This is a genomic window from Robertmurraya sp. FSL R5-0851 (assembly GCF_038002965.1).
Taxonomy (GTDB): domain Bacteria; phylum Bacillota; class Bacilli; order Bacillales; family Cytobacillaceae; genus Robertmurraya_A; species Robertmurraya_A beringensis.
The window spans coordinates 3,396,415-3,627,100 of record NZ_JBBOOE010000001.1 but is presented as its reverse complement, the minus strand read 5'-3'; the positions used below and the strand labels follow the sequence as shown (position 1 = coordinate 3,627,100).

216 protein-coding genes, 1 tRNA gene, 2 riboswitches and 6 other annotated features (2 of these 225 running past the window's edge) are annotated in these 230,686 nt (G+C 38.4%); of the genes, 172 read left to right on the top strand and 45 right to left on the bottom strand.

The genetic code is table 11. From position 1 onward, the window contains the following. The 4 genes in view from MKX65_RS18615 to MKX65_RS18600 are tightly spaced (at most 45 nt apart) and all read left to right on the top strand, a layout consistent with a single transcriptional unit that may run on beyond the window. On the top strand, positions 1 to 997 hold the 3' portion of the coding sequence (locus MKX65_RS18615; protein ID WP_160549756.1) for a glucose-1-phosphate adenylyltransferase. Its footprint begins 146 nt before the window's first position; 997 of the gene's 1,143 nt are visible here — the last part of the coding sequence; its start codon lies off the left edge, out of view; its stop codon occupies positions 995 to 997. A 45-nt stretch (positions 998 to 1,042) separates the two neighbouring features. Further along, positions 1,043 to 2,062, top strand: a complete 1,020-nt coding sequence (locus tag MKX65_RS18610; protein WP_160549755.1) for a sugar phosphate nucleotidyltransferase — start codon at positions 1,043 to 1,045, stop codon at positions 2,060 to 2,062. Continuing rightward, complete coding sequence (glgA, locus tag MKX65_RS18605; protein WP_340904992.1) at positions 2,059 to 3,510, top strand: glycogen synthase GlgA; 1,452 nt, start codon at positions 2,059 to 2,061, stop codon at positions 3,508 to 3,510. The genes MKX65_RS18610 and glgA overlap by 4 nt, the downstream gene beginning before the upstream one ends. Further along, a complete protein-coding gene (locus tag MKX65_RS18600; protein WP_160549754.1) occupies positions 3,500 to 5,908 on the top strand; it encodes a glycogen/starch/alpha-glucan phosphorylase in 2,409 nt (802 codons plus the stop codon). The genes glgA and MKX65_RS18600 overlap by 11 nt, the downstream gene beginning before the upstream one ends. 42 nt (positions 5,909 to 5,950) lie before the next feature. Here MKX65_RS18600 and MKX65_RS18595 read toward each other — a convergent pair whose 3' ends face one another. Further along, on the bottom strand, positions 5,951 to 6,889 hold the full coding sequence (locus MKX65_RS18595) for a 1,4-dihydroxy-2-naphthoate polyprenyltransferase (protein WP_340904991.1): 939 nt from the start codon (positions 6,887 to 6,889) through the stop codon (positions 5,951 to 5,953). 319 nt (positions 6,890 to 7,208) lie between these two features. Between MKX65_RS18595 and MKX65_RS18590 the strand changes: the two genes are divergently transcribed. The 6 genes from MKX65_RS18590 (at position 7,209) to menC (ending at position 14,697) form a co-directional block, all read left to right on the top strand. After that, positions 7,209 to 8,612: an isochorismate synthase gene (locus tag MKX65_RS18590; protein WP_160546880.1), complete on the top strand. Its 1,404-nt coding sequence runs from the start codon at positions 7,209 to 7,211 to the stop codon at positions 8,610 to 8,612. Beyond that, the gene (menD, locus tag MKX65_RS18585) at positions 8,612 to 10,363 is read left to right on the top strand and encodes a 2-succinyl-5-enolpyruvyl-6-hydroxy-3-cyclohexene-1-carboxylic-acid synthase (RefSeq protein ID WP_340904989.1); all 1,752 of its coding nucleotides are present in this window, start codon (positions 8,612 to 8,614) and stop codon (positions 10,361 to 10,363) included. Before MKX65_RS18590 ends, menD begins: the two co-directional genes overlap by 1 nt. After that, positions 10,363 to 11,181, top strand: a complete 819-nt coding sequence (gene menH, locus MKX65_RS18580) for a 2-succinyl-6-hydroxy-2,4-cyclohexadiene-1-carboxylate synthase (RefSeq protein ID WP_340904988.1) — start codon at positions 10,363 to 10,365, stop codon at positions 11,179 to 11,181. Before menD ends, menH begins: the two co-directional genes overlap by 1 nt. Before the next feature lie 18 nt (positions 11,182 to 11,199). Continuing rightward, on the top strand, positions 11,200 to 12,018 hold the full coding sequence (gene menB, locus MKX65_RS18575; RefSeq protein ID WP_160546883.1) for a 1,4-dihydroxy-2-naphthoyl-CoA synthase: 819 nt from the start codon (positions 11,200 to 11,202) through the stop codon (positions 12,016 to 12,018). Between the two features lie 110 nt (positions 12,019 to 12,128). After that, positions 12,129 to 13,601: an o-succinylbenzoate--CoA ligase gene (locus MKX65_RS18570; RefSeq protein ID WP_340904987.1), complete on the top strand. Its 1,473-nt coding sequence runs from the start codon at positions 12,129 to 12,131 to the stop codon at positions 13,599 to 13,601. Beyond that, on the top strand, positions 13,591 to 14,697 hold the full coding sequence (gene menC, locus MKX65_RS18565; protein WP_340904986.1) for an o-succinylbenzoate synthase: 1,107 nt from the start codon (positions 13,591 to 13,593) through the stop codon (positions 14,695 to 14,697). The genes MKX65_RS18570 and menC overlap by 11 nt, the downstream gene beginning before the upstream one ends. Before the next feature lie 58 nt (positions 14,698 to 14,755). On the opposite strand, the gene MKX65_RS18560 is transcribed toward menC, so the two are convergent. The 3 genes from MKX65_RS18560 to MKX65_RS18550 form a co-directional block, all read right to left on the bottom strand. Beyond that, positions 14,756 to 15,808, bottom strand: coding sequence for a cytochrome d ubiquinol oxidase subunit II (locus MKX65_RS18560; RefSeq protein WP_160546886.1), 1,053 nt, complete (start codon positions 15,806 to 15,808; stop codon positions 14,756 to 14,758). A 34-nt stretch (positions 15,809 to 15,842) separates the two neighbouring features. Further along, positions 15,843 to 17,204 carry a cytochrome ubiquinol oxidase subunit I gene (locus MKX65_RS18555; RefSeq protein ID WP_160546887.1) on the bottom strand — a complete coding sequence of 454 codons (1,362 nt, stop codon included), beginning with the start codon at positions 17,202 to 17,204 and terminating at the stop codon, positions 15,843 to 15,845. Positions 17,205 to 17,362: 158 nt separating this feature from the next. Continuing rightward, the gene (locus MKX65_RS18550) at positions 17,363 to 18,358 is read right to left on the bottom strand and encodes a metal ABC transporter solute-binding protein, Zn/Mn family (protein ID WP_340904983.1); all 996 of its coding nucleotides are present in this window, start codon (positions 18,356 to 18,358) and stop codon (positions 17,363 to 17,365) included. Positions 18,359 to 18,573: 215 nt separating this feature from the next. Between MKX65_RS18550 and MKX65_RS18545 the strand changes: the two genes are divergently transcribed. Beyond that, positions 18,574 to 19,140 carry a beta-class carbonic anhydrase gene (locus MKX65_RS18545; protein WP_340904982.1) on the top strand — a complete coding sequence of 189 codons (567 nt, stop codon included), beginning with the start codon at positions 18,574 to 18,576 and terminating at the stop codon, positions 19,138 to 19,140. Here the strand turns inward: MKX65_RS18545 and yidD are convergent. After that, positions 19,137 to 19,370 carry a membrane protein insertion efficiency factor YidD gene (gene yidD / locus MKX65_RS18540; protein ID WP_160546890.1) on the bottom strand — a complete coding sequence of 78 codons (234 nt, stop codon included), beginning with the start codon at positions 19,368 to 19,370 and terminating at the stop codon, positions 19,137 to 19,139. The genes MKX65_RS18545 and yidD overlap by 4 nt on opposite strands. A gap of 150 nt (positions 19,371 to 19,520) precedes the next feature. On the opposite strand from yidD, the gene MKX65_RS18535 reads away from it, so the two are divergent. Continuing rightward, positions 19,521 to 19,994, top strand: coding sequence for an S-ribosylhomocysteine lyase (locus MKX65_RS18535; RefSeq protein ID WP_160546891.1), 474 nt, complete (start codon positions 19,521 to 19,523; stop codon positions 19,992 to 19,994). Between the two features lie 34 nt (positions 19,995 to 20,028). Here MKX65_RS18535 and cls read toward each other — a convergent pair whose 3' ends face one another. Together cls and ytzI are read right to left on the bottom strand one after the other, a co-directional pair. Beyond that, positions 20,029 to 21,477, bottom strand: coding sequence for a cardiolipin synthase (gene cls / locus MKX65_RS18530; RefSeq protein ID WP_340904981.1), 1,449 nt, complete (start codon positions 21,475 to 21,477; stop codon positions 20,029 to 20,031). A 10-nt stretch (positions 21,478 to 21,487) separates the two neighbouring features. After that, the gene (gene ytzI, locus MKX65_RS18525; RefSeq protein WP_160546893.1) at positions 21,488 to 21,646 is read right to left on the bottom strand and encodes a YtzI protein; all 159 of its coding nucleotides are present in this window, start codon (positions 21,644 to 21,646) and stop codon (positions 21,488 to 21,490) included. Between the two features lie 148 nt (positions 21,647 to 21,794). Between ytzI and MKX65_RS18520 the strand changes: the two genes are divergently transcribed. Both MKX65_RS18520 and MKX65_RS18515 read left to right on the top strand, forming a co-directional pair. Then, positions 21,795 to 22,241 carry a ferritin-like domain-containing protein gene (locus MKX65_RS18520; protein ID WP_160546894.1) on the top strand — a complete coding sequence of 149 codons (447 nt, stop codon included), beginning with the start codon at positions 21,795 to 21,797 and terminating at the stop codon, positions 22,239 to 22,241. A 613-nt stretch (positions 22,242 to 22,854) separates the two neighbouring features. After that, the gene (locus MKX65_RS18515) at positions 22,855 to 23,850 is read left to right on the top strand and encodes a methyl-accepting chemotaxis protein (protein ID WP_160546895.1); all 996 of its coding nucleotides are present in this window, start codon (positions 22,855 to 22,857) and stop codon (positions 23,848 to 23,850) included. 70 nt (positions 23,851 to 23,920) lie between these two features. Here MKX65_RS18515 and MKX65_RS18510 read toward each other — a convergent pair whose 3' ends face one another. Continuing rightward, positions 23,921 to 24,178, bottom strand: coding sequence for a DUF6154 family protein (locus tag MKX65_RS18510; protein WP_119709552.1), 258 nt, complete (start codon positions 24,176 to 24,178; stop codon positions 23,921 to 23,923). A 165-nt stretch (positions 24,179 to 24,343) separates the two neighbouring features. Here MKX65_RS18510 and MKX65_RS18505 point away from each other — a divergent pair, with 165 nt between their 5' ends. Continuing rightward, positions 24,344 to 24,673, top strand: coding sequence for a hydrolase (locus tag MKX65_RS18505; RefSeq protein WP_160546896.1), 330 nt, complete (start codon positions 24,344 to 24,346; stop codon positions 24,671 to 24,673). 143 nt (positions 24,674 to 24,816) lie between these two features. Then, positions 24,817 to 25,287: an RNA deprotection pyrophosphohydrolase gene (ytkD, locus tag MKX65_RS18500; RefSeq protein WP_160546897.1), complete on the top strand. Its 471-nt coding sequence runs from the start codon at positions 24,817 to 24,819 to the stop codon at positions 25,285 to 25,287. A gap of 29 nt (positions 25,288 to 25,316) precedes the next feature. Here the strand turns inward: ytkD and MKX65_RS18495 are convergent, their stop codons facing one another. The 3 genes from MKX65_RS18495 to MKX65_RS18485 are packed head-to-tail and all read right to left on the bottom strand — an operon-like array spanning position 25,317 to position 27,903. Beyond that, positions 25,317 to 26,123 carry an ABC transporter permease subunit gene (locus MKX65_RS18495; protein ID WP_160546898.1) on the bottom strand — a complete coding sequence of 269 codons (807 nt, stop codon included), beginning with the start codon at positions 26,121 to 26,123 and terminating at the stop codon, positions 25,317 to 25,319. After that, positions 26,113 to 26,880, bottom strand: coding sequence for an ATP-binding cassette domain-containing protein (locus MKX65_RS18490; RefSeq protein WP_160546899.1), 768 nt, complete (start codon positions 26,878 to 26,880; stop codon positions 26,113 to 26,115). Before MKX65_RS18490 ends, MKX65_RS18495 begins: the two co-directional genes overlap by 11 nt. A gap of 27 nt (positions 26,881 to 26,907) precedes the next feature. Further along, positions 26,908 to 27,903 (bottom strand): ABC transporter substrate-binding protein, encoded by a 996-nt coding sequence (locus MKX65_RS18485; RefSeq protein ID WP_340904978.1) that lies wholly within the window; start codon positions 27,901 to 27,903, stop codon positions 26,908 to 26,910. Positions 27,904 to 28,033: 130 nt separating this feature from the next. Here MKX65_RS18485 and MKX65_RS18480 point away from each other — a divergent pair, with 130 nt between their 5' ends. Both MKX65_RS18480 and MKX65_RS18475 read left to right on the top strand, forming a co-directional pair. Then, positions 28,034 to 28,813 (top strand): alpha/beta hydrolase family protein, encoded by a 780-nt coding sequence (locus tag MKX65_RS18480; protein ID WP_340904977.1) that lies wholly within the window; start codon positions 28,034 to 28,036, stop codon positions 28,811 to 28,813. A 34-nt stretch (positions 28,814 to 28,847) separates the two neighbouring features. Next, a complete protein-coding gene (locus MKX65_RS18475) occupies positions 28,848 to 29,090 on the top strand; it encodes a DUF2584 domain-containing protein (RefSeq protein WP_160546901.1) in 243 nt (80 codons plus the stop codon). A gap of 36 nt (positions 29,091 to 29,126) precedes the next feature. Here the strand turns inward: MKX65_RS18475 and pckA are convergent, their stop codons facing one another. Further along, positions 29,127 to 30,713, bottom strand: coding sequence for a phosphoenolpyruvate carboxykinase (ATP) (pckA, locus tag MKX65_RS18470; RefSeq protein WP_160546902.1), 1,587 nt, complete (start codon positions 30,711 to 30,713; stop codon positions 29,127 to 29,129). A 380-nt stretch (positions 30,714 to 31,093) separates the two neighbouring features. Continuing rightward, a riboswitch (SAM riboswitch) is annotated at positions 31,094 to 31,232 on the top strand. A 230-nt stretch (positions 31,233 to 31,462) separates the two neighbouring features. Here pckA and metK point away from each other — a divergent pair. Beyond that, positions 31,463 to 32,665 (top strand): methionine adenosyltransferase, encoded by a 1,203-nt coding sequence (gene metK / locus MKX65_RS18465; protein ID WP_340904976.1) that lies wholly within the window; start codon positions 31,463 to 31,465, stop codon positions 32,663 to 32,665. 240 nt (positions 32,666 to 32,905) lie between these two features. Next, complete coding sequence (gene asnB, locus MKX65_RS18460; RefSeq protein ID WP_340904975.1) at positions 32,906 to 34,801, top strand: asparagine synthase (glutamine-hydrolyzing); 1,896 nt, start codon at positions 32,906 to 32,908, stop codon at positions 34,799 to 34,801. On the opposite strand, the gene MKX65_RS18455 is transcribed toward asnB, so the two are convergent. Both MKX65_RS18455 and MKX65_RS18450 read right to left on the bottom strand, forming a co-directional pair. Then, positions 34,802 to 35,662 carry a C39 family peptidase gene (locus MKX65_RS18455; protein ID WP_445677925.1) on the bottom strand — a complete coding sequence of 287 codons (861 nt, stop codon included), beginning with the start codon at positions 35,660 to 35,662 and terminating at the stop codon, positions 34,802 to 34,804. A 94-nt stretch (positions 35,663 to 35,756) separates the two neighbouring features. Next, complete coding sequence (locus MKX65_RS18450; RefSeq protein ID WP_160546906.1) at positions 35,757 to 36,269, bottom strand: gamma carbonic anhydrase; 513 nt, start codon at positions 36,267 to 36,269, stop codon at positions 35,757 to 35,759. Between the two features lie 87 nt (positions 36,270 to 36,356). Here MKX65_RS18450 and MKX65_RS18445 point away from each other — a divergent pair, with 87 nt between their 5' ends. Both MKX65_RS18445 and MKX65_RS18440 read left to right on the top strand, forming a co-directional pair. Then, positions 36,357 to 37,160, top strand: coding sequence for an alpha/beta hydrolase (locus tag MKX65_RS18445; RefSeq protein WP_340904971.1), 804 nt, complete (start codon positions 36,357 to 36,359; stop codon positions 37,158 to 37,160). A 14-nt stretch (positions 37,161 to 37,174) separates the two neighbouring features. Next, positions 37,175 to 38,260: a tetraprenyl-beta-curcumene synthase family protein gene (locus MKX65_RS18440; RefSeq protein WP_340904970.1), complete on the top strand. Its 1,086-nt coding sequence runs from the start codon at positions 37,175 to 37,177 to the stop codon at positions 38,258 to 38,260. 32 nt (positions 38,261 to 38,292) lie between these two features. On the opposite strand, the gene MKX65_RS18435 is transcribed toward MKX65_RS18440, so the two are convergent. Together MKX65_RS18435 and MKX65_RS18430 are read right to left on the bottom strand one after the other, a co-directional pair. Next, a complete protein-coding gene (locus MKX65_RS18435; protein ID WP_340904968.1) occupies positions 38,293 to 38,868 on the bottom strand; it encodes a tRNA (mnm(5)s(2)U34)-methyltransferase in 576 nt (191 codons plus the stop codon). After that, positions 38,865 to 39,827, bottom strand: a complete 963-nt coding sequence (locus MKX65_RS18430) for a TIGR01212 family radical SAM protein (RefSeq protein WP_340904967.1) — start codon at positions 39,825 to 39,827, stop codon at positions 38,865 to 38,867. Before MKX65_RS18430 ends, MKX65_RS18435 begins: the two co-directional genes overlap by 4 nt. 179 nt (positions 39,828 to 40,006) lie before the next feature. Here MKX65_RS18430 and MKX65_RS18425 point away from each other — a divergent pair, with 179 nt between their 5' ends. The 8 genes from MKX65_RS18425 to MKX65_RS18390 all read left to right on the top strand — a co-directional run bounded on the left by MKX65_RS18425 (position 40,007) and on the right by MKX65_RS18390 (position 47,908). Continuing rightward, positions 40,007 to 40,270 carry a YtzC family protein gene (locus tag MKX65_RS18425; RefSeq protein ID WP_340904966.1) on the top strand — a complete coding sequence of 88 codons (264 nt, stop codon included), beginning with the start codon at positions 40,007 to 40,009 and terminating at the stop codon, positions 40,268 to 40,270. A 10-nt stretch (positions 40,271 to 40,280) separates the two neighbouring features. Further along, on the top strand, positions 40,281 to 40,460 hold the full coding sequence (locus tag MKX65_RS18420; protein WP_160546911.1) for a glycogen biosynthesis protein GlgD: 180 nt from the start codon (positions 40,281 to 40,283) through the stop codon (positions 40,458 to 40,460). A 214-nt stretch (positions 40,461 to 40,674) separates the two neighbouring features. Beyond that, entirely contained in the window at positions 40,675 to 42,036 is a 1,362-nt protein-coding gene (locus tag MKX65_RS18415; RefSeq protein WP_340904964.1) for a sigma-54 interaction domain-containing protein, read from the top strand. A gap of 295 nt (positions 42,037 to 42,331) precedes the next feature. Continuing rightward, positions 42,332 to 43,651 (top strand): GntP family permease, encoded by a 1,320-nt coding sequence (locus MKX65_RS18410; protein ID WP_340904962.1) that lies wholly within the window; start codon positions 42,332 to 42,334, stop codon positions 43,649 to 43,651. Positions 43,652 to 43,664: 13 nt separating this feature from the next. Continuing rightward, positions 43,665 to 44,441, top strand: a complete 777-nt coding sequence (locus MKX65_RS18405) for a 3-hydroxybutyrate dehydrogenase (protein ID WP_340904961.1) — start codon at positions 43,665 to 43,667, stop codon at positions 44,439 to 44,441. Positions 44,442 to 44,537: 96 nt separating this feature from the next. Next, positions 44,538 to 44,756 (top strand) — a binding site (T-box leader). Positions 44,757 to 44,809: 53 nt separating this feature from the next. Continuing rightward, positions 44,810 to 47,224 (top strand): leucine--tRNA ligase, encoded by a 2,415-nt coding sequence (leuS, locus tag MKX65_RS18400; protein WP_340904960.1) that lies wholly within the window; start codon positions 44,810 to 44,812, stop codon positions 47,222 to 47,224. Between the two features lie 112 nt (positions 47,225 to 47,336). Then, a complete protein-coding gene (locus tag MKX65_RS18395; RefSeq protein WP_119709527.1) occupies positions 47,337 to 47,636 on the top strand; it encodes a rhodanese-like domain-containing protein in 300 nt (99 codons plus the stop codon). 89 nt (positions 47,637 to 47,725) lie between these two features. Next, positions 47,726 to 47,908, top strand: coding sequence for a sporulation protein Cse60 (locus MKX65_RS18390; RefSeq protein WP_066057499.1), 183 nt, complete (start codon positions 47,726 to 47,728; stop codon positions 47,906 to 47,908). Between the two features lie 14 nt (positions 47,909 to 47,922). Here the strand turns inward: MKX65_RS18390 and MKX65_RS18385 are convergent, their stop codons facing one another. Continuing rightward, positions 47,923 to 49,194 carry a BaiN/RdsA family NAD(P)/FAD-dependent oxidoreductase gene (locus MKX65_RS18385; RefSeq protein ID WP_340906313.1) on the bottom strand — a complete coding sequence of 424 codons (1,272 nt, stop codon included), beginning with the start codon at positions 49,192 to 49,194 and terminating at the stop codon, positions 47,923 to 47,925. A 202-nt stretch (positions 49,195 to 49,396) separates the two neighbouring features. Here MKX65_RS18385 and MKX65_RS18380 point away from each other — a divergent pair, with 202 nt between their 5' ends. Both MKX65_RS18380 and MKX65_RS18375 read left to right on the top strand, forming a co-directional pair. Then, the gene (locus tag MKX65_RS18380) at positions 49,397 to 51,013 is read left to right on the top strand and encodes a putative polysaccharide biosynthesis protein (protein WP_340904958.1); all 1,617 of its coding nucleotides are present in this window, start codon (positions 49,397 to 49,399) and stop codon (positions 51,011 to 51,013) included. Positions 51,014 to 51,035: 22 nt separating this feature from the next. Beyond that, complete coding sequence (locus MKX65_RS18375) at positions 51,036 to 51,755, top strand: pseudouridine synthase (protein ID WP_340904956.1); 720 nt, start codon at positions 51,036 to 51,038, stop codon at positions 51,753 to 51,755. Between the two features lie 39 nt (positions 51,756 to 51,794). Here the strand turns inward: MKX65_RS18375 and MKX65_RS18370 are convergent, their stop codons facing one another. Beyond that, positions 51,795 to 52,016 carry a DeoR family transcriptional regulator gene (locus tag MKX65_RS18370; protein ID WP_066057490.1) on the bottom strand — a complete coding sequence of 74 codons (222 nt, stop codon included), beginning with the start codon at positions 52,014 to 52,016 and terminating at the stop codon, positions 51,795 to 51,797. Positions 52,017 to 52,366: 350 nt separating this feature from the next. On the opposite strand from MKX65_RS18370, the gene MKX65_RS18365 reads away from it, so the two are divergent. The 3 genes from MKX65_RS18365 to dat all read left to right on the top strand — a co-directional run bounded on the left by MKX65_RS18365 (position 52,367) and on the right by dat (position 56,066). After that, complete coding sequence (locus tag MKX65_RS18365; RefSeq protein ID WP_340904955.1) at positions 52,367 to 53,632, top strand: M48 family metallopeptidase; 1,266 nt, start codon at positions 52,367 to 52,369, stop codon at positions 53,630 to 53,632. A gap of 142 nt (positions 53,633 to 53,774) precedes the next feature. Further along, positions 53,775 to 55,187 (top strand): dipeptidase PepV, encoded by a 1,413-nt coding sequence (gene pepV / locus MKX65_RS18360; protein ID WP_340904953.1) that lies wholly within the window; start codon positions 53,775 to 53,777, stop codon positions 55,185 to 55,187. Between the two features lie 24 nt (positions 55,188 to 55,211). Further along, entirely contained in the window at positions 55,212 to 56,066 is an 855-nt protein-coding gene (gene dat / locus MKX65_RS18355) for a D-amino-acid transaminase (RefSeq protein WP_340904952.1), read from the top strand. A gap of 40 nt (positions 56,067 to 56,106) precedes the next feature. Here the strand turns inward: dat and cysK are convergent, their stop codons facing one another. After that, entirely contained in the window at positions 56,107 to 57,033 is a 927-nt protein-coding gene (gene cysK / locus MKX65_RS18350; protein WP_340904950.1) for a cysteine synthase A, read from the bottom strand. Between the two features lie 210 nt (positions 57,034 to 57,243). Here cysK and thpR point away from each other — a divergent pair, with 210 nt between their 5' ends. The 5 genes from thpR (at position 57,244) to MKX65_RS18325 (ending at position 62,922) form a co-directional block, all read left to right on the top strand. Then, entirely contained in the window at positions 57,244 to 57,807 is a 564-nt protein-coding gene (gene thpR, locus MKX65_RS18345; protein WP_340904948.1) for an RNA 2',3'-cyclic phosphodiesterase, read from the top strand. A gap of 29 nt (positions 57,808 to 57,836) precedes the next feature. Then, positions 57,837 to 58,817 (top strand): NERD domain-containing protein, encoded by a 981-nt coding sequence (locus tag MKX65_RS18340; protein WP_340904946.1) that lies wholly within the window; start codon positions 57,837 to 57,839, stop codon positions 58,815 to 58,817. 20 nt (positions 58,818 to 58,837) lie between these two features. Further along, entirely contained in the window at positions 58,838 to 59,806 is a 969-nt protein-coding gene (locus MKX65_RS18335) for a diacylglycerol/lipid kinase family protein (protein ID WP_340904944.1), read from the top strand. Further along, the gene (pulA, locus tag MKX65_RS18330) at positions 59,803 to 61,941 is read left to right on the top strand and encodes a type I pullulanase (protein WP_340904942.1); all 2,139 of its coding nucleotides are present in this window, start codon (positions 59,803 to 59,805) and stop codon (positions 61,939 to 61,941) included. The genes MKX65_RS18335 and pulA overlap by 4 nt, the downstream gene beginning before the upstream one ends. Before the next feature lie 195 nt (positions 61,942 to 62,136). Further along, on the top strand, positions 62,137 to 62,922 hold the full coding sequence (locus MKX65_RS18325) for a phosphotransferase family protein (RefSeq protein ID WP_340904940.1): 786 nt from the start codon (positions 62,137 to 62,139) through the stop codon (positions 62,920 to 62,922). Here MKX65_RS18325 and MKX65_RS18320 read toward each other — a convergent pair. Then, complete coding sequence (locus MKX65_RS18320; RefSeq protein WP_160546931.1) at positions 62,910 to 63,188, bottom strand: YtzH-like family protein; 279 nt, start codon at positions 63,186 to 63,188, stop codon at positions 62,910 to 62,912. The two genes, MKX65_RS18325 and MKX65_RS18320, sit on opposite strands and share 13 nt — an antisense overlap. Before the next feature lie 179 nt (positions 63,189 to 63,367). Here MKX65_RS18320 and trmB point away from each other — a divergent pair, with 179 nt between their 5' ends. Both trmB and speD (MKX65_RS18310) read left to right on the top strand, forming a co-directional pair. Continuing rightward, the gene (trmB, locus tag MKX65_RS18315; protein ID WP_160546932.1) at positions 63,368 to 64,012 is read left to right on the top strand and encodes a tRNA (guanosine(46)-N7)-methyltransferase TrmB; all 645 of its coding nucleotides are present in this window, start codon (positions 63,368 to 63,370) and stop codon (positions 64,010 to 64,012) included. 88 nt (positions 64,013 to 64,100) lie between these two features. Then, positions 64,101 to 64,910, top strand: a complete 810-nt coding sequence (gene speD / locus MKX65_RS18310; RefSeq protein ID WP_340904937.1) for an adenosylmethionine decarboxylase — start codon at positions 64,101 to 64,103, stop codon at positions 64,908 to 64,910. Positions 64,911 to 65,042: 132 nt separating this feature from the next. Here the strand turns inward: speD (MKX65_RS18310) and MKX65_RS18305 are convergent, their stop codons facing one another. After that, positions 65,043 to 65,354, bottom strand: a complete 312-nt coding sequence (locus MKX65_RS18305) for a PepSY domain-containing protein (protein WP_160546934.1) — start codon at positions 65,352 to 65,354, stop codon at positions 65,043 to 65,045. Between the two features lie 161 nt (positions 65,355 to 65,515). Between MKX65_RS18305 and MKX65_RS18300 the strand changes: the two genes are divergently transcribed. From MKX65_RS18300 to murC, 7 genes are all read left to right on the top strand, one after another. Further along, on the top strand, positions 65,516 to 66,589 hold the full coding sequence (locus tag MKX65_RS18300) for a M42 family metallopeptidase (RefSeq protein WP_160546935.1): 1,074 nt from the start codon (positions 65,516 to 65,518) through the stop codon (positions 66,587 to 66,589). A 60-nt stretch (positions 66,590 to 66,649) separates the two neighbouring features. After that, positions 66,650 to 67,180 carry a DUF84 family protein gene (locus tag MKX65_RS18295; protein ID WP_340904934.1) on the top strand — a complete coding sequence of 177 codons (531 nt, stop codon included), beginning with the start codon at positions 66,650 to 66,652 and terminating at the stop codon, positions 67,178 to 67,180. Positions 67,181 to 67,262: 82 nt separating this feature from the next. Continuing rightward, positions 67,263 to 67,781: a hypothetical protein gene (locus MKX65_RS18290; RefSeq protein WP_340904933.1), complete on the top strand. Its 519-nt coding sequence runs from the start codon at positions 67,263 to 67,265 to the stop codon at positions 67,779 to 67,781. A gap of 118 nt (positions 67,782 to 67,899) precedes the next feature. Beyond that, positions 67,900 to 68,214: a thioredoxin domain-containing protein gene (locus tag MKX65_RS18285; protein ID WP_160546938.1), complete on the top strand. Its 315-nt coding sequence runs from the start codon at positions 67,900 to 67,902 to the stop codon at positions 68,212 to 68,214. Positions 68,215 to 68,303: 89 nt separating this feature from the next. Next, positions 68,304 to 69,107, top strand: coding sequence for a DUF1444 family protein (locus MKX65_RS18280; protein WP_160546996.1), 804 nt, complete (start codon positions 68,304 to 68,306; stop codon positions 69,105 to 69,107). Between the two features lie 188 nt (positions 69,108 to 69,295). Beyond that, a complete protein-coding gene (locus MKX65_RS18275) occupies positions 69,296 to 71,920 on the top strand; it encodes a DNA translocase FtsK (RefSeq protein WP_340904932.1) in 2,625 nt (874 codons plus the stop codon). Between the two features lie 234 nt (positions 71,921 to 72,154). Beyond that, entirely contained in the window at positions 72,155 to 73,450 is a 1,296-nt protein-coding gene (murC, locus tag MKX65_RS18270; protein ID WP_160546940.1) for a UDP-N-acetylmuramate--L-alanine ligase, read from the top strand. Positions 73,451 to 73,485: 35 nt separating this feature from the next. On the opposite strand, the gene MKX65_RS18265 is transcribed toward murC, so the two are convergent. Next, positions 73,486 to 74,601 (bottom strand): aminopeptidase, encoded by a 1,116-nt coding sequence (locus MKX65_RS18265; RefSeq protein WP_160546941.1) that lies wholly within the window; start codon positions 74,599 to 74,601, stop codon positions 73,486 to 73,488. Between the two features lie 192 nt (positions 74,602 to 74,793). Here MKX65_RS18265 and MKX65_RS18260 point away from each other — a divergent pair, with 192 nt between their 5' ends. The 3 genes from MKX65_RS18260 to ytxJ all read left to right on the top strand — a co-directional run bounded on the left by MKX65_RS18260 (position 74,794) and on the right by ytxJ (position 76,178). Continuing rightward, positions 74,794 to 75,267 (top strand): DUF948 domain-containing protein, encoded by a 474-nt coding sequence (locus MKX65_RS18260; protein ID WP_160546942.1) that lies wholly within the window; start codon positions 74,794 to 74,796, stop codon positions 75,265 to 75,267. Between the two features lie 14 nt (positions 75,268 to 75,281). Continuing rightward, positions 75,282 to 75,743 (top strand): YtxH domain-containing protein, encoded by a 462-nt coding sequence (locus MKX65_RS18255; protein WP_160546943.1) that lies wholly within the window; start codon positions 75,282 to 75,284, stop codon positions 75,741 to 75,743. Between the two features lie 108 nt (positions 75,744 to 75,851). Then, complete coding sequence (gene ytxJ, locus MKX65_RS18250; RefSeq protein ID WP_160546944.1) at positions 75,852 to 76,178, top strand: bacillithiol system redox-active protein YtxJ; 327 nt, start codon at positions 75,852 to 75,854, stop codon at positions 76,176 to 76,178. A 20-nt stretch (positions 76,179 to 76,198) separates the two neighbouring features. On the opposite strand, the gene pilM is transcribed toward ytxJ, so the two are convergent. Next, a complete protein-coding gene (gene pilM, locus MKX65_RS18245) occupies positions 76,199 to 78,370 on the bottom strand; it encodes a pilus assembly protein PilM (RefSeq protein ID WP_445677956.1) in 2,172 nt (723 codons plus the stop codon). A 234-nt stretch (positions 78,371 to 78,604) separates the two neighbouring features. Here pilM and MKX65_RS18240 point away from each other — a divergent pair, with 234 nt between their 5' ends. The 4 genes from MKX65_RS18240 to motS all read left to right on the top strand — a co-directional run bounded on the left by MKX65_RS18240 (position 78,605) and on the right by motS (position 82,508). After that, complete coding sequence (locus tag MKX65_RS18240; RefSeq protein ID WP_160546998.1) at positions 78,605 to 79,681, top strand: bifunctional 3-deoxy-7-phosphoheptulonate synthase/chorismate mutase; 1,077 nt, start codon at positions 78,605 to 78,607, stop codon at positions 79,679 to 79,681. 237 nt (positions 79,682 to 79,918) lie between these two features. Continuing rightward, positions 79,919 to 80,917, top strand: coding sequence for a catabolite control protein A (gene ccpA / locus MKX65_RS18235; RefSeq protein WP_340904928.1), 999 nt, complete (start codon positions 79,919 to 79,921; stop codon positions 80,915 to 80,917). 60 nt (positions 80,918 to 80,977) lie between these two features. Next, positions 80,978 to 81,796 carry a flagellar motor protein MotP gene (gene motP, locus MKX65_RS18230; RefSeq protein WP_340904927.1) on the top strand — a complete coding sequence of 273 codons (819 nt, stop codon included), beginning with the start codon at positions 80,978 to 80,980 and terminating at the stop codon, positions 81,794 to 81,796. Then, entirely contained in the window at positions 81,783 to 82,508 is a 726-nt protein-coding gene (gene motS / locus MKX65_RS18225) for a flagellar motor protein MotS (protein ID WP_340904924.1), read from the top strand. Before motP ends, motS begins: the two co-directional genes overlap by 14 nt. Before the next feature lie 21 nt (positions 82,509 to 82,529). On the opposite strand, the gene MKX65_RS18220 is transcribed toward motS, so the two are convergent. From MKX65_RS18220 to MKX65_RS18210, 3 genes are read right to left on the bottom strand one after another with little or no spacing between them, the layout of a single operon-like run. After that, the gene (locus tag MKX65_RS18220; protein ID WP_340904923.1) at positions 82,530 to 83,708 is read right to left on the bottom strand and encodes an acetoin utilization protein AcuC; all 1,179 of its coding nucleotides are present in this window, start codon (positions 83,706 to 83,708) and stop codon (positions 82,530 to 82,532) included. After that, positions 83,705 to 84,352: an acetoin utilization AcuB family protein gene (locus tag MKX65_RS18215; protein ID WP_340904922.1), complete on the bottom strand. Its 648-nt coding sequence runs from the start codon at positions 84,350 to 84,352 to the stop codon at positions 83,705 to 83,707. The genes MKX65_RS18220 and MKX65_RS18215 overlap by 4 nt, the downstream gene beginning before the upstream one ends. 51 nt (positions 84,353 to 84,403) lie before the next feature. After that, positions 84,404 to 85,036: a GNAT family N-acetyltransferase gene (locus MKX65_RS18210; RefSeq protein WP_340904921.1), complete on the bottom strand. Its 633-nt coding sequence runs from the start codon at positions 85,034 to 85,036 to the stop codon at positions 84,404 to 84,406. A 205-nt stretch (positions 85,037 to 85,241) separates the two neighbouring features. Between MKX65_RS18210 and acsA the strand changes: the two genes are divergently transcribed. Then, a complete protein-coding gene (gene acsA / locus MKX65_RS18205; protein WP_340906310.1) occupies positions 85,242 to 86,960 on the top strand; it encodes an acetate--CoA ligase in 1,719 nt (572 codons plus the stop codon). Between the two features lie 39 nt (positions 86,961 to 86,999). On the opposite strand, the gene MKX65_RS18200 is transcribed toward acsA, so the two are convergent. Then, a complete protein-coding gene (locus tag MKX65_RS18200; RefSeq protein ID WP_340904920.1) occupies positions 87,000 to 89,879 on the bottom strand; it encodes a transglycosylase domain-containing protein in 2,880 nt (959 codons plus the stop codon). Between the two features lie 144 nt (positions 89,880 to 90,023). Continuing rightward, positions 90,024 to 90,252 (top strand) — a binding site (T-box leader). 56 nt (positions 90,253 to 90,308) lie between these two features. Here MKX65_RS18200 and tyrS point away from each other — a divergent pair. From tyrS to MKX65_RS18180, 4 genes are all read left to right on the top strand, one after another. Next, positions 90,309 to 91,568, top strand: a complete 1,260-nt coding sequence (gene tyrS, locus MKX65_RS18195) for a tyrosine--tRNA ligase (RefSeq protein ID WP_340904919.1) — start codon at positions 90,309 to 90,311, stop codon at positions 91,566 to 91,568. Between the two features lie 117 nt (positions 91,569 to 91,685). After that, the gene (locus tag MKX65_RS18190) at positions 91,686 to 92,591 is read left to right on the top strand and encodes a nuclease-related domain-containing protein (protein WP_340904917.1); all 906 of its coding nucleotides are present in this window, start codon (positions 91,686 to 91,688) and stop codon (positions 92,589 to 92,591) included. Positions 92,592 to 93,287: 696 nt separating this feature from the next. Continuing rightward, the gene (locus MKX65_RS18185) at positions 93,288 to 93,821 is read left to right on the top strand and encodes an NfeD family protein (RefSeq protein ID WP_340904915.1); all 534 of its coding nucleotides are present in this window, start codon (positions 93,288 to 93,290) and stop codon (positions 93,819 to 93,821) included. Between the two features lie 203 nt (positions 93,822 to 94,024). After that, positions 94,025 to 95,536, top strand: coding sequence for an SPFH domain-containing protein (locus tag MKX65_RS18180; RefSeq protein WP_445677924.1), 1,512 nt, complete (start codon positions 94,025 to 94,027; stop codon positions 95,534 to 95,536). Between the two features lie 39 nt (positions 95,537 to 95,575). On the opposite strand, the gene rpsD is transcribed toward MKX65_RS18180, so the two are convergent. Next, the gene (gene rpsD / locus MKX65_RS18175; RefSeq protein WP_160546980.1) at positions 95,576 to 96,178 is read right to left on the bottom strand and encodes a 30S ribosomal protein S4; all 603 of its coding nucleotides are present in this window, start codon (positions 96,176 to 96,178) and stop codon (positions 95,576 to 95,578) included. A gap of 321 nt (positions 96,179 to 96,499) precedes the next feature. Between rpsD and MKX65_RS18170 the strand changes: the two genes are divergently transcribed. The 3 genes from MKX65_RS18170 to megL all read left to right on the top strand — a co-directional run bounded on the left by MKX65_RS18170 (position 96,500) and on the right by megL (position 100,328). Then, entirely contained in the window at positions 96,500 to 97,084 is a 585-nt protein-coding gene (locus tag MKX65_RS18170) for a hypothetical protein (protein ID WP_340904913.1), read from the top strand. A gap of 66 nt (positions 97,085 to 97,150) precedes the next feature. Beyond that, positions 97,151 to 99,019, top strand: coding sequence for a sensor domain-containing diguanylate cyclase (locus MKX65_RS18165; protein ID WP_340904912.1), 1,869 nt, complete (start codon positions 97,151 to 97,153; stop codon positions 99,017 to 99,019). Positions 99,020 to 99,137: 118 nt separating this feature from the next. Further along, positions 99,138 to 100,328 (top strand): methionine gamma-lyase, encoded by a 1,191-nt coding sequence (gene megL / locus MKX65_RS18160; protein ID WP_160546983.1) that lies wholly within the window; start codon positions 99,138 to 99,140, stop codon positions 100,326 to 100,328. Between the two features lie 25 nt (positions 100,329 to 100,353). Here the strand turns inward: megL and MKX65_RS18155 are convergent, their stop codons facing one another. Beyond that, entirely contained in the window at positions 100,354 to 100,836 is a 483-nt protein-coding gene (locus tag MKX65_RS18155; protein ID WP_160546984.1) for a GAF domain-containing protein, read from the bottom strand. Positions 100,837 to 100,984: 148 nt separating this feature from the next. On the opposite strand from MKX65_RS18155, the gene refZ reads away from it, so the two are divergent. Further along, on the top strand, positions 100,985 to 101,617 hold the full coding sequence (refZ, locus tag MKX65_RS18150; protein WP_340904911.1) for a forespore capture DNA-binding protein RefZ: 633 nt from the start codon (positions 100,985 to 100,987) through the stop codon (positions 101,615 to 101,617). Here refZ and hisJ read toward each other — a convergent pair. Beyond that, positions 101,614 to 102,405, bottom strand: a complete 792-nt coding sequence (gene hisJ, locus MKX65_RS18145; protein ID WP_340904910.1) for a histidinol-phosphatase HisJ — start codon at positions 102,403 to 102,405, stop codon at positions 101,614 to 101,616. The genes refZ and hisJ overlap by 4 nt on opposite strands. A 219-nt stretch (positions 102,406 to 102,624) precedes the next feature. On the opposite strand from hisJ, the gene ezrA reads away from it, so the two are divergent. The 6 genes from ezrA to rarD all read left to right on the top strand — a co-directional run bounded on the left by ezrA (position 102,625) and on the right by rarD (position 109,876). Further along, positions 102,625 to 104,316: a septation ring formation regulator EzrA gene (gene ezrA / locus MKX65_RS18140; RefSeq protein WP_340904909.1), complete on the top strand. Its 1,692-nt coding sequence runs from the start codon at positions 102,625 to 102,627 to the stop codon at positions 104,314 to 104,316. Positions 104,317 to 104,441: 125 nt separating this feature from the next. Continuing rightward, complete coding sequence (locus MKX65_RS18135) at positions 104,442 to 105,584, top strand: cysteine desulfurase family protein (RefSeq protein WP_340904908.1); 1,143 nt, start codon at positions 104,442 to 104,444, stop codon at positions 105,582 to 105,584. Continuing rightward, positions 105,584 to 106,795, top strand: coding sequence for a tRNA uracil 4-sulfurtransferase ThiI (gene thiI / locus MKX65_RS18130; RefSeq protein ID WP_340904907.1), 1,212 nt, complete (start codon positions 105,584 to 105,586; stop codon positions 106,793 to 106,795). Before MKX65_RS18135 ends, thiI begins: the two co-directional genes overlap by 1 nt. 84 nt (positions 106,796 to 106,879) lie before the next feature. Continuing rightward, positions 106,880 to 107,080, top strand: a complete 201-nt coding sequence (locus tag MKX65_RS18125; RefSeq protein WP_119709401.1) for an alpha/beta-type small acid-soluble spore protein — start codon at positions 106,880 to 106,882, stop codon at positions 107,078 to 107,080. A 158-nt stretch (positions 107,081 to 107,238) separates the two neighbouring features. Next, positions 107,239 to 108,825 (top strand): acyl-CoA synthetase MbcS, encoded by a 1,587-nt coding sequence (gene mbcS / locus MKX65_RS18120; RefSeq protein ID WP_340904905.1) that lies wholly within the window; start codon positions 107,239 to 107,241, stop codon positions 108,823 to 108,825. A 124-nt stretch (positions 108,826 to 108,949) separates the two neighbouring features. Continuing rightward, positions 108,950 to 109,876, top strand: a complete 927-nt coding sequence (gene rarD, locus MKX65_RS18115) for an EamA family transporter RarD (RefSeq protein WP_340904904.1) — start codon at positions 108,950 to 108,952, stop codon at positions 109,874 to 109,876. A gap of 366 nt (positions 109,877 to 110,242) precedes the next feature. Here the strand turns inward: rarD and MKX65_RS18110 are convergent, their stop codons facing one another. Continuing rightward, the gene (locus MKX65_RS18110) at positions 110,243 to 111,148 is read right to left on the bottom strand and encodes a nuclease-related domain-containing protein (protein ID WP_340904901.1); all 906 of its coding nucleotides are present in this window, start codon (positions 111,146 to 111,148) and stop codon (positions 110,243 to 110,245) included. Between the two features lie 47 nt (positions 111,149 to 111,195). Beyond that, positions 111,196 to 111,996: an NAD kinase gene (locus MKX65_RS18105; RefSeq protein WP_340904900.1), complete on the bottom strand. Its 801-nt coding sequence runs from the start codon at positions 111,994 to 111,996 to the stop codon at positions 111,196 to 111,198. Positions 111,997 to 112,142: 146 nt separating this feature from the next. Here MKX65_RS18105 and sppA point away from each other — a divergent pair, with 146 nt between their 5' ends. From sppA to MKX65_RS18055, 10 genes are all read left to right on the top strand, one after another. Continuing rightward, on the top strand, positions 112,143 to 113,153 hold the full coding sequence (gene sppA / locus MKX65_RS18100) for a signal peptide peptidase SppA (RefSeq protein WP_340904899.1): 1,011 nt from the start codon (positions 112,143 to 112,145) through the stop codon (positions 113,151 to 113,153). A 46-nt stretch (positions 113,154 to 113,199) separates the two neighbouring features. Then, complete coding sequence (locus MKX65_RS18095; protein ID WP_340906309.1) at positions 113,200 to 113,667, top strand: RDD family protein; 468 nt, start codon at positions 113,200 to 113,202, stop codon at positions 113,665 to 113,667. 83 nt (positions 113,668 to 113,750) lie between these two features. After that, a complete protein-coding gene (locus MKX65_RS18090; protein WP_340904898.1) occupies positions 113,751 to 114,446 on the top strand; it encodes a DUF2953 domain-containing protein in 696 nt (231 codons plus the stop codon). A 12-nt stretch (positions 114,447 to 114,458) separates the two neighbouring features. Beyond that, complete coding sequence (gene ytfJ, locus MKX65_RS18085; protein ID WP_160546617.1) at positions 114,459 to 114,914, top strand: GerW family sporulation protein; 456 nt, start codon at positions 114,459 to 114,461, stop codon at positions 114,912 to 114,914. Positions 114,915 to 115,043: 129 nt separating this feature from the next. Then, a complete protein-coding gene (gene tpx, locus MKX65_RS18080) occupies positions 115,044 to 115,544 on the top strand; it encodes a thiol peroxidase (protein ID WP_160546618.1) in 501 nt (166 codons plus the stop codon). A gap of 112 nt (positions 115,545 to 115,656) precedes the next feature. After that, positions 115,657 to 116,640 carry a class I SAM-dependent methyltransferase gene (locus tag MKX65_RS18075; protein ID WP_160546619.1) on the top strand — a complete coding sequence of 328 codons (984 nt, stop codon included), beginning with the start codon at positions 115,657 to 115,659 and terminating at the stop codon, positions 116,638 to 116,640. A 222-nt stretch (positions 116,641 to 116,862) separates the two neighbouring features. After that, on the top strand, positions 116,863 to 118,050 hold the full coding sequence (locus tag MKX65_RS18070; RefSeq protein WP_340904897.1) for an acetate kinase: 1,188 nt from the start codon (positions 116,863 to 116,865) through the stop codon (positions 118,048 to 118,050). Between the two features lie 104 nt (positions 118,051 to 118,154). Further along, the gene (locus MKX65_RS18065) at positions 118,155 to 118,997 is read left to right on the top strand and encodes an EcsC family protein (protein WP_340904895.1); all 843 of its coding nucleotides are present in this window, start codon (positions 118,155 to 118,157) and stop codon (positions 118,995 to 118,997) included. Beyond that, positions 118,990 to 119,502 carry a MogA/MoaB family molybdenum cofactor biosynthesis protein gene (locus MKX65_RS18060; protein WP_340904894.1) on the top strand — a complete coding sequence of 171 codons (513 nt, stop codon included), beginning with the start codon at positions 118,990 to 118,992 and terminating at the stop codon, positions 119,500 to 119,502. The genes MKX65_RS18065 and MKX65_RS18060 overlap by 8 nt, the downstream gene beginning before the upstream one ends. A 98-nt stretch (positions 119,503 to 119,600) precedes the next feature. Then, positions 119,601 to 120,740, top strand: coding sequence for a metallophosphoesterase (locus MKX65_RS18055; RefSeq protein WP_340904893.1), 1,140 nt, complete (start codon positions 119,601 to 119,603; stop codon positions 120,738 to 120,740). Between the two features lie 28 nt (positions 120,741 to 120,768). Here the strand turns inward: MKX65_RS18055 and MKX65_RS18050 are convergent, their stop codons facing one another. Continuing rightward, on the bottom strand, positions 120,769 to 121,083 hold the full coding sequence (locus tag MKX65_RS18050) for a hypothetical protein (RefSeq protein WP_160546624.1): 315 nt from the start codon (positions 121,081 to 121,083) through the stop codon (positions 120,769 to 120,771). Positions 121,084 to 121,294: 211 nt separating this feature from the next. On the opposite strand from MKX65_RS18050, the gene MKX65_RS18045 reads away from it, so the two are divergent. Further along, complete coding sequence (locus MKX65_RS18045) at positions 121,295 to 122,500, top strand: argininosuccinate synthase (protein ID WP_340904892.1); 1,206 nt, start codon at positions 121,295 to 121,297, stop codon at positions 122,498 to 122,500. Beyond that, positions 122,497 to 123,870: an argininosuccinate lyase gene (gene argH / locus MKX65_RS18040; RefSeq protein ID WP_340904890.1), complete on the top strand. Its 1,374-nt coding sequence runs from the start codon at positions 122,497 to 122,499 to the stop codon at positions 123,868 to 123,870. The genes MKX65_RS18045 and argH overlap by 4 nt, the downstream gene beginning before the upstream one ends. Positions 123,871 to 123,918: 48 nt before the next feature. Here the strand turns inward: argH and MKX65_RS18035 are convergent, their stop codons facing one another. Further along, positions 123,919 to 124,365: a universal stress protein gene (locus tag MKX65_RS18035; RefSeq protein WP_340904889.1), complete on the bottom strand. Its 447-nt coding sequence runs from the start codon at positions 124,363 to 124,365 to the stop codon at positions 123,919 to 123,921. A 112-nt stretch (positions 124,366 to 124,477) separates the two neighbouring features. Between MKX65_RS18035 and MKX65_RS18030 the strand changes: the two genes are divergently transcribed. Then, positions 124,478 to 124,648: a hypothetical protein gene (locus MKX65_RS18030; protein WP_340904888.1), complete on the top strand. Its 171-nt coding sequence runs from the start codon at positions 124,478 to 124,480 to the stop codon at positions 124,646 to 124,648. A gap of 45 nt (positions 124,649 to 124,693) precedes the next feature. Here MKX65_RS18030 and MKX65_RS18025 read toward each other — a convergent pair whose 3' ends face one another. Then, the gene (locus MKX65_RS18025; protein WP_340904887.1) at positions 124,694 to 126,772 is read right to left on the bottom strand and encodes a transglycosylase domain-containing protein; all 2,079 of its coding nucleotides are present in this window, start codon (positions 126,770 to 126,772) and stop codon (positions 124,694 to 124,696) included. Between the two features lie 151 nt (positions 126,773 to 126,923). Here MKX65_RS18025 and ald point away from each other — a divergent pair, with 151 nt between their 5' ends. Then, the gene (gene ald / locus MKX65_RS18020; protein ID WP_340904886.1) at positions 126,924 to 128,042 is read left to right on the top strand and encodes an alanine dehydrogenase; all 1,119 of its coding nucleotides are present in this window, start codon (positions 126,924 to 126,926) and stop codon (positions 128,040 to 128,042) included. A 411-nt stretch (positions 128,043 to 128,453) separates the two neighbouring features. Here the strand turns inward: ald and MKX65_RS18015 are convergent, their stop codons facing one another. Then, positions 128,454 to 129,551 (bottom strand): M24 family metallopeptidase, encoded by a 1,098-nt coding sequence (locus tag MKX65_RS18015; RefSeq protein ID WP_340904885.1) that lies wholly within the window; start codon positions 129,549 to 129,551, stop codon positions 128,454 to 128,456. Positions 129,552 to 129,670: 119 nt separating this feature from the next. Here MKX65_RS18015 and MKX65_RS18010 point away from each other — a divergent pair, with 119 nt between their 5' ends. The 3 genes from MKX65_RS18010 to MKX65_RS18000 all read left to right on the top strand — a co-directional run bounded on the left by MKX65_RS18010 (position 129,671) and on the right by MKX65_RS18000 (position 132,126). Then, positions 129,671 to 130,351 (top strand): metal-dependent hydrolase, encoded by a 681-nt coding sequence (locus MKX65_RS18010; protein ID WP_340904884.1) that lies wholly within the window; start codon positions 129,671 to 129,673, stop codon positions 130,349 to 130,351. A 101-nt stretch (positions 130,352 to 130,452) separates the two neighbouring features. Further along, positions 130,453 to 130,695: a hypothetical protein gene (locus MKX65_RS18005; RefSeq protein ID WP_160546630.1), complete on the top strand. Its 243-nt coding sequence runs from the start codon at positions 130,453 to 130,455 to the stop codon at positions 130,693 to 130,695. A 111-nt stretch (positions 130,696 to 130,806) separates the two neighbouring features. Further along, a complete protein-coding gene (locus tag MKX65_RS18000; protein ID WP_160546631.1) occupies positions 130,807 to 132,126 on the top strand; it encodes a CBS domain-containing protein in 1,320 nt (439 codons plus the stop codon). Between the two features lie 38 nt (positions 132,127 to 132,164). Here MKX65_RS18000 and MKX65_RS17995 read toward each other — a convergent pair whose 3' ends face one another. Then, positions 132,165 to 132,473, bottom strand: coding sequence for a YtpI family protein (locus tag MKX65_RS17995; protein ID WP_160546632.1), 309 nt, complete (start codon positions 132,471 to 132,473; stop codon positions 132,165 to 132,167). Between the two features lie 116 nt (positions 132,474 to 132,589). On the opposite strand from MKX65_RS17995, the gene MKX65_RS17990 reads away from it, so the two are divergent. Beyond that, on the top strand, positions 132,590 to 133,522 hold the full coding sequence (locus MKX65_RS17990) for a DHH family phosphoesterase (RefSeq protein ID WP_340904881.1): 933 nt from the start codon (positions 132,590 to 132,592) through the stop codon (positions 133,520 to 133,522). 33 nt (positions 133,523 to 133,555) lie between these two features. Here the strand turns inward: MKX65_RS17990 and ytrI are convergent, their stop codons facing one another. Next, a complete protein-coding gene (gene ytrI / locus MKX65_RS17985; RefSeq protein ID WP_340904879.1) occupies positions 133,556 to 134,056 on the bottom strand; it encodes a sporulation membrane protein YtrI in 501 nt (166 codons plus the stop codon). Continuing rightward, positions 134,057 to 134,398: a YtrH family sporulation protein gene (locus MKX65_RS17980; protein WP_340906307.1), complete on the bottom strand. Its 342-nt coding sequence runs from the start codon at positions 134,396 to 134,398 to the stop codon at positions 134,057 to 134,059. Between the two features lie 138 nt (positions 134,399 to 134,536). On the opposite strand from MKX65_RS17980, the gene dnaE reads away from it, so the two are divergent. The 8 genes from dnaE (at position 134,537) to MKX65_RS17940 (ending at position 145,394) form a co-directional block, all read left to right on the top strand. Then, positions 134,537 to 137,896 carry a DNA polymerase III subunit alpha gene (dnaE, locus tag MKX65_RS17975; protein WP_340904877.1) on the top strand — a complete coding sequence of 1,120 codons (3,360 nt, stop codon included), beginning with the start codon at positions 134,537 to 134,539 and terminating at the stop codon, positions 137,894 to 137,896. 111 nt (positions 137,897 to 138,007) lie between these two features. After that, positions 138,008 to 139,246, top strand: a complete 1,239-nt coding sequence (locus tag MKX65_RS17970; RefSeq protein WP_340904876.1) for an NAD(P)-dependent malic enzyme — start codon at positions 138,008 to 138,010, stop codon at positions 139,244 to 139,246. 13 nt (positions 139,247 to 139,259) lie between these two features. After that, positions 139,260 to 139,883, top strand: a complete 624-nt coding sequence (locus MKX65_RS17965; protein WP_340906304.1) for a FadR/GntR family transcriptional regulator — start codon at positions 139,260 to 139,262, stop codon at positions 139,881 to 139,883. 142 nt (positions 139,884 to 140,025) lie between these two features. Then, positions 140,026 to 140,907 (top strand): acetyl-CoA carboxylase, carboxyltransferase subunit beta, encoded by an 882-nt coding sequence (gene accD, locus MKX65_RS17960; protein ID WP_340904875.1) that lies wholly within the window; start codon positions 140,026 to 140,028, stop codon positions 140,905 to 140,907. After that, positions 140,892 to 141,872: an acetyl-CoA carboxylase carboxyl transferase subunit alpha gene (accA, locus tag MKX65_RS17955; RefSeq protein WP_340904874.1), complete on the top strand. Its 981-nt coding sequence runs from the start codon at positions 140,892 to 140,894 to the stop codon at positions 141,870 to 141,872. Before accD ends, accA begins: the two co-directional genes overlap by 16 nt. 293 nt (positions 141,873 to 142,165) lie before the next feature. Next, a complete protein-coding gene (gene pfkA / locus MKX65_RS17950; protein WP_340904873.1) occupies positions 142,166 to 143,125 on the top strand; it encodes a 6-phosphofructokinase in 960 nt (319 codons plus the stop codon). A gap of 33 nt (positions 143,126 to 143,158) precedes the next feature. Then, positions 143,159 to 144,916, top strand: a complete 1,758-nt coding sequence (gene pyk, locus MKX65_RS17945) for a pyruvate kinase (protein ID WP_340904871.1) — start codon at positions 143,159 to 143,161, stop codon at positions 144,914 to 144,916. A gap of 91 nt (positions 144,917 to 145,007) precedes the next feature. Further along, positions 145,008 to 145,394 (top strand): FxsA family protein, encoded by a 387-nt coding sequence (locus tag MKX65_RS17940; protein WP_340904870.1) that lies wholly within the window; start codon positions 145,008 to 145,010, stop codon positions 145,392 to 145,394. A gap of 29 nt (positions 145,395 to 145,423) precedes the next feature. On the opposite strand, the gene ytvI is transcribed toward MKX65_RS17940, so the two are convergent. Next, entirely contained in the window at positions 145,424 to 146,503 is a 1,080-nt protein-coding gene (gene ytvI, locus MKX65_RS17935; RefSeq protein WP_445677923.1) for a sporulation integral membrane protein YtvI, read from the bottom strand. A 248-nt stretch (positions 146,504 to 146,751) separates the two neighbouring features. On the opposite strand from ytvI, the gene MKX65_RS17930 reads away from it, so the two are divergent. From MKX65_RS17930 to MKX65_RS17805, 26 genes are all read left to right on the top strand, one after another. Further along, on the top strand, positions 146,752 to 147,210 hold the full coding sequence (locus tag MKX65_RS17930) for a DUF441 domain-containing protein (protein WP_340904869.1): 459 nt from the start codon (positions 146,752 to 146,754) through the stop codon (positions 147,208 to 147,210). A gap of 241 nt (positions 147,211 to 147,451) precedes the next feature. Next, a complete protein-coding gene (gene citZ, locus MKX65_RS17925; protein ID WP_340904868.1) occupies positions 147,452 to 148,570 on the top strand; it encodes a citrate synthase in 1,119 nt (372 codons plus the stop codon). A 186-nt stretch (positions 148,571 to 148,756) separates the two neighbouring features. Then, positions 148,757 to 150,025: an NADP-dependent isocitrate dehydrogenase gene (gene icd / locus MKX65_RS17920; protein ID WP_340904867.1), complete on the top strand. Its 1,269-nt coding sequence runs from the start codon at positions 148,757 to 148,759 to the stop codon at positions 150,023 to 150,025. 108 nt (positions 150,026 to 150,133) lie between these two features. Next, entirely contained in the window at positions 150,134 to 151,072 is a 939-nt protein-coding gene (gene mdh, locus MKX65_RS17915) for a malate dehydrogenase (protein ID WP_340904866.1), read from the top strand. 115 nt (positions 151,073 to 151,187) lie between these two features. Beyond that, complete coding sequence (locus MKX65_RS17910) at positions 151,188 to 151,664, top strand: MaoC/PaaZ C-terminal domain-containing protein (protein WP_340904864.1); 477 nt, start codon at positions 151,188 to 151,190, stop codon at positions 151,662 to 151,664. Positions 151,665 to 151,788: 124 nt separating this feature from the next. Beyond that, positions 151,789 to 152,505 (top strand): response regulator transcription factor, encoded by a 717-nt coding sequence (locus tag MKX65_RS17905; protein WP_340904863.1) that lies wholly within the window; start codon positions 151,789 to 151,791, stop codon positions 152,503 to 152,505. After that, complete coding sequence (pnpS, locus tag MKX65_RS17900) at positions 152,502 to 154,271, top strand: two-component system histidine kinase PnpS (RefSeq protein ID WP_340904862.1); 1,770 nt, start codon at positions 152,502 to 152,504, stop codon at positions 154,269 to 154,271. Before MKX65_RS17905 ends, pnpS begins: the two co-directional genes overlap by 4 nt. A 222-nt stretch (positions 154,272 to 154,493) precedes the next feature. Beyond that, positions 154,494 to 155,459, top strand: a complete 966-nt coding sequence (gene hflK, locus MKX65_RS17895) for an FtsH protease activity modulator HflK (protein WP_340904861.1) — start codon at positions 154,494 to 154,496, stop codon at positions 155,457 to 155,459. Beyond that, a complete protein-coding gene (gene hflC, locus MKX65_RS17890; protein ID WP_340904860.1) occupies positions 155,452 to 156,387 on the top strand; it encodes a protease modulator HflC in 936 nt (311 codons plus the stop codon). Before hflK ends, hflC begins: the two co-directional genes overlap by 8 nt. Positions 156,388 to 156,501: 114 nt before the next feature. Further along, positions 156,502 to 159,135: a DNA polymerase I gene (polA, locus tag MKX65_RS17885; RefSeq protein ID WP_340904859.1), complete on the top strand. Its 2,634-nt coding sequence runs from the start codon at positions 156,502 to 156,504 to the stop codon at positions 159,133 to 159,135. Between the two features lie 21 nt (positions 159,136 to 159,156). Further along, positions 159,157 to 159,984 carry a DNA-formamidopyrimidine glycosylase gene (gene mutM / locus MKX65_RS17880; RefSeq protein ID WP_340904858.1) on the top strand — a complete coding sequence of 276 codons (828 nt, stop codon included), beginning with the start codon at positions 159,157 to 159,159 and terminating at the stop codon, positions 159,982 to 159,984. 64 nt (positions 159,985 to 160,048) lie between these two features. Then, the gene (ytaF, locus tag MKX65_RS17875; protein WP_340904857.1) at positions 160,049 to 160,687 is read left to right on the top strand and encodes a sporulation membrane protein YtaF; all 639 of its coding nucleotides are present in this window, start codon (positions 160,049 to 160,051) and stop codon (positions 160,685 to 160,687) included. 49 nt (positions 160,688 to 160,736) lie between these two features. After that, complete coding sequence (gene coaE / locus MKX65_RS17870) at positions 160,737 to 161,342, top strand: dephospho-CoA kinase (protein WP_160546654.1); 606 nt, start codon at positions 160,737 to 160,739, stop codon at positions 161,340 to 161,342. A 117-nt stretch (positions 161,343 to 161,459) separates the two neighbouring features. After that, positions 161,460 to 162,503 carry a glyceraldehyde-3-phosphate dehydrogenase gene (locus tag MKX65_RS17865; protein WP_340904856.1) on the top strand — a complete coding sequence of 348 codons (1,044 nt, stop codon included), beginning with the start codon at positions 161,460 to 161,462 and terminating at the stop codon, positions 162,501 to 162,503. 286 nt (positions 162,504 to 162,789) lie between these two features. Further along, the gene (gene speD, locus MKX65_RS17860) at positions 162,790 to 163,170 is read left to right on the top strand and encodes an adenosylmethionine decarboxylase (protein WP_160546656.1); all 381 of its coding nucleotides are present in this window, start codon (positions 162,790 to 162,792) and stop codon (positions 163,168 to 163,170) included. Between the two features lie 142 nt (positions 163,171 to 163,312). Further along, on the top strand, positions 163,313 to 163,717 hold the full coding sequence (locus tag MKX65_RS17855) for a hypothetical protein (protein WP_160546657.1): 405 nt from the start codon (positions 163,313 to 163,315) through the stop codon (positions 163,715 to 163,717). A 79-nt stretch (positions 163,718 to 163,796) separates the two neighbouring features. Continuing rightward, positions 163,797 to 164,252, top strand: a complete 456-nt coding sequence (gene nrdR / locus MKX65_RS17850; protein WP_119709350.1) for a transcriptional regulator NrdR — start codon at positions 163,797 to 163,799, stop codon at positions 164,250 to 164,252. A gap of 36 nt (positions 164,253 to 164,288) precedes the next feature. Next, entirely contained in the window at positions 164,289 to 165,695 is a 1,407-nt protein-coding gene (locus MKX65_RS17845; protein ID WP_340906301.1) for a replication initiation and membrane attachment family protein, read from the top strand. A gap of 11 nt (positions 165,696 to 165,706) precedes the next feature. Next, complete coding sequence (dnaI, locus tag MKX65_RS17840) at positions 165,707 to 166,645, top strand: primosomal protein DnaI (protein WP_340904853.1); 939 nt, start codon at positions 165,707 to 165,709, stop codon at positions 166,643 to 166,645. A 147-nt stretch (positions 166,646 to 166,792) separates the two neighbouring features. Beyond that, positions 166,793 to 167,656 (top strand): sporulation protein YtxC, encoded by an 864-nt coding sequence (gene ytxC, locus MKX65_RS17835; RefSeq protein WP_160546659.1) that lies wholly within the window; start codon positions 166,793 to 166,795, stop codon positions 167,654 to 167,656. 66 nt (positions 167,657 to 167,722) lie between these two features. Then, positions 167,723 to 167,963: a binding site (T-box leader), on the top strand. Between the two features lie 50 nt (positions 167,964 to 168,013). Then, on the top strand, positions 168,014 to 169,945 hold the full coding sequence (gene thrS / locus MKX65_RS17830) for a threonine--tRNA ligase (protein ID WP_340904852.1): 1,932 nt from the start codon (positions 168,014 to 168,016) through the stop codon (positions 169,943 to 169,945). 171 nt (positions 169,946 to 170,116) lie between these two features. Next, positions 170,117 to 170,246: a sequence feature (ribosomal protein L20 leader region), on the top strand. A gap of 79 nt (positions 170,247 to 170,325) precedes the next feature. Further along, complete coding sequence (gene infC, locus MKX65_RS17825; protein ID WP_119709346.1) at positions 170,326 to 170,829, top strand: translation initiation factor IF-3; 504 nt, start codon at positions 170,326 to 170,328, stop codon at positions 170,827 to 170,829. Positions 170,830 to 170,845: 16 nt separating this feature from the next. Beyond that, positions 170,846 to 171,046, top strand: a complete 201-nt coding sequence (gene rpmI / locus MKX65_RS17820; protein ID WP_119709345.1) for a 50S ribosomal protein L35 — start codon at positions 170,846 to 170,848, stop codon at positions 171,044 to 171,046. Positions 171,047 to 171,069: 23 nt separating this feature from the next. After that, positions 171,070 to 171,429 (top strand): 50S ribosomal protein L20, encoded by a 360-nt coding sequence (gene rplT / locus MKX65_RS17815; protein ID WP_066050323.1) that lies wholly within the window; start codon positions 171,070 to 171,072, stop codon positions 171,427 to 171,429. Positions 171,430 to 171,502: 73 nt separating this feature from the next. Then, positions 171,503 to 171,769 (top strand): DUF1294 domain-containing protein, encoded by a 267-nt coding sequence (locus MKX65_RS17810; RefSeq protein WP_160546661.1) that lies wholly within the window; start codon positions 171,503 to 171,505, stop codon positions 171,767 to 171,769. Positions 171,770 to 171,846: 77 nt separating this feature from the next. After that, entirely contained in the window at positions 171,847 to 172,434 is a 588-nt protein-coding gene (locus tag MKX65_RS17805) for a TVP38/TMEM64 family protein (RefSeq protein WP_340904847.1), read from the top strand. A 30-nt stretch (positions 172,435 to 172,464) separates the two neighbouring features. On the opposite strand, the gene MKX65_RS17800 is transcribed toward MKX65_RS17805, so the two are convergent. After that, positions 172,465 to 172,845, bottom strand: coding sequence for a sigma-w pathway protein ysdB (locus tag MKX65_RS17800; protein ID WP_160546663.1), 381 nt, complete (start codon positions 172,843 to 172,845; stop codon positions 172,465 to 172,467). A 136-nt stretch (positions 172,846 to 172,981) separates the two neighbouring features. Between MKX65_RS17800 and MKX65_RS17795 the strand changes: the two genes are divergently transcribed. After that, positions 172,982 to 173,473: a dUTP diphosphatase gene (locus MKX65_RS17795; RefSeq protein WP_160546719.1), complete on the top strand. Its 492-nt coding sequence runs from the start codon at positions 172,982 to 172,984 to the stop codon at positions 173,471 to 173,473. Between the two features lie 71 nt (positions 173,474 to 173,544). Continuing rightward, positions 173,545 to 174,630: a M20/M25/M40 family metallo-hydrolase gene (locus tag MKX65_RS17790; RefSeq protein ID WP_160546664.1), complete on the top strand. Its 1,086-nt coding sequence runs from the start codon at positions 173,545 to 173,547 to the stop codon at positions 174,628 to 174,630. A 166-nt stretch (positions 174,631 to 174,796) separates the two neighbouring features. On the opposite strand, the gene sspI is transcribed toward MKX65_RS17790, so the two are convergent. Next, positions 174,797 to 175,003: a small acid-soluble spore protein SspI gene (gene sspI / locus MKX65_RS17785; RefSeq protein WP_160546665.1), complete on the bottom strand. Its 207-nt coding sequence runs from the start codon at positions 175,001 to 175,003 to the stop codon at positions 174,797 to 174,799. A gap of 117 nt (positions 175,004 to 175,120) precedes the next feature. On the opposite strand from sspI, the gene MKX65_RS17780 reads away from it, so the two are divergent. The 3 genes from MKX65_RS17780 (at position 175,121) to pheT (ending at position 179,707) form a co-directional block, all read left to right on the top strand. After that, the gene (locus MKX65_RS17780) at positions 175,121 to 175,867 is read left to right on the top strand and encodes a TrmH family RNA methyltransferase (RefSeq protein WP_340904844.1); all 747 of its coding nucleotides are present in this window, start codon (positions 175,121 to 175,123) and stop codon (positions 175,865 to 175,867) included. Positions 175,868 to 175,944: 77 nt separating this feature from the next. Then, positions 175,945 to 176,192 (top strand) — a binding site (T-box leader). A 49-nt stretch (positions 176,193 to 176,241) separates the two neighbouring features. After that, entirely contained in the window at positions 176,242 to 177,279 is a 1,038-nt protein-coding gene (gene pheS / locus MKX65_RS17775) for a phenylalanine--tRNA ligase subunit alpha (protein ID WP_340904843.1), read from the top strand. A gap of 13 nt (positions 177,280 to 177,292) precedes the next feature. Next, the gene (pheT, locus tag MKX65_RS17770) at positions 177,293 to 179,707 is read left to right on the top strand and encodes a phenylalanine--tRNA ligase subunit beta (protein ID WP_340904841.1); all 2,415 of its coding nucleotides are present in this window, start codon (positions 177,293 to 177,295) and stop codon (positions 179,705 to 179,707) included. Between the two features lie 36 nt (positions 179,708 to 179,743). Here pheT and rnhC read toward each other — a convergent pair whose 3' ends face one another. Beyond that, the gene (rnhC, locus tag MKX65_RS17765; RefSeq protein ID WP_340904839.1) at positions 179,744 to 180,682 is read right to left on the bottom strand and encodes a ribonuclease HIII; all 939 of its coding nucleotides are present in this window, start codon (positions 180,680 to 180,682) and stop codon (positions 179,744 to 179,746) included. A 108-nt stretch (positions 180,683 to 180,790) separates the two neighbouring features. Here rnhC and zapA point away from each other — a divergent pair, with 108 nt between their 5' ends. From zapA to MKX65_RS17700, 13 genes are all read left to right on the top strand, one after another. Beyond that, positions 180,791 to 181,060, top strand: a complete 270-nt coding sequence (zapA, locus tag MKX65_RS17760; protein ID WP_160546670.1) for a cell division protein ZapA — start codon at positions 180,791 to 180,793, stop codon at positions 181,058 to 181,060. Between the two features lie 14 nt (positions 181,061 to 181,074). Continuing rightward, on the top strand, positions 181,075 to 181,602 hold the full coding sequence (locus MKX65_RS17755; protein ID WP_340904836.1) for a CvpA family protein: 528 nt from the start codon (positions 181,075 to 181,077) through the stop codon (positions 181,600 to 181,602). A 167-nt stretch (positions 181,603 to 181,769) separates the two neighbouring features. Further along, positions 181,770 to 183,500, top strand: a complete 1,731-nt coding sequence (polX, locus tag MKX65_RS17750; RefSeq protein ID WP_340904834.1) for a DNA polymerase/3'-5' exonuclease PolX — start codon at positions 181,770 to 181,772, stop codon at positions 183,498 to 183,500. A 29-nt stretch (positions 183,501 to 183,529) separates the two neighbouring features. Further along, positions 183,530 to 185,884, top strand: coding sequence for an endonuclease MutS2 (locus MKX65_RS17745; protein ID WP_340904832.1), 2,355 nt, complete (start codon positions 183,530 to 183,532; stop codon positions 185,882 to 185,884). A 17-nt stretch (positions 185,885 to 185,901) separates the two neighbouring features. Beyond that, on the top strand, positions 185,902 to 186,309 hold the full coding sequence (locus MKX65_RS17740; protein ID WP_160546673.1) for a DUF350 domain-containing protein: 408 nt from the start codon (positions 185,902 to 185,904) through the stop codon (positions 186,307 to 186,309). A 250-nt stretch (positions 186,310 to 186,559) separates the two neighbouring features. Continuing rightward, positions 186,560 to 188,263, top strand: coding sequence for a long-chain-fatty-acid--CoA ligase (locus MKX65_RS17735; protein ID WP_340904830.1), 1,704 nt, complete (start codon positions 186,560 to 186,562; stop codon positions 188,261 to 188,263). A 191-nt stretch (positions 188,264 to 188,454) separates the two neighbouring features. Then, positions 188,455 to 189,039, top strand: a complete 585-nt coding sequence (locus tag MKX65_RS17730) for a TetR/AcrR family transcriptional regulator (protein ID WP_160546675.1) — start codon at positions 188,455 to 188,457, stop codon at positions 189,037 to 189,039. A gap of 30 nt (positions 189,040 to 189,069) precedes the next feature. Further along, entirely contained in the window at positions 189,070 to 189,843 is a 774-nt protein-coding gene (locus MKX65_RS17725; protein WP_340904829.1) for an enoyl-CoA hydratase, read from the top strand. 69 nt (positions 189,844 to 189,912) lie between these two features. Next, positions 189,913 to 190,686, top strand: coding sequence for an electron transfer flavoprotein subunit beta/FixA family protein (locus MKX65_RS17720; protein ID WP_340904828.1), 774 nt, complete (start codon positions 189,913 to 189,915; stop codon positions 190,684 to 190,686). Between the two features lie 49 nt (positions 190,687 to 190,735). Then, positions 190,736 to 191,713: an electron transfer flavoprotein subunit alpha/FixB family protein gene (locus MKX65_RS17715; RefSeq protein ID WP_340904827.1), complete on the top strand. Its 978-nt coding sequence runs from the start codon at positions 190,736 to 190,738 to the stop codon at positions 191,711 to 191,713. A gap of 215 nt (positions 191,714 to 191,928) precedes the next feature. After that, entirely contained in the window at positions 191,929 to 192,243 is a 315-nt protein-coding gene (gene trxA / locus MKX65_RS17710) for a thioredoxin (RefSeq protein WP_160546679.1), read from the top strand. A gap of 116 nt (positions 192,244 to 192,359) precedes the next feature. Continuing rightward, positions 192,360 to 194,132 carry an excinuclease ABC subunit UvrC gene (gene uvrC / locus MKX65_RS17705; protein WP_160546680.1) on the top strand — a complete coding sequence of 591 codons (1,773 nt, stop codon included), beginning with the start codon at positions 192,360 to 192,362 and terminating at the stop codon, positions 194,130 to 194,132. Positions 194,133 to 194,196: 64 nt separating this feature from the next. Further along, a riboswitch (Lysine riboswitch) is annotated at positions 194,197 to 194,377 on the top strand. A gap of 115 nt (positions 194,378 to 194,492) precedes the next feature. Next, positions 194,493 to 195,722 (top strand): aspartate kinase, encoded by a 1,230-nt coding sequence (locus MKX65_RS17700; protein ID WP_160546681.1) that lies wholly within the window; start codon positions 194,493 to 194,495, stop codon positions 195,720 to 195,722. 69 nt (positions 195,723 to 195,791) lie between these two features. Here MKX65_RS17700 and MKX65_RS17695 read toward each other — a convergent pair whose 3' ends face one another. Beyond that, positions 195,792 to 196,244: a YslB family protein gene (locus MKX65_RS17695; RefSeq protein WP_340904826.1), complete on the bottom strand. Its 453-nt coding sequence runs from the start codon at positions 196,242 to 196,244 to the stop codon at positions 195,792 to 195,794. Positions 196,245 to 196,571: 327 nt separating this feature from the next. Here MKX65_RS17695 and MKX65_RS17690 point away from each other — a divergent pair, with 327 nt between their 5' ends. The 31 genes from MKX65_RS17690 to yihA all read left to right on the top strand — a co-directional run bounded on the left by MKX65_RS17690 (position 196,572) and on the right by yihA (position 230,419). After that, a complete protein-coding gene (locus MKX65_RS17690; RefSeq protein WP_340904825.1) occupies positions 196,572 to 197,180 on the top strand; it encodes a succinate dehydrogenase cytochrome b558 subunit in 609 nt (202 codons plus the stop codon). Between the two features lie 69 nt (positions 197,181 to 197,249). Then, positions 197,250 to 199,010: a succinate dehydrogenase flavoprotein subunit gene (gene sdhA / locus MKX65_RS17685; protein WP_340904824.1), complete on the top strand. Its 1,761-nt coding sequence runs from the start codon at positions 197,250 to 197,252 to the stop codon at positions 199,008 to 199,010. Positions 199,011 to 199,012: 2 nt separating this feature from the next. Further along, on the top strand, positions 199,013 to 199,774 hold the full coding sequence (gene sdhB, locus MKX65_RS17680) for a succinate dehydrogenase iron-sulfur subunit (RefSeq protein ID WP_160546684.1): 762 nt from the start codon (positions 199,013 to 199,015) through the stop codon (positions 199,772 to 199,774). A gap of 119 nt (positions 199,775 to 199,893) precedes the next feature. Next, the gene (locus MKX65_RS17675; RefSeq protein ID WP_160546685.1) at positions 199,894 to 200,358 is read left to right on the top strand and encodes an acyl-CoA thioesterase; all 465 of its coding nucleotides are present in this window, start codon (positions 199,894 to 199,896) and stop codon (positions 200,356 to 200,358) included. A gap of 136 nt (positions 200,359 to 200,494) precedes the next feature. After that, the gene (gene gerE, locus MKX65_RS17670; RefSeq protein ID WP_009796032.1) at positions 200,495 to 200,719 is read left to right on the top strand and encodes a spore germination transcription factor GerE; all 225 of its coding nucleotides are present in this window, start codon (positions 200,495 to 200,497) and stop codon (positions 200,717 to 200,719) included. Between the two features lie 178 nt (positions 200,720 to 200,897). Continuing rightward, positions 200,898 to 201,347 carry a MarR family winged helix-turn-helix transcriptional regulator gene (locus MKX65_RS17665; protein ID WP_160546686.1) on the top strand — a complete coding sequence of 150 codons (450 nt, stop codon included), beginning with the start codon at positions 200,898 to 200,900 and terminating at the stop codon, positions 201,345 to 201,347. Between the two features lie 10 nt (positions 201,348 to 201,357). Next, positions 201,358 to 202,155 carry a glutamate racemase gene (racE, locus tag MKX65_RS17660; RefSeq protein WP_160546687.1) on the top strand — a complete coding sequence of 266 codons (798 nt, stop codon included), beginning with the start codon at positions 201,358 to 201,360 and terminating at the stop codon, positions 202,153 to 202,155. A gap of 107 nt (positions 202,156 to 202,262) precedes the next feature. Next, the gene (locus MKX65_RS17655) at positions 202,263 to 203,333 is read left to right on the top strand and encodes a GerMN domain-containing protein (RefSeq protein WP_160546688.1); all 1,071 of its coding nucleotides are present in this window, start codon (positions 202,263 to 202,265) and stop codon (positions 203,331 to 203,333) included. 114 nt (positions 203,334 to 203,447) lie between these two features. After that, positions 203,448 to 204,218, top strand: coding sequence for a ribonuclease PH (rph, locus tag MKX65_RS17650; protein ID WP_340904808.1), 771 nt, complete (start codon positions 203,448 to 203,450; stop codon positions 204,216 to 204,218). After that, positions 204,215 to 204,817: an XTP/dITP diphosphatase gene (locus MKX65_RS17645; protein WP_160546689.1), complete on the top strand. Its 603-nt coding sequence runs from the start codon at positions 204,215 to 204,217 to the stop codon at positions 204,815 to 204,817. Before rph ends, MKX65_RS17645 begins: the two co-directional genes overlap by 4 nt. 4 nt (positions 204,818 to 204,821) lie before the next feature. Then, positions 204,822 to 205,337, top strand: coding sequence for a YfcE family phosphodiesterase (locus tag MKX65_RS17640; RefSeq protein ID WP_160546690.1), 516 nt, complete (start codon positions 204,822 to 204,824; stop codon positions 205,335 to 205,337). Positions 205,338 to 205,463: 126 nt separating this feature from the next. Beyond that, positions 205,464 to 205,540: transfer RNA gene (locus tag MKX65_RS17635), tRNA-Arg, on the top strand. A 319-nt stretch (positions 205,541 to 205,859) separates the two neighbouring features. Further along, on the top strand, positions 205,860 to 206,837 hold the full coding sequence (locus MKX65_RS17630; RefSeq protein ID WP_340904807.1) for an ABC transporter ATP-binding protein: 978 nt from the start codon (positions 205,860 to 205,862) through the stop codon (positions 206,835 to 206,837). 8 nt (positions 206,838 to 206,845) lie between these two features. Continuing rightward, complete coding sequence (locus tag MKX65_RS17625; protein WP_340904805.1) at positions 206,846 to 207,862, top strand: ABC transporter ATP-binding protein; 1,017 nt, start codon at positions 206,846 to 206,848, stop codon at positions 207,860 to 207,862. Between the two features lie 93 nt (positions 207,863 to 207,955). After that, on the top strand, positions 207,956 to 209,716 hold the full coding sequence (locus MKX65_RS17620; RefSeq protein WP_160546693.1) for an ABC transporter substrate-binding protein: 1,761 nt from the start codon (positions 207,956 to 207,958) through the stop codon (positions 209,714 to 209,716). A 79-nt stretch (positions 209,717 to 209,795) separates the two neighbouring features. Continuing rightward, on the top strand, positions 209,796 to 210,761 hold the full coding sequence (locus MKX65_RS17615; protein WP_340904804.1) for an ABC transporter permease: 966 nt from the start codon (positions 209,796 to 209,798) through the stop codon (positions 210,759 to 210,761). 10 nt (positions 210,762 to 210,771) lie between these two features. After that, positions 210,772 to 211,689, top strand: a complete 918-nt coding sequence (gene opp4C / locus MKX65_RS17610) for an oligopeptide ABC transporter permease (RefSeq protein ID WP_340904803.1) — start codon at positions 210,772 to 210,774, stop codon at positions 211,687 to 211,689. Positions 211,690 to 212,035: 346 nt separating this feature from the next. After that, a complete protein-coding gene (gene ilvE, locus MKX65_RS17605; protein ID WP_340904802.1) occupies positions 212,036 to 212,941 on the top strand; it encodes a branched-chain-amino-acid transaminase in 906 nt (301 codons plus the stop codon). An 8-nt stretch (positions 212,942 to 212,949) separates the two neighbouring features. After that, positions 212,950 to 213,195, top strand: a binding site (T-box leader). A 98-nt stretch (positions 213,196 to 213,293) separates the two neighbouring features. After that, positions 213,294 to 215,009, top strand: coding sequence for an acetolactate synthase large subunit (ilvB, locus tag MKX65_RS17600; protein WP_340904801.1), 1,716 nt, complete (start codon positions 213,294 to 213,296; stop codon positions 215,007 to 215,009). After that, positions 215,006 to 215,524, top strand: a complete 519-nt coding sequence (gene ilvN / locus MKX65_RS17595) for an acetolactate synthase small subunit (protein WP_160546696.1) — start codon at positions 215,006 to 215,008, stop codon at positions 215,522 to 215,524. The genes ilvB and ilvN overlap by 4 nt, the downstream gene beginning before the upstream one ends. Before the next feature lie 36 nt (positions 215,525 to 215,560). Beyond that, on the top strand, positions 215,561 to 216,583 hold the full coding sequence (ilvC, locus tag MKX65_RS17590) for a ketol-acid reductoisomerase (protein WP_160546697.1): 1,023 nt from the start codon (positions 215,561 to 215,563) through the stop codon (positions 216,581 to 216,583). After that, positions 216,570 to 218,093, top strand: coding sequence for a 2-isopropylmalate synthase (locus tag MKX65_RS17585; protein WP_340904797.1), 1,524 nt, complete (start codon positions 216,570 to 216,572; stop codon positions 218,091 to 218,093). The genes ilvC and MKX65_RS17585 overlap by 14 nt, the downstream gene beginning before the upstream one ends. Before the next feature lie 31 nt (positions 218,094 to 218,124). After that, positions 218,125 to 219,237, top strand: a complete 1,113-nt coding sequence (gene leuB / locus MKX65_RS17580; protein ID WP_340904795.1) for a 3-isopropylmalate dehydrogenase — start codon at positions 218,125 to 218,127, stop codon at positions 219,235 to 219,237. A 74-nt stretch (positions 219,238 to 219,311) separates the two neighbouring features. After that, positions 219,312 to 220,724 (top strand): 3-isopropylmalate dehydratase large subunit, encoded by a 1,413-nt coding sequence (gene leuC, locus MKX65_RS17575; protein WP_160546721.1) that lies wholly within the window; start codon positions 219,312 to 219,314, stop codon positions 220,722 to 220,724. Positions 220,725 to 220,740: 16 nt separating this feature from the next. Next, positions 220,741 to 221,331 (top strand): 3-isopropylmalate dehydratase small subunit, encoded by a 591-nt coding sequence (gene leuD / locus MKX65_RS17570; protein WP_160546700.1) that lies wholly within the window; start codon positions 220,741 to 220,743, stop codon positions 221,329 to 221,331. Positions 221,332 to 221,428: 97 nt separating this feature from the next. Next, complete coding sequence (locus tag MKX65_RS17565; protein WP_340904792.1) at positions 221,429 to 222,469, top strand: tetratricopeptide repeat protein; 1,041 nt, start codon at positions 221,429 to 221,431, stop codon at positions 222,467 to 222,469. A 135-nt stretch (positions 222,470 to 222,604) separates the two neighbouring features. Further along, positions 222,605 to 223,888 carry a trigger factor gene (gene tig / locus MKX65_RS17560; protein ID WP_340904791.1) on the top strand — a complete coding sequence of 428 codons (1,284 nt, stop codon included), beginning with the start codon at positions 222,605 to 222,607 and terminating at the stop codon, positions 223,886 to 223,888. Positions 223,889 to 224,261: 373 nt separating this feature from the next. After that, the gene (gene clpX, locus MKX65_RS17555; RefSeq protein ID WP_160546703.1) at positions 224,262 to 225,527 is read left to right on the top strand and encodes an ATP-dependent protease ATP-binding subunit ClpX; all 1,266 of its coding nucleotides are present in this window, start codon (positions 224,262 to 224,264) and stop codon (positions 225,525 to 225,527) included. A 137-nt stretch (positions 225,528 to 225,664) separates the two neighbouring features. Next, positions 225,665 to 227,332 (top strand): ATP-dependent protease LonB, encoded by a 1,668-nt coding sequence (gene lonB / locus MKX65_RS17550; protein WP_340904788.1) that lies wholly within the window; start codon positions 225,665 to 225,667, stop codon positions 227,330 to 227,332. Positions 227,333 to 227,513: 181 nt separating this feature from the next. After that, on the top strand, positions 227,514 to 229,841 hold the full coding sequence (gene lon, locus MKX65_RS17545; protein WP_160546705.1) for an endopeptidase La: 2,328 nt from the start codon (positions 227,514 to 227,516) through the stop codon (positions 229,839 to 229,841). Beyond that, entirely contained in the window at positions 229,838 to 230,419 is a 582-nt protein-coding gene (yihA, locus tag MKX65_RS17540; protein ID WP_160546706.1) for a ribosome biogenesis GTP-binding protein YihA/YsxC, read from the top strand. Before lon ends, yihA begins: the two co-directional genes overlap by 4 nt. Before the next feature lie 48 nt (positions 230,420 to 230,467). On the opposite strand, the gene MKX65_RS17535 is transcribed toward yihA, so the two are convergent. Further along, positions 230,468 to 230,686, bottom strand: the end of a protein-coding gene (locus MKX65_RS17535; RefSeq protein ID WP_160546707.1) for a LiaI-LiaF-like domain-containing protein. 267 nt of this gene lie beyond the right edge of the window; 219 of the gene's 486 nt are visible here — the last part of the coding sequence; the start codon falls outside the window, past its right edge; its stop codon occupies positions 230,468 to 230,470.

The window sequence follows — 230,686 nt, the reverse complement described above, 5'->3', positions numbered from 1 at the left end:
CTCAGGAATTGATACGGTGGGTGTCCTTACTCAGTATCAACCACTAGTGTTAAACTCGTATATTGGAATTGGAAGTGCATGGGACTTGGATCGAAAAAATGGTGGGGTGACTGTTCTTCCACCTTATAGTGAGTCCAAGGAGATGAGATGGTATACAGGTACTGCTTGTGCCATCTATCAAAATTTAAATTATTTAATTCAATATGATCCGGAATATGTACTCATTCTGTCCGGAGACCATATATACAAAATGAATTATGAGTTAATGCTAGATTTCCATATTGCTAGAGATGCTGATGCTACCATTTCAGTGATTGAAGTGCCTTGGGATGAAGCAAGTCGATTCGGTATTTTAAATACGGATAGTGATATGAAGGTTGTCGAATTTGATGAAAAACCTGCGAATCCGAAGAACAATCTAGCCTCTATGGGGATTTACATTTTTAAATGGTCTGTTTTAAAAGGGTATTTGGAAAAGGATGCTGTTCTTCCTGAGTCAAGTCATGATTTTGGAAAGGATATTCTCCCAACCTTATTATCAGACCAGAAGAAATTATTTGCTTATCCGTTTAGTGGTTATTGGAAGGATGTTGGGACTGTACGTAGTCTTTGGGAAGCAAATATGGATCTCCTAGATGATAAATGTGGATTAGATTTATTTGATTATACTTGGAGAATTTATTCAGTAAATCCAAATCAACCACCACAGTTTATCTCAAATGATGCACTCGTCAATGATTCACTCATTAATGAAGGTTGTGTAATTGAAGGAGAGATTGAAAAATCGGTACTTTTTCAAGGAGTAAAGGTTGAAAAAGGAGCCTATATTAAAGAATCAGTTATCATGCCTGATGCAGTGATTGGAAAAAATGTGTTTATTGAAAAGGCGATCGTCCCGTCGGAGATGGTTATACCAGATGGAACAATTATTCGTGCTTTGCCAGATGCGGAGGATGATATTGTTTTAGTAACAGAGGATATGCTTCAAACCCTTTAAATACAGAGAATAGAGAACAAATAAATGAGGAGATGAGGGGTAAGGATGGATAGAAAGCTGCTTGGAGTAATAGATGCAACAACATATCAAAAAGGATTAGAGGATCTAATCCAACATCGTTCTTTAGCTGCAGTACCATTTGGAGGACGTTATCGATTAATAGATTTTGTTCTTTCAAACATGGTCAATTCTGGAATAAAGAGTGTGGCGATTTTTCCGAAGAATCAATACCGTTCCTTAATGGATCATTTGGGGTCTGGAAAGGATTGGGACTTAAATCGTAAGCGAGATGGGTTATTCTTTTTTCCTGCTCCTGCAGAAGAAAAAGAAATAACTTCATTTAATCATTTTGCTGCCAATAAAGATTACTTTGATCGTAGTAACCAACAGTATGCCCTCATCTCAAACTGCTTTACTGTTTGTAGTATGAATTTTGAACCTATTCTCGATTGGCATATCAAGAGCGGCTGTGATATTACAGAAATAAGAAAAGACGGACGATCTCTTCATATGTTTTTAATGAAAAAATCTCTTTTAGTAGAACTTTTTGAGACAAGAGAGCAAACGGGATATACATGTATGAGAGATGTTGTAACAGATATTAACAGTCCTTATCGTCAATGCCATTATGAATTCAAAGGATACGCAGTGATGATCGACTCGATTACAACGTATTTTAATGAAAGTATGAAGCTATTAAATCCATCCATTTGGAAGGAGCTCTTTTTAAAGAATCAGCCAGTGTATACAAAAGTAAAGGATGAGCCACCTACTCGGTACTTTACAGGAGCTACGGTGAAAAATTCAGTCATTGCCAATGGCTGCTTAATTGAAGGAACCGTTGAAAATAGTATTATTTCTCGTGCTGTAAAAATTGGCAAGGGAACGGTAATAAAAAACAGCATCATCATGCAAAAATGTCAAATTGGTGAAAATTGCGTATTAGATTCGGTTGTTTTAGATAAAGATGTTAAGGTAAATGATGGAACAATGATGTATGGAACAAAGGATTTACCATATGTGGTTCGTAAAGGAACAGTACAAGGGGCGTTGATGAATTCGTGAAAGTTTTATTCGCAGTTTCGGAATGTGTACCTTTCGTTAAATCCGGAGGGTTAGCAGATGTAGCAGGATCTTTACCTAAAGAATTGAAAAGACTTGGTACAGATGTAAGAGTAATGATGCCGAAATACGGTACCATTCCTCAAGCAATACGTGAAAAGATGACTAAAAAACATGAGTTGATTGTGAATGTTGGCTGGAGAGAACAATATTGTGGTATTGAAGAGTATGTCCATGATGGAATTACTTATTATTTTATAGATAATGAATACTATTTTAAGAGAGATTCCTTGTACGGTTATTTTGACGATGGTGAGCGGTTTGCTTTCTTTAACCGTGCCGTGCTTGAAGCGGTGCGTATACTAGATTATTATCCAGATGTCATTCATTGCCATGATTGGCATACAGGAATGATTCCTTTCTTACTAAAAACGGAATATCAAAAGAAAAACGGCTATGGATTTATGAGAACAGTATTTACGATTCATAATCTTGGATTCCAAGGTATTATGCCTAAGGAAGCTTTAAAGGATTTATTTGATTTAGATGATTCATATTTTAATACCGATCAACTTGAGTTTTATGGAAACATAAATTTTATGAAAGCAGCACTTATTGCGTCTGATCGAATTACTACCGTTAGTCCTACATATATGGACGAAATACAAACGGAGTACTATGGTGAAAAGCTGGATGGATTGCTAAGAAGTCGTTTAAGTGATCTTGAAGGAATTCTAAATGGAATTGATGATGAATTTTATAATCCAGAAAAGGATTCGTTTCTTGTAAAAACATACGATGCCAATCATCGTAATCAAAAACTAGTAAATAAAAAGGCCATTCAGAAACAATTTGGCTTACCACAGGCTTCACAAATTCCATTAATGGTTATGGTCACACGTTTAACAAAACAAAAAGGATTAGATCTTGTTAAACATGTGTTTAATGAAATTATGGCTGAGCCGATTCAATTCCTCATTCTTGGAACGGGGGATGACGAGTTTGAAAATTTCTTTCGAGACATGGAGCGGCAGTATCCAGATCGATTTAAAGCATATATTGGTTTTGATGAAGGTCTAGCTCACCAAATTTATGCAGGTGCTGATCTTTTTCTCATGCCTTCAAAATTTGAACCATGTGGGTTAGGCCAAATGATTGCGATGAGATATGGCGCTATCCCTATCGTTCGAGAAACTGGGGGTCTAAATGACACCGTGTTTGCATATGATGAATTCTCAGGAGAGGGAAATGGTTTCTCCTTCAAGAATTTTAATGCGCATGATATGTTGTATACCATTAAACGTGCCATCCATTTTTACGAAAATGATCGGGTTTGGAATAATCTTGTTAAGCATGCAATGAGCATTGATAACAGCTGGGCACAGTCCGCCTTTAAATATAATCAATTATATGCTCAACTTTTATCCAGGAGTGAAACTCATGTTTTCTAACAAAGAAATGTTCACGGAAACGTTTTTACAACGTCTCGAAATGACTTGCGGAAAAAGCTTTCAAGAAAGTACGAAGAGAGATCACTACCATACTTTAGGAATCATGATCCGTGAATACGTAAGCTCAAATTGGATCAAGACAAATGAAAGTTATCGAGCGGAGAAAGAAAAACAAGTCTATTACTTATCTATTGAATTTTTGCTTGGAAAGCTTTTGAGGCATAACCTCCTTAACCTAGGAATTGATGATGTAGTGGAAGAGGGACTAAAGGAGCTAGGAATTGAGCTTAGCGACTTAGAGGAAATGGAAGCAGATGCAGCACTTGGTAATGGCGGCTTAGGACGTCTTGCAGCCTGCTTCATGGATTCTCTTGCAACTTTAGATCTTCCGGGTCATGGATGTGGTATTCGTTATAAGCATGGCTTATTTGAGCAGAAAATCGTAGATGGATATCAAGTAGAATTACCTGAACAATGGCTTCGTCATGGCCATGTATGGGAAGTAAGGAAAGCTGATTTAGCTGTAGATGTTCCTTTTTGGGGAAGAGTAGAAGCGATCAATAATAATGGAAAGTTAGAATTTCGCCATCTTGAAGCGGAAACGGTGATGGCTGTACCATATGACCTTCCAGTGGTAGGTTATCAAACAGACACAGTTAACACGTTACGCCTTTGGAGTGCTGAAACTACTCCGTACCCAATAAATCGAGATATTATGAAATATAAGCGCGATACGGAGCTTATCTCAGAGTTTTTATATCCCGATGATACACATGATGAAGGAAAGATTCTACGTTTAAAGCAGCAATATTTCCTTGTCTCTGCAAGTATTCGTTCGATTGTGAGATCTTATCGGAAACAACATGCTAGTTTAATAGATTTTCATAAATATGTGGGTCTGCATATAAATGATACGCATCCCGTATTAGCCATCCCCGAATTAATGAGGGTACTTATTGATGAGGAAGGGATGAGTTGGGAAGATGCATGGCATATTACGACAAACACTATTTCATATACGAATCATACAACTTTAGCAGAAGCTTTAGAAAAATGGCCGGTTCGCATTTTCCAACCGTTGCTTCCACGAATTTTTATGATTGTAAATGAAATCAACGAGAGATTTTGCCAAGACTTATGGACACAGTATCCAGGGGATTGGCGAAAAATTGAGGATATGGCAATTATTGCTCATGACCAAGTAAAGATGGCTCATTTGGCGATTGTCGGTTCATACAGTGTAAATGGAGTAGCCGCCATTCATACAGAAATTTTAAAACAAAGAGAAATGAACCAATTTTATCAAGTATTTCCTGAAAAGTTTAATAATAAGACCAATGGGATTACCCACAGACGTTGGCTGATCAAATCCAATCCGAAACTAACAAGTTTGATCAATGAGGGAATTGGGACGAAGTGGGTCAATCACCCAGAGCATTTAAAAGAGCTTCAATTTTTCCAGCAAGATTCTGCTTTTCTAGAGCAGTTGTATGAGATCAAGCAGGATAATAAGAAATCACTTGCAGAAAAAATTAAAGCAAAGACAGGTATAGTCGTTGATCCTCTTTCTATATTTGATGTTCAAGTAAAGAGATTGCACGCTTATAAACGACAGCTCTTAAATGTTCTTCATATTATGTACTTGTATAATCGCTTGAAAGAGGATTCGAGCTTTCAGATGTATCCAAGAACGTTCTTGTTTGGAGCGAAAGCATCACCTGGTTATTACTATGCAAAGAAAATTATTAAGCTCATCAATACCATTGCAGAAAAAATAAATAATGATAAAACGGTATCTGACAAGTTGAAAGTAGTATTTCTTGAAAACTACCGTGTATCATTAGCTGAAGAAATCTTTCCTGCATCTGATGTGAGTGAGCAAATTTCGACTGCTAGTAAAGAAGCCTCGGGAACAGGTAATATGAAGTTCATGATGAATGGTGCACTTACCTTAGGTACACTTGATGGAGCTAACATTGAAATCAAGGAACATGTAGGCGATGACAATATATTTATTTTTGGATTAACAGCGGAAGAAGTTATGAATTATTACCAGTATGGCGGCTATACGTCAGTCGACTATTATCACCATGATAAACGTATTCGCCAAGTGGTGGATCAGTTAACGAACGGATATTTTGGCGATCTTGATAATGAGTTTGAGCCGATCCATGATTCGTTATTAATGGAGAATGACCAGTATTTTGTTTTACGTGATTTCTCATCTTATATAGAAGCCCAAAGAGAAGTAGGGAAGGCTTATGCTGATCAAAATAGGTGGTTAAAGATGAGTTTAGCCAATATAGCGAATTCAGGTTTTTTCTCTAGTGACCGAACCATACAGCAGTATGCGGATGACATTTGGAATATTTCTTCTGTAAAAGGTAAAGTTAGGTAAATAACAAAGAGGAGACCATTTTTATAGGGTCTCCTCTTTTGTTTAATTGTTTAAGAAATGTCCTAAAAATAGTCCGATTGATAACAAAAATCCAAATATCGTATTTGTTTGGGCAGTCGCTATCATGGCTGGAACCATTTGAATCGGTTTTGTTTTTCCGATGAATCCTTTGATCGCTTTGATTGCTTTTGGTGAGCTTAGCAACACGATCGCTAACCAAGCAGAAGCATAGTCTAAACCAATCAGAGTAAATACCCAAGCATAAGAGACAAGGAACATTCCTGCTAAAAGAAAGATTGCTCTTTTTTGACCAAGTAGGATCGCTAATGTTTTTCTTCCATTTTCTTTGTCACCATCATGGTCACGTATATTATTGGCAAGTAGAATGGCACCTACAGTTATGACGATAGGTACAGATATTAATACACTTATCATAGTAACAAAACCTGTTTGAATGTAAAAGGCAATCAGTATGATGAGCATTCCCATAAAGAAACCGGCAAAGATTTCTCCAAAAGGAGTGTACGCGATCGGAATAGGTCCTCCCGTGTATAGATAACCTACTGTCATTGAAACTAGACCAATCGCAGCAAGCCACCAGCTAGAATTCATACAAATATATACTCCTAACAGCATGGAAATACCATAAAGACTAAGAGCTATTTTCATAACGGTCGCAGGTTGAATTCCTTCGCGAACAATGGCTCCACCTATACCGACAGAGTGCTCGTTATCAAGACCACGTTTGAAATCATAATATTCATTAAACATATTTGTTGCCGCTTGTATAAGTAAGCAAGCGATAAGCATGGCGATAAATAAACCAAGGTCAATAGATGTTAATGGTAAGGCTAATGCGGTTCCTAATAATACAGGAACAAAGGCAGCTGTTAACGTGTGTGGTCGTGTAAGTTGCCACCAGACTCTCCAATTTTTCCCCTTAAAAGTAGGCGAAGGACCCGTTTGCATTTGTGGTTGCATCGTACCTCTCCCCATTTCTATATTTATTTGTCAAAACTATATAAGTTTAAAATAATTTATATCCAAATTCAAGTGTAGGAAAAACGAAGGAGTGTGTCAATTAAATTTTCCTCCTAATGAAGGAGACCATTTCCATATTTTCTACAATAATTTTTTGTGCAGGAATGACAATTATGGGCATAATATCTCAAAATAGATTGAAATAGCGTATAATAAGGAAAGATATAGGTTTTCGAAGGTTCCTTTTGTTGACATGATCTTGGATTGAGGTGTATCTTAAAATAAGTTTATAACGTTATTTAACAGGAGTTGTACGAATTTGGTTACCATTCAGAATACGGAGCTTAAAGAAGGGATCATTGAAGCAATTGAGAAAGCACGCAAGCTTTCAATGCCCGTATTAGTTAGCGAAGTCCAAAGGATTCATCCGGTTCAGCCTCTGTCTGTATTTGCAGCTGGAAGAGACCAATTTGTTGGCGAGCGCTTTTTTTGGAAAGATCCCTCTGATGAAGTAGTTATGATTGGCATTGGAATATGTAAAGAAATACAATCGGATCAGGCTTCTGGCCGCTTTTTTCATGTGGAGAAGCAATGGCAAGAGCTTATGAGTCATAGCATCATGCTAATGGAAGAGAAACCAACTGCTACTGGACCCATTATGTTGGGTGGATTTTCCTTTGATCCATTGAAAGAGAAAACCGATCTTTGGGCACAGTTTCCACATTCCCTTTTTCATATACCAAAGTACCTAGTTAGTGTAATTAAAGGAGAATACTATTTAACGACTAACCTTCTTTGTTCGGCTGAAGATGATGATTCAATGTATGAGCTAGCTGAACAAGAGAGAAAATCGTTATTTAATGGAATAGAAAAGCAAGAATTGCCACAGTTGACCAACTTATCACAGGTAAATGAAGTTTATCCTGAAAATTGGAAGAAACGTGTGAGCGAGGTCGTAGAATTACTAAAGGCAGGAACCATGAAAAAGGTTGTTCTTGCTAGAGAGCTCAGACTTCAATTCGAAGAGCAAATTCCAGTAGAGCCTGTGATTATGAATCTTTTAGAGGAACAGAGAGACAGTTTTATTTTTGCCTTTGAGTCTAGAGGGGACTGTTTTATTGGAGCATCACCAGAAAGATTAGTTAAAAAGGTAAAAAACAATGTGTACTCCACCTGTTTGGCCGGTTCCATAGCCAGAGGGAAGACTATAAAAGAAGACGAGTTACTAGGTAATGAACTTCTATGTGATGAAAAGAATTTGAATGAACATCAATTTGTTGTTGAGATGATTAAGGAAGCGATGGAAAAGGTATGTCATGAGGTTCGAATTCCGTCTCACCCACAGTTGTTGAAAAATAAGCATATTCAGCACTTATACACACCAGTGGTTGGAATAGCTGATGAGGAAAGTTCGTTACTTCAGCTTGTGAACCTGCTTCATCCCACGCCTGCTTTAGGTGGGGTTCCAAGAAAAGAAGCAATAGAGAGCATCCGGTTAATGGAAGACTTAGATAGAGGAATGTATGCGGCACCGATCGGTTGGATTGATTTTGAAGGTAATGGAGAATTTGCGGTTGCGATACGTTCAGGATTGTTACAAGGAAACGAGGCTTCTTTATTTGCCGGTTGTGGAATCGTTAAGGATTCGAATGTAGACAGTGAGTATCAAGAGACGAATATCAAGTTTCGTCCTATGCTTTCTGCCTTAAGGGGGAAAGAGTAATGAATCACCAACAAGCATTAACGAAATACATTGCTTCTTTTGTAGCAGAATTAATACATGCAGGAGTGAAGGACGTTGTTGTTAGCCCAGGGTCAAGGTCCACTCCTATTGCGATGATTATGGCTGAACACCCTGATCTTCGTCTGCATATTCATGTAGATGAAAGATCAGCAGCCTTTTTTGCGTTGGGAATGGCCAAGGCTTCCCGAAATCCGACCGTCTTGCTTTGTACTTCGGGAACAGCAGCAGCGAACTATTTCCCTGCAATAGCTGAAGCGAATTTATCAAGGGTACCTCTTCTAGTTATCACAGCGGATCGACCACATGAGCTTCGTGATGTTGGTGCACCACAAGCAATGGATCAGGTGAATTTATACGGGAAGCATGTAAAATGGTTTATCGAAATGTCTCATCCGGAGGGCTCCAAAGAGATGCTTCGTTATGCGCGCACTGTTGCAGGTCGTGCTGTTGCAACCGCTTTATCTTCTCCAGCTGGTCCCGTGCATTTGAATTTTCCACTTCGTGAACCACTTGTGCCTGATTTAACAAGTGAAAATATATTTATCATGCCAGAAAGAGAAAAGGGATATGTTCACATTGAACAAGGTCGTCTGGCCCTGAATGAAAATCAATTAAGATCCATTGCGAACGAGTTGAATGAACATAAAAATGGATTGATTGTTTGTGGTGAAATCGATCATCCCACCTTTGCTAATGCCATTACTATGCTAGCTGCAAAGTTACAGTATCCGATTATTGCGGATCCCTTATCGCAGTTACGAAGTGGAAACCACGAGTTTGTACATATAATAGAAAGCTATGATACATTTTTAAGAAATGACGATGCCGTAAGTCATTTAGCACCAGATGTAATTATTCGATTTGGGGCGATGCCTATTTCAAAAGCATTTTCATTATTTATGAAAAAGAATGAGCAAGTCCCTCAATTTGTGGTTGATGGTGGGGAAGGTTGGAGAGACCCATCCTTATTAACCACAAACATGGTTTATTGTGATGAAGTCGAATTTTGTGAATCTCTTCTTCCTCTTTTAAAAGAAAATCAGGATACATTGTTTCTTGAAAAGTGGCAACAAATGAATGAGATAACAAAAGCAGCTTTGTTCCGTGTAAAGGAAAATGAATCCCTCAGTGAGAGTCGTTTATTTTATGAATTAGTAGAATTGCTGCCTGATGGAGCTACTTTGTTTGTTGGGAATTCCATGCCAATCCGTGATGTGGATACTTTTTTCTTTAATAATCAAAAGTCGATCAGAATCATGGCAAATCGCGGTGCAAATGGTATTGATGGAGTGATTTCATCTGCTCTTGGTGCTGGGACGGTTCACAAGCCTATGTATTTAGTACTTGGAGATTTAACTTTTTTCCATGATTTAAACGGTCTCATTGCTTCTAAGTTATATCATATTGACCTAAGTGTTATTGTGCTAAATAACAATGGTGGTGGGATTTTTAGTTTCCTTCCTCAGGCAAGTCATCCGCAGCATTTTGAACGTCTATTTGGTACTCCGTTAGACCTTGATTTTGAACCAGCTGTCTCCATGTACGGCGGGACTTTTAGCCGAGTTTCTACTTGGATGGAGCTTACTTCCTCTTTTGAGCAAACTTTGGCGAAAGAAGGATTATCGGTTATTGAAGTTCCGACAAAAAGAGATGAAAACCTACAAGAACATCGAAATTTGTGGGATTATGTTTCCCGGGAAATTAGTCGGAATTTGCGTGGCGAAAGCTGATGAAAATTGAGGTGCATGGGGTAGAATATCATGTCGAAGTATCAGGAGAGGGTTTTCCGATTGTTCTACTTCATGGATTTACCGGTGATATTTCTACATGGTCGGATTGTGAAGAGCTGTTAAAGAAAAACTCGAGAATCATCAAAGTTGATCTTGTCGGACATGGAAAATCGTCATCCCCAGATTCGATTGAACGGTATGAAATGAAGTCGGTGGTGGAGGATTTACGTTCTATTTTTCAAAATTTAAACATAGAGCAAGCAGATGTGGTTGGATACTCAATGGGAGGTCGAGTGGCGCTTGCATTTGCATTGATGAATCCGACCTTAGTACGTAACCTTGTTCTCGAAAGTGCTTCTCCAGGACTTGTAACGGAGGAAGATAGAAGGAGTAGAAGAGAACAGGATGAACAGTTAGCCAATAAAATTCAGAAAAATGGATTAGATTGGTTCGTCGAATATTGGAGCAATATTCCGTTATTCGAAAGTCAAAAAAAATTACCAGTACTCATTCGCCAACGAATAAAAGAGCAAAGAAAGCAAAACTCTATTAAGGGATTGGCAAATAGCTTGATTGGAATGGGAACGGGGTCACAACCAAGCTATTGGGAAAGACTAAATGAGTACCCCGGTAAAGTCTTATTGCTTACGGGTTCCATGGATCAGAAATTTGTCAACATTGCTGAAAAGATGACAAAATATCTAAAAAAAAGTCAGTGGGTAAATATTGATGGATGTGGACATGCAATACATGTGGAACAACCTGAAAAATTTGGTACAATAGTAAGTGGGTTTTTGTCGAATAAATCCGATTCTTAATTAAGGGAGGAAAACACATTGACAGCTGAGTGGGTATCTCAAAGAAATTACGAAGATATTCTGTATGAAACATATAACGGTATTGCTAAGATTACCATCAATCGTCCAGAAGTGCGAAATGCATTTCGTCCTAAGACGGTCATGGAATTAATTGATGCGTTTGCTTATGCACGTGACGACCGTAATGTAGGTGTAATCGTCTTAACAGGAGCTGGAGACCAAGCATTCTGTTCAGGAGGAGATCAAAAAGTACGTGGACATGGTGGATACGTTGGAGAAGACGAAATCCCTCGTTTAAATGTTCTTGATCTTCAACGCTTAATTCGTGTAATTCCTAAGCCTGTTGTTGCGATGGTAAAGGGATATGCAATTGGTGGAGGACATGTTTTACATATCGTATGTGATTTAACCATTGCGGCTGATAATGCGATCTTTGGACAAACGGGTCCTAAAGTGGGTAGCTTTGATGCTGGATATGGTTCAGGTTATTTAGCAAGAATCGTGGGACATAAAAAAGCACGAGAAATTTGGTATTTATGCCGTCAATACAATGCGCAAGAAGCACTTGATATGGGGCTAGTAAATACAGTTGTTCCTCTTGAGCAAGTGGAGGAAGAAACAATTAAATGGTGTGAGGAAATGCTAGAAAAGAGCCCAACTGCTCTTCGTTTCTTAAAAGCAGCATTTAATGCAGATACAGATGGACTAGCTGGAATTCAACAGTTTGCTGGAGATGCTACTCTCCTTTATTACACAACGGATGAAGCAAAGGAAGGGCGCGATGCGTTTAAAGAAAAACGCAAGCCAGACTTTGGTCAATTCCCACGTTTCCCTTGATAGGTTAGTAAAGAGCTTGGCCCAAAATGGCCAAGCTTTTTTGTATGAAACCTCTAACATTGAAAATGAAAGGTCAATTTGATAACTTAGTTAGGAAGAGGGTGAAAAAATTGTCAATAGAAGTCATGCCGAATTTTCTTAAAAAGAGAGCATTTTTGACACCTAGTCGAACGGCGTTGGTATTTGAAGATAAACGCTACACATTTCAACAGCTATATGCGGAATGTGTCGATGTAGCAGGTCGAATGCACACATATGGAATGAGACAGGATCAATACGTTGCACTGTTATTATCGAATCATTCCGAAAGTGTCGTTATATTGTTGTCATTACAGCTACTTGGTATAAAAGCAGTTTTGCTTAACACAAGACTAACTCGAGAAGAACTGAATTATCAGTTGAAGGACTCAAATTCAGCTTTTTTAATTACGGAAGCATTGTTCAAAGAAAAAGCGGAACAATTAGATGTACATATCGTCTACAAACATGAGTTGTTTCAAACATCATATATTGAGCCACCTCTTGTGAATGAAGTAGCTTTAGAAGAGGTTTGCTCTCTCATGTACACTTCTGGAACGACGGGTTCTCCTAAAGGGGTTATGCAAACGTATGGAAACCATTGGTGGAGTGCAATTGGCTCAAGCTTAAATCTTGGATTGCAAGATGGTGATGGGTGGTTATGTGCAGTTCCTCTTTTTCATATTAGTGGCTATTCCATTTTAATGAGAAGTATGATTTATGGAATGAAGATGGTGTTGCACGAGAGCTTTGACGTGGAAAAAACGTTGCAAGATATAACGTCTGAGAAAGTCACAACGATGTCTGTTGTAAGTACGATGCTTTCACGATTATTAGATCACTTGGATAGCCAGTTACCGAGTCATTTTCGTTGTATGCTTTTAGGAGGAGGCCCAGCTTCACTTTCATTATTAGAAAGATGTGTGGAGCTACAAGTTCCAGTTTATCAAACGTATGGAATGACAGAAACGGCCTCTCAATTTGTCACTTTATCTCCTGAATATAGCTTGAACAAATTAGGTTCAGCAGGAAAGGCACTTTTTCCATCACAATTAAAAATTGTTGCTGCTGATGGTTTGGAACAGCAACCGTTAGAGTCAGGAGAAATCTATGTAAAAGGTCCGAATGTCACGAAAGGGTATTTGAATAAAGAGAGTTCGCACCTAATAGATGGATGGTTTGCAACTGGGGACATAGGATATGTTGATGATGAAGGTTTCTTATACGTGCAGGATCGCCGTTCTGACTTGATTATCTCTGGTGGAGAAAATATTTATCCCGCGGAAATTGAAGGTGTTTTGCAAGGTCATGTGTCTATTCAAGAAGCGGGGGTTATCGGTATGGAAGATCAGGAATGGGGACAGGTACCGGTAGCCTTTGTTGTTGTTAGGGATCCATCGATAACAGAAGAAGAGATCATACAATATTCCTCAACCAAATTAGCGAAATACAAGGTTCCTAAAAGGGTCAGCATAGTTGATGAACTACCAAGAAATGCGTCTAATAAGCTTTTAAGAAGAAGTTTGAAGGAATGGATAAAAGGCGGAGCATCTAATGAGAATTGAGAGAATTAAGCTATCGGTTGTCTCCATGAAATTAAAGACTCCGTTTATCACTCATTTAGGTACGGTACATGAACGGGAAGGGATTGTCATAGAGGTAATGAATCGGGACGGAGTGTTTGGGCTTGGAGAGGTAGTAGCCTTTTCCTCTCCCTGGTATACGGAAGAGACCGTCCAAACCTCCTTACATATGCTAAAAGAATTTTTTATCCCGTTGATCTTCCAGCATCACATTGAGCATCCGAGTGAGGTTACTCCGGTTTTTAACCAATTTCGGAGAAACTTTATGGCCAAAGCAGGTCTTGAGATGGCGATATGGGACCTATATGCAAAGGAAAGAGAACAGTCATTATCAAGCCTGCTCGGAGGGACTCGAAGTGCCATTCCATCAGGAGTAGTGGTTGGGGCTAAATCGATGAAAGAGACGCTTTTGCAAATTGAAAGAAATCTAAAGAACGGCTACAAGCGGGTGAAGGTGAAAATCTCTCCACAAAATGATTACGAGTATATTCAATCAATCAGGACACATTTTCCTCATGTTGAATTAATGGCCGATGCAAATTCTGCCTATACATTAAAGGATATTCATCGATTAAAAGCACTTGATGAGTTTGGATTGCTAATGATCGAACAACCACTAGGATACGATGATATTGTCGAGCATGCAAAGCTACAATCTGTGCTCCAAACACCGATTTGTTTAGATGAGAGTATTGTCACTTTGGACGATGCTAAGAAAGCAATAGAGCTAGGAAGCTGCCGGGTAATAAATATAAAAGCTGGCAGAGTAGGCGGGATTCAAACGGTAAAGGACATTCATGATTTTTGTTTGGAAAAAGGAGTACCCGTCTGGTGTGGTGGAATGCTGGAATTTGGTATCTCCAGAGCACACAATATCGCTATTGCATCTCAGCCTAACTTCACGATTGCTGGAGATATTTCTGCCAGTAGCCGATACTGGGAGGAGGATATTACAACTCCTGAAGTGATGGTCCATAATGGAATGATTGATGTTCCAAGTGGCCCTGGTATAGGATATGAGATAAATCGTGAGAGGTTGAAAGACGTAACGATCTTTGTGGAAAGCTTTACGAAATAATGATAAGAAAAAAATCGTGCCCTCATTTGGTCTCACACCAAATATCGGGCACGTTTTTTTATGTCTTCGTTTCTTCTGGTGGTTGTTTTTGCTGTAGATATCTTTTGTCATTCATAAATAATGTCCAGAAATAAAAGAACCCTGGAAAAAGAATAGCAAAACCGGCTATATAGGTTGCGAAAATAGCTCGGAACGAATTCGGATCTGTGAATGCGTTTTGAATGGTCACCTCTGGGTAAACAATGTAAGGCAAATGTGCTTGTCCGTAGACAAGACTGGCAAGTAAGTATTGAATCGTTATGGCAATAACAGTAAGGCGAGGCATTCCCTTTGGTCCCCCAGTGACAGAAGGTAAAAACAATCCAAGCCCTCCAATGACAAAAAACACAACCGATGTAATTAAAAACGCCAGATTATCCATCATTTTTTCGTAAAGCCAAGGTGCTTCTATTCGGAGCGTAAACATAATGAGAACCGCCATTGCCAGAGAGATAGGACCTAGAATAATGGCATCTCTTCGATATACAGCATAGGCCTCATATTCTTCCGCTGTTTTTGAATAGTCTGCAAGCAATAAGGATGATAAAAACAAAGTGGAACTTATTGCAAATCCAATAAACGCGTATTCATTGGCGCTGGTAAAAAGTTTCATAAGATCAAGGGTTTGGCGGCCATCAGAAAAGTCGATATAGTTGCCATGTGTAATTGGAAGTACGCTGATGAGTAATCCAGGAATGAGTATACCTGTAATTCCAGAGATATATGTTAGTGGTTTTCGATATTCAGATGCAATATTTGAGAAAACGAGAAACGCACTTCGTAAGGCAAGCAAAAGCAAAATCATACTGCCTGGAATAAGCAATACGGTTCCAAGCGTATACGCTGCGGATGGAAATAAACTGTACACAGCAACAACAAGAGCAACAATAAATGTGTTGGTTACTTCCCATGTGGGGGACAAATATCGGTTAGCGATGTTAGTAGCCTTTGTCTGCGTTCTATTGAAGTAAATCATAGACCAGAATCCGGCACCAAAGTCCATGGTTGCCATAACAGCATAGATGAATACAAATCCCCATAACACAGTGATGGCTAGTAATGCATCTGTCATCTATTTTCACTCCTCCATTTCAAGTGGTGCCTCGTTACGTATTGGACCCATATAGTGGTATACCTTTTTGTTCGGCGCGATGTAAATCATCAGCAACGGTGTTCTTTCTAAAATAATAGAGAAGGACAAATACCACTGAAACTCCTAGAATGACGTATACAGCTGCAAATGCTAGAAATAATACACCTAAATTTGTTGCTGTTGTCGCTGAATCGGCCGTTGACAAGACGCGGTAAATCGTCCAAGGTTGTCTTCCTGTACAAGCAAAAATCCATCCAAATTCAATCGCAAGTACTGCTAAAGGACCAGAGGCAATAAAAGTCGAAAGAATCCAACTAGGATATTTTTCTTTTTTCAAAAATTTCATCCATAGTAAAGCGAGTAGAGGTAATAAAATTAGTAAAGATCCTATGCCTACCATTCCATTGAAAAGGGTGTGAACAAATAGCGGTGGCCATTCTTCTTCTGGCCATTCTTTTAGTCCCTTAACGACGGTATCAAAGCTATTTCCCGCTAAAAAGCTTAGGGCCCAAGGAATGTGAATCGCGTACTTAACCTCTTCGGTTTCACGGTCAGTAAATCCTCCAATAACGAGAGGGGCATGTGATTGAGTTTCAAATAATCCTTCTGCGGCTGCCAATTTTTCAGGTTGGTACTCATGTAAATATTGAGCGGATTCATGGCCGTTTATGGCGGTTAATAGAGAAAATATTCCTCCAACAATGAGACTCAGTGTTAATGCTTTTTTGTGAAAATGGTAGATGCGTGTATTAAATTCAGTTCTCCATAGTTTATAGGCTGATACGGACGCAATCACAAATGCACCTGTTGTATAAGCAGATAACGCCACATGTCCCGCTGTGACAATAAAGCTCGGGTTAAAAAATGCTGCCCACGGATCAACATCGGTTATCATCCCGTTTTCGATTCTAAATCCTGTGGGTGTCCCTTCCCAGGCGTGAACATTCGTTATGAGAACAGCAGATGCTAAAGCACCAATCGCCACAAGTACGAGGCTTGTGATTCGAGCCCAAGGAGGAATACGCTCAGCAGCATATACATAAATGGACATAAATAGTGCTTCAATAAAGAAAGCATATATTTCAATTTGGAAGGGAAGGGCCATAACGACACCGATCACTTCCATAAAACCTGGCCATAATAGAGATAGTTGAACTCCAGCGATTGTACCTGTTGGAATCCCGACACCAAGTAGTACGGCAAAGGCTTTTGTCCAGCGCTTAGCCATAACTACATACTCTTGGTCTTTCGTTTTTTGATACATAAGCTCAGCCGTAAGCATCATAAAAGGCAAGCCTACCCCGATCGTTGCAAAAATAATATGAAAACCCATAGTAGTTCCGAATAACGAGCGTGCAATTAGTAAATCATCCATTACGATCTCCCTTTCAATATACTCACCACGTTATTCTTTTCTAATAAAAAATAAATATGTAATCTTTTCCTATTTTCACTAGAAATAAGGCGATATAGTGACAGATAATGGATCTGAAAACAGTAAAACCCCCTCGAATACCGAGGGGGTGAATTATACTATTTGTTTAAAGCGGTTTGTAATGCTTCCAAATTATCTTTCATAATGGTAAAGTACGTGCGTTCATCTTTTACATCTGCATCCGTTAAGGTTGAAAGATTATGGAGGGTTAATGGTTCTGCACCAATTTCCTTTTGAACAATTTCAGTTAGCTTTGAGCTTACATTTTGTTCGAAGAAAATATAATGTAGATCATGTTCCTCGGCTTCAGCGATAATCGTTTCAAGCTCTTTTTGAGTAGGCTCATTTGTTGAAGCCAAGCCCGACACGCTGATTTGCTCAAGTCCGTAACGCTCTGACCAGTAACCAAATGCGGCGTGAGATACTAAAAATTCCTTGTGTTTTGCTGTGCTTGTTACTTCAGTAAAGTCTTCATTTAATTGCTGTAATTCTTTTTCTAGTGCTGCGAAGTTTTCTTCGATTTGCTCTTTATTATTTGGTAACTTTTCAAGAAGTTGCTCTTTAATTTCTTCTGCTAGGCTAATAGAATAAATGGGGTCAAGCCATACATGTGGGTCTACATCACCATGATTATGTCCATCTTCTTCTTCGTGAGCATGTTCTTCTTCAGTTTCTTCCGCATGCTCTTCTGTCGTTTCTTCATGAGCATGTTCATCCTCTGTATGCTCTTCAAAGGTGATATGTTCAGCAGTTGCTACTAAAGTGACGTTTTCATTTTTTAGGGCTTGTTCTGCCTTTGAAACGAACCCTTCTAAACCTAGACCAATGTAGAAGAAAAGGTCAGAATCTGCAAGATCAATCATGTCTTTTTGAGATGGCTCAAATGAGTGTTCATCTGCACCATTAGGATAAATAGAGTTGACACTTACTAAGTCTTCACCAATGCGTTCTGTGAAGTACTGTAGTGGATAAACGGTTGTATAGATTGATAGTTTATCGTTTTCTTGACTCGTTTCAGTTGTTTCTCCCTGACAACCTGCAAGAACTGTGGCAATGAGTAGCATTAAAATAAATACTGTATGTTTACGAAACATGCTTAATCTCCTCTCGATTATAGATAAAACGTAATAATTTCGATTTAAAGTATATAAAGATAGTTGTAATTTTGTATTTTAATAGATAATCCGAAACGGTTACGATTTACATTAGTTATATTACCGAATAGTAGAGAATTATGCAACCAAAAAAATTGTCTAGTTTTGCAATTATCTTGTATTATAGTCATAAGTACAAATAAGGGGGTACCAGGATGAGATTGTTAGATGAAATTTTAGAGTATAATCAACAGTTTGTTGAAGAAAAACGGTATGAGGAATATACAACAACAAAATTCCCGAACAAACGACTGGTTATTTTAACTTGTATGGACACAAGATTGTTAGAGTTGTTACCTAAAGCGATGAACGTCTCAAATGGGGATGTAAAACTCATAAAAAATGCTGGTGCACTTGTTACACATCCGTTTGGAAGTATTATGAGAAGTTTACTTGTAGCTGTGTATCAGTTGCAGGCAGAAGAGGTTCTGGTCATTGGTCATTATGATTGTGGAATGAGTGGAATGAAGGCTGATGTAGTCATCGAAAGCATGAAAGAACGGGGAATTACTCAAGAGACGCTTGATATGCTTAACTACTCTGGCATTAACGTCTCCGAGTGGATGCATGGATTTGACAATGTGTCTGATAGCGTGAAGCACAGTGTAAACATGATTAAGAAACATCCTCTACTTCCAAAAGGAGTTCCTGTACATGGACTTGTCATTGACCCTGAAACAGGTAGATTAGACGCTGTTGAAAATGGGTATGAGGGCATCTAGTTCTTTCTTTCCTTTTTTTCGGGAACATAATCAAACCCACCTGGATGAAAAGGGTGACATTTTAATAAACGTTTAATGGTTAGGTAACCACCTTTAATCGGTCCAAATCTTTGAATGGCCTCTAATCCATAGTGTGAGCAAGTGGGGTAGAAGCGACAGCTTGGTGGCTTGAGTGGAGAAAGGGCAATTTGATAGAAACGGATAAAGGCAATCATCGCCTTTTTTAGCATGTAAATCTCTCACTTTCCTCTTCCTATATACGAACAACATAACATAAATAGGATAATTAGTCTAAAAAATGGCATGTGGTTAAGTAGAGATAATGCGTAATAATTGTTGTATACTGAAAAGAGAAATTGAATGGGATAGGAGTGGAACAAATGCCTTCTGTAGAAAGCTTTGAACTAGATCATAATGCAGTGAAAGCCCCTTATGTAAGACATTGTGGAGTACATAAAGTGGGTAGTGATGGAGTTGTTAATAAATTTGATATTCGATTCTGTCAACCAAATAAGCAAGCAATGAAGCCAGATGTTATTCATACATTGGAACACTTATTAGCATTTAACCTGCGTGAGCATGCTGAGAAATATAGCCATTTTGATATTATTGATATTTCTCCAATGGGATGTCAAACAGGTTATTACCTAGTTGTGAGTGGAGAGCCTTCGGTGGAAGAAATTATTGATCTACTCGAGGATACGATGAAATCAGCCGTGGAAATCGTTGAGATTCCTGCAGCTAATGAAACACAATGTGGTCAAGCGAAGCTTCACGATCTTGAGGGAGCTAAACGATTAATGCGCTTTTGGCTTGAACAATCAAAAGAAAATTTGAAACAGGTATTTGCCTAAAAAATAGAGCCGAGCATTTTTGCTCGGCTATTTTTTATAGAATTGGTGACAATAGCCTTGATATTGATTCTTTTAGACGAATCTTCACTGGTCTTTTTATATAATTCTCAAGAGTTAATTCCGTTGAAGCCTTCATATCCTCAGAAAATTGTTCCATTAGTATGTTAGAAAATCCTTTATGATAGATGAATGCGTTCACTTCAAAATTAAGGCGGAAGCTTCGTACATCGATATTTGCTGTCCCAACAGATGCAATTTCATGATCTACGACAATGGATTTTGAATGGATAAACCCTTTTTCATAAATATAAATTTTTGCCCCAGCTTTCAGCATTTCTCCAACATAAAAATAAGTAGCCCAATAGACAAACATATGGTCTGGCTTATTGGGGATCATAATTTTTACATCGACTCCACATAAACAAGCGATTCTTAATGCATCTAAAAGACTAGAGTCCGGAATAAAGTATGGGGTCTGAATAAAAATAGTTTCTTTTGCTAAAGAAATCATTTTTATATAGCCATTTTTAATTTGTTCCCACTCTGAGTCAGGTCCGCTTGTTACAATCTGTAGGCCAACATCTCCACTGCTAATTGGATGTTGGAAGTAACGAGGGGAATAGTTAATATCATACCGATAGGAAGCTTGGTTCCAATCGAGAATAAACCTAGTTTGTATAGGGTGTACTGCTTCACCAACAATCCGAATATGTGTGTCACGCCAGTATCCGAACCGTTTATTTAATCCTAAATACTCATCTCCTACATTAAATCCGCCTACATAACCGATTTTTCCATCAATGATAGCGAGTTTACGATGATTACGATAATTTAATCGCAAATTAATTAAAGGAAGCTTTGAAGGGAAGAAGGCTTCAACCTCTCCGCCAGCTTGGCGCAGCTCCTTGAAAAATGATTTTCTTAATGATCGGGAGCCTAGCTCATCGTAAAGAACCCGAACCTTTACTCCAGTACGTGCCTTTTGTGATAACACTTTCATTAATCTTCTGCCGAGTTCGTCGTTTTTGATGATATAGTATTGCAGATGGATATGGTCTTTAGCATTCTCTATATCATGAAAGAGTGAGTAAAATTTTTCTTTGCCATCAGTAAAAATTTGAATGTCGTTATGTTGAGAAAACGTGGCAGCATTATTAATTAAATGCATATGAATAAGGTCACGACTTTTTTCTTCGGTTGAATTTTGGAAAGGAAAACTTCTTTGATTCAATTGTGTGATTTGCTCTTTGATTAAAGACTCTATTCCTACTTTGTCACGATCTTCCCAATAAAACATTTTCTTTCTGCTTAAATTTTGTCCAAAAAGTAAATACATGATAAAGCCGAGTACAGGAATGAAAAATAGTACTAAAATCCAGGCCCAGGTGGCACTAGGATCTCTTCTTTCTAAAAAAATGACAATGATAGCAAGTAAAATGTTGAGGAAGAAAATAATTCCAACAAAAATAGAAAGTATATTCACTAAGATACCCTCACTCTTCTTTTTTTTGATCGCTTTCTGTATGTATATTTGGGTTATCCTCAAGTGAATCAACGGTATGTTTATATGAATAGGCCTTTGAAGTGGTGACAACCGATAAAAGTAAGACAATACCTACAATGATGAGACAAATAATTAGAACAGTTATCATATTATTCCTCCTTTCTCCCATTCTATTTTAGCATGTGTGATTAAGAACTTTAATTATTTGTCACTTGGTCAAACGTTTTTTCTTGTCCATTATGGGTAATATAACAATGGGAGTAACGGCATGGATAAGAAATTTAGGAGGAGAGCATATGGATAATAAACTACATGATGTGTTAAACAGCCAAATCTCTAACTGGAGCGTGTTATTTGTAAAGCTACATAATTTTCATTGGTATATTAAAGGCAAAGACTTTTTTACACTGCATACAAAATTTGAGGAGTTTTATAACGAAGCAGCTATTCATATTGACGAGTTAGCCGAAAGACTCCTATCCATAGGCGGAGAGCCCATTGCTACTATGAAGGAGTACCTAGAGAAATCCAGCATCAAAGAGTCTACAGGTAGTGAAACAGCGGTTGAAATGGTTCAAAGCCTATCAAGTGATTTTTCAATGTTAATTGAAGAACTAAAAAGTGGAATGTCTCTAGCGGAAGAGATGGACGACGAGGCAACAGGTGACATGTTCCTAGCGATCCATTCCACACTAGAAAAACATGTATGGATGTTAAAAGCCTACCTAGGTGAATCAGTGTAATTGTAAAAACAACTCTTGAACAGGAACGGGTTCAGATAAATACATTTGAAAATCTCATTATATTTGTATACATTATGTCCTGCAAAATGCAGGGCTTTTTGTTGTGTAAGAATATTACAAAGTGCAACCTAGTGTATCATGGATTTTATGGCCAAGGTACTGTTATGAAACTGATGTTGATTTCACTGTGTTTGAAAATAACCGGATAAATTCCGACTAAATTGGGAAATACCCATATTTCCTTAAGAATAAGAGGAGTTTTTCCGCTTATGTGATCCAAATCTTTGAATTTTGGCTTATTTAGAGCAGGTAACCGGAATTCCTCCGCTTATTTCTGCTTCTTAAGCTTCCTCTAAATACATTAGCCGGAAATTCTCCGCCTATTCATTCTCTTACCTATACGAAAACATCAATGAATAATTACAGAGCCAAAGTCTGTAACCTTACATTTTGATAACAGACCAGTTGCTTGAACAGGGTTGTTTTTTTTGTTCATAAATTATTAAAATTTTTCTATTCTCTGAATCGACATTTTTTTCAGAATTGTGATATTATTTATCGTATCATGTCACAAAACATAACATAGATGTTCGGTTGAGAGGAGAATGAGTAGATGGTCAGTACTCAAGAGAAAAATTTAAATGTATCCGTGCTGATGAATGAATTAAAGCAAGAAAATAGTAAGATGGAAGGTGTTATGCAAAATATTAAAGACATTTCCATGAAATCCAATATATTAGCATTAAATTCAGGAATTGAGGCAGCAAGAGCAGGGGAAGCAGGACGAGCATTTTCAGTTGTTGCCAAGGAGATTAAAAAGTTTGCTCAAGATTGCTTAGATTCTAGCAAAGCAAGTGAGAGTATTATTAAAAGTATACAAACAAAGGCAAATAATATTATTGCATTAAGAACGGTAGATATTGCCTTTGATACGATTGATAAAATTGATCGGAATTTATTTGAAAGAAATTGTGATGTTCAAGCATGGGCAACCTTTGATGCCATTAAGGAATGTTTAATTCAGCCTACTCCTGCTTCAAAAAAGACAGCTGAAGCATTTATGAAAAATATTTATAAGATTTATGAAGTGTATTTTGATTTATTCGTTGTTGATTTATCGGGAGAAATTCTGGTTGCCGCGCAAAATCAGAGTCAAGTAGGGCGAAATATGAGTGACCGGGAGTGGTTTCAAGAAACGGTAAAAACAAACGATGTGTACGTTACAGATATGTACTATTCTTCTGTTGTTGAAGGGCATACCATGGGGTATTCTAGTCCGGTTCGAAATGATGCAGGGGAAGTCATTGGGGTATTCACCACCCGATTTAACTGGGAGTACATTTATGACATTATTGACCGCGTTCAAACAGATGAAAAAAGTAAGCTCTATGCCATCAATTCAGAAGGTTATGTTATCGCTTCAAAGGACCGTACCGAGATTTTAAAAACCAAGCTCACTCATTTAAAAGCTGTCCAAAATATTCTATCCGGAAGAGAAACTCGAGGGTATACGATTGAGGATAATCAAATTTTCGCATACTCATTAACAGAAGGGTATAATGCCTATAAAGGTAAAGGTTGGTCAGTTATTGTTGCAGAGTCTATATAGAGTAAAATAAAGGAAGCTGACTAGTTTTAGTCAGCTTCTGTATATGTGCTTTCGTTTCTTCTATGTACCGTTAGTGAAAGTTCCGTTGTTGGAAGTTTGGGATTTTCCGTTGGCCGTATTCTTCTTGAGCAAATTTCCCTTTCAATCCTTCAATGAGATAGACACCAACTAAATCGTACAATTCCTGCTTATCGAGATCCTTAATAATATTTAGCAAATCTTCTTGCGTTAACTCCTCTAAAAAGGCAAAAGCAAGCATATCAATATCTTCTTCATCACCTGTTAACTTGTGCCGATAAAACTCGTATATTTCATCTACAAGCTTCACGATTTTCACCTCCCTTATTTTTATTATAAAGGTATTGTTATCATTATACTTCAGCAATACCCGTAAATATGTAAACTATTCTTTAATTTTCTTCATGAAGGTGTTGGGAAAAAGAGAATAAATCATTTCCATGTGCTAATTATAATAAAAAAGGGAGTGTCGGTCATGGATAATGAGAGAAAGACATACTATATTTCGGTTAGCACAGGAGAAATCACACAAAGCAGAACGAGCTCTCCTTGGAATTTTAAAATTGAAGCCACAGATGATGAGATCATTCAGCTTCGTGAGTATTTTGATCAAAATCATGCAAATGACTGGGAAAACTTTTTCCGTGCACACGTTCCATATGTACAATATCATCATGATAGAGAAAATGATGCCTATGATTCAGTTACAGTTCAAGTGTATAACATGATTTATAATCTCGGTGATGAAGAAGCTAAAAAACATATTGAGTCTATGGGTATTCTAAACAACAAACCGCTTACGTAATTCGAAAGCGGTTTGTCTGTTTTTGCATCTTTATTTCATTGATACCTTATCAACTTCAATCCCTTCGACAGATATACAATTGGAAAAACAACTCGTTTCCGCTATGATGTAAATAACATAGAAGGATTAAGGGTGAAGGGTTCATGGAGATGTTTAGGGATCATTTGGGAGCACAAGTGTTGCTCTCGTTTGGAGAAAATAGGTTTGGTGCTATTGTCAAACATGTTCTTATTTTAAGTAAATATAAAAATGGGTGGTTACTGACCAAACATAAAAAAAGAGGTCTTGAATTTCCTGGTGGGAAAGTGGAGCCCGGGGAAACATTAGTGGAAGCTGCAACCCGGGAAGTATTCGAAGAGACAGGCGGCGTGTTAAATAAGTTAATAAAAATTGGTCATTATGAAGTTCGTAATGGGGATGAGAGCTTTGTTAAAGCGATTTTTTACGGAGAGATTAAGGAACTGATAAGGAAAGATGACTTTCTAGAAACGGATGGCCCTGTGTTCATTGATGATCCATACCTAAGTGATCGATTGAGTGATGATTATAGTTTTATTATGAAGGATGCTGTGGTTGAAAAGAGTATGCATTACATACAAACGCATTTGCTGTAAAAAAGAGGCAAGGATGAACCTTCGCCTCTTTAATTACTTTTAATCAATTTTCTTTCTAATAGCTCAACTAACTGGTACATGATGGTCGCGAAAACGGCAATAACCAGTAAGGAGAGTAGTACAAGGGTGAAATTAAATACCTGAAAGCCATAGATAATCATATACCCCAGTCCTTTAGACGAAACGAGGAATTCTCCAACGATGACCCCAACCCAAGAGAGTCCAACATTCACCTTAAGTGTTGAAATGATAGTAGGGAAACAAGCTGGAAGGATGGCCTCTTTGAAACATTGGGATCTGGTGGCACCGAATGTTTGTAGTACTTTAATATAATTGGGATCCACTTCTTTAAACGCTGTATAAACAACAATGGTCGTAATGATGACCGAGATGATTGCACCCATCGCAATAATAGAAGTCATATTTGGACCAAGTGCAACGATTAATATTGGACCTAAGGCAACCTTGGGCATAGCATTTAAAATGACTAAATAGGGATCAAGTACCTTTGACAGGAAAGGTGACCACCAGAGAATGGCAGCAAGAATGGTTCCTAGAAGTGTTCCTAAAATAAAACCAAGAACGGTTTCTGATAACGTGTAACCTAAGTCTACGAAAAGTGTACCATCTTGGATTTTTTTTATGAATAAATCCCATACTTTTGAAGGGGCACTAAAGATTAATGGGTCAATCCATTGTTTCTTGCTTGAAATCTCCCATCCTAAGAAAAATACAAAGAAGATAATAAATTGGTAGAAACGGACCCATCTTTTTTCATATGTGAGCTTTTTAATATAATTCTTATGAAGGAGCTCTACTGGCTGGTTATGATTCAAGTGATTCCAACTCCTTCCATATTTCTTGGAATAGCTGAGAATAAATTTCTTGATTTCTTGCTTGAAAAGGAGAGAGTTCTCTTAACTCCTTTGGAACCTCAAATGACTGGTAAATTTGGCCAGGACGAGCAGAAAATAAATAAATTCTGTCACTCATGGCGATAGCTTCTCCAATATCATGTGTGACAAGGATGGCTGTTTTTCCGAAGGATTTTAGTGTCTCAGACACAAGATCCTCTAGTCGAAGTTTTGTTTGATAGTCTAGAGCAGAAAATGGTTCATCTAGCATAAGTAACTTCGGTTCCGTTACTAAAGTCCTAACTAGTGCAACTCGTTGTCTCATTCCACCAGAGAGTTGTTTAGGATATTGTTTTTCATAGCCCTTTAATCCCATTTCTTCAAGAAGAGAAAAGGCATATTCCTTTTTAGCACTGTCTTCAATTCCAAAAATTTTTAAACCAAGCAATATATTTTCCTCAATGGTTTTCCAAGGAAATAAATAATCTTGCTGGAGCATATATCCGATCTTTTTTTTAGATTTGTTAACAGAACGATTCTCAAGCAGGATGGTACCTTCCGTTGGTTGAAATAATCCTGCTATGATTGAAAGTAGGGTTGTTTTTCCGCATCCACTCGGACCAAGGAAGGAGATGAATTCTCCTTCCTCAACTTCAAGTGAAATGTCGGAGAGGGCCGTTGTAGCAGAGGTCTTAGTAAAATACGTGTGATGGATATGTTCTAGCTTTAAAAAGCTCATAGTCGGCCACCTCGAAATTAATAAATTTTATTTCATTACCTCTTCGGCAATTTCGGTATTTACAAGCACACTGTGATCCACTCTTTTTGGTAACTCGCCAGCTTCATCCATAATATTTTGAAGGTTTTCCCATTCTTCTTCATCAAGCACTGGATTAGTTGCATAAGATCCCTGGCTCTTGTATCGGTCAACTACCGTCTCGATTAAGCTTAAGTCGGTATCCTCGAAGTAAGGAGAAATGGCTTCAGCGATATCCTTTGCAGAATTCTCTGCTACCCATTTTTGAGCTTTATAAATAGCTCTTGCGAATTTTTCAACGGTTTCTTTGTTTTCCGTCATATAGCTTTCTTTTGACATAAAGGTTGTATAAGGTACCATACCTGACTCTGTTCCAAACGAAGCGACAATATGACCTCTTCCTTCCTGTTCAAACACGCTCGCGGTTGGTTCGAAGAGCTGGACGAAGTCTCCAGTTCCAGAAGCAAAGGCACTTGAAATATTGGCAAAATCAATATTTTGGATCAGGTTCAGGTCGTTATGGGGATCGATATCATGCTGTTTCAGAACGTATTCCCCAACCATTTGTGGCATACCGCCTTTTCTTTGACCTAAAAAGGTCGATTCTTTCAGCATATCCCATGAAAAATCATCAATTTTTTCACGAGATACAAGGAAAGTACCATCTGTTTGTGTAAGTTGCGCAAAGTTAATGACAGGGTCATTTGCTTCTTGAGCATAAACGTAAATAGACGTTTCAGAGCCAACGAGAGCAACATCAATACTATTGGATAGCAGAGCAGTCATTGTCTTGTCTCCACCTGAGGTAGTGGTTAGCTCAACATCCAAGCCTTCTTCTTCAAAAAAACCTTTTTCAATGGCAACATATTCAGGTGCATAGAAAATGGAACGGGTCACTTCCCCAATTCGTACTTTCTGGACTTCTTCCTTGCTGCAGGCAGCAATGGGTATAATAAGAATAACGACTAGGACCATGGAAAAGAAAATCTTAAATGACTTTTTCATTTTATGGATAACCTCCTTAATAGATAACCTTTTTCAGTGAACGGTTTGTGCGCCTAACATATCGTATGAAGTCGAAAAAAATGTGTGAATGCTTAGATGAAAAACATGTGAAAAGGAGTGTGACAGTTGGATGTATTCTTTAGATATTGTGAATATGGAGCGGTTTCCTTCACCACATCCTTATGTGGAATTATCAATAGTCACGTATTATTCTGAGGGATATAAGGTGAAAGGGATGTTAGCGGAACCTAAAGGAGAGGAAGCGTTAGATGGATTTTTATATTTAAGAGGAGGAATTAAAGGTGTAGGAAAGGTTAGACCTTCAAGATTGGTGCAATTTGCTTGTGAAGGGTTTATTGTGTTTGCGCCGTTTTACCGGGGAAATCAAGGAGGAGAAGGAAATGAAGATTTCGGTGGAGATGATCGAGAAGATGCATTTGCAGGGTATCGAATCCTAAAGCAACATTCAAGAGTGAAACGGGTACATGTATTTGGATTTTCTAGAGGTGGAGTGATGGCATTACTAACAGCCATCAAGTTTCCAGATACGGCCTCTCTCGTCACCTGGGGTGGTGTAAGTGATATGAATCTTACATATATAGAAAGAGAAGATTTAAGAAGGATGATGAAGAGAGTCATTGGTGGTACACCGACGAAATATCCAGAAAGATATAAATTTCGGACTCCATTGTATGAGATTGAACGATTACACTGTCCCACTTTAATCATCCATGGATCAAAGGATCAAAATGTAAGTGTGGATCATGCCAGACGATTGGAAGAGAGGTTAAAGGATAGGGGTCATCCAGTGGAGAGCTGGTATTTTGAGGAGTTGACACATTATTTTCCTCCAAATATTAACCGAAAAGTCGTTACAGACTTAACTCAATGGATGAAAAAACAGTCATAATAATGATAATATATAGGAAAAGGAGTGGAGAATTATGGGTATGCCATTAGAGCTTAATACAATGATTGTTACTAAGGGTAGAGAAAAGCGAGTGGAGGAAAACTTGTTTACACTAACCAAAGAAGGATACCGCTTATATCCAATAGACATTCCTCTTGAGGTAAGAAGAACGATTGAAGGGGAAGTTAGTGGAATGGCAAAAATTAAAAAAGTCATTTTAGAAGGTGAACAAACGACGATTGAGTATCAATTGATCTCTTTACATTCATCTAATTAAAAGAGCGTAATCGACTGATTACGCTCTTTTTAAAACTTATACTAAAGGACCGCCTTTATCGACAATCTGTGCTGAAACATTTGCGAATTTTTTGAAGTTATCTTTGAACTTAGTGGCTAGTTCGTTCGCCTTCATCTGGTATGACTCTTGGTCAGCCCATGTTCGGTTTGGCTGAAGAACATCATCTGGTACACCAGGAACATGTAGAGGGATTTCCAATCCAAAAATAGGGTCTTTGCATGTTTCTACATGATTTAGTTCCCCTTCAAGAGCTGCCTGTACCATTGAGCGTGTGTATGATAGCTTCATTCTACTTCCTACACCATACTCACCACCAGTCCAGCCTGTATTCACTAGATAAACCTTCGCATTATGCTCGTCAATCTTCGTTCCTAGCATTTCAGCATAGCGAGTTGCTTCTAATGGTAGGAAAGGAGAGCCGAAGCAAGTGGAGAATGTTGCTTGTGGTGAAGTAATTCCTTGTTCCGTTCCAGCAAGTTTTGATGTGTAACCGCTTAAGAAATGGTACATTGCTTGTTCCTTAGAAAGCTTTGCAATTGGAGGTAGTACCCCGAAAGCATCAGCTGTAAGGAATATGATTGTATTTGGATGTCCTGCGACACTTGGATCCACGATATTACTAATCGATTGGATCGGGTAAGCAGCACGCGTATTCTCAGTTAATGTTCCATCATCATAATCAGCGACTCGTGTTTCCTTATTCAGCACGACGTTCTCTAATACAGATCCGAAATGAATGGCGTCAAAGATTTGAGGCTCTTTTTCTCTTGAAAGGTTAATGCACTTTGCGTAGCAGCCTCCTTCGATATTAAAAACACCATTAGCTGACCAGCCGTGTTCATCATCTCCGATTAGGCGTCGATTTGCATCAGCTGATAAGGTCGTTTTCCCTGTTCCTGATAAGCCGAAGAATAAAGCAACATCGCCTTCAACGCCGACATTTGCTGAGCAGTGCATTGGGAGAATATTATTTTCAGGCAGTAAGTAGTTCATGATGGAGAAAATGGACTTCTTCATCTCTCCTGCATATTCTGTGCCGCCGATTAATACGGTCTTTCTTTCAAAAGAGACAATGATAAAAGTCTCTGATTTCGTTCCATCAATCATAGGGTCAGCTTTAAAGTTTGGAGCGGAGATGACTGTGAATTGTTCTTCATGAGTCAAAAGCTCTTCTGCTGTTGGTCTAATGAATAACTGGTGGGCAAATAGATTATGCCATGCGAACTCATTTATCACTTGTATGGGTAGGCGATGCTTCTTATCTGCACCAGCAAACCCTTTGAAAACAAACAGCTCATCTCTATCTTTCAAGTAACCTAGTACTTTATTATATAAACGTTCGAATACTTCTGGAGAGATTGGTTGGTTAACTGCTCCCCAGTCAATCTTGTCCTTTGTTGAAGCTTCTTCAACGATGAATTTGTCTTTAGGAGACCGACCAGTATACTTTCCTGTTGTTGCTCGAACAGCTCCTGTCGAAGTTAAGACTCCTTCGTTTCTAGTAAGAACCTTTTCAACTAATTGTGGTACAGATAGTTGCACATGCACATGACCAGAGGCTAACAATTCACTTAATTGGTTAGAAATACGGACAGAGTTCATCTGATGACTACCTACCTTTATTTGTTATTTTTAATTAGTATAACACATTAACTTAATTAGTCTATACTATTTGAAAAAATATTAGAGGGTGCAAGAAAAAACATCGTATTCGACCTATTTTTAAGCCTTTTTATTTCATAAAACGATGGATCGCAGTCAATAGTCTATACTATTAAAAGAAGGGACAAATTCAAATGGGAACAATCGCGTTATATGATGCTAAGTGTCATATTATTCTTCCAGATGGGAAGGTACTTGAGGGATATGGAAATGTGAAGATAATAGTTGCTCATTATTTGAAGAATTGAACCAACTATTTTTCATAAAGATGTTGACAGTATTTGACGAAGTACGGTATTATTCTACATTGAACGGATACTCTCTTATCCCGAGCTGGTGGAGGGACAGGCCCTATGAAACCCAGCAACCTGCTTTAATAATTAATTACGATAACTGTAATTAATATAAAAGAGAAGGTGCTAACCTGAGGCAAGGATTTTAGTCCTTGAACGATAAGAGCGAAAGGCGCAAATTACTTTGCTATCACCCTTTCCTCAAGCAGGGAAGGTTTTTTATTTTGCATAAAGTTTTTATTGCGGGGGGTAATTTTTCAAACCTTCATAATAAAAATGGCATGTTTATTTCATACTACTTAGGGAATGAGTTCCGTATCAAATGGAAGGTTTTGTTTATGTTGATATGATAAACATACCTTTTTCTCAAGTATAAATAAAATAGGAGGTCAGGAGATGTCAAAAAAACGTCGTTTATTTACATCCGAGTCAGTTACAGAAGGTCATCCGGATAAGATCAGTGACCAAATTTCAGACTCAATTTTAGATGCTATTTTAGCAAAAGACGCAAATGCTCGTGTTGCTGCTGAAACGTCAGTAACTACAGGGTTAGTATTAGTTGCTGGGGAAATTACAACCTCTACATACGTAGATATTCCAAAGATTGTTCGCGAAACAATTAAGGAAATTGGGTACACTCGTGCAAAATATGGTTTCGATTCTGAAACATGTGCGGTTTTAACTTCTATTGATGAGCAATCAGCTGATATTGCAATGGGTGTTGACCAAGCACTAGAAGCACGTGAAGGATCCATGTCTGATGAAGAAATTGATGCAATTGGAGCAGGAGACCAAGGATTAATGTTTGGTTTTGCTTGTAATGAAACAAAAGAGCTTATGCCTCTTCCAATTTCTTTAGCACATAAACTAGCTCGAAGATTAACTGAAGTTCGTAAGGATGATATTCTTCCTTACCTTCGTCCTGATGGAAAAACTCAAGTTACAGTTGAGTACGATGAAAATAATAAACCAGTTCGTATTGATACCATTGTTATTTCAACACAGCATCATCCTGAAGTAACATTGGAGCAAATTCAACGAAATCTTAAAGAGTATGTTATTAATCCTGTTGTACCAGAAGAGTTAATTGATGAAAATACAAAGTATTTCATTAACCCAACTGGTCGTTTCGTTATCGGTGGACCACAAGGTGATGCTGGGTTAACAGGACGTAAGATTATTGTTGATACGTACGGTGGTTATGCTCGTCACGGTGGCGGTGCATTCTCTGGTAAGGATCCTACAAAAGTTGACCGTTCAGCTGCTTATGCTGCTCGTTATGTAGCAAAGAATCTTGTTGCTGCAGGTCTAGCCGATAAAGTGGAAGTACAGCTTGCCTACGCAATCGGTGTTGCACATCCAGTATCTATCTCTATTGATACTTTTGGAACCAGCGAAGTAAGTGAAGAAGTTCTTATTGAAGTAGTTCGTAATAACTTCGATCTTCGTCCAGCTGGAATCATTAAAATGCTTGATTTAAGACGTCCTATCTATAAGCAAACTGCTGCTTATGGTCACTTTGGCCGTACAGATGTAGATCTTCCATGGGAGCGTACAGATAAAGCTGACACGCTTCGTAAGGAAGCACTTGAAAGATAATTTTAATAGTAAAAACAGCCGGGAGTTACAGAAAATTTGTAACTCCCGGTTTTTCTTTTCGTCTATAAGGGTATGGTGGTTTAGAAGCAAAAAGGGATGTAAACAATGGGTAGTAAGCTTGAATTTTTAGGAAATGGTCAATTTGACAGTGCGATTCGATAATTTTAGTGGTAGTATTAATAGGTATTCTTTCTGAATGGAAGATTAAACTCGTAAGAACGGAGTAGGTGAGTTACATACATGTGTGGTTTTATTGGATGTGTTCATGACAAATCGCAAGTGTTTAGTGATGGACAAAAACAACAATTTGAAAATATGAATAATGTGATTACGCATCGCGGACCTGATGATGATGGATATTTCTACGATTCTCATGTTCAATTTGGGTTTCGTCGTTTAAGTATTATTGATATAGAAAGTGGGCATCAACCCCTTCATTTTGAAAACGAAAGATACTGGATTATTTTTAACGGTGAAATCTATAACTATGTTGAATTAAGAGAAGAGCTTTTGGCAGAAGGAATCACCTTTGCAACAAGCTCTGATACAGAAGTAATTATTGCTTTGTATAGCCATCTGAAGGAAAAAGCTGTTGAGAAGCTTCGTGGAATGTTTGCTTTTGTTATTTGGGATAAGGTTGAGAAGACGCTTTATGGAGCACGTGATCCATTCGGAATTAAGCCTTTCTTCTATTTTGATGACGGCGAAAAGACATTCTTTGCATCGGAGAAAAAGAGTATTTTACTTGCTCTACAAAATGATGTATTGAACTATGATTCTTTACAGTATTACTTAACGTATCAGTTTGTTCCCGAGCCTTATACGATGTCAGAAGGTATTTCAAAATTAGAACCAGGACACTACTTTACAAAGAAAATGGGATCTGAAATGGAAATCAAGCGATATTGGAAGGCTCATTTCCACCCAGTTAGAAAGTCAGAGAGTGATTTTGTAAAGGAAATAAAAGATGTTCTTTTTGATTCTGTCAAAATTCATATGAGAAGTGATGTGCCAGTTGGTTCTTTCCTTTCCGGTGGAATTGACTCTTCGATCATTGCTTCCATTGCAAAAGAATTCCATCCGGCGATTAAGACATTTTCTGTAGGTTTTGATCATAATGGGTTTAGTGAAATTGACGTTGCTAAGGAAACGGCTGATAAGCTGGGAGTAGAAAATATTAGCTATATCATTACTCCAGAAGAGTATATGAATGAAGTGCCGAAGATTATGTGGCATATGGACGATCCACTTGCTGACCCTGCATGTGTTCCCTTATATTTTGTCGCACGTGAAGCTCGTAAGCACGTGACAGTGGTTCTATCTGGAGAAGGTGCAGATGAGCTATTTGGTGGCTACAATATTTATAGAGAGCCTCAGAGTCTAGATGTGTTTAATAAAATTCCACAGGTTGGAAAAGCGTTTTTACGTTTGCTAGCGAAAATGATGCCAGAAGGTATGCGTGGGAAAAGCTTTCTTGAACGTGGTTTGACTCCTTTAGAAGAACGCTATATCGGAAATGCAAAGATGTTTAGTGAGTTGGAAAAGAGTGACCTTTTAAACACGTATAACAAAGGTTTAGATTTCACTAATATCACAAAGCCTCTATATAAAGAAAGTGAAGGCTACGATCCAGTTGACCGTATGCAGTATATTGATATTCACACATGGATGCGTGGAGATATTTTATTAAAGGCTGACAAAATGACCATGGCTCATTCGTTAGAGCTTCGTGTCCCATTTTTAGATAAAGCCGTTTTTGAGGTTGCTTCTAAAATTCCAACAAGTTTAAAAACAGCGAACGGAACAACAAAGTATGTTCTTAGAAAAGCAGCAGAAGGAATTGTTCCAGAACATGTTCTTAATCGTAAAAAGCTGGGCTTTCCTGTTCCTATTCGTCACTGGTTAAAGGCTGAGATGAACGAGTGGGCGAAGACGATTATTAGAGAAAGTGATACAGATTATTTATTAAATAAGACGTATGTGCTTCAATTGCTTGAGGATCACTGTCAAGGAAAAGCCGATAATAGCAGAAAGATTTGGACGGTGCTCATGTTTATGGTATGGCATCAAGTGTATGTAGAAAAAAAGTACTCCTTCGAGAAGGAATACTTAGCGGAAAAAGTATTACAAAGCTAATTAGTGAGGGAGGTAGGTAATTGCCTGACTCCCCATTTGCACCCAGGATTCTTCAAAATCCATTATGGGTGCTTTTTTATTTTTTTCTCCTGTCAATGGATCGTTAAAGTAAACATAATCCTTATCAAAGCCTGTTAATAAAACTGAGTGTTCCTTGAAGGTAATCTCAATTACCCCACTTGGAGTATGCCAGGTCACAAATTCTTTGGATGACAGTTTTTTATAAGAGGTATTGGTGATCACCCAGACCGGACGTTTGTCAGAAAGGTGTATTTTTAAATCACTAAAAGGTGAACCGGTTAAATCTTTAATTTGTCCGGGTAAATATTTTTCAGCCAGTTCTTTAATGGGTTGATGGTACACACCTAAACCAGGTAATTCTTTTGTATACATGCTCCCGACAAATCCGTCATTAGGATGGCCGTAGTAAACTTTTCCATCGGAGACCTTGTAGGCTGTAGTGTCTTTTTTGATTTCTTCAGCAAGCGTCATCTTATCTACTGAAATATTTGCGTATTGTAATAGCATGGCTAAACTTGTAACTTCACAGCCCCGTGGAAGTTCAGGAAGTTGGTTGATGACTGGTGCATCTAAGAGAACGGTTTGCTCTAGCGGAATAATCGTAAGGTCGACTTGATCATCGATAAAAGTGTTCGTCGAATGTAGAGGGGCTTGTACCCAGGTTTTCATTCGACCTACAGCCTCCGCAATATGTGGTGTTTGTGCTAAGGTGAAGAACCCTAGTAAAACCACTCCAATTATAGAAAAAGAAGTTTTAAGAGAAGCGCTTCTCTTTATGAAACGTGAAAATATAAATAGTATGAAAATTAAAATTCCTATTAATATGATTAGTGTAATCATTGGCACCACCGATACAACATGTAGTTAAGCATTTTATTATTAGTTATATCGGCATATTTCCTCTAGTTTCAAGATACTTTTTCTAAGAAAATTCTTATTTTTGTATCGATTTATAGTATTGCCCTTTTTCTACGTACTGGTTCATGATTCGGTCACGATCCTTAATATCTTCCTCGGTCAACTCGCGAATGACCTTGGCTGGGCGGCCGAATGCTAGCGTGTTCGGTGGAATTTTCTTTCCTTGAGGAACTAAACTTCCGGCTCCAATGAATGCACCTTCGCCAATTTCTGCCTGATCTAGTATAATAGAACCCATTCCAACTAAAGCTTTCTTTCGGATGATGCAGCTATGCAAAATCACTTGGTGACCGATCGTGACTTCGTCTTCAATTATGAGCGGATTATTTGGACTTTGGTGTAAAATAGAGTTATCCTGAATGTTCACGCGGTCCCCTATAATAGTTGGGGCAACATCTCCGCGGATAACCGTGCCGAACCATATGCTTGTATGTTCACCAATGACAACATCTCCCGTTACAGTCGAATATTCGGCAAGGTACGCACTTTTGGCAATTCTCGGGGTTTTATCGTAATAAGGATAAATCATATACATCCTCCTTTAAGTAATCATATATATTTACTATAACGAATTTATATCATATTTTCTTATACTTTTTTAGAAGGAGCAATACATATGTGGAAATGGGAAGCAGAAGGGACTGCTAGAGCAGTTATTGTGATCGTTCATGGGGCGATGGAGCATCATAGAAGGTACGGTTGGCTCATAGAGCAGTGGAGAAATTCGGGCTTTCATGTCGTCATGGGTGATCTGCCAGGTCATGGATTAACGACTAGATCTAGAAGAGGGCATATCGATTCTTTCGAAGAATACGTGAATGAAGTGGAAAAGTGGATTGATGCATCGTATCAATTTGATTTGCCTGTCTTCTTAATTGGTCACAGCATGGGTGGACTGATTACACTAAGGCTTCTGCAAAAAGAGCGATTAAATGTAGCTGGCGTCATTCTTTCCTCTCCTTGCTTAGGTTTAGTAAACAAGCCTTCTCCAATCTTACATGCAGCAACCTTTATTTTAAATAAAGTGTTCCCAGCCTTACGAGTATCTTCAGGAATTACTTTTGACATGGTGACGAGAAATGAAGATGTAAGAGAGTTGGATCTTAAAGACACTTTATATGTGAAAAAGGTATCCGTGCGCTGGTATCGTGAGCTAGAAGAAGCGATGAAGAATGCATTCGCAATGATTAAAAGAACTCAGGACACTCCATTATTAGTCGTTCAAAGTGGGGATGACAGGATCGTAGATAAAGAGAAGGTAAGAACTTGGTTTAACTCCGTCCCATTATCGGAAAAACGTTTCAAGGAATGGCCTAAATGCTATCATGAAGTGTTTAATGAACCAGAACGGGAAGAAGTATTTTTATATGTAAAAGATTTCGTAGAAGGTCAGTTAAAGGGACTAGGATATATTGTGTGAGTGAGGTGAAATGAATGAGTGTTCCAACAATGCCCATCAGCTTAATGACAGAAGTGTATAGAAAGGTTCTACCTGCTGTTCATAGAGAACTGAGGGGTTGGAAGGCACGAGCGGAAGAAATTCCGAATCCAGAGCTCAGGAAGCAAGCACTAGCTAGCATTGAACACAAAACGTTTCATTGTGAAGGCGGTGGAATTCTTTCTTTAATGGGAATGGATCGCTATGAAGAAGCGATTCGTTTTATCGTTGCTTATCAGACGATTAGTGATTATTTAGACAATTTATGTGACCGGAGTACTTCTCTTGATCCGATCGATTTTGCGACATTGCATGAATCAATGGAACATGCTCTTACCGTCGGGAAGGAGCAGAAAAATTATTATGAGCATCGAGAAGACCAAGATGATGGAGGATATTTACATGACCTCGTGGCAACCTGTCAGGAGGTGCTTGCAGGGGTAGATAAATACGAAATGATTCGAGAACACTTGCTTGAGTTATGCCATTATTATTGTGATCTACAAATCCATAAGCATGTTCAACAAGACGAACGAATTCCCCGACTTAAAAATTGGTTTGGTAAGCATAGAAGCAAAATCCCTGAAATGGAATGGTATGAATTTTCTGCTTGCTCGGGTTCTACATTAGGAATCTTCTGCCTTGTATCATTTGCGATGAGCAAAGGATTTACTCATCATCATGCGGATTCCATTCGTGAAGGTTATTTCCCTTATGTGCAAGGATTACATATTCTTCTGGATTACTTTATTGACCAGGAAGAGGATTTAGATGGTGGAGATCTTAATTTCTGCTTTTATTATAAAGATGAAAAAGCGCTGTTCGAACGACTCAATCATTTTGTAAATGAAGCGGATCGACACATTGAAAATCTCCCATATAAAAGGTTTCATCAGTTGATTAACCGTGGTTTATTAGGTATTTATTTATCAGATGATAAAGTACGTAATCAAAAAGGAGTAAGAAAGCTTTCACGAACAATGATATGGAATTCAGGTCCAATCGGGTTATTTTTTTATATCAATGGTCGGCTGTATCGCTCCGTGCAAAAATGGAATATTTTCCGAGCTCGTACACAGTAAAACAGTCTGAAATCAAATTTCAGACTGTTTTTTTATGAGCGTTTTTCAATAGCAATGATAAAGGGGGCATTGTTTTTCTGATTTTCAAACTGATAACGAAGGACATGCGCTTTTAGCTGGTCCAACCCTTTCACATATTGCAAAAGTTCATCCCGTTCTATCGCTCCTTCATCATGCCCATGATAAATAACAAGGACAATGATCCCCTCGACAGCTAAAAGGTCCAAAAGCTGTTCAATGGCAGAGATCGTAGTTTCTGGTTTTGTCACAATGCTCTTGTCCCCACCAGGAAGATAGCCTAAGTTGAAAATTGCTGCTGTTATCTGGCCTTTTGCTGATTCCGGAATAGAGTTTTTCAATTCTTCATGTCCACGATGAATAAGGGTGACACGATTTGAAAGGTTTTCCTCGGTCAGGCGTTCTTTTGTCGCTTGAATTGCTTGTTCTTGAATATCAAAACCATACACATGTCCTGTGCCGCTTGCGAGCTTTGCTAAAAAATAAATATCATGCCCATTTCCTAGAGTGGCATCAACTGCAATGGTATCCGGGAGAAATGCTTTTTCAAGTAAGTTTCTAGCAAAGGGTAAAATTCTTTCTAGCTTCATAAGCTGGTGGCCTCCACGCGATAGAACTTCCCTTGCCAGCTGTCTCTTCTTTTGAGTTCAGCGTCAATTGAATTTAAGACTTCCCACTTATTCACGCTCCACATCGGCCCAATCATTAAATCAATCGGTCCATCCCCGGTAATTCGATGGACAATCATTTCAGGTGGTAAAATTTCTAATTGGTCACATACTAAGCTTACGTAGTTTTCTAAAGAAAGAAACTCTAATTTGCCCTTCTCATATTGTTTCACCATAGGTGTTCCCTTTAAAAGATGTAATAAATGAATCTTGATTCCTTGAACATCCAGCTTTGCCACTTCTTTTGCAGTTGTCATCATCATGTCATAGGACTCAAGTGGCAACCCATTAATAATATGTGAGCAAATTCGAATATTATGCTTGCGAAGCTTGTTTACTCCTTCAACATAACATTGGTAATCGTGAGCTCTGTTTATCAATAATGCAGTTCTTTCGTGGACTGTTTGAAGGCCAAGCTCTACCCATAAATAAGTTCTCTTATTCAGTTCGGCTAAATATTCAACAACATCGTCAGGTAGACAATCCGGTCTTGTTGCTATTGATATACCTACCACACCTTCTTGGGAAAGGACGCTTTCGAATTTCTCTTTTAATTCTTCAATGGGTCCGTGCGTATTCGTATAAGCTTGAAAATACGCCATATATTTGCCATCTTTCCATTTTGAGTGCATTTTTTCCTTTATATCTTGGAACTGGGTCGTTAAATCATCTACTCTATTTCCTGCGAAATCTCCTGAGCCTGCCGCACTACAAAAGGTACAGCCCCCATAAGCAACCGTACCGTCTCGGTTCGGACAATCAAATCCACCATCAAGTGCAACTTTAAAAACCTTATGTCCAAAAGTTTGTCTTAAGTGGTAATTCCATGTATGGTATCGTTTATTATCTGATGCGTATAAAAAAGGATGCAACTTACTCACCTACGTAGTCTCCTTATAATCAAAGTCTCCTCATTTTATCAGAAAAAGAGGTGACAACCAACTGGATAAAACGATTGGTGAGTTCTGCCACTAGAGAGAAGTTGTAAGAAAAGGAGTACTTGCACAAACTACATATGAAGCATATTGCTTCTTGTCATAAGAATAGGGGGGCTTTAAGAATGGCAACTCATGAATCCATGAATAACCTCTTTGAGAAATGTAATGCGGTTCTCCGAAATGCCGAGACGCAGTATATCATAAGCAGTAGACAGGATCATTATAACGATGAGAATCTTGATATTGCTATGAAAGAACTAGAGGAAGCTTACAATGATGTCGCGAAAATGGCATTAAGTGCAAATGAGGTACAGCGAGAAGACTTACACCGTATGAGGCTGCAAATTCAACAACTCCAAAACCAAATGACGCTACTTAATCGATAGGGGGAGAAGGATGAAAAAGCGTTCGAAACAAAACAACCCTGAGCAAAAAACAAGAAATGGAATCAATAATCAAGACGTAGAGCTTGGATCTGATTTCGATCAGGTTAAAGCTTCAAAAAAGAAGTATGAAAACAAAGGCGGCCAGCCTGTGAAATCTAAGTTTCATCCAGAACCGGAGCAAAGTTCTTAATATGATGAGAGTCCCACAGTTGTTGGGACTCTTATCTTTTATTTTGCTCAGATGTTTCTACGCCTTAAGTCCGAATAGAAGTTAAAGCTTGCGCCTCGCTACTTTTGATGGAAATATGGATATGGGTGTAGGAGTCACAACCTTGAGTTTTTTCTGCTTTACACCATTCTCTGAAAAGTATGATAATGGAGTAAAAAGCGGGAGGAGCCATCTAATGATTCATGCTTTGTCAAAGCTTTCTGTGGATACGATTGAAACGATTGTTGAAAACGCATTTGAGTGGTTAGTGGTTGTTGATAGAGAAGGCTTAATTACTTATATAAATAAAAATTATTGTGAGTTTCTTGGTGTGAACAGAGACGAAGTATTCGGGGTTCATGTGTCAAAGGTTATAGAGAATTCGAGAATGCATATTGTAGCGAGTACAGGTAAGGAAGAGATTGCATATCTTCAGTATATTAAAGGCAATTATATGATTGCTAATCGTATCCCTATTTTTTCAAAAGGGGAAGTGATCGGTGCATTTGGAACCGTTTTCTTTCGGGATACACAAGCATGGATGAAGATGAACTCTCATGTTAAGAGCTTGCTGTCAAAGATGCAAAGTTACATACAAGATCTTGATCGAAGTGTGAAATATTCGTTAGACGATATTCTTGGAACTTCAAAGCAAATTGTCAGCTTAAAAGAAAAGGTTAAGATGATTGCAGCGAGTGATATTTCGATTCTAATTCGCGGAGAAAGTGGTACGGGAAAAGAGCTTTTTGCGCACAGCATTCATCAGTTGAGCAATCGAAGTCATCAGCCATTCGTTAAGATCAACTGTGCAGCGATTCCAGAGCATCTATTAGAATCTGAACTTTTTGGATATGAGGAGGGTGCATTTACTGGGGCAAAAAAAGGGGGAAAAAAAGGAAAGTTTCATCTAGCGGATGGAGGAACGCTCTTCTTAGACGAAGTGGGCGATATGCCATTAAATATGCAGGTGAAGTTGCTTCGTGCACTTCAGGAAGGAGAAATTGAGAGTGTTGGGGCACTAAAGCCAATGAATGTAGATGTTCGGATTATTGCAGCGACTAACCGTCCTTTAGAAAAAATGATGGAGGAAAAACGATTTCGGGAAGATCTCTTTTATCGGATTAATGTCGTTCCCTTTCAGATCCCCTCTTTACGTGAAAGAATGGAAGATATTCCTATCTTACTAGATTATTTCATTAATAAGATTACAAGAAAAAGTGGGAAAAGAATACATGGAGTGAGTGAAGACGTTTCTGAGTTGCTTCAAACGTATAGTTGGCCAGGAAATATCCGTGAGCTAGAAAATGTGATGGAGGCGGCCATTCACTTAACAAATGGAGAAATCATCACAGTGGAGTCTTTACCAGATTATATTCATGACTCTTCTGTTTACCCACTTGGAAAAAGGAAGCTGAAGGAAATATTGGACGAAACCGAGCGAAGAGTTCTTCAGCAGAGCTTAGTAAAGTATAATCATGATAAGCTTTTGGCAGCTAAAGCACTAGGCATTAGTAAATCAACCATGTATGAAAAACTAAAAAAATATGGGCTAGAATAGTCCAGGAATCCGGAATGTGTTCCAGATTTCTGGACTTCTTTCTATCTATGATTTTATTAACCCCCTTTCACGTAAAGGACATGTTTTTTTTGAAATCTATTCTATCATTTGTGAGATCTAACAGACGGTTCAGTCCGGAAATCCGGAATAAATGTTCAACAAATAGTCATAAAAATCACATCACAATGAGGATTATCAGATTGGCACGCTCCTTGCATAAAGAAAAGGGAAGGGAGGATGTAACAAAAAAGTGTAACCGTTTGCAATTTAGTTCCACAACAAAGGGGGAAATAAGATGCTAAGTATGATTGGTTTAATTGGTGGTTTGGCCTTATTAATTTTCTTAACGATGCGAGGAATGAATTTACTTGTCGCAGGTCCATTATCAGCATTGTTCGTTGCTGTTCTTAATGGAATGCCATTGTTTCCACAACTTGTAGCAGAAGGGGAAGCGAACCTTGTTGGAAACTATATGTCTGGTTTTTCTAGCTTTGTCACGGCATGGTATTTAATGTTCCTGTTAGGGGCTATCTTTGGAAAAGTTATGGAGGACAGTGGGGCAGCTGATTCGGTTTCCAGGTTGATTGTTGAGAAGCTTGGAATGAAGTATGCCATTCTTGCCATTGTTGCAGCCTGTGCGGTGTTAACGTATGGAGGAGTAAGTTTGTTCGTTGTGGCCTTTTCTGTCTATCCGATGGCACTTAGTTTGTTTAAACAAGCGAACTTGCCACGACGTTTCATCCCTGCAGCATTAGCCTTTGGATCGGTTACCTTTACGATGACCTCTGCAGGCTCACCAGAAATTCAAAACTGGATTCCAATTGATTATTTGAATACTTCTCCTTATGCGGGTTGGGAAGTTAGCTTAATTGTTGCCATATTTATGATGATTTTTGGTTATTGGTGGCTAAAGCGCATGATTTCAAAAGCGGTAGAAAAAGGGGAGCACTTTGATGAACGTGATGGTGATCCGGTTAATGAAGAAAGAGAGCTTCCAAATCCGTTAATGGGTGTTTTACCGTTAATTGTGGTTCTTGCGATTTCATTTATTTTCCATGATTCCTTAAAGCAATCGGCGCTAATCATTGCTCTTTTGGGCGGTGTGATCGCGACGTATGCCCTTAACCGCAAGTATTTTAAGAACTTTTGGAGTGCAGTTTCAGAAGGGACTCTTGGAGCATTAATTGCAATAGGAAATACAGCTGCTGTTGTTGGATTTGGTGGGGTAGCAAAGGCCGTTCCTGCATTTGGAGTCGCTGTTGACTTTATGACGAGCATTCCAGGAAGCCCTCTTATTGGCGGTGCGATAGCCGTAAGTGTCATTGCTGGTATGACCGGTTCAGCTTCTGGTGGTCAAGCGATTGCCTTACCATTACTTGCGCCTCATTACATGGATATGGGAGTTAACCCGGAAGCACTCCACCGTGTTGTAGCTATTTCATCTGGAGCATTGGACTCTCTCCCTCATAACGGATATGTGGTCACCACTGTACGGGCCATTTGTGGGGAAAGTCATATGGATGCCTACAATCCAGTTGGTGCAGTAACCGTCATCGTACCTGCATTAGGTGTAATTCTGGCGATTATTTTGTTCTCTTTAGGGGTAGGAATCTAGAAAGGAGTTTCTTATGAAGGACCAATCAATTGTTTTTGTGACGGGAGCGGCTCAGGGGATAGGGTATGAGATTAGTAGAAAGTTTGCTGAGCAAGGTGCAAAGATTGTCTTAACGGATGTTAATGAAGAGGTGGTTATCGCCTCAGCAAACGAGCTTCGAAGACTAGGGTATGAGGCAATAGGAATCAAATGTGATGTAACAAAAGAAGATGAAATTATTGCTGCCATTGACCATGTGATTTCTCATTTAGGATCCATTGATGTATTAATCAATAATGCAGGACTTCAACATGTATCATATATTGAGGATTTTCCTACAGAAAGATTTGAGCTGTTGATAAAAGTAATGTTAACGGCACCATTTATGTTAACAAAGCATGTGTTGCCTCATATGAAAAAACAAGGCTTCGGGAGAATCATTAATATGGCATCTATTAACGGGTTGGTTGGGTTCGCTGGTAAAGCCGCTTATAATAGTGCGAAGCATGGAGTGATTGGGTTAACGAAAGTAACAGCCCTTGAAGCAGCAGCCCATGGAATTACGGTGAATGCTCTTTGCCCTGGTTACGTAGATACTCCACTGGTACGTAATCAGCTAGCAGATTTAGCCAAGACTAGAGGGGTGGAACTTGAAAGAGTTCTTGAGGATGTTCTCTACCCTCTCGTCCCACAAAAACGCTTGTTATCAGTTGACGAGATTGCGAGTTACGCGATTTTTCTAGCAAGTGAAGCGGCAAAAGGGATTACTGGTCAAGCGGTCGTTATTGACGCAGGCTATACGGTTCAATAAAAAAATGCACACACTCTACTCCTTATCTTCATATGCTACAAAACACAACTTGCATCGAGCTAGAAAATACACTACAATAGCATCATACTTAAATATGTGGTGACCATGATAAGGAGTAGTAGTGAGAAATACCTGAAAGTAGAGAGTTGACGGATGGTGAAAGTCAACCAGGTGTCCATGAACTCGCCTTTGAGTCGCAAGTGTGAAAGAAAGTAATGCTTGCCGTATTCCGCGTTAAGGATAATAAAGCGAGTGACTTGTGCACTAATGTGGGTGGTACCGCGGGAGATTCTACATAATCCTCTCGTCCCTTTTTATAGGGACGGGATTTTTTGCGTTTAAACAAGTATTTTTAGGAGGAATAAAAAGTGAGCTTTAATCATCAAGAAATTGAAAAAAAGTGGCAGAGCTTTTGGGACGCTAACAAGACGTTTCAAACAAGTGAAGAAAAAGGTAAACGCAAATTTTATGCGTTAGATATGTTTCCATATCCATCTGGAGCTGGACTGCATGTAGGGCATCCAGAAGGGTACACAGCAACAGATATTTTATCACGTATGAAGCGTGCGCAAGGTTATAATGTGTTACACCCAATGGGATGGGATGCGTTCGGTCTTCCGGCTGAGCAATACGCATTAGACACTGGGAATGATCCTGCTGAATTTACAGCATTAAATATTGCCACATTTAAGCGCCAAATCAAGGCATTAGGTTTCTCATACGATTGGGATCGAGAAGTGAACACGACAGACCCTGAATATTATAAATGGACACAATGGATTTTCTTAAAATTGTTTGAAAAAGGCCTAGCTTATATTGATGAGGTAGCCGTAAACTGGTGTCCAGCACTAGGAACGGTTTTATCAAATGAAGAAGTCATTGATGGAAAAAGTGAACGTGGTGGTCATCCCGTTGAACGCCGTCCAATGAAGCAGTGGGTATTAAAAATCACTGCGTATGCGGATCGTTTACTAGAGGACTTAGAAGAACTTGACTGGCCAGATAGCTTAAAGGATATGCAACGAAATTGGATTGGTCGTTCTGAAGGTGCCGAGATTACTTTTAATATTGAAGGTAATGACGGGCAGTTCACGGTCTTTACAACAAGACCTGATACATTATTCGGTGCAACGTATGCGGTAATAGCACCGGAGCATGCACTAGTTGAGAGTATTACGACAGCTGAGCAGCGTGACGCGGTTCAAGCATATATTGAACAAATCAAAAGTAAGAGTGATTTGGAGCGTACCGATTTAGCTAAAGACAAAACAGGTGTATTTACAGGTGCTTATGCAATTAATCCGGTTAATGGAGCGAAAATGCCAATCTGGATTGCTGATTATGTACTTGTCAGCTATGGAACAGGAGCGATCATGGCGGTACCAGGTCACGATGAGCGTGACTACGAATTTGCTAAGAAATTCGAATTGCCAATTGTGGAAGTCGTTGCAGGTGGAGATGTTTCAAAAGAAGCTTACACAGGTGATGGTGAGCATGTAAACTCGGACTTCTTAAATGGAATGAACAAAGAAGAAGCGATTTCTCGTATGATTGCTTGGTTAGAGGAAAAAGAAATCGGAACGAAGAAGGTTACGTACCGTTTACGCGATTGGTTATTTAGCCGTCAACGCTATTGGGGAGAGCCCATTCCAGTCATTCACTGGGAAGACGGGACAATGACAGCTGTCCCTGATTCAGAGCTTCCATTGATGTTACCGAAAACGACAGAAATTCGTCCGTCAGGAACAGGGGAATCTCCACTTGCGAATATTGAAGACTGGGTAAACGTAGTTGACCCTGTAACAGGGAAAAAGGGACGACGTGAAACCAATACGATGCCACAATGGGCAGGTAGCTGCTGGTATTACTTACGTTATATTGATCCGAAGAATGATCAAGCTTTAGCAGATCCTGAAAAGTTAAAAGAGTGGCTTCCAGTTGATATATATATCGGTGGCGCAGAGCATGCGGTTCTTCACTTACTTTATGCTCGATTCTGGCATAAGTTTTTGTATGATATCGGTGTAGTAAGCACGAAAGAACCTTTCCAAAAATTGTTTAACCAAGGGATGATTCTTGGGGAAAACAATGAAAAAATGAGTAAATCCAAAGGGAATGTCGTAAACCCTGACGAAATCGTTGGAACTCATGGTGCGGATACTCTACGTTTATACGAAATGTTCATGGGGCCACTTGAAGCTTCCATCGCATGGTCAACACAAGGATTAGACGGTTCACGCCGCTTCTTAGACCGTATTTGGCGCTTGTTAGTGGATGAGAATGGTGAAATCGCAGAGAAGGTTCAACCGGTTGATTCTTCGAGTCTGGAAAAGGTCTATCACCAAACGGTGAAAAAAGTGACAGAGGACTTTGAAGGATTACGCTTTAATACGGCGATTTCTCAGTTAATGGTATTTATTAACGATGCTTATAAATCACCTGTGCTTCCAAGAGACTATGTGGAGGGCTTTGTGAAATTGCTTGCACCAATTTGTCCACATATCGCTGAAGAGCTTTGGTCAAAATTAGGTCATAGCGAAAGCATCTCTTACGAAGCGTGGCCAGCATTTGATGAAGCGAAGCTGGTTGATGATGAAGTAGAAATTGTTGTTCAAATTAACGGCAAGGTGAAGGCGAAGCTGATGGTTCCGTCTGATGCAAATAAAGAAGCACTTGAGCAAATTGCTATGGATGATATAGTCGTTAAAGAGCAAATTGATGGGAAAACTGTTCGCAAAGTGATTGCTGTTCCAGGAAAATTAGTTAATATTGTTGCAAATTAAGTGTATGATAGGAGCTCCCAATCACTTGGGGGCTCTTTTTCTAAAGAGAAAGATTGAAATGTACCGAGTAAGTCGTGTACGATAGAAGAAAAATTAAAAGGGGTAATGTTGGATGGTAAAAGAAATTACAACTGCAGAGTTACAAGAAAAGCTAGAAAAAGGGGAAAAGCTAGAACTGATCGACGTGCGTGAGGATGAAGAAGTAGCGGCTGGAATGATTCCAGGTGCAAAGCATATTAAAATGGGCGAGATCCCAATGCGTTTAGACGAATTAGATCAAGATACAGAATACATATTTATTTGCCGTTCAGGCGGAAGAAGTGAAAATGTGTGCTATTTCTTGCATGATCACGGCTATAATGTAGTAAATATGGTCGGCGGCATGATGAAATGGACTGGAAAAGTAGAATAATGTAATGGGGCCTAGGAAACTAGGCTTTTTTAATGCTTTTAAAATGTCTGAATTTTGTTAATACTCCTTAATAAAAGGAGTGAGGATCCATGATTCAAGTAAAACTGTTTGATGAGGAGCATGAAAAAGACCTTGAAAAGAAAATGAATCGTTTTCTCGAAAAGGTGGATGAACAAAAACTAGTTGATATTAAATATAATATTGCTGCCTTACCAGAGGACGTGGATGAGCAAATTTACTGTTTTACAGCGATGATCATATATAAAGCCTGAGGAAGAAAAAATCCTCAGGCTTGACTCAAAGCATATTCCGCACTATTGACTCCAGCTAATCTTCCCGTCACAAGGGCAGAAGTAATATTATACCCGCCAGTATATCCGTGGATATCCAATATCTCTCCACAAAAATACAATCCATTAACCAACTTGGATGCCATAGTTTGCGGTTCAACCTCTTTCACAGACACTCCGCCACCTGTCACAAAGGCTTTTTCTAGGGAAAGAGTTCCATTTACCTTAAATTGAAACTGTTTGCAAGCTTTCACAAAGTTTCGTAGCTTATCATGGGAAATGACTCCACCCTGTTCGTTTGCATCGATGTCAGCAACTTGTAATAAAAACAATAAATAGCGTTCGGGTAAATAGCCCTTAAGTATATTTTTTACACTTTTCTTTGGATCAGCCTTCACCATCGCAATGATTTCTTGGAATAGCGGCTCCTCTTTTTTACCGGGAAGAGCATCAATACTCATTACGACTTCTTTAAGGTTCCACTTTTTCATCGCCTTCACCACGTATTGGCTGCAACGAAGTACTGCCGGGCCACTAATCCCAAAGTGAGTGAAAATCATGTCCATCTCATGGGTGATGAGAGGCTTACCCTTTGGGTTCAACACACTAAGCCCGACTCCGCGCAATGATAATCCTTGAAGCTCCTTTGACTGAATGAAAGATTCATTTGAAGTAATAGGAACTTCAGTTGGAAATAGTTCTGTGATGGTATGACCTGCCTTTTCCGCCCAAACATAGCCATCTCCTGTAGAACCTGTATGAGGAACCGATTTCCCTCCAACTGCCAAAATAATCGCAGACGTAGAGTATCTCTCTTTGTTTTTTAATCGTACGGCAACAGCTTTCCCATCTTTATATTCCACCGTTTCGACTGGGGAGTTTGTGAGTATATCCACCTTAAGCTCTTTCATCCTTCTGATTAAAGCATCAACAACAGATTGTGCTTTATCCGAAACAGGAAACATCCGTCCGTGGTCTTCCTCCTTCAATTCAATTCCCAGCTTTTCAAAAAAAGAAATAATATCCTCGTTATTAAATATGGAAAAAGCACTATATAAAAAGCGACCGTTCCCTGGGATATGCTTAATGATTTCATCCACTGGAAGTCGATTCGTTACATTACAGCGCCCACCACCAGATATGGCAAGCTTTCGACCTAGTTTGTCGCCTTTATCAATTAAAAGTACTTTAGCTCCCTTTTCACCTGCCGCTATGGAAGCCATCAGCCCAGAAGGCCCTCCACCAATGACGATTACGTCATAGTTCATATCTTTCACCAACTTTCCATCACCATTATAAGTCAGCTTGTTAAGAAAGAAAACTTTTCCACAAAAAGTAGCATCAGAGCACGGAGTTGTGTACACTCAGATTAGGTTCACATAAAAAACAAAGTTTTTTTCAAACTTTATGATAAAATATGAATTTGGCGTTTGAAATAATTTTCGGCATTTCTACATAGGAAGGGATCACATGCAATCTAAGTTATTACGTGGAACATTTATTTTAACTTTAGGAACATTTATTTCAAAATTATTAGGTCTTTTTTATGTTATTCCGTTTGCAAGGATTGTAGGAGAGACAGGAACTGTCCTGTATCAATATTCCTATGTTCCTTATACTATATTTATCAGTCTTGCAACGGCTGGAGTACCTCTAGCTGTTGCTAAGTTTATTTCTAAATATAATGCCATGGAAGAATATGCGGTGGGTAGGAGGCTCTTTAAGTCAGGATTAGTCGTCATGCTTGGAACTGGTATGGCTGCCTTCCTAATCCTATATTTGACAGCACCAATTGTAGCAGACATAATCATTGCTGATCATGACAAACAAACCAATCCAAGAGATATTGTAACAGTCATTCGAGCAGTGAGTTTTGCTCTAATCATTATTCCGTTTATGAGTTTAATTCGCGGGTTTTTCCAAGGCCATCAATCAATGGGGCCATCTGCGGTGTCACAGGTGGTTGAACAGGTTGTTCGTATCGCATTTCTATTAGCTGGGGCTTTTATCGTCTTGAATGTAATGGAAGGTGAAATTGTTACTGCTATTAGTATTGCAACGTTCTCAGCCTTTGTTGGAGGCTTGGGTAGCTTATTTGTTCTCTTTTGGTATTGGTATAAGAGAAAGCCACATCTTGATGAATTGCTGCTACAAGATAAGGGGAGCGTTCAAGTATCTTTAAAAGATATGTACAAGGAAATACTGATTTATTCGATTCCATTTATTCTTGTTGGAATTGCCAATCCATTATTTCAATGGATTGATACGATGACCTTTAACCGGGCAATGACTTCGATTGGTCTTGGAAGTATTTCAGAAAGAGAGCTTGCTAAATTAAGTTTTTATACACATAAGTTAGTGATCATTCCAGTATCGTTGGCAACGGCTTTTTCGTTAACGTTAGTTCCGAGTATTACTCAAGCCTTTATTTCAAAAGACCAAAAGGGAGTAAACAAGCAACTCAACCAAACCTTCCAGGTGCTGATGTTCATCACATTGCCTGCTGCACTTGGATTGTCACTACTCGCTGAGCCTGCGTATACGGTTTTTTACGGACCTAATGCATCTGGGACTGACATCCTGCAATTGTATGCACCAGTAGCGGTTCTGTTTGCTCTTTACTCCGTGACAGCAGCGATATTACAAGGAATTGACGAACAAAAGTTCACCATTCTAAGTCTATTAGTAGGAATATTAGTGAAGCTCTCCCTAAACATTCCATTCATCAAGATGTTTGAGACAGACGGAGCGATTTATGCAACCGCACTTGGTTACGGAGTTGCCATTGGTATTAATTTGGTCGTTATCAAAATATTCTCCGGATATCGCTTCCGCCTCGTTTTGCGGAGAGGATTGCTAATTGTTATTTTTAATGTTTTTATGATACTCGTAGCAGCACTTGTCTACTATTTAGCAACACTGGTTTTATCTCCAAAATCTGAGATGGAGTCTATTATTATCATCCTAGTCTCAGCAGCAGCTGGCGCAGGAATTTATGTATATTTAAGCTTTAAAACTCGACTCATCTACTTTTTATTTGGTGAACGTGTGGAAAGAATCATGAAGAAGGTAAAACTAAGAGGGTAAGTCTCCATTAGGAGGGAAACAATTGCGTATTGATAAAATGCTAGCCAATCTAGGCTATGGAAGTAGAAAAGATGTAAAAAAATTATTAAAAGACGGCGCAGTGGTCGTGAACGAAAAAGTGATAAAAGATTCGAAGCAACATATTGACCCAGACAAGGATGTTGTTACATTAAATGGGGAAGTGGTCGAATACAAGGAGTTTGTTTACCTAATGATGAACAAACCTCCTGGTGTCATATCAGCAACGGAAGATAATCACGATGAGACGGTGATTGATTTGCTTGAATATGAGGATCAAGTGTTTGAACCGTTTCCAGTAGGTCGCCTTGATAAAGATACGGAAGGACTCTTACTAATAACAAACGATGGTCAGCTCTCTCATCGTTTGTTATCTCCCAAAAAGCACGTCCCGAAAACATACTTTGCTGTTATTGAAGGAATCGTCACTAGCGACGATGGGGAAGCTTTTCAAAAGGGAGTCACACTCGATGACGGGTATTTGACGAAGCCAGCACATTTAACCATTTTGAAATCCGGATTAACATCTGACATCGAGCTAACGATCACGGAAGGGAAATTCCATCAAGTAAAACGAATGTTTGAAGCCGTAGGAAAAAGAGTCATCTATTTAAAAAGATTATCAATGGGGCCATTAAAGCTAGATGAGACGCTTGAATTAGGGGAATATCGAGAGTTAACAGATGAGGAATTAGAAGAGTTAATCCAATATGAAGTGAAATAAAGAGTTCGCCCTTTCAAAAAGAGAAGGGCGAACCGTCATTTAAGATGATATTTTTACCTTTTTTTCGGTTGTTGTCCATTTTCCACGACTTGGACTTTCGACTAGGTCATTATAAGCTAAAACATTTAGATCTCTCTGGATCGTTCGAGGAGTGATACCAAATTCCTCCACAAGCTCTTGCGTCGTGACAATTCCATGGTTATTAATAAACATGTAGATGGATTTGATGCGGTTTAACATCCGGTTAGTCGAAGGTTTCAAAAAACCACTCCCTATCCTTTTTTCAAACCTTTGGCAAATAGCTACAACGGACGACTTCTTGAAGATGACTCTCCAAATGTATGTAAGCTTCTTGTCCCTAGACAACCCCTTTGCAAGTGAATTATAAGCTGACTTAATGAAAATGTCTTTTCTTGTAGATTATTGTACTCTTATTTACAGATAATTTCTACTTTTACATAATAATTTAATGAAATGGTAATATTTTCTTTAAAAAATTCCCCCTTTTTCTTGCTGCTGTTATATTCTATTACTTAAGTAATACCAGTTATGATAAGAAATTTGATTTTTGAAAAAATAGGACAATAATAATTTGAGAGGAATGACACAGATTGAATTCTTATTTACCTTCACAGCTAGTCCATCGCAAAGAGAATATCTATTTTGCACTTGTATTAACTTTTAGTATTTTAACCTATCTTTTTTTAGTTTTTTCTATTTTAGGAATTGGAATTATTATCATCATGGTCCTCTTATCCGTATTTTTCCATGGGTTGATGGTCGGAGGTATTAGAAGAAATGGCGTTCGTATAAGTGAGGAACAATTTCCTTCGCTTTATCAAAAGGCACAGGAAATGGCGGCACAAATGAGTTTAGAAAAGATGCCACAAATGTATGTTATTGAGTCTCAAGGAATATTGAATGCATTTGCGACCAGATTTTTTGGAAGAAATATGGTGGTCCTTTATTCAGAGATTTTTGAACTGATTGAAAGAGATGCAGAGGATGAAGTACTATTTGTTCTCGCTCATGAGTTTGCTCATTTAAAAAGGAAGCATGTAACAGTGAATTTTCTTCTACTGCCAGCCATGTGGATCCCTTTTTTAGGAGATGCATACTTACGGGCATGTGAATATACGTGCGATCGTTATGCAACCTATTACTCTGGCTCACTTCCAGCATCGAAAAATGCTCTGACCATTCTAGCAATTGGAAAGGAGCTTTATAAAAAGGTTAATAAAGAGTCATATATGCGACAAATTGAATCGGAAGCAGGCTTCTTTGTTTGGTTAAATGAAAAGCTCTCTACCCATCCTCATCTGCCAAAAAGATTATATGAAGTTGATAAATTCTTTTCTGATACAGAAGTGGAGACATTAAAAGAACCAAAAAGAGGAATCGTCATTGGAGTAATCATAGCCCTATTGTTATCACTTGTATTTGCTGGTGGAGTGTATATGACCTTTAAGGCATTAGAGAAATTCAACTTCTCTGAAGCCTTTGAAATCGAGGGTATGACACCCCTAATGGAGGCAGCAAGTGAAAACGATACAGAGGCCATTTCTACTCTTCTAGATGAAGGTGCGGATATAAATGAAGCCGATAGTGAAGGCTCAACGGCTCTACATTGGGCGGTATACTCCGGTTATTATGATGCTGCAGCCATATTACTTGAAAATGGAGCAGATGCCAATACGGTCGATATATATGATGCCACTCCACTCATCAGTGCAGTTTTTGCTGAAGACGTGGAAATGGTAAAGCTGTTGTTAGAATACGGAGCAGATAGCAACTACATGGATGCCTCTGGATATACCGCATATGATTACGCAGTAGATTACGGAAATGCCGAACTACAGGAGCTACTTGGCCCATAATAAAAAATGCTGTCCACAAATAAGGACAGCATTTTTTATTATAAAATTTTTTCTAGCAGTGGTGCTGTCCTTGTGGTTGTCTTTTCCAGCACGGGGATATATTATTTAAGTCAAGTAGATTGGATTTATTAGGAGGATTTTCGTGACAAACATCAATTGGTTTTCAGAAGTCGAAAAAAGAAAGGAATCATTAATTGTAGATACACAAAAGCTTTTACAAATAAAAAGTGTTCTAGATGAAGATAATGCCACTGATGATGCACCGTTCGGACAAGGGGTTAAGGATGCACTTGTCCACATGCTTGAACTTGGGAAGTCAGATGGATTTTCAATCAAGAATGTAGGAAATCTTGCCGGGCATGTAGAATTCGGAGAAGGAAAGGAAAGTGTAGGTATTCTTTGTCACGTTGATGTGGTTCCAGAAGGAGATGGATGGTCGAGTGACCCGTATGCTGCGGAAATTCGTGAGGGGAACATATATGCTCGTGGGGCCATTGATGATAAGGGACCAACGATGGCCGCTTATTACGCGATGAAAATTGTCAAAGAACTTCAATTGCCTCTTTCGAAGAGAGTGAGAATGATCATCGGAACGGATGAAGAAAGCAACTGGCGCTGTGTGGAGCATTATTTTAAACATGAAGAAATGCCGACAATGGGTTTTGCGCCAGATGCTGATTTCCCGATCATATTTGCTGAAAAAGGAATCTCGGATTTTGATATTGTGCAAAGGATTTACGAAAGGGAGGATAACAGCGGAACCACTGTATTATCTTTTCAAGCAGGCAGACGCTATAATATGGTTCCAGACTTCGCCAAGGTGGACTTACATACCAATCAAGAAGAAACACATATTATTCAAGAATTTCAAACCTTCCTTAATGAGCAACAGCTGAATGGAAAATACTTAGTTGATAATGGAGAACTTATTTTAGAACTAGAAGGAGTATCTGTGCATGGGATGGAACCTGATCTTGGTAAAAATGCCGGCATTCTTCTCGCCGTATTCCTAAATAAATTACCACTAAGTGGTCTAGAAAAACAGTATTTTTCCTTTATTCAAACCAATTTCTATCAAGATAGTCGAGGGAAACAATTGGGAATTGCTTATACAGATGATATTTCTGGGGACCTTACGATGAACGTTGGGAAACTTTCCTTTACAAAAGAAGATGGTGGGATGTTAGGAATCAATCTTCGTTACCCAGTCACAGCTGAACTTGATCAAATACAAGGAAAGTTAGCTCCTGTACTACATGAACAAGGTTTTGAGGTTCAAAATGTATCAGACTCCAAACCTCATCATGTAGATGAAAAGGATTTTCTAATTCAAACCCTGAAAAAGGTTTATGAAGAACAAACAGGTGAGAAGGCAGAGTTGCTGGCGATTGGTGGGGGCACTTATGCACGTTCACTGCAATCAGGAGTTGCCTTTGGGCCACTATTTCCAGGTCGACCGGATGTCGCTCACCAAAAGGATGAGTATATGGTTGTAGAGGATTTGCTAAAAGCAACAGCAATCTATGCTCAGGCGATATATGAATTGGCTAAATAATTTGAGAACAAAGGGAGTGTAGGGATGGAATACGTTATTATTGGTGGAGAAATAGTAGATCGTGGACATGCAACGGTCGATATTGAGGATCGTGGCTATCAGTTTGGCGATGGTGTCTATGAAGTGATACGGGTGTATAATGGAAAAATGTTCACAGCTAAGGAACATTTGATTCGATTACAGGAAAGTGCGGAAAAGATAAGCATTCAAATACCTTATCAACCGACTGAACTAGAGGAAATGTTAAAAGGTCTTATTGACAAAAATAATCTTTCTAATGGCATTATTTATATGCAATTTACACGGGGAGAATCTCCGCGTAATCATGCCTTCCCTCACAATGTAGCTCCTGCCTTTGTTGCATATACGAGAAAAGTGGATCGTCCAGTTAGCAGTATGCAAGAGGGTGTAAAGGCTATCTTTATTGATGACATTCGTTGGCTGCGCTGTGATATAAAGAGTCTGAATTTACTAGGGAATCTCCTTGCCAAACAAAAAGCAGTAGAAGCTGGTTGCTTTGAGGCCATACAACATCGAGGTGATATTATAACAGAAGGCAGTTCCTCTAATGTAGCCATTGTAAAAAATGGAACGGTCATCACTCATCCAGCGAACAACTTGATTTTAAACGGAATAACAAGACAAAAAGTGAAGCAAGTATGTGAGCAAAATCAAATTCCTTTTGAAGAAAAAGAGTTCACAATTGAAGACGTTTTACATGCGGATGAAGTATTTTTATCTGGAACAACTGTGGAGGTAACACCAATTGTAGAAGTTGAGGAGAAAAAAATCTCCGGAGGAACTCCAGGTCAAGTTACGAAAAAGCTTCAGCAGTTGATAATGGACGAAATAGTAAAGGAATGCGGAACCATAGAATAACTAAAATAGGCTGCCTTTTATGGCAGCCTTCTCTAGTATCTTAAGAAAATAAATCACTTGAAAGATATCTTTCACCGGTATCACATGCGATGCAGACAACCACATCATCAGGGCCAAGAGTTTTAGCCACTTCTATGGCAGCGTAGCAGGCGGCACCAGAGGATGGCCCAACTAATATACCTTCTTCACTAGCTAATCTTCTTGTGATTGTGTAGGCATCTTCATCCGTAATTTTATGAATATGATCGTAAACATCCTGGTTTAGGATATCAGGAATAAATCCTGGGCTCGTTCCTACTAGTTTATGCTTCCCGGGTTTGCCACCAGAAAGGACCGGTGAGCCTGCAGGTTCCACTACATGAACTTGCAAATGTGAATAATGTTCTTTTAACACTTCACCCGTTCCAGTGATCGTGCCTCCTGTTCCCGCTGTGGCAACAAACGCCGAAAGTGGCTTGCTTATTTCCTTCATAGCCTCCACAATTTCAAGAGCGGTAGAGTGTCTATGTGCATCTGGATTTGCTTCGTTTTCAAATTGCATAGGCAAATAACTATTTGGTATTTCATTCGCTAGCTCTTGTGCCTTTTTGATCGAACCAGGCATTTTTTCATCGCCTGGAGTTAATACAACCTCAGCGCCGTATGCCTTTAATAGATTGATACGTTCCTTAGTCATCGTATCAGGCATCACTAATATTGAACGATAACCTCGAGCTGCAGCATTCATGGCTAGTCCAATGCCTGTGTTCCCGCTTGTCGGCTCAATAATCGTTGCACCCTTTTTTAATAATCCCTTCTGCTCAGCTGTAATCATCATGTTGAATGCCGCACGGTCCTTTACACTTTTACTAGGGTTAAAAAATTCGAGTTTTAAATAGACGCTAGCCCCATTTTGAGGTGCCAAACGATTTAATTTAAGTAAAGGGGTTTCCCCAATAAGTTCAGCAATATTTTGAACAACTTTCATTTTAATGTACTCCTAACCTTCAATTATTTTCCTTAGGATTCGAAATTTTTATTACAATAATGGGAAATGTAACATATAAAAGAGATAACCCTATTATACCTAAATAGGTATATTATATTCAAACATATATGCCTCGTGTAATATTCATTTTACGATTCAGTTACAATCTCTGTTAAAATAAAAGAAAGCTTGAAAGGTTGAAAGTTAAAAATGGATAAAAAAACTCATTTTTTTTATGCAGTAAAAATACCGAGTGATACGAAGAACCTTATACATACTAAATTACTCCCCCTTGGAAAGGGATTTCCTTTCCAAAAATGGGTTCATCCAGAGGATTACCATATTACTCTAGCCTTCTTGGGAAACGCAGAAACGGGCATGTTGGAAAAGTCAGTACAACTTATATCTGAGGCACTAAAGAAAGAGCGTGCTTTTCCTCTAAATATCGAAGGACTAGATACTTTTGGAAGAAAAGAATCTCCAAGGATTTTTTGGTTGCGGTTAGTGGAACAGACTTGTTTATATGAAGTGCGGAAAAAGGTATTTCATGCATGCGAATTAGCAGGCTTTTCCCTTGAAAAAAGACCGTTTCATCCACATATAACAGTAGCGAGAAAGTGGAAGGGAGATTCTCCATTGGTGCACGAATCGCTACAACAAGAAAACCCTTTTACTTGTGAAGCTGTCTCGTTTGTTGCAAATGAAATCGTATTGTACCAGACACATTTGGAAAGAGAACCAAAATACGAGGTTGTTCAATCTTTTAAGTTATAGATTATCTGTTTATAGAAAGGAAAACCCGCATGGGACAATTAATTAAGCTGCAAGATTATGTTTCACGTTACGAACAAAATATTTATGAATATCCAACTAGATATGTAAGATTGAAAAAACAGCAATGGGAAAAGATTTACTCCCTCTGGAAGTCTGATTCTATTATTGAAAGTATTCAGCCTGTATCAACGAATTGGTTAGAAGAAGACAAACAGCCGTTAGTTGATCGGATGAAGGGATTTTTTAAAAGAGAAAGAAAAGACGAAGAAGTAGAGGAGAAGGAGATACAATCGGGTGTTCAAGAGTCTTCAGGTCTATCATTTCCCCCTTCATTTACCTTTAATCCAGCTACGGAAGATGAGCTTAAACGTCAATTTCTCGACCAATTACTTCGTTTTCAAATGAAATGGGCGACTACCACCTTGTTAGAACAATCCCATATTAGTAAAAAGTATTTGTACGATCACAGACTTAAGTACTTTTTGCAACGCTTTCCCGATACCACCCTTGTGATGTATGAGCCAATCTTCCTGTTAAAAAAAGCTCCGGTAGAAGTAGAAACAATTTTAATCACTCCAACAGATGTGTGGTGTATCCATTTCTTAGAGGAAGAAGACCATGCTGTATTTCTAGGAACGAAAGAAAGGTTTTGGGTAAAACGTCATCAGGATCAAGAACAAAAGGTGTTAAGTCCGCTTATTGGGCTTAATCGTACAGAAAAAATTGTAAAGAAAATATTTGAGTTGTATGAAATAGAGTTACCGATTCATAAAGTAGTATTAAGTAGAAATGGCTATATTGATTTTCCCTTTCCACCCTATGGTTTACAGCTCATTGAAAAACGAAATTACGAAGAATGGTTTCAAACGATGAGAAGCAATAAAACTCCACTAAAGCATGCACAGCTAAAAGCAGCCCAAATGCTTCTTCAGTTTAGTCAAACAAGTAGTATGCGCCGACTAGAATGGGATGTTTTAAATAAAGGGGAACAAGAAGAAAAAGAATTCTAGACATGTATGGGATGAGAAAAATGGGGAAATTATACTTTATTATTAATCCAAATGCCAAAAATGGCTATAGTTTAAAAGTGTGGGCTAAAGTAGAAAAAGAATTAGAAAAACAACAAATTTCCTATGAAGCGTTTTTGACTGCCTATAAAGGAAATGGTGCTGAAATAGCGATGCTTCTTGCTAAGCAAGAGGGTGAGGTATCAATCACAGTGGTTGGAGGAGATGGAACATTAAATGAGGTAGTAAATGGGGTCATCTCTTTTCCAAATGTGAAAGTTGGATTTATTCCTGCTGGTTCTGGAAATGATTTTGCAAGAGGATTTCAAATACCAAGAGATCCTCTTCATGCATTATCTGTATTGCTAATAGAGCGAAAGCAAGAACCGAGCTTAACCGACGTTGGTAAAATATCATGTTCGAGTAAGGAGGATCTGTACTTTATAAATAACATGGGAGCAGGTCTCGACGGCTTAATTTCCAAGCTCGCTAATCAATCCAAGATGAAAAAATGGCTAAATAAATTTTCCTTGGGAGGCCTAGTATACGTGTACTTGCTTATCAAGGAAATTCTTATTTTTAAACCGACGGATGTTCAACTTATTGTGGATGACATCCTTTATGATTTTCCTGCTACCTGGTTTGTAACTGTGGCCAATCAGCCGTTTTATGGTGGAGGAATGCAAATTGCTCCGAAGGCAAAAACCGATGATGGATTGTTAAATATTATTATCGTACATCGTTTATCAAGGCTAAAAATGCTTTCTGTGTTTGTAAGCGTTTTTTGGGGTGGTCATGTCGCCTTCAAAGAAGTGAAGATGTTAACTGGAAGAGAAATTCAAATATATTCTTCTACCCCAATGATCGCACATGCCGACGGTGATTATTTTGCTGAAACTCCTTTGCAAATTCAGGCTTGTCAGCAGGTGTTGCCAATTATCACAAGGGGAATAAAGAAGGATAGGAGGCAGAAGGAGCTGAAAAATGCATGATTATTATTGAAAGACTTTTTTATGCCTATTTAGATGATGTGAACATAATTACGATCTTGTTACCTATGAGTTATCATAATGGCGAGTCTCAGGAATTTTCAATCAAAGTTGGTGAACATACTGAGAAGTTAACTATTAGTGAGAAAATAAGATTACATGATAGGGTTAAGTATATTTGTCATACCATCAAGGAACCAGAAATCGGATTGACTTATTGTGTGATGGATGAGCATGGAGGGGAGACGGATCTTCAGATAGGCGCAATTATTCGAACTCCTCAGTTTGATGAAAAATTCTACTATGACGGGCCTCTAGGAATCCAATACTCACCAGAACGAACCATCTTTACACTCTGGGCACCAACCGCCACACAATGTCAGTTGAAACTCGCTAATACTGATGATGCTGAAATAAATCATTATGAAATGACTCGCATGGAAAGAGGGATATGGGTCATTACGGTAGAAGGAGATCTGGAAGGATATCACTATACTTATCTCGTTTGTGTAAATCTTCAATGGAGAGAAGCCGTAGATCCTTATGTTGTGGCTGTTACAGCAAATGGGGAACAAGGAGTGATAATCGATTTAAATCGAACACCAGTGGTAAGTAAACCGCTAACGGGATTTAATTCCCCTACTGACGCTATCATTTATGAGGCACATATTAGAGATTTAACCATCCACCCCAATAGTGGAGTGACCGATAAAGGTTTATATTTAGGTGCGAGTGAAAAAGATACCTTTACTAGCCATGGTCAGCTTACTGGTCTTAGTTATATCAAAGATTTAGGAGTCACTCACATCGAACTGCTCCCGCTTCATGATTTTGCTGGTGTTGATGAGCTAGGGGATAAGGAAGATTATAACTGGGGTTATAACCCCATACACTTCAATGCTCCTGAAGGAAGTTATTCATCGAATTGTCAGGATCCATATGCCAGAATCAATGAGTTAAAGAAGTTAATTGACATTGTTCACAAAGAAGGACTTCGAGTCATTTTGGATGTTGTATACAACCATGTATACATTAGAGAAGACTCTTCTTTTGAAAAAATTGTACCAGGCTATTATTTTCGACATGATCAGAATGGTATGCCCTCGAATGGAACAGGAGTAGGAAATGATATTGCTTCTGAACGAAAAATGGTGAGGAAATTTATCGTCGAATCGGTCCTATTTTGGAAAAAAGAATACGGTATAGATGGGTTTCGCTTTGATTTGATGGGGATCTTAGATATAGAAACGATGAATGACATTAGAAAATCGCTTGATTTATTGGATCCTTCGACCATTATGATTGGGGAAGGCTGGGATTTAAATACTCCGATCGCCATTGACATAAAGGCGAGTATTCGTAATCAGAAGAAACTTCCAAGAGTGGGTCAATTCAATGACTTCTTTAGGGATACCGTTAAGGGTAATACATTCAATCTTCATGATAAAGGCTACGCTTTAGGAAATGAAAGATACTTCGAGGCTGCAAAGAAAATTTTAGCAGGTAGTGTAGGTTTGAAGGAAAAGGGGTTATTTCAAGAACCCATTCAATCGGTAAACTACATCGAATCTCATGATAACCATACCTTCTGGGATAAACTCCTCCTATGTGAAAAAGAGGAGCCTGAAGATATTAGGAAAAAGCAGCAGAGATTGGCAACGGCATTTGTTCTCTTATCTCAAGGAGTGCCTTTCTTACATTGTGGGCAAGAATTTCTTCGGACAAAAAAAGGAAATGGAAATAGTTATCGATCACCTAATGATATTAATCAAGTAGATTGGGACCGAGTATATGAAAACAAAGAGCATGTAGACTATATCAAGGGTTTAATCAAATTAAGAAAATCACATCAAGCCTTTCGTTTTCATTCAACCGAACTGATTAATAAGCATATGTCTTTCTTACCAGTGGAAAAGCCAGTTATTGGATACACCCTTCGTGATGTTAGGAAATTTGGAATATGGAGTGAAATCATCGTTCTATTCAATCCTCTTAAAACAGAACGTCATGTTTCGTTACCTACCGTTGATTGGACGGTCATCGCGGACCAAAACATGGTAGAAATAAATGGTATTCATCAAATAAATGAAAAAGAATGGAGTCTCCCTCCACTTAGTGTTTATGTACTAGTAAAGTAATAAAGTACGATGTCTCTACTTGACGAAGGTAACACTAGGAGATAAAATCTATTAAGATGGCTATTGTCGATTTTTTTTACAATAGCCGTCTTTTTTACTTGTAAGATACTTGTGCATGACCAAGGTGAATACTTAATAAAGTAAAGCTACTTATTATAGAAACTAACGACGCAGTTAAAATGAAGGTGAACAATTTTGGAACACTTATTTGGACAAGAGTGGGAAATCGTTCCTGCAGGAGGAGCGACAGGAGAAGCGTTTATTGCACAGCATGAAGATCAGAGGCTCTTTCTTAAACGAAATTCCTCACCATTTCTTGCCGTATTATCAGCAGAAGGTATTGTTCCGAAGCTAATTTGGACGAAAAGGCTTGAAAACGGGGATGTAATTACCGCTCAGCAATGGTTAGAGGGTAGAGAGCTAAAGCCGCATGATATGAACACGAAAAGAGTGGCAAAGCTCTTAAAAAAAATACATCAGTCAGAAGCCTTGCTTGGAATGCTAAAAAGGATGGGGAAAACTCCATTAGAGCCTGTTCATCTTTTGTCCATTTTAGTGCAAGAGCTTGATGAGGATGTAAAATCTCACGTGGCCATTCAAGAGGCTCTATTATTCTTGCAACAGGAGCTCGATGGTATACATTATAAGGAAAAGGTTGTATGTCATTGCGATGTTAATCACAATAACTGGTTGCTCACAGAAAGCAACCAGTTGTATCTGATTGATTGGGATGGTGCGATGATAGCCGACCCTGCCATAGACTTAGGAATGATGCTATATTGGTATCTCCCGCAAGACAAATGGAGCGAATGGTTAGCCATGTATGAAATAGAGCTCACGGACGAATTGATGCTACGAATGAAATGGTATACGATTGCACAGACCATCTCATCTATTCAATGGCATAAAAATAAGGAACGATACGAAGAGATGAATCACTGGGTGAATTATTTGTCAACTCTTGTTGCTCAAGAGAATTGATCAATTTCTGATACCCACTGGCCAAGTTGTTCTTGGTGTGACTCGATATGTTGATCTAGTTCATTCGTATTTGTACCGTGCTGAGAATAGCTGTAAATTTGTTCTAGTACATTCTTTACATTATGATCGAGTTCTGAGTTAACCATCAGTGATTTTACTAAACGTTCTAATTGTTCACATTCAGATACAGACCCGCAACAATCGGTACTGTGATTCGTTAATATATCTTTTAATAAATTCATTTGATCTTTCTGTTCTAAAGGCATCCGATACACCCTTTCAAGGTTGCTTGTATATACGTAAAAAAGGAATTTCACATTTATGTTGTGAATTCCTTTTTTTATTTATACGTAAATTAATAATATGGACGAAGTATTAGTTTTGGTTGCAACAAGATTGTTCACATGATATGGTTTGAACGATAGATTATTTTAGGGGTGTCAACATGCGTTTAAGAAATAAGCCTTGGGCAAAGGATAGACTCGAATCCTATCCGCAATATGTTGTAGCAAAACCAGAAAGCTACAAAGGTAATTGGACCGAAGTATTTGGGAATGACCAGCCTATTCATATCGAAATCGGAACGGGTAAAGGTCGTTTCATTACTGAAATGGCTAAAGCAAATCCACATATTAATTATATTGGTATTGAGGTATATAAAAGTGTTATTGTTATTGCTCTCGACCGTCTAATTGAAGAAGACCTTCCGAATTTGCGACTAATGAATGTGAATGCGGTCGAACTTCAGAACTATTTTGCTAAAGGTGATGTGGATCAAGTTTATTTAAATTTCTCTGATCCTTGGCCAAAAACACGGCATGAGAAGAGACGGTTAACGTACAAAACTTTCCTTTCCATTTATGAAAATATTCTGGTGGATAACGGCGAGATTCACTTTAAAACAGATAATCAAGGGTTATTTGAGTTCTCTCTTCGAAGCTTTTCGGAATATGGAATGCTTTTAAAGTATGTAAGTTTAGATCTTCATAATAGTTCTTATGAAGGAAATATTATGACAGAATACGAAGAGAAGTTTTCCTCCAAAGGCTTTCGTATCTATCGTTGCGAAGTTCAATTTCAGAAAAAGTAAGCAGTCCTACTATTGTAGGACTGTTTTTTTCGTAAGAGTTGGGTAAGTTAATAATATTTACGTAGATTATGTGAAGGGGGAAGAATGAATGCTCACTCCAGAACAGCGAATTGAGTTACATGGATTTAATAACTTAACAAAATCACTTAGCTTTAATATGTATGATATTTGTTATACAAAAACGAGGCAAGAGCGGGAAGCTTATTTAGATTATATTGATGAACAATATAATGCCGATCGGTTAACGAAGATTTTAAAAAATGTATCCGATATTATTGGTGCACATGTTTTAAATATTGCTCAACAGGATTATGTACCACAGGGAGCAAGTGTAACGATTCTCGTGTCTGAAGGACCAGTAGTAGAAGTTCCCACAGAGTCAACATATGATGAATCACCAGGACCATTACCAGATAATGTTGTATTTCAGTTAGATAAAAGTCATATCACTGTTCATACGTACCCAGAGTATCATCCGTATGAAGGAATAAGTACTTTCAGAGCGGATATTGACGTTTCTACCTGTGGGGAAATTTCACCACTTAAAGCGTTAAATTATTTAATTCATTCATTTGACACAGACATTATGACAATTGATTATCGAGTACGTGGATTTACGAGGGATAAAGATGGTCATAAATTATTTATAGACCATGATATTACTTCCATTCAAAACTTTATTCCAGACGAAATCAAGGATCAATACGATATGATTGATGTGAATGTGTACCAAGAAAACATTTTTCACACGAAGTGTAAATTGAAAAATTTTGATTTAAATAATTACTTATTTGGATACACAATGGATACGTTAAGCGAATATGAACAGAAAGAAATCACTGAAAGCTTAACATCTGAAATGGATGAAATTTTTTATGGGAAAAATTTTCTGCAGTAAATTGAGTGAGTCTATTGGCGCAATAGACTCTTTTTGAGCAAGAGCGGGCGCTAAAGTGGAATAGTCATTATGAAATGATTGAATCCGTGAAGAGAAAGACGTAAGAAAAGCTGCCCTATAGGGCAGCTTTTCTTAAAGAGGGTACACTTCTATAATGGATCCAGTCTTTGCATCTGAAACAAATTCGTATTGCTCTAACGTGTCATCTACCGTACGTGATACTCCACCTTTATAAACATCATAGGTGATGTTGTTCTTTTCAAACCGCTCTGTTGTCATTTGAATCCAAGAGCCGCTAATGGGACCTCTTTCTTTAAATTTTGCTTTTGCGTGTGATAGGGCTTTTTCTGGGGATACTTTGCCCTTTTGGGAGACCCATTCGCTTGCCAGAAAGCCTGAAATAATTCCAACAGAAACACCAGTTAAAAATGATTTCCAGTTCATAAAGCCCCTCCTTATTTATCCAAATAAATCCTCCTTCCATCATATCAAATTTTACGTACATAATTAAGAGTAGCAATCAATAAAGTGGTAACAGATGGGAAAGTTAAGTAGAATAAAGATGGTACATAAAGAGTCATGTGAATATTAGGAGGCCATTATACATGAATTCGAAGACATTACAGCTTTTCAAGACGCTTACGGAACTTCAAGGTGCATCTGGAAATGAGCATTTGGTTAGGAAGTTTATGCGTGAACAATTAACTCAGTATTCTGATGAAATCATTCAAGATAATTTAGGAAGTATTTTTGGTGTGAAGCATGGAAATGCCAATGGTCCTCGTGTCATGGTTGCGGGACATATGGACGAGGTTGGATTTATGGTAACGGCGATTACAGATAATGGGATGATTCGTTTTCAGCCTTTAGGTGGTTGGTGGAGCCAAGTTCTACTAGCACAGCGTGTGCAGGTCATGACGAATGACGGTCCTATTATTGGAGTGATTGCTTCCATTCCTCCTCATCTTTTGGATGAAGGTAAGAGAAGTAAGCCGATGGAAATTAGCAATATGTTAATTGATATTGGGGCTGATAGCAGGGAACATGCGAAGGAGCTAGGGATTAAGCCGGGACAGCAAATTGTGCCAATTTGTCCGTTTACCCCGATGGCAAACGAAAAGAAAATTATGGCTAAGGCTTGGGATAACCGATATGGCTGTGGCCTCGCTATTGAATTATTAGAAGAAGTGCAAGGAGAAAGTTTACCAAACACATTATATTCTGGTGCAACTGTTCAGGAAGAAGTTGGACTAAGAGGTGCACAAACAGCAGCAACTTTAATAAAGCCAGATATCTTCTTTGCTCTTGATGCAAGTCCTGCAAACGATGCGACGGGTGATAAAAATGAGTTTGGTCAATTAGGAAAAGGAGCGTTGCTAAGAATTCTAGATCGATCTATGGTAACCCATCGAGGGATGAGAGAGTTTGTTCTAGATACTGCAGAAACGCATAATATATCCTACCAATACTTTGTCTCTCCAGGTGGGACTGATGCAGGACGAGTGCATATGTCAAATGAAGGAGTCCCGAGTGCTGTTGTAGGAATTTGCTCTAGATACATTCATACGGCTGCTTCGATTGTTCATGTTGACGATTATGCTGCTGCAAAAGAGCTTTTAATAAAACTGGTAAAAGCTTGTGACCAGACTACAGTAGATACAATTAGACAAAATAGTTAAAAACGGTAGGGAGGTAACCTTTGGGAACCTCCTTTTACATTGAAGCTGAGGTGCAGTTATATGTATGTGGCAGTAGGTTCGAAAAACCAAACGAAAGTAAAAGCTGTTGAAGAAGCATTTAAAAAGTATGACGCAAAGGTTAAGGGAATGGATGTCCCATCTGGAGTAAGTGAACAACCCTTCTCCGATGAAGAGACCATACAAGGAGCCATTAATCGAGCGCAAGCAGCCCTTGAAAACAGTGATGCAGAACTTGGGATAGGTCTAGAAGGTGGAGTACAGCAAACGAAATTTGGGATGATGTTATGTAATTGGGGTGCATTAGTACAATATGGAAAATCTCCTATAATAAGCGGCGGGGCTAGAATCTTATTACCAAAAGAAATTGAACATAGGCTTATAGTAGGAGAAGAATTGGGTCCGATAATGGATGATTTCATGAAAAAGACAAATATTCGAAGCAAAGAAGGGGCAATTGGAATCTTTACGAATGGACTTATTCCGAGGCAGGAAATGTTTCTTCATGTTAGCACTTTACTCGTTGGCCAATATGAATACAGGAATATAAATGGTTTGGAAACACAATTGTAACAATTGTAAGGCTTGTCATTGGATAGGGAGACGGGTATGATAGTAAGGAAGACAATAGTTCCTATGTAGGGAGGAAGAAAGTATGAGAAAGTATTTACAAGCATCTCTCCTCTGTATAGCTGCTCTATTTTACCTTAGCGGATGTTCTGCATCCTTTGACGAAGAGGAAACAGAAACAGTGGATGTTGTGGAGAACGCTTTTAAGGAAGAGGCTAAAAAACCAAATAATAAAACTGAGGAAATGGAATATTATTTACCTTTTGGTTTTGAAGTGGAAGAAGAATCTCCCAATAATATAATTTTAAAGAATGGTTCAAAAACATATATATTGTTTTACAATCCAATAGAAGGTCAAGATAGTGAAGTTGTTTACCAATCAACAGTCGATCAAGACAAATACGATACCGATAAAGTGATCAAAATGGATGGGAAATTTGGCTATCTATTGGTAAAAAAGCTTGAAGATAACCTAAATGAGCTAACAATTGGTGTCGGTGGAATGAAAATTACGACAGAAACAAAAACAAGGTCTCTTAGCAGCGAAGCAGAAATGATGATTAACATCGTCAATTCAATAAAGTTAAAAGAAAACGAAGGATGAAGTCCTTCGTTTTTTGTTAGAAGCTAATTTCTTTCAAAAGAAGCTACAATGCTTTAGAATATGGGGTAGTCTGAATAACTATTAACGTACTGTATAAACTGTTATGGGAGGTAATCATATGAAAATGCTTGAGAGTGTAGAACAGTTTGAAACGATGAAAAACAACGGGAAACATATATTTATGTTTTCAGCAAACTGGTGCCCAGACTGCCGAGTGATTGAGCCAGTCTTGCCAGAAATTGAAGAGAAATATAGCGAATACAATTTTGTACATGTGGATCGTGATCAGTTTATTGATTTATGTATTAGTCTAGATGTGTTTGGAATCCCAAGCTTTATCGCGTTTGCAGATGGAAACGAATTAGATCGTTTTGTCAGCAAAGACCGGAAAACACAAGAGGAAATTGAACAATTCATCGAAGGATTATCATAATGGAATAGCTCCCAATCCTCCAAAGATTGGGGCTATTTCATGTAGAATAAAAACGAAATGCTCCAATAAGGAGGCAAGTATATATGAAAATGGATAGTAAAAAAATGAAGGCGGAGCTCGAAAAACGCCTTAGTAGTGCTAACCGTACTATTACTTATGATCGAAAAAATGATCATTTACGTATTGAAAGCAAGGATAGTGGAAGAGGTATTACCGTTGAGCTGCCTAGAATTATAGCAAAATGGGAAGTAGACAAAGAAAAGGCCATTGATGAAGTCGTATACTATGTTGAGGAAGGCCTTAAGGCAATGGATGAGAAAACGATTCAAGAAGGTGAAAAGACTCGGATTTTCCCTGTCATACGTTCTACTTCTACGCCTGTTGTATCGCGCGAAGAAATTCCTTTAGTATATGATGATCATACGGCAGAAACTAGGGTTTATTATGCTCTCGATTTAGGAAATGCGTACCGAATCATTGATGAAGCATTAATGGCAAAGGAAAATTGGACGAGAGACCATATCCGCGAAGTAGCTCTTTTCAATGTGAGAAGCCTTAAAACGACCATGAAACGTGATGAAGTGGCAGGAAATATCTTTTATTTTCTCAATACAAATGACGGGTATGATGCAAGCCGAGTTCTAAACGATTCATTTTTAAAGGAAATGAGTTCGAAGATTACAGGTGATATGGCGGTAGCGGTACCACATCAGGATGTACTTATTCTTGCAGATATAAAGAATGAGACTGGTTATGATATTCTCGCACAAATGACCATGAGCTTCTTCGCTAGCGGTCGAGTGCCCATTACGGCACTATCCTTTTTATACGAAAATGGGGAATTAGAACCGATCTTTATCTTAGGAAAAAACAGAAGCAAAAAACCAAACTAAAGGACCAATTACGGTCCTTTTTGCGTTTTTAGTTTGTACTGGGATGAAAACCAACACAGACCTACTAGCGTTAGGTCAAAAGATTCAAAATTATATTATTACTAGCAATCTTTTATTTCTTGTCGATATTATAGTATTCAATGATAAAATAAGAAGACATGATGAGAATGAAGAAAGAGTGATAAGGTTTGAATTGGTTTAAGAAATTGTTTAGTAAATTAAGTGATGATAAAGTGGAAGAAATATATGAACAAAAGGTAGAGCCATTTAAAGAAAGAAGAAAAGAACAAAAGGATATGGATGCTCGAATCGTTTATCAGTATCCGAAGGGGAAATTTAAGTTCCCGTTAATACCAGATGAAAGAGAAATGCAGAAACCATCTAGAAAAAGTAGAGAAGAGAGAACGTCTTCCCGTCAGCGAACAGAACCAGTCATGAAAAGTGAAACCGTTCGTTCGAAACCTAGAGTAGGCTCTATTACAAAAAGCAACGTAAGTCCTCCTAATAAAAGTGAAACAAATAATAGAGATGTATCCAAAAGACCGTTTCGACCAACAGAAATTCCCTCTCCAGTCTATGGGTTCCAGAAAAGAGTCAGACATCAGGAAGAGAAACCGGTAGAATACGAGTTAAACTCCTTCTTGAAGAATGAATACATAGAGCGTTCTTCCGAAACTCCTGTTCAGGTAAATAAAATAGTGAAACAGGATATTGAAGAGGTTCATGATCAAGGAGAAGAAACGGTAATAAATACGGATCTGATTGAATTGATTAGCATGGATGTTAGGGAGGAATCGATTCCTGCAGAACCAGAAGCAGAACCAGAACATGTAGAACCAGTTGTAGAGGAAGAGATAGAGAGCTATGTTCTATTGGAGTCAACCGGGGAATTGGAAGTTGCCGTAACTGCTGAGCTTTCTGACCTGGAAGAGGAAAAACTGGAAGTTGACCAGAATGTACAAATAGAACAACAACTGAACGTAGTTGAACAGAATGCTCAGATAGAAGAACTGAACATAGTTGAAGAGGTTGAACAAATAGAAGAACTGAACGTAGTTGAAAAGGTTGAACAAATAGAAGAAATGTACGTAGCTGAAGAGGAAATTGAACAGGTCGAGGGGCAAACAATCGAAGAAAGCACCCAACCGAATTCTGAACAGGGGGAATTAGATGGTAATGAAGAACTTCCTGTTGAACCTGCGCCTAAACGCAAGCATTTGCCTTTTAACGTATTAATGTTGAAAGAAGATCGTCGTAAATTAGAGGAAAAAAGGAATCAAATAAAGAGTGAAGCCTCTTTTGAACCACCGAAGCCATTGATACCTGAAAAGGAAGCCGAAATCATTGAGCAGCCTTCTAGCGTCATTGAGATAGTGGAAGTGATCGATGAGGAAAATCCGTACTACGTATTCCCAGAGCTCGATCTCCTGACACCTCCCGTTATTTATGATACAAGTGGAGAATGGCTGGAAGAGCGGGAAAGGCTTCTAAACGATACGTTAGAAAGTTTTAATGTTCGAGCAAGTGTGGTAAATGTTACACAAGGTCCATCGGTTACAAGGTTTGAAGTGCAACCGGAGCCAGGTGTAAAGGTAAATAAAATTACGAATCTAGCAGATGATATAAAATTAAGTCTTGCCGCAAAAGATATTCGGATTGAAGCACCGATTCCAGGGAAGCACACGATCGGGATTGAGGTTCCGAATGAAGTGAGTAGACCAGTGTTACTCTCAGAAATTATTAACAGTACAGAATTTTTACATTCGAAGTCACCGTTAACAGCTGTACTCGGACTAGACATATCCGGGAAGCCGATTGTAACTGATTTACGTAAAATGCCTCATGGTTTAATTGCAGGAGCCACTGGATCAGGGAAAAGTGTGTGCATAAATACAATCTTAGTCAGCCTTCTCTATAAAGCTAGACCTGATGAATTGAAGCTTCTATTAATTGATCCGAAGATGGTAGAGCTAGCGCCTTATAATCAAATACCGCATCTCGTAAGCCCTGTAATTACCGATGTAAAAGCAGCAACAGCGGCTCTTAAATGGGCTGTTGAGGAAATGGAAAGACGATACGAATTATTTGCACATACAGGCGTACGTGAGATCAATCGATTTAATGAACAATGTGAACAGCATAATCAACATGCTGATAAGCTACCGTTCATTGTCATTATTATAGATGAATTAGCGGACTTGATGATGATGGCCCCTGCAGATGTCGAGGAAGCGATATGTCGTATTGCTCAAAAGGCCAGGGCATGTGGGATTCACTTAATTATTGCAACGCAACGACCGTCTGTTGATGTTATTACCGGTTTAATTAAAGCAAATGTTCCTACAAGAATTGCCTTCTCTGTATCAAGTCAAATCGATTCTCGTACGATTATTGATATCGCCGGAGCAGAACGTCTACTTGGTCGTGGGGATATGCTATTTTTAGAAAATGGATCCTCAAAGCCTGTACGTCTTCAAGGTACTTTTGTATCGGATGAAGAGATCGATCAAGTAGTAGCTCATGTTCGACGAGAACAAAGTCCAAACTTCTTGTTTCATCAAGAGGAGCTCTTAAAAAGGGCTGCTGTTAGTGAAGAAGAAGATGAACTATTTTTTGAAGCTTGTGAGTTTGTCGTTGACCAAGGAGCTGCTTCGACCTCGAGCCTACAGAGAAGATTCAAGATTGGTTATAATCGAGCAGCTAGATTAATTGATATGATGGAGAAAAACGGGTATATTTCTGAAAATCGGGGTAGTAAACCTCGTGATGTATTAATTGATCAAGATGATCTTCAAAGTATTCAAGAAATGTAAGTATGGTTATTTTAGTCTTTTTTTCATACACTATGGAGTAAAATAGACATAGAAAGAAAAGGTATTATGGCCAAACGTTGCATAGTTTTTATAATTAAATAATGATATAATGTCACAATATGATAAAATCGAGTTCACTATTTGCAAACAAAGAGAGCGACATGCAAAAATGAGCAAATAAGAGAAAATGTCATATACTGTGATACAGTTAGAAGATGGTTGGAGGTTCTTTATATGACAATTTACCATTTTGTGGGTATAAAAGGATCTGGAATGAGTGCACTGGCACAAATTCTTCATGATATGAATTTTGAAGTTCAGGGTTCAGATGTTGAGAAACGTTTCTTTACACAGACGGCCCTTGAGCATCTTGGAATAAAGATCCTACCTTTCCAAAAAGAAAATATTGTACCAGGATTAACAGTTATTGCTGGAAATGCCTATAAAGATGATCATGAAGAAATTCAAGAAGCGATGAAACTAGGATTGCCTGTCATTCGATATCACCGTTTCTTAGGTGATTTTATGCAAAATTTTACTAGTATTGCTGTGACTGGTGCCCACGGGAAGACATCTACAACCGGGCTCCTTTCGCATGTCATGAGAGGTGCAAAACCAACTGCATTTTTAATCGGAGATGGTACGGGTAAAGGAGAAGAAAATGCTGAGTATTTTGTGTTTGAAGCATGTGAATATAGAAGGCATTTCCTTTCGTATTTTCCAGACTATGCAATCATGACGAATATTGATTTTGATCACCCTGACTATTTTGCTAATATTGATGATGTATTTTCTGCATTTCAAGAGATGGCATGGCAGGTGAAAAAAGGGATTTTTGCTTGTGGTGATGATGAGCAACTTCAAAAAATTCAAGCAAAAGTACCTGTTGTTTTTTATGGCTTTGGGGAAGAAAATGACTTCCAGGCTAGAAATGTTGTAAAAACTACTGAAGGAACGACCTTCGATGTATTTGTTAGAAACACTTTCTATGATACATTCCAAGTGCCAACCTTTGGTGACCACAATGTATTAAATGCTCTTTCTGTTATTGCCATTTGTCACTATGAAGAGCTTTCAGCTGACAAGGTTAAAGAACAACTCTTAAGTTTTACAGGTGTTAAGAGAAGGTTTACAGAAAAGCACGTCGGCTCTCAGGTATTGATTGATGATTATGCCCATCATCCAACGGAGATTAAAGCGACAGTTGATGCAGCTAGACAAAAGTATCCCGATCGTGAAATTGTTGCTGTATTCCAGCCACATACATTTACAAGAACACAAACATTTCTAGAGGAATTTGCTGATAGTCTTCAATTAGCAGATAAAGTATATTTATGTGATATCTTCGGTTCTGCGCGAGAGAACCATGGTAAGTTATCGATCGAGGACTTACGGAATAAAATCGAATCGGCTGAAATGATCAACGAGGAAAATACAGAGACTCTAAAGCAACATGAAAACAGTGTCATCTTGTTCATGGGAGCAGGAGATATTCAAAAATTCCAAGAAGCATACGAACGTCAGTTATAATAAAAAGATGCAGCTTTAGTCGCTGCATCTTTTTGTTATTTTAAATTCTCAGGATTTAATACTTCTAGCTCTTTAATTACGAAGCGTCCATCCTTTCTAACTAGCACATCGTCAAAGTACATTTCTCCTCCGCCATAGTCGCTGCGTTGAATATTGACCATATCCCAGTGAATGTTTGAATGGTTTCCATTAAAGGCATCATCATAACATTGACCAGGCGTAAAATGAAAGCTTCCATCAATCTTCTCATCAAATAAGATATCTTGCATCGGATGTAAGATATAAGGGTTCACACCAATGGCAAATTCGCCAACAAAACGTGCCCCTTCATCTGTATCGAATATTCTATTAATCCGCTCTGTATCATTTGCTGTTGCCTCAACAATCTTTCCGTCTTTAAAAGTTAGTTTTACATTTTCAAATGTAAAGCCTTGATATGGAGAAGGAGTATTATAAGTAATGACACCGTTGACAGAATCACGTACGGGAGCCGTATATACCTCTCCATCAGGAATATTCATTTGTCCTGAGCATTTTATGGCCGGAATATCTTTGATTGAGAAGGATAAGTCCGTTCCTGGTCCAGTGATTCGTACTTTGTCCGTTTTGTTCATTAACTCGACTAACACATTCATCGCATGATCCATTTTCCCATAATCTAAGTTACAAACATTAAAATAAAAATCTTCAAAACCCTCTGTGCTCATTTTTGCTAGTTGCGCCATGGATGAGTTTGGATAACGCAGAACGACCCATTTGGTTTTAGGAACACGGATATCACGGTGTACTTTCTTTCCGATCGTTGATCCGTGAATTTTCATCTTGTCATCAGGAACATCTGCGTGTTCATTGATATTGTCGCCGGAACGTAATCCTATGTATGCATCCATTTGACTCATAACGTTTGCTTCAAAATCTGCCATCAAGTTAAATTGATCTTCCCGGGCACCTAGGAGCAAAGCTCGATCCACTTGCTGATCTTTAAGAAGTACGAAAGGATGTCCTCCCGCAGCATACGCTTCCTTCACTAATGCTGTTACAAGCTCTCGCTGCAAACCAAAATTTTCAATTAGTACCTTTTCACCAGGCTGAAGCTTTACTGAGTAATTGATTAGGTTTTTTGCTAGAAGCTCAATACGTGAATCTTTCATTTTTTTCCCTTCCTTTTAAAAAACTTTTAACACATATATTATTGTAACCTAAAGGGCGAAAGTTGGCGCATTTATAACAATTTTGTTTTATTTATGGTAAAATTTTAGTATTGATTTATTACAATTGACGTTTAATGAATTCTTGGTAGGGTAAGTAATGAAATGTAAGCGTCAATGGAGGTGTAGGATATTTTGGAGTGGATACTTTATGTCAGTGCAGGGATTGCGGCGATTGCTTTTCTTATTTTAGTCATTTTTCTATCCAAAGCGTTACAGTCACTTCAAGTAACCTTAGATAGTATATCAAAAACATTAAATGGGTTGGAACGGCAGCTTGACGGAGTCACAAGGGAAACAACGGATTTGTTGCATAAAACAAATGCCCTAGCGGAAGATATTCAAAAGAAATCAGAAAGCTTGGGAAGTGTCGTTGATTCCGTTAAAGATGTTGGAGTAACGATTCAAAAGTTTAATTCATCCCTTCAAACGATCACAAACTCTGTCAACTTTGCTGTTGAGCAGAATAAGGACAAGGTTAGTCAAGTCCTCCAATGGAGCAATGTCCTTCTTGAAATGAAGGATCGATGGACTCATAGGAAAAAGGAAAAGACTGTTGTTGAAGAAGGGATTACCGAGAAGGGAAGAAGAGAAAGAGGTTATTATTAGAGGAGGAATAACATATGGTGAATCACGATACTGAAAAGGAAAATCGACAAAACGTAAACGAAACATCAAGTTCGAAGGAATTTTTAATGGGTGCTATCATCGGTGGGCTAGTTGGAGCAGCAACGGCACTATTCCTCGCTCCAAAATCAGGAAAAGAAATGAGAACGGAATTAAACACGCAAGCTGAAAGTTTGAAAGGGAAGACCAGTCAGCTTTATGATGTAGCAAAAACAAAGAGCACGGAATTAGCAGAAGTTGCTAAAGTAAAGTCCTCTTCCATTGGACAAGCTGTTTCTAAACAATCCAATGACATGATGAGTAAAGTGAAGTTAATCAAACCTGAGACTGAATCGGAAGCAGATGTCGTGTATGAAGATGATTTTTCGCCCGTGTTAAGTGATGATAAGGAGCTTCAAAGAAAGCTGGAGGAAACAAAAAGAGCTTTTGATGAAACAGAATCTCAATTAAATCATTAATAAGCAGATAAATGTTCAAAAACGCAGTGTAATGATATTATATCTACACTGCGTTTTTTATTACAATTTGTGTAAAATAAACTTATACATATCTTAGGAGGGGTAAGAATGGAACAAATTCAAACGAAGGAACAATTTGATGCTCTTGTGGAAAATGAGAATTTTTATCTACTAAAGCATTCGAATACTTGTCCAATCAGTCAAGCAGCTTATGAGGAATACGAAGAATTTACTAGTAACTCAAGTGTTAAGAACTATTACTTAATTGTTCAAACATCAAGAGATCTTTCAAATTATATCGCCGAACGTTTCCACATTAAACATGAGTCACCTCAAGCAATCCTTTTTGTAAAAGGGGACGTTGCTTGGCATGCTTCACACTGGAAGATTACAAGCAAAGCATTAGCTACCGTAACGCAAGAAAATCAATTATGATAAAAAAAGGAAGCTAGGTATCATTTGATAACCTGGCTTCCTTTTTGAGTTGGAAAAATAATCTGTAAAGAGTCGAACGGTTCAAGATGTTCATAGAATGTTGTTTCTTCGTTATTCTTCAAAAGCAAGAATGATCCATTCGATTCTTTCGGAAGGTCAATATCTACCTCTTTAAAAATGTCTTGAAAGATAAATGGCTGTAACCGTTGATGGGTGATGCTTAAGGAGTCATCATCATAAAGGGTACTAGCCTCATGTAATTTTTGATCCCCTCTGTTCACAACGGTGATACTCTTTTTTAAGAGTATTTCTTTATCGTTAAATGTAACTGGTATTGTTTGATTAAGTATATATTGATTTTCATCGGCGAGGTCTTGTACAGTAATATTTCCTCTCATTTGCACAGTGATTTTATCATGATTCTCAAAGCTACTTTGAAGTCTTGTTTCCATCCCATTACGGTAGAGCTTTCCTGAAAAGGAGGGATAAAATGTATGCTTACCATTCAGGGTTAGATGAAATGGTCGAAGTTCTTCTATAAGGTTAGTGAGATTTAGATAATGTAACAGGTCTTCAAGTGTCTTTGGATAGTGAAATTGGATTGTATCCCGGTCATTGAGTAGATGATTTTTATTTACGGTTTCTCCATTGCATATAAATGTCGGTTCAATTTTGTATGTTTTTCCATTGATCTCTATTTCATTGGTTGGGATTTCATCAAGTAATTGGCCAATAGATAGAGTGGTACGTTCGCCATCTTGTCCTTTTTCAACATACAGGATATCCCCGTTTTCAATAGAATCATCTAGAGCACAACATTCTCCATTTTTCATTAATGTTGGAGGAAGACCATATTGACCAGGAATGGTAATGTTTTTTTCATTTAAAGTAATGATCATGGCTAGTCCTGGTCGACCGTACAGTTTATTCATTTTAATTCCTGCTGCTAATAAACAATCTCCAACGGTTAATTCTTTTACCTCGAACAGTCTAACGGGTTGTTCATTTACGTAAACCGTCATATATTGTACCGGTGATTGTTTAGCTGCTAATGCAATACCAATGGGAGTGACAAGCTCTGGTCCTTTTGTGATCGTCTCAGAGACCGTTAAGGATGAAATGGCATCAATCCCTCTAATGGCGACTCGATTTAAAGGAAGCTCAAGTTTCTCAGCAATTTTCTTTGGAAGTTCAGGTGTTAAACTTCCACCACCGACTAGCATAACAGCTTTAGGAGCTTTTCCATTGTTAAGCTGTAGTACCTCATCACAAATGGATCGTGCAAGGCGGTCAATGGCATAAGAAATTTGTTCGATTACGTCCTCCTTCAAAACCTCAGTCTCAAATCCTAAAATATCAGTGACTGTTATGGACTCTTGAGTGTTTATTTGTCTTTTGGCTATTTCAGCTAAAGGAAAATCAAGTAAGTATTGATCACTGATTGCCTCTGTAATTTCATCTCCGGCGATAGGAACCATTCCATAGGCAATAACTGTTCCCATATCCGTTAAAGCAATATCGGACGTACCAGCACCGATATCTACCAAGGCTACATTTAATCGTCTCATGGAAGGGGGGATAAGAACATTGATGGCTGCTATTGGTTCGAGTGTTAATGCTTCCATCTCTAATCCTGAGCGTGTTAAGGCAGCTAGTAAAGATTCAACGACAACTTTCGGTAAAAAAGTTGAGATAATTTCAACGGATGCCTCATCTCCTTGTTGGTCAATCAGGCTACCGATTTCTTCTCCATCTAAACGATAATAAAGGACAGAATATCCGACACAATAATAATAATGACTTTTCTCTTCTTTATATTTCTCTGCAACCGCTGCTTGGGCGTGTTGAACAGCTAAAAGCTCCAAATGAAGAATGTCTTGTTTTTGCATAATTGGTTTACCGTTAATGGGCAGTGAAACCTTTGAGCGTTCCGTTCGTAAAGCCCTTCCTGCAGCAGCGACGCAAACTTTTTGCAGAGGACCATGTTTGATTTCAAGTTTCTCTTTTATTTGCGTAATGAGCTTTGCTACAGCCATAACATCATGAATTTGGCCATCTAACATAGCACGCTCCGAGTGTTCTATCGACAACATATCGACGACATGGTATTGACTATTTGTTTCTTCAAGAATAATGCCAACACATGAGCGAGTACCTATGTCTAAAGCAAACAATTTATTTGACAAAGAAATCACACCTTCTAGCTTAGGTTCATATAATAAAGAATCTACTTTAATACTTAAAAGCGTTTAATTATTAAAGAAAATTGCGTGACATTTGAAAATATTTCATATATAATTACTCTAACTTATATAGAAATGTAACACACTTTATGAAGCGGATAAAGAACAATCCTTTTTAGGCTTTTCATTTCGCATGTAATAAAGCATTGTTTTCAAATCTACTAATCAAAGGGGCGAGAAATGATGAGTAATGTTGAGTTAGATCAGCTTAGAGACCGTGTTGACGAGTTAAATGTTGAACTTTTAAAGTTAATTAATGAAAGAGCTAGACTTGTTCAAGAAATTGGCCGTGTAAAGGAAACACAAGGGGTATTCCGTTACGATCCAGTTCGTGAAAGAAGCATGCTTGATATAATTAAGGAAAACAACGATGGACCTTTCCAAAATTCAACGGTTGAACACATCTTTAAAGAAATCTTTAAGGCTGGGTTAGAGCTTCAAAAGGATGATCATAGCAAAGCGTTGCTTGTGTCTCGTAAGAAGAAGCCTGAAGATACAATTGTTGAAGTTAAGGGAGAAAAACTTGGCCATGGTATTCCACAATTAATTTTCGGACCTTGTGCGGTTGAGTCGTATGAGCAGGTTGCTGCTGTTGCTGCTTCAATTAAAGAAAAAGGATTAAAATTCATGCGTGGTGGAGCATACAAGCCTAGAACTTCACCTTATGATTTCCAAGGACTTGGTATTGAAGGATTAAAAATTCTAAAAAGAGTAGCTGATGAATACGATCTTGCTGTAATTAGTGAAATCGTAAGCCCAGCTGATATAGAGAAAGCTGTTGACTATATTGATGTTATCCAAATCGGTGCTCGTAATATGCAGAACTTTGAGCTGTTAAAAGCAGCAGGTGCTGTAAATAAGCCAGTTCTATTGAAGCGTGGACTTGCTGCAACGATTGAGGAATTCATTAATGCAGCAGAATACATTATGTCTCAAGGTAATGGCCAAATTATCCTTTGTGAGCGTGGTATTCGTACGTATGAAAGAGCAACAAGAAATACATTAGATATTTCAGCTGTTCCAATCTTAAAGCAAGAAACACATCTACCAGTTCTTGTTGACGTAACACACTCAACTGGCCGTAGAGATTTACTTCTTCCGATGGCAAAAGCGGCTCTTGCAGTTGGTGCTGATGGAGTAATGGCAGAAGTGCATCCAGATCCAGCAGTTGCCTTGTCTGATTCTGCTCAACAAATGAACATTGATCAATTTAATGCTTTCTACAAAGAAATTCAAGCTTCTAACTTAGTGCGTGTATAAGAAATAACACAAAAAACCGACTTATGAGAGCTGATCATAGGCGGTTTTTTTGCGTTTTCCGTCGTAAAATTGTTTTTTTTTGTTAAATAGATAGCCTTTACATTGCGACATTTCACTATGTGAAGTATGATAATGATACATAAATAGACAAGTTTCGATTTTTATATAATGGTTAAAAATGACAAACTTGCAGTAAAATAAACCTAAAGTTAGGACGTATATAGAAGGAGTGGTATTGTGAACATAACAATTTATGATGTAGCACGTGAAGCAAATGTTTCCATGGCTACAGTGTCACGTGTTGTGAATGGAAATCCAAATGTAAAGCCAGCTACAAGAAAGAAAGTTTTAGAAGTGATTGAAAGATTAGGTTATCGTCCAAATGCTGTGGCCAGAGGATTAGCAAGTAAAAAAACAACAACAGTTGGAGTTATTATTCCTGATATTTCGAGCCCGTTTTTTGCAGAACTTGCACGTGGAATCGAAGATATTGCGACGATGTACAAATACAACATCATTTTAAGTAACTCAGACCAAAACAAGGACAAGGAGTTACACTTATTAAACACGATGCTAGGTAAACAGGTAGATGGAATTGTTTTCATGGGTGGAAATATCTCCGAAGAACATGTGGCAGAATTTAAAAGATCTCCAGCTCCTATTGTACTTGCTGGTTCGCTTGAAGATTCTGAACAAGTGCCTTCTGTTAATATCGACTACGAACAGGCAACCTTTGATGCTGTAAATACCTTTATTGAAAAAGGTCATAAAAGGATTGCGATGGTTATTGGACCTTTCCATGAACCAATTAATAAAGAGAAGAAGTTGGTAGGGTACAAGAAGGCGTTAGAGGCAGCTGGAATTTCAGTTGAGGAAGACCTTATTGTTGAGGGTGATTATACGTATGATTCAGGTATCGAGGCATTCGAAAGGTTACTTGAACTGTCTGATAAACCAACAGCAATCTATGTAGGATCTGATGAAATGGCAGTTGGTGTTGTTCATGGAGCACAAGATAAAGGGTACAGTGTGCCTGATGACTTCGAAGTAATTAGCTCAGACAATACTAGAATTTCTCTTATGGTAAGACCACAACTAACAACGGTTATTCAACCACTGTATGATATCGGTGCAGTTGCGATGCGTTTGTTAACGAAATTTATGAATAAGGAAAAAGTCTCAGAACATACAGTAGTACTTCCGCACCGAATTGAGCATAGAAGCTCAACAAAGTAAACAGTTTGTCGATATGTAAGGTAAATGACAAATTTGTTTATGATAGTTGGGAGAGAAACTATGAAAAAGCTTGATGTTCTAACACCTATCGGATTGACGATAGGTGTAATTATGCTGTTATTTGGAATTGTTTACAACGGGGGAATGAGCGGACTATTATCATTTGTTGACCCTGCATCATTGCTTATTGTTATAGGAGGACTACTTTCAGGCTTACTTGTCAGCTTTTCTTTAAAGGATATAAAGCAGATGATCAAAGTTATGAGACAGTCTTTTTCTTCTGATGAAAGGAAGCTTCAAGATTTGATAGATACCTTTGTTCATTTATCGGGCAAAGCGAGAAGAGAAGGTCTTCTTTCACTTGAAATGGAGATCGATCAAGTAGAAGATCGGTTTCTACGAAAAGGGATGTTATTAGCTATTGATGGAACGGATCCTGATGTGATTCAAGATATTCTATTAGCTGAAATTGCAGCGATGGAAGAACGTCATAGAAAAGGAAGGGCGATTCTTGAGAAGGCTGGTGATTATGCACCAGCTTGGGGGATGATTGGGACATTAATAGGGCTTGTTCTCATGCTCAAAAATTTAAATGACCCATCAACACTAGGACCTAATATGGCAATCGCTTTATTAACCACTTTATATGGATCCTTGCTTGCGAACCTTGTCTTTATACCTATAGCAGCAAAACTAGAGTTGAAGACAGAAAAGGAAGCTTTTCTAAAACAGATCATTGTTGAAGGAGTTATTGGTGTCCAATCAGGACAAAATCCGAATCTTCTTCAAGAGAAGCTAAGTGCCTTTCTGTCTCAAGAAGAACGTGAAGCGAAGGAAAAAGAGTTAAATCGCGAGGATTTAGACGATGAAATTTACTAAAAAACATCGGCAGCCTCCTAAAGGGGCACCACGTTGGATGGTAACCTTTTCTGATTTAGTAACCCTAGTACTCGTCTTTTTTATACTTTTATTTTCTATGTCACAAATCGATCTAATTAAGTTCCAAGCACTAGCTGACTCGATGAGAGATAAGCAATTCTTAGATTTTTATCCTTCCATTGTACCACTAGAAGGACAGGGCGAGTCGGAACAGGAAGAGAATAGTGAAGCTGCTCAAAGTTTAGATAATCTTTTGCAAGAGGTCCAATCCTATTTAGACGATAATGGATTAAACAACGTCATCGTTGCCAATCGAACAGAGCGAGGTGTAGTGTTAGTTCTTCAAGAACAAGCATTGTTCCGGTCAGGGGAAGCAGAGATTCTAAATGAATCCAATGCTTTTTTGGATAAAGTGGGAACGATGCTTGGGGAGATGCCGAATCTTGTAAAGGTGGAAGGGCACACAGACAATCGACCCATTACCACTGAGCGGTATCCATCCAATTGGGAGCTTTCTGCAGCTAGAGCTGGTTCAGTCATCAGATATTTAATTGAAAACTTTCATCTTGATTCAGCTAGGTTTATTGCTGTTGGATACGGTGAGACGAGACCGATTGTTCCCAACAATAGTGAGGAGAATTGGCAAAAAAATCGTAGGGTTGAGATTGTCATCTCTGATCCAAAATACAATGCCAATGAAATAGCGGATTAATGAGAAAAAGGCTGATAAATTTCAGCCTTTTTCAATACTCTTTTTATGGTTACGGATCGGGTATAAAGCTTTTTCGACTGTCTGAGCATTCTTTTCAGTAATTTCAGCTTTCCGAGGAATGGGTGGATATAAATTGCTTGGGTCGTCCCAATGTTTTGGTAGAGGGACAGAGGCTTTTGACTGCCATGATTGAATCCACTCTAATGGTAGTGGATCATTCGAAAGCTCTGTGTTATTGGTCATTTCAAGCCAGAGTAATGACCAAGCTCTAGGTACGACTCTCCATATATCATAGCCTCCACCACCAACAGCAATCCATCTACCTTCACAATACTGATGGGCAATACGATGGGCAAGCTTAGGAATTTCACGATAGATCTTCATGGTTGCTGATAAATGGGTCAAAGGGTCCAAATAATGTGAATCAACACCATTCTGGGTTACGATCACATCTGGTTTGAAAAAAGCAGCAACTTCCGTTAAGGAGGTGGTATACGCTTCTAGCCACGATTCGTCCTCTGTAAAGGCATCGACAGGGATGTTAAAGGAAAAACCGTATCCTTTTCCGTGCCCTCTTTCATTCACATTCCCTGTACCAGGAAATAAATATCTCCCTGTTTCATGTATGGACAATGTACAAACCTCTGGATCATCATAAAAGGACCATTGTACCCCATCACCATGGTGAGCATCTGTATCCACATAAAGAACTCTTGCATGGTATTTTTCTTGAAGATACTTTATAGCTACGGAACTATCATTATAGACACAAAAGCCAGAAGCCTTTCCTTTAAAACCGTGATGTAGGCCACCACCAAGATTCAGTGCATGTTTGGCTTTCCCTGTCATGACATAGTCAACCGCAGTTAATGTTCCCCCAACCAGCCAGGAACTTGCATCATGCATATTTGGGAATATTGGAGTATCATCTGTTCCAAGGCCATAATTTTCTGCTTTTTCAGCAGAGAGTTGACCGAGACCAGCTAGCTTTACTGCATTAATATATCTAGGATCATGAATAAGCTGTAATTCTTCATCGCTAGCTTTCCTAGGTTGAATTATTTGATGATCAGATAGGGCATTCAATTGTTTTAATAAATCTAGAGTGATTTTTAGGCGAAGCTGATTAAAAGGATGATTGGAGTTAAATTTGTACTTTAGTTGTTCTTCAGAAAAGATAAAAACAGAATCATTGATCATGTCGTAATCCCTGGCAGATTTGGCCAAAGGACCGTATATCCTGCTTTTTTTAATTCGTTAATGAGAGTGACCGGATTCATCGTTTGAACTCTCAATACTAAAATTTTATAGTTTTCATCCTTTTTGTCTGGATAGACAAGCACGCTTAGTAAATTGGCTTTCCTCTTACTAATTACTGCAGTAACTTCACAAAGCATTCCAGCTCGATTAGGTACTTTTACTTCTATTTGAGAACCAGGCTGATGGGCGCCAGTTAATTGAACCAAGGTATGTAACAAATCTGTTTCCGTTACGATTCCAACCAGCTTTTGATCTTTTATGATTGGGACACAGCTTATATGGTGTTCATAAAAAACAGCTGAAAGTTCTTCTACAAAGTCTAAAGGATGTCCAGTAATAAGATTGGTTCTCATAATTTCTTTCACTGGTTTTTGAAGCACATCACTGTGTTCTGATGCATAAAAAATGGATGGAGTTGCCTCCTTAATATCACGATCTGTCACTAAACCGATGAGCTGATTGCTATTATCTATTACAGGAAGATGTCTGATCCGTTTTGTTTTCATTATTTGAATGGCGTCTGCTATCGTGTTGTCAGAGGTCAAAGTTGAGACGTCAGATTTCATAATCTCTTCGACTATCATACTATTTCTCCCCTTCTATAAATACATCACTCTCTTGAGAACAACAAAGAGTTAGTACATGAAACGATTCATAAATCTTAATCGATCAAACTTTTCAATCGATTCATTGGGAACGCGTTTTCCAATCTTAGCCATAAGGCAATTGGCCGGATGAGAGCTAATTTCAGGGTCATCAGTTGCAAAATATTCTAAACCGCCGGCATTCATCATTTTTTCCATGATTTTGCGGTACTCCCACACGTTCAAGCCAGTACCTTTCAAATCCCAGTGCCAGTAATATTCAGTTGTTATAGTAATGAAATCTTCCATTGCATCATCCATCATAGAGACAATAAGTAAATTTTTCCCTACACTACAACCTCTGTATTTAGGAATAACTTCAATGGCACCTAATTCAATTAGGTCTTCCATTTTCCCCTCAGACCAGCGCTCGAGGGGGTCTGGATATAAGTAGGTAACATAACCAACGATTGTATGACGGTCCCTTGCTATAATAATCCTTCCTTCTGGCAGAGCAGCGATTTCAATTAGTGCTTGATGCTGTTGCGCTGGGGGGCGAAAAGCAACTAAGTCATGATGAAATTCATAACCTGATAAGGTTTCAGGAGAAATAGGACCTTCAATAATTAAATCACCATGGGGAGTTTTTAATTTTTTTGCATTATATATTTTACTATGTTCCATCTATACACCACCCAATGAAAATACCTTTTGTAATCAATATTATACATGAAAAACACCTGATTTAAGCGCTTTCACTAAATTTTCTGTTAAATTTAAAAAGATTTTGTGACATAAATATTTTCCTAAACAAATATTTTAAAAATTGAGAAAAAGAATTTTCTGTTATATAATGACAGTAAGCATGAACAAAGGGGGATACGGTTTGATGAAAGTGGAAGCGCTATCAGTAGTCAATGGGGAATTTAATCTAGGAAACTATGATCAAATGTACAAGCAATTCGACTGGCGAGAAGTGGAAAAGGAATTTTCATGGTCTGAAACAGGTCGAGTAAACCTTGCGTATGAAGCGATTGACCGACATGCAGAATCCTACCGTAAAAATAAGGTAGCTCTTTACTACCGAGATGCAGAACGTAATGAAAAGTACACGTTTAAAGAAATGAAGCAATACTCAAACAAAGCTGCTAATGCATTAAAATCATTTGGAGATGTGGAAAAAGGGGACCGTGTCTTCATTTTTATGCCGAGATCACCTGAATTGTATTTTGCTGTTTTAGGTGCTATTAAACTAGGAGCTATTGTTGGGCCATTATTTGAAGCATTTATGGAAGGTGCTGTTCGAGATCGTTTGGAAGACAGTGAGGCAAAGGTTCTTGTAACAACACCAGAACTTCTTGAAAGAGTCCCCGTAGATGAACTTCCTGCTTTAAAAACGATTTTCTTAGTGGGAGAAAATATTAAAGAAGAAGGAAAGTTTATCGATTTTAAAAAGAGATTTGAAGAGTCAAGCAGCAAGCTAGATATTGAATGGGTAAACCTTAGTGACGGACTCATTCTCCACTATACATCTGGGTCAACTGGAAAACCAAAAGGTGTACTGCATGTACATAATGCAATGATTCAACACTATCAAACGGCAAAATGGGTTTTAGATCTTAAGGAAGACGATGTGTACTGGTGTACAGCTGATCCAGGCTGGGTAACTGGAACTTCCTATGGAATCTTTGGGCCATGGCTAACAGGGACTTCTAATGTCGTAGTAGGTGGTCGCTTCAATCCAGAAACATGGTACAAAATGATTGAAGAGTACGGCGTTAGTGTCTGGTATAGTGCTCCAACTGCCTTTAGAATGCTGATGGGTGCCGGAGATGAAGTGGTAAAGCGCTTTGACTTAAGTAGCTTAAGGCATATTTTAAGTGTGGGTGAGCCTTTAAATCCAGAGGTCGTTCGTTGGGGAATGAAGGTATTCCAGCTTAGAATTCATGATACATGGTGGATGACAGAGACGGGTGCTCAATTAATTTGTAATTATCCTTGTATGGAAATCAAGCCAGGATCCATGGGGAAACCAATCCCAGGAGTAAAAGCAGCGATTGTTGATGACCAAGGGAATGAGCTGCCTCCATATCGAATGGGTAACCTAGCCATTCAAAAAGGCTGGCCATCCATGATGCATACCATTTGGAAAAATGAGCAGAAATACCAGTCTTATTTTATGCCGGGTGGTTGGTATGTGTCGGGTGACTCTGCCTATATGGATGAAGATGGTTATTTTTGGTTCCAAGGAAGAATTGACGATGTGATTATGACATCTGGTGAACGTGTTGGACCTTTTGAAGTCGAAAGCAAACTGGTCGAACATCCAGCAGTGGCTGAAGCAGGTGTTATTGGAAAGCCAGATCCAGTAAGAGGTGAAATCATAAAGGCATTTGTTGCATTAAGAGATGGATATGAAGTAACGGAAGAATTAAAGGAGGATATCCGTCAATTTGTGAAAAAAGGATTAGCGGCTCATGCTGCACCTCGTGAAATAGAATTTCGTGATAAACTGCCGAAAACTAGAAGTGGTAAAATTATGCGTCGCGTCTTAAAAGCGTGGGAGTTAGATTTACCTACTGGTGATCTTTCTACAATGGAAGATTAAGAAAAAAGCAATCCTCATTTGTGAGGATTGCTTTTTTTGTTATCCGTTTGAACCATTACCACCGTTGTTTCCAGGATTTGTCTCGTTTCCATTTCCATTTCCGTTTCCTGATCCGGTTTCACCGCCTGTACCAGGGTCTGTTCCAGTTCCAGGGTCTGTTGCTGGTGGTTCAGCAGGCTTTTCCTCTTCCTTTGGCCCGACTACTGCCTCATTCGAAGGTGCTGATTCTTGTCCTGCAATGTCAACCGCGGTTACATAATACTTCCCATTTCCACCACTAAAAGAAAGGGCAGAGCCGGTTTTAATACTAGCAACTTTATTTCCATTCAAATACACACGATATCCAACAATATCATTTTCAGGGTGAGAACCCCAAGTAATTTGATTGCCATTGACACCTATTGATAAAGGAGATGGTGCCTTTCCATTGTCTGAGAGTTTATCATCTGGAAGAAGAATATTTGCCCAATTGCTATTATTCTTTTTCGGAATCAGATTTTGAACTCCTGTCTTAATTCCAAACAGTTTTTCAATATAATCAGGGTTTAATATCATTCCAGTTTGAGCAAATTCAGCTGGAGTTGAATCTAGTGCTAAATACTTTTTATCACCGATGGTAACGTATTTTCCTTGGACTAAGCTGTCATCAACCGTCGTCGGTACGTATTTCGCATTAAATAAGTCGGTTTGAACTAAGCCAGCCTTTGAACATGCATCTGAAGGGAGCAAACCAGAAATACCACAGAATGAACGTCTCACAATTCCACCAGGCATGTTAAAGCTTTCGGCAGGGTCAACTAAAGCTGGATTTACATCATAAGCTGCATTCATGAGATCAGCCCATAAATAGGTATTTCGTAAGCTATAATTGAGACCAGATGATTTTAGAGATTTTGGTGTATCATACCCATTCCAAATACCAAACGAAACATTTGGATTTACAGCTACGAACCAAGCATCGTGGAAATCTGTTCCAGTTCCAGTTTTTCCAGCCCAATCAGAAGAAAATTTCAGTCTACTTTTAACGGAAGTAGCTGTTCCTGAATTGATTACATCACGCATCATATCTATTGTGAGGTAAGCAGTTTGTGGACTGAATACTTCTACCGGTTTTACTTCATGTTGGTAAAGAATATTTCCGTCTTTATCAACGATTTTTTCAATCATATATGCATCAATAAATTGCCCACTGTTAGCAAAGGTACCGAATGCATTGGTGTTTTCTTCAACAGTAACTCCATTATCTAATGATCCAATAGCTGTTGATAATTGTTCATAATCCCCAGGAGTTAATGAAGAGAATCCCATCTTTTTTAAGTATTCTGCTGGTCTCTGACCAATAATATCTTTGTAAAGTTTAACAGCAGGAACGTTAAATGATTTAGCTAGAGCATATCTAGCTGTAACCAGTCCGCTATAAGTTTTGGTGTAGTTACTTGGCCAAGGACGGTTAATGCCTGGTGCTAAATGTAGTGGTACGTCAGGTAAAATCGTACCTGGTGATGCCTTCCCAAGCTCAAAAGCAGGAGCATAAACAAGCAAAGGCTTCATGGTTGACCCATTTTGACGGATCGCATTTGTAGCATGATTGAGCTGCGAGTCTTCAGAATACTCTCTACCCCCTACGAAACTCAAAATCTTACCCGTTTTGTTTTCAATAAGAATCGCACCTACTTGGACAGGTTCCATAATGGTCACTTCTTCCCCTGTTTCGGGGTCTATTACTGTTTCAGCCTTGTCCGGACCATAGTTTTGATACTCATTCTTCACCTTATCCATGGCGTCATAAAGGTTCTTATCGATTGTGGAGTGAATTTCATACCCGTTACGACGAATGTCTCTGTCTGCCAATGTTTGATATTCTTCAAGCAAAGCATTGTCATTTTGTAAGTCTTCTTCTGTATAACCATCTTTTTCGGCAAGGATTTTTGCAAGTATGTCTATGGCTCTTTTTTCAATTTCAAAGGTAACCCACGGATATTGCTCAATAGAGCTTGTCCCAGCTGGGATAAGATCCTTTGTCACGTCATAGGTTAATGCTTCGTCATATTGGTCTTTTGTAATCGATTTATTTTGGTACATCCTTTGCAACACGGTTTTCATTCTTGTTAACCCTGGCTCAAGGTTCTTTTTTAGTTCTCCTTTATTGGTAAAAGGAGTGTAGCCGAAAGGACTTTGCGGCAAACCAGCGATGAAGGCTGCCTGCGGGAGTGATAATTCCTTTGCGCTAATACCGAATAGTCCCTTTGCAGCTGACTCAACCCCTGCAATATTTCTCCCAGAGGAATTTCTACCAAAGGTCGATACATTTAAATACGCTTCCAAAATTTCTTTTTTGTCAAAAAACTTTTCCAGACGTAGAGCAAGAAGAATTTCTTTCGCTTTACGCTCAAAAGAAATTTCATTTGTAAGGATTTGATTTTTAATAAGCTGCTGCGTTAACGTGCTTCCTCCAGACTGGACAGAGGAGTTTGTTACCTCTTGGAAAAGTGCGCGTAGAATTGCCTTGGGAACTACTCCGTCATGTTCATAAAAGTATTCGTCCTCTGTTGCAACGACTGCTTTTATCAAATAGTCGGACACTTCCTCTAATTTTACTTCTTCTCTCTCTAAATCCGTTCGAAGCTTCCCGAGGTATACATCATTTGCAAAATAAAGATTTGATGTTTCTTCATAGTTGTATATATCTTTCTTCATACTTTCGTAAGATCGGATAGGTTCGTTTTTTGTCAATGATGCGAAGTAGCCTGCTCCAACACCACCTGCAAACGCCCCACCAAGTAGAATAATAATAAGTAATATTAAGGTCAGGTTCCAAACTACTTGATAGGTAATGCTCGCACCTTTTACTGTTTTTTTATTTGTAAAAAGTTGAAGCAATGTCCTCAGTTTTTCTTTCCAATTACGTTCTTCATTCATTGGCAACATTCCCCCTAAAATCAAGTTATATTATACCACAAAAAGGCTATCAGAAAGGGGAATCCTGTCGTTTTATGATAAATTACCTAAAATTGGATTGACAATAAAGGTCTCTTTATGTTAAAAATGCTATTAACACCTAAATATTTTGCCTTGACGGGAATGAGTAGCTGTTCTATCTCTGTTAAAGAAAGCTGACGGTTGATGCGAGTCAGTACAAGTAGAATATCGAATTACCTCCCTGAGCATTTACTGTGAACCTGTAATTAAAGTCAGTTATAGCAGTAAACGGTTATTCCGTTATCTTTTTAAGTGGAGGAGCTTTCTGTTCCTCAAGTTGGGTGGTACCGCGATAAAATTAATCGTCCCTTCGAATCTTTGATTCGGAGGGGCTTTTTTATTTTTCTCACAAATAAGGAGGATCTTTGTATGGATTTATTACAGGACTTACAGTGGCGAGGGATTGTTTACCAGCAAACAGACGAAGAGGGTATTAAAGAGGTTTTAGATAAAGAAAAGATTTCGTTATATTGTGGTGTCGATCCAACTGCTGATAGCATGCATATTGGTCATTTATTACCGTTTTTAACATTAAGACGTTTTCAACAAGCGGGACATCGACCAATCGTATTAGTTGGTGGAGCGACAGGTCTAATTGGTGATCCGAGTGGAAAAAGTGAAGAGAGAAAGTTGCAAACACTTGAACAAGTTCAGGTAAATGTAGAGGGAATTAAGGGACAGTTGAACCGACTCTTTAAATTTGAGGGCGAAAATGGGGCAGTTATGGTGAATAACTATGATTGGGCTGGCTCCATGGATATCGTTACGTTTTTACGTGATTTCGGAAAGCACGTGGGAGTCAATTACATGTTAGCGAAGGATACGATTTCCTCCCGTTTAGAAACGGGAATATCTTTCACTGAATTTACGTACACGATTCTACAAGCAATGGATTTCTACTACCTGCATAAAAATCATGAGTGTAGAATGCAAATTGGTGGAAGTGACCAATGGGGAAATATCACAACTGGTCTTGAGTTGATAAGAAAGATGTCACCAGAAGGCTCAAAAGCTTTTGGTTTAACGATTCCTCTAGTGACAAAAGCTGACGGAACGAAATTCGGGAAAACGGAAGGTGGAGCCGTTTGGTTAGATTCAGAAAAAACATCACCTTACGAGTTTTACCAGTTCTGGATTAACACGAGTGATGCAGATGTTGTGAAATACCTGAAGTTCTTTACGTTCTTATCTAAAGAAGAAATTGAAGAGCTTGAAAAAGCTGTTCAAGAAGAGCCACATCTTCGTAAGGCACAAAAAGCTTTAGGTGAAGAAATGACTCGTTTGATTCATGGTGAAGATGCATTACAACAAGCCATTCGAATTTCCTCTGCTTTATTTAGTGGTGATATTCAAAGCTTAACAGGTAGCGAAATTAAACAAGGTTTCAAGGATGTACCTTCATTTACTTATGAGCAAGGCAGCAGCCTAAACATTGTTGAGTTACTTGTAAATGCGGGAATTGTTCAGTCAAAGCGTCAAGCACGTGAAGATGTAACAAATGGCGCTATTTCTGTAAATGGAATTCGTGTAAGTGAACTCGAATATACATTAGACGACAAAGACCGCATTGACGGAGAATTTACTGTTATTCGACGAGGGAAGAAGAAGTACTTTTTAATTAAATACTAATGAAGTGGGGACCGCTATTTAAGCGGTCTTTATTTAATTTGTAATAAAATAGACAATCATGTCTGTGGGAGGCAATAAAAACAAGAATATAATTTAAAAAACGAAAGGATGTGGACAATGATATACAAATCCCGAAGCGAATCAGCGGAGTTGCTGATACTAAATGCCTTAAACAAACGAATGAGTTTAACGGAAAAAGACAAACAGCACTATTTGGTCTTAAGAAAAGGATATGACGGAGAGGTACTCTTTGATTCGATGACAGAAAAGCTTAAGTGTGAGTGTTTGATTTTGAACGATTTATTACTTCAAATTAATCACACCGTCTTTCAAATTGATGCACTGATGATTACTTCTGATACTGTTCATATTTTTGAGGTCAAGAATTTTGAAGGTGATTATTATTATGAAGACGACAAATTGTATCTAACAAACAAAAAGGAAGTGACCAATCCTCTTCCTCAATTAAGTAGGAGTGAAACTTTATTACGACAGTTACTTCACCACCTCGGCTACCATTCTCCAATAAACGGAAAGGTCGTTTTTATTAACCCAGAATTCTCTTTGTTTCAAGCTCCTCTTGGAAAACCCCTTATTCTCCCAACTCAAGTTAAACGATTCCTAAATAGGGTAAACAATACTCCATCCAAATTAAACGGAAAGCACAAGTTATTAGCGGAAAAATTAAAGTCTCTTCATCTAACTGAATCACCCTATCAGCAATTGCCGAGCTATAGTTATGATGAGGTTCGGAAAGGAATGATCTGTGACAGATGTAATTCTTTTGAAGTGATTGTTGAGGGGAAAAGATGTATATGTGGTGATTGTGGGGGAGAGGAAAAACTATCAGAAGCTTTACTTAGAACTATAGAGGTATTTAAGCTCCTTTTCCCAGAACGAAAAATCAATACTAATGAGTTTTATTATTGGTGTAATGAAGCGGTATCTAAAGAGAGGATAAGAAGGTTTCTTAAAAAGAATTTGAACATGGTGGGGATTCACCAATGGGCTTTTTTTGAATAGTGGATATGATAGACGTTTGAAAGGGTAAATGGTGGATTAATGTCGTTTAACAGTGCTATGAACGGTGTTACGTTCGGAAAGAAGGTCCTTCATTAAGCGAATGAAAGACGTTAGAGAAGAACAAAAGCTAGCTAACGTCTTTCATCAGTCGTATGAAAGATGTTAGAGTAGAACAAAAGCTAGCTAACGTCTTTCATCAGTCGTATGAAAGATGTTAGAGGAGAACAAAAGCTAGCTAACGTCTTTCATCAGTCGTATGAAGGATGTTAGAGAAGAACAAAAGCTAGCTAACGTCTTTCATCAGTCGTATGAAGGATGTTAGAGAAGAACAGAAGGTGGCTAACGTCTTTCATCAGCGGTATGAAGGATGTTAGAGAAGAACAGAAGGTGGCTAACGTCTTTCATCAGCCGTCTGAAGGATGTTAGAGAAGAACAAAAGCTAGCTAACGTCTTTCATCAGTCGTATGAAAGATGTTAGAGGAGAACAGAAGGTGGCTAACGTCTTTCATCAAGCGAATTGAAGGACGTTCAAGGGGGATCAGCAGGATGCTATGCTGTTCACCTAGAACGTTCTCAGGAACTAACCAATACCCAAACCACCAATAGGAAATTTTTTGAAACCTTTTCCTGCAACTTTCGTATTACTTATTAACTACATACGAAAGGAGATTTCAGTAATAAAAAAGAGGTGATTAAATGGAGCTCTTTGGTTTTCCGATCCAGACGGTTTATCTGACAACACTTATCGTTTCTGGTGCGTTAACGGTTCTGTACATTTTTTTTGGCGATATTGCAGATGCAGCACTTGATTTTTTGAATCCAACATTAATTCTTGCATTTCTCACGTTTTTATCAGCATCTGGTTATTTATTAGAGCTAATCACGTCGCTAAATAGTTTGGTGATTCTTTTTATCTCCATTGTCATTGCAATTATATTAGATACTCTATTAAATATCTTTGTGCTAGTTCCGATGTCTTCTGCGGAGGAATCACTCGTTTATACTTCAGATTCATTAAAAGGGAGAGTAGGAATGGTGCTTGTCCCTATTCCACAAGACGGGTTTGGTGAGGTCGTGATAAAAAGCAGCAGTGGAACAATTTCAAAACCAGCGAAAAGTTTTGAGAATGAAGCAATTGCTGAAGGACAAAAGGTATTAGTGATTGATGTGAAGGATGGAGTCCTGCATGTTGCACATTATGAGAAAACAGAAAAGCTATTTTTTACTTAGGCTGTTTTCGTAAAGAATGTTGTTAAAATCTTAAAGCCAATTTTAACGTGGAAATAGCTATTTTACGCTAAATAATTTAGTATGCAGGCTCTATTCTTATTAGATCCAAGCTGTTTTCTGCAGAAACTTAGCACAATCATTAAAATTATGTTCCAAAAAGCAACAAAGTTAAGAAAAGAACCTTTACTTAAGGAGAGATGTCTATGTTACCCATTTTTATTGTAGGGGGCATTGTTGCCTTCTTACTAATTGCACTTATTGCCGTATTTATTACAAAATATCGTACAGCTGGACCTGATGAAGCGTTAATTGTTACAGGGAGTTATTTAGGAAGTAAAAATGTTCATGTAGATGAGTCAGGAAATCGTATTAAAATTATACGAGGTGGCGGTGCATTTATTTTTCCAGTATTCCAACAAGCAGAACCATTGAGCTTACTTTCTAGCAAACTAGAAGTGACGACACCTGAAGTGTATACGGAGCAAGGGGTTCCTGTAATGGCTGATGGGGTTGCGATTATTAAGATTGGAGGATCTATCGAAGAAATCGCGACAGCTGCAGAACAGTTTTTAGGGAAAGCGAAGGAAGATCGGGAAAATGAAGCGAAGGAAGTTCTTGAAGGTCATTTACGATCGATATTAGGGTCAATGACGGTGGAAGAAATTTATAAGAATCGTGATAAGTTCTCTCAAGAAGTACAGAGAGTGGCTTCGCAGGACTTAGCAAAAATGGGACTTGTTATTGTATCGTTTACGATCAAGGATGTTAGAGACAAAAATGGATACTTGGATTCATTAGGTAAGCCAAGAATTGCCCAGGTAAAAAGAGATGCAGACATAGCGACTGCTGAGGCAGAAAAAGAAACACGAATTAAACGAGCGGAAGCAGCCAAAGATGCACAGAAGGCAGAACTTGAAAGAGCTACAGAAATTGCTGAGGCAGAAAAAGTGAACCAAATGAAAATTGCTGAGTATCGCCGTGAACAAGATATTGCGAAAGCTCGGGCGGACCAAGCATATGATCTTGAGACAGCAAGAGCCAAGCAAGAGGTTACTGAGCATGAAATGCAAATTAAAATTATTGAGCGTCAAAAGCAAATTGAACTAGAAGAGAAAGAAATTCAGCGTAGAGAAAGACAATATGATTCGGAAGTAAAGAAAAAAGCGGATGCTGATCGTTATGCGGTTGAACAAGCGGCGGCTGCTGATAAAGCCAGACAGCTTGCTGAAGCAGATGCGAATAAATACCGGATCGAGGCAATGGCAAAAGCGGATGCTGAAAAAGTACGTCTAGACGGACTTGCTAAAGCAGAGTCAGAGCGAGCGCAAGGGGAAGCCGAAGCTGAAATCATTCGCTTGAAAGGTTTGGCTGAGGCAGAAGCGAAGCGCAAGATTGCAGAGGCATTCGATATGTACGGTCAAGCGGCTGTTATGGATATGATTGTAAGGATGCTTCCTGAATACGCGAAGGAAATTGCTAGCCCACTATCTAATATTGATAAAATCACCGTTGTTGATACAGGTGGTGGTGAAGGTGGCGGAGCAAATAAAGTGACAGGCTATGCAACCAACTTGATGTCTTCTTTACAAGAAACATTAAAAGCTTCATCAGGAATTGATGTGAAAAATCTGCTAGAGACTTTCGCAGGTAAAGGGAATGTAAGACAAAGTATTGATCAGTTAGCAGAGGATTTAAAAGAGAGTAAAGCAGAATAATAAAAAAGATCCAGCAAACAATTGCTGGATCTCTTTTTATTAACGAGAGTAGAATTCAACGATAAGAGCTTCGTTGATTTCAGCTGGTAATTCAGAACGCTCAGGTAAGCGAGTGAATGTACCTTCTAATTTGTCAGCATCGAAAGTTAAGAAATCAGGTACGAAGTTGTTCACTTCAACTGCTTCTTTAACGATGTCAAGATTACGTGATTTTTCACGTAAAGAGATTGTTTGACCAGGTAATACGCGGAATGATGGAATATCAACGCGACTTCCATTCACTAAGATATGACCGTGGTTAACAAGCTGACGAGCTTGACGACGAGTACGAGCAAGACCTAAACGGTATACTACGTTATCTAAACGTGACTCTAAAAGAGCCATGAAGTTTTCACCGTGCTTACCAGAAAGCTTACCAGCTTTGTCAAATAAGTTACGGAATTGACGCTCAGTCACTCCATACATATGACGAAGCTTTTGCTTCTCTTGTAATTGTAAACCGTATTCAGATAACTTCTTGCGTTGGTTTGGACCATGTTGTCCAGGAGCGTAAGGACGCTTTTCTAATTCTTTACCAGTACCGCTTAGAGAGATTCCAAGACGACGTGATAATTTCCAGCTTGGGCCAGTATAACGAGCCATGAATGACTCCTCCTCGTGTTTTTATTTTGTTGTAAAATAAAAACAGTAGTGTTCACAAGCAGTATGACCATTTTGTTTTCATGTACCTTCGCCCTAGCAGCCCAAGGGTTACCGATACCCCATCCTAGAAGATCATTCTTCTATTGAGGAACAAAATGTATTCATAAAGGCGTTCACATATGCTGCGCTATTTTACACAAAGAATATTATATGTTTTAAACTAATAGAAAGTCAAGGGGATTTTATTTTTTAGGAATATGTTATTATCTAATGGTTGGTAGTTCATATGGTATAATCTAATTATGAAAAAGAGTGGTTAAAGTGCGTGAAACAAGGAAAGAAAGAAGAATGCGATATCTTTTGCTTTTTATTTGTATAAGTTTTACAATAGGAGTATTGTACTATAAATATAGTAAACAAAGAGTAATAATTAATCCTCCACTTGTCACAGTCCTCCATCAAAGCCTAAGTAAAGAAGATAATCCTATCATCGTTTTAGCAAAAAAACAAGAAAACAACTATATATTAGCCGAGTATGAAGTTCAAATAGAAGATAACTATCATTTTCAGACAAGAAGGGCAATCATCTTAGATGGAAAGCCAACGATGATTTCTTTAGATAAAGAGAGTAAAGGTGTATGGGTGAAAATTGGTGGGCAGTGGAATTATTTCACAAGTGATTTTGAACTTGCTACACGATCAACTGAATATAGAGATCGTAATTCTGGGGAACAATCAAACTTGACCACAATAAAAGAAGATGGACGCACGATCTTTCAATTGGGGGACAAGCAATTGGATGTGGGAGAGAGTAGAATCAACCAACTATTTTCCTTATCAAAGGACGATACCCTATGGCTTGTTATTACTGATCAAGAGATAATAATTTCGACAATAGAAAATTAATATATATTTCATGCGGGATGGGATCAAAATGGTTTCAAACCAGCTAAGGTATTAGGTGATGACGTAATGAGATTTCTTACTGATAAGTCAATTGAAACACTTAAAAGTCAGTTCTTTGATCTAATCGACACGGAGTCGGGAGTTTTTCACTATCAAAATGTATTAAAGACAATGGTTCAAACGGTTCAAAAAATGCTCGAGCTTGATGAAGTGACTTTGTTCATTTGTCATGCATGGAAAAACCAATTTTCCATGGGTGTTTCTACAAACGAAAACCTAATAGAAGTTACAACATCTAATGATTCAAGTGACTGGTTAAGCTCATTGAAAACGATCGATTTTTCCCCAACGGATATGAGCTTTAAGGACTACCAAGTACTTATTCCTCTTGTAAGATCCGGGAGGAATTTAGGTGTTTTATGCTTAAAAGGGAACCAAACATCTATTACCCTTTCTAATCAAGATTGGTTTGAACAATTAGCGGTTGTGTGCTCGTCATTTGTTCAGAAGGCACAAGAATTATATAAAATTGTTCTGGAAGAGAAGCGTTATAAACAGCTATTTCGAGTGAATGAAAAATTCCATTCTACTATGGATATGGATGCTGTGTTAGGTGAGATTATCTATACGCTTCAGGAGGTTTATCCGAGTTTTACGTACTACTTAATGCTTTCTCATGACAATGATAATCATAGCGAACTGCCAATTAAGGATTTGGAATATGATAGTGAAAACATAGCAGCCATGGAAGCCTATGTTACTGGTACAATCCAAATGGAGGATTCCTTGAATGAACGACGATCTGTTCTTTATGCACCTTTAAAAGGAAAACAAGGTGTATACGGGGTGCTTCAAGTTATCGCTCCGGACACATTAACGTTTCCAAGTAACGAAGTGGAGTTTATCAAATTATTAGCAAATACGGCTGGTTCTGCACTTGAAAATGCACAGCTCTATCAGCAATCGAAACGGTTAATTGCTGATTTACAACTCATCAATGAGACTTCTCATCGTTTAAATTCTAATTTGCGATTGACCGAAACCATGTCGTACATGACGGAACAAATTGTACATTCGTTTGATGCAGAAGAAGTTTGCTTTGTGCTGCTTTCGCCCGACCTAAAGCTCATTAGTGTATTAGCTGGTTCGACTCCGTTTTTTGAAACGGAAGCTTCCACGGCATACGTTCAATATGTAATCGACAGACTGAGACAAGAACATGATTCCATTTTTATTGGTGATGTAGATCTAAACCTTGCCCATAACGAAAAAAATTTTCGTTCCATAATGGCGGTTCCTATGGTGCAATCAGGATTGATTAAGGGTCTAGCTCTCGTCATGCATTCGGATCCTTATCACTTTTCTTTCGAGACGTTTAAGTTAATGCAGTCATTAATTCATCATTCTACCTTAGCTTTTACAAATTCCATGCTTAGAGAAGAATTAGAGAAAATGGTTGTTACTGATCATCTAACAAAGCTGTATTCAAGAAATTATTTAGATACAAGGGTTCATGAATCACTTGATGAAGATCAGCAAGGAACCTTTCTATTAATTGATATTGATAATTTTAAAGGTGTTAATGATAAATATGGGCACCAAGTTGGGGACGAGATCCTTATTCAAGTAGCTGATATTATAAAAAGTAATATTAGAGAAAGTGATATTGGCGCCCGTTGGGGTGGAGAGGAGCTCGCTGTTTATCTACCTCGTATTCCACTTGAGGTGGGAATAAGTATCGCCAACCGATTAGTAGATAAAGTAAGGGAATTATCTAAACCATCAATAACGATTTCCTGCGGTGTATCTTATTGGAATGTGGACAATCCAGATAACTTTACAAACTTGTTTAAGCGAGCGGACACTGCCCTTTATGTGGCAAAGGATACGGGTAAGGATCGAGTTGTGGTGCAAGAAAAGATAAACTCATTTTAAGAAAAAGGGGCTCAAATTTTGAGTTCCTTTTTACTCTCCAATTGGGTAGGTATCACATATGCTAGTAAGGAAAAGTCCTTGACAAGTATGTAAGCGCTTACGCGTAAAGGAGGAGCTTATGGGAGAGAAAAAAACGTTTAGGATTGATACAGAAGTGATTCATCGTGGCTATGAGGCTAGTTTATTTGAAGGCAGCTTAGTCCCTCCTATTTTTCAGACATCTACTTATTGCTTTGCAAACGCAGAGCAAGGAGAAAAGAGGTTTGCTGGAGAAGAGTCAGGATATATTTACTCCCGTTTGGGTAATCCAACCGTTTCTATACTAGAAGAAAGAATGGCAGCGATTGAGAAAGGGGAAGCCGCTTTAGCATTTGGATCAGGAATGGCTGCCGTGTCTGCTGTATTAGTTTCTCTTACAAAAGCAGGTGACCATGTTCTTTGTTCTCAAGGTGTATACGGATGTACTTTTGGTTTGCTTAAGATGCTAAATCATAAATATCAGATCACATATACTTTTTCAGAAATGGAATCAAAGGAACAACTTTTACAAGCCATCAAGCCCGAAACAACTTGCATTTATGTGGAAACCCCAATCAATCCAACGATGAAGCTTGTTGACCTAGAAATGGTTGCAGCAGTTGGGAAAGAAAAGGGGATTCCAGTTGTTGTTGATAATACGTTTTGTTCTCCTTATTTACAGACCCCTCTTGAGCTTGGTTGCGATGTTGTCGTTCATAGTGCAACCAAATATATATGTGGGCATGGGGATGTGATTGCTGGTATCGTTGTTGGAAAGCGTGATTTCCTCCAAGAAGTGGCAATGACTACCCAAAAAGATATCGGAGGGATAATTTCCCCGTTTGATGCATGGTTATTACTAAGAGGGTTGAAAACCTTGCCGGTAAGAATGGATCGACATTGTGAGAATGCTAGGGAGATTTATTCGTTTTTAAATGAGCATGGGGCTGTGAATCAAGTATTCTACCCAGGGGACAGTAGACATCCGGATTTTCCCATTATGAAAAAGCAAATGCGTCAGGCAGGCGGATTGCTTTCTTTTACTTTACATGGAGGGGTGGAAGAAGCACAAAAGTTCATGAACCGGTTACAGTTAATAAAGATTGCTGTTAGTCTTGGTGATGCTGAAACCTTAATACAGCACCCAGCAACCATGACTCACTCCGTTGTACCAAAGGAAGAACGAGAAAAGATGGGGATACAAGATAATTTAATACGGTTATCGGTCGGGTTAGAAGCATGGGAAGATATTCAGGAAGATTTGGATCAAGCATTGAGCACTTTAATATAAAAAGAGGCAGTTAATCTGCCTCTTTTTATAAGTGTTTAATTAATTCTTCAACAAATAGCTCAAGCATTTTTTGATCTAGTGTGTCGAAGCGGTTTTTGCTAGGGGAATCTATATCTAGAACTCCCAGAAGTTGTCCTTCTTTTATCATAGGAACAACAATTTCTGATTGGGAAGCTGCATCACATGCTATATGACCAGGAAATTGATGAACATCCTCAACTAAAATCGTCTTTCTTTCTTTTGCACTAGTTCCGCATACACCTCTACCAAGAGGAATTCTTACACATGCTGGCAGGCCTTGGAATGGTCCTAGTACTAATTCTTTGTCCTCATCCATTAAGTAAAAACCAACCCAGTTCACGTCAGACAAAAATTGATTTAATAGAGAAGATGCATTACTTAAATTGGCAATGGCATTCGTTTCGCCTTCTAGAAGCGCCTTCAGTTGTTTTATTAATAGACGATAATTTTGCTCTCTCGTTCCTTCGTAATTCTTTACCTCAAACATTTCCTTCCCTCCAAACAAAAGGTAATTATCATATTTTAGCGAAAATAAGGAGACTTTGTCGAGTTTTTTATACAGGAGAAGAAATGTCGAATAAAGAATGTTATACATAAGGCTTTTTTCTGTGATTAAGAGATGGAGGTGGTTTCAAATGAAGAAAAATTCAAAGGATTCCATTGTCGAGGCAGCAATTTATCTTTTTAACACGAAGGGGTTTTCAGGAACAACGATTCGAGATATTGCCCAAAAGGCAAACAGCAACGTCTCTAACATCTCCTACTATTTCCAGAATAAACATGGTCTTCTTGAGTATTGTTTTCTAAAGTATTTTGAATCGTACATTGCAGAGCTTGAATCAGCATTTTTATGTATTGACCAAGGAGCAAAGGCTACACTTCAGAAAATGGCTGAAAGCATTATTAATTACCACACGGAGAACATGCAGCTGACAAGATTAATTTTAAGAGAAATGTCCATTGATTCCCAAACCGTTAGAGAAATAATGAGTACCTACTTTGCAAAGGAAAAGTATTATTTTAAAGCTGTTATTGAGGAAGGAACAATAACAGGAGAGTTCAGACAAGTGTCTGTTTCTTTTACTATTGTCCAACTCAAATCGCTTTTATCCATGCCTTTTTTAAATACCCATTATCTCTCAGAGGTTCTTCATGTTTTTCCTCATGAACCTTATTTTACACAGAAATATATTGGTGAAATCAATAATTGGATTGAAGGAGTTTTAACTCCCCACCATCCAAAGGAATTAGTGTTTGAATCGATTTAGCTTCTAAGTAATTGCTCATATCCTTGAAGGAGTTCCTTCGCTTGATGAGCGTCAGATCCATATATCATAGGAATGTTTAATTGAATGGCTTGGTTAGCTATCGCTGTTGGCGGATAAGGTTCTAGGCATAACGGCTTTGCTGTTCCAGCTCCGTTATAATCGAGCTCGTAGTTATTTTGTTGCACTTCTAACAAAATATTTCGGATTTCCTTGTTAAAGCTAACTGGACAAGGATATTTTTTTTGGAATTTATTCACCAATGTTATATGTCCGATACGCTTAGGCTTATGAGATCCTAGATTGGACTTTATGGATAATAAAAGCGTTCGATAGTAGGCTTCATATACTTTTTCTATCCCACCATAGCGCTTAATCATATCACCAAATACGTCAGGGCTATAATCTAAACAATCATATTGTCCTTCATGCTTTAAAAAATGGACTGACAAAATACTATCAGTCAGAAAAGGACCGTATTTGTTTAGAAATTCTGTTGTTTCTTTTTCAAATCCCTCAATGTAATCTACTTCTAAACCAGTATGTATGGTGATTTTTCCTCTATATTTATCTCTTAGAATAGCTAGCTCCTCTAAATATGCCGGTAAATCCTCCATTTTCATGGCGCTGTCTTGAAGGGGGGTTGGATCGGTAAAGCCAGCAGGGAGAGGTGCGTGTTCCGTAAATGAAATGGTGGTAATACCAAGTTCCATTGCGTGCTCAATATAAGTTTGAAAAGCATCTTTTGAACCATGGGGACAAAACTTTGAATGAACATGACCATCACGCATAATGAGAATGCCTCCTAGTTTATAATTCTTGCAGTATTTGTCGAAAAAAGAGATGTAATGTAGTTAAAGTGTTTGTAAATAAATTTTAGTACAAAAAAATTGAAATTAATAGTCAAAAAATGTCGTTTACATGGTATCATAAGAGCATTGAAAATACATTTATATGAACCTTTATATAGATAACATAAATGTAGCTCGGATGAGAACAGGGGGCTTAACATGGAGTACATAATCGGGGGCTTAGTTCTTTTACTAGCTCTGTACGTGATTGGATATATGATGAAAAAAAAGCTTTATAAAGAAATTGACCGTTTGGAGAACTGGAAAATAGATATTACGAATCGCCCAGTCCTTGATGAAATGTCGAAGGTCAAACAGCTAAATATGACGGGTGAAACAGAAGAGCTATTTGAGAACTGGAGAAATGATTGGGATGACATTGTAACCAGTCAACTACCAGAGGTAGAAGAGTATCTATTTGATGCAGAGGAATACATTGATCGCTACCGCTTTAATAAAGCCAAACAGGTACAGCGTGCCATTGATTCTCATTTAAGAGAAACAGAAGATAAAATTCAACAGTTACTTGATGAAATCAATGAATTGGTTGGAAGTGAAGAGAAAAATAGAATCGAAATTGAAGAGTTAAAAGAGGTGTATCGTGAGCGCCGCAAAACTCTCCTTGCACACCGTCATAATTTTGGCCGTGCAGAAGCGAAGTTAGAAGTCCTTCTTGATGAAATAGTAGCATGTTTTACTAATTTTGAGGAAAGAACGGAAAACGGCGATTATCTGCAAGCACGTGAGGTTGTGCTATTAATTCAGTCAAAGACAGATGAATTGAGCAAAAAGATGGATGCTATTCCAAATTTACTTATAGAATGCCAATCAAGTATTCCTTCAGAAATCGAGAATCTGAGAGACGGATTCCGTGAAATGCAAAATCAAGGATACCCTCTCGAGCATCTTCATTTTGAAGAGGAGTTAGAAAAACTTCATTTAGAAGTAAATGAATGTTTAGAGTTAATTGAACAGACCGAAATTGATGAACTTCAAAAGAAAATAGATGATGTAAAGGATAAGATGGAAGTTATTTATGATCAATTGGAACAAGAGGTTAATGCCAAGCGGTTTGTTATTGAAAACGAAGACCCAACGAGAAGTATGTTATTCGCAGTAAAAGAAGAAAATAATGTACTAAAGTTCGAAGTGCAGGAAGTACAACAAAGTTATCACCTTGAAGACAGTGAAGTAGAAGGGCAAGTGCAGTTTGAAAAGAAACTTGCTCAGTTAATGAAACGATTTGAAGTATTAGAACACAAAATTGTAGCTGATGAAACGGCCCTTACGATACTAAAAGATGAGCTAGCCGAGTTCAAGCAAGAACTAGAAAAATTAAATCTAGAGCAAAAAGAATACGCTGAAAAACTACAAACACTTAGAAAAGATGAAATTGCAGCACGTGAGACAGTAGTTGAACTTTCCAAAAAAATTGCTGATTGCATTCGTCTTGTAAATAAAAGTAATATTCCAGGTCTTCCAGAAGAGTATCGATATTTATTAGAGGATGCGAGAGAAAGCATTTCAAATGTAAAAACAAAACTAGAAGAAAAGCCGTTAAATATACCTACCGTTCAAAAATATTTAGAAGTGGCTGTTATGACGGTAGATAAAGTATACGACCATACCTCTCAGCTTATTGAAACGGTTCTCTTATCTGAAAAGGTTATACAGTATGGCAATAGATACAGAAGCAGTTATCCGGCTGTACAAAAAGCTTTGGTTGATGCGGAACTGGCTTTTAGAAGCTATGATTATCAAGCAGCACTGGAAGTTGCTGCAACCTCTATTGAGGAAGTAGAGCCTGGTGCATTAAAGCGAATTGAAGCTTTATTACAAGAAACGGTATAAATTTAAATGGAAAAGACCGCTTTTTTTGAAGCGGTCTTTTCCTATTCGTTTTCCTGATTGTCATTTATATGATAACATTATTAGTTGAGTTTACCCGTGATTGGTAAGATAAAGGGGTTTTATACATGATTTATTTTGATAATAGTGCAACAACCAAACCATTTCCAGAAGTTGTGGATTCATTTGTAAAAGTTTCAAGTGAATTTTTTGGGAATCCTTCATCTATTCAACGATTAGGTGTAGAAGCGGAGAGCTTGTTAGCGCAAGCTAGAAAACAAATAGGTGAGCTTTTACAGGTAAATCCGAGAGAGGTTTACTTTACATCTGGAGGTACGGAGAGCAATAACTTAGCAATTAAAGGTACTGCACTTATGTATCGAAACAGAGGGAAACATATTATTACATCAGCGGTTGAGCATGCATCCGTTAGAGAGGCGTTTCAACAGCTGAAGGAATTAGGATTTCGAATAACGGTTGTTCCAGTGGATACGGAAGGGAGAGTTTCTATTTCCGATATAGAAGATGCCATCTGTCACGATACGATCTTAGTGTCGATCATGCATGTAAATAATGAGGTAGGTACGATTCAGCCTATTAAAGAAATCGGCAACATGCTAAAAGGCTATTCCAAAATATTATTTCATGTGGATTATGTACAAGGCGTTGGAAAAGTAGCACTCGATATTCAAAGATATCATATTGATCTCTGCTCGATATCCGCTCACAAATTTCATGGTTTAAAGGGAACAGGCGTGTTAGTCGTCCGTGAAGGGGTCCAAATTTCTCCGCTTTTTTCTGGAGGAAATCAAGAATGGAAGCTCCGAAGTGGGACGGAGAATGTTGCTGGAGCGGTTTCAATGGCAAAAGCATTGAGACTAACTTTACAAAGTTACAAAACAAAATTAAGTCAAATTAGCGAAGTTCAAAGTTATCTTCTTAAAGAACTACAAGCGCTTGAAGATATTGTTATTCATACTCCAAGCAAGGGGCAAGCTCCTCATATCATTAATTTCTCTGTAAAAGGGTTTAGAGGAGAAGTATTTGTACATGCGTTAGAAGAGAAAGGGTTAATTGTCTCGACCACAAGCGCATGTTCTTCAAAAAAGAAGGCCATAAGCCATACACTATTGGCTATGAATGTCTCAAAAGAGGTCGCAGAAAGTGCGATTCGAATGAGTTTATCGTATGAAAACACTCTTGAAGAGGCAAGTAAGGCGGTTTCTATTATACAAACAACAGCTACTGAACTAAGAGAGGTTATGCACTAATGAATTACGATCGAATTTTAATAAGGTACGGTGAAATATCAACAAAGGGACGAAATCGTACGAAGTTTGTTGAAAAGTTGAAAAGAAGTGCAAAGCGTGCACTAACCAAATTTCCTAACATCATTATTGAGACAACTAGGGACCGTATGTATATTTTGTTAAATGGGGAAAATGGTGAGGGAATTATCGAGAAGTTAAAAATCCTTCCTGGCATTCAATCCTTTAGTCCGGTCATTAAGACTAGCCTGGATCTCGAGGAAGTTAAAGAAGCAGCGTTACAATTATTCTTAAACAACTATAAAGTAGGAGATACTTTTAAAATTTCAACTAGACGCGCGAATAAGGACTATCCTCTTGATACAGGGCAACTAAATTATGCTCTTGGTTCTCACATTTTACAAAATGTCCCTGATCTAAAGGTAGATGTGAAAAATCCAACCATTGACGTTCAGGTTGAGGTACGTACAGAAGCTGTTTATCTCTCAATCGAAACGATTATGGGGGCAGGTGGAATGCCTATCGGATCTAGTGGGAAGGCCATGTTGATGCTATCTGGTGGAATTGATAGCCCTGTTGCTGGCTATATGGCCATGAAAAGAGGGGTAGAAATAGAGGCTGTTCATTTCTTTAGTCCGCCTTTTACAAGTGAGCGTTCCAAACAAAAGGTAGTTGAATTGGCAGAAAAGTTGTCATTACTAAATGGTGGGTACTTTACTCTCCATATCGTTCCTTTTACGGCTATTCAACAGCTTATTCAAAAGCAAATACCAGAAAACTATACCATGACGGCAACAAGACGGATGATGCTTCGGATAACAGATGAAATTCGCCGCAAATTTGAAGGGTTAGCCATCGTTACGGGGGAAAGCTTGGGCCAAGTAGCAAGTCAAACCTTAGAAAGTATGCTAGCGATTAATGATGTTACATCTACACCAATTTTAAGACCTTTAATCACTATGGATAAGTCTGAAATAATTAATATCGCAAAAACGATTGATACCCATCATATCTCCATTCAACCTTATGAAGACTGCTGTACTGTTTTTGTGCCTGCCGCTCCGAAAACAAAACCAAAGCTTGAAAAAGTTCAATATTACGAAAGCTTTGTAGACTTTGAACAGTTGATACAAGAAGCGGTTGATAAAGTTGAAACCATTCAAATAAAACCCGATGACGATAAAAAGGATCAAGTATTTGGAGAATTATTCTAACGGAATTGTGAACAATTTCCAAGTGATTATTTGAATGAAGGCCATGTGTTTGACACATTCTATACTCACAAGGAGGTGATTCACATGGCAAACAACAACAATTCAAATCAATTACTTGTAGCTGGTGCTCAACAAGCTATCGACCAAATGAAGTACGAAATCGCTACTGAGTTTGGTGTTAACTTAGGTGCTGAAACAACTTCTCGTGCTAACGGATCTGTTGGTGGAGAAATTACAAAACGCCTAGTTTCTTTTGCTCAACAATCTATGAGCGGAAGACAATAATCACTCCAACTAAATAGAGAAATGGCTACAGAGGCATTCCCTTAAATGGGGTGCCTCTTTATTTATTATAAAACAATTTTAAATTTTAAAATAATTTTGTATAATTACATGTGTGACATCAGAGACATTACATAGAAAATATTTTAGGGGGAGAGGCAGTGAAACGAGAAGATTTACTAGCACCTGAAAAATATAATTTAGTAAGTGAAATGGAAAGATTTTCTGACGATCACGAAAGAGTTGCCCTGATTTGGGAAGATGAGTCGGGATGTAAAAAACAAATCACGTATCAACATTTATTATTGAATGCAAATAAAATTGGGAACGTTTTCTTTTCTGAGGGTTTAAAGCAAGGTGTTGTTGTTCTAATTGTTGTGCCTAGATTAATTGAAGCCTATGAAGTATATATTGCAGCGCTTAAAGCTGGGCTCGTTGTTATTCCTAGCTCAGAAATGCTGCGTACAAAGGACTTTCAATATCGTATTCAACACGGAGACGTAAAGGCAGTTGTAAGTTATTATCCTTATATTGAGCAATTTAATCAGATAGAAGAGTGTAAAGGTATCCCTCGATTTGTCATTGGTGGAAAAGCGGATGGGTGGAAGACGTTAGAAAATGAAATGATGGTGGCTTCTACAGAATTCGAATTAGCATCTACTAGAAGTGATGATATGGCATTCTTATCTTATACTTCAGGAACAACAGGTAATCCAAAAGGGGTTGTTCACACGCATGGCTGGGCTTATGCTCATCTGAGAACAGCAGCTCCTAACTGGTTATGCATTGAGGAAGGAGATCGTGTATGGGCAACGGCAGGACCTGGATGGCAAAAGTGGATTTGGAGTCCATTTTTATCAGTGTTAGGCTCAGGGGCAACTGGATTTGTTTACAATGGTAAGTTTGATCCAAGCAAATACTTGACCTTATTGCAAGATAACAAAATTAGCGTACTATGCTGTACTCCGACTGAATACCGTTTGATGGCTAAGGTAGAAAATATTCATGAGTATCATTTGAACAATCTTCATAGTGCGGTATCTGCTGGTGAGCCTTTAAATAGGAATGTAATTGACACGTTTAAAAAACATTTCGGGCTTGATGTTCGTGACGGATATGGTCAAACAGAGAATACATTACTAGTAGGAATTACAAAAGAGATGACGTTGAAGGCTGGATCGATGGGAAAACCGACCCCGGGAAATAATGTGGAAATTATTAATGAATATGGTGAGATTTGTGAGATAGGTGAGGTTGGTGATATTGCAGTCCATGTTGAAACCCCAGCTTTATTTAAAAATTATTACAAGGACGCGGAAAGAACTGCCATGCAGTTTCGTGGAAACTACTATATAACTGGTGACAAAGCGAAAAAGGATGAAGACGGGTATTTCTGGTTTGAAGGTCGCGGCGATGATATTATTATCAGCTCTGGTTATACAATTGGGCCATTCGAAGTAGAAGATGCTCTAGTGAAGCATCCTTTTGTGAAGGAATGCGCTGTAGTAGCAAGTCCGGATGAAGTACGAGGGAGTATCGTAAAAGCGTTTGTTGTTCTAAAAGAAGGGGTAGATGAAAAGGATCCCGAGCTGATTAGCACCCTTCAAAGCCATGTCAAAGAGTTAACAGCTCCATATAAATATCCGCGGAAAATTGACTTTATCAAAGAACTGCCGAAAACAACCTCTGGAAAGATTCGCAGAGTCGAGTTAAGAAGGAAAGAGCAGGAGCTGGCTAGTCAAAATTAAATAATACTTCAGAGAGAAGAATCCAAGTTCTTCTCTCTTTTTTTGCAAAAAATGTATAGCATGATTTGAATTTACCCCTTATAATAAGTAAATGTTTCGAGTCTAGAAAGAATAGAGGGTACTCATGGAGAGAAATGAAATAAAAACAGGTGCGTTTCAAGCGGGCCTTTCGTATTTATTATGGGGAATTTTACCGATTTACTGGAAGCTACTTGATCATGTAAACGCAGAAGATATTTTAGCCAATCGTATCTTTTGGTCCTTTGCATTTATGATGGTAGTTTTATTTTTTTCAAAAAAGATCAGGAATTTAATTTCCGTTCTAAAAGGTTTTAAGCAAAATCGTAAAGAAATGTACGCACTAATTATTGCTTCTTTATTAATTAGTACCAACTGGTTTATTTATATATGGGCTGTGAATCATCATCATATGATTGAAGCTAGCCTTGGGTATTATATTAACCCGTTAGTCAGTGTTCTATTAGGTGTCATATTCTTAAAGGAGAAGCTTTCTCCTGCTCAGTATGTTTCCTTTATTATCGCTGGAGTTGGGGTATTGATTTTAGGAATATCGTACGGGAAGTTTCCATGGATTTCGATTGTATTAGCATTCTCCTTTGGGGTATATGGACTGGCGAAGAAAATGATTAAAGTTGATTCTGCTGTGGGTTTAACATTAGAAACGTTGGTTGTTACCCCATTTGCGTTTGCATATATGGTTTTCTTATTTTTCAATGGGGAGCATGCGTTATTTGCAGGTTCTGTAACAACTGATCTATTATTGGTCGGAGCTGGAGCAGCGACTGCCTTGCCGCTTCTGTATTTTGCAAAAGGAGCGCAAAAGATTCCGTTATCCATGTTAGGATTGCTGCAATATATCGCGCCGACAATCACTCTATTATTAGGAGTTCTTGTATACGGAGAGCACTTTACCAAGCACCACTTACAAGCGTTTGTCTTTATCTGGTCCGCCTTAACTATATACTCACTATCCCGCACCAAACTATTTGCCAACTCTGCAGGATCACTCAGGAAAAGATTTGGGGCATGATGGGAAAAGGAGAAGCTGACTGCTTGGCAGTCAGCTTTTTGACTGTGTTTGTGCCATGAACGGATAAGTTAATAGGGTTCTAATTGCCCGGTTGGGTCGGAGAACAGGTTAAGCGGTCAGATAGAGGAGTTCTAATTGCCCGGTTGGGCGGGGGGACAGGTGAAGCGGTCAAATAGAGGAAATCTAATTGCCCGGTTGGGTCGGAGATCAGGTGAAGCGGTCAAATAGAGAAGTTCTAATTACCCGGTTGGGCGGGGGAACAAGTGAAGCGGTCAAATAGAAGCGCTCTAACTGCCCTGTTGAGTGGAAATAAGGTGAAACGGTTAGATAGAAAGAAGATTGCTGGGTTCAACGAAAAAATCAGTTCTAAATAAAGTAAGTGTATCGCTTCGAGCTTTGACTAATAAATTGTTTCTTTAGTATTCGTCGTACAGATTTTTCGGACACGACCCCACCGCACCAGTCAGATACACCATTAGTGGTTAACTGTTTATCAGGAAACAGTTTTTGATATTCGAGTACGTTTCTTAGCACAGCTGCTTCAACGGATTCCTTATAACCGCAAGATTTACAGTATATATATGATTGACTATATGGAAAAAGAAACTTTCCACATAAGGAGCAAGGAATTCCTTTTGTTAACTCTTGATAACTATAATTAGGCAATCGTTCATAGGGGTTCTTATCCAAGTGGCATGAGACAATTTTCTCTGCAAGAGCTTCATCCTGAGCAGAAATACTATAAACATCGCGATTGGAACTCTGTATAAACCGATTTAATTGACTTGGAAGTAAAATAGAAGATTGAATGGGTGCATGAAAGAGAGTGAACTCGGGGTTTACAAATACTAGATAAGCTTCAACGGGGATGTTTATGCCTAGGTCTTTTAATAATCTTCTAAAGGCGGTTTCGGTTCTCTGGAGTTGTATGAGGGGGCTTTGGATTTCCACTTTCTTAATCGTATACCAACGATTATTTTCTAAAAAATATTCTCCGTCAAAATTTTTCACTTCAAAAATGATAAACTTCCTTTTCAAGAGCAATGAGTCAATTTGAAATGTATGTCCACCACTATTTGTAAGTAATAAATCATTCATCATTAAATAATTGGGGGATGATAGCCCATTAGTCATTAGGTAATCCCACTGCAATTCTCCGGCATACCCTTTTTCCAATTTTTCAAGCCGATCAACCTCTAGTAATTTCATTCGTTTATCCAAGTACCTTAAAATCAAGAGTTCTTTCGGTACCGTTCTTTGTTTTATGATCAATTGATAACCTCCTAAATAGGGGCTTGTCCAAAGCCCCCGAAATCAAATTATAAGAATGTTCTCTTCACTTTTTCCCAGAACGAATTATCCTTCAATTTCACCGTTTTAATTCTCTTTTCACTGAGTTGGATATCCACCCTCTCCACATGTTGCAAACTGAGGGCTTCATTGTCCATGCCCATTGTTGGGTGATCGTTTCCATCTTGTACAACTCTTAAAGAAAGCTTTCTCTCTCCGCTTAAGATAAAGGGAGATCCTAGCGTACGATAATAATTCGTATTTAAGGACGCAAGCTCACTTACTTGGATCGACGGCAGGAATGGGTCAACTACAGCTCCATTGACTGATTTACTGTATGCTGTACTGCCTGTCGGTGTAGAAACGATCATCCCGTCACCACGAAAGGTTTCGAAATGAAGGTCATCAATAAATACTTCTAGAACGAATGTTTTAATAATAGAAGAGCGAATACTAAACTCGTTTAAACATTGAAAGGACATTTGTCCATCCACCAACACATCAATGGTTGGATAGCGTCTTACTTCTATTTGTTCATTTGTTGTTGCCTCAATCATTTTATCTGTTTCATTGATATGGAAATCACAGTAAACTTTTAAGCTTTCAGTGGTAGAAATACCTGCATATAAACAGTCCTCACGAAAGCCGGTTTTTCTAACAGCTTGTAAGAACGTTCCATCCCCACCGATACTGACAACAATATTTGCGTCTTTGTGATCTTTGACTATTGTAAATCCTTGCTTTGCTGCAAGCTCATAAAGTGGTGAAACCGTTTCTAACATATCCGAATCTTTTTTGTGATAGAAAAAAATATTTCGACGGTTAGACATTGAAATTTCCTCCAAACAAGTTTAAATTTACCATTATATCTTTATTTTGCTAAAATGTAGGATACAGAAATTAGTTTACCTGTTTTTGAAACATTTTAAAAGGAGAACCGTAATAGTAGAGGGAAGTGGAAAAAGGAGGATCATAGATGAATGGAAAGCGTTGGGCAGCAATCGGTATTGCTGTAGTATTATTAGTATTTTCTTGGGTGACAAATGCACTCTCTTCGATGGCCTTTAGCAACATCGAGAGCTCATGGACAGAGGTATTTTCGGCCACAGAGGAACCTTTTATCGAGGAAATTATTGAGGAAGGAAATGCGTCCAAGAAAATTGCCGTTCTAGAAGTAAATGGAGCGATTCAAGACACGGGGGATGTAACATCATTTTTCCAGTCACCTGGTTATAATCATTCAGCTTTTATGGAGAACTTGGAACATGTGAAAGAAGATAAAGATGTAAAGGGGATTATTCTAAAGGTCAATTCTCCTGGTGGTGGAGTGGTTGAAAGTGCAGAGATTCATGACAAGCTAGTAGAAATCTCTGAAGAGACAAAAAAACCAATCTACGTCTCAATGGGGTCGATGGCAGCTTCAGGCGGCTATTATATTTCTGCCCCTGCTGATAAAATTTACGCCAGTCCTGAAACGTTAACGGGCTCATTGGGAGTAATTATGCAAGGGGTCAATTATGCCGGATTAGCAGAAAAATACGGTGTGGAATTTGTAACAATCAAAAGTGGAGAGTTTAAGGACATTATGAGTCCTTCAAGAGAGATGACGGAAGAGGAAAGAAATATCCTTCAAACGATGATTAACAACTCTTACGAAGGCTTTGTGGATGTGATTGCTTCTGGAAGAGGACTATCCGAAGCAGAAGTGAGATCGATTGCAGATGGACGAATTTATGATGGAAGACAAGCAAAAGAAATTGGTTTAATTGATGATTTTGGATATTTTGAGGATGTAACAGAAGCTATGAAGAAAAATGAAAAATTAGCTGGAGCACAGGTAGTTAGCTACAGTGAGAACTTCGGCTTTGGTTCATTATTCAGTATGGCAGCAAGTAAAATGGTTGGAAAAGATTTAGAGATGACCGGTTTAATGAAGCTATTGTCACAGCCTAATTCTCCAAGACTGATGTATATGTATGCGGAATAAGGAGGGTGACATTTAGATGGATAACAATCAATATGACAAGGAACAAATGGATTGGGCGGAACAACCAGCCCCCCCTCAAGCAGGGTACACCATTTTCTCCAATGCACGGTTCGCAGGCTTTTGGATGAGATTTTGGGCATATTTATTAGATCTACTTGTGATTGGAAGCATCGATCGAATCCTTATCAATCCTATCTTTCGTGCGATAGGGCTAGACTTGCATAGTGGTGACTTTTTTGCTCCAATTACAATCGCTACAGCTCTCACATTTTATGGATATTTTGTATTAATGACAAAATTCTTCGGTCAAACATTAGGAAAAATGGTTTTTGGTTTAAGGGTGATTTCTTTACACGGTGAAAAGCTAAATTGGAGTACGGTACTTTTTCGAGAGTGGGTTGGTCGATTTATCTCCACGTTTATCGTTATTTTATATGTGCTCGTAGCGTTTCTCCCTAAAAAGCAAGGAATACATGATCTATTTGCAGATACCACTGTTGTTCACGATCAATAATGAATAAACCTGTCAACAAATCCGTTGATAGGTTTATTTTTTTTTATATTGTCGATAATGGTAGGCGGAAGGGTGTGAGAGTAATGAAGTGGCTACTTTTAATCCTAATTATCTTATTGCTTTTATTTTTGCTTATCCTTTTTTTAAAGCTAAAGGTGTTTATCCACTTCTATCATGGACAAGACGATGACCATTTGAGAATAAAATTCAAAGCTTTATTTGGTCTTATTCAATACAAACTTGAAATTCCAGTCATTCAAATAGATGATGATACACCAACCGTTGTGGTAAAAACAAAAAAAGAACCTGGTGCAAAAGAACAAGTGAAGGATGAAGAAACCAGCAAGTTTACACCAAAAGAGATTCTGAATTGCTTTAAAGATTTTGAAGTTTTCATACAGCATGTTGTAGGATTGCATACAATCATCCGCAAGTTTCTAAAAAAAGTAACGATCAAAGATATCAAATGGGACTCCGTCATTGGTGTTGGGAATGCTGCATATACGGGGATGATTAGCGGAGCATTTTGGGCAGCAAAAGGTAGTCTCATCGGCGTTCTAAGTGCCTATATGCGAATGAGGAATCTACCGCAAATCACCGTTACTCCCCATTTTCAAATGGCGATTTCTCAAACCTCCTTTACATGTATGATTCAATTTCGGATCGGGCATGCTATGTTAGCAGGAATTAAACTGATTAAATTTTGGAAAGGTGGACGGCCTAATTTTAAAACAAAGCCGTTATCAGCTTTATCTAATGAAAAATCTAAATCCGTGTAAGGAGGAGTTTATATGTCTGAGCATCCGATTCAAGGGTTAATGACAACAGCAATGGAAAATTTAAAGGAAATGATTGATGTAAATACAATCATTGGTGATCCAGTTGAAACACCCGATGGCAGTGTAATCTTAACAGTTTCAAAGGTTGGTTTTGGATTCGCTGCAGGTGGTAGTGAATTCACTCTTGATAATGGGAAGGAAGAAGCTTCAAAGCATCCATTTGGCGGAGGTAGCGGTGGCGGTGTTTCAATTACTCCAATTGCTTTCTTAATTGTAAATTCAAAAGAGGTCAAAATGGTACACCTTGATGAGAGTACACATTTGTATGAAAAGATTTTGGACCTTGCTCCTCAAGCAGTGGACAAAATTCAGCAAATGATGTCTAAAAATAAGGATCAAGGTAGTGACAGTAGCCAACAGTCGAATCCAAGTGATTATGATGGTCCTAAGCATGATTTACAAATATAAAAGTAACGGGTTAACTTCCGGTTAGGAAGTTAACTTTTTTCTGTGAAAGATAAGTGTAATTATTTGCAAAATCAAGTTGAACGGGCTATGATTTTTGTGTACATATTCTGGAATGGGAGGAATTTTTTTATGGCATCAATTACTTTTAAGGGGAATCCAGTTACACTATTAGGTCAAGAAGTTAAAGTGGGTGACACAGCACCTGATTTTACCGTTTTAGCTAATGATTTATCACCAGTTACGTTAGCTGATAGCAAAGGGAAAGTTCGTCTAATCAGTGTCGTACCATCCATTGATACAGGCGTATGTGATGCTCAAACTCGCCGTTTTAACGAAGAAGCAGCGAAGTTGGATAATGTACAAATTCTTACGGTTAGCGTTGATTTACCATTCGCGCAGAAGCGTTGGTGTGCATCTGCAGGTATCGATAAGGTACAAACTGTTTCTGACCATAGAGATCTTTCTTTTGGAGAAGCATATGGCGTGGCAATCCAAGAATTACGCCTTCTTGCTCGTGCTGTTTTTGTTGTTGATTCTAATGACAAAGTAACTTACGTAGAGTATGTAAGTGAAGCAACGGATCATCCAAACTATGAAGCAGCAGTGGAAGCGGCGAAATCAGCACAATAATAAAAACGAGAAGCCTCGATCACCTTCGAGGCTTTTTTACATCTCTTTAAAATTGCCTTCTTTCCCTATGCTAGATACAATAGAAGATATGAATTTTTCAGGAGGAAGAATTATGTCACCTTCTACTTTAGAAGATTTATTTACATTGTTTAATGAGACGGCTTCTATTTTACAGGAGGAGCTAAATTGTACATACCTAGAGGCATTAGCTGAAACAGGTGAAAACCTTTTTCAACAATCTGTATTACAAGAAGAGTTAAGTGAATTGACACTTAAGAGATTAAAGAAAAGCTACGAATCGTTTCGTCCGGACAAATATACAGCTGAGGAATTACGTAAGGCGTATCAATTAGCTATTTTAAAAGGAATGAAGGAAAGTGTACAACCAAACCATCAAATGACTCCAGACGCAGTGGGAATGTTGGTAGGATATTTAGTGGATAAATTTGTTCAATCGACAAACTTCCGATTACTTGACCCAGCGGTAGGTACAGGGAATTTACTTACTACGGTAATGAACCATCAAGTGAATAAAAAGGTAACTGCAATTGGAGTAGACATAGACGATTTATTAATCCACCTTTCATTCGTAAATGCTAATCTTCAAGAACATCAAATTGAATTGTTTAATCAGGATAGTTTAGAACCGTTATTTATAGATCCAGTGGATGCAGTCGTCGCTGATCTACCTGTTGGATATTACCCAAATGACGTTCGAGCACAAGATTATGAGTTAAAGTCATCGGAAGGACATTCATACGCCCATCATCTGTTTATTGAGCAAAGTGTCAAGCATACGAAGGCGGGCGGATATTTATTTTTTATTATTCCCAATGGTTTATTTGAAAGTGAAGAGGCGCCTAAGCTTCATGCTTTCTTAAAGGAACAAGCCCATATCCAAGGAATTCTACAATTACCTATGACGATGTTTAAAAATAAACAGGCAGCAAAAAGCATTTTAATCCTGCAAAAACTTGGCGGGGACATTTTGCCACCTAAGCAGGTACTTCTTGTCAACATTCCGACACTTTCGAAAGGACAAGATGTCGAGCGAATGCTTAGAAACATTGATATATGGATAAAAGAGAACAAATAATAGGGAACCGATAGCTTATAAAAAGGCTATCGGTTTTTTGTCTTATTTTCAGAATATAATTACTTTATTCTGTAACCGATACCAAAATTAGCTTGTTCTTGAAATGTATGTGAGGCAGTGATTAAATGGGGAATGGAGAGATAGAAACGAGCGTCTTAGTGCAAAATAAATTTGTATTAGCGTATTTTAGAGTTTCTTTAAAAAAGGAGCGGTATTTATCATATGTCAAAGGTAATTGCGATTAACGCAGGAAGTTCGTCACTGAAATTTCAACTATTTGAAATGCCGAATGAAGATGTTATTACAAAAGGACTAATTGAGCGTATTGGTCTTAAGGATTCTATTTTCACGATTTCTGTGAATGGTGAAAAGGTTGAAGAAGTTACAGATATACCTGATCATGCGGTTGCAGTTAAAATGCTTTTAAATAAGTTAACTGAATCTGGAATTATTAAGTCACTTGAAGAAATTAATGGTATTGGTCATCGTGTCGTGCATGGTGGAGAAGAATTCAATGACTCTGTTTTAATTACAGATGAAGTGTTAACTAAGATCGAGGAGTTATCAGAGCTAGCGCCTCTTCATAATCCTGCTAATATTACTGGAATTCGTGCGTTCCAACAAGTACTTCCAAATGTGCCAGCGGTTGCTGTATTTGATACAGCCTTCCATCAAACCATGCCAGAAAGCTCTTTCTTATACAGCTTGCCTTATGAATATTATAAAGAGTACGGTATTCGTAAATATGGTTTCCATGGTACGTCACACAAGTACGTTTCAGAGCGTGCAGCTGAACTATTAGGTCGTCCACTTGAACAGCTTCGCTTGATCTCTTGTCACTTAGGTAACGGTGCAAGTATTGCGGCGATTGAAGGTGGTAAGTCTATTGATACATCTATGGGCTTCACCCCACTTGCTGGTGTAACAATGGGAACTCGTTCAGGAAATATTGACCCAGCGTTAATTCCTTTCATTATGGAGAAAACAGGAAACAGTGCTGATGAAGTATTGGATATCCTTAATAAAAAGAGTGGAATGTTAGGAGTATCTGGATTCTCAAGTGACCTTCGTGATATCGAGTTGGAAGCTGAGAAAGGGAATGAACGTGCGGAATTAGCGTTAGAAGTATTCGGAAACCGAATCCACAAGTATATTGGTTCTTATGCATCTCGCATGTACGGTGTTGATGCAATCATCTTTACAGCAGGTATTGGTGAGAACAGCCAAGCCATTCGTGCACGTGTACTTCAGGGCTTAGAGTTTATGGGTGTATATTGGGATCCAGCTTTAAACAAAACACGTGGAGAAGAAGCGTTTATTAACTATCCGCATTCTCCAGTAAAAGTAATCGTTATTCCAACGAATGAAGAAGTTATGATTGCACGTGATGTTGTAAAATTAGCTGAATAATATTCTTATACACAGGCAAATGCTGATCATGCATTTGCCTGTTGCTTTTTCTCCAAAAACCATGAGTATGCTATACTTAAGCTAGTTAAGAAGGAGGGAAGGTAATGGCTTTAACAAGTCGTGAAAAACAAGTGATGGCCTCGATTAAAGAATGGGAAGAGAGTCTTTACAGCTATTCTCCTAATGATCTTGAAGTAACGTATGATAAATACGTAGAGCGAGTTTTTTCCCTATTACCAGAAGAAACACAGAAGCAGTTTTACATAGCCTTAGATAGCTGGTTATTTCATTTACATGCATTAATACAAGGAAGTCAACTTCAGTTCGATGCAAAAGAGCGAATTTTATCAGCTGGAAGAGTATTTGACCAAAGCATTACACAAATTGAGGATTTAAAACATTTAAGCATTGATCAGCTTCAGTACATTGCTGAACAACAAATTTCGAGACATAGACTGTATTCCTTTGCTCAAGGAGGAATGTCTGGAACTGGTGGTGCTCTTTTATTGGGTGTGGATCTTCCTGCAGTTACCGTCATCAATCTTAGAGTGATTCAACTTATTGCAATGACCTATGGATACGAAGTTAATACCCCATTTGAAATGATGAATTCTTTGAAAGTTTTTCATGCTGCTACTCATCCTGTACGAATGCAGATGTATAGCTGGGAGGAATTAAAGCAGGATTTTGGGAAACATAGAGAATACTTTTATGAGGGAAAAGAGGAACTTACAGATATTACATGGATGGAACAACCTCTAAAACAGATCTTTAAGTCGATTGCCATTCTTTTCTTTAAAAATAAGACCCTTCAAGGAATTCCTCTTATATCCATGGCCATTGGAGCAGGTAGCAATTATCAATTAACAAGAAAAGTGACGGATTTTGCTCACTCCTATTATCAATTGCGTTATCTAACAGAAAAGGAGAACACTTACGATGAGTAAAGATGAGCATAAGCAAACTGCACCTAGCTCTGTCACGTGTAAAGTAATTACTGTGAGTGATACAAGAACAGAGGAAACCGATAAAAGTGGTCAGCTCATGATATCCTTATTGAAGGAACATGATCATGTGATTGCAGATTACGTGATTGTTAAAGATTCACGAGAAGAAATTACTAGGGAAGTTCTTCGGGGCTGTATCGATGATTCAATCGATATTATTTTAACAAATGGTGGTACAGGTATTGCGAAACGTGATGTAACGATCGAAACCGTTCAAACGCTTTTTGAGAAAGAAATAAGTGGGTTCGGGGAATTGTTTCGGATGCTTAGCTATACGGAAGATATTGGCTCTGCTGCTATTTTATCAAGAGCGATTGCAGGAGTTATTCAAAATAAAGCGGTCTTTTCTACTCCAGGGTCAACAGGAGCAGTAAGGCTTGCGATGAATAAATTAATCTTGCCTGAGCTCGGTCATATCGTAAGAGAACTGAAAAAAGATCTGTAAAAAAAGTGAGACATTAGTTCTCACTTTTTTTTGGTTAAATAAGGGGCAGTTTGGGAAGAGTAATAAATCAATCACTTCTTACATTAGAAGGTGGGTAGATGAGAAATTTATTGCTTTTCGTTATTATTAGCTGTCTTATTGCATCACCTGCTGAACAAGTCATTGCAATAGAAGAACCAGTTCCTCCGTCCATTGAGCTTCGTATCCTTGAGACGACAGATCTACATAGTTACATGATGGATTATGACTATCGAAACAATAAAGAAACAGTGGAATTCGGATTTGCAAGGACAGCGAGTTTAATTAAAGAGGCAAGAAAGGAAGCAAAAAATGTACTTCTTTTTGATAATGGTGATTTAATTCAAGGAAGTGCACTAGCTGAGCTTGCTTCTAAGACGTATCAATTTGACCAAAGCTTCATCCATCCAGCATTTAAGGCGTTAAATCGCCTCCGATACGACGGGGCAACGCTTGGAAATCATGAGTTTAATTTCGGGTTAGACTTTTTGCAAACGAGCTTACGAGGAGCTGATTTTCCATATGTAAATGCTAATATTTATGTGCAAGATCATAATTTACACTCATTTGATGATATCAATTATTTTAATCCTTACATGATATTGGATAAAAGATTCACAGATACAATGGGGGTTGAGCAGAATGTCAAGGTTGGTGTCATTGGGTTAATTACGCCCATTGCAGCAAAGTGGGATGAGGAGCATTTTAAGGGGAAAATTAAAATAAAAAGCATGGTGTCAACGCTTAAGCATTTCATACCGATTATGAAGAGCGAAGGTGCTGATATCATAATTGTTCTAGCCCATGCCGGTCTGGCAGCCGATGAGGGTGTAGTAAATAAAAGTGAAAATAGTGTCATGGCATTAACAGAAGTGGAAGGAATTGATGCCATCCTTTACGGTCATAGTCACTCTCTATTTCCCAACGATGATTATTTTTTACAGCAACAATTTATCAATATCGAAAAAGGTACAATCCGTAGTATTCCATTAGTACAAGCTGGGTATTGGGGGAATCATCTTGGGATTATTGATTTGTCAATCAGAAAGGTAAATGATTTATGGAAAGTAGTAGACTCTCGATCTGAAGTGAGATCGATATATAAAAAATCTGGAAAAGATGAAAAAGTACCAGTTGTCCAGCCGGATGAGGAAATTATAGATGCCTTAAGAAACGATCATTCAAACACGCTAGAGTATATTAAAAATAATAAAGAATAAAAGAGCCTTCAGCCTTCTGAAGGTTCTTTTAATGGTGGGCTTTCCCGCCTATATCCTGGTTTGTTCGATACCACAGCCATAAATCATTAATGATGGAAGCAAGTTCAGCAATTTCGGTGTTTAATTGGCATGATTTCCGAAAATCACTTTCATCTGATAAAGAGGCTTGCTTCATATTAATATGTTCTTCAAGTTCTGCAATTCGATCTGGAATGTATCCTCTAATTTTCTCCCACTCCAATAGAATGCTTTGCTGAGTATGGAAGGTATAATCCTCCCAGTTTTTATGCAAAGCAGGGAGCTTGATACCTAATCTTTCATTTAATTCAAAGTATTTCTCCATTAAAAGCTCCTCCCTTTCATCTTATAATCATTCTACTACAGTCTTTTCATGCCTTCCAGACGAAAGCTTGATAAATATTTTAATAAATTTTTATACATTTTTAAGAATAAGTATTGAAAATAGGAAGAAAACTTGTTACATTTGTATACATATTATTAAAGTATAAAAATATAAATCATTTGAATATTTATTCGATATTAGGAGGATTATCATGTCAGTTCAAAAAGTTGTTCTTGCTTATTCAGGAGGTTTAGATACATCAGTAGCAGTAAAGTGGCTTCAAGATCAAGGGTATGCAGTAGTTGCATGCTGTTTGGATGTTGGAGAAGGTAAAGATCTAGAATTTATTAAACAAAAAGCATTGCAGGTGGGTGCGGTTTCATCATACGTAATTGATGCAAAAGAAGAATTCGCGCATGAATATGCATTAATTGCATTGCAAGCTCAAGCGATGTACGAAGAAAAGTATCCTCTTGTATCAGCTCTATCTCGTCCACTAATTGCGAAAAAATTAGTAGAAGTTGCTGAGCAAGAAGGAGCTGTTGCAGTAGCGCATGGTTGTACCGGCAAAGGAAACGATCAAGTTCGTTTTGAAGTATCCATTTCTGCGTTAAACCCTGATTTAAAAGTTCTTGCTCCCGTACGTGAGTGGAGCTGGTCTCGTGAAGAAGAAATTGAGTATGCAAAGAAAAACGGAATTCCTATTCCGATTAATTTAGATAGTCCATATTCAATTGATCAAAACCTTTGGGGTAGAGCAGCAGAATGTGGTGTACTAGAAGATCCTTGGGCAGCACCACCTGAAGGAGCATACGATATTACCTTGCCACTTGAGCAAACACCAGATCAAGCGGATGTTGTTGAAATTGAGTTTGTTAGCGGAGTTCCTGTTAGCCTAAACGGAAAAAACTACCCACTTTCAGAGTTGATTTTAAAATTAAATGAAATGGCTGGTAAGCATGGGGTTGGCCGTATCGACCATGTGGAAAACAGACTTGTGGGTATTAAGTCTCGTGAAGTGTATGAGTGTCCAGGAGCGATGACATTATTAAAAGCACATAAAGAGCTTGAAGACTTAACACTTGTGAAGGAAGTAGCTCATTTTAAGCCAGTTATTAGCAAGAAGATTGCTGAAGTGATTTATGATGGACTTTGGTTCTCACCACTAACTACTGCTTTAAAAGCGTTCCTTAAGGAAACACAAAAGTATGTAACGGGTACTGTTCGTGTGAAGCTATTTAAAGGCCATGCGATTGTTGAAGGAAGAAAGTCAGCTTACTCCTTGTATGATGAAAAGTTAGCAACATATACAGCAGAAGATCAGTTTGACCATCAATCTGCAGTTGGTTTTATCCAACTATGGGGTCTGCCAACTAAGGTACAATCTGAAGTGCAACAAAAGAAGGTGACTGTGTGAAAAAGCTTTGGGGAGGACGCTTTACCAAAACAGCAGAGGAATGGGTAGACGAATTTGGAGCCTCCATTTCCTTTGATAAAGAGCTAGTCCTGGAAGATATTCAAGGTAGTTTAGCACATGTAAGCATGCTCTCTTCGTGCGGTATTATATCGCACGAGGAAGCTGCTCAAATAACAGATGGACTGAAAATTTTACAAGAAAAAGCGATCAATGATGAACTTGAATTCTCTGTAGAATTAGAGGATATTCACTTGAATCTTGAGAGTCAGCTTATTCAATTAATTGGCCCTGTTGGTGGGAAGCTCCACACAGCTAGAAGCAGAAATGACCAAGTGGCAACAGACATGCATTTGTACTTACGAAGAGAGACTCAGCATGTTGTTGAACTGATTGAAGGACTGCAGCAAAGTTTATTAGTGCAAGCTGAAAAGCATGTCCAAACTGTCATGCCGGGCTATACACATTTACAAAGAGCACAACCTATCTCGTTTGCTCACCACTTGCTTGCCTATTTTTGGATGCTTGAGCGTGACAAAGAAAGATTCCAAGAAAGTCTTAAGAGAATTAATAAATCTCCACTAGGTGCAGGTGCTTTAGCCGGAACTACATTCCCTATTGACCGTGAACTTACAGCTAGCCTTTTAGAGTTTTCAAGTATTTATGAAAATAGTTTAGATGCTGTTAGTGATCGAGATTTTATATTGGAATTTATGTCTGGAAGCTCGATCTTGATGATGCATTTATCAAGACTAGCTGAGGAGTTTATTTTATGGTCAAGTCAAGAATTTCGATTTATTGAGCTTGATGATAGCTTTACAACTGGATCAAGCATCATGCCGCAAAAGAAAAATCCTGATATGGCTGAGTTAATCCGTGGGAAGACTGGAAGAGTATATGGCAATCTCTTTGGCTTACTAACGGTATTAAAGGGGCTACCACTTGCTTACAACAAGGACATGCAGGAAGATAAAGAAGGCATGTTTGATACGGTAAAGACGATTACTGGCTCATTGAAGATTTTTGCTGGTATGGTTGAAACGATGAAAGTAAATGAGAACGAAATGGAAGTTGCTACAAAGCAGGACTTCTCTAATGCGACCGAGCTTGCCGATTATTTATCAGGGAAAGGAATTCCATTCCGCGAAGCTCATGAAATCGTAGGAAAGCTCGTGCTTACATGTGTTCAAAGTCAATGTTATTTGGCTGATTTACCACTCGAGCAATATAAGGAAGCAAATTCATTATTTGAGAATGATATATACGAGGTGTTAAACCCGGTCACTGCAGTGAAACGTAGAAACTCAGCAGGAGGAACAGGGTTTGCACAGGTAGAAGAGGCCATCGTTAAAGCAAAATCAAAGTTAAAGTAAAAGCAAGAAAAGCACGCTAATGACTAATAGCGTGCTTTCCTGCGTTATTTATTCTTTTTCTGTACGAACAACCAAAACATCACAGCGTGCATAACGGGTAATATGTTCGGAAACGCTTCCAATTAAAAAACGTTCTACCGCATTCAATCCAGTTGCTCCACAAATAATTAAATCTACTTCATGTTTTTTCGCTAAGTCTTTAGGGATTTTCACCTTTGGAGAGCCGTAATCGATCTCATAGGTTACATGTTGAACGCCTGCATTCAATGCCTGCTCTTTATAGCTTTCCATTAGCTCTGTAGCAAACTTGTCTGCTCTCTCCGCGATTGTACGGTCATATGCTTCTACGGTTGCAAAAGTTCGAGTGTCGATGATGTGAGCTAATAGAATTGTTGCATTGTTCCGTTTGGCCACTTCGATGGATTTCTTAAAAGCCCATTCTGCTTCTTTAGACCCGTCTACAGCAACTAATATCTTCTTATACGTAATACTCATGTTCATCTCCTCCTTTACTTTGATTATACAATACCCAATTCATGTATATCTGTAGCAATTTTTCGAAAAATAATAGAGGCGGGAAAATACACTTTAAAGGAGCTAATCATCAATGAAAAAGGAAGAGATGAAAGGGCAATCGCATTATATTTACGACCAGCAAGGGGAGAACAGTGTTAGTTCACAAATTATGGACGCCTATAATAGTGGTGTCATTGATCAGCCAAACGGTCAGTTCGACAATGAAAAGTATGATAATATGTTTGGGAATGAATCTGAATAAGCAAAGAAAAAAGGAAGCTTTAGGAGCTTCCTTTTTTTATGACCTTTACTGTTTAAATTCTTGAAGTTTATCTTTCAATAATCCTCCGACAGTTTTTAGGTCTTCTTTCATTTTATTAATTACTTGGCTCCATTTTGAGCTCTCTTCTTTAATTACTTGCTCAATCTTTTCTGCTTTTTCCTTAATCGCTTCTTGAGTTTCTTCCGCATCTTGTTCGCCTTGCATTCTAGCATTAACAGACTTCACGGAAAAGGAGGTTTGATCCGTATATGGAATGGCCGCCTCCATAATCTTCTTAAAAATTGGAACAACTGTTTCAGAGCTTGATCCGGATAAATAATGATCTTGGTCGGTCTGATCATACCCAATCCAGATGGCACCCACTAGATCAGGAGTATACCCGACAAACCATTGATCCTTTGTTCCATCAACACCTGAAAAGCTTAGCTGCGTGGACCCTGTTTTCCCAGCAATAGGTGTTCCGTTAATTTGTGCAGCAGTACCTGTTCCAGATTCCACAACATTTAAAAGCATGGATGTTATTTCATTTGCAACTTTTTTCGTTGTTACTTGTACGACCTTCTTTTTATGTTCAGCAATAATATTTCCTGTTGGACCTTCAATTTTTGTTATAAGATGATCATCAGCTCGTTTCCCCTTATTGGCAAAGGCAGAATAAGCTGCCGCTAATCGGAGTGGGGAAGTACCTTCGTTCATACCTCCAAGTGCGATCGCTAAATGTTCATCCTCTTCTTGAAGTGGAATGCCAAATTTATTTAACGATTCTATTCCTTTGTTCAAACCAATTTGATCTAAAAGCCAAACCGCTGGAAGATTTAGAGATTCCTGCATTGCAACATACATAGGGACTTCACCAGCATATGTTTTATTATAGTTTTCGGGTTGGTAGTCACCAAATGATTGTTGCTTATCTTCTAACACAGAGGATAAGGCATATCCTTCTTCTAGTGCAGGCGTATAAACAGCTAATGGCTTTAAAGTCGAACCTGGTTGAGCTTTTAAATGGGTCGCTCGATTAAATCCACGGAAAACGGATTCCCCTCGTCCTCCAACTAGCGCTCTTACTCCCCCAGTTGCCGGATCTAGAAGTACTGAACCACTTTGAACCATCGCATCCTTCTTGCCTCTTGGAAAATTGTTGTTATTTGAATAGATCGTTTCAAGTGAGGACTGAAGGTTTTGATCCATCTCAGTATAAATTTTGTATCCTCTAGTTAAGATTTCTTCCTGTGTTAATCCGTATTTTGAAATCGCTTCGTCAAGAACCGCATCCGTATAGGAAGGATATTCTCGGTCGAGGAAGCCACCGCCCCCCTCCTCTAGAACAATCTTTTCGCCAATGGCTTCCTTGTACTCCTGCTCAGTGATGAATCCATTTTCCTTCATTTTTGCGAGAACAACATCTCTGCGTTCAATTGCTGCATCATAATTTTGATATGGGTTACGTGCAGAAGGAGCCTGAAGTAGTCCAGCAAGCAATGCGGATTCACTAATAGTTAACTCACTAGCAGTTTTGTTAAAATACTTGGCGGCAGCTTGATCAATTCCCCATGCCCCATGTCCAAAATATACTTGATTAATATACATCTGAAGGATTTCATCTTTTTCGTATTTCTTTTCGATTTCTAGGGCGAGAAATAATTCTTCAATTTTTCTTTTATACGTTCTCTCAGGAGAGAGTAGAGCATTTTTGGTTAATTGCTGGGTTAATGTACTACCGCCTCCCGTAATACGACCAGCAAATAAATTCTTAAAGAAAGCCCGTGTAATACCTTTCAGGTCAAATCCGTTATGCACATAGAAACGGTGATCCTCAATAGCAACAACTGCGTTGCCAACATAATCAGGGAGTTCTGAAATCTCCACGCCTTTATTTCGGTTTGTGCTAATCTCTGTGGCGACGTCTCCGTCCTTGTCGTATATAACTGTTGATTGTTTTAACCCTTCCTTTAAGGTTTGTACATTTGCTTGGCTTGCCAGGAAAGCAAAATAAAGAATCGCAAATAATACAAAAACTAATAGAAGTAATAATAAAAATTGGGTGATATGCGTGTTTCTCCAAAATCGAGTGATTACATTACGAAATGTTTCAAATCGTTCCATTGAATACCTATCCTTTAAAAATGAAATTATGACCATTATAACAGGAAATTATGTCAAAGGATGACAGAAATCTCTTTATTCCTATAATAAAAAAGTGGTATATTTATTATCGGCTTCATGATCACTGATTACATATTTTGGAGGGTAAGACATGCGTATTGGAGTTCCTAAAGAAATAAAGAATAACGAAAATCGAGTCGCAATGACTCCTGCTGGTGTTATTAATTTGGTGAAATTTGGGCATGTAGTACATATTGAAACAGGGGCAGGACTTGGATCAGGTTTTAGTGATGATGATTATGTGGATGCTGGTGCTATCATTGTTGAAAGCGCTTTAAAAGCGTGGTCGATGGATATGGTAATGAAAGTTAAAGAACCACTTCGAGAGGAATATCAGTATTTCAGAGAAGGATTGATTTTATTTACATATTTACATTTAGCTCCAGAGCCAGAATTAACAAAGGCATTAATTGAAAACAAAGTAGTTGGAATTGCCTATGAAACGGTCCAACTCTCCAATGGAAGCCTTCCGCTATTAACTCCTATGAGTGAAGTAGCTGGACGAATGGCTACACAGATTGGTGCTCAATTCCTAGAGAAAGTACATGGCGGGAAAGGAATCCTTCTTGCTGGTATACCAGGTGTGAATAGAGGAAAGGTGACCATCATTGGTGGGGGAGTGGCAGGAACCAATGCAGCAAAAATGGCGATTGGGCTAGGGGCAAGTGTGACGATTATCGATCTAAATCCTGATAGACTTCGTCAACTTGATGATATTTTCGGCCGTGATGTGACGACTCTTATGTCTAACCACTACAATATTGCTGAAGAAGTAAAAAGCTCTGACTTAGTCATTGGCGCTGTGTTAATACCAGGAGCAAAAGCACCTAAGCTTGTGACAGAAGAAATGATTCAGTCGATGTCACCAGGCTCGGTTGTCGTTGATATTGCGATTGATCAGGGTGGTATCTTTGAAACGACCGATCGTATTACCACACATGATAAGCCAACATATGAAAAGCATGGTGTTGTGCATTATGCAGTAGCAAACATGCCAGGTGCAGTACCACGTACTTCAACGATGGCTTTAACAAATGTAACCGTGCCTTATGCACTCCAAATTGCAAACAAAGGCTATAAAAAAGCTTGTCTTGAAAATGAAGCGTTACTAAAAGGAATCAATACCCTTGAAGGCTATGTCACATATGAGGCTGTGGCAGAAGCTCATGGATTAGAATATGCAGCTTCTCGTGAATTATTAGAAAAATAGAAATTCAAGAAAAGCTCCATGAAAAATGTTCAACGGTTAAGCATCTGAGTTCATAATAGACGGAGAAATTTCGCTTAATTAGCAAATACGATAAAAAATAGCTTACATAGGCGGAGAAATTCCGACAATTGTCTCAAAAAACGTGAATAAGTGGAGATTTTCCTTGCATAAACGGAAAATCTCCACTTATTTAACCCAAAACGGGCTTCATTCTGCAATTAACCGGAAAAACTCCGCTTAATTTTGCTGGTTACTGGTTACTCGAATAAGGACAAGACATCAAATTTAAAAGGGAGCGAGTTTTCCTCTTTATACCAATTAACGATGCCAATACGACTGTCATTTCGGTATGTATTTTAAGAAATGCACCTAAAAACGGTTCCCTATAAAAAATGTTCAAGGAGCTTTATTTTATCTTATTATTTGTAATTCCTTTGGAAACTTTGTTAAGATCTCAACCCCATTGGAGGTAACAAGCACGTCATCTTCAATTCTGACACCCGCTACTCCAGGAACGTAGATTCCTGGTTCGATCGTAAAGACCATGCCTTCTTCAAGTAGAAGAGTATTTGTTTCAGTAAGAGAAGGATATTCATGTACACTAATTCCTAGCCCGTGACCGAGCCGATGTGGAAAATATTCTCCGTAGCCAGCTGCTGAAATAATATTTCTTGCTGCTAGATCGACCGCTTGGCATGTTACTCCAGGCTTACTCGCTTCGATAGCTGAGGCTTGAGCTTTTAAAACGGTATCATATATTTCTTTTTGCTTCTCACTTATATCACCAAGTGCTACTGTACGGGTAATATCTGAGCAGTATCCATCAACGACGACTCCTAAATCAAAGAGAACAAGATCGCCTTTTTTCATTTTTGTCAGTCCAGGATTTCCATGTGGAGACGCTCCGTTTTTCCCTGTCAAAACCATAGTAGAAAAAGACATCTCCGAAACGCCTTTTTTCTTTAATTCATATTCAATGGCTGCTAATACTTCCAGTTCGGTTTTTCCTTCCGCTATTTCGGAACAGCCTACTTCAATTGCGTAATCAGCTAGGGCACACGCCTCGCGAATCGAAGCAATTTCACTCTCGCTTTTTACCATCCGTAATTTGCGGATCTTTTCCTCTGCAGGAAGAAAAGTAGCTTGTGAAAATAAGGAACCTATAAGCTCGTAGCGCTCCACATTCATATGTTCTTTTTCGATGGCTATTTTTTCTACAGACTTCGTTCGATCGTTACAAAGCTTATGTATAAGTATCCATGGATTTTCGATATCAGAATATCCGATTATATCAAAGCCCCATCCGGCCTTCTTTGCATCTTCCTTCTCCATTGAGGGACAAACAAGGAAGGGTTCTCCACTTTGGAAAATACCTACACCTAGCAGCCTTTCATGGGGATCGCTTAAAAATCCACTTACATAAAATACACTGTCAGGATTAGTTAAAAAGCAAAAATCAATTTGTTCTTGAGTAAGCCAGTTGGCTATTGAGTTAAGCTTGCTATTCAAAGTTATTCCCCCTTCGGTATTATAAATTTAGAGTAACAACATTACTTTTGAAAGTAAACTTATATTGGTAGTAAAATATGGATATAAGGAAATTGATAAATGAAAAGGAGTGTAGAGAGATGAAAATTAGCTTTCATGGACATTCAATACTATTAGTTGAGGCCAATGGAACGAGAATACTATTTGATCCCTTTATTAATGGAAACCCAACAACGGATTTAAAAGTTGAAGATGTTCATGCAGATGTAATCATTGTGACTCATGGACACAATGACCATATAGGTGATACCGTCGAGATTGCCAAAAAGAATGATGCGCTTGTAATTGGAACTGCAGAGATTGCTGATTATCTAGGTTCTAAAGGAGTAAGAACACATGGGCTTCATATCGGTGGAGGATTTAATTTCGAGTTTGGTAGAGTTAAGCTAACCCAAGCATTTCACGGGTCAGGGTACATAAACGAGAATAATGAAATCGTTTACCTTGGTATGCCTGCAGGTGTCCTTTTAACGATTGATGGGAAAACCATTTATCATGCGGGGGATACGGGATTATTTTCGGATATGAAGCTAATTGGGGACAGACATCCAATAGATATAGCTTTCCTGCCGATCGGTGATAATTTTACGATGGGTCCAGATGATGCTGCTTATGCTGCAGGACTATTACAAGCAAAGAAGGTAGTGCCGATTCACTTTAATACCTTCCCATTGCTTCAGCAAGACCCTAGAACGTTTGTAAAGATGCTTCCTGATGGAGTGGGTGCTGTTCTAGATGTAGGGCAGTCGATAGAGTTGTAGGTAAAGTTTGTCGATGAAAGAGTCTCTGGACGATTTCATCGACTTTTTTTTATTTTTTTGCATACATTTTACTAGTTGGACAAGAAAGGAGATTGCTTATATTGAAGAAAAATCGATACCTATTTTGCTTACTTGCAACGGGAGTGATGCTTTATTACGGAGTACCTGAACTGTCAGCTTATAACGCGGGAACTGCAGGAATATACTCAGTGGCCTGGCTTGTGTTAGCCGTATTCGTAATAGCAGGGAATTTATCTGCTATTATGTATGCACCTAAAAAGAGAAGGGTTACGGAAGCTAAATTATCAAAAAAACAGGTGCGAAGAAAAGTGCGAGCCTATTAATTACCTATTCGCAAAATGAAATCAAATTGTAATCAAGCCCCTTCACGCTTTATAATAAAAGGATAGATACCAAACTAATAGAAAATACAGAATTTATAAAGGGTGAAGGTCTTGGCTACAAAACATGAACAAATTCTACAATATATTGATGAACTACCAATTGGTGAAAAAATATCAGTAAGGCAAATTGCCAAGGCGCTTAATGTTAGTGAAGGTACTGCGTATCGAGCCATAAAGGATGCAGAAAATAAAGGATATGTGAGCACGATTGAACGTGTTGGTACGATTCGAATTGAAAGAAAGAAAAAGGAGAATATTGAAAAGCTAACATTTGCTGAAGTAGTAAATATTGTTGATGGACAAGTTCTCGGTGGACGTGCGGGTTTACATAAAACATTAAATAAGTTTGTCATTGGTGCGATGAAGCTTGAACAAATGATGAGGTACACTGGAGCAGGTAATCTACTCATTGTCGGGAACCGGACAAAAGCGCATGAGTATGCATTGAATGCTGGAGCAGCCGTGCTCATCACTGGTGGATTTGATACGGAAGATGAAGTGAAAAAGTTGGCAGATGACCTTCAGTTGCCCATTATTTCAACTAGCTATGATACCTTCACGGTTGCTGCGATGATTAACCGTGCCATTTACGATCAGTTAATAAAGAAAGAAATTGTACTTGTTGAAGATATTCTAACATCTATTAACGAGACAATCTATGTAAAAACAACGGATACAATAGAAGTTTGGCATGAAAAAAATCGTGAAACAAAGCATAGTCGTTTTCCAGTAGTCGACCACCAGATGAAGGTGCAAGGGATGGTTACTTCAAAGGACGTTATGGGAATTGCAGATACGACGAGTATTGAAAAAATCATGACAAAAAATCCAATGACTGTTACTGGGAAAACGAGTGTTGCCTCCTGTGCCCACTCGATGGTATGGGAAGGGATTGAGGTCCTTCCTGTTGTTGACGACAATAATCGCTTAGAGGGAATCATAAGCAGACAGGATGTACTAAAAGCTCTACAGATGATCCAACGGCAGCCTCAAGTCGGAGAAACGATTGATGACATCGTTACAAATCAGCTTGTAGTAACGAAAGGGAAAACAAAGAACGAGGACGTTCTCCGCTGTGAAGTAAGCCCTCAAATGACTAACTCGATTGGGACGATTTCTTATGGTGTTTTCACTACCATTGTGACAGAAGCAGCCAATGGTGTTCTAAGAGGATATAAAAAAGGTGATCTAGTCGTTGAAAATATGACCATTTATTTTCTAAAACCCGTTCAAATGGATAGTGTATTAGAAATTTATCCGAAAGTGCTAGAGGTTGGTCGAAAATTTGGGAAGGTCGATGTGGAAGTATATAACGAAAATGTTTTAGTTGGTAAAGCGATGATGATGTGTCAGCTGATTGACAGACATTAGGAAAAAGGAGTTGTTCGATGAATGAACAACTCCCCTTCTTACATATGCTTTTTTAATTCAGTTGCTTCCTTTGCTGCTAGAGGAAGGAAATACTTATAAGCTTTTATTCCACCCAAAATATTGTATGCTCCAAGGGCGATAAAAATAGCACCTATGATATACACTACAGTTGATTGAGAAATCATGATACGATTCATTCCAAAGGATGCAATAAATAATCCTAGAGCAATATTGCTTTTAGCAGAAATCCATTTCTTTTCTGCTGGTCGGTTGGAACGAAAAAATTGGATTTTATAAAAAAGATAAAACATAATAGATACGACAATAATAATGACAAATATAGGCATATAATTCCCTCCAAGCTTCGACATTCTTCCATTATTCTACCTTGTATATAAAATAATTTCTACTTTTTCTCTTTTTGTGTTAAAAAGAGAGTATTAGGAAAAAAAGGAGATCAGCAATGAAAGATCAAATAATTGAAACGATTAAACAGTACGATACCATTATTATTCATCGACATGTTCGCCCAGATCCGGATGCGTATGGGTCACAAGGAGGACTGGCAGAAATCTTAAAGGCTTCTTTCCCAGACAAAACGATTTACACAGTTGGACAAGAAGAGCGGTCTTTACAATATTTGAGACGGCTTGATGAAATAAGTGATGATACATATAATGGGTCTCTAGTTATCGTGACAGATACGGCAAATCAAGAGCGTATTTGTGACCAAAGATACCTCTCTGGGGACAAGTTGATCAAAATAGACCATCATCCAAACGAGGATCCATATGGTGATCTTGTCTGGGTTGATACGACTTCTAGCTCAACAAGTGAAATGATTTATGAACTCTACTTATATGGTCAAGAAAAGGGCTTACAAATGTCAGATCAAGCGGCTAGATTATTGTATGCAGGAATTGTTGGAGATACGGGGAGATTTCTTTACCCTAGTACAAATGATCGAACATTCCAATATGCTGGAGAGTTAATACAATATAATTTCTCTCGTACAGAAGTTTATGACGGAATGTACGAACTACCAATGAATGTGGTTAAGTTAAATGGCTATGTTCTTCAAAATTTTGAAATGAACGAAAATGGCGTTGCATCTATGATCCTTCCAAAGGAACTGCTTGCTACATATGATGTAAGGGCAGCAGATGCCTCCCTGCTTGTGAGTGCTCTTGGAAGTGTACAAGGAATCAAAGCATGGGCTTTCTTTATTGAGGAAAGTGATCAAATTCGTGTTCGCCTTCGTTCAAAAGGTCCGGTTATTAATGGAGTGGCTAAAAAATATAAAGGTGGCGGTCATCCTCTTGCAGCTGGAGCCTCCATCTATTCATGGGATGAAGTTCCACATGTCATGAAAGATATTGAAGAAGTTTGTAAGTAAAAAAAGAGGTAGGAACTTAGTTTTGTTCCTACCTTAATTATTGGCTAATTGCATCTCAAGTTGAATGGATAATGTCGTATAAAACACAATTTCCTTTACTTTGACTTGGTATCTTTTATCGTTTATCCTGTGTGTCCGATTTTCAATAACCTTTTTAACCCAATCACTACTTTTATAGGCTGTATCAATATCCATTTTTAACAAAGGGTTGATATCCTCTTTAATGGCTTCTTCCACTTCATAGATACTAAATGAGTCTATTTGGTATTTTTGGCTGATTTTAATTTTAATGTCTTGGACAATAAGAAGTTCTTCGTTTTTCTTGTTTAACTCCCGATAGTCATTTTGCCAAATATTTTTCTCATTCTTCAAATCCTTAATGGTTTCCTCTTGCAGCTTTAGCTCTTTTGAGTATCTTTCTTGCCAATCACCGTAAATATAAAGAAATATACACCAACTGATTACACCACCTAACGCCATTCCTGCAATAAACTGCTGGACAGCACGAAGTCGGTAGAAAGGCGGAATTCTCATTTAAATATGCTCCTGAGTTAACCAGTTAATGATCGTTGCTCCCGTTTGTGCACCACCCATAGCAGTAAGAATGAGCAGGAATTGTTTAAAGATATCCTTTGTTCCACCATCTAAGAATCCTTTTTCAAAGCTATAAACTGTATCAAATGTTCCGCCTATCGCAGCGATAATTGCCCAAATCCGTATCGAAGTTGATATACGGTAAATTTCCGTTAGCATTGGTTTTCCGGTCAAGAATGCAGAAAGCCCCCCGATGAGCGCTCCGCCTAATAAAACACCTAGAGCAATAAAGTAGGCATCTATTAAAATTGATATATACGGTTGTTCGCCCACAACAATCATCCTCACATCAATAAAGTATTGATACATCATATGGACAAACTCTAAAAAATATGAGCTTTCATGAAGCGAACATATTTTCTTTTTTTCGTCTATGCCCCTATAATAAAAGAAGAATGAAGCAGTTAGGGTGTGATTTATATGTCTTTTGTTCACCTTCAAGTGCAAAGTGCGTTTAGTTTATTATCAAGCACAGCTTCCGTTGAACAATTGGTAAAGGGAGCAAAAGAAAAGGGATTTACCATGCTCGCATTAACTGATTACAATGTCATGCATGGTGCAGTCGCCTTTTATAAGCAATGCTTAAAGCATGAGATAAAACCGATCATTGGACTTTCAGTGGATGTTCAAAGTGAAATAACTTCTAATATGGCGTACCCACTTGTGCTTTTAGCGAAAAATCAGGTGGGATTTCAAAACTTAATGAAAATTTCAAGTGTTGTACAAACGAAATCCAAGGAAGGTATTCCCTTAAAATGGCTTAAACATTACGCAGCGGGATTATTTGCGATTTCTCCGGGAGATGCGGGGGAAATCGAGTCGTACTTACTAGAGGATAACGAAGAACAAGCAGCGAAATGTGCAGATTTGTATAAACATATATTTGGAGCAGATAGCTTCTTTCTTTCCTTGCAAAATCATAATGTACCAGCAGAAACCAGTCTTTTAAACAAACTCGTTTCTTTAGGGAACTCTTATTCAGTACAAACAGTCGTCACAAATAATGTTCGATATCTACAACAATCGGATTCATTTGCCCATGAGTGTTTATTAGCCATAAAAAATGGGGAGAAGTTACAGGATGATGACAGGGAACGTTTGGAGACCGACCAATATTATTTAAAAACGAGTGCAGAGATGGTTGAACTTTTTGCAGACTTCCCTAAAGCGTTAGAAAATACTTGGCGAATTGCTGAAGAATGCAATGTTATGGTTGAGCTCCATAAACAAAAGCTTCCTAAGTATCCAACACTTGAGGGTGAAACGGCAGAGGGATTGTTAGAAAAGCTTTGCATGAAAGGTCTTTCTGAAAGGTACAGCTCTGCAACCAAAGAGCATAAAGAGCGATTACGATACGAATTAAGCGTAATAGAGAAAATGAAATTTGCTGATTACTTCTTAATTGTTTGGGATTTTATGAGGTTTTCACGAGAACAGCATATATTAACTGGTCCAGGTAGAGGTTCGGCAGCAGGATCGTTGGTTTCATATGTGTTGTACATAACGGATGTTGACCCATTAAAATATGATTTGTTATTTGAAAGGTTTCTAAATCCAGAACGTATCACAATGCCAGATATCGATATCGACTTTCCGGATCACCGTCGTGATGAGGTGATCGAGTATGTCGCTAACAAGTACGGAGAAGCACATGTGGCTCAAATCGTTACTTTTGGTACGTTGGCAGCAAAAGCGGCCCTTCGTGATGTTGGAAGAGCTTTTGGATTAAATACGAAGGAACTCGAAGGTCTGTCAAGAGCGGTACCTTCGCAACTTGGAATATCATTAAAAGATGCCTACGCTCAGTCAGAAAGGCTCCGTGCATTTGTTAATGAATCTCCTACAAACCAAAGGCTGTTTGAGACAGCAGTAAAGTTAGAGGGCCTTCCAAGGCACACATCCACACATGCAGCTGGGGTAGTGATCTCTGAAGAACCGCTTGTTAACACTGTTCCCATAAGTGAGGGAAGTCAATCTGTCTATCTCACTCAGTATGCGATGGACGATTTGGAAGAGGTTGGACTATTAAAAATGGATTTTCTGGGTTTAAGGAATTTAACCCTCATAGAATCTATTATTGATTTGATAAAAAAGAGAGTAAGAGTTAATTTTGATATTAAAACGATTCCTTTAGATGATAAGGATACGTTTTTGATGTTAAGCCGTGGAGAAACAACGGGTGTGTTTCAATTAGAGTCTGAAGGGATGAGACATGTATTAAGACGGTTAAAGCCAACAAATTTTGAAGATATTGTTGCGGTAAACGCTCTATACCGTCCCGGACCTATGGAAAATATTCCGATGTTTATAGATAGAAAGCATGGAAAAGAACATATCTCGTATTTGCATGAAGATTTGAAGTCAATTCTTGAAAATACGTATGGAATCATCGTGTATCAAGAACAAATCATGCAAATTGCTTCAACGATGGCGGGGTTTAGTTTAGGTGAAGCTGACTTATTGAGGCGAGCAGTTGGAAAAAAGAAAAAAGAAATTCTTGATAAAGAAAGACAGCATTTCGTTGAAGGTGCAATGACAAAGGGGTACGAGTCAAGCATTGCCAATGAGGTATATGATCTGATCGTAAAATTTGCAAACTATGGATTTAATAGGAGTCATGCCGTTGCATACAGTGTGATTGCGTATCAACTCGCATACCTTAAAGCGAACTATCCAGTGTATTTTATGGCTGCGTTATTATCCTCAAGTATTGGTAATGAGTCAAAGATTGCTCAATATATAAAAGAATGTCGTGAAATGGGTATTCAAGTTTTGCCTCCATCCATTAACAAAAGCGGCTATACTTTCTTAGTGGAAAATCATGCAATTCGATACAGTCTTACAGCCATAAAGGGGATTGGCGTTGCAGCTTTAAAGGGCTTGTTCTCCGCTAGAAAAAGCAAGAAATTTTCGGATCTCTTTGATTTTTGTATCCGAGTGTCTGCTAAATCAGTTAACCGGAAGGCATTAGAATCGCTTATCCATTCCGGTAGCTTCGATGAATTCGGAGAAGACCGTGCCGTGCTATTAGCTAGCCTTGACGTGGCTTTAGATCATGCGCAGCTAGTAAATCCTGATGACTCACAGCAAGGAGATCTATTTACAGATGATGAGTTTTTCCTGAAACCAAAATATGTAACCGTTGATCCGATAAGGGCTGAAGATAAACTAAGGCAGGAGAAAGAAGCATTAGGCTTATATCTTTCGGACCACCCCGTTTCCATTTATGAGAAAGAAGCTAAATTGGAACAAACAATGGCGATTTCTTACATTTCAACAAAAATTAGAAATGTAAGAGTTTTGGTCTATATTACTGAATTGAAGAAAATTCGTACAAAAAAGGGAGAAACGATGGCTTTCTTGACAGTATCAGATCAAAGTGGAGATATGGAGTCGGTTGTGTTTCCTACTGTTCTTAAAAGATATTCGATGCTCTTACAACAAGGTAATATTGTGATTGTTGATGGGAAAATCGAGGAACGAAATGGAGCAAAGCAACTTATTATATCATCGGCCAAGGAAGTAGTTAAGAACGAAGAAGTGGTGGAAGATAAAAACGTATTATATCTAAAAATACAAAAGCATCAAGAACATGGTGAATTTTTGCATACACTAAAGAAACTGTTAAACAGGCATTCTGGAGGAACACCTGTTATTCTTTACTACGAGGAATCTAAGAGAAGTATTAGGCTTGGTAAAGAGGATTATGTACAACCTACAACGATACTCATTAGGGAAATCCAGGCGTTGCTTGGTTCAGATAACGTCATTTTGAAATAATTAGCCTTTACATCCATTTGTATTATGTTATATTGTGTAAGTGTACGTGGTCTGACCACTAAAAGGGGATGGAGAAAAGAAAGTTATTTTAACTAAGGGGTGGAATGCATTTTGACTTTACGTGAAGAAGCATTACATATGCACAGAGTAAACAAAGGTAAGCTCGAGTCAAAATCGAAAGTTCAAGTTAGGAATGCAAATGACCTAAGCCTTGCCTATTCGCCAGGAGTGGCCGAGCCTTGTAAAGAAATTTATGACAAGCCTGAAACGGTCTATGATTACACGATGAAAGGGAATATGGTTGCTGTTGTTTCTGATGGAACAGCTGTACTTGGATTAGGAAATATTGGACCAGAAGCGGCACTTCCTGTTATGGAAGGAAAGGCTGTTTTGTTTAAAAGCTTTGCTGGAGTTGATGCATTTCCAATCTGCTTAGGTACAACTGACGTCGAAAAAATTATTGAAACCGTCAAGTTATTAGAACCAACATTCGGCGGAATAAACCTTGAAGATATTGCTGCTCCTAATTGCTTTGTGATTGAGGAGAGACTTAAAAAGGAAACCAATATACCTGTGTTTCATGATGATCAGCATGGTACAGCAATCGTTACAGTTGCTGGTTTAGTAAATGCGCTAAAGCTTGTTGGCAAATCGATGAATGAAATTAAGGTCGTAGCTAACGGAGCAGGTGCTGCAGGGATTGCAATTATGAAACTTTTATATACCTATGGTGTACGTGATATTATTATGTGTGACACTAAAGGAGCTATATATGAAGGCAGACCATTTGGAATGAACGACATTAAAAATGAAATAGCCAAATATACGAACCGTAATCAAGAAACAGGTAGTCTTGTAGATGCACTTAAAGGTGCAGATGTGTTTATTGGAGTTTCTGTTGCAGGTGCATTAACGGGTGAAATGATTCAAACAATGAATGAGGATCCAATTATTTTCGCTATGGCGAATCCAACACCGGAGATCATGCCTGAAGAAGCGAAAAAAGCTGGAGCGAAGGTTATCGGAACCGGACGTTCTGACTTCCCGAACCAAGTAAATAATGTACTAGCTTTCCCTGGAATCTTCAGAGGTGCTTTAGACGTAAGAGCCACTCACATAAATGAAAAAATGAAGGTGGCAGCGGTTGAAGCGATTGCTAGTCTTGTCTCAGAAGAGGAGCTAAGCGCTGACTACGTTATTCCAGCACCATTCGATTCGAGAGTAGCGCCAGAGGTAGCGGCAGCAGTTGCGAAGGCAGCAATGGAAACAGGTGTAGCCAGATTGAAGGTTGACCCACTCGAGATTAAGACTAGAACTAGCCAGCTTTCCGTTATTGGAAAGAGCGAGTGATCTTAAAGTGAGTATGGAACCAGTGGAACGAGGCTCAAAAGTCTATCTGGAAATTGTCAAGCAGCTTCGCAGTATGATTGAACAGGATGGTTTAAAACCCGGTGATAAAATTCCATCAGAGCGAGAACTTTGTGAGCGTCTTAATGTAGGACGCTCCTCTGTTCGTGAAGCTTTAAGAGCTTTAGAACTTTTAGGACTTATTGAGACCCGTCGAGGAGAAGGTACCTTTATAAGAGATTTTCGCAGTAATCAGCTTGTGCAGCTACTTGGCACATTTGTGCTTCAAGATTCAAAAGCAAAACAAGATGTGATTGAAACGAAATATTTAATCGAATTAGATTGTTTAAGACTCATTCTCCGTAGAAATAATGTAAACCAACTAGAAGATTTAAAAAAGTGGCTCGAATCTTGCGAATTTACGGACGATCAGTTTTTTATAAAAATTGTTGAGCTGGCAGATAATCATCTTTTCTATCGTATTTGGTCGATTTTAAATGATTATTACGATGCGCTAAAGCTTCCGAAGATGGAAAGGAACGATCCGTTCTACCTCGCAATCGTGCAAGCCTTACTAGGTGGAAATGAGGCGGATGTTCTAAAGTCGTACTATTCACTACGGAAACTGTCGAATGATTAACGACAAATATCTGCAGAATTTGTTGTGACATTATACTAACATGATAAAAAGAACTAGACGAGCCTTCATATAAAAAGGCATTATTTTTCATTGTAGTGGTCTGACCACTGAGATTATTAGAATTCTATGGGGAGGTTTAAGCTTGCCGATTAAAGACCTATTTACAAAACCAAAGAAGAAAAAATATGCAACTATTCCAACCGAAGCTGCAAAACAAGATGTCCCAGAAGGGATTATGACCAAGTGTCCAAGATGTAAGAAAATCATGTATTCCAAGGAGTTAATGAAGAATCTTAAGGTTTGTATTCACTGTGGGTATCATCATCCAATGAATTCAAAAGAGAGGCTAAAAAGCTTTGTTGACGAAGGAAGCTTCGTTGAACTTGATCGTTATATGATATCTGAGAACCCGCTTGGATTCCCTGATTATATAGAAAAGCTTGAAAAAGATCGTCAGAAAACAAATTTAAATGAAGCTGTTGTGACTGGTGTATGTAAGGTCGAAGGACATGACGCGGTTGTTGCCGTGATGGATTCTACTTTTAGAATGGGAAGTATGGGCTCTGTAGTTGGTGAGAAGATTACGAGAGCGATCGAAAAAGCAGGTGAGCTATCCATCCCATTTATCATCTTTACAGCTTCAGGTGGAGCAAGGATGCAAGAGGGAGTATTGAGCCTGATGCAGATGGCCAAGACGAGTGTTGCCCTTAAAAAGTTTAGCGACGAAGGTAACCTAATCATATCGATCATGACACACCCAACTACTGGAGGAGTGTCTGCTAGTTTCGCTTCTCTTGGGGACTATAATTTCGCTGAGCCAGGAGCTTTAATTGGATTTGCAGGGAGACGCATTATCGAACAAACCATTAGAGAAGAGCTTCCTGAGGATTTTCAAACAGCAGAATTTCTTTTAAAACATGGTCAGTTAGATGCGGTAATATCTAGGGATGATTTGAGAGAGAAAATTTCCACATTGCTTGATATTCATACGCCTGGAGGTGAAATAGAATGGTTGGAGAACTAGAATTCGAAAAACCAGTCATTGAACTGAAAAAGAAAATTGCAGAATTAAAAGAATTTACAGCGAGTGCAGAAGTAGATTTGACAGACGAAATTGAAAAGCTTGAGGCAAGACTTCAAAAGCTTGAAAAAGATATTTATGACAACATGAAGCCATGGGATAGAGTGCAAATTGCGAGACATCCTGCCAGGCCAACAACTCAAGACTATTTATCAATTATCTTTTCTGATTTCATTGAATGTCATGGGGACCGCTTTTTTGGAGATGATGAAGCCATTGTAGCAGGAGTAGCGAAGTTCCAAGGTTTGCCTGTTACTATTATTGGCCATCAGCGTGGGAAAGATACGAAGGAAAATATCCGTAGAAATTTTGGAATGCCACATCCTGAGGGGTACCGTAAAGCATTGAGACTTATGAAGCAAGCGGAGAAATTCAATCGTCCGATTATTTGTTTTATTGATACGAAGGGTGCGTATCCTGGGAAAGCTGCGGAAGAAAGAGGGCAAAGCGAAGCGATTGCAAGGAACCTTTTTGAAATGGCAAGCTTAACCGTACCTATTGTTTGTATTGTCATTGGAGAAGGAGGAAGTGGTGGTGCCCTTGCACTTGGTGTAGGTGATCATATCCACATGCTTGAAAACTCAACGTACTCGGTTATTTCCCCTGAAGGAGCTGCAGCTATTCTTTGGAAGGATGCTTCTCTTGCGAAACAGGCGGCTGAAACAATGAAAATCACGGCACCAGACTTAAAGGAACTTGGAGTGATTGATGAAATTATTCCTGAAGTTCGAGGTGGAGCCCATAAGGATGTAAATACTCAAGCCGAAAGCATAAGAAATACGATTCAACAGTCACTAAAGCAGTTGTTACAGCTAACAGAAAATGAACTGCTTGCATTAAGATATGAAAAATACAAGAATATGGGTAAATATACATTTTTGCACGAATATATAGGTGTAAATGGATGAGTGTGTTTCGACACACTCTTTCTTATTTTTTTAGAGAAATCCCAATAAAATGACAGTAAATATCGAATTATGAACATTTTTAGAAAAAAAAGATAGTATTAAGCGCTTTCAATAAAAAAACTATTTCGTCTATTGATTTTATGTTTATGATAGAGTTGAGAACATTGTTTCTTCATGGTATTTTAGAAATATTCCCGGGTATTCTGTAAATAATAGTAGTGCATCACATGTCGTATTATTCATCTTCTAACTATACATAATACTTCAACAATCCAATACAGAGGTGATTTGCTTTGAAAAGAATCGGTGTGTTAACAAGTGGTGGAGATTCACCAGGTATGAACGCTGCTGTACGTGCGGTCGTTCGTAAAGCAATTTTTCATGATATGGAAGTCTATGGAGTATACAACGGCTACTCTGGCTTAATTAGCGGAAATATCAAAAAGTTAGAACTAGGTTCTGTTGGTGATATTATTCATCGTGGAGGAACCATGCTTTATTCTGCTCGTTGTGAGGAGTTTAAAACAAAAGAAGGTCAGCAAAAAGGAATTGAACAATTAAAGAAATTTGGTATTGAAGGTTTAGTTGTCGTTGGTGGCGATGGATCTTATAGAGGGGCAAAAGCATTAACAGAGCAAGGCTTCCCTTGTATTGGTGTACCAGGTACAATTGATAATGATATACCAGGTACAGATTATACAATAGGATTTGATACAGCTCTAAATACGGTAATTGATGCAGTCGACAAAATTCGCGATACGGCTACTTCTCATGATAGAGCTTTTATCATTGAAGTTATGGGTCGAGATGCAGGAGATATTGCTCTTTGGGCTGGTTTAGCAGGAGGAGCTGAAACAATCATTATACCAGAAGTTGGTTATGATATGGATGAGATTGCAGCTCGCTTAAAAAGTGGCCATGAGCGTGGAAAAAAACACAGTATCATCATGGTTGCAGAAGGTGTTTGCAGCGGTGTTGAATTCAGTAAGCAAATCAAGGAAGCAACCGATCTTGACACTCGTGTGTCTGTGTTAGGACATATTCAACGTGGTGGATCTCCTACTGCAGCAGATAGAGTGCTTGCTAGTCGTCTAGGTGCATTTGCGGTTGAGTTATTGTTACAAGGCAAGGGTGGAAGAGCGGTTGGTATTGAAAAGAATGAGCTTATTGACCACGATATCATCGAAATTCTAACGAGAAAGCATTCGGTAAATCAAAGTATGTACAACTTGTCAAAAGAGCTATCCATTTAACGTTTTTTAAAATATTAGGAGGTCCACAATTGTATGCGTAAAACAAAAATTGTTTGTACTATAGGCCCAGCAAGTGAAAGCGTAGAAAAATTAACACAGCTGATTGAGGCTGGGATGAATGTTGCTCGTCTAAACTTCTCTCACGGTGACCATGAAGAGCATGGTGCACGTATTAGAAATATCCGTGAAGCTTCAAAGCAAACCGGAAAAACAGTTGCTATTCTGTTAGATACAAAAGGTCCAGAAATTCGTACAAATAATATGGTTGATGGTGCAATTGAGTTAGTTGCAGGTAACGATGTGATTGTATCAATGACCGAGGTAGAAGGAACAGTTGATAAATTCTCCATTACATATCCTGGATTAATTGATGATGTGAACGAAGGTTCAAAAATTTTACTAGATGACGGTTTAATCGGCTTAGAAGTAACTAAGATTGACCGTGATGCTGGAGAAATTTATACGAAAATTTTAAATACGGGCACACTTAAAAATAAAAAAGGTGTAAACGTTCCAGGTGTTTCAGTTAATCTGCCAGGAATCACAGAAAAGGATGCGAACGATATTGTTTTTGGTATCGAGCAAGGAATTGACTTTATTGCTGCTTCCTTTGTACGTCGTGCATCCGATGTACTAGAAATTCGCCGTTTATTAGAGGAACAAAATGCAACACATATCCACATTATTCCTAAAATTGAAAATCAAGAAGGTGTTGATAAAATCAACGAAATTCTTGAAATCTCTGACGGACTAATGGTTGCACGTGGAGACCTTGGAGTAGAAATTCCTGCGGAAGAGGTACCTCTTGTTCAAAAAAGTTTAATTAAAAAATGTAACGCACAAGGGAAGCCAGTTATTACGGCTACACAAATGCTTGATTCTATGCAACGTAACCCACGTCCAACAAGAGCGGAAGCAAGTGACGTAGCCAATGCTATCTTTGATGGAACAGACGCTATTATGCTCTCAGGGGAAACAGCTGCTGGTGTGTATCCTGTAGAAGCGGTTCAAACGATGCATAACATTGCATCTCGTGCAGAATCTGCATTGGATCATAAAGAAATCTTATCTAACCGTAGCAAAGAAAATGATCATAATATTACAGATGCAATTGGGCAATCAGTTGCGCACACAGCATTAAATCTGGATGCAAATGCGATCATTGCTCCTACTGAAAGTGGACATACGGCTAGAATGATCTCTAAATACCGTCCTAAGGCTCCAATTGTGGCTGTTACTTCTGATGACGGTGTAGCCCGACGTCTATCACTAGCTTGGGGTGTGTATCCTCAAATCGGAAAACAAGCCAATACTACTGATGAAATGCTTGATACAGCGGTAGAGGAAAGCTTAAACAGTGGAATCGTTTCTCGCGGAGATTTAGTGGTAATTACTGCAGGTGCGGTCAATGTTAAAGGCACAACAAACTTAATGAAAATTCATGTTGTTGGAGATGTAGTACTAAAAGCTCAAGGAATTGGAAGAAAAACAGCTTTTGGTAAAGTGGTGATTGCTAACTCAGCGAAAGAAGCGTTAGATAAAGTAACAGAAGGTTCTATCCTTGTTACGATTGGCTCAGATGCTGAGATGGTTCCAGCAATTGAAAAATGCAGTGCGTTAGTTACGGAAGAAGGCGGCTTAACAAGTCATGCTGCAGTAGTAGGACTGAGTCTTGGGATTCCAGTAATTGTAGGCGCTGAAGGTGCAACTACTAGCTTAAAGGATGGTCAAGAAGTTACGATTGACGCTTCACATGGTGTTATTTATAACGGTCACGCGAGCGTTCTATAATATAAGTGAAGAAGTAGCCTAATGGCTGCTTCTTTTTTGCTGATTTTAAAGAATACACATATAATATAAGGACAACTAGGAGGCGATTATTTTGCGTTATATCGTTTTACTATTAATTATTATACCGGCAGCAGAAATCGGTCTTTTGCTCTTATCAGGTAAGACTATTGGCATCTGGACTACCATCACCCTTATCGTTCTAACTGGCTTGCTTGGTGCCTACCTAGCAAAGCAACAAGGACTAGATACGATAAGAAAGGCTCAACATCTCCTTCAATCCGGTCAAATGCCTGGCGATGTACTATTGGATGGAGTTTGTATTATTATCGGTGGCACACTTCTATTAACACCAGGTTTTATAACAGATGCAACAGGCTTCCTATTACTGGTACCGCCAACAAGAAAATTCTTCAAAATCTTACTCAGCAAGGCATTCCACAACTGGATGAACAAAGGAAAAATTAAGATAATAAAATAAGAAAAGTCCATTCTCATGAGAATGGACTTCTATGCTTCTTTTCCCTTAATAAAGGACCAAACATCTTTAAATACATGTGCACGGTGCAAGGTTGTGATGATGACGAGGGTAACAGGACCTGCAATTAACCCTAAGAAGCCAATTAATTTAAAGCCAACAAATAACGCAATTAATGTGGCAAGAGGATCAAGACCTATGTTAGAGGATAATACTTTTGGCTCCATGACCTGTCGTTGAACTAGCACAATGATATACAAAACTCCTAAACCAATAGCTAAACTCATCTCTCCTGCAATAGCCTCATAAATAATCCACGGAACAAATACAGCACCTGTTCCTAAGTAAGGAATAATATCGACTAATCCTGTTACAAGTGCGATGGTAATCGCATAATCTACACGTAATATTAAAAGCCCAATAAGGATGATAACAGTTGTAATAGATATTAGAGTTAGTTGAGCTTTTATAAAGCCAAATAACGCTTTTTTTAAGTCTTCAAGTACTCTCTTTGTGCTGCTTTTTGCACGTGTTGGAATAATCTTATTGCTAAACCTTGACAGGCGATACCAATCTTTACTAATGAAAAAAGTGGCCAACAAGGAGAATATGACTACTGTTGCAGCATTTGGAAACCAAGATAGGATATTAGGTATGTTTCCAAAGAAGCTTTGTACAAAATCACCTATCGTAGATCCAATGGTTCTTCCGACATTTTGTATATTAGTTATTATCGTATCTTGTTGCCCGGTATCTAATGAATTAAATAAGCTTGTTAATTGATTATAGAGTGGAATAATCTGAGCAGTGATAAAGTCCTCGATGAAACCAATAAGAGTATCCAAATGTCTTGGGACGACATCAGCTAAATAGTCTGCACCAGACACAATTTCTGCAATTAATAAAGTAATGAAACCTGCAAATAAAGCAAAAATAAAGATAATACCGATTAAAACGGCAAGTGCTCTAGGTAACCGACCTTTGCTTTCTAAAAAATTTACAAATGGGTTTAGCATAAAAGCAATTAAAAGTCCGATGATAAAGGGGTATGTAACCTTTGAAATTTGAATCAGGATAAAAACGGACAAAAGCACACTAACAATTACGATCATAAAGCGCATAGTTCTAAATAAATAGGTGAGATTCAGATTAATCGTCCTCCTAATAGTAGAATGAATGGTAGACTTGTTTACTCTTTATTTTACCTACGTATGAAGATTATGGAAAGTTTTGTTTAATGTGAATAATGTTCTCGTTAACTTTCGACAAATAGAGTGATTTTTCTGAAATGAAAGTCCCATTGTTTATATGCTGAGTTTTCTTATGGTAAAATAACGTTTATATAAAGGAGGCCTTGAGGTTGCTAACACAAGCTAGCCTATTTTTGTTCATTTTATTAGTAATTGGTTTTATTGCAAAAAACCAATCTTTAATCATTGCCGTTGGGGTACTTTTGTTACTAAAAATAATCGGCGTGGATTCAAAAATCTTTTCTTATATTCAATCCAAAGGAATTAACTGGGGAGTTACTGTTATTACTTTTGCCGTACTAGCCCCTATTGCAAGTGGTGAAATTGGGTTTAGAGACCTAACAGCTGCCTTTAAATCACCTTATGCATGGATTGCTTTAATATCTGGAATGGCAGTTGCGTTGATCGCAAAAGGTGGTATAACCCTTTTAGCAAAGGATCCCCATATAACCACCGCTCTTGTGCTAGGAACGATCTTGGCTGTTTCACTTTTTAAGGGAGTGGCTGTAGGACCACTAATTGGTGCAGGTATCGCTTATCTAGCAATGAAATTTTTTGAACTCTTCTAATGGGTGATAAGTTTTCTGAATAACTAGGCTTAAGTTTTTCTAATAAAATATTAATTTTTTCACATTTTAGGCGGTTTTCGTTCACAAATGTCAGATAATTGTTTATAATAGGACTTGTAAGCGCATCCTTTTTATGGGTGTGAAAAAATTTATAGTCTTATAGTTATCTATAATGTTAATATTTTAATAACTCAGAGAATTAGAAGGGTTAGCGAATCACTTTGTAAAGGAGAGGGTCAATATGACAGCAACACGTGGTCTTGAAGGGGTAGTAGCTACGACTTCCTCTGTCAGTTCAATCATTGATGATACACTAACATACGTAGGGTACGATATTGATGACTTAGCAGAGAATGCCAGCTTTGAAGAAGTAATCTATCTTCTTTGGCATAGAAGACTTCCTACACAACAAGAACTAGCAGAGTTAAAAAGCCAATTGTCGGTAAATGCAGAGCTACCCAAACAAGTGCTTGAGCATTTTAAGTTATATCCAATTAATGAAGTACACCCAATGGGTGCACTTCGAACGGCTGTTTCGCTCTTAGGCTTGTATGACGAAGAAAGCGATGTAATGGAAGAGCAAGCAAACTATCGCAAGGCAGTTCGACTTCAAGCTAAGATGCCTGCAATTGTGACAGCATTTGCGCGTATTCGAAAAGGGTTGGAGCCAATCCCTCCTAGAACGGACTTAAGCTTTGCCGCAAATTTCCTTTACATGCTTTCAGGCAAAGAGCCGGAGCCTATTGCAATTGAAGCCTTTAACAAGGCACTTGTCCTTCATGCAGATCATGAATTAAATGCTTCTACATTCACCGCTCGTGTATGTGTAGCCACTTTATCGGATGTATATTCTGGTGTAACATCAGCGATTGGAGCATTAAAGGGTCCATTACATGGTGGAGCTAATGAAGCTGTAATGAAGATGTTAACTGAGATTGGAACATTAGAAAATGTTGATACTTATGTTCGTGGAAAGTTAGCGAACAAGGAAAAAATCATGGGCTTTGGTCACCGTGTTTACAGAAAAGGAGACCCTCGTGCAAAACACTTAAAGCTTATGGCAGAGAAACTTACTAACTTAACAGGAGAACCACATTGGTTTGAAATGTCTACAAAAATTGAGAACATTGTAACCGGTGAAAAGAATCTTCCACCAAATGTAGACTTCTACTCTGCTTCTGTATATCATAGCTTAGGAATTGACCACGATTTATTTACTCCAATCTTTGCAGTCAGCCGCGTTTCTGGTTGGTTAGCTCATATTCTAGAACAATATGAAAATAATCGATTGATTCGTCCAAGAGCCGATTATACTGGTCCTGGAATGCAAAAATATGTAGCGGTTGAGCAAAGAGGATAAAATTAAATAGAATACAGCATTTTACTTTTAGCTAAAATATTGCTGTAATAGAGAGGAGAGGTTAGAGGCATTTGGCTCTAACCTTTGATTCTGATGTTGCCCTCTATGGATAGAAATCTTTTATACATATTGATTGACCTGAAGCAGGGCGCATCTTGTTAGACAAAATGGAGGGAGAATTATACTATGCAAGGTGAAAAAATTACTGTAACAAATGGAGTTTTAAATGTACCAAATCATCCAGTAGTACCTTTTATTGAAGGAGACGGTACGGGTCCTGACATTTGGGCTGCGGCTTCTAGAGTGCTAGATGCTGCTGTTGAAAAAGCTTATAACGGTGAAAAGAAAATTGTTTGGAAAGAAGTACTAGCAGGTGAAAAGGCGTTCAATCAAACGGGAGAATGGCTACCAAGTGAAACGTTAGAATTAATTAACGAATATTTGATTGCTATTAAAGGGCCTTTAACAACACCGATTGGTGGCGGAATTCGTTCACTAAATGTTGCTCTTCGCCAAGAGCTTGATTTATATGTATGTTTACGTCCTGTTCGTTGGTTTGAAGGAGTTCCTTCACCAGTTAAACGTCCTCAAGATACAGACATGGTCATTTTCCGTGAAAATACAGAAGACATTTACGCTGGTATCGAATATGCAAAAGGTTCAGATGAAGTGAAAAAGCTTATTTCTTTCCTTCAAACTGAAATGGGAGTAAATAAAATCCGCTTCCCTGAAACATCTGGACTTGGGATCAAGCCAGTGTCTGAAGAAGGAACTGAACGTCTAGTTCGTGCTGCAATTGAGTATGCAATTAAAGAGGGACGTAAATCTCTAACTCTTGTTCATAAAGGTAACATCATGAAATTCACTGAAGGTGCGTTTAAGAACTGGGGCTATGAGCTTGTTGAGAGAGAATACGGCGATAAAGTGTTCACATGGGCACAGTATGACCGTATTAAAGATGAACAAGGTACAGAGGCTGCAAATCAAGCTCAAGCTGATGCAGAAGCTCAAGGAAAAATCATCGTGAAGGATGCAATTGCAGATATATTCCTTCAACAAATTCTAACTCGCCCACGTGAGTTTGATGTGGTTGCTACGATGAACCTTAATGGAGACTATATTTCTGATGCACTTGCTGCGCAGGTGGGTGGAATTGGTATTGCACCTGGAGCAAACATCAACTATGTGACAGGTCATGCAATTTTTGAAGCTACACACGGTACAGCACCGAAGTATGCGGGATTAGATAAAGTAAACCCTTCATCTGTTATTCTTTCTGGTGTATTAATGCTTGAACACCTAGGTTGGAATGAGGCAGCGAAGCTAATCGTCGATTCAATGGAGAAGTCAATCGCTTCTAAAGTGGTAACTTATGACTTTGCTCGTTTGATGGATGGAGCAACAGAAGTGAAGTGCTCAGAATTTGGAGATGTGCTTATTAAGAACATGGGATAATTTTGTTCTAGAGGCTGTTCTTTTCTAGAACAGCCTCTTTATCATTTGTATACCTTTAATGAGAATTGACTTAGGACAATGACTTTTATAATGTAGGGGGAAAAGGTTATGTCAATGAAGCGTAAAAAGATCTCGGTAATTGGTGGGGGCTTTACTGGAGCTACAACAGCTTTTCTACTTGCACAAAAAGAACTGGGAGATGTTGTTTTGCTGGACATACCGCAAATGGAAAATCCAACAAAGGGAAAGGCTCTAGATATGCTTGAAGCAAGTCCGGTTCAAGGGTTTGATGCAAATATTACAGGTACAGCAGATTATGCAGATACAAAGGATTCTGATATTGTTGTGATCACCGCTGGAATCGCAAGAAAACCAGGAATGAGTCGTGATGATCTCGTTCAAACCAATCAAAAGGTTATGAAAGCGGTCGCATCTGAAGTAGCTAAGTACTCACCGAACTGTACGATTATCGTTTTGACAAATCCAGTGGATGCAATGACATATACTGTTTTCCAAGAAACTGGTTTCCCGAAAAATCGTGTCATTGGTCAATCAGGTGTTCTAGATACGGCACGCTTCCGTACATTTGTGGCTCAAGAGTTAAACTTATCTGTTAAAGACATAACAGGCTTCGTTCTAGGTGGCCATGGTGACGATATGGTTCCTCTTGTACGTTACTCGTATGCTGGTGGAATTCCACTTGAGACACTACTGTCTAAAGAACGTTTAGAGGCTATTGTTGAACGTACGAGAAAGGGTGGAGGAGAGATTGTGAACCTGTTAGGAAATGGCAGTGCTTACTATGCACCTGCTGCTTCTCTAGTAGAAATGTGTGAAGCCATCTTGAAAGATCAGCGTCGGGTTCTCCCATCAATTGCTTACCTTGAGGGTGAATATGGATATAAAGGTATTTACCTAGGGGTCCCAACAATCCTCGGAGCTAACGGAATAGAACAAGTAATTGAGCTTGAGTTAACAGATGAAGAGAAAAGTGCTCTAGATAAATCAGCAGCGGCTGTACGAAATGTAATGGATGTTTTAGTTTAATAAAATGGAAAATTCGGGGTTCTTCCCCGAATTTTTTGTTCTTCTATGATTTTGTTATAATAAATGTATTAGAGTTGATATGAGACCGATTTCATTTATTGGAGGTATCGTTACCATGTTGTTAGGTAAAAAGAGAAAATTGGGCCGGAAAATTAATGAAATTTCTAGAGGAGAAAAACTTTCTCTGACAGAAAAGATTGAAGATAAGGACTTGCTATTATATCTTGGTCTAACGAATGATGCGAACCCTTTGTGTATTCAGCATGATTACGCATCACAAACTCCTTTTAAGAAGCCGCTGGTGCCAAGCATTATGCTAACCGGAATCGTTACCTCTGCTATATCAAAATATTTGCCTGGGCCAGGTAGTCATATTCTTAAACAGGATATCGAATATGTGAAACCCGTGTATCATTATGAAATGATTGATTTTATGTTCGAAGTATCCGAAGTAAGTATAAGCAATCATACGATTGAAGTTACAGTTGAAGGTAAAAATGAAGAGGGAGAACAGGTACTAAAAGGACTCCTTTTAGTTTGTCCTCCCCATCAATTAGAGGCATTAGATGGTCATGCATTGGAAAATTTTTAACAGGAATTAGGCGTGCTTTTTAAGAGTACGTCTTTTTTTAATGAATTTTTTGTTATCTTTATTAAATGAATATATATTATAATGGATGTGGATGATGGGGTAATAAGTGAATGTGGAGGCTTTTATGGAAAAAAGAGTACTTGTAGTCGATGATGAGCAGTCCATTGTAACGCTCCTGCAGTACAATTTAAAACAGGCTGGTTATGAAGTGTTAACTGCTGCGGATGGCGAAGAAGGACGAAATATAGCTTTGGAACAGGAACTAGACTTAATTATTTTGGATTTAATGCTTCCAAAGCTTGATGGAATTGAGGTTTGTAAGCAGCTTCGTCAACAAAAAGTCTTGACGCCTATTCTTATGTTGACTGCAAAAGACGATGAATTTGACAAAGTTCTCGGACTTGAACTAGGTGCAGATGATTATATGACAAAGCCGTTTAGTCCAAGAGAAGTCGTAGCCAGAGTCAAAGCTATTCTTAGAAGAACGCAATTACAGCCAGAATCAGTTGTCGTACAAGAAGAGGAAAAAGATCTGCTTCAGGTAGCAGAACTGAAGATTTATCCTGAACAATACGAGGCGTACTCTGGAGATATATTGCTAGAGCTCACTCCAAAGGAATTCGAATTATTACTCTATTTAGCAAGACACAAAGGAAGAGTTCTAACGCGAGATCAGCTTCTAAGTGCAGTATGGAATTATGATTTTGCAGGAGACACGCGAATTGTAGATGTTCATATTAGTCACTTAAGAGAGAAAATTGAACAAAATACGAAGAAACCAGTTTATATAAAAACCATTCGAGGCTTAGGCTATAAGATGGAGGAGCCTAAGGGAGAATGATAAAATTTCGAACAAGACTCTTGTTTGCCCTAATTATGCTTATTTTCATTGTTCTTATTGGATTAGGCCTATTGTTAGGACAATTGTTCAAAGGATACTATATTGATTCCTTTGATGGGAGGATGAAGCAGGAAACCAAATTAGTCTCTACGTATATTCAAGATACTGGCGGCATAGGTCATATTTCTAAAGATAGATTAAATGATTTTAGTGATACGCTAAGTTCTCGAATTACCATACTAGGAAATAAAGGGGATCTTATTTATGATAGTGGTGCCCTTGAAAATACGAGTAATAAGAGGCATGACAGTGTTCTCCAATCCATCTACGAAGATCAATTAGAAAAAGAAGATGAAATCATTGAAGTAGGTGGAGGATATAATCTTCACTACTATTGGGACGAAATAACTATTAATGGTGAGACAGAGGGCATCATTGTATTAAGCACGAAACTTACTGAAATAAAAAATGCATATGAACAGATCTGGTGGATATTAACGGTTTCGCTCGGGATCTCACTATTTGTCATTATTTTATTAGGTTATAAAATAACGACCATGTACACAAAGCCGATAGAATCTGCGACCAATGTAGCTATTGAGCTTGCAAAAGGAAATTATCGTGCAAGAACGTACGAGGATCATGCTGATGAAACAGGTATGCTAAGTAGTTCAATTAATGTTTTAGCTAGAAACCTACAGGAGCTCATGAAGTCAAAAGAAATTCAGCAAGATCGATTAGGGACCTTGATTGAAAATATGGGAAGCGGACTTATATTAATTGATAGTCGTGGCTACATAAATTTGGTCAATCGGACGTATAAAGAAATTTTTCAAGTAGAATCAAATGAGTATTTAGAAAAGCTCTATTATGAAGTGATTGACCAAAAAGACATTTGTGATCTGATAGAAGAAATTTTTATGACAGAGCACAAAATTAAAAAACAACTAATTGTACCTGTAGGGATTGAGAGAAGACATTTTGAAGTGTATGGTGTGCCGATTATTGGCTTAAATGATGTTTGGAAAGGTATTTTATTAGTTTTCCATGATATCACTGAAATTAAGAAGCTTGAACAAATGCGTAAAGATTTTGTGGCAAATGTATCACACGAGCTAAAGACACCTATTACTTCCATAAAAGGGTTTTCCGAGACCCTTTTAGATGGAGCTATGGAGGACAAGCAAACCTTAGAAGCTTTCCTGACGATTATCTTGAAAGAAAGCGATCGTTTACAAACATTAATACAAGACTTATTAGACCTTTCGAAGATGGAGAAGCAAGGCTTTCAATTGTCGATTCAAAAAATAGATATTGTTGCTGTGTTGCATGAAGTTCTTCCTATATTAACAGGAAAGGCACTTGAAAAGAAAATTGACCTTCAATTTGAAGCCGAGGATGAAGCGATCTTTGTTGAAGGCGATGTATATAGATTAAAACAAGTGTTTATTAATCTAATAACCAATGCCATTTCCTATACTCCAGAAGGTGGGACTGTAAAGGTTGAAGTTCGTGAGAGGACAAGCAAGATAAGAATAAAGGTAATAGATACGGGGATTGGAATTGAGAGAAAGGAAATTCCCCGAATCTTTGAACGTTTTTATCGAGTAGATCGTGCAAGAAGTAGAAACTCTGGTGGTACGGGTCTAGGGTTAGCCATCGTGAAGCATTTGATTGAAGCTCATAAGGGGAATATTCGAGTGGAAAGTAAGGTTGGAAGAGGGACCACTTTCATCATTGAACTTTTAAAAGAAATTCCTAAATAAATTCAGGTACCTTGGATACAAGTTTTACAGTATATTTACATTTATTATATTTTTCCTTAATAAATGTTCTGTAATATCATAAGGGAAAACCCCTTCATCCAAGGACCTAAAGAAAAGGTGAAAGCTAACCCCGCTTTCATCTTTTCTTTTTTATTGAAACCTTTTTCCCGCCCATTCGTATAACAATTAACTGTTCTTATTATGGGAAAGAGGTGAAGGTTGTTGCTTAGTTTAAAAAGAATTTATTCACTGGTAGGTCTAATACTTTTAATTATAGTACTCAGTTTTGTAGTTTTTACAACGTGGTATACGGTTGATGAATCAGAACAGGCGGTTATATTAACCTTTGGGAAGGTAGAAGAGGGAATAACAGAACCTGGGTTACATTTTAAAATGCCTTGGCCTATTCAAAATGTAGAGAAGCTTTCGAAGGAAACATTTAGTTTACAGTTTGGATATGAAGAAAAAGATGGAGAAATTGTTGAGTTCGATAATGAGACAAAAATGATTACTGGAGACGAAAATATCGTTCTTGCAGATCTTGTTGTTCAATGGAAAATTACGACGCCTTCAAAATACTTATATAATGCAGATAATCCAGAAGAGATTTTACGTGATGCCACTTCAGCGTCTCTTCGTAGCATCATAGGAAGCTCCAAAATTGATGATGCCTTGACCTCTGGGAAAGGTGAAATAGAAGCAAGTGTCAGAGAGCTACTGTCGACCCTAATGGATAAATATGATATAGGGATCACTATTATGGCGGTGAAGCTGCAAGATGTGGAGCTTCCAAATGAAGAGGTTCGGAAAGCATTTACGAATGTTACAGATGCCCGTGAAACGATGAACACAAAAATTAACGAGGCGAAAAAATATCAAAATCAAAAAATCAATGAAGCAGAAGGGGAAAAGAAAGCCCTTGTTTCAAGAGCTGAGGGGGACCAATCAGCAAGAATTGAGATTGCTAGAGGGGATGTAGCGGTTTTTAATAAACTCTACGATGAGTATAAGAACAATCCTGAAGTAACTAGACAAAGGCTTGTGTTAGAGACATTAGAGGAAGTATTACCAGGTACAGAAATTTATATCATGAATGATGATGGTGATACATTGAAGTATTTCCCGATTAGACCTCTAGAAAAAGAAGAAGCAAAGCCTCAGGCAGAGGGGAGTGGAAACAATGAGTGATGGAAATGTGATCGATATGAAAGAGCGTTCTGGAGATGGTTTTAAGTGGAGGAATTATACCAAATTTGGATTGATTGCTCTTTTAATCCTTCTATTGATTGGGATCACCCTTACGAATTTATTTATCGTTAAGGAAGGAGAATACCGAGTGATTCGCCAATTCGGTGAAGTGGTTCGAATTGAAAGTACTCCTGGTCTTAGCTATAAAATCCCATTTGTTCAAAGTGTTTCGACTCTACCAAAATATCAAATGACCTATGATGTGAATGAAGCTGAAATTAATACAAAAGATAAAAAGTGTATGTTAATTGACAATTATGCTGTTTGGAAAATTGAAGATCCTAAAAAGATGATTTCGAATGCGAGAACGCTTGAAAATGCTGAGGGAAGAATGGAAGAGTTTATTTACTCGGTTGTTCGATCAGAGCTTGGAAAGTTAAACTACGAAGAAATCATTAATGATGAGGCGTCAACTAGAGGTTCCTTAAATGATAAAATTACAGAGAAGGTTAATGAACTTCTCTCACAAGATAATTACGGAATTGTGGTAACGGATGTGCGTATGAAAAGAACAGATCTCCCGAAGGAAAATGAACAGTCGGTGTTCACTCGGATGATCTCAGAACGTGAATCAAAGGCACAGGAGTATTTATCAATTGGGGATGCACAGAAAAATATTATTATTGCGGATACGGATCGCCAGGTGAAAGAAACACTAGCGAAGGCGCAAGCAGATGCCGAAACGATTCGTGCGGAGGGAGAAGCTCAAGCTGCAAGGGTATATAATGAGGCGTTCTCCAAAGACCCGAGCTTTTACCAATTATTTAGAACATTAGAATCGTATAAAAAGACGATTAACGGAGAAACCGTTATTGTTCTGCCATCAGATTCACCTTATGCCCGTTTGCTTATGGGATATACGGAGTAAATATGAAGCCGGCGTTTTCCTTTCCTATCATGGTCATGGTAGAATAAAGAAGGAAAACACTGGCTTTTTTACATATGACATGAGACAAGCTTTAATTAGAAAGGGAGGCTTCCTTTGAATAAGAAACTCGTATTAATTGACGGAAATAGCATAGCCTACCGGGCATTTTTTGCTCTGCCATTGCTAAACAATGATAAAGGAATTCATACAAATGCTGTTTATGGATTTACGATGATGCTCTTGAGGATATTGGAGGATGAAAAGCCATCACATATAATGGTTGCGTTTGATGCTGGAAAAACAACCTTCCGTCATAAAACTTTTAGTGAATATAAGGGAGGACGTCAAAAAACGCCACCTGAATTATCCGAACAATTTCCTTTTATTCGAGAAGTATTGGACGCTTATCGAATTAAAAGGTACGAACTTGAAAACTATGAAGCAGATGATATTATTGGTACGTTATCGAAGAAGGCAGAGGAAGATGGCTATGAAGTGAAGGTCATTTCAGGAGATAAAGATTTAACTCAGTTGAGTTCTGAAAAAACCACTGTTGCCATTACGAAAAAAGGGATCACAGAAATTGAGGAATATACTCCGGAGCATATCAAAGAGAAATATGGTTTAACACCAAAGCAAATCATTGATATGAAAGGGTTAATGGGGGATACGTCAGACAATATTCCTGGGGTTCCTGGAGTTGGAGAGAAAACAGCCATCAAACTGCTAGCGGAGTTTGAGACGCTTGAAAAGCTACTTGAGTCGATTGATCAAGTGAGTGGAAAGAAACTAAAAGAGAAACTAGAGGAATTTAAAGACCAAGCAGTTATGAGTAAAGAGCTTGCAACCATTACGAGAGAAGCTCCAGTGACCGTACAACTCGATGAATTCGAATACGACGAATTTGACCGTGATAAGGTTGTTCAGTTATTTAAAGAACTAGGTTTTAACTCATTGCTTGATAAATTAGGAGACAACGAAGGAGCTTCAGTGGAAGAACCCTTGGAGAGTGTGGAATACACGACGGTTAAAGAAGTAACGGAAGAACTTTTTGCAACGGAGAATGCCTTATACATTGAAGTGTTAGATGATAATTATCATTATGCTGATCTTGTAGGTATATCACTAGTGAATGAAAAGGGGAACTTTTTCATTCCTACCAATGTAGCCATAGAATCATCCGTTTTTAAAGCTTGGGCTGAAAATGAAGCTTCTAAAAAAATTGTGTATGACGCGAAAAGGACAGAGGTATCACTAAGACATCACCATATCCATCTAAAAGGTATTGAGTTTGACTTACTGTTAGCTGCTTATATTATGAATCCAGCAGAGTCTGTTGATGATATTTCAACGACTGCAAAACGCTATGGTTTTACGAGTATTAGTTCGGATGAGGCTTTTTACGGAAAAGGGGCTAAGAGAAAGATTCCTGAACCGGAACAGCTTGGAGAGCATCTCGTTCGAAAAGGACTCGTGTTACAGGAACTTCGCGACAAACTCGAACAAGAGTTAAAAGCAAATGAACAATTTGAACTTTATTATGATTTGGAGCTTCCTTTATCTTTGATTTTAGCCGATATGGAATCGTGTGGAATTAAGGTTGATATGGATCGACTTCATGCGATGGGAGAAGCAATTACTGAGCAATTAAGTACCATTGAAGCCCGTATCTATGATCTTGCGGGCGAAAGCTTTAATATTAATTCACCAAAGCAGTTAGGCGTCATTCTCTTTGAGAAATTACAGCTTCCGGTAGCGAAAAAGACAAAAACAGGCTATTCAACCTCTGCGGATGTACTGGAGAAGCTTGAAGATGAGCATGAAATTATTCGAGAAATATTAAATTACCGACAGCTTGGTAAGCTTCAGTCTACTTATATTGAAGGTTTACTTAAAGTAATTAATCCTACAACAAAAAAAGTGCATACAAGGTTTAATCAAGCTTTAACTCAGACAGGAAGATTAAGCTCTACAGATCCGAATTTGCAAAATATCCCTATTCGATTGGAAGAAGGTCGTAAAATTCGTCAAGCCTTTATCCCATCAGAGGAAGGTTGGGTTATTTTTGCAGCAGATTACTCACAAATTGAATTACGTGTGTTGGCACATATTGCAAATGATGAAAAGCTAATAGAGGCCTTTCAAGAGGGTCTGGACATTCATACAAAAACAGCGATGGATGTGTTCCATGTATCTAAGGAAGAAGTCACTTCCAACATGAGACGACATGCAAAAGCGGTAAACTTTGGAATTGTTTACGGTATCAGTGATTATGGGTTGTCACAAAGCTTAAACATTACAAGAAAAGAAGCAGGTAGCTTTATTGAAAGATATCTGGAGAGTTTTCCAGGTGTTAAAGAATATATGGAAGAAATCGTAAAAGATGCAAAACAAAAGGGATTCGTGTCCACGCTTTTGCACCGCCGAAGATATATCCCAGAAATAACAAGCAGGAACTTCAATCTTCGTAGCTTTGCGGAACGTACGGCGATGAATACACCGATTCAAGGAAGTGCAGCGGATATTATTAAAAAAGCGATGATCGATATGGCGGACAGGCTCAAAAAGGAAAATCTAAAATCACGATTGTTGCTATCTGTACACGATGAATTAATATTCGAAGCACCAGAAGAAGAAATCGAGCGATTGAAGGAAATCGTCCCTGAAGTAATGGAACATACAGTGGAGTTAAAGGTACCGCTAAAGGTTGATTACTCCTACGGTCCGACTTGGTATGACGCGAAATAAAGGCAGTAGGGAGGAAGAATATTGCCAGAACTTCCAGAGGTCGAAACGGTTCGACGAACACTTGAAATGCTTATTTTAGATAAAAAAATAAAAAAAGTAACGGTTCTTTGGCCCAAAATCATAAAACATCCTGAAATAGATCAGTTTTGTGACGCTTTAGTTGGAGAGAGATTTGTTCAGTTAGGAAGAAGAGGAAAATTTTTAATTTTATATACAGAAAAATATGCGTTAATTTCTCATTTGCGTATGGAAGGTAGATATGCGCATTTTGAGGCTTTGGAACCAGTCGCTCTCCACACGCATGTGATTTTTACTTTTACCGACGGGACAGAGCTCCGTTACAAAGATGTACGTAAATTTGGGACGATGCACTTGTTTGAAAAAGGAAAAGAGTTTAACCAGCCACCTTTATCGACTCTCGGACCTGAACCATTTGATCCGAATTTTACGTCATCCTATTTGCAGAAAAGGTTATCGAAAACACAAAGATCAATTAAAACTGCCTTGCTTGACCAAACAGTGGTCGTTGGATTAGGCAATATTTACGTAGATGAAGCCCTTTTTCGATCGAAAATTCATCCTGAGAGAATTGCGAGCTCCTTGAAGAAAAAAGAGTGGAGCATCCTTTATGAACAAATAAAGGAAACACTAGGTGAAGCGGTTGAAAAGGGTGGAAGTACGGTACGATCTTACGTGAATTCACAAGGACAAATGGGGATGTTTCAGCTTGAATTATTTGTTTACGGTCGGAAAGGTGAAAATTGTAAAATATGTGATACTCCTCTAGAAAAAATTGTCGTTGGTGGGCGAGGAACCGTGTTTTGTCCAAAATGTCAAAAGAAGAAGTAGTTGAACCTTGGATGGGCTCCTATCATATACTATCCTAGCTTTTTGTTAGGAAGGAGTCTTTCCAATGGTACTATCTGTTCCATTATTACTACTTGCATTAGCAGTTAGCATTGACAGTTTTAGTGTAGGTTTCACATACGGTCTGAGGAAAATGCGAATTCCTTTTAAGTCAATCGCGGTCATCTCTTTATGCTCTGCAGGAACACTCACTGTAGGCATGATTATTGGCCATTTCATTGAGTCTGTTTTATCACCTGATATTGCTGAGAGTATAGGGGGAATTATACTCATTATATTAGGGGCTTGGGTTCTCGCTCAATTTTTCAGATCAGAGAAATCCACCTCATCCATGCTTCCCCATCCTAAAACGATCATTGATTTTGAGATTAAATCTCTTGGGATTGTGATTCAAATATTACGAAAGCCGATGTCAGCAGACTTTGATCAATCGGGTACGATCAATGGGATTGAAGCTTATATGCTTGGTTTAGCCTTATCTTTAGATGCATTTGGTGCAGGAATCGGGGCTGCCATGCTAGACTTTTCTCCAAGCATATTAGGGACTGCTGTGGCATTAATGAGCTTTCTCTTTATTTATGCGGGGTTACAGCTTGGAAAACATTTTTCAGAGAATAGCTGGCTTCAGCGCTTCGCCTTTTTACCTGGGGTATTGTTAATCATTATTGGAATATGGAAAATTTGAAAAAAGCCTCCTTTTGTGGAGGCTTTTACGTTAAACGGAGGGGTTGAATATGACTTTAGTCGTTGGATTAACGGGTGGTATTGCTAGTGGGAAAAGCACAGTGGCAAATATGTTTAAAGAAATGGGAATAGAGGTCATTGACGCTGATATAGAAGCAAGAAAGGCCGTTGAGATAGGCGAAGTAGCATACGAACAGATCGTTACATATTTTGGTGAAGATGTTCTGAATGATGATCATACGATTAATCGATCCCGATTAGGTGAAATCATTTTTAATGACAGTGCGAAGAGACAAAAGTTAAATGAAATTGTTCATCCGGATGTAAGAAGAAGGATGAATGAGAAGAAGGAAGCAGCTATTTCGCGAGGAGACCAAGTAGTTGTGTTGGATATTCCACTCTTATTTGAAAGTGGATTAAAGCATATGGTTGATGTAGTTCTGCTTGTTTATGTAGAGAAAGATGTACAGCTGCAGAGATTGATGGAAAGAAATCAGTTAACAAAGCAGGAAGCACTTGCTCGAATTCAATCTCAAATGCCGATTGAAGATAAACGGAAGCTTGCTGATAAAGTGATTAATAATAATGGGTCGATAGACAATACGAAAAAGCAACTGATAGAGCTTCTTGCGGATTGGAAAACCATCACAAATTAATGTGATGGTTTTTTTATTGAAAATAGGTTTTTATATCAACACAATTCGCAACTAATATGTTATACTAATTGTAAATTACGGAAATAAAGTATAACACTTTTCGAGAGGAGCCGTAACATGAAGGCTAGAGTAGCGATTAATGGGTTTGGAAGAATAGGAAGAATGGTTTTCAGAAAGGCAATATGTGATGAAACATTAGAAATAGTAGCCATTAATGCTAGTTATCCTGCGGAAACTTTAGCACATTTAATAAAGTATGACACAAATCACGGAAAGTTTGATGGTGAGGTAGTAGCTGAAGATGATTCCTTATTGGTAAATGGAAAAAGGGTGAAGCTGATTAACCATCGTAATCCAGAGGAGCTTCCATGGCATTCACTTAATATTGATATTGTTATCGAGGCAACTGGGAAATTTAATGCGAGAGAGAAAGCGAGTCTCCACTTAGATGCTGGCGCAAAGAAGGTCATATTAACAGCACCTGGAAAAGGAGAAGATATTACAATCGTCATGGGTGTGAATGAGCACGAGTTAAATATTTATGAGCATGATATTATTTCAAATGCGTCTTGTACGACGAACTGTTTAGCTCCTGTTGTAAAAATACTGGAAGATAAATTTGGCATCATTAATGGGTTAATGACAACCGTGCATGCCTATACAAATGATCAAAAAAACATTGATAATCCGCATAAAGATCTTCGAAGAGCGAGAGCTTGTGGTCAATCGATCATTCCGACAAGCACGGGTGCGGCTAAAGCTCTTTCACTAGTGCTCCCTAATATGAAAGGCAAGCTGCATGGAATGTCATTAAGGGTTCCTACAACCAATGTCTCATTAGTTGATTTAGTAGTTGATTTAAAGCGAGAAGTAACAATAGATGAGGTAAATGATGTATTCGAAACAGCCTCCATGGATGAACTTAAAGGAATACTTGCGATTACAGAAGAGCCACTAGTATCAGTTGATTTTAATACCAATGAACACTCTGCGATTGTCGATGGGTTGTCTACAATGGTTATAGGTGCGAATAAGGTAAAGGTTCTTGCATGGTACGATAATGAGTGGGGTTATTCCTGTCGTGTTGTTGATCTTACAAAGCATGTGGCTAATCAACTTTCTTTAGCTTCAGAAAATATAAAACGAGTGAGCTCGTTATAAGGAGACAGTCTTCTGGGGAAACTCTCAGAAGGCTGATTTTTTGTCTGCATTTGAAGAAAGAGATCCCCTTTTCCCTCTATTTTGTAAAGATTTTTTAAATACATTATTGCAAAAAAAAAACAAACAAAGTATACTAGTCATCGTGAACTTCTTGAAATTTGGAATCTATATCTACTTAAAGGGTTAGGACCTCTTTGGACTAACTTTCCCCCGTGGTAGTTATAACCCAAAAAAATAGGGAAATTCAGTTACTGTAGTAAAAATGGTTAAAGGGGGAAATTTGAATATGGAAACTATGGGTCGTCACGTTATTTCTGAGTTATGGGGTTGTGATTTTGAAAAGTTAAATGATATGGAGCAAATTGAGCAAATCTTTGCAGATGCAGCATTAAAATCAGGTGCTGAAATTCGTGAGGTTGCTTTTCATAAATTTGCACCACAAGGTGTGAGTGGAGTGGTAATCATCTCCGAGTCACATTTAACTATTCACAGCTTTCCTGAACATGGCTATGCTAGTATTGATGTGTATACTTGTGGAGACATGGATCCTAATATCGCTGCAGACTATATTGCAGAAGCATTAGGTGCTCAAACTCGTGAGAACATCGAAATTCCTCGTGGAATGGGTCCTGTTCAAGTTAAACAAGCAAAAGCGAAAGTACTATAATCGTAGCTTACTAAACTTATGAAATTCGAGAGGTGTATATTATACACCTCTTTTTAATTTCTCTTTTATTGAAACATTAACATTGCCAGTCCTTTTAGGTTAAAATATATGTACATACATCTTTCGGTTTGGAGGAATCATTATGTCATTTGTAAAACAGGTGTTTAGACAATTTAATAGGCAATGTGAAACAAAAGAGAATCATGTGGAGGAAGAGCTTAGAACGAGATATTATCGTGTAAATCTTCAATCCTTGTTTCAATCTGTAAAAGAAATCCTTGAGAATGATAAGCAAGCAAAAGTGGTAAGTGATTCAATTGACCACGGAGAAATTGCGGTTGAAATCAATCGTGGAAAGAAAATGTTTGCTATTATTACGATCATAACGGTAAAGCCATATGAGACGGCTGTAGATATCAATGTTTCAACCGAACAAACGGTTCTGTTGGGGGCATATCCAAGCTTAAAAGCTGAAATCAAACGTATTTATCAAGAATTAGATAAAAAGCATCCGTATATAGGTGTTGGAAAACACGCAGGAGAATAGAATTACTTGTACAACAATTGAAGTTTTAATAAGATAGTGTTAGATTCAGCAGAATCCATTCTGTTTCGGAGTTGATGTTATGAAATGTCCTGCATGTCAAAATAATCATACTCGTGTTCTCGATTCAAGACCTGTCGATGAAAATAGATCGATTCGCAGAAGAAGAGAGTGTGAGAAATGTTCTTTTCGTTTTACAACCTTTGAGAAGGTAGAAGAAATACCTTTGATTGTCGTAAAAAAGGAAGGAACTAGAGAAGAGTTTAGCCGTGATAAGATTCTACGTGGACTGATTAAAGCTTGTGAAAAAAGACCCGTTGCTTTGCCTGAATTAGAAAAAATCACTTCCGATATAGAAAAAGAACTTCGTAGTCATGGAGTATCGGAAATAAAGAGTGAAGCAGTTGGAGAAATGGTTATGGATCGTTTAGCAAAATTAGATGAGGTTGCGTACGTCAGATTTGCCTCTGTATATAGACAATTTAAAGATATAAACGTCTTTATTGAAGAATTGAAGGAATTAATAAAAAAGGATTAGTAGGGAAGTTTGATGTTAAGAGAGGAAATGAAGCCTATGGCTCAGCATTGGCAGGAAATGCTACCTGTGGATCGCTATGAGGTAGCCTCAAATGGGTTGTTATTTGAGTATGATCGAAAGGTGCTGACTCTTTTATATCAGCCATTGATTGGTCCGATAGCATACAGTCTCTATATGACTCTTTGGTCGCAATTAGACGAGAACCGTTTATCTTCGGATGGTAGTTCACATCATGCTCTTATGAACGTGATGGACAGTAATTTAAAACAAATTTACAATGCCCGTCTTAAGTTAGAAGGAATTGGTCTTCTCTCCACGTATGTGCGAACAGAGGAAGGGCTTCGATCATTTGTATATGAAATAACACCTCCCTTAACACCTAGTCAGTTTTTTCTAGACGGTATGCTTAACGTGTATTTGTATCGAAAAGTAGGTAAAAATCAATTTTTAAAACTTAAAAGGTTTTTTAGTGACGAGCATTTCTTGGAAAAAGAAAATGGGTACGAGAATGTTACAAGATCGTTTCAAGAAGTATTTGATTCTGCTGTTCCGGGTAACCCTTCGTCACATCTGGTAGATGACCTAAAACTTGAAGAGCAACGTGTGTACTTCGATCGAGTGAATCCTGAGACAATTAAGGTTGATGAAGCACATTTTGATTTTGACCTGCTATTTGCAGGGCTTTCAGAAAATCTTGTTCCTAAACGTGCAATCAATAAAAAGGTTCGAGAAGCCATTGCGAAACTCTCCTTCCTCTATGGGATTGACCCGATCCAAATGAAAAATATTGTGATTAGTGCAGTTGATGAATCAAGTGAGATACAGATTGATGAACTTAGAAAATCTGCAAGAGATTGGTATCAGCTTAACTTTTCTGACCAACTCCCGTTATTAATAGATAAAATACAACCACTTCCACATGTTACAACAACGGTGGAGCCTAAAACTCAAGAAGAGAAATTGGTTCAATACCTGGAGAAAACGTCTCCTCGACAATTGTTAATTGATATTTCTGGTGGGGGAGAACCATCGAAAAGTGATTTGCAAATTATTGAAGATGTGATGTTTCAACAAAAGCTTCTTCCTGGTGTGGTGAACGTGCTTATACAGTACGTATTATTGAAAACAGATATGAAGTTGACGAAGGCTTATGTGGATAAGATTGCTTCTCATTGGGCGCGTAAAAGGGTCCAGACGGTGTCTGAGGCAATGGAACTTGCCAAAAAAGAACATCGTCAATACTTAGACTGGGCAGAGGGGAAGCAAACAGCAAATCAAACTCCAAAGACTAGTGCTAGAAAAAAGGCCATACGAACAGAAAGCTTACCGGATTGGTTTGATAAAGAGGCTGAGGAAAAACCTACTCAAACAGGCACAGAAAATAATGAACTCGAAGAGAAAAAGCGTGCGTTACAGGAAAGATTAAAAAAATATACAAAGTAGGAGGTGGTTAAATGGAACGAATTAATGATACTTTAAAAAAACTCTCTGCCAGCTCAAATTTTCAGGAACGGTATGAGCGTCAAAAGCGGCAAGTTATGCAGCACCCGGACATTCGAGAATTTATTATTAAGCATAGTGACATCCTTACGAGCCAAATGATTGAAAGAAATTTGTCCAAGCTTTATGAGTATTCGACTCAATGCACGGAATGTACCGAATGTCCGAGCCTTGAGGGCTGTAAAAATATTATGCAGGGGTATCAGCCTCAATTAGTTCTTGTCCGTGGGTCTATTGAGATTCATTACGACCGCTGTCCTAGAAAGGTAATGTCAGACGAGAGAAGAAAAAGTGAGAAGCTCATTCAGAGTATGTATATGCCTAAAGAGATTTTACACGCTCGCTTTGCGGACCTTGATATGTCAGGTGATTACTCAGGTAGAATTGAAGCAATCTCATTAGCAGAGGAGTTTGTAGAAAACTACAATTCAAGTGTAAAACAAAAGGGACTTTATTTTTACGGTGAGTTCGGAGTTGGCAAGTCATATTTGCTTGGAGCAATTGCTAATGAACTCGCAAAAAAGAAGGTATCTTCTATGATTGTGTACTTCCCAGAGTTGATTAGGGAGTTAAAAGGATCAATTGGTGACTCGACACTCAATGATAAAATTGAAAAAGTGAAACGAGAACCAGTGCTTATGATTGATGATATCGGTGCTGAAACGGTATCAAGTTGGGCGAGAGATGAAGTGCTAGGAACGATTCTTCAATTCCGTATGCTTGAAAATCTGCCTACCTTCTTTACATCGAACTTTAACTTTAACGAGTTAGAGCATCATTTAACGTATAGTCAACGTGGAGAAGAAGAGAAGATGAAAGCAAGAAGACTTCTAGAGAGGATTAGATACCTAGCTCACCCTGTCCAAGTGGATGGTCCAAATAGAAGGAAATAGGAAATAAAAGAGCCAGTGGAAAAAGTCCGCTGGCTCTTATTCTATTTTGACCAAGTTCCCCATATACATGAAAGCAGAGACTGTGAAAAAGAACATGCAGTAGCATGGACATTTCAAACGTTGATTTCACCAAAAGGGGGGATTTGGTTGTTTGAGATCATTTTCCAAAATAAAGAGGATGCGAAAAGATTTCACCAATTGCTAAAGAATCACGCACAATCCTCACACCATTTGAATCATGAGACTCTTCTTATAGAAGATAAACATATAGTAAAATGCGATGGAAAACTGGAAGAAGTGGTTGTGAAAAAAGCATTTGGACAATTTATTCAGGAAATTAAATTAGTGGATTGGTCTCGAGAAATCTTAAAGAATCATTTTTGTTATGATGACGAACATGAACAGGAACAGATATTAGATATTATTACTGCAATTGTTGACGGAAACAGAAGAGAACTCTTATCGTTTGTCGATGTGAACACATTAAATAACTTGGTAGAATCAGCTATTAATGAATTATTCTCACAGCGCTTGTCTTTTTCGTTCGACTCTTTCCAGCGCTTTCGACTGCGTTCCATTACGACTCTTATAGAGAGTGTGGTGGAGGTTGCGATTGATGAGTATAAACTTGAGCAGGAATACCAAATCTTTGTTCATACACTCAGAGAGTTTTTAGCAGAACGGAGTTCAATCAAGAAGGTCATTCATTTAATTGTGTCTGATACGATCACCTTTTTTGACGAACAATTCTTTGAACTAAAAAGAAAAGAAATTTTGCAGCTAATTGATCGAAAACTACTTTCTAATCACCCAGTCTACATTGATAGTGTCACCATTGCACCGTTGCTTTCGATGGCTCCCCAAAGGATTTATTTGTACACTGACGAACCGGAGCAACCTTTGGTTCGAACGATTTGTAATCTTTTTGAGGAAAGAGTAGTGGTGGCAGCCATGAACTTATTTCATGATCGAAAAAGGAAATTCGCCTTTGCGGCTGATGAGAATTTCTAGATAGATACTTGCTTTTCCCTCATGAACAAACTATAATACGTACATAATAAGGTACAACTTCATGATATAAATGTTACGATGAGGACATGAGCGTTTTATTTACGGTTATCAGAGAGGGAAGGCATTGGCTGGAAACTTCCTAACACGAATGAACAGCTTACCACCTCTAAACATCAGCCTTGAACAATTGATTAAGTATGGGCTGACGGCTAAAGTCCGTTATCTATTTATCTAAAGTCACTTTTGATGATTGATTAAAGTGAAAATTAGGGTGGAACCACGTGTTGTTTATAAACTCGTCCCTTTCCGAGGGACGAGTTTTTTTATTTTTATTTTATATTTAGGAGGAAAATGGTTATGTCAAATGTTGTAAAGTTAACGTTCCCAGACGGTGCAGTAAAGGAGTTTCCGCTTGGAACAACAACAGAAGATGTTGCTGCCTCCATTAGCCCAGGGCTTAAAAAGAAGGCATTGGCTGGAAAAGTAGATGGCCAGTTGTATGATCTTAAACGTCCGATTGAGCAAGATGGAGCAATTGAAATTGTCACTCAGGATAGTGCGGATGCACTTGAAATCCTTAGACATAGTAGTGCCCACTTAATGGCACAAGCGATTAAGCGTCTATACAAAAACGTAAAGCTTGGTGTGGGTCCAGTTATTGAAGGTGGATTTTACTACGATGTAGATATTGAGGAATCATTAACACCAGAAGATCTGCCTTTAATTGAAAAAGAAATGAAAAAAATTATTAACGAAAACATTGAGATTGTTCGAAAAGAAGTTAGTCGTGATGAGGCTGTTCAGTTGTTCAAGGAGATTGGCGATGAATACAAGCTTGAGCTGATTGAAGCCATTCCTGCAGGAGAAACAGTAACTATTTATGAACAAGGGGATTTCTTCGACTTATGTCGTGGAGTTCATGTTCCATCGACAGGGAAATTGAAGGAATTAAAACTTCTGAGTATTGCGGGTGCTTATTGGAGAGGCGATAGCGATAATAAAATGCTTCAACGTATATACGGAACAGCTTTCTTCAAGAAAGAAGACTTGGCTGAACATCTTCGTCTACTGGAAGAAGCAAAAGAGCGTGATCATAGAAAAATAGGAAAAGAATTAAATTTATTTATGAACTCGCAAAAAGTGGGACAAGGTCTGCCAATGTGGTTACCAAAGGGTGCGACCATTCGTCGTATTATCGAGAGATATATCGTGGATAAGGAGTCACGACTTGGTTACGATCACGTGTACACACCTGTGATGGGAAGTGTTGATTTATATAAAACATCAGGGCACTGGGATCACTATCAAGAAGACATGTTCCCAGTTATGGAAATGGATAATGAGCAGCTTGTTCTACGTCCTATGAACTGTCCGCATCATATGATGATCTATAAGCACGGTATTCATAGTTATCGTGAGCTTCCAATTCGTATTGCTGAGCTTGGAACGATGCACCGCTATGAAATGTCTGGCGCACTTTCTGGACTTCAACGTGTACGTGGAATGACGTTAAACGATGCGCATATTTTCGTTCGTCCAGATCAAATCAAGGATGAATTCAAGCGAGTGGTAGGATTGGTATTAGAAGTGTACAAAGATTTTAATATCAATGATTACTCCTTCCGCCTGTCTTACCGTGATCCTGAAGATAAAGAAAAATATTTTGATGATGATCAAATGTGGGAAAAAGCTCAAAGCATGTTAAAAGAAGCGATGGATGACCTCGGGCTAAATTATTTTGAAGCAGAGGGTGAAGCGGCTTTTTATGGTCCAAAGCTTGATGTTCAAGTGAAGACAGCTCTTGGGAAGGAAGAAACCCTATCTACTGTCCAGTTAGACTTCTTGTTGCCAGAACGCTTTGATTTAAGTTATGTGGGTGAGGATGGGAAACAACACCGTCCTGTTGTTATTCACCGTGGGGTCGTTTCAACAATGGAACGATTTGTCGCGTTCTTGATTGAAGAATACAAAGGAGCTTTCCCTACTTGGTTAGCACCTGTACAGGTTCAAGTGATTCCTGTTTCTCCTGACGTTCATTTTGACTATGCAAAGCAAGTGCAAGAACTTCTACAGGCAGAAGGTATTCGCGTCGAAATTGATGATCGTAATGAGAAGATCGGTTACAAGATTCGTGAAGCACAAATGCAAAAAACTCCTTATATGCTAGTCGTTGGTGACAATGAAGTAGCTGAAAAGGCAGTGAATGTACGTAAATATGGGGAGCAAAAATCAGAGGTTGTTTCCTTTGAAACGTTTGTTGAAAACTTAAAAATGGAAGTAAAGCGCTAATGTTTTTCACAGAAGAGGATGTCTAATCATCCTCTTTATGTTTATTTTTTGAAAAGGTATTGCCACAAACGTATATTTTTGATACAATTCATTTCGTTGTGATAAAAAGTGTTTCGTTGACATGAATTATTTATTGTGATATAGTTGCTAAGGTAAATTGAATACGAGTTTGAGATAAAGAAGAAGCACCCGCTTCTCACCTGATTGACGCCAAAGCGCAGTTGGCAGGTTTTACGAAAAGGCTTATTACCGTATGGGTATCGTAAAGTGTGGGTGCATTCATCCGCACTTTTTTTATTTTTCTTATGAAAATGAAATCTTCTTAACCCAAACGTTGTATTCGCATTAAACCTTGGAGGTGTCCAGCTATTAGCAAAGACATGTTGTTGAACGAGGGTATTCGTGCCCGCGAAGTACGTCTAATTGATCAAAATGGCGAACAACTAGGCATTAAATCAAAAATCGAAGCACTTGAGATTGCTACGCGTGTAAATCTTGACGTTGTTCTTGTTGCACCAAACGCGAAACCACCAGTAGCACGTATTATGGACTACGGTAAGTTTAAGTTTGAGCAGCAGAAGAAAGAAAAAGAAGCACGTAAAAATCAAAAAATCATAACCACTAAAGAAGTTCGACTTAGCCCAACCATTGATGAGCATGACTTTAATACAAAGTTACGTAATGCGATTAAATTCTTGGAAAAAGGCGATAAAGTAAAAGCATCGATTCGATTTAAAGGTCGTGCAATTACACATAAAGAGATCGGACAACGTGTTTTAGTCCGCTTTGCAGAAGCTTGTAAAGAAGTAGCAACAGTGGAATCTCATCCGAAAATGGATGGCAGAAGCATGTTTATGACATTAGCACCTAAAAACGACAAGTAATGAGGAGGAATCCCTAATGCCAAAAATGAAAACTCACCGCGGCGCAGCAAAGCGTTTCAAGAGAACAGGATCTGGTAAACTGAAGCGTTCACACGCATACAGAAGCCATTTATTCGCTAACAAATCTACAAAAGCAAAGCGTAAGCTTCGCAAAGGAACTCTAGTTTCTTCAGGCGATTACAAGCGCATTCGTAACTTACTAGTAAATCTTAAGTAATTGCAAATTAGGAGGGAAAACATATGCCACGTGTTAAAGGCGGTACAGTAACTCGCAGACGTCGTAAAAAAGTTATTAAATTAGCAAAAGGTTATTATGGTTCAAAACATACATTATACAAAGTAGCTAACCAACAGGTTATGAAATCTCTAATGTATGCATTCCGTGATCGTCGCCAAAAGAAGCGTGACTTCCGTAAGCTTTGGATCACTCGTATCAATGCAGCAGCTCGTATGAACGGTCTTTCTTATAGCCGTTTAATGCACGGTTTAAGCGTTGCAGGTATCGAAGTAAACCGTAAAATGCTTGCTGAACTTGCAGTAAGCGACGAAAAAGCATTTGCTCAATTAGCTGATGCTGCTAAGCAAAGCCTAGCAAAATAATTGACTTATTAGTCAATAGAAGCCATTCTCTTACAAGAGGGTGGCTTTTTTAAGTCCTTCAAGGAGGTATGGTATGTTTACATATATTTGGATTTATTTATTGGTGATAAATATCGTTAGTTGTACGTTGATGTATGCAGATAAACAGAAGGCTAAGAAAAATGAATTTCGAATTAAAGAGGCGACACTGTGGCAATTTGCCTTTTTTGGAGGAGCCTTAGGCGCATTTATTGGAATGAGGTCCTTTCGTCATAAAACGAAGCATCCTAACTTTAAATGGGGATTGCCTTTTTTGACTGTTCTTCAAATCGGTCTATTGCTTTACTATGTATGGAATTAAGGGAATAGTTGTCATAGAAATGGTCCTGCCTCGATAAGCTGTAATAGACATCAAGAAACTGCTTAAGGGGTGGTCATATGGATGAGGAGTTAGCATTACTGCTTGTCATGTTTCAGGCTGGTGGAGTTTTCACCCCGATAATATTCGTCTTGTTCCATTCGTTACGTCAGTTTTTATTTATTCCAGTAGTCATTATCTGTATTGCAGGTGGAATTCTTTTTGGCACAGTGGCAGGTACGGTATACTCGCTGATTGGGTTAATGATTAGCAGTCTACTGTTTTTTGCTCTCGTGTCTAAGTTTCCGCGAACACAAGAAAAATTGTCTTCGATTCGGAAAAAGTGGTTTGGAGAGTATCGTAATTTAACAGTTAGTCAGATTTCAATTTTACGCCTAGTTCCTTTTGTACACTATCAGCTATTAAATTTTTGTTTAATGGAAAGACACCGTGGTTTTAAAGAGTATTCAAAGGCAGCCTTTATTACGAATCTTCCATTAGCTTTCTTTTACACGGTCTTTGGTCAATTTATTAGTCAATTTACACCGACGATGATTGTTATTATATTGTTTTCTTTATCGATTCTTGTGTATGTTCTAAGAGAGAAGATGACGATTATTAAGTGGAGAGATTTTTTTAAGGAAACAAAGCTAGAGAAGCAGGGATAAAAAAACGTTCAAGGGAAAACCCTTGAACGTTTATTTTTTCATAAATTCATGAATGGGACTTTTCCAGTCAATTTTTGCATTCGGATAAAAAACAGCTACTTCCATCTCGATATTACGGAAATCTTCCTTTGACAAACCATTTAGCGCAGAGGTATTATGTGGCCAAATGAATATCGAAACAACCTCGAAGGTGTGATCGGTTGTACCTAAGTATTTTTCGCCTTCGAAAATAACGCCTTTATAGGTTAAAAGGAAATTCTTACGAACATTTTTTATATCATCGAGTAAAAAGAATTGCTTTTGCTCGTGAGCTAGCTCCAATTTACGCTTTGGGTTTAACACAAATTTGAAGGCGCTGTATATTAAAAATAAGATAAATGCTATTAGAAGCATGCGTAGTAGCCACATCATACTTAAGCCCTCCACTCTTCATTTTTCTTTATATACGTCTTTATTTGAAAAAGGTTTCATTAAATATTGCTTTTAAGTGAATTTTTTTCTTAATTTCATTATGATTAAAGTAATATAAATAGAAAAGAGTGAAATGATGGATTTACGAGAGTTATTTGAAATGCAAAAAGGTTTGGATATACATATCGCAGAAAAACACCAATTACAAACAGATAGTCTTATAAGTAGAAAGGTTCTAGCTTTGTTGGTTGAACTTGGTGAACTAGCAAATGAGACGCGTTGTTTTAAGTTTTGGAGTGTAAAAGGTGCTTCTCCGAAAGAAGTCATTTTAGAGGAATTTGTAGATGGAGTTCATTTTATTTTATCAATTGGTCTTGATTGTGGATTAGAGCGTGATGTACAGGTAGAAGAATTGGTAATAGAAGAGGAAAATGTGACAAATCAGTTTTTATCTATGTATGAAACGGTTCATCGCTTTTCTGCAGAAAGGAGTATGGATACGTATCGTAGCATGCTAGAAAGTTATTTTATTTTAGGCAAGATGCTAGGGTTTACATCAGATGAAATAAAAGAAGCATATATCTCTAAAAATGAAGTAAATTATAAAAGGCAGAAGGAAGGGTACTAACGTATACTTTGTGCAATTAAGTTGTACCTAGTATACTATAAACAGAATACATATTAAGGGAGTCGAAATAAATGACAAAACTTGATGATACTTTAGCGATGCTCAAGGAATTAACAGATGCAAAGGGGATTCCAGGGAATGAGCGTGAGCCAAGAGAAGTGATGAACAAACATATTGCTCCGTATGCGGATGAAGTAACAACTGATGGACTTGGCAGCTTAATTGCGAAAAAAGTGGGAGATGCGAACGGTCCCAAGGTAATGGTTGCGGGTCACTTGGATGAAGTAGGATTTATGATCACGCAAATTGATGATAAAGGGTTCCTACGCTTCCAAACGGTTGGTGGCTGGTGGTCACAGGTTATGTTAGCACAGCGAGTGACGATTGTTACCAGAAAGGGAGATGTGACAGGAGTTATCGGGTCAAAACCACCACATATCTTGTCTCCTGAAGCTAGAAAAAAACCAGTAGAAATTAAAGATATGTTTATTGATATTGGTGCATCAAGTCGTGAGGAAGCAACAGAGTGGGGAGTCCGTCCTGGTGACATGGTCGTTCCATACTTTGAGTTTACTGTGATGAACAATGAAAAGCTTTTATTAGCAAAAGCTTGGGATAATCGGATTGGGTGTGCGATTGCAATTGATGTCTTAAAACAATTAAAGAATGAAGAGCATCCAAATATTGTATACGGAGTTGGAAGTGTACAAGAAGAGGTAGGCTTACGTGGAGCACGTACTTCAGCTGCAGCAATAGAGCCTGATATTGGGTTTGGAGTAGATGTTGGAATCGCTGGTGACACTCCTGGTGTGTCGGAGAAGGAAGCGCAAAGTAAAATGGGCAAAGGACCTCAAATCATTTTGTATGACGCAAGTATGGTGTCTCACAAAGGATTAAGAGATTTAGTAACGGATACAGCGGATGAACTTGGAATTCCATATCAATTCGATGCAATCGCTGGAGGTGGCACGGATGCGGGTTCCATCCATATATCTCATAAAGGAGTCCCTTCATTAGCCATTACGATTGCAACTCGCTACATCCATTCACATGCAGCAATGCTGCACCGTGATGACTACGAAAACGCAGTTAAGCTAATCGTTGAAGTCATCAAACGTCTAGACCGTGAAACAGTAGACCGTATTACTCTCGAATAGAGACCAAACAAAGACAGCATGCTCGGGGCATGCTGTCTTTGTTTGGTTAAGCTGGACTATAAGTGTCCATCTCAGGCGGACAAAATCACCCCAACTGTCCACGGATGGTGTCTGTCACCTTCCGTGGACAAATCAAAGAATTTGTCCACGAGCGGTGACAGACACCCTATTTTAGGCCGTTTTCTAGGGTTTGGAGCATTTCGCTTTTTTCTTGGTCGGATGCATTTTTCCAGATGACTTCAAAAAGTACTCCTAAACCTGGAAGCATTTTTTCTTCGCCGTTTTGGATGGCGTCTACGATCGTGTCTCGTAGCTCGTCTTGTGTATTTCCTGATACATTATGAATAACTGCATTTCTTAAGTTAAGATTCATTTTTTACCCACTCCTTCTTCATTTTCTTTAATATGTTTTCTATTTTTGTTATTATTATGTACTTAAGTTACGCTATAATAAGAAAACCCGAGAAAAAAGGAAAGAAGGGGTTTTACCTTGAAGCATATTCACTCGAGTAGTAACCCAAAGGTGAAGCAATGGAAGAAACTATTAACGAAAAAGGAAAGAGATAAAACAGGCCTATTTTTAGTCGAAGGTTTCCATCTAGTGGAGGAAGCGCTAAAAGCAGGTCGTATTGAAGAAATCATTGTACAAGAAAACATGGATCTTCCTTCAAGCTTTGATTACGGATCAACACCGATTCTCTCTGTGCCTAATGACATCATTAAGCTATTGGCTGAAACAGATACACCACAAGGCGTTTTTGCAGTATGTCATCAAGAAAAGTCATCCCGTACAGAAGGAACATCTTATCTTTTAATTGATGCTGTCCAAGACCCTGGAAATTTAGGAACAATGATTCGTACGGCAGATGCTGCGGGTGTGGACGTTGTGGTGATTGGGAATGGAAGTGTGGATATGTATAATTCCAAGGTGCTTAGGTCTGCCCAAGGAAGCCATTTTCATCTTCCAGTTATTAAAGCTGATATCTCTGCTTGGACAAGCGATCTTCTTGACCGAGGAATCCCTGTTTATGGGACAGCATTGGAGAATGCCGAACCGTTCCATCAAATACAATCACCTGGATCCTATGCCTTAATCGTCGGAAATGAAGGGAACGGGGTAAGTAGAGAGCTATTAAGTAAAACGACAGCTAATCTTTTTATTCCGATTCATGGAAAAAGTGAGTCATTAAATGTTGCAGTAGCAGCAGGAATTTTGTTATATTACTTACGTGGATAAAATAGGCACATAGCCTCCCGAAAATGGGTTTGAAATAAGTAAGAAAGTATACTATAATAACAGCAAAAATTACATACTAAAAAACGATGACGGAGAAAAGTAGTTTGCTACCATCTATGTTAGGGAGAAAATGCCTTAGACTGAAAGCATTTTTATAGAAAAAGTAAACGAAGTTCACCTCCCGAGTTGGCATCGGGACCATTTCTTTAAGAAGTGTAAAGATGCACCGGTTTAAAGCCGTTATCAACAATGAAGTGAATGTAGGAGAAAGAATATCTACATTAATTAAGGGTGGTACCGCGAATAATGAAACCTCGTCCCTTTTCAGGGATGAGGTTTTTTATTTTGTCTAAAAATCATAAGGAGGAAAGAACATGGAGCAACGCTTAGTAGAGCTTCAGCAAGAAGCGCTTGAAGGAATAAAGAAAGCGACTGATTTAAAAGAATTAAATGATATTCGTGTATCTTATCTAGGGAAAAAAGGTCCCATTACTGAGGTATTAAAAGGGATGGGGAAGCTAAGTGCTGAGGAACGTCCTAAGATGGGGGCATTGGCGAACGAGGTAAGAGACGTTATTGCAAAAGCAATTGAAGAAAAACAAGCGGTTATGGAAGAAGAAGAGGTGGCTAAAAAACTAGCTTCAGAAACCATTGATGTAACACTTCCAGGAAGACCGGTAAAAACAGGAAACCATCACCCACTAACAAGAATCATTGAAGAAATCGAAGACCTCTTTATTGGTATGGGCTACACGATTGCAGAAGGTCCTGAAGTAGAAAGTGATTACTATAACTTTGAGGCTTTAAATTTACCAAAAGGTCATCCAGCTCGTGATATGCAAGATTCCTTTTATATTACGGAAGAAATCCTTCTTCGTACACACACATCGCCAATGCAAGCAAGAACGATGGAAAAGAAAGAAGGAAAGGGACCTATTAAAATTATCTGCCCAGGAAAAGTTTATCGCCGTGATAATGACGACGCAACGCATTCCCATCAATTCATGCAGATCGAGGGTCTTGTGGTAGGAGAAAACATTCAAATGAGTGACCTGAAAGGGACACTAGATGTATTTGCGAAAAAAATCTTTGGTGAAGACCGTGAGATTCGCTTACGTCCTAGCTTCTTCCCATTCACAGAACCTTCTGTTGAGATGGATATCTCTTGCAAAATTTGTAACGGAAAAGGATGTAGCGTTTGTAAAGGAACGGGTTGGATTGAAATTCTTGGAGCTGGAATGGTGCATCCAAACGTACTTGAAATGGCTGGCTATGATTCAAAAAAATATACTGGCTTTGCATTCGGGATGGGGCCTGAGAGAATTGCCATGCTGAAATACGGCGTGGATGATATTCGTCATTACTATACAAACGATGTACGTTTCTTAAAGCAATTTTCGATACATGAATAGGAGGATAACAAGAATGTTTGTTTCTTATAAATGGCTTCAAGAATACGTGGACCTTTCTGGTGTCACAGCTTCTGAACTAGCCGATAAAATTACAAAAAGTGGGATTGAAGTGGAAGGCGTTGAGATTCTTAATGAAGGAATGAAAGGACTCGTCGTCGGTCATGTGTTAGAACGTGAACAACATCCAAATGCCGATAAGCTAAACAAATGTTTAGTAGATGTTGGAGAAGGAGAGCCCGTTCAAATCATCTGTGGCGCTCCGAATGTAGATAAAGGGCAACATGTGATTGTGGCAAAGGTGGGAGCGGTTCTCCCAGGAAACTTCAAGATTAAAAAAGCAAAGCTTCGCGGCGAAGAGTCAAATGGAATGATCTGTTCCTTGCAGGAGCTAGGGGTAGAAAGCAAGCTTGTTGCCAAGGAATTCTCTGAAGGGATATTCGTATTCCCGAATGAGGCAACAGTTGGGGACGATGCACTTGAGCTGTTAAATCGTGATGATCAAATTTTAGAGCTAGGATTAACTCCAAACCGAGCGGATTGCTTAAGTATGCTAGGTGTAGCATATGAGGTTGCGGCCATTCTAGGAAAAGAAGTAAAGCTTCCAAAGCCTGAGGTTTCATCAATTAGCGAAAAGGCTAGCGAATATATCTCTGTTACTGTGGATGCTCCAGAAGATAATCCACTTTACGTCGCAAAAGTGATTAAAAATGTAAAGGTTGGACCTTCTCCATTATGGATGCAAACGCGTCTGATGGCTGCAGGAGTACGTCCTCATAATAATGTTGTCGATATAACGAATTACATTTTAATGGAATACGGTCAACCGCTACATGCCTTTGACTATGATCGTCTTGGTTCAAAAGAGATTGTTGTACGCCGTGCGCATCAAGGTGAAACAATTACAACGCTTGATGATGCCAAACGTACATTAACAACAGATCATCTGGTGATTACAAACGGAAATGAGCCGGTTGCATTAGCAGGAGTTATGGGTGGAGCAAACTCTGAGGTAGAAACAACAACGACAACCGTATTATTAGAGTCTGCATATTTTGTAGGAGCACCTATTCGTAAAGCTTCGAAGGATCATGGATTGCGTAGTGAAGCTAGTGCACGCTATGAAAAAGGTGTGGATCCGAATCGTGTTAGAGCTGCAGCAGAAAGAGCGGCTGAGTTACTAGCATTGTATGCAAACGGAGAAGTATTAGAAGGATCTGTTGAGGCAGATGCACTTAAGGTGGAGCCTGCGGTTGTTTCAATTACATTAGATAAAATCAATGGTGTCCTTGGTACCGAAATTTCCATGGATGAGGTGAAAAATATTATTGCCCGTCTACAATTTACTACGAAGATAGAAGGAAACGAAATTACTGTAACCGTACCTACTCGTCGTGGTGATATTACGATTGAGGAAGATTTAGTTGAAGAAGTTGGGAGAATTTACGGCTACGACTATATCCCTAAAACTCTTCCAAAGGGTGCTTCTACGCCAGGAAAATTAAGTGATTACCAGAAAAAACGCAGAATTGTCCGTCGCTACTTAGAAAGTGCTGGATTATTTCAAGCAGTCACTTATTCTTTGACGAATGAAGGAAAAGCCTCTCAATTTGCACTAGATAAGCGTGAACCTGTTAAACTTGCGATGCCGATGAGTGAAGACCGTAGTGTATTACGTCTGAGCATTTTGCCACAGTTACTAGAGGTAGTAAAATACAATTCTGCTCGTCAAAATGATAGCATTGCTTTATATGAAACAGGGGCCGTGTTCTTATCGACTGAACAAGATAAGCTTCCAGAGGAGAAGGAACATTTGGCAGCAGCAATTACTGGCTTATGGCATCAGCACCCATGGCAAGGGGAAAAGAAAGCTGTTGATTACTATGTTCTTAAAGGTGTGCTAGAAGGGTTATTTTCTCGCTTAGGGTTGACAGGTAGAGTGGAGTTCCGTCAAGCAACCGTGGAAGGAATGCATCCAGGAAGAACCGCTGATCTTCTTTTAGATAAGGAGAGAATTGGTTTTGTCGGACAAATCCATCCGAACGTTCAAAAAGAACTAGATTTGAAAGATACGTATGTATTTGAACTATCTTTAAAGGCTTTACTAGAGGCAGAAATTGCTCCGTTACAATACGAATCAATTCCTCGTTACCCATCTATTACGCGTGATATCGCATTGGTTGTTAACAAGGAAGTGGTTGCTGGTCAGCTTTCTGACATTATTGCAAAAGCTGGTGGCAGCTTACTGAAGGAAGTTTCTGTGTTTGATCTATATGAAGGAGATCGCATGGAAGAAGGTAAGAAATCCATTGCGTTTTCATTAAGATATTTTGATCCAGAAAAAACACTAACTGACGAAGAAGTAACAAAGGCTCACGAAAAGGTACTAGATGCTTTGAAGGATCAGGCTGGAGCAGTTTTAAGAGGATAAAATAGAAAAGGAGCATCCAATGGAATGCTCCTTTTTTCATTGTTTTTTCGTAATCAGTTTCCATGCTTTTTCTGTATTAGCAAAATGTAGTTTAACAAAATGTGGAAGGCTTTCTTTTCCCTTTGCTTTAATCAATTTAGCTGCGGCTACGTCTACTTGGGCACCTGCTCCTTTTGGAATGACAAATCCAGCCTCCTTTGAAAGATTTTCAAAGTGCTGAACAAATGCATAACGAGCTAGAATGGATGCGGCTGCAACAGCTAAGTGAACACTTTCTCCTTTTGTTGAGAAAAAGACATTTTCACGGTGAATGACTTTTTGCCCTTTAAGATACTGATAATACACATCTTCTTTTGCAAACTGATCGATTAGGATGGCATCAGGCTTTTCTGGTGCAATTTTATTCAGTACATGTCCAATGGCTTGGTTATGCAACAGCGCTTTTAACTTTCCTTGTGACATTCCAGACTGCTGAAGCTGATTGTATTTTTCATTATGTAAAGTTAATAGGCTATAAGGAATCACATGCTTAATTTCCTTTGCAATCGCTGAAATTTGCTCATCCTTCAGACCTTTTGAATCCTTTACGCCCAGCTCTCTTAATAGGGGGATATGCTGTTTATTAACATAAGTTGCAACAACAGTAATTGGTCCAAAGAAATCGCCAGTACCTACCTCATCCGATCCAACTACAGAAAGAGACTCAAAATGCTCAGGTAGATGGCTTTTATTTGGTGAAGGTTTCGGAGTCTTTTTGTTTGGAGGTTGATCCGCAGCACCCCATTTCTTTGCTTCCATCTCACATGAAGGACCTTGAAAAAGCACTTTACCTGACTTATATGCGGTTATGGAGCAACCGGACAATTTTGCTGCAAAAACTCCACCGGGTGGGATTTTAGGTGAAATGCTTTGTTGGTAGTATTCCTGCATCTTCTTTATTTGTTCCCCAGACTGTTTTAATACAACTTGACTCATTTTACACTCTCCAATAAAAATACATATTTTTCCTTGATTCGTCTGATTTAGACATTCTTAACTTCCCACTCAAATAATATTCATGTTATGATATAGTGTAGGATTCTTATGAATGGGGGCAATGCTGTGTCTGAAGCAGAAAAGAAGCGCACAACAGTTGAAATATACGGGCAACAGTATGTAATTGTAGGTAATGAAAGTGTTGAACATGTTCGATTGGTTGCCTCTTTGGTAAACAATAAAATGCGCGAAATCGGTCAGAAGAATCCCTCACTCGATAGTACAAAGCTTGCAGTTCTTACAGCAGTAAATGCTGTAAATGATTATCTGAAAATAAAGGATCATCTTGACCGCTTAGAAAGTGAACTAAAGAAGTAAAGGATTGAACGAATATGCTAAATATTGCCATTATCATTATATTATTAATAGGATTACTTGTTGGACTTCGTAGAGGGTTTATCCTTCAATTTATTCATCTTACTGGCTTCATTATTGCATTTATTGTTGCAAAGGTCTATTATTCCGAACTTGCTCCTAAATTAACCCTTTGGATTCCATATCCAAGCTTCGGTGATGCATCAAATTTACAAATCATCTTTTCAGAAGGAAATATGGAGGATGCATATTACCGTGGAATTGCTTTTGTAGCTATTTTCTTTGCAGTTAAGATTATTCTACAAATAATTGGAAGTATGCTAGATTTTGTTTCCAATCTACCAATTTTAAAGACTTTTAATCGTTGGGCTGGAGGTATACTTGGATTTTTAGAGGTCTATTTACTTCTGTTTATCATTTTATACATAGCAGCACTTCTACCAATTGAAGCCGTGCAATCTCCTTTAGCTAGTTCTTCTGTGGCAAAGGGGATAGTTGAAAATACCCCATTTTTATCTAATTTTGTGAAAGAGCTTTGGGGATAACTTATTATTACTTCTCTTTTTTAAGAGAAGTTTTATTTTGTTTTTTCTTAAAAACTTTTTGGATTCCAATACGTACATAATACATAGTAGGATTTCAAATATCTAAATGATTGGTGAAATAGAAGTGAATCATTCATAATGGGATTTAGTGAAAGTAGGTGGTTAGTGTGGCAATACAAAAAAAAGATGTGATACGTTTACTTGAGACGATCGCTACATATATGGAATTAAAAGGTGAGAATACATTTAAAGTGTCTGCTTTTAGAAAAGCAGCAAATAGCCTTGAAATAAATGAGCAGGATCTATCACAAATCGATGATTTTACCACCATTTCAGGCATTGGTAAAGGGACTGCTGCTGTTATTATAGAGTTTATTCAAGAGGGGCAATCCTCTGTTCTAAAAGAGCTACAGGAAGAAGTACCAAAGGGACTGATTCCCCTACTACAACTGCCTGGCCTTGGTGGGAAAAAGATTGCTAAGCTATACAAAGAGCTTTCAATAACGAATGTACAAGAGTTAAAGCAGGCGTGCGTGGACAAAAAGGTGAGAGAACTTACTGGTTTTGGTGGAAAGACAGAGGAGAAAATTCTTCAATCCATCAACGAATTTGGTTCCCAACCAGATCGACTACCTCTTGCATATATGCTACCAGTTGCACGGAAGATTGAGCTTGCTCTTTCGGAAATGGATGGAGTGGTTCGCTTTTCAAGAGCAGGTAGTATTAGAAGAATGAAGGAAACGATCAAGGATTTAGACTTCATTATCTCCACGGCTGATCCTCAATTGGTGAAGGAGAAGCTGCTCTCTATGGAGCATATCAAAGAAGTTGTCTCAAAAGGAGATACAAAGGTTTCCATTATCCTGGAATTAGAGTTTGACGTATCCATTGATTTTCGTCTTGTAAAGGACGAGGAATTTACTACGACATTACACCATTTCACTGGCTCAAAGGACCATAATGTAAGGATGCGTCAGTTAGCGAAGGAACGTGGTGAAAAAATAAGCGAATATGGTGTTGAACATATCGAATCCGGGGAAATTGTTACGTTTCATAGCGAAGAGGAGTTTTTTGCTCACTTTGGTTTGCCTTTTATTCCACCCGAAATGCGTGAGGATGGCACTGAAGTGGAACATTATACAGAAGAGCTTGAAATTATTGCTCTTGACCATATTCAAGGTGATCTGCACATGCACTCGACATGGAGTGATGGTTCGCATTCCATTGAGCAAATGGTAGAAGCTTGTCGAGCAAAAGGGTATAAATATATGGCGATTACGGACCACTCACAATATTTAAAGGTGGCCAATGGGCTAACGGTCGAGCGCTTACAGAAACAACGGCAAGAAATTGATGAACTGAATCGTAAATATGATGATATTACGATCTTAGCGGGTGTTGAAATGGATATTTTACCTGACGGCTCCCTCGACTATGAAGATGAGATTCTAGAACAAATGGATTTTGTTATTGCATCTATTCATTCCTCTTTTTCACAGCCGCAGGATAAGATTATGCAACGTCTTAAAACAGCTTTGAAAAATAAACATGTACATATGATTGCTCATCCGACAGGTAGAAAGATTGGCAAGCGTGAGGGGTATTCCGTAAATATCGAGCAATTGATTGAACTAGCAAAAGAGACAAATACTTGGTTAGAATTGAATGCGAACCCCAATCGGCTTGATCTTTCCTCAGAGCATGTACGTATGGCCCAAGAAGCGGGTGTCAAACTTGTAATTAATACAGATGCTCATATGGTTGAAACATTAGCTCATATGGACACGGGTATCTCTGCAGCGAAAAAAGGATGGGTTCAAAGGCAATCTGTGATCAACACTCTAGCTAAGGAAGAATTTCTTGAGCTATTAAAAAAGCGAAAAGAAGATAGAAGATAGACCTTATTTTGAAATAGGAGGCACACTCCATGCAAGAAAGAGTTTTAAAGGTATTGGAATTTACAAAAGTGAAAGAACAGTTAATTGAACATGCTTCTTCAAGCTTAGGAAAAGAAAAGGTAAGGGTACTGATTCCTTCAACTGATTTCGAAGAGGTGGTGCGTAGTCAGGAAGAAACCGATGAAGCGGCGAAGGTTCTTCGATTAAAAGGCAATGTTCCACTTACAGGGATTTATGATATCAGAATGCAAATAAGACGCTCCGCAATAGGTGGGGTGCTAAGTCCACTTGAACTTGTACAAATAGCTAGTACGATCCATGCGAGCAGAATGATGCGTCGCTTTATAGAAGATATGGTTGAACAAGGAATTGAGATTCCTATTTTAAATGAATATGCAAGTAACATCATTGTGCTGGCTGAACTAGAAGAGCCCATTCGAATGGCAATTGAGGAGAGTGGAGAAGTACTTGATACGGCTAGTGAAACCCTACGCTCTCTTAGAAGTCAGCTACGAACTAAAGAAGCAAGGGTTCGTGAAAGACTTGAATCAATGATTCGGTCTTCCAATGCGGCTAAAATGCTTTCAGACGCCATTATCACGATTCGAAATGACCGGTTTGTTATACCTGTTAAACAAGAATATCGTGGGCATTATGGAGGCATCATTCATGATCAAAGTTCCTCAGGTCAAACCCTGTTCATTGAACCGCAAGCAATCGTGCAGTTAAACAATGATGTGCAAGCGATTCGTGTGAAGGAGAAGCAGGAAATAGAACGTATTTTGGTTGAATTATCCGGAAAAGTAGGTTTGTTTGAGAGTGAGTTAGGTACAATTGTGGGGGTATTAACAGACCTAGACTTTATGTTTGCGAAGGCAAGGTATAGTAAAAGGATAAAGGGTTCTAAACCGAAAATGAATAATGAAGGGATCATCTCCTTGTTTAAAGCAAGACATCCCTTGATCGCCATGGATGAAGTGGTTCCCAATGATATTTTACTCGGCAAGACTTATTCTACAATTGTTATAACTGGACCGAATACCGGGGGAAAGACGGTTACACTAAAGACCGTCGGTTTATGTACGTTAATGGCTCAGGCTGGTTTACAAATACCTGCCCTTGATGGATCAGAAATGGCAGTCTTTGGCCAAGTTTTTGCAGATATTGGCGATGAACAGTCGATTGAGCAGAGTCTGAGTACCTTTTCTTCTCATATGGTAAATATCGTAGACATTTTAAATGAGGTAAGCTTTGATAGTCTGGTTCTATTTGACGAGCTAGGTGCAGGTACAGACCCACAGGAAGGAGCTGCACTTGCTATTTCCATATTAGACACTGTCTATAAAACAGGGGCAAGAGTGGTTGCTACCACCCATTATCCTGAATTAAAGGCATATGGCTATAATCGGGAAGGGGTAATAAACGCCAGTGTTGAGTTCGATATTGAAACACTAAGTCCAACGTATAAGCTTCTAATTGGGGTTCCGGGTCGAAGCAATGCATTTGAAATTTCCAAACGCCTTGGGTTGAAGGAAAAAGTCATAGATTTGGCACGATCACATGTTAGCTCGGAGAGTAACGAAGTCGATCAAATGATTGCAGCACTTGAAGCAAGTAAAAAACAAGCCGAAAATGAGTTAGAAGAGGCTCATGACACATTAAGGCAGGCTGAAAAGCTTCATAAGGATCTTCAAGAAGAGATTGTCACTTATTATAAAGAAAAAGATTTATTACGTGAAAAAGCTGAACGTGAGGCGCAAGCGATTATTGAAAAGGCCAAACAAGAGGCGGAAGAAGTCATTCGAGAGCTCCGTCGAATGAGAATCGAGAAAAAAGCCGATGTCAAAGAACACGAATTAATAGATGCCAAAAAGAAACTAAATGAAGCCGTACCTGTTTTCGAAAAATCATTGAATAATGAGTCAAGAAAACAGAAGCATAAATTCCATGTTGGGGATGAAGTAAAAGTATTAACTTTTGACCAAAAGGGACATTTAGTTGAAAAGGTATCTGATGAGGAGTGGCAGGTTCAAATAGGTATTTTAAAAATGAAAGTCCAAGAGAAGGATTTGGAATTTATCCAATCGGAAAAACCAAAGGTACAAAAGCATGTGACAACGATACAGGGAAGAGACTCGAACGTTTCCATAGAGCTAGATCTGAGAGGAGAACGGTACGAAGATGCTCTCTTAAGAGTAGAAAAATACGTCGATGATGCTTTATTATCTAATTATCCAAGAGTGTCGATCATTCATGGAAAGGGCACTGGGGCATTAAGGCAAGGTGTACAAGAGTACTTGAAAAACCATCGGTCGGTGAAAAAGATTCGCTTTGGTGAGGCTGGCGAAGGCGGTTCGGGAGTAACAGTCGTTGAGTTCAAGTAGGTAGGAGGAAGAGGAAGTTGAACGGTTTCTGGGAGAATGAATATGTTCATATAGCCGCTTATTGCAGTGTCGTTATTTTATGTATGATCGTATTTCTTGCTATTTTTGAACTTGTGACGAAGTACCGTAATTGGGAAGAAATTCAAAATGGAAATGTGGCTGTTGCTATGGCGACCGGTGGGAAAATTTTTGGGATCGCCAATATTTTTAGGCATTCGATTGAGCAGCACGATTCACTCATAACCATGATTGGTTGGGGAGTATTTGGTTTCTTTTTACTATTGGTAGCTTATTTTATTTTTGAGTTTTTAACACCTAAATTTAGAATTGATGAAGAAATTCAGAATGACAATCGAGCAGTAGGATTCATTTCAATGGTTATATCAGTTGGATTATCGTATGTGATTGGCGCAGGCATATCTTAAAGGAGTACGTAAATGGAAAAGCTAGCAAAAATACTTCTAATCCTTTGTGGGATCTTTATGTTTATAGGAATTTTTTATTTAGTCTTTTAAAATCGCCTTTTATAGGCGATTTTTTTTTGTAGTAGGACAATTTATTATGTCCATAAACATATAGTAGGAGAAATTAAATTGTCACATATTATTCACTATATTATAATTAAGATGAGTAATCAGAAATTTCTATACAATTTCTTTGTAGGAGGGATGGAGAATGAGTGAACATAGGCCGTGGCTTGCAAATTACCCAGAGGAAATACCGGCTAATTTGACGTACAAGTCAGAACCAGTTCAAACCTATTTGACGAACGCAGCAAAGGAGTTTCCGAATAAATCGGCGATTCATTTCATGGGCAAGGAAATGAGCTATGAAACGTTAAATGATCATGCGTGTAAACTAGCTTCTTATTTACAAAAGCTCGGGTTAGAAAAAGGTGACCGAGTCGCAATGATGCTTCCTAATTGTCCTCAAGCTGTTATTACGTACTACGGGATTTTACTAGCCGGGGGAGTTGTGGTTCCGACAAACCCGTTGTACACAGAAAGAGAAATCGAATATCAAATGAAGGATTCTGGTGCAAAAGCCATCGTGACCCTAGATATTTTATTTCCACGCGTCAGCAAAGTATTCACACAAACCAATTTAGAACATATTATTGTAACCGCTATCAAGGATTACTTACCCTTCCCAAAAAATCTCATTTATCCATTTATCCAAAAGAAACAATATGGAATTACCGTGACTGTTAAGCATGAGGGATGTCATCATGTATTAACAGAGATTATTAAGCAATCAAATAAAGAGCTAAAAAGCTTTTCAGTCGATTTTGAAGAAGATCTAGCTATTATTCAATACACAGGTGGTACGACCGGTGCACCTAAGGGGGTTATGCTTACTCATAAGAACCTTGTTTCTAATGCATCAATGAGTAACGCTTGGTTATATAAATGCAAACGAGGGGAAGAAACCATTTTAGCCATTATCCCATTTTTCCACGTGTACGGTATGACTGCTGTTATGATCCTTTCCGTCATGCAAGGACAAAAGATGGTATTGCTTCCGAAGTTTGATCCAGAACAGACATTAAAGACAATAGAGAAACAAAGGCCAACTTTATTTCCAGGAGCACCAACTATATATATCGGTTTGTTAAATCACCCAGACCTTTCCAAATACGATCTTTCTTCCATCGATTCATGTATTTCAGGCTCCGCGCCTCTTCCAGTAGAGGTACAAGAGAAATTTGAGGAAATAACGGGCGGAAAGCTTGTGGAAGGTTATGGATTGACAGAATCCTCTCCAGTGACTCATTCAAATTTTTTATGGGATCGTCCTCGCATTAAAGGAAGTATTGGGGTACCGTGGCCAGATACGGATTCGGTCATATTATCCTTTGAAACCGGAGAGCCATTACCACCTGGTGAAATTGGCGAGATTGCTGTAAAGGGACCACAAGTCATGAAGGGATACTGGAACAAGCCGGAAGAGACCGACCAAGTGTTAAGAGATGGCTGGCTTCTTACGGGAGACTTAGGATATATGAATGATGAAGGATATTTCTTTGTTGTTGACCGTAAAAAAGATATGATTATCGCTGGTGGCTTTAATATTTATCCAAGAGAAATTGAAGAAGTGATGTATGAGCATCCTAGTGTGCAAGAGGTTGTTGTTGCTGGAGTTCCCGACCCATATCGGGGTGAGACGGTAAAGGCATATATTGTGTTGAAGGAAAGTGCTTCTGCTACAGAGGAAGAGTTAAATGCTTTTGCAAGAAAGCATCTTGCTGCTTATAAGGTTCCTCGAATGTATGAATTTCGATCAGAACTTCCAAAAACAGCAGTGGGTAAAATATTAAGGAGAGCATTGGTCGAAGAAGAAAAAAGGAAAAGAGATGACAATCAAGAGAAACAGGCTTAATTCTCCATAGCCGATTCGTCGGCTGTTTATTTTTGCGAAAGCAGGCTTGTACAGTCCATTTAGTTATGGCATGATAATAGTGTAAATAATACGTGAAATCCTTGACAGAAATTCGTTTACAAACTATTATTAATTTATGAATGATGATTCATTCATAAATGCAACAACCTTCTTGAAAGGAGGGTATGATTATGAAAAAAGATAAACCAAAGTATCGACAGATTATCGATGCAGCTGTCATTGTAATAGCAGAAAATGGGTATCACCAAGCTCAAGTTTCTAAAATTGCAAAACAAGCAGGAGTTGCTGATGGAACCATTTATTTGTATTTTAAAAACAAAGAAGATATCCTCATTTCTCTTTTTCAAGAAAAAATGGGGGCTTTTATAGAAAAGATGGAAGAGAAGTTAGAGGGGAAGAAAAGCGCAGCAGAAAAGTTATTACTTATGATTGATATGCATTTTCAAATGCTATCAAAGGATCGTCATTTAGCAATCGTCACACAGCTAGAATTGCGACAATCAAATAAAGACCTTCGCTTAAAAATTAATGAAGTATTAAAAGGTTATTTACATGTGGTTGACAATATACTTATTGAGGGAAGAGATTCTGGTGAATTTTCAGAAGATCTTGATATTCGCTTGGCAAGGCAGATGATCTTTGGAACAATGGATGAAACTGTTACAACTTGGGTCATGAATGAGCAAAAATATGATTTAACAGCACTTGCAGAACCGGTTCAGAAACTATTAATTAACGGGTGTGAAAAGAGATAATCATTACTATACGAATGAGGGGGAGAACCTATGGGCTTTTTGCATTGGTCTCATGAAGAGTTCATTGCAACAATTAAAATTGAACGTCCTCCAGCGAATGCGTTATCATCTCAAGTGTTAAAAGAACTGTCGGATATTCTTGATGAAATCGAATTTCATCAGGATATTCGAGTTATCGTATTGCGTGGTGAGGGGAGATTTTTCTCAGCAGGAGCAGATATTAAAGAGTTTACAACGATTTCTACAGGTGAGGATTTTGGTAGTCTTTCCACTCTTGGTCAAGATTTGTTTGAACGAATGGAGCGTTACCCAAAACCAATTATTGCCGTCATTCATGGGGCTGCTTTAGGCGGAGGCTTGGAGCTTGCGATGGCATGTCATTTCCGACTTGTCACAGAAAATGCCAAACTAGGCTTACCGGAGCTTCAACTTGGTTTGGTACCTGGCTTTGCTGGTTCTCAACGCCTGCCTAGATATGTGGGGGTAGCTAGGGCTGCAGAAATGTTGTTTACAAGTGAGGCAATCACGGGAGTAGAAGCGGTTCAATACGGACTTGCAAATCATGCTTATCGTGAGGAAGAGTTACTTGATCAGGCTTATAAAATGGCAAGGAAAATCGCTAAGAAGAGTCCTATTGCACTTAGCGCAGCAATTGAATTACTTAACCTTGGCAAGACAGATGAGTATTATTCAGGTGTAAAAAAAGAGGTAGAGTTATTTGAAAGGGTTTTCTTATCGAAAGATGGGCAAGAAGGTATTTCTGCGTTCATCGAAAAGAGAGAACCTAAGTTTACGGGAAAATAAATTTTTTTACATTAAATTTTCTTAATCTTTAGAACCAATTAAATGTTTAGATATATAGGAGGGGAACTTATGAATATCTTTGTATTGTTAAAGAGAACGTTTGATACGGAAGAGAAAATAACGATTGCTGGCGGAAAGATTAATGAAGATGGTGCTGAATTTATCATCAATCCTTATGATGAATATGCGGTTGAAGAAGCCATTCAAGTTCGTGATGCACATGGTGGCGAAGTAACCGTTATTTCTGTTGGTGGTGAAGAATCGGAGAAACAGCTTCGCACTGCTTTAGCTATGGGAGCAGATAAAGCGGTACTTGTAAATATTGAAGAAGAGATTGAAGCTTCTGACCAGTATACAACAGCCAAAATCATTGCTCAATACTTAAAAGATCAAGAAGTTGATTTAATTATCGCTGGAAATGTAGCTATTGATGGTGGTTCAGGTCAGGTCGGCCCACGTGTGGCAGAATTACTTGAAATCCCTTATGTAACAACTATTACTAAGCTTGACATACAGGGGACAAATGCAACGGTTGTTCGCGATGTTGAAGGCGATTCAGAAGTCATTGAGACCAGTCTTCCCCTATTAGTCACGGCACAGCAAGGATTAAATGAACCAAGATATCCTTCTTTACCTGGAATCATGAAGGCAAAGAAAAAACCGTTAGAAGAGTTAGAATTAGACGATCTTGACTTAGAAGAAGATGATGTAGAAGCTAAAACAAAGACAATTGAAATTTACTTACCACCTAAAAAAAAAGCTGGTAAGGTGTTAGCAGGTGACTTGAACGATCAAGTAAAAGAACTTGTTTCTCTTCTTCATACAGAAGCAAAGGTAGTATAATCATTCTTTTTTATACGAGCGGAATTAAATTTTACAGGAGGGGAACTAGATGGCTAGAAAAGTGTTAGTTTTAGGGGAAGTTAGAGACGGAGCTTTACGTAATGTGTCTTTTGAAGCATTGTCTGCGGGGAAGGCAATTTCTGAAGGTGGAGAAGTGGTTGGTGTTTTAGTTGGTAAAAGTGTAAGCGCTTTAGGACAGGAGTTCATTCAGTATGGAGCTAGCCGCGTGGTGGTGGTTGAACATGCCGAGCTTGCTCAATATACATCTGATGGTTATTCGCAAGCACTCTTGGCTGTGATTGAAGAAGAAAAGCCAGAGGGACTTGTGTTTGGACACACAGCACTGGGGAAAGATCTTTCTCCAAGAATTGCTGGGAAATTGAATTCTGGATTAATCTCTGATGCAACAGCTATTGAAGTGGCTGGTGGAAATGTTGTATTTACCAGACCGATCTACTCAGGTAAAGCTTTTGAAAAGAAGATAGTGACGGAAGGACTTATTTTTGCTACCGTCCGACCGAATAACATTCCTGCCCTTCCAAAGGATGAATCACTTTCAGGAGAAGTCAATTCTTTAACGGTTGACATAAAAGATCTACGTACCATTATTAAAGAGGTTGTACGAAAAGCAAGTGAGGGTGTCGATCTTTCTGAAGCAAAAGTTGTTATTGCCGGTGGACGTGGTGTGAAGAGCGAAGAGGGCTTTAAACCTTTAAAAGAACTTGCTACTGTATTAGGAGGAGCAGTAGGAGCTTCAAGGGGTGCATGTGATGCAGAGTACTGCGATTATTCCTTACAAATTGGTCAAACAGGAAAAGTCGTGACACCGGACCTTTATATTGCTTGTGGAATTTCTGGAGCGATTCAGCATTTAGCTGGAATGTCTAACTCAAAGGTTATCGTGGCTATCAATAAAGACCCGGAAGCAAATATTTTTAAAGTGGCTGACTATGGAATTGTCGGAGATTTGTTTGAAGTGGTCCCACTATTAACAGAGGAATTTAAAAAATTGAAAATCAATGCGTAACGGTCAAAGAGCGGATTAAAAGAGCCGCTCTTTCCTCTTTCAAGCTGTATCAATGAAAGAATATCGTTTTATAAATTGGGCAAATTACATAAGAAAACAACAGCGAGACATTTTATTAGCATCGACTGAAAAACGGTGATATACTGACGATAGTATTTTACTACTAAACGCAATCGAGATTTACTTCTCGAAGCAATACTTAAGGAGGCATGAAAATGGCTATTTCAAATGCTACAGATCAAAACTTTTCAACAGAAACAGGTACAGGCCTAGTGCTTGCAGACTTTTGGGCTCCATGGTGTGGTCCATGTAAGATGATTGCTCCAGTTCTTCAAGAGCTTGATTCTGAAATGGGAGACAAAGTCAAAATCGTTAAAATTGATGTTGACGAAAACCAAGAAACTGCAGCGAAGTATGGAGTAATGAGCATTCCAACACTTCTTATCATGAAAGATGGAGAAGTAATTGATAAAGTTGTCGGCTTCCAACCGAAAGAAGCTTTAGAAGAGCGCTTAAACTCACATTTATAAAATGCGTAAACCACTCATCTGAGTGGTTTTTTCTTTTCCAGTTGGCTCCTACTATTTATCCCCTCAAAAAAACTTTATAATAAAATCATAGAGTTTTGTAGTTGGAGGTGACCCTTTTGAATGAGATGATAAAAAATAAACTTGCTTTATTACCTGATCAACCTGGATGTTATTTGATGAAGGATCGGCAAGGGACCATTATATATGTTGGTAAAGCAAAAGTATTGAAAAACCGTGTCAGATCGTACTTTACTGGGTCTCACGATGGAAAAACGCAAAGGCTTGTTTCTGAAATAGAGGATTTCGAATATATCGTTACATCTTCCAATATTGAAGCATTAATTCTAGAGTTAAATTTAATTAAGAAACACGATCCAAAGTATAATGTGATGCTAAAGGACGATAAAACGTATCCATTTATTAAGTTAACGGCAGAAAGGCATCCTCGCCTGATTACAACCCGTAAGGTAAAGAAAGACAAAGGGAAATATTTTGGACCGTATCCCAATGTCTCTGCTGCGAACGAAACCAAAAAGCTTTTGGATCGAATTTATCCTTTAAGAAAATGCTCAACTTTGCCTGATAGAGTGTGCTTATATTATCATCTAGGTCAATGTTTGGCTCCCTGTGTGAAGGAAGTAAAAGAATCCACTTATAAAGAACTTGTAGAAGAAATTACAAGATTTTTAAATGGTGGTTACAAGGACATAAAAAAAGACCTTACACTTAAGATGCAAGCTGCTGCAGAAGAACTTGATTTTGAAAGAGCGAAGGATTTCCGGGATAAAATAGCCCACATCGAAGCAACCATGGAAAAACAAAAAATGACAACCACTGATTTTACAGACCGAGATGTGTTCGGCTATTCGGTTGATAAAGGGTGGATGTGTGTTCAAGTATTTTTTGTTCGCCAAGGCAAGCTGATTGAGAGAGACATTTCCATGTTCCCTATTTACGGAGAAGCGGAAGAGGAATTTTTAACGTTTTTAGGTCAATTTTACGATCAATCTAGTCATTTTAAACCAAAGGAGATTTTGTTACGTGATGAAGTCGATCTAGAATTAGCGGAACAACTCCTACAAACAAAAGTTTTGCAGCCGAAACGTGGACAGAAAAAGGACCTAGTCGAGTTAGCTACTAAAAATGCAATCATTGCTTTAAAAGAAAAATTTTCACTCGTTGAGCGAGATGAAGAGAGAACGATTAAAGCAGTCGAGCAACTAGGAGAGCAACTGGCCATTTATACCCCCCACCGAATTGAAGCATTTGACAACTCAAACATCCAAGGAACAGACCCTGTATCAGCGATGGTTGTATTTATTGACGGAAAGCCAGCCAAAAGAGAGTATCGAAAATACAAGATTAAATCTGTTGAGGGTCCTGATGATTATGAATCAATGAGGGAAGTAACAAGACGCCGATATTCTCGTGTACTAAAAGAAAATCTTCCGCTTCCTGATCTGATTATGATAGACGGTGGAAAAGGCCATGTTGAAGCAGTAAGAGATATTTTGGAAAATGAACTAGGTCTAGACATTCCGATAACTGGACTGGTGAAAAATGATAAACATAGAACCTCGCAGTTATTGTACGGAAAGCCATTAGAGGTGGTTCCGCTTGAACGGAATAGCCAGGAGTTTTATTTGCTTCAACGAATTCAAGACGAAGTACATCGATTTGCCATCACGTTTCACAGGCAACTTCGAGGAAAAAACGTGTTTCAGTCGATTTTGGATGACGTTCCAGGAATCGGAGAGAAAAGGAAGAAGCAATTATTAAAAGCCTTTGGGTCGGTAAAAAAAATGAAGGAAGCAACCAAAGAGGACTTTTTATCCATAGGACTTCCACAAAATACAGTAGATTTATTAATGAGAAAACTACAAGAATAGCATTGCCGTCACCAGGAGGCTGTGCTATAATTAGGGAAATTTTATATTAATCACTTAATTATTAAGTGAAGGTAGAGGTGCGAGCACCATTAGTACCAGCTTTGAGAATACTGAGATTCAATGAAAAGCTGTGAAAGGGGATGTTCGCCGAAGTGGATAGGTCTCTGAATTGCCATATCTGCTGGTCCTGTGTTGAATAAATACTGGATTGTCAAGACGGTATGTCTTGGAGAGCTATCTCACTGTGTATAAGTCCGTATTTATGTACGTGCATTCACGCAGCCATGAGATATCTCTCATGGCTTTTTTGTATTTTCAAAAAAAGCCCATGAAAGAGATGAAAAGAAAGTAGGGGAAAATATGGGATTGGTTGTCCAAAAGTTTGGTGGTACTTCGGTAGGAAATGTAGATCGTATTAAGCATGTGGCCGATCGAGTAATTGAAGAAAAGTTGAGAGGGAACGATGTAGTGGTGGTTGTGTCTGCCATGGGAAAAACAACAGACGAATTAGTGGGTCTAGCCAATCAAATCTCAAGTCGTCCAAATAAACGTGAAATGGATATGCTTCTTACAACAGGTGAGCAAGTGACTATTGCATTACTCTCAATGGTGTTAATAGAAAAAGGCTATGAAGCAATCTCCTTTACAGGTTGGCAAGCGGGAATTGAGACGGAGGCAGTTCATGGAAATGCTAGGATTTTACACATTAATACAAGTAAAATCCAAACAGAGCTACATAAAGGGAAAATAGTTGTGGTTGCAGGATTTCAAGGAATTGCGATTGACGGAGCGGTGTCAACTTTAGGTAGAGGGGGATCCGATACAACTGCAGTGGCATTAGCAGCCGCATTGAAAGCTGATAAATGTGATATTTATACCGATGTAACAGGAGTATTTACAACAGATCCACGTTATGTAAAAGAGGCAAGAAAGCTTAAGTCAGTTTCTTATGATGAAATGTTAGAGTTAGCTAACTTAGGTGCGGGAGTGTTACATCCAAGGGCCGTTGAATATGCAAAAAATTACGCAGTCCCACTTGAAGTAAGGTCAAGTATGGAGCGAGAAAATGGAACGATAATTGAGGAGGAAGTATCAATGGAACAAAGTTTAGTTGTACGTGGGGTTGCCTTTGAAGATGAAATTACGAGAGTGAGTGTGTTAGGACTTCCAAATGGATTAACCAATCTGTCAACCATTTTCAGCATTTTAGCAAAGAATCATTTAAACGTTGATATCATCATTCAAAGTATGACGAATGAATCGACGACAAATTTATCTTTTTCTATTAAAAGCTCTGATTTGGAAGAAACGATGGCAGTTTTACAGTCTCATAAAAGTGAGTTGCAATATGAAGGTATTGAAGCAGAGCCAAACCTTGCAAAAGTGTCCATTGTTGGTTCAGGGATGATCTCTAATCCTGGGGTTGCAGCAGAAATGTTTGAAGTGTTAGCCGCAGGGGGAATTCAGGTAAAGATGGTGAGTACCTCTGAAATTAAGGTCTCTACAGTGATAGAGGAAGCACAGATGCTGAAAGCAGTTGAAGCTCTTCATGAAGCATTTGAGTTGTCTGGAAAGTCTGTTAAGGCATAAACCAACGACTTGAAGAAAAAAGGTCAAACTAAAAAGCTTTCATAAAAAAATATGAAAGCTTTTTATGTATTAATCAATTGAATCCTTTTTATCCCAACGCACGGTGAAGGAAACCGTAGCAAGCTTTTTCTTGGGGTGTTCATACGCTTCAGCAATCACTTGTTTTTGCGTTTCCATTTGTTGTGCTAAGAATCCCGCTTCCAACTGGAAGTGACATTCTGGATTCTCTTTAAAGCGATTTCTGATTAGGTCACTCGATAATTCAAATTCAAGTTCATTCTTTTTTTCAGTTTTAATTTGTAGTGTGCCCCAACCTGCCTGTTGGAAAAAAGCAATGATATCTTCGACCGACTGCAAAGGGTACTTTCTGGCTAAAGCCTTACCTGCCCAGTATAAAATAGAAGCCGTTTCTCTTCCTAGAATGTCTGGAATAAGTACTTCTCTTAGCAACTCATACCCAAAGGATGGAACAAGTGCAGGATCTGTGGCCGAAATAGGTTGTTCTAATTTCAATTCACTCAAAGCATGTCCCCCACTTTCTATTATTCTATTATATACATTTTCCGGGGAAATACGCATGAAAACAAAAAAAACTGATTTTAAAAATTTTTCACGTTAATTATTATACCAATATAAGAGGTGGCTCTATAAAATGTTTATACATAGGTGTTTGGAGTAATATCAATATATTAAAAATATTTCGTATTTAAGGTGCATTTTATGTATCCGTTTTCTTGACGCTCTTTCATGTTGGGAGTAAAATGAACATGTCACATAATTGTAAAAATTATTGTAAAAAAAACGGATACTATCTAATCATTCCGTTTAATTTTTAGGGGGGTAAAGTTCATGGCAGGAAACCGAGAGTTTTTTTATCGAAGATTACACTCGCTGCTTGGAGTCATTCCAGTTGGTCTATTTCTTGTGCAGCACCTTGTAGTCAATCATTTCGCAACTGGGGGGGAAGAATCATTTAACAAAGCGTCTCACTTTATGGAGGGTTTGCCGTTTCGATATGTATTAGAAACGTTCGTGATTTTTCTACCTTTATTATTCCACGCAATTTATGGGCTTTATATTGCGTTTACAGCAAAAAATAATACTAGTAATTATGGCTTTTTCCGCAATTGGATGTTCATGCTTCAGCGTATATCTGGAGTAGTAACTCTAGTATTCGTAACATGGCATGTGTGGGAAACTAGAATTGCAGCAGCATTTGGTGCAGAGGTTAACTTCGATATGATGGAAAGCATTCTTTCAAATCCATTCATGCTATGGTTCTACATCATCGGTGTGATTTCAACCACTTTCCACTTTGCAAATGGACTATGGTCGTTCTTTGTAAGTTGGGGAATTACGGTTACACCACGTTCTCAACTTATTTCTACTTATGTTACATTAGGGGTTTTTATCGCCTTATCAATAGTTGGTGTGCGCGCTATTATCGCATTCATATAATTTAATAGGATCTAATTCTCATAGAAACGAACGGGATATACATTGATATTAGTTAGGGAGTGACTCACGATGGGTAAAGGAAAGGTGATCGTAGTCGGCGGCGGTCTAGCTGGCTTAATGGCAACAATTAAAGTTGCAGAAGCAGGGAGTCCGGTCGAATTATTTTCATTAGTTCCAGTAAAACGTTCGCACTCTGTTTGTGCCCAAGGTGGTATTAACGGAGCTGTAAATACAAAAGGTGAAGGTGACTCTCCATGGGAGCACTTTGATGATACAGTATATGGCGGTGACTTCTTAGCGAATCAACCACCAGTTAAAGCGATGACAGAAGCAGCACCAGGAATTATCCATTTGCTTGATCGTATGGGTGTTATGTTCAACCGTACACCAGAAGGGCTTTTAGACTTCCGTCGTTTTGGTGGAACACAGCATCACCGTACCGCTTTTGCTGGTGCAACAACAGGACAACAGCTTTTATATGCATTAGATGAGCAAGTACGTCGCCACGAAGTAGCTGGTTTAGTTACAAAATATGAAGGCTGGGAATTTCTTGGGTCAGTAATTGATGATGAAGGGGTTTGCCGTGGGATCGTTGCTCAGAACCTCACATCAATGGAAATTAAGTCATTTGCAGCAGATGCTGTTATTTTAGCTACTGGTGGGCCTGGGATTATCTTTGGTAAGTCAACAAACTCAGTGATAAATACAGGCTCTGCAGCGTCTATTGCATACCAACAAGGTGTGTACTATGCAAATGGAGAATTCATTCAAATTCATCCAACAGCGATTCCTGGGGATGATAAATTGAGACTTATGAGTGAGTCTGCTCGTGGGGAAGGTGGACGAGTATGGACGTACAAGGATGGAAAGCCTTGGTATTTCTTAGAAGAAAAGTATCCAGCATACGGAAATCTTGTACCGCGTGATATTGCTACTCGCGAAATCTTTCACGTCTGTGTTGACTTGAAGCTTGGTATTAATGGGGAAAACATGGTTTATCTGGATCTTTCTCACAAAGATCCAAAAGAACTGGACATTAAGCTCGGTGGTATTATCGAAATCTATGAAAAGTTTATGGGTGACGACCCACGAAAAGTTCCTATGAAGATCTTCCCTGCGGTTCACTATTCCATGGGCGGTCTTTGGGTAGATTATGATCAAATGACAAATATTCCTGGGTTATTTGCTGCTGGAGAGTGTGATTATTCTCAGCATGGAGCGAATCGCCTTGGGGCGAACTCCTTATTATCAGCTATTTATGGAGGAATGGTAGCCGGTCCGAAGGCGCTCGATTATATTAGTGGTTTAAATAAAACGGTTGATTCAATTTCTTCCTCCGTCTTTGATCGTTTTGTAAAAGACGAAGAACAAAAGTGGAATAAGATCATGACTTTAGATGGTAATGAAAATGCTTATGTTCTTCATAAAGAGCTTGGTGAGTGGATGACAGACAATGTAACCGTTGTTCGCCACAACGATAAACTATTAAAAACAGACGAAAAAATTGTAGAACTACTAGAGCGCTATGAAAAAATTAATATTAACGATACAGCTAAGTGGAGCAACCAAGGAGCTATTTTTACACGTCAGCTTCAAAATATGCTTCAGCTAGCAAGAGTAATTACGATCGGTGCATACAACCGTAACGAAAGTCGTGGTGCCCACTATAAACCGGAATTCCCAGAGCGTAACGATGAGGAATTCTTAAAGACAACCATGGCTAAATTTGTGGACGCGAAATCAGCACCACAATTCCATTATGAAGAGGTTGACACTGGATTAATTGCTCCACGAAAGAGAGACTACTCTAAGAAGAAAGGGGATAACTAAACATGTCTGAAAAAAGAACAGTCGTTTTTAAGATTACAAGACAGGATAGTCCTGACACAGCCCCTTATGAAGAAGAATTCGAGTTAGACTATCGTCCAAATATGAATGTTATTTCTGCTTTAATGGAAATTCGTAGAAACCCAGTAAATAAGCAAGGGAAGCAGACCACTCCAATCACTTGGGATATGAACTGTTTAGAGGAAGTTTGTGGTGCTTGTTCCATGGTGATTAATGGAAAGCCAAGGCAATCATGTACTGCTCTAATTGATCAGTTAGAACAACCGATTCGTTTAGAGCCAATGAGAACTTTCCCTGTTGTTCGTGATTTACAAGTTGACCGCAGTCGTATGTTTGATTCTTTAAAGAAAGTGAAAGCTTGGATTCCGATCGATGGCACATATGATCTGGGACCTGGACCGCGTATGCCAGAAAGAAAACGACAATGGGCGTACGAGCTATCCAAATGTATGACCTGTGGTGTTTGTTTGGAGGCATGTCCGAACGTAAACAGCAAATCAAATTTCATCGGTCCTGCTCCTCTATCCCAAGTTCGATTATTTAATGCTCATCCTACGGGTGAGATGAATCGAGCAGAGCGTCTGGATGCAATCATGGGTGATGGTGGGCTCGCGAATTGTGGAAACTCACAGAACTGTGTTCAGTCCTGTCCAAAGGGTATTCCTTTAACAACATCTATTGCTGCTTTAAATAGAGATACTACGTTCCAAGCTTTTAAAAACTTCTTTGGAAGCGATCAAGTTTAAGAACAGTTACCTTTAACCCCTTTGTATATCAAAGGGGTTTTTCAATTGTCAAAAGATATAGCCCCTTGTATAATCAAAGAATGAACATTCATTCATTTTTGGTATATAAGGAGGATTATATGAAAAAGGTAAGCTATATCCACGATTTTGAAACTTGGGAACAAGGTTTCACCTATTCTAATAAAATAAAAGTTCGATTTTCAGAGACTGATATGTTTGGACATATGAACAATACGGTTCCATTTGCATATTTTGAAGAATCACGCATTGGGTTTTTTAAACATATTGGTCTTATGCAGGATTGGGTGCAAAAAGAAAGTACGACGATCCCAATTGTTGCTGACCTACAGTGTGATTTTCTTAATCAGGTTTTTTTTGACGATATTCTTGTTATTTTTGTGAAAATCGAATCGGTTGGGAACACATCTATTGACCTTCATTACTTGGGAAAGAAGCAAAACGGAGATGTATGTTTTGTAGGAAGAGGAACGATGGTGCAAATGTGTAAACGCACTGGAAAGGGAGTTCCTTGGACTGAAGTAACGAGGGATCGTTTTAAACAATCAAACAAAATTCTATCATAGTATTTTCTTAAAAATAAAAATGCTTTCTTTCAAGAATTATAGTCACTACAAACACCTGATCTACATAAGATATGGTGACTAAATATATACCCATCCCGCTGTTCATAGCTGGCGAAGGCAAGGAGGGTTACAATACTTGAAGGAGAATGAATATACTCACAAGCCGTTACTCACCAAACGTGAAAGAGAAGTGTTCGAACTGTTGGTACAAGACAAAACAACAAAAGAGATCGCGGGAGAACTTTTCATAAGTGAAAAAACGGTTCGTAACCACATTTCGAATGCCATGCAAAAGCTTGGTGTTAAGGGGCGATCACAAGCTGTTGTAGAGCTCCTTCGAATGGGAGAGCTAGAACTATAATTCTAGACCGGCTTTCATCATGGAAGCCGGTTTACGATTGTCTCCAAATACATTCATAACATACATTTCTATACTTCCTTCTTGAATTTTAGTGAGAAAAAGGTGAAAATAGTTTAAAAGGCTAGATATGATTATTATATAGTCATGATCTGAACTCTCAAATAGGGGTTGTGTATTTATGAAAGTAGAAGAATCAAAAGAGATAGAGATTTTTGCTGATATTGAAAAAGATTTGCGTTATATTGCTGGAATTATCAAGCAAAAGGGTAGAGAAATTTTAAGTAACTATACCATTACTCCACCTCAGTTTGTCGCTCTTCAGTGGTTATTTGAAGAAGGAGATATGACGATTGGTGAACTTTCAAATAAAATGTTTCTTGCGTGTAGCACGACAACAGACCTAGTTGACAGAATGGAAAAAAACAAACTGGTTATGCGTGTAAAGGATCCGAATGATCGCCGTGTAGTTCGTATTCACCTTTTAGAAGAAGGAGAACGAATTATTGACGAAGTGATAAAGAAGAGACAGGTATATTTGCAGGAGGTTTTAGTTAACTTTTCTACCGAAGAAGTGATTCTCCTAAAAAATAACTTAATGAAATTACATCAAGAAATGAAAGAAGAATGAGGCGAGATGTTTGAATCAACCGATCGGAGTAATTGACTCTGGGGTTGGCGGATTAACTGTTGCGAAGGAAATTATGCGCCAACTGCCAAATGAGCAAATCCTCTATGTAGGAGACACTGCAAGATGCCCGTACGGCCCGAGAAGCGGTGAAGAGGTAAAGAAATTCACATGGCAAATGACAAATTTCTTAGTAAATAAGGGAATTAAGATGTTAGTAATTGCATGTAACACTGCAACAGCCGTTGCCTTAGAGGAAATTCAAAATGAGCTTTCCATTCCTGTTATAGGTGTCATTTACCCAGGTGCTAGAACGGCTATCAAGGTAACAAAAAACCATCAAATTGGGGTCATTGGTACGGTTGGAACGATTAAGAGCAATGCATATGAGATGGCCTTGAAATCGATCAATAAGAAATCTAGGGTTACTAGTCTTGCTTGTCCGAAGTTTGTTCCTCTCGTTGAAAGTGGAGAAGTAGATGGACCCATTGTGAAAAAAGTGGTAGCCGAGACGCTTGCGCCAATAAAAAATAGGGGCCTCGATACACTTATTTTAGGCTGCACACACTATCCATTGCTTGAAAAGATCATAAAGAAAACGATGGGTCCTACTGTGTCTGTTATTAGCTCTGGTGAGGAAACAGCACGTGAGGTAAGTACCATTCTTTTTTATAATGGGTGGCTAGCGCTGAATAAGGACGAGCCCCAGCATCAGTTTTTTACGACCGGATCAAAGCCAATTTTTCAACGAATCGCTACTAGCTGGTTACATGCAGGTGAATTGAGTGTAGAAACCATTAAACTATCTTAATGGAAGTCTCCAATTTGGAGGCTTTTTTTTATTTTTTTCTAGTAATCGGTCTATTTTTTTAAATGGCTCGTATACATGTAGTACAAACTGTCTTGGAGGGATTATGGATGTCAAAGCATAAAAGTACGAAAATTGTATCAGCAGTCATTGTTTCGTCCGTTTTATTATCTGGATGTGGTTTATTAGGAGGAGAAAAAAAAGAACAAATCGATCCTCCAAAAACAGTCACATATACAGAAGATAATGGAACAGCAACAGTAGTAGAAACGGCTGCTTCAGAAAAGAATGGTGAAGAAGTTGCAGAAAAAGGCGTTATGACCGAATTATATTTAGTAGATAAAAATGGCTATGTTGTACCACAATCCATTGATCTTCCGAAAACGGAGTCAGTGGCTAAGCAGGCTGTAGAGTATCTAGTGCAAAATGGTCCAGTTACAGAAATGTTACCTAATGGATTTGCAGCGGTTATTCCAGCTGATACTGCAGTATCTGTGGATATAAAGGAAAAAGTAGCAACTGTAAATTTCTCCAAAGAATTTAAAAATTATAAGCCAGAAGACGAAATGAAAATTGTTCAATCCATTACTTGGACGTTAACTCAATTTGATTCTATTGATAAAGTAAAATTAAAAATGAATGGGCATGAACTAACTGAGATGCCAGTGGGTGGCATGGCGCTATCAAAGAGTGGTTTAACAAGGGATAGCGGTATTAACATGGATACTTCAGAAGTTGTTGATATTACTAATACTAGAGCACTAACTGTGTATTACCTTGGTGGAGAAGAGGGTTCATACTACTACGTACCAGTTACGAAGCGAATTAGTAATGAGGAAAGCGATAATATTAGTGCGGTAGTAGAAGAACTTGCTAAAGGACCGGCTTATTCATCTAATTTGTTAAGTGAGTTTGTTTCTGATGTTGCGCTCTTGGATAAGCCAGTTGTGGAAGATGGAAAAGTAACATTAAACTTTAATGAATCAATTTTTAATAAAGCGGAAGATAAAATTGTTTCTAAACATATTTTAAATTCCCTCGTACTTTCTTTAACGGAACAGAAAGGAATTGAAAGCGTAGCTGTAACGGTGAATGGAAAAGCAGAACTTGTAAATGATAAGGGAGAAAAGCTTTCCGAGCCTGTAACTCGTCCAGAAAATGTGAATACAGGTAGTTTTTAATAAATTGTTTTTTGATATACTATATAATAACCAAGTTGAGGAGGCCGGTTATCCGCCTCTTCTTTATTTGGATTTCTACGAATTTAAAGTGAGTCTTTTAAAGGAGGAAATATAGTGAGGACTGATGGTCGTCAGGCATCTGAGATACGCCCTATACATATTGATACTGAATATCTTATTCATCCAGAAGGGTCCGTACTAATTACTGTTGGTGATACGAAGGTAATATGTACGGCTAGTATAGAGGAGCGGGTCCCTCCTTTTATGAGAGGAGAAGGAAAAGGCTGGATTACGGCTGAGTATTCCATGCTGCCAAGGGCTACACAAACAAGAAATATCCGTGAGTCATCAAAAGGTAAGGTTTCAGGAAGAACAATGGAAATTCAGAGGCTCATTGGAAGAGCGCTAAGAGCAGTCGTTGATCTTGAAGCCATTGGTGAAAGAACCGTATGGATTGACTGTGATGTTATCCAGGCAGACGGTGGAACGAGAACAGCTTCGATAACAGGAGCGTTTGTTGCAATGGCACACGCCTTGAATAAATTGCATAAAGATAGAAAACTTTCAAAGTATCCAGTGGTTGATTTCCTAGCTGCTACGAGTGTTGGTATACTTGAAAACAAAGAAGTTGTACTTGATCTTAATTATATCGAAGACTCTGCGGCGCAAGTTGATATGAATGTTGTTATGACAGGGAATGGTGAATTTGTTGAGCTCCAAGGAACGGGTGAGGAATCTACATTCTCTTACAATGAACTTCAGGATTTGTTGAAAATTGCTCAAAGTGGAATTACAGAGTTATTCGAAGCACAAAAGAGCGTGCTAGGAGAAGCGGTTGTTAAGAAAATTGAGGAAGCAAGGGTTAAAAAAGGTGCGAAGAAATGAAAGAAGTAATCATAGCAACAAAGAATAGTGGAAAGGCCAAAGAGTTCGTAAGGATGTTTGAGCCTCACGGGTTTCAAGTGAAAACACTCCTTGATTATGAGGAGATTGAGGATATAGAAGAGAACGGAACGACCTTTGAGGAGAATGCCATAATAAAGGCAGAAACGGTGTCAAAGCAATTGAATCGAGCCGTTATTGCTGATGATTCAGGTCTAGTGATTGATGCACTTGACGGGAAACCAGGTGTTTACTCTGCTCGGTATGCAGGAGAACAGAAAAGCGATGAAGACAATATGACGAAAGTGTTAAGGGAATTAAATGGAGTTGAACCCTCAAAGCGTACGGCGCGTTTTTATTGTGCCTTAGCACTTGCTGTTCCCGGTCAAGACACGGTCACTGTACATGGTACTTGTGAGGGCGTGATTTTAGATGAGAAGCGGGGGACTCATGGCTTTGGGTATGACCCTATATTTTTTGTGAAAGAAAAAAATAAAGCGATGGCAGAGCTTTTACCTGAGGAAAAAAGTAAGATAAGCCATCGTGCTGTAGCTTTGAGTCATTTAGCAAAGCTACTACCAGAAGTGTTTAAGGGAGAGTAGTCCAATGTCAAAGGTGCTTATTGTAAGTGATAGTCACGGTTTAACGGAAGAATTGAATGAATTAAAGAAGCGTCATCAAGATGTTGAAAAATTTATTCATTGTGGTGATTCAGAGCTTTCAAAAAATGATGAGGCCATTGACCAATTTATTGTAGTTAGGGGAAATTGTGATTACGAGTCTCTATTTCATAATGATGAGGTTATTGATTTTCAAGGAACAAAATTTCTAGTGACCCATGGCCATTTATATAATGTGAAATCAACATTAATGAACTTAAAATATAAAGCAGAAGAAGTGAATGCTAATATCGTTTGCTTTGGTCATTCTCATCTATTAGGAATTGAAAAAATCGGTAACATTTTGTTTTTAAATCCTGGTAGCTTGAGGCTTCCTAGAGGCCGCGATGAGAGGACGTATGTGGTTCTAAACTTTACAGAACAAATAGTCGATTTACATGTGTATGATTTTGATCAGGGAGAAATAGTACAACTTCGACAAAGCTTTCAACTTCACATATAATCACTTTCATCATATACTATTCGAAGGAGAGAAATCTCCTTTGAATAGTGAAATAATAATTTTGATTTTAAGTGTTGACTTTTGATAATAAGCCTACTATAATAAAAAATGTCCTAAAGAAAACATGTCCCAGTAGCTCAGCCGGATAGAGCATACGCCTTCTAAGCGTACGGTCGGGAGTTCGAATCTCTCCTGGGACGCCATTTACACACCAATAAATACATATTACGCTATAGAAAGTGACGACGTCATTTTTATAGCGTTTTTTTCTATTTTTATATAATTTTAATTGCCAATAATTTTTGATAAGAAGACAGTTCCTATGTAAGGAATTGTCTTTTTTTATGTAAAGCTTTGATGTACTGAAGTGAATCTTTTGTCAGAAAATATCACAATATTTCTAACAATTGTTACTAATTTTAACATTCTATATATTGAAAAAATTTATACATAATAGTATACTTTCTTTCAAGAAGGACGGATACTCAGTCTATTTTTTTAAGGCAAGCGGGGGGTGTGTTGATGTCAGACGTGAAATTGTTGGAGGTCAGTGGATTAAAAACTTATTTTCATTTAGAAAATAAAGCAGTTGCAAGAGCTGTTGATGGAGTAGATTTTTATATCAGGCCTGGAGAAACGGTTGCTCTCGTTGGGGAATCAGGGAGTGGAAAGAGTATTACATCCCTCTCCATTATGAAGTTAATCAATAAGCCGGGAAAAATTGAAGATGGTCGAATTTCTTTCGGCGGTAAGGATCTAGTTGGTCTTAACGATAAGCAAATGACCAATGTTCGTGGAAAAGAAATCGGTATGATCTTTCAGGAACCGATGACCGCCCTAAATCCAGTTTTTACGATTGGAAATCAAATTATTGAGACTCTGATTCGCCATAAAAAAATGACCAAAAATGAAGCGAGGCTTAGAGCAATTGAGCTTCTAAAGGTCGTTGGTTTTCCGCGTGCTGAGGAAACGATGAAGGAATATCCACATCAACTTTCGGGTGGAATGCGTCAGCGTGCTATGATTGCCATTGCTATTTCTTGTGATCCGAAGCTATTAATAGCTGATGAGCCGACAACTGCTCTAGATGTTACCATTCAAGCTCAAATTTTAGACTTAATGGATGAAATGAAAAAGAAATTTAACATGGCTGTATTGTTAATCACACATGATTTAGGCGTAGTGGCTGAATATGCAGACCGTATCATGGTGATGTATGGCGGCCAAATAGTTGAAGAAACAACAATTGAAAAACTGTTCCTGACACCAAAACATCCGTATACTATGGGGCTACTTGCCAGTTTGCCAAGTTTAGAGAAGGAAGTTGATCGACTTGGCGCAATTAAAGGCACTGTTCCTCCTGCGCATCGTTTTCCTGTTGGCTGTAGGTTCTCGGATCGCTGTCCAAAAGTGATGAGCAAATGTCGTGATAAAAACCCGTCTCTATATGAAACGGATGCAGAAGAAAGTCATCGCGTCCGATGTTACCTGTATGAATAAGGGGGAGTATGAAATTGGCAGTCATCGAAAACGAAACAAGGATACATACAGATCAAGATTACATACTTCAGGCGAAAAATATTAAAAAGTACTTTCCCATCAAGGGTGGAATCCTTAAACATACAATTGGACATGTCAAAGCAGTTGATGACGTTAGTCTTAGTGTGTTAAGGGGAGAAACACTAGGAATCGTTGGCGAGTCAGGCTCTGGAAAATCAACACTTGGAAGAGTTTTGCTTCGCTTAATGGATCCGACTGAGGGACAAATCGTTTTTGAGGATCAAGATATAACAAAAATGAGATACCGGAAGCTTCGACCCATTCGGAGAGATATGCAAATTGTTTTCCAAGATCCCTTCGCCTCGTTAAATCCAAAGATGAGCGTGTCCGAATTGATTGAAGAACCGTTAATTGTTCAAACGAACTTAACAAAAGCAGAACGGAAAGAAAAGACAATCACTCTTTTAGAAAAGGTGGGTCTTCGATCGGAGGATCGATTTAAGTATCCACATGAATTTTCTGGTGGACAACGACAGCGTATAAGCATTGCAAGAGCACTAACCTTGAATCCGAAATTTGTTATCTGTGACGAGCCAGTCTCTGCTTTGGACGTTTCGATACAAGCCCAGGTACTAAACTTGATGGCCGACTTACAGGATGAATTTAACTTAACTTATTTATTTATCGCCCATGACTTAAGCGTTGTAAAACACATTAGCGACAGAGTGGCAGTTATGTACTTAGGTCGCATTGCGGAAATAGCGCCGAAGAAGAACCTCTACGAAACTCCATTACATCCATACACACAAGCACTTCTATCAGCAGTTCCATCCACAGACATACTACACAAAAAGGAAAAAATCATATTAAAAGGGGACTTACCAAGTCCATCAAATCCACCGTCAGGCTGTACGTTTCGTACTCGTTGTCCGATGGTTCATGAGAAATGCTCTGAGGTGCGTCCCGAGCTTACAGAGGTGGGAAATGGCCATCTAGTAGCCTGCCACCTTTATACAGGCAAATAAGTGCATTAGGTTATGCACTTAAGGAGGTGGTGCGTGCTTTTTAAATGGTTGATTTAGACAGGAATGTTAAAAATTATAAGAGGGGTGAATGGAATGAAGGCAAAGAAAAGTTGGTTGGTCATGCTGGTGCTTGCACTTGTTTTGGGTGTACTGGCAGCGTGCACAGGAAACAAAGAACCTGCTTCATCAGAGAATGAAGGATCGAGTGAAAAGGATCCGGTAACTGGAGGTACGGTAGTTGGGGCAATGGATACAGCTCCAACAGGTTTGTTTAACCCTATTTTTTACACGGAGGCCTATGAATCTAATATTTTATCATTTACACATGAAGGGCTGCTGACGCAAGATAAGAACCTTGATTTTATTCCTAACTTAGCGAAAGAGTGGACATTCAATGATGATCAAACGGAAGTAACTTTTAAATTAGATGAAAATGCAAAATGGCATGATGGGGAACCATTTACTGCTAACGACGTTGTATTTACTTATAAAACCATTGCGAGCCCGGGATATGTAGAAGCGGGCGGAGTTCGTACGCAATATGTTGAAAGATTGGTAGGTTATGAGGAGTTTTCAACAGGGAAAACAACCGATTTCCAAGGGGTTGTTGCTGTCGATGATCATACAGTTACGTTTAAGTTTGCTCAACCAAACGTGTTGGCGCTATCTGATGCTAGCTTTATGATTATTCCAGAACATATTTTCAAAGATATTCCTGTTGCGGAAATTCCGGAAGCTGGTGCTTCACGCAATCCTGGTGAAGTGATTGGTACTGGGCCATTCCAATTTAGTGAAATGGTGCAAGGGGAGCAATACGTACTTAAGAAATTTGCTGATTATTGGCAAGGAGAGCCTAAGCTTGATAGCGTCATTTGGAAAGTGGTTGACCAAGCTGTTATCTTAGGTTTACTTGAAAACGGTGAAATTGATTTTGTTGCCGATCCAAACGGTTTCCAAGCTGCTGACTATGAAACAGTGGATGCGCTTGAAAATGTTGAAATTGTTGAGCAACCTGACTTCGGTTACCAGACGATGGGGCTGATGCATAATCATCGTTCTAAGGAAGACTCAGAAGCTGGAACCATTAATCCAGCTAACTGGACAGTTAACGAAAAGCTTAAAGACCAAAAAGTCCGTCAAGCGATTGCGTATGCAATTAACCGACAAGGTTTAGTAGATGGTTTATTGTATGGACGTGGAATTGTTCAAAATTCACCAATTGCAACTCAATTCTGGGCTTATGACGATACAACACCAAATCAATATGAGTTTGACCCTGAAAAGGCAAAAGCTCTACTTGATGAGGCTGGTTACAAGGATGTAAACGGAGATGGTTTCCGTGAGGATCCTAACGGCAAGGAATGGGTGCTTAACTTAAATTATCCACTAGGAAACCAAATTCGTGAGCGTTCTGCTCCAATTATTGAAGAGTTCCTAGAAGAAGTGGGAATTAGCATTGACCTTCGACAGCCGAAGGAAGCGGCAGCCTACTTTGAAGATCTAGAAAAGAACAGCCAAGACTGGGATTTATACTTAATTGGTTGGAGCTTAGATAGTACAGATCCAGATCCAAGTGGATTATGGTCATCTATGGCAGGTTACAACTATTCTCGTTGGAATAATCCTGAAGCAGATCAATTGTTAAAGGATGCATTTACTCCTCCAGATGCATTTGAACAAGATTATCGTAAACAAAAGTATAGTGAGTGGCAAGTTGAGTTCGGTGAAGATCTACCAAGCGTGATCCTATATGCTGCCAATAGCTTATGGGCTCATAACAAACGTCTTCAAGGAATCGATGTACTTCCATACTCGTTCTTAAACGATACTCATCTCTGGCATGTAACGGAATAACAATTGTTGAATAGAGAAAAGAGTGATCGGTATTACGCCGCGCTCTTTTCTTATTCTGTAAGAATGGAGGGGGATTTCGGTGTATAAGTATATAATTCGAAGATTACTCATTTTTATCCCTATGCTCTTTGTACTAACTATCTTCGTGTTTGGTCTAATACAAGCTGCTCCTGGTGATCCAATTACCGGGAAAAATTTCGATCCAAATATTGATCCTGAGGTTTTTGAAAGGCAAAAAGAGGCCCTTGGACTGAATGACCCCATTCACGTCCAATATTGGAATTGGGTAACAAAAGTAATGCAGGGGGACTTCGGGGAATCATATATCTTTAAAGGTCGTGACGTTTCCGAATTGATCGGCGAAAGAATTGGAAATACATTTTACTTAGGTATTTTCACGCTTTTTATAACGATTATAGTTTCCATTCCGATTGGAATATACTCAGCAAAAAAGCCGTATTCTATCCTTGATTATGGTGCTACAACCTTTGGATTTTTTGGCTTAGCTGTACCCAATTTCTTTTTCGGCTTAGTTGCCATTTACGTTTTTTCTATTAAGCTGGGCTGGTTACCTTCACAAGGTTCTGTTTCAAGCCCAGGATTAACAGGCATTGAACTATTTCTTGATAAGCTGCAACATTTAATTTTACCAGGATTAACGCTAGGGTTAGCAGGGACAGCCTCTTACATGAGATTTATGCGCTCGGAAGTGCTTGATGTGTTAGCGAGTGATTACATTCGTACGGCTCGTGCAAAAGGAATGACTAACAGAAGTGTATTGTATAAACATACTTTACGTAATGCAATGATTCCGATTATTACTTTATTAGGTTTCGAAGTTGGGATACTACTTAGCGGTGCAGTTATCACTGAAGGGGTATTTCAGTATCCGGGAATTGGAACATTGTTCTTAAGTTCTATTGGGAATCGTGACTATCCTGTCATCATGGCCATAAATCTAATGCTAGGATTTTTCATTCTCCTCGGGAATTTATTAGCTGATATTTTCTACAGTATTGTTGACCCACGAATCCGCTACGATTGAGGTGAGTAATATGGAACTAAAACAGCAGGAAGCGATGGATACAAACATAGAGGTACCTATAAAACCAGATAAAGGAAATAGTCCTTTCCGAATCGCATTAAAACGATTCTTGAAAAATAAGCTTGCTGTCATCGGAGTCTTTGTGTTACTAGGAATCATTTTAGCTGTCACCTTTGCCCCATTGTTAACGGAGCACAGTCCTACAAAGTCTAACCTCTTATTAATTGAACGTCCCCCGAGTGAAGATCATCCACTAGGGAACGATAGTTCAGGGCGTGATAATCTATCAAGACTCCTGTATGGAGGAAGAATTTCACTTATTGTAGGTTTTTGTGCTATGATCTTTACTCTCATCATTGGAGTTACTCTTGGCTCTATTGCTGGGTATTATGGTGGTAAGATTGATGCAATTATCATGCGTGCAGCGGATATGATGCTAGTGTTACCTTTCCTTGTTCTTTGTTTAACCATTGTAGCCATATTGGAAAGAGTAAATGTTGGAATATTTGTAGCTATCATTGCGATCACTTCATGGCCAAACCTAACAAGAATTATTAGAGGTACATATTTATCTCTTCGAGAACAGGAATTTGTTCTAGGAGCAAAAGCGATTGGTGCAAGTGATTTTAGAATAATATTTAAACATTTTATTCCGAATGCAATTGGTCCAATTGTGGTTAATGCGACATTAATGATGGCCACATATATTATTATTGAATCGGGTCTTAGTTTTATTGGATTTGGGATTCCTCAGCCAACGCCGACATGGGGAAATATGATTTCTGAGGCCCAGAGTTTACGTATTTTACGGAATAGTCCGGAAGCGTGGATACCGCCAGGACTAGCCATTTTAACGACTGTTCTATGTATTAACTTTATAGGAGATGGTTTAAGAGACGCGTTTGATCCTAAAAGTAATAGAAGATGAAATAAAGAGCCAACTGAATCATTCGGTTGGCTTCTTTCATTTTTTTACTAGAGATGGAAAAAGAAACTTGAATATTTTTTTAAAAAATTTTAATTTTAGAAATTGTTATTATATCAACATTGTAAGCGGATACAACTAAAATGACTAATCTAAATTATCAAACAATTCGAAAAAATGGGGTTGACGAGTAAATGAAATGGGCGTAAGATAGTCCTCAAATATACAAATCATTTGTAATATTCAAAAGAAAAACAAAGGGTATAAAGAAGTTAATTTTCGAAAAAAATTTTTGTCATTATTTTATTCATTTAAAGCGGGTTAACTTTAATACAAAGAGGTGTATTTCGTGACTGAACAATGGATTTTTTTAAATGGCGAATATGTAACTAAAGAGAACGCCAAGATTTCAGTATACGATCATGGATTTCTATACGGAGACGGTATTTTTGAAGGAATTCGAGTCTACAGCGGTAACGTATTCCGAATGAAGGAACATATGGACCGACTGTACCGTTCAGCAAAGTCAATTATGCTGAATGTGCCATACTCACAAGATGAATTCACAGATATTATCGTCGCTACTGTTGAAAAAAATAAAATTGAAGATGCTTATATTCGCGTCGTAGTTTCTAGAGGTGTTGGTGACCTCGGACTCGATCCAAATAAATGTGCTAAGGCAAATGTAGTTGTTATAGTGGAACCACTTTCGATTTTCCCGAAAGAATTGTATGAAACAGGATTAGAGATTGTGACTGTTGCAACAAGAAGAAACAGACCTGATGTACTTAGTCCAAAAGTAAAATCTTTAAATTATTTAAATAATGTGCTAGTTAGAATTGAAGCACATCTGGCTGGAGTCAGTGAAGCATTAATGCTTAATGACCAAGGGTATGTTGCAGAAGGATCTGCTGATAATGTGTTCATTATTCGCGATGGTTGTTTCTTTACACCTCCAGGCTATATTGGAGCACTTGAAGGGATTACAAGAAACGCCGTTATCGATATAGTAAAAGAATTAGGCTATGAGCTTAAGGAAGAACCATTTACAAGACATGATGTTTACACAGCTGATGAAGTGTTTTTAACTGGAACAGCTGCAGAAGTCATTGCAGTAATAAAGGTAGATGGTAGAGTCATTGGCGATGGTACTCCGGGTGCACTTACGAAGGAATTACTAGTGAAGTTTAGAGAACGTGTCGTTTCTGAGGGTGTAAAAGTATACTCTAAGGAAGCAACTCCCCATGTAAGCTAAGTTAATAGTTAAAAGCGTTGATAAGGAAAAGTAGTTTCATGAAACAATCCTACAGAGAGCCGGGGTAGCTGGAAGCCGGTGGAAATGACATGAAATGAACTCACCTTTGAGCACTGTCTTGAAAATTTAGAGTAAAGGCAGTCGAGTGTCAGACACTCGTTATCAAAACGATCCAATAGTGATCATGAGCGCACGCATTTGCGTGAACAAGGGTGGTACCGTGGATAGGTTTCTCAAGCCTTTCCATCCCTTTAGCCTAGGGTGTAGTAGGCAAAGTAGGGGATGGGGAGGCTTTTTATAATGTTAATTTGTTAGATTATCTAACAAGAATTGAAATAGGGAGGGTCAACAAATGTTGCAAGAAACTGCCTTTACAAAAATGAAGGCTGAAAACGAACCGATTAGTGGTGCAGAGTTAATGCTTGAAGCACTAAAGAAGGAGCAAGTAGAGGTAATATTTGGATATCCTGGAGGGGCAGTTCTCCCAATTTACGATAAGCTCTATGATTCTAAGATTCTACACATACTCCCTCGCCATGAACAAGGTGGAATTCATGCAGCAGAAGGTTATTCTCGAGTAACTGGAAAACCGGGTGTTGTAATCGCAACATCAGGACCTGGTGCTACTAATATTATTACTGGATTAGCTGATGCGATGATGGACTCCTTACCTTTAGTTGTCTTTACAGGTCAGGTAGCAACAGGAGTGATCGGTACAGATGCATTCCAAGAGGCGGATATACTGGGAATTACGACTCCCATAACTAAATATAATTATCAGGTTCGTAGTATTGAAGATATTCCTAGAATTGTGAAAGAAGCATTCTACGTTGCCACAAGTGGACGCCCAGGACCAGTGTTAATCGATATTCCTAAAGATATTGCAGCTGGTACAGCCAATGTGCCTGAGGAGCAGGAAATCGATCTACCAGGTTATCAACCAACAGTTCAACCAAATTATCTTCAGATTAGAAAGCTAACAGAAGCGGTTAGTAGAGCGAAGAAGCCGGTAATTTTAGCTGGTGCAGGAATTCTCTTTGCTGAAGGTTACGAAGAGTTGAAGCAATACGCGGAACAACAAAATCTTCCGGTTGTGCACACTCTGTTAGGACTTGGTGGCTTTCCTGCTGAACATCCATTATTCGCTGGACTTGCGGGTATGCATGGGTGTTATACCGCAAATATGGCACTGTATGAGTGTGATTTACTCATCAATATTGGAGCTAGATTTGATGACCGCCTAACAGGAAACCTTCAACATTTTGCTCCAAACGCAACCGTTGCTCATATCGATATTGATCCTGCTGAAATCGGAAAAAATGTTCAGACTCATATCCCGGTTGTAGCGGATGCGAAAGAGGCGTTAAAGCAGCTAATCGCTCAAGAAGGAAAACCTCCGGTTCACCAGGAATGGTTGGACACGCTAAATGCTTGGAAAAAAGAGTATCCATACTTTTATAAGGAAGATGGTCGCTTAAAGCCACAAAAAGTAATGGAAATGCTTTATGAAAAAACAAAAGGTGAAGCAATTGTAGTAACAGACGTTGGTCAACACCAGATGTGGGCCGCACAATACTATAAGTTTTCAAAGGCAAACCGTTGGGTAACTTCAGGTGGACTTGGAACAATGGGCTTTGGATTACCTGCAAGTATCGGTGCACAATTAGCCTCACCAGATTCGATTGTGTTATCTATCTCAGGTGATGGTGGATTCCAAATGTGTACGCAAGAATTGGCTGTTATTAGAGAGCAAAATCTTCCTGTTAAAATTATCATCCTTAACAATTCTTCGTTAGGAATGGTAAGGCAGTGGCAAGAGATCTTCTATGAATCTCGTTTCTCACACAGTAAATTCTCTGGCCAACCTGATTTTGTAAAGTTGGCTGATGCTTTTGGAATTAAAGGGTATGTCATTGAAGATGTGGCACAGGCTGAAACCATTTTTAATGAAGTATTAACAAATAATGAGCCAGTACTTCTAGACATTCGCATTGATCCAGACGAAAATGTCTATCCAATGATCGCTCCTGGAAAAGGACATCATGAAATGGTAGGTGTGAAACCATGAAAAGAATTATAACTTTAACTGTAATGAATCGCCCTGGTGTGTTAAATCGTATTACTAATCTCTTTTCAAAAAGAAATTATAATATTGAAAGCATTTCAGTAGGTTATTCCGAACAGGAAGGAATATCTCGCATCACTTGTGTTGTTCATGTTGAAAATGATGGTGTGCTTGAACAAATAACGAAACAGTTAAATAAGCAGATCGACGTGATCAAGGTCATGGATATCACAGAGCAATCAATTGTCGCAAGGGAGCTAGCATTAATTAAAGTGGTATCAAACTCTTCGACGAGAAATGAGATTTATTCCTTAATACAGCCGTTTCGAGCATCAGTCATTGACGTAAGCAAGGATAGCTTGGTTATTCAGCTTACTGGTGAATCAGATAAAGTCGAAGCGTTTATCGAATTAATTAAGCCATATGGAATTAAAGAATTGGCAAGAACAGGGACAACCGCTTTCCTAAGAGGGACACAAAAACCTTCTCAAGCGATAAAACCATATTCAATCGTCTAACTAAAAAAAACTTACTAATGAGAGGAAGAAATAAAAATGGCAAAAATGTACTATAACGGAGACGCAAATCAATCATATCTAAACGGGAAAAAGGTAGCAGTTATCGGATACGGTTCACAAGGTCATGCTCATGCACAAAACATGAGAGAGAGCGGTGTGGATGTTGTTATTGGATTAAGACAAGGGAAGTCATGGGAAAAGGCTGAAAAAGATGGTTTCAATGTATATCCAGTAGGAGAAGCAACAGCACAAGCAGATGTAGTTATGATTCTATTACCAGATGAAATGCAACCTAAAGTATATAAAGAGGAAATCGAACCAAATTTAACAAACCAAGCATTAATGTTTGCTCACGGTTTCAATGTTCACTTTAGCCAAATCGTACCACCAGCTACAAACGATGTGCTATTAGTAGCTCCTAAAGGTCCAGGACACCTAGTAAGAAGAACATACGAGCAAGAAGCTGGAGTTCCTGCATTATTTGCTATCTATCAAGATGTAACAGGTAAAGCGAAAGAGCTTGCTTTAGCATATGCATGGGCAATTGGATCACTAAGAGCTGGAGCTTTAGAAACAACATTCAAAGAAGAAACTGAAACAGATCTATTCGGAGAACAAGCGGTTCTTTGTGGAGGTTTAACTTCATTAGTTAAGGCTGGTTTTGAAACATTAGTTGAAGCAGGTTACCAACCTGAACTAGCATACTTTGAGTGCTTACACGAATTGAAGCTAATCGTTGATTTAATGTATGAAGGTGGAATGGAGAACATGCGTTATTCTATCTCTGATACAGCTCAATGGGGTGACTTCGTAAGCGGACCAAGAGTAGTTGACGCTCGCGTAAAAGAATCAATGAAGGAAGTTCTAAAAGACATTCAAGAAGGTAGATTTGCTAAAGGTTGGATCCTAGAAAACCAAGCAAATCGTCCAGAATTCAACGCAATCGTTCAAAAAGAAAATAGCCATTTAATCGAACAAGTTGGTCGCGAGTTACGTGCTATGATGCCTTTTGTCAATAAGGACAAAAAGAAAGAAGTGGTCGTTAGTGCGACGAATTAAAATATTTGATACAACATTAAGGGATGGAGAGCAATCTGCAGGAGTAAATTTAAACCAAACAGAAAAGCTCGAAATTGCAAGACAGCTGGAAAAACTTCAAGTCGATATTATCGAAGCAGGTTTTCCAGCTGCTTCTAAAGGTGATTTTACTTCAGTACAACAAATTGCAAACACGATTAAAGACTGTTCTGTGACGGGGTTAGCAAGAGCAGTTACTTCAGATATTGATGCAGCATGGGAGGCATTGAAGAACGGAGTAGAACCAAGATTACACGTCTTCATTGCAACATCTCCTATTCACAGACAATATAAACTGAAGTTAAGTCAAGATGAAGTTGTTGAGAGAGCTGTTCAAATGGTGAAATACGCTGCACAGAAGTTTCCTATTATTCAGTGGTCAGCGGAGGATGCTTGTCGTACTGAGTTACCTTTCTTAGCTCGAATTATTGAAGAAGTGATTCAAGCAGGTGCGAATGTCATTAACATTCCTGACACCGTTGGTTACATTACTCCGAAAGAGTATGGAGAAATTTTTCAATATTTACACAACAATGTCCCTTCTATCCATAAAGTTTCGTTGTCGGCACACTGTCATGATGATTTAGGAATGGCTATTGCTAATTCATTGGCAGCAGTTGAAAACGGGGCAACACAGGTCGAGGGAACCATCAATGGAATTGGTGAAAGAGCAGGAAATGCAGCATTAGAAGAATTAGCAGTAGCCCTTCATATACGTAAAGATTTTTATGATGCGGACACTAGACTGCAATTGAAAGAAATCAGTCGTACTAGTAGTTTAATTAGCAAGCTAACTGGAATGGTTGTCCCAGCTAATAAAGCAGTTGTGGGTAGAAATGCGTATGCTCATGAATCTGGCATTCATCAAGATGGTGTTCTAAAGGAAAAGTCAACGTATGAGATTATTTCTCCAGAACTTGTTGGGTTCCAATCTAACACATTAGTTCTTGGAAAGCACTCTGGGAGACATGCTTTTAGAAACCGATTAGATGAACTTGGGCTATCTGTTGCAGATGAGGATGTCACTCAATTATTTACTGTCTTTAAAGAATTAGCTGATAGAAAAAAAGAGATGACAGACGAAGATCTTGCAGCGATTGTACTCGAGCAAAAGTTATCTAAGGATGAGCGCTTTTATGAACTACTTGCGATTCAGGTTCAATATGGTACGAATCAAATACCTACAGCTACTGTTACGCTGTCAGGAAACCATAATGAAATCATTCAAGAGGCTTGCACGGGAAGTGGCAGCATTGAAGCATTATATAATACGTTGGAAAAATGCGTAAATGGAAGTGTCCATTTACTAGACTACCGAATCCAGTCTGTCGGAGCGGGTAGAGACGCATTGGCCCAAGTGTTTGTAAAGCTTAAGTTTAATGGAGAAGAAACAAGCGGGCGAGGATTGGCTCAAGATGTTCTAGAAGCATCAGCTAATGCATACTTAAATGCGGTGAATCGTGTCATATACATGGCTGCAGTGACCGTTTAATAAATGTACATTTTAATGGAGGGGAAACAAGATGAAGAAGCAGATTGCAGTGCTACCCGGAGACGGAATTGGCAAAGAAGTAACTAAAGGTGCGGTGGATGTACTGCAGGCTATTGGTGATAGATTTGGTCATCAATTTGAATTTACGTATGGACATATTGGTGGAGTAGCTTATGAAGTAACAGGGAGTCCACTTCCAGATGAGACAGTTGAACTGTGTAAGCAAAGTGATGCTGTGCTTTTAGGTGCGGTCGGGGGGCCAAAGTACGATACTTTGCCTGTACATCTCCGACCAGAGAGAGGATTACTAAAGATTCGTAAAGAGCTTGACCTTTATGCGAACTTGCGCCCAACTACTTTTTATGCGAGTCTAGCTGATTCATCACCCCTTCGCAAAGAAATTATTCAAGACGTGGATATGTTAATGGTTCGTGAATTAACAGGTGGATTATATTTTGGTAAGCCAAGTGAGCGTCGTACAGTGGATGAGAAAGAGGCAGTAGTTGATACTCTTTTCTATAAACGTGAAGAAATGCTTAGGGTTATTGAACTAGCCTTCCAACTAGCGGACAAAAGAGGGAAGAAGGTTACATCTGTTGATAAAGCAAATGTATTAGAATCAAGCAGAATGTGGAGAGAAGTAGCTGAGGAAGTGGCAAAACGCTATCCAGAGGTAAAACTTGAACATATGCTTGTAGATAATGCAGCGATGCAATTAATTAAAAATCCAAAGAGTTTTGATGTTGTTGTTACTGAGAATTTATTTGGGGACATTTTAAGCGATGAAGCTTCTGTATTGACCGGATCTTTAGGAATGCTTCCATCCTCTAGTTTATCTGAAAATGGACCATACTTATATGAACCAATTCATGGGTCTGCTCCTGATATTGAAGGGAAAAATATTGCGAATCCTTTAGCGGCTATTCTTTCAGCGGCAATGATGTTAAGAGTATCGTTTGGTCTAGAAGAAGAGGCAGCTGCTGTTGAAAAAGCGGTTGATGAAGTCTTAAATGCAGGACTGCGTACAAAAGATATTTTATCAGAAGGAAAAAAAGCGGTGTCTACTTCAGAAATGGTTGCAGAAGTAAAGGCATGTATTTTAGGCCATGAAACGATTTCAAGTATTATGGGTGCATACGCATAAATTCTGGCTAACAATGAATATCAAAACGACACGGCCTATCGCGCCGTGTCTCTTTTAAAAAGGAGGTCAAAATGATGGGGAAATCAATTATTGAAAAGATTTGGGACTACCATGTTGTACAAAAAGAAGAAGGGAAACCGGATTTATTATACATTGATTTACATTTAGTTCATGAAGTTACTTCTCCACAAGCATTTTCAGGACTAAGAATGAAAAATAGAAAGGTTCGACGTCCTGATCGAACGTTTGCTACGATGGATCACAATGTTCCAACTGTAAACAGAAAGCAAATTAACGATGCGGTGGCAAAAAATCAAATGACGACACTTGAAAAAAATTGTCAAGAGTTTGGTGTTCCTTTAGCTGATTTAGATAGCCCTGACCAAGGAATCGTCCATGTTATCGGTCCAGAGCTAGGGTTAACTCAGCCTGGGATGACGATTGTTTGTGGAGATAGTCATACTTCCACACATGGTGCATTTGGTGCCTTAGCATTCGGAATTGGTACAAGTGAAGTGGAGCATGTACTTGCCACACAAACTCTTTGGCAATCCAAGCCGAAAACATTAAAGCTTGAAATTAATGGGAAGCTTTCAAGCGGGGTTACAGCAAAGGATGTTATTCTGTATGTCCTTTCAAAATTTGGAGTTCAGTTTGGAACAGGATACGTTATTGAGTATTGTGGTGAAGTAATTGAAGGTCTTTCAATGGAAGAAAGAATGACCATTTGTAATATGTCAATAGAAGGTGGAGCTAGAGCAGGCTTAGTAGCTCCGGATGAAACGACATTCTCTTATCTAAAAGGTAGAAAATTCGCTCCGAACAAAGAGGAGTTTGATAGATATGTAGAGCATTGGAGTGCTTTTACATCTGATAAAGATGCAAAGTATGATCGAGAAATTGTAATTGATGGTTCTGATATTTCACCGATGGTCAGCTGGGGGACCAACCCTGCAATGACAGCAAAAATAGAAGACGCTATTCCAACAGTTGCAGATTACGAGACAGAAATTGAGAAGAGTACACTTGAAAGAGCGCTTCAGTATATGGGGCTAAATCAAGGGCAAAAAATCGAAGATATTAAAATTCAGCATGTGTTTATTGGGTCATGTACGAATTCAAGAATTGAAGATATCCGTAAAGCAGCTGAAGTAGTAAAGGGACAAAAGGTACATCCAAGTGTACGTGCATTAGTGGTACCTGGATCTCAAGGCGTCAAACAACGTGCTGAAGAGGAAGGGTTACATCAAATCTTTATTGAGGCAGGATTTGAGTGGAGAGAATCAGGTTGTAGTATGTGCTTGAGCATGAACGATGATGTTGTTCCAGCTGGAGAACACTGTGCTTCTACTTCTAACCGTAATTTTGAAGGTAGACAAGGAGCGGGAGCTCGAACTCACTTAGTTAGTCCTGCAATGGCTGCAGCAGCAGCACTTTATGGACATTTTGTTGACATTAGAAAATTAACTCCTGTAGAAGTACGATAAGGAGGGAGGAAAAATTATGTTTACTATTTTTGAAGGCGAAGCCGTAGCACTTGATCGTGCACATGTAGATACAGATCAAATTATCCCAAAACAATTTTTAAAAAGAATTGAGAAAACAGGATTTGGAAAATATTTATTTTTCGATTGGAGATATAACAAGGATGGCTCCGATAATCCTGAGTTTGAATTAAATCATCCGTCAAAGAAAAATGCTTCTATACTAATAGCTAACGAAAATTTTGGATGTGGCTCCTCAAGGGAGCATGCTCCATGGGCTCTATTAGATTATGGTTTTAAAGTAGTTATTGCTCCATCCTTTGCCGATATCTTTCATCAAAACTGCCTGAAAAACGGCATGCTTCCTATTGCATTAGAGGAAGAAAAAGTGAAGGTGTTATTAGAAAAAGGGAAAAACCCTAGCTATAAATTAAAAGTTGATTTAGAAAACCAAACAATAAGTGATGCTGAAGGTCTATCAGAGTCTTTCGAGGTTTCTTCTTATTGGAAAAAGATGCTGATTAATGGCTGGGATGAGATTGAAATTACCCTTCAATTAGACGAGCAAATTAATAAATATGAAAAGAACCGAGCATTGTTAACAAAGTAAATAAATGGCCGCAGCACAAGCTGTGGCCATTTATTATTTTGTTTTTATAGTGGTTTCTGCTAAACTTACCTCAGGTTATAAATAAGGGGTATGGTAGATGAAAAAAAGGGAACGGGCTCGTAAGGACGGAAACGTAGTGTTTTTCCCCGATTTAGAAAAGAGGCTTTTCGAAAAAGGGTTAGACTTTATACAAAAAAAGCAATTTAGAGAGGCAATTCCTTATTTTGAAGAAGCAAAAGAGCATGATCAAGAAAACAGTGATATTTGGTTTGCCTTGGTTTTGGCTTATTATGAATCCGGATCATTTGAAAAAGCAAAAGAGTATACAGAAGAGATGTTAAGGATAGGTATCGGTGAGTATTTTCAAACGGTTGATATGCTCATTATGGTTCTTGTCCAGCTACAAGAATACAGCCGTGTCGTACATACCATTGAGGTGCTATTAGAGGAACATGAAGTTCCAGTTGAAAAATACGAGCATTTTAGAAGACTGCTGGATTTTAGTAGAAGAATGCTTAATGCAGTAGAAGAAAATCAGCCAGTAGAAATAGAAGATGAAAAGGAAATCAAGCAAGTCGCTCCCCAATCACTTAATTTGTTTGACCCAAAGGATGAGAAGGAGCTATTGTTACAAGTGGCTAACCTTGCTCATCAAAATATCCAGCCTGTATTAAATGAAATACGTAACTATCTACAGTCAAGTGAAGGCCAACCTTTTATTAAAACGATGCTCTTACACGTACTTAAAGAACATCAATATCATGAGCCAATAACAGTGACTAAGCTTCAATCCTCAATGGTGTTAATCCCTAAGGATCTCTATGATTTAAGGGATCATCAACAAAAAATAGAGGTCTCAAAGGTTTTAGCAGAACAACTTGAACAGGAAAATCCCACGTTACTAGAACAAGCCATTAGTTTAATAGACCGTCATCTTTTTATATTGTACCCATTTCATTACCCTTCGAATGATATGAGAACACTGGCTGCCGCTTATCATATATTAGTTTTGATGTTTTTCGCACAGGACTATTCGATTGATGAAATGAGTGATGTTTATCAATCATCTGAACAGGATATTGAGACATTATTACGATATATACAAGAAATTGAAGAATTTTCTTATCCTATTATTTAGTCTAGGATGTTGAAACGAAGGCAACCTATGTTATAATGTAGTGGTTGTAATAACTGTATATTAAAAACAAGCTTACATATTCATCTAAATTAGTAACGAATGAAAATGTAAATAGATTTTGGAGGGAAAGTTCGTATGTCTGTGAAGTTTGAAAAACTAGAAGGGAACCAAGGGGTTCTTACAGTTGAAGTAGATGCAGCAAAGGTTAATGAAGGTTTAGACGCTGCATTTAAAAAAGTAGTAACAAAGGTAAATGTACCTGGTTTCCGTAAAGGGAAAATGCCTCGTGCAATGTTCGAGAAGCGTTTTGGAGTTGAGTCTTTATACCAAGATGCAATTGATATTCTTCTTCCGGAAGCTTATGCAAACGCAGTTGAAGAATCAGGTATTGATCCAGTTGATCGTCCTGAAATTGATGTAGAGCAAATTGAAAAAGGCAAGAGCTTTATCTTTAAGGCAACTGTTACAGTTAAGCCTGAAGTGAAACTTGGTGAGTACAAAGGACTTGAAGTAGAAAAAGTTGAAACTGAAGTTACTGATGAGGATGTAGCTAACGAGTTAAAAACTCTTCAAGAACGTCAAGCTGAGCTTGTTGTTAAAGAAGAAGGCAAAGCTGAAAATGGCGATACAGTAGTAATGGACTTTGAAGGTTTCGTTGATGGAGAAGCTTTCGAAGGTGGAAAGGCTGAAAACTACTCACTTGAGTTAGGTTCAGGTCAATTTATTCCTGGGTTCGAAGAGCAATTAGTTGGACTAGCTGCTGGAGAAGAAAAAGATGTAGAAGTGTCTTTCCCAGAAGAATACCATGCAACTGAATTAGCTGGTAAACCTGCAGTATTCAAAGTAAAACTTCATGAAGTAAAAGGAAAAGAGCTTCCTGAGCTTGATGACGAGTTCGCAAAAGATGTGGATGAAGAAGTTGAAACACTTGATGCGTTAAAAGAAAAGATTAAGAATCGTTTAGTAGATTCTAAAAAACATGAAGCAGAGCACCACGTACGTGATACCGTTGTTGACAAGGCAGCAGCAAATGCTGAGATTGACATTCCAGCTGTAATGATCGATACGGAAGTGGATCGCATGATGCAAGAGTTCGAACAACGTTTACAAATGCAAGGTATGAACCTTGAATTATACTTCCAATTCTCAGGCCAAGATGAAAATGCCCTACGTGAGCAAATGAGAGAAGAAGGCGAAAAGCGTGTGCGTGTAAGCTTAACTCTTGAAGCTATCGCAGCTGCAGAAAATCTTGAAGTTTCTGAAGAAGATGTAGATGCAGAATTAAACAAAATGGCTGAAATGTATAATATGACTGTTGAGAACATTAGAGCTGCTTTAGGAAATGTAGATGGAATTAAGGGAGACCTTAAAGTTAGAAAAGCTGTTGAATTCTTAGTAGAAAACAGCAAAACGGTTTAAATCATATTATAAAAAATGAACAAGGCGCGATTGAATCGTGCCTTGTTTTATACCATTTACATACTTATAAAATCAATTAGAATGACATATACATAACTAATACAGAAATGAAGTTTTTAAAGATTTAGTAAAAACTTCCGATTTAACTTTAGAAATTATGGTTAAGATTAACTAGTACATATTTATTTACTTTTGCAGATATGAAAATGTTTTCTTTTTCAAGAGTTATCATTTCCTGTCCACCTAGTAAATGTGATACAATGCAATACATAACTTATTGATAACAATTGAATAAAGAATACTGTAAGTAAAGATAAACAATTATATCTGCAGCAATTTATGTGTTTTAGACGCTTTTCAAGGGGTGAAGAAATTGTTTAAATTTAATGATGAAAAAGGACAATTAAAGTGTTCCTTCTGTGGTAAAACACAAGATCAAGTTCGAAAACTAGTTGCAGGTCCAGGTGTGTATATATGTGACGAGTGTATCGAGTTATGTACTGAAATTGTGGAAGAGGAACTCGGAACTGAAGAAGAAGTAGAATTTAAGGATGTTCCGAAACCAATGGAAATCCGCAATATTTTAGATGAGTATGTAATCGGTCAGGATCAAGCGAAGAAAAACTTATCGGTTGCTGTTTACAATCATTATAAGCGCATCAATTCTAACAGCAAAATTGATGAAGTTGAGCTTTCAAAAAGTAATATAGCAATGATTGGACCAACAGGTAGTGGAAAAACACTTCTTGCACAAACCTTAGCAAGAATTTTAAATGTTCCTTTTGCTATTGCAGATGCAACATCACTTACTGAAGCTGGTTACGTTGGTGAAGATGTTGAAAATATCCTGTTAAAGCTTATTCAAGCAGCTGACTATGATGTTGAAAAAGCTGAAAAAGGTATTATTTATATTGATGAAATCGATAAAATTGCTCGAAAATCGGAAAATCCATCCATTACTAGAGATGTATCTGGTGAAGGAGTACAACAAGCTCTACTAAAAATCCTTGAAGGAACGGTGGCTAGTGTACCACCACAAGGCGGTAGAAAGCATCCTCATCAAGAGTTCATTCAAATTGATACTACTAACATTTTATTTATTTGTGGTGGAGCATTTGATGGTATTGAACCAATCATTAAAAGACGTCTAGGTCAAAAGGTAATCGGTTTTGGATCAGATGTGAAAAAGAAGGAAGTAGAAGATAAGGATCTTCTTTCTAAGGTATTACCAGAAGACCTATTACGCTTCGGATTAATTCCTGAATTCATTGGTCGACTTCCAGTTATTGCAAGTCTAGCTACGTTAGATGAAGACGCATTAATCGAAATTTTAACAAAGCCGAAAAATGCACTCGTAAAACAATACCAAAAAATGCTTGAACTAGACGATGTAGAATTAGAATTTGAAGAAGATGCTCTTAAGGAAATTGCGAAAAAAGCAATTGAGCGTAAAACAGGTGCTCGTGGCCTTCGTTCTATCATTGAGGGAATTATGCTTGACGTAATGTTTGATCTTCCTTCAAGAGAAGATATTACTAAGTGTATCATCACGAAAGAAACCGTGGTTGATAACGGTGTACCAAAGTTAATTCTAAAAGATGGAAGTATTCTTAAAGAAGAACGAAAAACATCTGCCTAAAATACAGTAGAACCGTAGCATAAGACTACGGTTCTTTTTTTGGCTCACAAAGTAAAATACGTTAATCCTTGTTTATTCCCCTCTGCAGAAGGAGATACTAGCTTATAACTACTATGAAAAGTGCAGGAGGGAATGCTATGAGTTGGACGGGAATTGCCTTATTTATTCAGTTGTTTTTTGGCATCGTTATTGGACTCTATTTTTGGAATTTATTAAGAAGTCAACGGACACAAAAGGTGTCCATTGATAGGGAATCAAAAAAAGAAATGGACCAATTAAGAAAAATGAGATCTATTTCATTAACCGAGCCACTCTCAGAGCGAGTGAGACCGAGTACTTTTGATGATATTGTAGGTCAGGAAGATGGAATCAAATCGTTAAAAGCGGCACTATGTGGTCCGAATCCTCAACATGTGATCATTTATGGACCACCTGGAGTAGGAAAAACGGCTGCAGCTCGACTAGTGTTAGAAGAAGCAAAGAAAAATGCCAAATCACCATTCCAATCTTCTTCTGTGTTTATTGAGTTAGATGCAACCACTGCTAGGTTTGATGAGCGAGGGATTGCAGATCCTCTTATCGGATCTGTCCATGACCCTATCTATCAAGGTGCAGGAGCAATGGGACAAGCAGGAATTCCTCAACCAAAGCAAGGTGCAGTGACAAATGCACATGGTGGTGTATTATTTATTGATGAAATCGGAGAACTTCATTCGATTCAAATGAACAAGCTTTTAAAAGTTCTAGAGGATCGTAAAGTATTTTTAGAGAGCGCTTATTATAGCGAGGAAAATACACAAATACCAACACATATTCATGATATATTTAAAAATGGATTACCAGCAGATTTTCGTTTAATAGGTGCTACAACGAGAACACCAAGTGAGATACCTCCAGCGATTCGCTCTAGATGTATGGAGGTGTTCTTCAGGGAGTTGAGCAGAGAAGAAATCTCTTCGATTGGAGAAAAGGCTGCAGAAAAAGTGAAGTTGAAAATTGGTGAAAAAGGAATAGATATATTATCATCTTATGCTAGAAATGGTCGAGAAGCAGTAAATTTGATACAGATAGCTGCCGGTCTTGCCATCACCGAAGATAGAGATTTTATAAAGGATGAAGACATTGAGTGGGTTATTCAATCTAGTCAGTTAACACCAAGAATGGAACAGAAAATTATGTCTTCTTCTACCATTGGACTTGTAAATGGATTAGCCGTTTATGGACCGAATTCTGGAGCATTGCTTGAAATTGAAGTGACGGTTATTCCGACAAAAGAAAAAGGTTCCATAAATATAACAGGCATAGTTGAAGAAGAAAGCATTGGTGGTCAAGGAAAATCGATAAGAAGAAAAAGTATGGCAAAAGGTTCGATTGAGAATGTTATAACTGTACTTCGTTCGATGGGAGTTCCGGCTGATGAATTTGATATTCACGTTAACTTTCCGGGTGGAGTTCCGATTGATGGACCTTCTGCAGGGATTGCGATGGCAACAGGTATTTACTCTGCTATCTACAAGCACCCTATTGACCACACGGTTGCAATGACAGGAGAAATTAGTATTCATGGAAATGTAAAGCCAATTGGAGGAGTATATCCAAAAGTGAAAGCGGCGAAAAAGGCTGGAGCTAGTAAAGTGATTATTCCTAAAGAGAATATCCAATCGATGCTTTATGAAATTAAGGATATTGAGATTATCCCGGTCAGTCATTTGTCAGAGGTGTTTGAACATGCGTTATTAAAGGATTATGCAAATGAAGATGTCATCACAGCATCCGTGCAAATTTCAAAAAAAGAAAGTATTTAAGTAGAATGAAAATAGAACTTCGGTTTGCATTTTGAGGAGCCGGAGTTTTTTGTTGGAAGCTCACGATTTCGTAATAAATAGCATATTTGCTTGTAAATAGACACTACCGGTTAAATACGATAGAATTGTACAAAGAATTCCTTTATTAAGAGGGAAAGAAAGCATTTGGAGGTGCAAGGTAATGGCGAAAAAGACAGAAATCATTGTCCCCCTCCTGCCACTTCGAGGTTTACTTGTTTATCCGACAATGGTTTTACACTTGGATGTCGGAAGAGAAAAATCAGTACAAGCTCTCGAGAAGGCAATGGTAGATGACAGTTTAATCTTTTTAACAACACAGAAAGAGGTATCAATTGACGAACCACTTGAGGATGACTTGTATAAGATGGGAACACTTACAAAGGTCAAGCAAATGCTCAAGCTTCCAAACGGTACGATACGAGTACTCGTTGAAGGTTTAAAGCGAGCGGAGATTGTTTCATTTTTTGATGAAGACGATCACTATTCTGTTGAAATAAAAACATATGAGGATCCAGTTGAAAAGGATGCGGAATCACAAGCATTAATGCGGACGATGCTTGATTATTTTGAGCAGTACATAAAGATGTCTAAGAAAATCTCGGCAGAAACTTTCTCAACTGTCACGGATATTGAGGAACCGGGTAGAATGGCTGACATCATTTCCTCACATCTTCCTTTAAAGCTAAAGGAAAAGCAGGAGATTCTAGAAACAATCGATGTGAAGGAAAGAATTCAGAAGATTGTAGACATCATACACAATGAAAAAGAAGTATTAAACCTAGAGAAAAAAATTGGCCAAAGAGTGAAAAAATCTATGGAGCGTACGCAAAAGGAATATTACTTGCGTGAACAAATGAAGGCCATTCAAAAAGAGCTAGGTGATAAAGAAGGTAAGACAGGAGAAGTAAGCGATCTTACTGAAAAAATCGAACAAGCTGGCATGCCAGAGCATGTAAAAAATACTGCTATGAAGGAACTAGAAAGGTATGAAAAAGTTCCCTCAAGTTCTGCAGAAAGTGCCGTTATTCGAAACTATATTGAATGGCTTTTAGCTATTCCTTGGTCGAAGGCAACGGAAGATGACTTAGATATTCATAAAGCGGAAAAAATATTAAATAATGACCACTACGGCCTCGAGAAGGTGAAGGAAAGGGTTCTCGAGTACTTAGCTGTTCAGCAAATGACGAACTCATTAAAAGGACCTATTCTTTGTTTAGCAGGACCTCCAGGAGTTGGGAAAACTAGCTTAGCCCGATCGATTGCGACATCATTAAATAGAAATTTTGTGAGAATTTCTCTAGGTGGAGTAAGAGATGAGTCTGAAATTAGAGGTCACAGACGTACGTATGTAGGGGCAATGCCTGGTAGAATCATCCAAGGGATGAAAAAAGCAGGAACAATCAACCCTGTCTTCCTACTCGATGAAATCGATAAGATGTCAAGTGATTTCCGTGGTGATCCATCTGCGGCCATGCTTGAAGTACTAGATCCGGAACAGAATCATAACTTCAGTGATCACTATATCGAAGAAACATATGACCTGTCTAAAGTAATGTTTATAGCTACTGCAAATAATTTGGCAACCATTCCTGGTCCGCTTAGAGATCGGATGGAAATTATTACGATTGCTGGGTATACAGAGCTTGAGAAGATTCATATCGCAAAGGATCACTTGCTTCCAAAACAAACCAAGGAGCATGGCTTAACAAAAGCTCAGTTGCAAATTAGAGAAGATGGAATTCAAAAAGTCGTCCGTTATTACACTAGAGAAGCGGGTGTAAGAAGTCTAGAACGTCAGTTAGCGACTATTTGCCGAAAAACAGCTAAGATTATTGTTTCAGGTGAAAAGAAAAAAGTCATCGTTTCTGAAAAAAATGTGGACGAATTTTTAGGAAAGCCAACTTTCCGCTATGGTCAAGCAGAACTTGAGGATCAAGTGGGCGTAGCTACTGGTCTTGCTTATACAACGGTTGGTGGAGATACCCTTCAAATTGAAGTGTCCTTGTCTCCGGGAAAAGGAAAGCTCATCCTAACAGGGAAGCTTGGCGATGTTATGAAGGAATCCGCTCAAGCAGCATTTAGTTATATTCGTTCAAAAGCAAATGAGCTTGGAATTGACCCTGATTTTCATGAAAAAAATGATATCCATATTCATGTCCCAGAAGGGGCGGTTCCGAAGGATGGGCCATCAGCAGGAATTACCATGGCAACGGCATTGGTCTCAGCTCTGACAGGGCGTGCCATTCGTAAAGAAGTGGGTATGACTGGTGAAATCACGTTACGTGGTAGAGTATTACCAATCGGTGGCCTAAAGGAGAAATCTCTAAGTGCCCATCGAGCGGGATTAACTAAAATCATTTGTCCAAAGGATAATGAAAGGGATATCGATGATATTCCTGAGAGTGTTCGTGAAGACCTACAGTTTGTTCTCGTTTCACATCTGGACCAAGTGTTAGAGCATGCTTTGACTGGCGGTGCCAATAGATGAAAGTAACAAGCTCAGAAATTGTCATAAGTGCGGTAAAGCCTGATCAGTACCCGGTTGAACCAATTCCTGAATTTGCCTTAGCTGGTCGCTCCAATGTAGGCAAATCATCATTTATTAACAAAATGCTCAATCGTAAAGGATTAGCAAGAATTTCTTCCAAGCCTGGTAAAACACAAACGCTGAACTTTTATATCGTTAATGAAGTCCTTCATTTTGTCGATGTACCAGGATATGGTTATGCAAAGGTTTCTAAAAAGGAACGGGAAGCATGGGGGAAAATGCTTGAAACGTATTTAACGACGAGAGAGCAGCTAAAGGCTGTGCTATTAATTGTTGATTTACGTCACCCTCCAACGGCAGATGATATCATGATGTATGATTTCTTAAAGCATTATGAAATTCCATGTATTGTCATTGCCACAAAGGCTGATAAAATTTCTAAAACAAAAAGAGCACAGCATTTGAAAATAACAAAAGAAAAGCTCGAATTACACCCGCATGATACGATTATTCAGTTTTCTTCTGAAACAGGAGAAGGAAAAGATAAAGCGTGGGCAACCATTGCGAGTTATATGTAAAAGAAACCGTCAGCACAAAAGTGTCTGACGGTTCTTTTAGTTGTTCGTTTATTTTTTTCTGATAAAAAGTAGGTAAAAGCCAATGATCACCAACACAACTGGCCAAGACTTCCAAGCGATTGTAACTGTATTCTCAAGGATACCTAGCCATGCGGTAATTTTATCGTAAAATAGAAGCAATAATGCGAGGACAAGAAATAATATTCCTTGAAAAAGTCCTGAACGCACCTTCTGGTAACGTAATAAGAATCCAAGCGCAATAATTAG

Coding starts and splice junctions, on each gene's coding strand:
- MKX65_RS18610 (WP_160549755.1), top strand. CDS start 1,043: ATGGATAGAAAGCTGCTTGGAGTAATAGATGCAACAACATATCAAAAA.
- MKX65_RS18600 (WP_160549754.1), top strand. CDS start 3,500: ATGTTTTCTAACAAAGAAATGTTCACGGAAACGTTTTTACAACGTCTC.
- MKX65_RS18595 (WP_340904991.1), bottom strand. CDS start 6,889: ATGCAACCACAAATGCAAACGGGTCCTTCGCCTACTTTTAAGGGGAAA.
- menD (WP_340904989.1), top strand. CDS start 8,612: ATGAATCACCAACAAGCATTAACGAAATACATTGCTTCTTTTGTAGCA.
- menH (WP_340904988.1), top strand. CDS start 10,363: ATGAAAATTGAGGTGCATGGGGTAGAATATCATGTCGAAGTATCAGGA.
- menC (WP_340904986.1), top strand. CDS start 13,591: ATGAGAATTGAGAGAATTAAGCTATCGGTTGTCTCCATGAAATTAAAG.
- MKX65_RS18560 (WP_160546886.1), bottom strand. CDS start 15,808: ATGACAGATGCATTACTAGCCATCACTGTGTTATGGGGATTTGTATTC.
- MKX65_RS18555 (WP_160546887.1), bottom strand. CDS start 17,204: ATGGATGATTTACTAATTGCACGCTCGTTATTCGGAACTACTATGGGT.
- MKX65_RS18550 (WP_340904983.1), bottom strand. CDS start 18,358: ATGTTTCGTAAACATACAGTATTTATTTTAATGCTACTCATTGCCACA.
- MKX65_RS18545 (WP_340904982.1), top strand. CDS start 18,574: ATGAGATTGTTAGATGAAATTTTAGAGTATAATCAACAGTTTGTTGAA.
- yidD (WP_160546890.1), bottom strand. CDS start 19,370: ATGCTAAAAAAGGCGATGATTGCCTTTATCCGTTTCTATCAAATTGCC.
- MKX65_RS18535 (WP_160546891.1), top strand. CDS start 19,521: ATGCCTTCTGTAGAAAGCTTTGAACTAGATCATAATGCAGTGAAAGCC.
- ytzI (WP_160546893.1), bottom strand. CDS start 21,646: ATGATAACTGTTCTAATTATTTGTCTCATCATTGTAGGTATTGTCTTA.
- MKX65_RS18520 (WP_160546894.1), top strand. CDS start 21,795: ATGGATAATAAACTACATGATGTGTTAAACAGCCAAATCTCTAACTGG.
- MKX65_RS18515 (WP_160546895.1), top strand. CDS start 22,855: ATGGTCAGTACTCAAGAGAAAAATTTAAATGTATCCGTGCTGATGAAT.
- MKX65_RS18505 (WP_160546896.1), top strand. CDS start 24,344: ATGGATAATGAGAGAAAGACATACTATATTTCGGTTAGCACAGGAGAA.
- ytkD (WP_160546897.1), top strand. CDS start 24,817: ATGGAGATGTTTAGGGATCATTTGGGAGCACAAGTGTTGCTCTCGTTT.
- MKX65_RS18490 (WP_160546899.1), bottom strand. CDS start 26,880: ATGAGCTTTTTAAAGCTAGAACATATCCATCACACGTATTTTACTAAG.
- MKX65_RS18485 (WP_340904978.1), bottom strand. CDS start 27,903: ATGAAAAAGTCATTTAAGATTTTCTTTTCCATGGTCCTAGTCGTTATT.
- MKX65_RS18480 (WP_340904977.1), top strand. CDS start 28,034: ATGTATTCTTTAGATATTGTGAATATGGAGCGGTTTCCTTCACCACAT.
- MKX65_RS18475 (WP_160546901.1), top strand. CDS start 28,848: ATGGGTATGCCATTAGAGCTTAATACAATGATTGTTACTAAGGGTAGA.
- pckA (WP_160546902.1), bottom strand. CDS start 30,713: ATGAACTCTGTCCGTATTTCTAACCAATTAAGTGAATTGTTAGCCTCT.
- metK (WP_340904976.1), top strand. CDS start 31,463: ATGTCAAAAAAACGTCGTTTATTTACATCCGAGTCAGTTACAGAAGGT.
- asnB (WP_340904975.1), top strand. CDS start 32,906: ATGTGTGGTTTTATTGGATGTGTTCATGACAAATCGCAAGTGTTTAGT.
- MKX65_RS18455 (WP_445677925.1), bottom strand. CDS start 35,662: ATGATTACACTAATCATATTAATAGGAATTTTAATTTTCATACTATTT.
- MKX65_RS18450 (WP_160546906.1), bottom strand. CDS start 36,269: ATGATTTATCCTTATTACGATAAAACCCCGAGAATTGCCAAAAGTGCG.
- MKX65_RS18445 (WP_340904971.1), top strand. CDS start 36,357: ATGTGGAAATGGGAAGCAGAAGGGACTGCTAGAGCAGTTATTGTGATC.
- MKX65_RS18440 (WP_340904970.1), top strand. CDS start 37,175: ATGAGTGTTCCAACAATGCCCATCAGCTTAATGACAGAAGTGTATAGA.
- MKX65_RS18435 (WP_340904968.1), bottom strand. CDS start 38,868: ATGAAGCTAGAAAGAATTTTACCCTTTGCTAGAAACTTACTTGAAAAA.
- MKX65_RS18425 (WP_340904966.1), top strand. CDS start 40,007: ATGGCAACTCATGAATCCATGAATAACCTCTTTGAGAAATGTAATGCG.
- MKX65_RS18420 (WP_160546911.1), top strand. CDS start 40,281: ATGAAAAAGCGTTCGAAACAAAACAACCCTGAGCAAAAAACAAGAAAT.
- MKX65_RS18415 (WP_340904964.1), top strand. CDS start 40,675: ATGATTCATGCTTTGTCAAAGCTTTCTGTGGATACGATTGAAACGATT.
- MKX65_RS18410 (WP_340904962.1), top strand. CDS start 42,332: ATGCTAAGTATGATTGGTTTAATTGGTGGTTTGGCCTTATTAATTTTC.
- MKX65_RS18405 (WP_340904961.1), top strand. CDS start 43,665: ATGAAGGACCAATCAATTGTTTTTGTGACGGGAGCGGCTCAGGGGATA.
- MKX65_RS18395 (WP_119709527.1), top strand. CDS start 47,337: ATGGTAAAAGAAATTACAACTGCAGAGTTACAAGAAAAGCTAGAAAAA.
- MKX65_RS18390 (WP_066057499.1), top strand. CDS start 47,726: ATGATTCAAGTAAAACTGTTTGATGAGGAGCATGAAAAAGACCTTGAA.
- MKX65_RS18385 (WP_340906313.1), bottom strand. CDS start 49,194: ATGAACTATGACGTAATCGTCATTGGTGGAGGGCCTTCTGGGCTGATG.
- MKX65_RS18380 (WP_340904958.1), top strand. CDS start 49,397: ATGCAATCTAAGTTATTACGTGGAACATTTATTTTAACTTTAGGAACA.
- dat (WP_340904952.1), top strand. CDS start 55,212: ATGGAATACGTTATTATTGGTGGAGAAATAGTAGATCGTGGACATGCA.
- cysK (WP_340904950.1), bottom strand. CDS start 57,033: ATGAAAGTTGTTCAAAATATTGCTGAACTTATTGGGGAAACCCCTTTA.
- thpR (WP_340904948.1), top strand. CDS start 57,244: ATGGATAAAAAAACTCATTTTTTTTATGCAGTAAAAATACCGAGTGAT.
- MKX65_RS18340 (WP_340904946.1), top strand. CDS start 57,837: ATGGGACAATTAATTAAGCTGCAAGATTATGTTTCACGTTACGAACAA.
- MKX65_RS18335 (WP_340904944.1), top strand. CDS start 58,838: ATGGGGAAATTATACTTTATTATTAATCCAAATGCCAAAAATGGCTAT.
- pulA (WP_340904942.1), top strand. CDS start 59,803: ATGATTATTATTGAAAGACTTTTTTATGCCTATTTAGATGATGTGAAC.
- MKX65_RS18320 (WP_160546931.1), bottom strand. CDS start 63,188: ATGCCTTTAGAACAGAAAGATCAAATGAATTTATTAAAAGATATATTA.
- trmB (WP_160546932.1), top strand. CDS start 63,368: ATGCGTTTAAGAAATAAGCCTTGGGCAAAGGATAGACTCGAATCCTAT.
- speD (WP_340904937.1), top strand. CDS start 64,101: ATGCTCACTCCAGAACAGCGAATTGAGTTACATGGATTTAATAACTTA.
- MKX65_RS18305 (WP_160546934.1), bottom strand. CDS start 65,354: ATGAACTGGAAATCATTTTTAACTGGTGTTTCTGTTGGAATTATTTCA.
- MKX65_RS18300 (WP_160546935.1), top strand. CDS start 65,516: ATGAATTCGAAGACATTACAGCTTTTCAAGACGCTTACGGAACTTCAA.
- MKX65_RS18295 (WP_340904934.1), top strand. CDS start 66,650: ATGTATGTGGCAGTAGGTTCGAAAAACCAAACGAAAGTAAAAGCTGTT.
- MKX65_RS18290 (WP_340904933.1), top strand. CDS start 67,263: ATGAGAAAGTATTTACAAGCATCTCTCCTCTGTATAGCTGCTCTATTT.
- MKX65_RS18285 (WP_160546938.1), top strand. CDS start 67,900: ATGAAAATGCTTGAGAGTGTAGAACAGTTTGAAACGATGAAAAACAAC.
- MKX65_RS18280 (WP_160546996.1), top strand. CDS start 68,304: ATGGATAGTAAAAAAATGAAGGCGGAGCTCGAAAAACGCCTTAGTAGT.
- murC (WP_160546940.1), top strand. CDS start 72,155: ATGACAATTTACCATTTTGTGGGTATAAAAGGATCTGGAATGAGTGCA.
- MKX65_RS18265 (WP_160546941.1), bottom strand. CDS start 74,601: ATGAAAGATTCACGTATTGAGCTTCTAGCAAAAAACCTAATCAATTAC.
- MKX65_RS18255 (WP_160546943.1), top strand. CDS start 75,282: ATGGTGAATCACGATACTGAAAAGGAAAATCGACAAAACGTAAACGAA.
- ytxJ (WP_160546944.1), top strand. CDS start 75,852: ATGGAACAAATTCAAACGAAGGAACAATTTGATGCTCTTGTGGAAAAT.
- MKX65_RS18240 (WP_160546998.1), top strand. CDS start 78,605: ATGAGTAATGTTGAGTTAGATCAGCTTAGAGACCGTGTTGACGAGTTA.
- motP (WP_340904927.1), top strand. CDS start 80,978: ATGAAAAAGCTTGATGTTCTAACACCTATCGGATTGACGATAGGTGTA.
- motS (WP_340904924.1), top strand. CDS start 81,783: ATGAAATTTACTAAAAAACATCGGCAGCCTCCTAAAGGGGCACCACGT.
- MKX65_RS18220 (WP_340904923.1), bottom strand. CDS start 83,708: ATGATCAATGATTCTGTTTTTATCTTTTCTGAAGAACAACTAAAGTAC.
- MKX65_RS18215 (WP_340904922.1), bottom strand. CDS start 84,352: ATGATAGTCGAAGAGATTATGAAATCTGACGTCTCAACTTTGACCTCT.
- MKX65_RS18210 (WP_340904921.1), bottom strand. CDS start 85,036: ATGGAACATAGTAAAATATATAATGCAAAAAAATTAAAAACTCCCCAT.
- acsA (WP_340906310.1), top strand. CDS start 85,242: ATGAAAGTGGAAGCGCTATCAGTAGTCAATGGGGAATTTAATCTAGGA.
- MKX65_RS18200 (WP_340904920.1), bottom strand. CDS start 89,879: ATGAATGAAGAACGTAATTGGAAAGAAAAACTGAGGACATTGCTTCAA.
- tyrS (WP_340904919.1), top strand. CDS start 90,309: ATGGATTTATTACAGGACTTACAGTGGCGAGGGATTGTTTACCAGCAA.
- MKX65_RS18190 (WP_340904917.1), top strand. CDS start 91,686: ATGATATACAAATCCCGAAGCGAATCAGCGGAGTTGCTGATACTAAAT.
- MKX65_RS18185 (WP_340904915.1), top strand. CDS start 93,288: ATGGAGCTCTTTGGTTTTCCGATCCAGACGGTTTATCTGACAACACTT.
- MKX65_RS18180 (WP_445677924.1), top strand. CDS start 94,025: ATGTTACCCATTTTTATTGTAGGGGGCATTGTTGCCTTCTTACTAATT.
- rpsD (WP_160546980.1), bottom strand. CDS start 96,178: ATGGCTCGTTATACTGGCCCAAGCTGGAAATTATCACGTCGTCTTGGA.
- MKX65_RS18165 (WP_340904912.1), top strand. CDS start 97,151: ATGAGATTTCTTACTGATAAGTCAATTGAAACACTTAAAAGTCAGTTC.
- megL (WP_160546983.1), top strand. CDS start 99,138: ATGGGAGAGAAAAAAACGTTTAGGATTGATACAGAAGTGATTCATCGT.
- MKX65_RS18155 (WP_160546984.1), bottom strand. CDS start 100,836: ATGTTTGAGGTAAAGAATTACGAAGGAACGAGAGAGCAAAATTATCGT.
- refZ (WP_340904911.1), top strand. CDS start 100,985: ATGAAGAAAAATTCAAAGGATTCCATTGTCGAGGCAGCAATTTATCTT.
- hisJ (WP_340904910.1), bottom strand. CDS start 102,405: ATGCGTGATGGTCATGTTCATTCAAAGTTTTGTCCCCATGGTTCAAAA.
- ezrA (WP_340904909.1), top strand. CDS start 102,625: ATGGAGTACATAATCGGGGGCTTAGTTCTTTTACTAGCTCTGTACGTG.
- MKX65_RS18135 (WP_340904908.1), top strand. CDS start 104,442: ATGATTTATTTTGATAATAGTGCAACAACCAAACCATTTCCAGAAGTT.
- thiI (WP_340904907.1), top strand. CDS start 105,584: ATGAATTACGATCGAATTTTAATAAGGTACGGTGAAATATCAACAAAG.
- MKX65_RS18125 (WP_119709401.1), top strand. CDS start 106,880: ATGGCAAACAACAACAATTCAAATCAATTACTTGTAGCTGGTGCTCAA.
- rarD (WP_340904904.1), top strand. CDS start 108,950: ATGGAGAGAAATGAAATAAAAACAGGTGCGTTTCAAGCGGGCCTTTCG.
- MKX65_RS18105 (WP_340904900.1), bottom strand. CDS start 111,996: ATGTCTAACCGTCGAAATATTTTTTTCTATCACAAAAAAGATTCGGAT.
- sppA (WP_340904899.1), top strand. CDS start 112,143: ATGAATGGAAAGCGTTGGGCAGCAATCGGTATTGCTGTAGTATTATTA.
- MKX65_RS18095 (WP_340906309.1), top strand. CDS start 113,200: ATGGATTGGGCGGAACAACCAGCCCCCCCTCAAGCAGGGTACACCATT.
- MKX65_RS18090 (WP_340904898.1), top strand. CDS start 113,751: ATGAAGTGGCTACTTTTAATCCTAATTATCTTATTGCTTTTATTTTTG.
- ytfJ (WP_160546617.1), top strand. CDS start 114,459: ATGTCTGAGCATCCGATTCAAGGGTTAATGACAACAGCAATGGAAAAT.
- tpx (WP_160546618.1), top strand. CDS start 115,044: ATGGCATCAATTACTTTTAAGGGGAATCCAGTTACACTATTAGGTCAA.
- MKX65_RS18075 (WP_160546619.1), top strand. CDS start 115,657: ATGTCACCTTCTACTTTAGAAGATTTATTTACATTGTTTAATGAGACG.
- MKX65_RS18070 (WP_340904897.1), top strand. CDS start 116,863: ATGTCAAAGGTAATTGCGATTAACGCAGGAAGTTCGTCACTGAAATTT.
- MKX65_RS18065 (WP_340904895.1), top strand. CDS start 118,155: ATGGCTTTAACAAGTCGTGAAAAACAAGTGATGGCCTCGATTAAAGAA.
- MKX65_RS18060 (WP_340904894.1), top strand. CDS start 118,990: ATGAGTAAAGATGAGCATAAGCAAACTGCACCTAGCTCTGTCACGTGT.
- MKX65_RS18055 (WP_340904893.1), top strand. CDS start 119,601: ATGAGAAATTTATTGCTTTTCGTTATTATTAGCTGTCTTATTGCATCA.
- MKX65_RS18050 (WP_160546624.1), bottom strand. CDS start 121,083: ATGGAGAAATACTTTGAATTAAATGAAAGATTAGGTATCAAGCTCCCT.
- MKX65_RS18045 (WP_340904892.1), top strand. CDS start 121,295: ATGTCAGTTCAAAAAGTTGTTCTTGCTTATTCAGGAGGTTTAGATACA.
- MKX65_RS18035 (WP_340904889.1), bottom strand. CDS start 124,365: ATGAGTATTACGTATAAGAAGATATTAGTTGCTGTAGACGGGTCTAAA.
- MKX65_RS18030 (WP_340904888.1), top strand. CDS start 124,478: ATGAAAAAGGAAGAGATGAAAGGGCAATCGCATTATATTTACGACCAG.
- MKX65_RS18025 (WP_340904887.1), bottom strand. CDS start 126,772: ATGGAACGATTTGAAACATTTCGTAATGTAATCACTCGATTTTGGAGA.
- ald (WP_340904886.1), top strand. CDS start 126,924: ATGCGTATTGGAGTTCCTAAAGAAATAAAGAATAACGAAAATCGAGTC.
- MKX65_RS18010 (WP_340904884.1), top strand. CDS start 129,671: ATGAAAATTAGCTTTCATGGACATTCAATACTATTAGTTGAGGCCAAT.
- MKX65_RS17995 (WP_160546632.1), bottom strand. CDS start 132,473: ATGCCTATATTTGTCATTATTATTGTCGTATCTATTATGTTTTATCTT.
- MKX65_RS17990 (WP_340904881.1), top strand. CDS start 132,590: ATGAAAGATCAAATAATTGAAACGATTAAACAGTACGATACCATTATT.
- ytrI (WP_340904879.1), bottom strand. CDS start 134,056: ATGAGAATTCCGCCTTTCTACCGACTTCGTGCTGTCCAGCAGTTTATT.
- MKX65_RS17980 (WP_340906307.1), bottom strand. CDS start 134,398: ATGATTGTTGTGGGCGAACAACCGTATATATCAATTTTAATAGATGCC.
- dnaE (WP_340904877.1), top strand. CDS start 134,537: ATGTCTTTTGTTCACCTTCAAGTGCAAAGTGCGTTTAGTTTATTATCA.
- MKX65_RS17965 (WP_340906304.1), top strand. CDS start 139,260: ATGGAACCAGTGGAACGAGGCTCAAAAGTCTATCTGGAAATTGTCAAG.
- accA (WP_340904874.1), top strand. CDS start 140,892: ATGGTTGGAGAACTAGAATTCGAAAAACCAGTCATTGAACTGAAAAAG.
- pyk (WP_340904871.1), top strand. CDS start 143,159: ATGCGTAAAACAAAAATTGTTTGTACTATAGGCCCAGCAAGTGAAAGC.
- ytvI (WP_445677923.1), bottom strand. CDS start 146,503: ATGATCGTAATTGTTAGTGTGCTTTTGTCCGTTTTTATCCTGATTCAA.
- citZ (WP_340904868.1), top strand. CDS start 147,452: ATGACAGCAACACGTGGTCTTGAAGGGGTAGTAGCTACGACTTCCTCT.
- icd (WP_340904867.1), top strand. CDS start 148,757: ATGCAAGGTGAAAAAATTACTGTAACAAATGGAGTTTTAAATGTACCA.
- mdh (WP_340904866.1), top strand. CDS start 150,134: ATGTCAATGAAGCGTAAAAAGATCTCGGTAATTGGTGGGGGCTTTACT.
- MKX65_RS17910 (WP_340904864.1), top strand. CDS start 151,188: ATGTTGTTAGGTAAAAAGAGAAAATTGGGCCGGAAAATTAATGAAATT.
- MKX65_RS17905 (WP_340904863.1), top strand. CDS start 151,789: ATGGAAAAAAGAGTACTTGTAGTCGATGATGAGCAGTCCATTGTAACG.
- pnpS (WP_340904862.1), top strand. CDS start 152,502: ATGATAAAATTTCGAACAAGACTCTTGTTTGCCCTAATTATGCTTATT.
- hflC (WP_340904860.1), top strand. CDS start 155,452: ATGAGTGATGGAAATGTGATCGATATGAAAGAGCGTTCTGGAGATGGT.
- ytaF (WP_340904857.1), top strand. CDS start 160,049: ATGGTACTATCTGTTCCATTATTACTACTTGCATTAGCAGTTAGCATT.
- coaE (WP_160546654.1), top strand. CDS start 160,737: ATGACTTTAGTCGTTGGATTAACGGGTGGTATTGCTAGTGGGAAAAGC.
- MKX65_RS17865 (WP_340904856.1), top strand. CDS start 161,460: ATGAAGGCTAGAGTAGCGATTAATGGGTTTGGAAGAATAGGAAGAATG.
- speD (WP_160546656.1), top strand. CDS start 162,790: ATGGAAACTATGGGTCGTCACGTTATTTCTGAGTTATGGGGTTGTGAT.
- MKX65_RS17855 (WP_160546657.1), top strand. CDS start 163,313: ATGTCATTTGTAAAACAGGTGTTTAGACAATTTAATAGGCAATGTGAA.
- nrdR (WP_119709350.1), top strand. CDS start 163,797: ATGAAATGTCCTGCATGTCAAAATAATCATACTCGTGTTCTCGATTCA.
- MKX65_RS17845 (WP_340906301.1), top strand. CDS start 164,289: ATGGCTCAGCATTGGCAGGAAATGCTACCTGTGGATCGCTATGAGGTA.
- dnaI (WP_340904853.1), top strand. CDS start 165,707: ATGGAACGAATTAATGATACTTTAAAAAAACTCTCTGCCAGCTCAAAT.
- thrS (WP_340904852.1), top strand. CDS start 168,014: ATGTCAAATGTTGTAAAGTTAACGTTCCCAGACGGTGCAGTAAAGGAG.
- infC (WP_119709346.1), top strand. CDS start 170,326: ATGTTGTTGAACGAGGGTATTCGTGCCCGCGAAGTACGTCTAATTGAT.
- rpmI (WP_119709345.1), top strand. CDS start 170,846: ATGCCAAAAATGAAAACTCACCGCGGCGCAGCAAAGCGTTTCAAGAGA.
- rplT (WP_066050323.1), top strand. CDS start 171,070: ATGCCACGTGTTAAAGGCGGTACAGTAACTCGCAGACGTCGTAAAAAA.
- MKX65_RS17810 (WP_160546661.1), top strand. CDS start 171,503: ATGTTTACATATATTTGGATTTATTTATTGGTGATAAATATCGTTAGT.
- MKX65_RS17805 (WP_340904847.1), top strand. CDS start 171,847: ATGGATGAGGAGTTAGCATTACTGCTTGTCATGTTTCAGGCTGGTGGA.
- MKX65_RS17800 (WP_160546663.1), bottom strand. CDS start 172,845: ATGATGTGGCTACTACGCATGCTTCTAATAGCATTTATCTTATTTTTA.
- MKX65_RS17795 (WP_160546719.1), top strand. CDS start 172,982: ATGGATTTACGAGAGTTATTTGAAATGCAAAAAGGTTTGGATATACAT.
- MKX65_RS17790 (WP_160546664.1), top strand. CDS start 173,545: ATGACAAAACTTGATGATACTTTAGCGATGCTCAAGGAATTAACAGAT.
- sspI (WP_160546665.1), bottom strand. CDS start 175,003: ATGAATCTTAACTTAAGAAATGCAGTTATTCATAATGTATCAGGAAAT.
- pheS (WP_340904843.1), top strand. CDS start 176,242: ATGGAGCAACGCTTAGTAGAGCTTCAGCAAGAAGCGCTTGAAGGAATA.
- pheT (WP_340904841.1), top strand. CDS start 177,293: ATGTTTGTTTCTTATAAATGGCTTCAAGAATACGTGGACCTTTCTGGT.
- rnhC (WP_340904839.1), bottom strand. CDS start 180,682: ATGAGTCAAGTTGTATTAAAACAGTCTGGGGAACAAATAAAGAAGATG.
- zapA (WP_160546670.1), top strand. CDS start 180,791: ATGAATGGGGGCAATGCTGTGTCTGAAGCAGAAAAGAAGCGCACAACA.
- MKX65_RS17755 (WP_340904836.1), top strand. CDS start 181,075: ATGCTAAATATTGCCATTATCATTATATTATTAATAGGATTACTTGTT.
- MKX65_RS17745 (WP_340904832.1), top strand. CDS start 183,530: ATGCAAGAAAGAGTTTTAAAGGTATTGGAATTTACAAAAGTGAAAGAA.
- MKX65_RS17735 (WP_340904830.1), top strand. CDS start 186,560: ATGAGTGAACATAGGCCGTGGCTTGCAAATTACCCAGAGGAAATACCG.
- MKX65_RS17730 (WP_160546675.1), top strand. CDS start 188,455: ATGAAAAAAGATAAACCAAAGTATCGACAGATTATCGATGCAGCTGTC.
- MKX65_RS17725 (WP_340904829.1), top strand. CDS start 189,070: ATGGGCTTTTTGCATTGGTCTCATGAAGAGTTCATTGCAACAATTAAA.
- MKX65_RS17720 (WP_340904828.1), top strand. CDS start 189,913: ATGAATATCTTTGTATTGTTAAAGAGAACGTTTGATACGGAAGAGAAA.
- MKX65_RS17715 (WP_340904827.1), top strand. CDS start 190,736: ATGGCTAGAAAAGTGTTAGTTTTAGGGGAAGTTAGAGACGGAGCTTTA.
- trxA (WP_160546679.1), top strand. CDS start 191,929: ATGGCTATTTCAAATGCTACAGATCAAAACTTTTCAACAGAAACAGGT.
- MKX65_RS17700 (WP_160546681.1), top strand. CDS start 194,493: ATGGGATTGGTTGTCCAAAAGTTTGGTGGTACTTCGGTAGGAAATGTA.
- MKX65_RS17690 (WP_340904825.1), top strand. CDS start 196,572: ATGGCAGGAAACCGAGAGTTTTTTTATCGAAGATTACACTCGCTGCTT.
- sdhA (WP_340904824.1), top strand. CDS start 197,250: ATGGGTAAAGGAAAGGTGATCGTAGTCGGCGGCGGTCTAGCTGGCTTA.
- sdhB (WP_160546684.1), top strand. CDS start 199,013: ATGTCTGAAAAAAGAACAGTCGTTTTTAAGATTACAAGACAGGATAGT.
- MKX65_RS17675 (WP_160546685.1), top strand. CDS start 199,894: ATGAAAAAGGTAAGCTATATCCACGATTTTGAAACTTGGGAACAAGGT.
- MKX65_RS17665 (WP_160546686.1), top strand. CDS start 200,898: ATGAAAGTAGAAGAATCAAAAGAGATAGAGATTTTTGCTGATATTGAA.
- MKX65_RS17655 (WP_160546688.1), top strand. CDS start 202,263: ATGTCAAAGCATAAAAGTACGAAAATTGTATCAGCAGTCATTGTTTCG.
- MKX65_RS17645 (WP_160546689.1), top strand. CDS start 204,215: ATGAAAGAAGTAATCATAGCAACAAAGAATAGTGGAAAGGCCAAAGAG.
- MKX65_RS17640 (WP_160546690.1), top strand. CDS start 204,822: ATGTCAAAGGTGCTTATTGTAAGTGATAGTCACGGTTTAACGGAAGAA.
- MKX65_RS17630 (WP_340904807.1), top strand. CDS start 205,860: ATGTCAGACGTGAAATTGTTGGAGGTCAGTGGATTAAAAACTTATTTT.
- MKX65_RS17625 (WP_340904805.1), top strand. CDS start 206,846: ATGAAATTGGCAGTCATCGAAAACGAAACAAGGATACATACAGATCAA.
- MKX65_RS17620 (WP_160546693.1), top strand. CDS start 207,956: ATGAAGGCAAAGAAAAGTTGGTTGGTCATGCTGGTGCTTGCACTTGTT.
- opp4C (WP_340904803.1), top strand. CDS start 210,772: ATGGAACTAAAACAGCAGGAAGCGATGGATACAAACATAGAGGTACCT.
- ilvB (WP_340904801.1), top strand. CDS start 213,294: ATGTTGCAAGAAACTGCCTTTACAAAAATGAAGGCTGAAAACGAACCG.
- ilvN (WP_160546696.1), top strand. CDS start 215,006: ATGAAAAGAATTATAACTTTAACTGTAATGAATCGCCCTGGTGTGTTA.
- ilvC (WP_160546697.1), top strand. CDS start 215,561: ATGGCAAAAATGTACTATAACGGAGACGCAAATCAATCATATCTAAAC.
- leuB (WP_340904795.1), top strand. CDS start 218,125: ATGAAGAAGCAGATTGCAGTGCTACCCGGAGACGGAATTGGCAAAGAA.
- leuC (WP_160546721.1), top strand. CDS start 219,312: ATGGGGAAATCAATTATTGAAAAGATTTGGGACTACCATGTTGTACAA.
- leuD (WP_160546700.1), top strand. CDS start 220,741: ATGTTTACTATTTTTGAAGGCGAAGCCGTAGCACTTGATCGTGCACAT.
- MKX65_RS17565 (WP_340904792.1), top strand. CDS start 221,429: ATGAAAAAAAGGGAACGGGCTCGTAAGGACGGAAACGTAGTGTTTTTC.
- tig (WP_340904791.1), top strand. CDS start 222,605: ATGTCTGTGAAGTTTGAAAAACTAGAAGGGAACCAAGGGGTTCTTACA.
- lonB (WP_340904788.1), top strand. CDS start 225,665: ATGAGTTGGACGGGAATTGCCTTATTTATTCAGTTGTTTTTTGGCATC.
- lon (WP_160546705.1), top strand. CDS start 227,514: ATGGCGAAAAAGACAGAAATCATTGTCCCCCTCCTGCCACTTCGAGGT.
- yihA (WP_160546706.1), top strand. CDS start 229,838: ATGAAAGTAACAAGCTCAGAAATTGTCATAAGTGCGGTAAAGCCTGAT.